General features: G+C 61.8%; 209 protein-coding genes, 5 pseudogenes and 2 riboswitches (2 of these 216 running past the window's edge). Of the genes and pseudogenes, 119 read left to right on the top strand and 95 right to left on the bottom strand.

The features are described from left to right. Positions 1-1377 carry the 3' portion of a flavin-containing monooxygenase gene (locus B5527_RS11995; RefSeq protein WP_079601475.1) on the top strand. Its footprint begins 297 nt before the window's first position, so the window shows 1377 of its 1674 coding nt (coding positions 298-1674); the start codon falls outside the window, past its left edge; the stop codon is at positions 1375-1377. Between the two features lie 324 nt (positions 1378-1701). On the opposite strand, the gene B5527_RS12000 is transcribed toward B5527_RS11995, so the two are convergent. Next, positions 1702-2481, bottom strand: a complete 780-nt coding sequence (locus B5527_RS12000) for an SDR family NAD(P)-dependent oxidoreductase (RefSeq protein WP_079607234.1) — start codon at positions 2479-2481, stop codon at positions 1702-1704. Between the two features lie 160 nt (positions 2482-2641). Here B5527_RS12000 and B5527_RS12005 point away from each other — a divergent pair, with 160 nt between their 5' ends. The 3 genes and pseudogenes from B5527_RS12005 (at position 2642) to B5527_RS12015 (ending at position 4804) form a co-directional block, all read left to right on the top strand. Further along, positions 2642-3433, top strand: coding sequence for an enoyl-CoA hydratase/isomerase (locus tag B5527_RS12005; RefSeq protein ID WP_079601476.1), 792 nt, complete (start codon positions 2642-2644; stop codon positions 3431-3433). Continuing rightward, positions 3430-4413, top strand: a complete 984-nt coding sequence (locus B5527_RS12010; RefSeq protein ID WP_079601477.1) for a phosphotransferase family protein — start codon at positions 3430-3432, stop codon at positions 4411-4413. Before B5527_RS12005 ends, B5527_RS12010 begins: the two co-directional genes overlap by 4 nt. An 8-nt stretch (positions 4414-4421) precedes the next feature. After that, positions 4422-4804, top strand: a pseudogene (locus tag B5527_RS12015) (DUF6285 domain-containing protein). A gap of 112 nt (positions 4805-4916) precedes the next feature. On the opposite strand, the gene B5527_RS12020 reads toward B5527_RS12015, so the two are convergent. Continuing rightward, the gene (locus B5527_RS12020; RefSeq protein ID WP_079601478.1) at positions 4917-5696 is read right to left on the bottom strand and encodes an enoyl-CoA hydratase-related protein; all 780 of its coding nucleotides are present in this window, start codon (positions 5694-5696) and stop codon (positions 4917-4919) included. 247 nt (positions 5697-5943) lie between these two features. On the opposite strand from B5527_RS12020, the gene B5527_RS12025 reads away from it, so the two are divergent. Then, entirely contained in the window at positions 5944-7218 is a 1275-nt protein-coding gene (locus tag B5527_RS12025) for an acyl-CoA dehydrogenase family protein (RefSeq protein ID WP_079601479.1), read from the top strand. Between the two features lie 74 nt (positions 7219-7292). Here the strand turns inward: B5527_RS12025 and B5527_RS12030 are convergent, their stop codons facing one another. After that, positions 7293-8870 (bottom strand): fatty acid--CoA ligase, encoded by a 1578-nt coding sequence (locus B5527_RS12030; protein WP_079601480.1) that lies wholly within the window; start codon positions 8868-8870, stop codon positions 7293-7295. A 160-nt stretch (positions 8871-9030) separates the two neighbouring features. Next, on the bottom strand, positions 9031-9903 hold the full coding sequence (locus tag B5527_RS12035; RefSeq protein ID WP_079601481.1) for an SDR family oxidoreductase: 873 nt from the start codon (positions 9901-9903) through the stop codon (positions 9031-9033). 105 nt (positions 9904-10008) lie between these two features. Here B5527_RS12035 and B5527_RS12040 point away from each other — a divergent pair, with 105 nt between their 5' ends. The 3 genes from B5527_RS12040 (at position 10009) to ppc (ending at position 15563) form a co-directional block, all read left to right on the top strand. Then, positions 10009-10821, top strand: coding sequence for a crotonase/enoyl-CoA hydratase family protein (locus tag B5527_RS12040; RefSeq protein ID WP_079601482.1), 813 nt, complete (start codon positions 10009-10011; stop codon positions 10819-10821). A gap of 163 nt (positions 10822-10984) precedes the next feature. Next, positions 10985-12532 carry an acyl-CoA synthetase gene (locus B5527_RS12045; protein ID WP_079601483.1) on the top strand — a complete coding sequence of 516 codons (1548 nt, stop codon included), beginning with the start codon at positions 10985-10987 and terminating at the stop codon, positions 12530-12532. Between the two features lie 235 nt (positions 12533-12767). After that, on the top strand, positions 12768-15563 hold the full coding sequence (gene ppc, locus B5527_RS12050; protein ID WP_079601484.1) for a phosphoenolpyruvate carboxylase: 2796 nt from the start codon (positions 12768-12770) through the stop codon (positions 15561-15563). A gap of 87 nt (positions 15564-15650) precedes the next feature. Here ppc and B5527_RS12055 read toward each other — a convergent pair whose 3' ends face one another. From B5527_RS12055 to B5527_RS12070, 4 genes are all read right to left on the bottom strand, one after another. Then, positions 15651-16766, bottom strand: a complete 1116-nt coding sequence (locus B5527_RS12055) for an SMP-30/gluconolactonase/LRE family protein (RefSeq protein WP_079601485.1) — start codon at positions 16764-16766, stop codon at positions 15651-15653. 288 nt (positions 16767-17054) lie between these two features. Continuing rightward, positions 17055-17975 (bottom strand): SDR family oxidoreductase, encoded by a 921-nt coding sequence (locus tag B5527_RS12060; RefSeq protein ID WP_079607235.1) that lies wholly within the window; start codon positions 17973-17975, stop codon positions 17055-17057. Positions 17976-18087: 112 nt separating this feature from the next. Continuing rightward, complete coding sequence (locus B5527_RS12065) at positions 18088-19227, bottom strand: thiolase C-terminal domain-containing protein (RefSeq protein WP_079601486.1); 1140 nt, start codon at positions 19225-19227, stop codon at positions 18088-18090. 4 nt (positions 19228-19231) lie between these two features. Continuing rightward, positions 19232-19642: a Zn-ribbon domain-containing OB-fold protein gene (locus tag B5527_RS12070; protein ID WP_079601487.1), complete on the bottom strand. Its 411-nt coding sequence runs from the start codon at positions 19640-19642 to the stop codon at positions 19232-19234. 210 nt (positions 19643-19852) lie between these two features. On the opposite strand from B5527_RS12070, the gene B5527_RS12075 reads away from it, so the two are divergent. The 11 genes from B5527_RS12075 to alkB all read left to right on the top strand — a co-directional run bounded on the left by B5527_RS12075 (position 19853) and on the right by alkB (position 29820). Next, the gene (locus B5527_RS12075) at positions 19853-21100 is read left to right on the top strand and encodes an ABC transporter substrate-binding protein (RefSeq protein WP_079601488.1); all 1248 of its coding nucleotides are present in this window, start codon (positions 19853-19855) and stop codon (positions 21098-21100) included. Positions 21101-21143: 43 nt separating this feature from the next. Then, the gene (locus B5527_RS12080; protein WP_079601489.1) at positions 21144-22070 is read left to right on the top strand and encodes a branched-chain amino acid ABC transporter permease; all 927 of its coding nucleotides are present in this window, start codon (positions 21144-21146) and stop codon (positions 22068-22070) included. After that, entirely contained in the window at positions 22063-22983 is a 921-nt protein-coding gene (locus tag B5527_RS12085) for a branched-chain amino acid ABC transporter permease (RefSeq protein ID WP_079601490.1), read from the top strand. Before B5527_RS12080 ends, B5527_RS12085 begins: the two co-directional genes overlap by 8 nt. Then, complete coding sequence (locus B5527_RS12090; RefSeq protein WP_079601491.1) at positions 22973-23704, top strand: ABC transporter ATP-binding protein; 732 nt, start codon at positions 22973-22975, stop codon at positions 23702-23704. The genes B5527_RS12085 and B5527_RS12090 overlap by 11 nt, the downstream gene beginning before the upstream one ends. Continuing rightward, complete coding sequence (locus B5527_RS12095; RefSeq protein WP_079601492.1) at positions 23694-24410, top strand: ABC transporter ATP-binding protein; 717 nt, start codon at positions 23694-23696, stop codon at positions 24408-24410. The genes B5527_RS12090 and B5527_RS12095 overlap by 11 nt, the downstream gene beginning before the upstream one ends. Next, complete coding sequence (locus B5527_RS12100; RefSeq protein WP_079601493.1) at positions 24410-25753, top strand: acyclic terpene utilization AtuA family protein; 1344 nt, start codon at positions 24410-24412, stop codon at positions 25751-25753. Before B5527_RS12095 ends, B5527_RS12100 begins: the two co-directional genes overlap by 1 nt. Then, positions 25753-26070, top strand: a complete 318-nt coding sequence (locus B5527_RS12105; protein ID WP_079607236.1) for an AtuA-related protein — start codon at positions 25753-25755, stop codon at positions 26068-26070. Before B5527_RS12100 ends, B5527_RS12105 begins: the two co-directional genes overlap by 1 nt. Before the next feature lie 105 nt (positions 26071-26175). Beyond that, on the top strand, positions 26176-27525 hold the full coding sequence (locus tag B5527_RS12110; RefSeq protein ID WP_079601494.1) for an amidase: 1350 nt from the start codon (positions 26176-26178) through the stop codon (positions 27523-27525). After that, the gene (locus B5527_RS12115; RefSeq protein ID WP_079601495.1) at positions 27518-28204 is read left to right on the top strand and encodes a DUF2848 domain-containing protein; all 687 of its coding nucleotides are present in this window, start codon (positions 27518-27520) and stop codon (positions 28202-28204) included. The genes B5527_RS12110 and B5527_RS12115 overlap by 8 nt, the downstream gene beginning before the upstream one ends. Before the next feature lie 200 nt (positions 28205-28404). Further along, a complete protein-coding gene (locus B5527_RS12120) occupies positions 28405-29154 on the top strand; it encodes a 2OG-Fe(II) oxygenase (protein WP_079601496.1) in 750 nt (249 codons plus the stop codon). Between the two features lie 12 nt (positions 29155-29166). Beyond that, positions 29167-29820: a DNA oxidative demethylase AlkB gene (alkB, locus tag B5527_RS12125; RefSeq protein WP_079607237.1), complete on the top strand. Its 654-nt coding sequence runs from the start codon at positions 29167-29169 to the stop codon at positions 29818-29820. A 190-nt stretch (positions 29821-30010) separates the two neighbouring features. Here the strand turns inward: alkB and B5527_RS12130 are convergent, their stop codons facing one another. The 7 genes from B5527_RS12130 to hpaH all read right to left on the bottom strand — a co-directional run bounded on the left by B5527_RS12130 (position 30011) and on the right by hpaH (position 37519). After that, positions 30011-31639 carry a thiamine pyrophosphate-dependent enzyme gene (locus tag B5527_RS12130; protein WP_079601497.1) on the bottom strand — a complete coding sequence of 543 codons (1629 nt, stop codon included), beginning with the start codon at positions 31637-31639 and terminating at the stop codon, positions 30011-30013. Positions 31640-31667: 28 nt separating this feature from the next. Further along, on the bottom strand, positions 31668-32540 hold the full coding sequence (locus B5527_RS12135; protein WP_079601498.1) for a fumarylacetoacetate hydrolase family protein: 873 nt from the start codon (positions 32538-32540) through the stop codon (positions 31668-31670). Positions 32541-32593: 53 nt separating this feature from the next. Further along, positions 32594-33358: a molybdate ABC transporter substrate-binding protein gene (gene modA, locus B5527_RS12140; protein ID WP_079601499.1), complete on the bottom strand. Its 765-nt coding sequence runs from the start codon at positions 33356-33358 to the stop codon at positions 32594-32596. 45 nt (positions 33359-33403) lie between these two features. Continuing rightward, complete coding sequence (hpaD, locus tag B5527_RS12145) at positions 33404-34387, bottom strand: 3,4-dihydroxyphenylacetate 2,3-dioxygenase (RefSeq protein WP_079601500.1); 984 nt, start codon at positions 34385-34387, stop codon at positions 33404-33406. 120 nt (positions 34388-34507) lie between these two features. After that, positions 34508-36049, bottom strand: a complete 1542-nt coding sequence (hpaE, locus tag B5527_RS12150) for a 5-carboxymethyl-2-hydroxymuconate semialdehyde dehydrogenase (RefSeq protein WP_079601501.1) — start codon at positions 36047-36049, stop codon at positions 34508-34510. Beyond that, positions 36042-36455 carry a 5-carboxymethyl-2-hydroxymuconate Delta-isomerase gene (locus B5527_RS12155; protein WP_079601502.1) on the bottom strand — a complete coding sequence of 138 codons (414 nt, stop codon included), beginning with the start codon at positions 36453-36455 and terminating at the stop codon, positions 36042-36044. The genes hpaE and B5527_RS12155 overlap by 8 nt, the downstream gene beginning before the upstream one ends. Before the next feature lie 257 nt (positions 36456-36712). Beyond that, positions 36713-37519 carry a 2-oxo-hept-4-ene-1,7-dioate hydratase gene (gene hpaH / locus B5527_RS12160; protein ID WP_079601503.1) on the bottom strand — a complete coding sequence of 269 codons (807 nt, stop codon included), beginning with the start codon at positions 37517-37519 and terminating at the stop codon, positions 36713-36715. Positions 37520-37756: 237 nt separating this feature from the next. Here hpaH and hpaR point away from each other — a divergent pair, with 237 nt between their 5' ends. The 13 genes from hpaR to B5527_RS12225 all read left to right on the top strand — a co-directional run bounded on the left by hpaR (position 37757) and on the right by B5527_RS12225 (position 57117). After that, positions 37757-38233 (top strand): homoprotocatechuate degradation operon regulator HpaR, encoded by a 477-nt coding sequence (hpaR, locus tag B5527_RS12165; protein ID WP_079607238.1) that lies wholly within the window; start codon positions 37757-37759, stop codon positions 38231-38233. A gap of 222 nt (positions 38234-38455) precedes the next feature. Next, positions 38456-39601, top strand: coding sequence for an ABC transporter substrate-binding protein (locus B5527_RS12170; RefSeq protein WP_079601504.1), 1146 nt, complete (start codon positions 38456-38458; stop codon positions 39599-39601). Between the two features lie 138 nt (positions 39602-39739). Further along, positions 39740-40615 carry a branched-chain amino acid ABC transporter permease gene (locus B5527_RS12175; RefSeq protein WP_079601505.1) on the top strand — a complete coding sequence of 292 codons (876 nt, stop codon included), beginning with the start codon at positions 39740-39742 and terminating at the stop codon, positions 40613-40615. Further along, entirely contained in the window at positions 40612-42393 is a 1782-nt protein-coding gene (locus B5527_RS12180; protein WP_079601506.1) for an ABC transporter permease subunit, read from the top strand. The genes B5527_RS12175 and B5527_RS12180 overlap by 4 nt, the downstream gene beginning before the upstream one ends. After that, positions 42393-43121 carry an ABC transporter ATP-binding protein gene (locus B5527_RS12185; RefSeq protein WP_079601507.1) on the top strand — a complete coding sequence of 243 codons (729 nt, stop codon included), beginning with the start codon at positions 42393-42395 and terminating at the stop codon, positions 43119-43121. The genes B5527_RS12180 and B5527_RS12185 overlap by 1 nt, the downstream gene beginning before the upstream one ends. 15 nt (positions 43122-43136) lie before the next feature. Further along, positions 43137-44222 carry a malate/lactate/ureidoglycolate dehydrogenase gene (locus tag B5527_RS12190; protein ID WP_079601508.1) on the top strand — a complete coding sequence of 362 codons (1086 nt, stop codon included), beginning with the start codon at positions 43137-43139 and terminating at the stop codon, positions 44220-44222. A gap of 30 nt (positions 44223-44252) precedes the next feature. Continuing rightward, the gene (locus tag B5527_RS12195) at positions 44253-45029 is read left to right on the top strand and encodes an HpcH/HpaI aldolase family protein (RefSeq protein WP_079601509.1); all 777 of its coding nucleotides are present in this window, start codon (positions 44253-44255) and stop codon (positions 45027-45029) included. An 86-nt stretch (positions 45030-45115) separates the two neighbouring features. Next, positions 45116-46639, top strand: a complete 1524-nt coding sequence (locus B5527_RS12200) for a UxaA family hydrolase (RefSeq protein ID WP_079601510.1) — start codon at positions 45116-45118, stop codon at positions 46637-46639. 325 nt (positions 46640-46964) lie between these two features. After that, positions 46965-48197, top strand: a complete 1233-nt coding sequence (locus B5527_RS12205) for a cytochrome P450 (protein ID WP_079601511.1) — start codon at positions 46965-46967, stop codon at positions 48195-48197. A gap of 1001 nt (positions 48198-49198) precedes the next feature. Further along, positions 49199-52486: a DUF2126 domain-containing protein gene (locus B5527_RS12210; protein WP_079601512.1), complete on the top strand. Its 3288-nt coding sequence runs from the start codon at positions 49199-49201 to the stop codon at positions 52484-52486. Between the two features lie 28 nt (positions 52487-52514). Continuing rightward, entirely contained in the window at positions 52515-55043 is a 2529-nt protein-coding gene (locus B5527_RS12215) for a circularly permuted type 2 ATP-grasp protein (RefSeq protein WP_079601513.1), read from the top strand. Continuing rightward, a complete protein-coding gene (locus tag B5527_RS12220; protein ID WP_079601514.1) occupies positions 55040-55918 on the top strand; it encodes a transglutaminase family protein in 879 nt (292 codons plus the stop codon). Before B5527_RS12215 ends, B5527_RS12220 begins: the two co-directional genes overlap by 4 nt. 20 nt (positions 55919-55938) lie before the next feature. Continuing rightward, positions 55939-57117, top strand: coding sequence for an NAD(P)/FAD-dependent oxidoreductase (locus tag B5527_RS12225; protein ID WP_079601515.1), 1179 nt, complete (start codon positions 55939-55941; stop codon positions 57115-57117). A gap of 121 nt (positions 57118-57238) precedes the next feature. On the opposite strand, the gene B5527_RS43740 is transcribed toward B5527_RS12225, so the two are convergent. The 3 genes from B5527_RS43740 to B5527_RS12235 all read right to left on the bottom strand — a co-directional run bounded on the left by B5527_RS43740 (position 57239) and on the right by B5527_RS12235 (position 59678). Then, positions 57239-57451, bottom strand: coding sequence for a hypothetical protein (locus B5527_RS43740; RefSeq protein WP_154072180.1), 213 nt, complete (start codon positions 57449-57451; stop codon positions 57239-57241). 146 nt (positions 57452-57597) lie between these two features. Beyond that, on the bottom strand, positions 57598-59361 hold the full coding sequence (locus B5527_RS12230) for a methyl-accepting chemotaxis protein (protein ID WP_245332587.1): 1764 nt from the start codon (positions 59359-59361) through the stop codon (positions 57598-57600). A gap of 110 nt (positions 59362-59471) precedes the next feature. After that, positions 59472-59678, bottom strand: coding sequence for a hypothetical protein (locus B5527_RS12235; protein WP_079601517.1), 207 nt, complete (start codon positions 59676-59678; stop codon positions 59472-59474). Between B5527_RS12235 and B5527_RS12240 the strand changes: the two genes are divergently transcribed. The 4 genes from B5527_RS12240 (at position 59677) to B5527_RS12255 (ending at position 66195) form a co-directional block, all read left to right on the top strand. Then, on the top strand, positions 59677-61059 hold the full coding sequence (locus tag B5527_RS12240) for an ethanolamine ammonia-lyase subunit EutB (RefSeq protein ID WP_079601518.1): 1383 nt from the start codon (positions 59677-59679) through the stop codon (positions 61057-61059). The two genes, B5527_RS12235 and B5527_RS12240, sit on opposite strands and share 2 nt — an antisense overlap. Before the next feature lie 143 nt (positions 61060-61202). Continuing rightward, positions 61203-62789 carry a B12-binding domain-containing radical SAM protein gene (locus B5527_RS12245; protein ID WP_079601519.1) on the top strand — a complete coding sequence of 529 codons (1587 nt, stop codon included), beginning with the start codon at positions 61203-61205 and terminating at the stop codon, positions 62787-62789. 6 nt (positions 62790-62795) lie between these two features. Next, on the top strand, positions 62796-63599 hold the full coding sequence (gene eutC, locus B5527_RS12250; RefSeq protein WP_079601520.1) for an ethanolamine ammonia-lyase subunit EutC: 804 nt from the start codon (positions 62796-62798) through the stop codon (positions 63597-63599). Between the two features lie 202 nt (positions 63600-63801). Continuing rightward, positions 63802-66195 carry an efflux RND transporter permease subunit gene (locus B5527_RS12255; protein WP_079601521.1) on the top strand — a complete coding sequence of 798 codons (2394 nt, stop codon included), beginning with the start codon at positions 63802-63804 and terminating at the stop codon, positions 66193-66195. A 7-nt stretch (positions 66196-66202) separates the two neighbouring features. Here B5527_RS12255 and B5527_RS12260 read toward each other — a convergent pair whose 3' ends face one another. After that, a complete protein-coding gene (locus B5527_RS12260) occupies positions 66203-66703 on the bottom strand; it encodes a hypothetical protein (RefSeq protein ID WP_079601522.1) in 501 nt (166 codons plus the stop codon). A gap of 471 nt (positions 66704-67174) precedes the next feature. Here B5527_RS12260 and B5527_RS12265 point away from each other — a divergent pair, with 471 nt between their 5' ends. The 6 genes from B5527_RS12265 (at position 67175) to B5527_RS12290 (ending at position 73358) form a co-directional block, all read left to right on the top strand. Then, the gene (locus B5527_RS12265; protein WP_079601523.1) at positions 67175-67411 is read left to right on the top strand and encodes a hypothetical protein; all 237 of its coding nucleotides are present in this window, start codon (positions 67175-67177) and stop codon (positions 67409-67411) included. Positions 67412-67598: 187 nt separating this feature from the next. Beyond that, positions 67599-68477: a squalene synthase HpnC gene (gene hpnC / locus B5527_RS12270; RefSeq protein ID WP_079601524.1), complete on the top strand. Its 879-nt coding sequence runs from the start codon at positions 67599-67601 to the stop codon at positions 68475-68477. Then, entirely contained in the window at positions 68474-69313 is an 840-nt protein-coding gene (gene hpnD, locus B5527_RS12275) for a presqualene diphosphate synthase HpnD (RefSeq protein ID WP_079601525.1), read from the top strand. Before hpnC ends, hpnD begins: the two co-directional genes overlap by 4 nt. Then, the gene (gene hpnE / locus B5527_RS12280) at positions 69313-70566 is read left to right on the top strand and encodes a hydroxysqualene dehydroxylase HpnE (protein WP_079601526.1); all 1254 of its coding nucleotides are present in this window, start codon (positions 69313-69315) and stop codon (positions 70564-70566) included. Before hpnD ends, hpnE begins: the two co-directional genes overlap by 1 nt. A 99-nt stretch (positions 70567-70665) precedes the next feature. Continuing rightward, complete coding sequence (gene shc, locus B5527_RS12285; protein ID WP_154072181.1) at positions 70666-72627, top strand: squalene--hopene cyclase; 1962 nt, start codon at positions 70666-70668, stop codon at positions 72625-72627. A gap of 71 nt (positions 72628-72698) precedes the next feature. Beyond that, positions 72699-73358 (top strand): phosphorylase, encoded by a 660-nt coding sequence (locus B5527_RS12290; protein ID WP_245332721.1) that lies wholly within the window; start codon positions 72699-72701, stop codon positions 73356-73358. On the opposite strand, the gene hpnH is transcribed toward B5527_RS12290, so the two are convergent. Both hpnH and ispH read right to left on the bottom strand, forming a co-directional pair. Then, positions 73299-74447, bottom strand: coding sequence for an adenosyl-hopene transferase HpnH (gene hpnH / locus B5527_RS12295; RefSeq protein WP_079601529.1), 1149 nt, complete (start codon positions 74445-74447; stop codon positions 73299-73301). The two genes, B5527_RS12290 and hpnH, sit on opposite strands and share 60 nt — an antisense overlap. A gap of 40 nt (positions 74448-74487) precedes the next feature. After that, positions 74488-75414 carry a 4-hydroxy-3-methylbut-2-enyl diphosphate reductase gene (ispH, locus tag B5527_RS12300; RefSeq protein ID WP_079601530.1) on the bottom strand — a complete coding sequence of 309 codons (927 nt, stop codon included), beginning with the start codon at positions 75412-75414 and terminating at the stop codon, positions 74488-74490. Between the two features lie 450 nt (positions 75415-75864). Here ispH and B5527_RS12305 point away from each other — a divergent pair, with 450 nt between their 5' ends. Continuing rightward, complete coding sequence (locus B5527_RS12305) at positions 75865-78453, top strand: MMPL family transporter (protein WP_079601531.1); 2589 nt, start codon at positions 75865-75867, stop codon at positions 78451-78453. Here B5527_RS12305 and B5527_RS12310 read toward each other — a convergent pair. Next, the gene (locus B5527_RS12310) at positions 78421-79044 is read right to left on the bottom strand and encodes a DUF2147 domain-containing protein (RefSeq protein ID WP_079601532.1); all 624 of its coding nucleotides are present in this window, start codon (positions 79042-79044) and stop codon (positions 78421-78423) included. The genes B5527_RS12305 and B5527_RS12310 overlap by 33 nt on opposite strands. Before the next feature lie 124 nt (positions 79045-79168). Between B5527_RS12310 and hpnO the strand changes: the two genes are divergently transcribed. Further along, complete coding sequence (hpnO, locus tag B5527_RS12315; protein WP_079601533.1) at positions 79169-80560, top strand: aminobacteriohopanetriol synthase HpnO; 1392 nt, start codon at positions 79169-79171, stop codon at positions 80558-80560. 188 nt (positions 80561-80748) lie between these two features. On the opposite strand, the gene B5527_RS12320 is transcribed toward hpnO, so the two are convergent. Then, positions 80749-81462 carry a hypothetical protein gene (locus B5527_RS12320; protein ID WP_079601534.1) on the bottom strand — a complete coding sequence of 238 codons (714 nt, stop codon included), beginning with the start codon at positions 81460-81462 and terminating at the stop codon, positions 80749-80751. A 456-nt stretch (positions 81463-81918) separates the two neighbouring features. Here B5527_RS12320 and B5527_RS12330 point away from each other — a divergent pair, with 456 nt between their 5' ends. After that, positions 81919-83043 carry an IS110 family transposase gene (locus B5527_RS12330; RefSeq protein WP_079601220.1) on the top strand — a complete coding sequence of 375 codons (1125 nt, stop codon included), beginning with the start codon at positions 81919-81921 and terminating at the stop codon, positions 83041-83043. A gap of 408 nt (positions 83044-83451) precedes the next feature. Here B5527_RS12330 and B5527_RS12335 read toward each other — a convergent pair whose 3' ends face one another. The 3 genes from B5527_RS12335 to B5527_RS43745 form a co-directional block, all read right to left on the bottom strand. Continuing rightward, positions 83452-84594 (bottom strand): DUF2336 domain-containing protein, encoded by a 1143-nt coding sequence (locus B5527_RS12335; protein ID WP_079601536.1) that lies wholly within the window; start codon positions 84592-84594, stop codon positions 83452-83454. Positions 84595-85322: 728 nt separating this feature from the next. Beyond that, positions 85323-86942: a GMC family oxidoreductase gene (locus B5527_RS12340; RefSeq protein ID WP_079601537.1), complete on the bottom strand. Its 1620-nt coding sequence runs from the start codon at positions 86940-86942 to the stop codon at positions 85323-85325. Beyond that, complete coding sequence (locus tag B5527_RS43745; RefSeq protein WP_154072182.1) at positions 86926-87066, bottom strand: hypothetical protein; 141 nt, start codon at positions 87064-87066, stop codon at positions 86926-86928. Before B5527_RS43745 ends, B5527_RS12340 begins: the two co-directional genes overlap by 17 nt. Before the next feature lie 83 nt (positions 87067-87149). Here B5527_RS43745 and B5527_RS12345 point away from each other — a divergent pair, with 83 nt between their 5' ends. Further along, positions 87150-88322, top strand: a complete 1173-nt coding sequence (locus B5527_RS12345; RefSeq protein WP_079601538.1) for a M20 aminoacylase family protein — start codon at positions 87150-87152, stop codon at positions 88320-88322. Between the two features lie 64 nt (positions 88323-88386). On the opposite strand, the gene B5527_RS12350 is transcribed toward B5527_RS12345, so the two are convergent. Further along, the gene (locus B5527_RS12350; RefSeq protein WP_079601539.1) at positions 88387-90009 is read right to left on the bottom strand and encodes an inorganic phosphate transporter; all 1623 of its coding nucleotides are present in this window, start codon (positions 90007-90009) and stop codon (positions 88387-88389) included. 209 nt (positions 90010-90218) lie between these two features. Between B5527_RS12350 and B5527_RS12355 the strand changes: the two genes are divergently transcribed. Next, entirely contained in the window at positions 90219-90716 is a 498-nt protein-coding gene (locus tag B5527_RS12355; protein WP_079601540.1) for a ferritin-like domain-containing protein, read from the top strand. Between the two features lie 69 nt (positions 90717-90785). Here B5527_RS12355 and B5527_RS12360 read toward each other — a convergent pair. Further along, positions 90786-91424, bottom strand: a pseudogene (locus B5527_RS12360) (UdgX family uracil-DNA binding protein); the annotation flags it as partial. A gap of 217 nt (positions 91425-91641) precedes the next feature. Between B5527_RS12360 and B5527_RS12365 the strand changes: the two are divergent. From B5527_RS12365 to B5527_RS12375, 3 genes are read left to right on the top strand one after another with little or no spacing between them, the layout of a single operon-like run. Continuing rightward, a complete protein-coding gene (locus tag B5527_RS12365) occupies positions 91642-92436 on the top strand; it encodes an ImuA family protein (RefSeq protein ID WP_079601542.1) in 795 nt (264 codons plus the stop codon). Then, positions 92330-93922 (top strand): Y-family DNA polymerase, encoded by a 1593-nt coding sequence (locus B5527_RS12370; RefSeq protein ID WP_079601543.1) that lies wholly within the window; start codon positions 92330-92332, stop codon positions 93920-93922. The genes B5527_RS12365 and B5527_RS12370 overlap by 107 nt, the downstream gene beginning before the upstream one ends. After that, on the top strand, positions 93919-97437 hold the full coding sequence (locus tag B5527_RS12375) for an error-prone DNA polymerase (RefSeq protein ID WP_079601544.1): 3519 nt from the start codon (positions 93919-93921) through the stop codon (positions 97435-97437). Before B5527_RS12370 ends, B5527_RS12375 begins: the two co-directional genes overlap by 4 nt. A 9-nt stretch (positions 97438-97446) precedes the next feature. Here B5527_RS12375 and B5527_RS12380 read toward each other — a convergent pair whose 3' ends face one another. After that, positions 97447-97734 carry a hypothetical protein gene (locus B5527_RS12380; protein ID WP_079601545.1) on the bottom strand — a complete coding sequence of 96 codons (288 nt, stop codon included), beginning with the start codon at positions 97732-97734 and terminating at the stop codon, positions 97447-97449. Between the two features lie 54 nt (positions 97735-97788). On the opposite strand from B5527_RS12380, the gene B5527_RS12385 reads away from it, so the two are divergent. Beyond that, positions 97789-99186, top strand: coding sequence for a CoA transferase (locus B5527_RS12385; RefSeq protein ID WP_079601546.1), 1398 nt, complete (start codon positions 97789-97791; stop codon positions 99184-99186). A gap of 4 nt (positions 99187-99190) precedes the next feature. Here B5527_RS12385 and B5527_RS43750 read toward each other — a convergent pair whose 3' ends face one another. Next, entirely contained in the window at positions 99191-99430 is a 240-nt protein-coding gene (locus B5527_RS43750; protein ID WP_154072183.1) for a hypothetical protein, read from the bottom strand. Positions 99431-99641: 211 nt separating this feature from the next. On the opposite strand from B5527_RS43750, the gene B5527_RS12390 reads away from it, so the two are divergent. Together B5527_RS12390 and B5527_RS12395 are read left to right on the top strand one after the other, a co-directional pair. Next, on the top strand, positions 99642-100886 hold the full coding sequence (locus B5527_RS12390) for an efflux RND transporter periplasmic adaptor subunit (RefSeq protein WP_079601547.1): 1245 nt from the start codon (positions 99642-99644) through the stop codon (positions 100884-100886). Between the two features lie 189 nt (positions 100887-101075). Further along, positions 101076-104198: an efflux RND transporter permease subunit gene (locus tag B5527_RS12395; protein WP_079601548.1), complete on the top strand. Its 3123-nt coding sequence runs from the start codon at positions 101076-101078 to the stop codon at positions 104196-104198. Between the two features lie 287 nt (positions 104199-104485). On the opposite strand, the gene B5527_RS12400 is transcribed toward B5527_RS12395, so the two are convergent. The 3 genes from B5527_RS12400 to B5527_RS12410 form a co-directional block, all read right to left on the bottom strand. Continuing rightward, positions 104486-105904, bottom strand: a complete 1419-nt coding sequence (locus tag B5527_RS12400) for a DUF308 domain-containing protein (RefSeq protein ID WP_154072184.1) — start codon at positions 105902-105904, stop codon at positions 104486-104488. 195 nt (positions 105905-106099) lie between these two features. Beyond that, entirely contained in the window at positions 106100-106648 is a 549-nt protein-coding gene (locus B5527_RS12405; RefSeq protein ID WP_079601550.1) for an AAA family ATPase, read from the bottom strand. Between the two features lie 16 nt (positions 106649-106664). Next, positions 106665-108107 (bottom strand): TolC family outer membrane protein, encoded by a 1443-nt coding sequence (locus tag B5527_RS12410; protein WP_079601551.1) that lies wholly within the window; start codon positions 108105-108107, stop codon positions 106665-106667. Between the two features lie 240 nt (positions 108108-108347). On the opposite strand from B5527_RS12410, the gene B5527_RS12415 reads away from it, so the two are divergent. Continuing rightward, positions 108348-110210, top strand: coding sequence for an acetyl-CoA hydrolase/transferase C-terminal domain-containing protein (locus B5527_RS12415; protein WP_079601552.1), 1863 nt, complete (start codon positions 108348-108350; stop codon positions 110208-110210). A 145-nt stretch (positions 110211-110355) separates the two neighbouring features. On the opposite strand, the gene B5527_RS12420 is transcribed toward B5527_RS12415, so the two are convergent. Next, positions 110356-111135 carry an enoyl-CoA hydratase gene (locus B5527_RS12420; protein WP_079601553.1) on the bottom strand — a complete coding sequence of 260 codons (780 nt, stop codon included), beginning with the start codon at positions 111133-111135 and terminating at the stop codon, positions 110356-110358. 143 nt (positions 111136-111278) lie between these two features. Then, positions 111279-111962, bottom strand: coding sequence for a hypothetical protein (locus B5527_RS12425; RefSeq protein ID WP_079601554.1), 684 nt, complete (start codon positions 111960-111962; stop codon positions 111279-111281). A gap of 353 nt (positions 111963-112315) precedes the next feature. Here B5527_RS12425 and B5527_RS12430 point away from each other — a divergent pair, with 353 nt between their 5' ends. Both B5527_RS12430 and B5527_RS12435 read left to right on the top strand, forming a co-directional pair. Next, positions 112316-112861, top strand: a complete 546-nt coding sequence (locus B5527_RS12430) for a sigma-70 family RNA polymerase sigma factor (RefSeq protein ID WP_079607239.1) — start codon at positions 112316-112318, stop codon at positions 112859-112861. Positions 112862-112863: 2 nt separating this feature from the next. Further along, positions 112864-113502 (top strand): NrsF family protein, encoded by a 639-nt coding sequence (locus tag B5527_RS12435; RefSeq protein ID WP_079601555.1) that lies wholly within the window; start codon positions 112864-112866, stop codon positions 113500-113502. A gap of 70 nt (positions 113503-113572) precedes the next feature. On the opposite strand, the gene B5527_RS12440 is transcribed toward B5527_RS12435, so the two are convergent. Further along, a complete protein-coding gene (locus B5527_RS12440; RefSeq protein ID WP_079601556.1) occupies positions 113573-115018 on the bottom strand; it encodes an outer membrane protein in 1446 nt (481 codons plus the stop codon). A gap of 273 nt (positions 115019-115291) precedes the next feature. Between B5527_RS12440 and B5527_RS12445 the strand changes: the two genes are divergently transcribed. Beyond that, complete coding sequence (locus B5527_RS12445; RefSeq protein ID WP_276329327.1) at positions 115292-116182, top strand: AraC family transcriptional regulator; 891 nt, start codon at positions 115292-115294, stop codon at positions 116180-116182. 75 nt (positions 116183-116257) lie between these two features. Here the strand turns inward: B5527_RS12445 and B5527_RS12450 are convergent, their stop codons facing one another. The 3 genes from B5527_RS12450 to B5527_RS43755 form a co-directional block, all read right to left on the bottom strand. Then, positions 116258-117364, bottom strand: coding sequence for a DUF2336 domain-containing protein (locus B5527_RS12450; protein WP_079601558.1), 1107 nt, complete (start codon positions 117362-117364; stop codon positions 116258-116260). A 75-nt stretch (positions 117365-117439) separates the two neighbouring features. Further along, on the bottom strand, positions 117440-118585 hold the full coding sequence (locus B5527_RS12455) for a GGDEF domain-containing protein (RefSeq protein ID WP_079601559.1): 1146 nt from the start codon (positions 118583-118585) through the stop codon (positions 117440-117442). Between the two features lie 78 nt (positions 118586-118663). After that, complete coding sequence (locus B5527_RS43755) at positions 118664-118831, bottom strand: hypothetical protein (RefSeq protein ID WP_154072185.1); 168 nt, start codon at positions 118829-118831, stop codon at positions 118664-118666. A 193-nt stretch (positions 118832-119024) separates the two neighbouring features. On the opposite strand from B5527_RS43755, the gene B5527_RS12460 reads away from it, so the two are divergent. From B5527_RS12460 to B5527_RS12475, 4 genes are all read left to right on the top strand, one after another. After that, positions 119025-119594: a sigma-70 family RNA polymerase sigma factor gene (locus B5527_RS12460; protein ID WP_079601560.1), complete on the top strand. Its 570-nt coding sequence runs from the start codon at positions 119025-119027 to the stop codon at positions 119592-119594. Then, positions 119591-120289, top strand: a complete 699-nt coding sequence (locus B5527_RS12465; protein ID WP_079601561.1) for a hypothetical protein — start codon at positions 119591-119593, stop codon at positions 120287-120289. Before B5527_RS12460 ends, B5527_RS12465 begins: the two co-directional genes overlap by 4 nt. Before the next feature lie 43 nt (positions 120290-120332). Beyond that, complete coding sequence (locus B5527_RS12470) at positions 120333-121955, top strand: S8 family serine peptidase (protein ID WP_079601562.1); 1623 nt, start codon at positions 120333-120335, stop codon at positions 121953-121955. Between the two features lie 473 nt (positions 121956-122428). Continuing rightward, on the top strand, positions 122429-122935 hold the full coding sequence (locus tag B5527_RS12475) for a TIGR03809 family protein (protein ID WP_079601563.1): 507 nt from the start codon (positions 122429-122431) through the stop codon (positions 122933-122935). A 51-nt stretch (positions 122936-122986) separates the two neighbouring features. On the opposite strand, the gene B5527_RS12480 is transcribed toward B5527_RS12475, so the two are convergent. The 4 genes from B5527_RS12480 to meaB all read right to left on the bottom strand — a co-directional run bounded on the left by B5527_RS12480 (position 122987) and on the right by meaB (position 126702). Further along, positions 122987-124357, bottom strand: a complete 1371-nt coding sequence (locus B5527_RS12480) for a TIGR03808 family TAT-translocated repetitive protein (RefSeq protein ID WP_079601564.1) — start codon at positions 124355-124357, stop codon at positions 122987-122989. 158 nt (positions 124358-124515) lie between these two features. Continuing rightward, positions 124516-124965 carry a cupin domain-containing protein gene (locus B5527_RS12485; RefSeq protein ID WP_079601565.1) on the bottom strand — a complete coding sequence of 150 codons (450 nt, stop codon included), beginning with the start codon at positions 124963-124965 and terminating at the stop codon, positions 124516-124518. A 74-nt stretch (positions 124966-125039) separates the two neighbouring features. Beyond that, complete coding sequence (locus B5527_RS12490) at positions 125040-125708, bottom strand: pyroglutamyl-peptidase I (RefSeq protein WP_079601566.1); 669 nt, start codon at positions 125706-125708, stop codon at positions 125040-125042. Between the two features lies 1 nt (position 125709). Further along, positions 125710-126702 (bottom strand): methylmalonyl Co-A mutase-associated GTPase MeaB, encoded by a 993-nt coding sequence (gene meaB / locus B5527_RS12495; RefSeq protein WP_079601567.1) that lies wholly within the window; start codon positions 126700-126702, stop codon positions 125710-125712. Positions 126703-127973: 1271 nt separating this feature from the next. On the opposite strand from meaB, the gene B5527_RS12505 reads away from it, so the two are divergent. Continuing rightward, complete coding sequence (locus B5527_RS12505; RefSeq protein ID WP_079601220.1) at positions 127974-129098, top strand: IS110 family transposase; 1125 nt, start codon at positions 127974-127976, stop codon at positions 129096-129098. A 409-nt stretch (positions 129099-129507) separates the two neighbouring features. Then, positions 129508-130440 carry an outer membrane protein gene (locus B5527_RS12510; protein ID WP_245332589.1) on the top strand — a complete coding sequence of 311 codons (933 nt, stop codon included), beginning with the start codon at positions 129508-129510 and terminating at the stop codon, positions 130438-130440. Between the two features lie 256 nt (positions 130441-130696). Here the strand turns inward: B5527_RS12510 and B5527_RS12515 are convergent. Then, positions 130697-130939 (bottom strand): annotated as a pseudogene (locus B5527_RS12515) (acetamidase/formamidase family protein); the annotation flags it as partial. Positions 130940-130996: 57 nt separating this feature from the next. Next, positions 130997-131221 carry a hypothetical protein gene (locus tag B5527_RS12520; protein ID WP_079601569.1) on the bottom strand — a complete coding sequence of 75 codons (225 nt, stop codon included), beginning with the start codon at positions 131219-131221 and terminating at the stop codon, positions 130997-130999. A 287-nt stretch (positions 131222-131508) separates the two neighbouring features. Between B5527_RS12520 and B5527_RS12525 the strand changes: the two genes are divergently transcribed. Genes B5527_RS12525 through B5527_RS12540 form a run of 4 tightly spaced genes read left to right on the top strand, consistent with a single transcriptional unit; the run spans position 131509 to position 135152 of the window. Then, positions 131509-132516: an ABC transporter substrate-binding protein gene (locus B5527_RS12525; RefSeq protein WP_245332590.1), complete on the top strand. Its 1008-nt coding sequence runs from the start codon at positions 131509-131511 to the stop codon at positions 132514-132516. Then, positions 132513-133346 (top strand): ABC transporter ATP-binding protein, encoded by an 834-nt coding sequence (locus tag B5527_RS12530; RefSeq protein WP_079601571.1) that lies wholly within the window; start codon positions 132513-132515, stop codon positions 133344-133346. Before B5527_RS12525 ends, B5527_RS12530 begins: the two co-directional genes overlap by 4 nt. Positions 133347-133366: 20 nt before the next feature. Further along, entirely contained in the window at positions 133367-134194 is an 828-nt protein-coding gene (locus B5527_RS12535) for an ABC transporter permease (RefSeq protein ID WP_245332591.1), read from the top strand. Between the two features lie 34 nt (positions 134195-134228). Continuing rightward, positions 134229-135152 carry an acetamidase/formamidase family protein gene (locus tag B5527_RS12540; protein WP_079601573.1) on the top strand — a complete coding sequence of 308 codons (924 nt, stop codon included), beginning with the start codon at positions 134229-134231 and terminating at the stop codon, positions 135150-135152. 161 nt (positions 135153-135313) lie between these two features. On the opposite strand, the gene B5527_RS12545 is transcribed toward B5527_RS12540, so the two are convergent. Together B5527_RS12545 and B5527_RS12550 are read right to left on the bottom strand one after the other, a co-directional pair. Beyond that, positions 135314-136417 carry a sulfite oxidase gene (locus tag B5527_RS12545; RefSeq protein WP_197689300.1) on the bottom strand — a complete coding sequence of 368 codons (1104 nt, stop codon included), beginning with the start codon at positions 136415-136417 and terminating at the stop codon, positions 135314-135316. A gap of 47 nt (positions 136418-136464) precedes the next feature. After that, a complete protein-coding gene (locus B5527_RS12550) occupies positions 136465-136848 on the bottom strand; it encodes a YidH family protein (protein ID WP_172842547.1) in 384 nt (127 codons plus the stop codon). Between the two features lie 480 nt (positions 136849-137328). On the opposite strand from B5527_RS12550, the gene B5527_RS12555 reads away from it, so the two are divergent. Further along, a complete protein-coding gene (locus tag B5527_RS12555) occupies positions 137329-139311 on the top strand; it encodes an ATP-binding protein (protein ID WP_079601575.1) in 1983 nt (660 codons plus the stop codon). Between the two features lie 21 nt (positions 139312-139332). On the opposite strand, the gene B5527_RS12560 is transcribed toward B5527_RS12555, so the two are convergent. The 10 genes from B5527_RS12560 to B5527_RS12605 all read right to left on the bottom strand — a co-directional run bounded on the left by B5527_RS12560 (position 139333) and on the right by B5527_RS12605 (position 147490). After that, positions 139333-139740 (bottom strand): type II toxin-antitoxin system VapC family toxin, encoded by a 408-nt coding sequence (locus tag B5527_RS12560; protein ID WP_154072187.1) that lies wholly within the window; start codon positions 139738-139740, stop codon positions 139333-139335. After that, the gene (locus B5527_RS12565; protein ID WP_079607241.1) at positions 139737-140012 is read right to left on the bottom strand and encodes a type II toxin-antitoxin system Phd/YefM family antitoxin; all 276 of its coding nucleotides are present in this window, start codon (positions 140010-140012) and stop codon (positions 139737-139739) included. The genes B5527_RS12560 and B5527_RS12565 overlap by 4 nt, the downstream gene beginning before the upstream one ends. 4 nt (positions 140013-140016) lie before the next feature. Further along, positions 140017-142173: a methylmalonyl-CoA mutase gene (gene scpA / locus B5527_RS12570; protein WP_079601577.1), complete on the bottom strand. Its 2157-nt coding sequence runs from the start codon at positions 142171-142173 to the stop codon at positions 140017-140019. Between the two features lie 146 nt (positions 142174-142319). Next, positions 142320-142784, bottom strand: a complete 465-nt coding sequence (locus B5527_RS12575) for a GFA family protein (protein ID WP_079601578.1) — start codon at positions 142782-142784, stop codon at positions 142320-142322. Continuing rightward, complete coding sequence (locus tag B5527_RS12580) at positions 142781-144787, bottom strand: methylmalonyl-CoA mutase subunit beta (protein WP_079601579.1); 2007 nt, start codon at positions 144785-144787, stop codon at positions 142781-142783. The genes B5527_RS12575 and B5527_RS12580 overlap by 4 nt, the downstream gene beginning before the upstream one ends. 102 nt (positions 144788-144889) lie before the next feature. Next, entirely contained in the window at positions 144890-145381 is a 492-nt protein-coding gene (gene folK / locus B5527_RS12585) for a 2-amino-4-hydroxy-6-hydroxymethyldihydropteridine diphosphokinase (RefSeq protein ID WP_079601580.1), read from the bottom strand. Beyond that, complete coding sequence (gene folB / locus B5527_RS12590) at positions 145374-145754, bottom strand: dihydroneopterin aldolase (RefSeq protein WP_079601581.1); 381 nt, start codon at positions 145752-145754, stop codon at positions 145374-145376. Before folB ends, folK begins: the two co-directional genes overlap by 8 nt. Next, positions 145751-146608, bottom strand: a complete 858-nt coding sequence (gene folP, locus B5527_RS12595; RefSeq protein WP_079601582.1) for a dihydropteroate synthase — start codon at positions 146606-146608, stop codon at positions 145751-145753. The genes folB and folP overlap by 4 nt, the downstream gene beginning before the upstream one ends. Before the next feature lie 84 nt (positions 146609-146692). Continuing rightward, complete coding sequence (locus tag B5527_RS12600; protein WP_079601583.1) at positions 146693-147100, bottom strand: DUF4332 domain-containing protein; 408 nt, start codon at positions 147098-147100, stop codon at positions 146693-146695. 24 nt (positions 147101-147124) lie between these two features. Beyond that, positions 147125-147490 (bottom strand): hypothetical protein, encoded by a 366-nt coding sequence (locus B5527_RS12605; protein ID WP_079607242.1) that lies wholly within the window; start codon positions 147488-147490, stop codon positions 147125-147127. Between the two features lie 348 nt (positions 147491-147838). On the opposite strand from B5527_RS12605, the gene B5527_RS12610 reads away from it, so the two are divergent. The 4 genes from B5527_RS12610 to B5527_RS12625 all read left to right on the top strand — a co-directional run bounded on the left by B5527_RS12610 (position 147839) and on the right by B5527_RS12625 (position 152861). Further along, positions 147839-149401 carry a helicase HerA-like domain-containing protein gene (locus B5527_RS12610; protein ID WP_079601584.1) on the top strand — a complete coding sequence of 521 codons (1563 nt, stop codon included), beginning with the start codon at positions 147839-147841 and terminating at the stop codon, positions 149399-149401. Between the two features lie 80 nt (positions 149402-149481). After that, a complete protein-coding gene (locus tag B5527_RS12615) occupies positions 149482-150804 on the top strand; it encodes a glycosyltransferase family 87 protein (RefSeq protein WP_245332593.1) in 1323 nt (440 codons plus the stop codon). Positions 150805-150821: 17 nt separating this feature from the next. Next, complete coding sequence (locus tag B5527_RS12620; protein ID WP_079601585.1) at positions 150822-152234, top strand: M20/M25/M40 family metallo-hydrolase; 1413 nt, start codon at positions 150822-150824, stop codon at positions 152232-152234. 90 nt (positions 152235-152324) lie between these two features. Further along, complete coding sequence (locus B5527_RS12625; protein WP_079601586.1) at positions 152325-152861, top strand: REP-associated tyrosine transposase; 537 nt, start codon at positions 152325-152327, stop codon at positions 152859-152861. 156 nt (positions 152862-153017) lie between these two features. On the opposite strand, the gene B5527_RS12630 is transcribed toward B5527_RS12625, so the two are convergent. Beyond that, positions 153018-153797 carry a class II aldolase/adducin family protein gene (locus B5527_RS12630; protein WP_079601587.1) on the bottom strand — a complete coding sequence of 260 codons (780 nt, stop codon included), beginning with the start codon at positions 153795-153797 and terminating at the stop codon, positions 153018-153020. A 109-nt stretch (positions 153798-153906) separates the two neighbouring features. Beyond that, positions 153907-155556: a glycosyltransferase family 39 protein gene (locus B5527_RS12635; protein WP_079601588.1), complete on the bottom strand. Its 1650-nt coding sequence runs from the start codon at positions 155554-155556 to the stop codon at positions 153907-153909. A gap of 301 nt (positions 155557-155857) precedes the next feature. Between B5527_RS12635 and B5527_RS12640 the strand changes: the two genes are divergently transcribed. Continuing rightward, positions 155858-156760, top strand: a complete 903-nt coding sequence (locus B5527_RS12640) for a hypothetical protein (protein WP_079601589.1) — start codon at positions 155858-155860, stop codon at positions 156758-156760. A 52-nt stretch (positions 156761-156812) separates the two neighbouring features. On the opposite strand, the gene B5527_RS47085 is transcribed toward B5527_RS12640, so the two are convergent. Further along, positions 156813-156938 carry a hypothetical protein gene (locus tag B5527_RS47085; RefSeq protein ID WP_276329328.1) on the bottom strand — a complete coding sequence of 42 codons (126 nt, stop codon included), beginning with the start codon at positions 156936-156938 and terminating at the stop codon, positions 156813-156815. On the opposite strand from B5527_RS47085, the gene B5527_RS12645 reads away from it, so the two are divergent. After that, positions 156937-157350, top strand: coding sequence for a MucR family transcriptional regulator (locus B5527_RS12645; protein WP_079601590.1), 414 nt, complete (start codon positions 156937-156939; stop codon positions 157348-157350). The genes B5527_RS47085 and B5527_RS12645 overlap by 2 nt on opposite strands. A gap of 36 nt (positions 157351-157386) precedes the next feature. Here the strand turns inward: B5527_RS12645 and B5527_RS12650 are convergent, their stop codons facing one another. Beyond that, positions 157387-157818, bottom strand: a complete 432-nt coding sequence (locus tag B5527_RS12650; RefSeq protein WP_079601591.1) for a SufE family protein — start codon at positions 157816-157818, stop codon at positions 157387-157389. 91 nt (positions 157819-157909) lie between these two features. After that, complete coding sequence (locus B5527_RS12655; protein ID WP_079601592.1) at positions 157910-158296, bottom strand: DUF5330 domain-containing protein; 387 nt, start codon at positions 158294-158296, stop codon at positions 157910-157912. 420 nt (positions 158297-158716) lie between these two features. Between B5527_RS12655 and B5527_RS12660 the strand changes: the two genes are divergently transcribed. Beyond that, entirely contained in the window at positions 158717-160552 is a 1836-nt protein-coding gene (locus B5527_RS12660; protein ID WP_079601593.1) for a PAS domain-containing sensor histidine kinase, read from the top strand. After that, complete coding sequence (locus B5527_RS12665) at positions 160545-161240, top strand: peptidoglycan-binding domain-containing protein (protein WP_079601594.1); 696 nt, start codon at positions 160545-160547, stop codon at positions 161238-161240. Before B5527_RS12660 ends, B5527_RS12665 begins: the two co-directional genes overlap by 8 nt. Here the strand turns inward: B5527_RS12665 and B5527_RS12670 are convergent. Further along, a complete protein-coding gene (locus B5527_RS12670; RefSeq protein WP_079601595.1) occupies positions 161237-161509 on the bottom strand; it encodes a hypothetical protein in 273 nt (90 codons plus the stop codon). The two genes, B5527_RS12665 and B5527_RS12670, sit on opposite strands and share 4 nt — an antisense overlap. 360 nt (positions 161510-161869) lie before the next feature. On the opposite strand from B5527_RS12670, the gene B5527_RS12675 reads away from it, so the two are divergent. The 3 genes from B5527_RS12675 (at position 161870) to B5527_RS12685 (ending at position 164228) form a co-directional block, all read left to right on the top strand. After that, entirely contained in the window at positions 161870-162316 is a 447-nt protein-coding gene (locus B5527_RS12675; protein ID WP_079601596.1) for a hypothetical protein, read from the top strand. Between the two features lie 105 nt (positions 162317-162421). Further along, positions 162422-163774 (top strand): GTPase HflX, encoded by a 1353-nt coding sequence (hflX, locus tag B5527_RS12680; RefSeq protein ID WP_079601597.1) that lies wholly within the window; start codon positions 162422-162424, stop codon positions 163772-163774. Between the two features lie 109 nt (positions 163775-163883). After that, a complete protein-coding gene (locus tag B5527_RS12685) occupies positions 163884-164228 on the top strand; it encodes a DUF1491 family protein (protein WP_079601598.1) in 345 nt (114 codons plus the stop codon). 77 nt (positions 164229-164305) lie between these two features. Here the strand turns inward: B5527_RS12685 and B5527_RS12690 are convergent, their stop codons facing one another. Continuing rightward, the gene (locus B5527_RS12690) at positions 164306-165247 is read right to left on the bottom strand and encodes a DUF2336 domain-containing protein (RefSeq protein WP_425305069.1); all 942 of its coding nucleotides are present in this window, start codon (positions 165245-165247) and stop codon (positions 164306-164308) included. Positions 165248-165537: 290 nt separating this feature from the next. Here B5527_RS12690 and B5527_RS12695 point away from each other — a divergent pair, with 290 nt between their 5' ends. Together B5527_RS12695 and B5527_RS12700 are read left to right on the top strand one after the other, a co-directional pair. Further along, entirely contained in the window at positions 165538-165735 is a 198-nt protein-coding gene (locus B5527_RS12695; RefSeq protein WP_079601600.1) for a hypothetical protein, read from the top strand. Positions 165736-165751: 16 nt separating this feature from the next. Continuing rightward, positions 165752-166531, top strand: a complete 780-nt coding sequence (locus B5527_RS12700) for a hypothetical protein (RefSeq protein ID WP_079601601.1) — start codon at positions 165752-165754, stop codon at positions 166529-166531. A gap of 27 nt (positions 166532-166558) precedes the next feature. On the opposite strand, the gene B5527_RS12705 is transcribed toward B5527_RS12700, so the two are convergent. The 3 genes from B5527_RS12705 to B5527_RS12715 are packed head-to-tail and all read right to left on the bottom strand — an operon-like array spanning position 166559 to position 170000. Then, positions 166559-167140, bottom strand: a complete 582-nt coding sequence (locus B5527_RS12705) for a DUF1254 domain-containing protein (RefSeq protein WP_079601602.1) — start codon at positions 167138-167140, stop codon at positions 166559-166561. Next, the gene (locus B5527_RS12710) at positions 167137-167715 is read right to left on the bottom strand and encodes a DUF1214 domain-containing protein (protein ID WP_079601603.1); all 579 of its coding nucleotides are present in this window, start codon (positions 167713-167715) and stop codon (positions 167137-167139) included. Before B5527_RS12710 ends, B5527_RS12705 begins: the two co-directional genes overlap by 4 nt. 2 nt (positions 167716-167717) lie before the next feature. Beyond that, positions 167718-170000, bottom strand: a complete 2283-nt coding sequence (locus tag B5527_RS12715; RefSeq protein WP_079601604.1) for a transglycosylase domain-containing protein — start codon at positions 169998-170000, stop codon at positions 167718-167720. Between the two features lie 282 nt (positions 170001-170282). Between B5527_RS12715 and B5527_RS12720 the strand changes: the two genes are divergently transcribed. Beyond that, positions 170283-170798, top strand: coding sequence for a YcgN family cysteine cluster protein (locus tag B5527_RS12720; protein WP_079601605.1), 516 nt, complete (start codon positions 170283-170285; stop codon positions 170796-170798). A 161-nt stretch (positions 170799-170959) separates the two neighbouring features. Continuing rightward, the gene (locus B5527_RS12725) at positions 170960-172540 is read left to right on the top strand and encodes an MDR family MFS transporter (RefSeq protein WP_079601606.1); all 1581 of its coding nucleotides are present in this window, start codon (positions 170960-170962) and stop codon (positions 172538-172540) included. A gap of 43 nt (positions 172541-172583) precedes the next feature. Here B5527_RS12725 and B5527_RS12730 read toward each other — a convergent pair whose 3' ends face one another. After that, entirely contained in the window at positions 172584-173090 is a 507-nt protein-coding gene (locus tag B5527_RS12730) for a hypothetical protein (protein WP_154072188.1), read from the bottom strand. Between the two features lie 161 nt (positions 173091-173251). On the opposite strand from B5527_RS12730, the gene B5527_RS12735 reads away from it, so the two are divergent. Then, a complete protein-coding gene (locus tag B5527_RS12735; protein WP_079601608.1) occupies positions 173252-173473 on the top strand; it encodes a hypothetical protein in 222 nt (73 codons plus the stop codon). A 9-nt stretch (positions 173474-173482) separates the two neighbouring features. On the opposite strand, the gene B5527_RS12740 is transcribed toward B5527_RS12735, so the two are convergent. The 3 genes from B5527_RS12740 to B5527_RS12750 form a co-directional block, all read right to left on the bottom strand. Beyond that, the gene (locus B5527_RS12740) at positions 173483-173872 is read right to left on the bottom strand and encodes a response regulator (RefSeq protein ID WP_079601609.1); all 390 of its coding nucleotides are present in this window, start codon (positions 173870-173872) and stop codon (positions 173483-173485) included. Positions 173873-173881: 9 nt separating this feature from the next. After that, positions 173882-177460 carry a GAF domain-containing protein gene (locus tag B5527_RS12745; protein ID WP_154072189.1) on the bottom strand — a complete coding sequence of 1193 codons (3579 nt, stop codon included), beginning with the start codon at positions 177458-177460 and terminating at the stop codon, positions 173882-173884. A gap of 175 nt (positions 177461-177635) precedes the next feature. Then, a complete protein-coding gene (locus B5527_RS12750; protein WP_079601610.1) occupies positions 177636-179270 on the bottom strand; it encodes a thiamine pyrophosphate-requiring protein in 1635 nt (544 codons plus the stop codon). A gap of 566 nt (positions 179271-179836) precedes the next feature. Between B5527_RS12750 and B5527_RS12755 the strand changes: the two genes are divergently transcribed. Further along, positions 179837-180001 carry a Flp family type IVb pilin gene (locus B5527_RS12755; RefSeq protein ID WP_079601611.1) on the top strand — a complete coding sequence of 55 codons (165 nt, stop codon included), beginning with the start codon at positions 179837-179839 and terminating at the stop codon, positions 179999-180001. 36 nt (positions 180002-180037) lie between these two features. On the opposite strand, the gene B5527_RS12760 is transcribed toward B5527_RS12755, so the two are convergent. Next, positions 180038-180274 carry a hypothetical protein gene (locus B5527_RS12760; RefSeq protein ID WP_079601612.1) on the bottom strand — a complete coding sequence of 79 codons (237 nt, stop codon included), beginning with the start codon at positions 180272-180274 and terminating at the stop codon, positions 180038-180040. Between the two features lie 81 nt (positions 180275-180355). Further along, on the bottom strand, positions 180356-181315 hold the full coding sequence (locus tag B5527_RS12765) for a Ku protein (RefSeq protein ID WP_079601613.1): 960 nt from the start codon (positions 181313-181315) through the stop codon (positions 180356-180358). 246 nt (positions 181316-181561) lie between these two features. On the opposite strand from B5527_RS12765, the gene B5527_RS45280 reads away from it, so the two are divergent. The 11 genes from B5527_RS45280 (at position 181562) to B5527_RS12815 (ending at position 193092) form a co-directional block, all read left to right on the top strand. Then, the gene (locus tag B5527_RS45280) at positions 181562-181714 is read left to right on the top strand and encodes a hypothetical protein (protein WP_172842548.1); all 153 of its coding nucleotides are present in this window, start codon (positions 181562-181564) and stop codon (positions 181712-181714) included. Positions 181715-182021: 307 nt separating this feature from the next. Further along, complete coding sequence (locus B5527_RS12770) at positions 182022-182693, top strand: response regulator transcription factor (protein WP_079607245.1); 672 nt, start codon at positions 182022-182024, stop codon at positions 182691-182693. 139 nt (positions 182694-182832) lie between these two features. Continuing rightward, the gene (locus tag B5527_RS12775) at positions 182833-184209 is read left to right on the top strand and encodes a sensor histidine kinase (protein WP_079601614.1); all 1377 of its coding nucleotides are present in this window, start codon (positions 182833-182835) and stop codon (positions 184207-184209) included. Positions 184210-184361: 152 nt separating this feature from the next. After that, positions 184362-185762 (top strand): hypothetical protein, encoded by a 1401-nt coding sequence (locus B5527_RS12780; protein ID WP_079607246.1) that lies wholly within the window; start codon positions 184362-184364, stop codon positions 185760-185762. A 70-nt stretch (positions 185763-185832) separates the two neighbouring features. Continuing rightward, the gene (locus B5527_RS12785) at positions 185833-186102 is read left to right on the top strand and encodes a hypothetical protein (protein ID WP_079601615.1); all 270 of its coding nucleotides are present in this window, start codon (positions 185833-185835) and stop codon (positions 186100-186102) included. 137 nt (positions 186103-186239) lie between these two features. Further along, the gene (ccmI, locus tag B5527_RS12790; protein WP_079607247.1) at positions 186240-187343 is read left to right on the top strand and encodes a c-type cytochrome biogenesis protein CcmI; all 1104 of its coding nucleotides are present in this window, start codon (positions 186240-186242) and stop codon (positions 187341-187343) included. Between the two features lie 46 nt (positions 187344-187389). Then, positions 187390-187881, top strand: a complete 492-nt coding sequence (ccmE, locus tag B5527_RS12795) for a cytochrome c maturation protein CcmE (protein WP_079601616.1) — start codon at positions 187390-187392, stop codon at positions 187879-187881. Next, positions 187878-189860 carry a heme lyase CcmF/NrfE family subunit gene (locus B5527_RS12800; protein ID WP_079601617.1) on the top strand — a complete coding sequence of 661 codons (1983 nt, stop codon included), beginning with the start codon at positions 187878-187880 and terminating at the stop codon, positions 189858-189860. Before ccmE ends, B5527_RS12800 begins: the two co-directional genes overlap by 4 nt. Before the next feature lie 40 nt (positions 189861-189900). Next, a complete protein-coding gene (locus B5527_RS12805) occupies positions 189901-190365 on the top strand; it encodes a cytochrome c-type biogenesis protein (RefSeq protein WP_154072859.1) in 465 nt (154 codons plus the stop codon). A 166-nt stretch (positions 190366-190531) separates the two neighbouring features. Next, a complete protein-coding gene (locus tag B5527_RS12810; RefSeq protein WP_079601619.1) occupies positions 190532-192124 on the top strand; it encodes a Do family serine endopeptidase in 1593 nt (530 codons plus the stop codon). A 272-nt stretch (positions 192125-192396) separates the two neighbouring features. After that, on the top strand, positions 192397-193092 hold the full coding sequence (locus B5527_RS12815; RefSeq protein WP_079601620.1) for a response regulator transcription factor: 696 nt from the start codon (positions 192397-192399) through the stop codon (positions 193090-193092). Between the two features lie 7 nt (positions 193093-193099). Here the strand turns inward: B5527_RS12815 and B5527_RS12820 are convergent, their stop codons facing one another. Both B5527_RS12820 and B5527_RS12825 read right to left on the bottom strand, forming a co-directional pair. Then, a complete protein-coding gene (locus tag B5527_RS12820; RefSeq protein ID WP_079601621.1) occupies positions 193100-193345 on the bottom strand; it encodes a helix-turn-helix domain-containing protein in 246 nt (81 codons plus the stop codon). Positions 193346-193874: 529 nt separating this feature from the next. Further along, the gene (locus B5527_RS12825; RefSeq protein ID WP_079601622.1) at positions 193875-194342 is read right to left on the bottom strand and encodes a hypothetical protein; all 468 of its coding nucleotides are present in this window, start codon (positions 194340-194342) and stop codon (positions 193875-193877) included. 362 nt (positions 194343-194704) lie between these two features. Here B5527_RS12825 and B5527_RS12830 point away from each other — a divergent pair, with 362 nt between their 5' ends. The 4 genes from B5527_RS12830 to B5527_RS12845 all read left to right on the top strand — a co-directional run bounded on the left by B5527_RS12830 (position 194705) and on the right by B5527_RS12845 (position 196791). Continuing rightward, entirely contained in the window at positions 194705-194899 is a 195-nt protein-coding gene (locus B5527_RS12830) for a hypothetical protein (protein WP_079601623.1), read from the top strand. Between the two features lie 171 nt (positions 194900-195070). Continuing rightward, positions 195071-195553: a hypothetical protein gene (locus B5527_RS12835; RefSeq protein WP_079601624.1), complete on the top strand. Its 483-nt coding sequence runs from the start codon at positions 195071-195073 to the stop codon at positions 195551-195553. A gap of 104 nt (positions 195554-195657) precedes the next feature. After that, positions 195658-196395, top strand: a complete 738-nt coding sequence (locus B5527_RS12840; RefSeq protein ID WP_079607248.1) for a thermonuclease family protein — start codon at positions 195658-195660, stop codon at positions 196393-196395. Between the two features lie 96 nt (positions 196396-196491). After that, entirely contained in the window at positions 196492-196791 is a 300-nt protein-coding gene (locus B5527_RS12845; RefSeq protein ID WP_079601625.1) for a hypothetical protein, read from the top strand. 480 nt (positions 196792-197271) lie between these two features. Here the strand turns inward: B5527_RS12845 and B5527_RS12850 are convergent, their stop codons facing one another. Further along, complete coding sequence (locus B5527_RS12850) at positions 197272-198018, bottom strand: TY-Chap domain-containing protein (RefSeq protein WP_079601626.1); 747 nt, start codon at positions 198016-198018, stop codon at positions 197272-197274. Positions 198019-198047: 29 nt separating this feature from the next. Next, a riboswitch (SAM-I-IV-variant riboswitch) is annotated at positions 198048-198145 on the bottom strand. 852 nt (positions 198146-198997) lie between these two features. Further along, positions 198998-199102: riboswitch (SAM-I-IV-variant riboswitch) on the bottom strand. Between the two features lie 1006 nt (positions 199103-200108). Between B5527_RS12850 and B5527_RS45285 the strand changes: the two genes are divergently transcribed. Together B5527_RS45285 and B5527_RS45290 are read left to right on the top strand one after the other, a co-directional pair. Beyond that, entirely contained in the window at positions 200109-200444 is a 336-nt protein-coding gene (locus B5527_RS45285; RefSeq protein WP_172842422.1) for a hypothetical protein, read from the top strand. Further along, a complete protein-coding gene (locus tag B5527_RS45290) occupies positions 200329-201276 on the top strand; it encodes an HK97 family phage prohead protease (RefSeq protein WP_172842549.1) in 948 nt (315 codons plus the stop codon). Before B5527_RS45285 ends, B5527_RS45290 begins: the two co-directional genes overlap by 116 nt. 470 nt (positions 201277-201746) lie before the next feature. Here B5527_RS45290 and B5527_RS12875 read toward each other — a convergent pair whose 3' ends face one another. After that, the gene (locus B5527_RS12875; RefSeq protein ID WP_154072190.1) at positions 201747-202307 is read right to left on the bottom strand and encodes an HD domain-containing protein; all 561 of its coding nucleotides are present in this window, start codon (positions 202305-202307) and stop codon (positions 201747-201749) included. A gap of 242 nt (positions 202308-202549) precedes the next feature. Then, complete coding sequence (locus B5527_RS12880; RefSeq protein WP_079607249.1) at positions 202550-202729, bottom strand: hypothetical protein; 180 nt, start codon at positions 202727-202729, stop codon at positions 202550-202552. Positions 202730-202851: 122 nt separating this feature from the next. Here B5527_RS12880 and B5527_RS12885 point away from each other — a divergent pair, with 122 nt between their 5' ends. Together B5527_RS12885 and B5527_RS43765 are read left to right on the top strand one after the other, a co-directional pair. After that, positions 202852-203190 (top strand): P27 family phage terminase small subunit, encoded by a 339-nt coding sequence (locus B5527_RS12885; protein ID WP_079601631.1) that lies wholly within the window; start codon positions 202852-202854, stop codon positions 203188-203190. Beyond that, positions 203190-203381: a hypothetical protein gene (locus B5527_RS43765; protein WP_154072191.1), complete on the top strand. Its 192-nt coding sequence runs from the start codon at positions 203190-203192 to the stop codon at positions 203379-203381. The genes B5527_RS12885 and B5527_RS43765 overlap by 1 nt, the downstream gene beginning before the upstream one ends. On the opposite strand, the gene B5527_RS43770 is transcribed toward B5527_RS43765, so the two are convergent. From B5527_RS43770 to B5527_RS12910, 6 genes and pseudogenes are all read right to left on the bottom strand, one after another. Then, a complete protein-coding gene (locus B5527_RS43770) occupies positions 203382-203846 on the bottom strand; it encodes a hypothetical protein (RefSeq protein ID WP_154072192.1) in 465 nt (154 codons plus the stop codon). Between the two features lie 60 nt (positions 203847-203906). After that, positions 203907-204170 carry a hypothetical protein gene (locus tag B5527_RS46260; RefSeq protein WP_245332594.1) on the bottom strand — a complete coding sequence of 88 codons (264 nt, stop codon included), beginning with the start codon at positions 204168-204170 and terminating at the stop codon, positions 203907-203909. Between the two features lie 33 nt (positions 204171-204203). After that, positions 204204-204461: pseudogene (locus B5527_RS47590) on the bottom strand (HNH endonuclease); the annotation flags it as partial. A 210-nt stretch (positions 204462-204671) separates the two neighbouring features. Continuing rightward, positions 204672-205457, bottom strand: a complete 786-nt coding sequence (locus tag B5527_RS12900; protein WP_079601634.1) for a hypothetical protein — start codon at positions 205455-205457, stop codon at positions 204672-204674. A gap of 26 nt (positions 205458-205483) precedes the next feature. Then, a complete protein-coding gene (locus B5527_RS12905; RefSeq protein WP_197689301.1) occupies positions 205484-205963 on the bottom strand; it encodes a zinc-ribbon domain-containing protein in 480 nt (159 codons plus the stop codon). Positions 205964-206460: 497 nt separating this feature from the next. Continuing rightward, positions 206461-206873, bottom strand: a pseudogene (locus tag B5527_RS12910) (hypothetical protein). Between the two features lie 137 nt (positions 206874-207010). On the opposite strand from B5527_RS12910, the gene B5527_RS12915 reads away from it, so the two are divergent. The 4 genes from B5527_RS12915 (at position 207011) to B5527_RS45295 (ending at position 211682) form a co-directional block, all read left to right on the top strand. Continuing rightward, a complete protein-coding gene (locus B5527_RS12915) occupies positions 207011-207706 on the top strand; it encodes a hypothetical protein (RefSeq protein WP_154072193.1) in 696 nt (231 codons plus the stop codon). 425 nt (positions 207707-208131) lie between these two features. Continuing rightward, entirely contained in the window at positions 208132-208413 is a 282-nt protein-coding gene (locus tag B5527_RS12925; RefSeq protein ID WP_425305070.1) for a hypothetical protein, read from the top strand. A gap of 156 nt (positions 208414-208569) precedes the next feature. After that, positions 208570-210396 carry an ATP-dependent nuclease gene (locus B5527_RS12930; RefSeq protein WP_079601637.1) on the top strand — a complete coding sequence of 609 codons (1827 nt, stop codon included), beginning with the start codon at positions 208570-208572 and terminating at the stop codon, positions 210394-210396. Next, positions 210393-211682 (top strand): ATP-binding domain-containing protein, encoded by a 1290-nt coding sequence (locus B5527_RS45295; RefSeq protein ID WP_172842550.1) that lies wholly within the window; start codon positions 210393-210395, stop codon positions 211680-211682. The genes B5527_RS12930 and B5527_RS45295 overlap by 4 nt, the downstream gene beginning before the upstream one ends. Before the next feature lie 123 nt (positions 211683-211805). On the opposite strand, the gene B5527_RS12940 is transcribed toward B5527_RS45295, so the two are convergent. From B5527_RS12940 to B5527_RS43775, 4 genes are all read right to left on the bottom strand, one after another. Further along, complete coding sequence (locus tag B5527_RS12940) at positions 211806-212198, bottom strand: hypothetical protein (RefSeq protein ID WP_079601638.1); 393 nt, start codon at positions 212196-212198, stop codon at positions 211806-211808. Between the two features lie 405 nt (positions 212199-212603). After that, positions 212604-213329 (bottom strand): sensor histidine kinase, encoded by a 726-nt coding sequence (locus B5527_RS12945; protein WP_079601639.1) that lies wholly within the window; start codon positions 213327-213329, stop codon positions 212604-212606. Between the two features lie 136 nt (positions 213330-213465). Next, the gene (locus B5527_RS12950) at positions 213466-213720 is read right to left on the bottom strand and encodes a hypothetical protein (RefSeq protein WP_079601640.1); all 255 of its coding nucleotides are present in this window, start codon (positions 213718-213720) and stop codon (positions 213466-213468) included. Positions 213721-213824: 104 nt separating this feature from the next. Next, the gene (locus B5527_RS43775; RefSeq protein WP_154072194.1) at positions 213825-213977 is read right to left on the bottom strand and encodes a hypothetical protein; all 153 of its coding nucleotides are present in this window, start codon (positions 213975-213977) and stop codon (positions 213825-213827) included. Positions 213978-214232: 255 nt separating this feature from the next. Between B5527_RS43775 and tnpA the strand changes: the two genes are divergently transcribed. The 3 genes from tnpA (at position 214233) to tnpC (ending at position 216568) form a co-directional block, all read left to right on the top strand. Continuing rightward, positions 214233-214613: an IS66-like element accessory protein TnpA gene (gene tnpA, locus B5527_RS12955; protein WP_245332595.1), complete on the top strand. Its 381-nt coding sequence runs from the start codon at positions 214233-214235 to the stop codon at positions 214611-214613. Next, the gene (gene tnpB / locus B5527_RS12960; protein ID WP_079601642.1) at positions 214610-214966 is read left to right on the top strand and encodes an IS66 family insertion sequence element accessory protein TnpB; all 357 of its coding nucleotides are present in this window, start codon (positions 214610-214612) and stop codon (positions 214964-214966) included. Before tnpA ends, tnpB begins: the two co-directional genes overlap by 4 nt. A 78-nt stretch (positions 214967-215044) precedes the next feature. Continuing rightward, complete coding sequence (gene tnpC / locus B5527_RS12965; RefSeq protein WP_079607251.1) at positions 215045-216568, top strand: IS66 family transposase; 1524 nt, start codon at positions 215045-215047, stop codon at positions 216566-216568. 354 nt (positions 216569-216922) lie between these two features. Here the strand turns inward: tnpC and B5527_RS12970 are convergent, their stop codons facing one another. Continuing rightward, positions 216923-217486 (bottom strand): hemerythrin domain-containing protein, encoded by a 564-nt coding sequence (locus B5527_RS12970; protein ID WP_079601643.1) that lies wholly within the window; start codon positions 217484-217486, stop codon positions 216923-216925. A 795-nt stretch (positions 217487-218281) separates the two neighbouring features. Here B5527_RS12970 and B5527_RS12975 point away from each other — a divergent pair. Both B5527_RS12975 and B5527_RS12980 read left to right on the top strand, forming a co-directional pair. Next, positions 218282-218710: a CBS domain-containing protein gene (locus B5527_RS12975; protein ID WP_079601644.1), complete on the top strand. Its 429-nt coding sequence runs from the start codon at positions 218282-218284 to the stop codon at positions 218708-218710. 474 nt (positions 218711-219184) lie between these two features. Continuing rightward, complete coding sequence (locus tag B5527_RS12980; protein WP_154072195.1) at positions 219185-219364, top strand: hypothetical protein; 180 nt, start codon at positions 219185-219187, stop codon at positions 219362-219364. A 57-nt stretch (positions 219365-219421) separates the two neighbouring features. On the opposite strand, the gene B5527_RS12985 is transcribed toward B5527_RS12980, so the two are convergent. Further along, complete coding sequence (locus B5527_RS12985; protein WP_245332596.1) at positions 219422-220441, bottom strand: adenylate/guanylate cyclase domain-containing protein; 1020 nt, start codon at positions 220439-220441, stop codon at positions 219422-219424. 394 nt (positions 220442-220835) lie between these two features. On the opposite strand from B5527_RS12985, the gene B5527_RS12990 reads away from it, so the two are divergent. After that, complete coding sequence (locus B5527_RS12990) at positions 220836-221894, top strand: medium chain dehydrogenase/reductase family protein (RefSeq protein WP_079601647.1); 1059 nt, start codon at positions 220836-220838, stop codon at positions 221892-221894. Between the two features lie 319 nt (positions 221895-222213). On the opposite strand, the gene B5527_RS12995 is transcribed toward B5527_RS12990, so the two are convergent. Both B5527_RS12995 and B5527_RS13000 read right to left on the bottom strand, forming a co-directional pair. Further along, positions 222214-222483: a high-potential iron-sulfur protein gene (locus tag B5527_RS12995; RefSeq protein WP_154072196.1), complete on the bottom strand. Its 270-nt coding sequence runs from the start codon at positions 222481-222483 to the stop codon at positions 222214-222216. A gap of 340 nt (positions 222484-222823) precedes the next feature. Then, the gene (locus tag B5527_RS13000) at positions 222824-223471 is read right to left on the bottom strand and encodes a c-type cytochrome (protein WP_079601648.1); all 648 of its coding nucleotides are present in this window, start codon (positions 223469-223471) and stop codon (positions 222824-222826) included. Between the two features lie 948 nt (positions 223472-224419). Between B5527_RS13000 and B5527_RS13005 the strand changes: the two genes are divergently transcribed. The 4 genes from B5527_RS13005 (at position 224420) to B5527_RS13020 (ending at position 227819) form a co-directional block, all read left to right on the top strand. After that, positions 224420-225652: a cytochrome C gene (locus B5527_RS13005; RefSeq protein ID WP_245332597.1), complete on the top strand. Its 1233-nt coding sequence runs from the start codon at positions 224420-224422 to the stop codon at positions 225650-225652. A gap of 29 nt (positions 225653-225681) precedes the next feature. Further along, positions 225682-226455: an outer membrane protein gene (locus B5527_RS13010; RefSeq protein ID WP_079601649.1), complete on the top strand. Its 774-nt coding sequence runs from the start codon at positions 225682-225684 to the stop codon at positions 226453-226455. A gap of 55 nt (positions 226456-226510) precedes the next feature. Then, positions 226511-227155 (top strand): c-type cytochrome, encoded by a 645-nt coding sequence (locus B5527_RS13015; protein ID WP_245332598.1) that lies wholly within the window; start codon positions 226511-226513, stop codon positions 227153-227155. A gap of 265 nt (positions 227156-227420) precedes the next feature. Beyond that, positions 227421-227819, top strand: coding sequence for a cytochrome c (locus B5527_RS13020; RefSeq protein WP_338065101.1), 399 nt, complete (start codon positions 227421-227423; stop codon positions 227817-227819). A gap of 210 nt (positions 227820-228029) precedes the next feature. Here the strand turns inward: B5527_RS13020 and B5527_RS13025 are convergent, their stop codons facing one another. The 3 genes from B5527_RS13025 to B5527_RS13035 form a co-directional block, all read right to left on the bottom strand. Further along, positions 228030-228725 (bottom strand): VIT1/CCC1 transporter family protein, encoded by a 696-nt coding sequence (locus B5527_RS13025; protein ID WP_079601650.1) that lies wholly within the window; start codon positions 228723-228725, stop codon positions 228030-228032. Between the two features lie 103 nt (positions 228726-228828). After that, positions 228829-229194, bottom strand: a complete 366-nt coding sequence (locus B5527_RS13030; protein ID WP_154072197.1) for a hypothetical protein — start codon at positions 229192-229194, stop codon at positions 228829-228831. 7 nt (positions 229195-229201) lie between these two features. After that, entirely contained in the window at positions 229202-229810 is a 609-nt protein-coding gene (locus tag B5527_RS13035) for a cyclic nucleotide-binding domain-containing protein (RefSeq protein WP_079601652.1), read from the bottom strand. Positions 229811-230309: 499 nt separating this feature from the next. Here B5527_RS13035 and B5527_RS13040 point away from each other — a divergent pair, with 499 nt between their 5' ends. Beyond that, on the top strand, positions 230310-230686 hold the 5' portion of the coding sequence (locus tag B5527_RS13040; protein WP_079601653.1) for a CBS domain-containing protein. It continues 352 nt past the right edge of the window; 377 of the gene's 729 nt are visible here — the first part of the coding sequence; the start codon lies at positions 230310-230312; its stop codon lies off the right edge, out of view.

Genomic DNA, 230686 nt, shown 5'->3' on the forward strand with positions numbered 1-230686 from the left:
AAGTACGTCAACCACGTCGCCGACCGCTTCAAGCTGCGTCCTGATATTCAATTCAATACCCGGGTCGTTCGCGCAAGTTTCGACGAAGCCGACAATTCGTGGCAGGTGACCACCTCCGACGGCAAGGCCGTGACCGCGAAATACGTGGTTCTCGCCACCGGCTGCCTGTCGAATGCGCGGATGCCGGATATCAAGGGTCTCTCAGATTTCAAGGGCAGCGTCTACCACACCGGCCACTGGCCGCACGAGCCGGTCGACTTCACCGGCCAGCGCGTCGGCGTGATCGGCACCGGCTCATCGGCGATCCAGTCGGTGCCTGTGATCGCCGAACAGGCCAGCCATCTCACGGTGTTTCAGCGCACCGCGAATTTTTCCATTCCCGCGCGAAACGCCGCGCTGACGGTCGAAGAACGGGAAGCATTCCGTGCAAAGTATCCGGAGATCAGGCGCTTTGCGCGTGAACAAGCGCGCAACGGGATCTATACCGAGATGCCTGATCGTGGTGCGCTTGACGACGGCGACAACGAGCGTCGCTCAAAATACGAATCGCGCTGGAGCCGCGGCGGGCTGACCTTCATGTCGGTCTACAACAATCTCGCGCTCGACAAGGCGGCCAACGATACCGCAGCCGATTTCGTTCGCGCAAAGATCGCGGAGATCGTCAGCGATCCCACGACGGCGAAGCTGCTGCAGCCCAACAACCACCCGATCGGATCGAAACGCATTTGCGTCGATACCGATTATTACGCGACCTTCAATCGTCCGAACGTGACGCTGGTCGATATCAGGTCCAATCCGATCGAGGAAATCCTGCCCAATGGCGTGCGCGCCGGCGGCGGGGATTACGAGGTCGATGCGCTCGTGCTGGCGACGGGCTTCGACGCCATGACCGGTTCGGTGGCCAGGCTCGACATCGTCGGCCGCCAGGGTCAGACGCTGAACCAGAAATGGGCCGAAGGCCCCAAAACCTATCTCGGCCTGATGAGCGCGGGCTTTCCCAACCTCTTCATCATTACAGGCCCCGGCAGTCCGTCGGTGCTGAGCAACATGATCGTCTCGATCGAGCAGCACGTCGACTGGATCGCCGACTGCATCGCCACCATGCGCGACCGCGGCCTCGATACCATGGAGGCGAGGCGGGACGCCGAGGACAAGTGGGTGGCGCATGTCAACGAGGTCGCCCACGGCACGCTCTATCCGCAGGCCAATTCCTGGTACATGGGCGCCAACATCCCGGGCAAGCCGCAGATCTTCATGCCCTATATCGGCGGCGTCGGAGTCTATCGCCAGATCTGCAACGACGTCGCGGCCAAGGGCTATGAGGGTTTTGCGATGACGGCGGCGGAGTTGCCGCAGAAAATGGCGGCGTCGTCCTGAGAGTCATGTGGCGTCAATTTTCGCTCGTCATGCCCGGCCTCGCGCCGGGCATCCACGTCTTACTTTCCTTTGCCGTCGCAAGACGTGGATGGCCGGGACAAGCCCGGCCATGACGGGAAAGAGAGCGGCCGCGTAGCTCGCAGGGAAAATGCGAAGCGTGCCCACCATGCGTTTCTCGCACACACCAGCTGTCGTCCCGGCGAACGCCGGGACCCAGTATTCCAGAGGCGCCAGCGATATGATCCAGAGGCCGCGGCGTACTGGATACCCCCGGGTATGACGGCTCCCCGGTGCGCCGCGCCTTTGCCCACCCCGCGCGCAACTTTAAAACGCCGTGTACCCGCCGTCGATAACAAAACAATCCGCGGTGTGATACGACGATGCCTTGCTCATCAGGTACACGGCGATGCCGCCGAAATCGGTGGGCTCGCCGAAACGCCGCATCGGAATCCGCGGCATCACATTGGCGACGAATTTTTCGTTGGCCATGATGCCGGCCGTCATGTCGCTCTTGATCCAGCCCGGCAGGATGGCGTTGGCGGTGACGCCCTGACGCGCCAGTTCGACCGCGAGTGCGCGCACCAGCGCGTTGATGGCGGCCTTGGTCGCGGCGTAATGCTCATTCCGCGCGGTGCCGAACAGCGACGCCAGGCTCGAGGTCGCGACCAGCCGGCCGAAGGCGTCGCCGGAGGTGGCGCGTTCAGTCATGTGGCGCGCCGCGGCCTGGAACACGTGGAACACGCCGTCGAGATTGGTGGCGAACATCTGGCGCCACTGTTCCTCGGTGCGGTCGATGAAGGCGTGCCGCCCGCCGCCGCCGATGCCGGCATTGGCAAAGCAGCCGTCGACCCTGCCGAACGCCGCCAGCGTCGCGGCCATCGCCGATTTAACCGAGGCGGGATCGGCTACATCGCAAATCCGGGTGTCGACCTTGCCGGCGCAGCCGGCCATGGTCGCCGCGGCGTTTTTGTTCTTGTCGGCGTTGCGGCCCCAGATCGAGACATTGCATCCGGAAGCGGCCAGCGCCTGCGCGATGCCAAGACCGATGCCGCCATTGCCGCCGGTGATGACGGCCACGCGGCCGGTGAGGTCGAAGATGCTCATGAGCGTTTCCATTGGTTTGGCGCACGCTGTGCCGCGCGGCCGGTGGCGGGCAGATGTCCTCCACCAACCATGGACAAGGCGGCCCGGAAAATCAAATATGAGATCGAAACCCCTGTACCGCGGGACCAAATAACGCGGGCCACATCTCACGAGGAAACCAATGCAGTTCAAGCACATCACGCTCGATTTCGACGGCCCGGTCGCCATCCTCAAACTCGACCATCCCGAAGTCATGAACGCGGTGTCGATCGATATGCTCGGCGGTCTCGCCGAGGCGCTCGACGCCATCGACGACAAGAAAGCCGAAGTTCGCTGTCTGGTTATCACCGGCGCGGGCCGGGCGTTCTGCACCGGCGCCAATTTGCAGGGCCGCAACAACCAGAAGCCGGGCAAGAGCAACGCCGGCGCGGCGCTGGAAACCGCGTTCCATCCGTTCCTGCGCCGCCTGCGGAACCTGCATTGCCCGATCGTGACTTCGGTCAACGGACCGGCGGCCGGCGCCGGCATGAGTTTTGCGCTGATGGGCGACATGATCCTGTGCGCGCGCTCGGCGTATTTCCTGCAGGCGTTCCGCCGCATCGGCCTGGTGCCTGACTGCGGCTCGACCTGGCTGCTGCCGCGGCTGATCGGCAAGGCGCGCTCGGTCGAGCTGTCGCTGATGGGCGAGAGACTTCCGGCCGAGAAGGCGCTGGAATGGGGGCTCGTCAATCGCGTCCATGACGACGCCGCCTTGATGGAAGAGACGATGAAGCTCGCGCATGAACTCGCCAACGGCCCGACCATCGCGCTGTCGCTGATCCGCAAATTGTACTGGGACAGTCCCGACAACTCGTTCGAGGATCAGCTCAACCTCGAATTCGAATCGCAGCGGATGGCGGGCGCGACGGAAGATTTCAAGGAGGGCGTTACCGCGTTCCTCGAGAAGCGTCCCGCAAAGTTCAAGGGCAAATGATCGAAGAGCAACTCGGGCGTTGGGTCGCCGCCTCATACCCGGGCGCAATCGGCGTAGCCAATTCACTCAGGCTTTCCGGCGGCGCCAGCCAGGAAACCTGGTCGTTCGATATCGTTCATCCCGGCGGCAATATCGGCGCGATCCTGCGCCGCGCCCCGCAGGGCTACGGCGCTGCTCCGGCGCGCGCCGCCGGTTTGAATGCGGAAGCTAACCTGATGCAGCTTGCCCATGACGCCGGCGTGCCGTCGCCGCGTGTGCTGCATGTGCTGCAGCCGCAGGACGACCTCGGCACCGGCTTCATCATGGAGCGGGTCGAGGGCGAAACCATCCCGCGCAAGATTCTGCGCGATGAACAATTCGCGCAGGCGCGTCCGAAACTGGCGCGCCAGCTCGGGGGCGTGCTGGCCGGGATTCACGGATTGGCTCTATCGCAACTGCCCGAGCTTCGCCGCATGACCGCCGCGAAGGAGATTGCCGAGCTCGAGCGGGACTACCGCAGTTTCGACTGGCCGCGGCCGGTGTTTGAACTGGCGCTGCGCTGGCTGCGCGACCGCGATCCCGGATCGTCGGAACAGGTAACGCTGGTGCATGGTGACTTCCGCCACGGTAATCTCATCGTCGGCCCCGAGGGGTTGCGCGCGGTGCTGGATTGGGAACTCGCGCATACCGGCGACCCCATGGAGGATCTCGGCTGGATCTGCGTGAATTCGTGGCGTTTTGGCGAGATCGACAAGCCGGTAGGCGGGTTTGGTTCGCGCGAGGAGCTGTTTGCCGGATATCAGGCGGCCGGCCGCCGCGTCGATCCGGCGCGCGTAACGTTCTGGGAAGTGATGGGCACGCTGCGCTGGGGTGTGATGTGCTGCGGCATGATGCAGCGATTTCGCATCGGACCCGAGCATTCCGTCGAACGCGCGATGATCGGCCGCCGTGCGTCGGAAACCGAAATCGATTTGTTGCGGCTATTGGCTCCGAGAAAGTGAGGCCTCAGATGCAGGACGAACCGACGCCGGAAGAACTGATCAGCGCAGTTGCGGATTTCCTTCGCAACGATATCGCCCCCGCCGTCAGCGGGCACAACGCGTTCAAGCTGCGGGTCTCGATCAACGCGCTCGACCTGGTGACGCGGCAGCTCAAGCTGGAGCAGGCGAGCGACAGCGCGGAAGCGGCGCGGCTGTCGCAATTGCTCGGCGAGCAGGGCTCGGTCGGCGAACTCACCCGCGCGCTCGCCGAGCGGATCGGGGGGGGGGCGAGATCGATCTGCAGACGCCCGGGCTCGCCGAGCATTTGTGGCAGACCACGATGGACAAGCTCGCCGTCGACCAGCCGAATTATGCGGCGTATCGGAGGGAGCTGGGCGAGAAAGATGGCTAGCTTGTCATTCCGGGATGCGCCGCCAGGCGCAGACCCGGAATCTCGAGATGTGGTCCCAGCTTAAGATTCCGGGTTCGTCGCTTCGCGCCGCCCCGGAATGACAAAAGAATCGTTACTTCCCCACCCATTTCGGCGGCCGCTTTTCCGAAAATGCTTTCGGCCCCTCGATATAATCCTGCGAGGCCACCATGGCTTTCACCGCGGGATACTCGCGCTGCTCGGCGATCGCCTGCTCGAGCGAAACCGCAAGGCCCTTCTGGATGGTTTGCTTGGAAGCGCGGATCGACATCGGGCTGTTCTTGCAGATGGTCTCGGCCCAGCGCTCGGCCGCCGCCAGCGCTTCGCCCGGCGGCACCACCTCGTTTACAAAACCTAGTTCATGGCCCTCGCGCGCGCTGACATGGCGCGCGGTCAGGATCATGCCCATCGCCGGCTTGAGCCCGATCTGCCGCGGCAGCCGGTGCAGGCCGCCGGCCAGCGCGGCGAGGCCGACGTGGGGTTCGGGGAGGGCGAATTTTGCATTCTCGGAGGCGATGATGAGGTCGCAGGCCAGCGCAATTTCAAAACCACCGCCCATGGCGACGCCGTTGACGGCGGCGATAACAGGCTTGTCGCAGTCGAAGCGCGAGGTCAGTCCGGCAAAGCCGCCTTTGTCCCAGCCGCGTTTTCCGCCCGCCGCCTGCCATTTCAGGTCGTTGCCGGCGCAGAACGCCTTGTCGCCGGCGCCGGTGACGATCGCGACCCATTGTTCCGGATCGGCGCAAAAATCGTCGAACACCTTGTTGAGCTCGAAATGCGCGTCCGTATGCAGCGCGTTGTAAACTTCGGGCCGCGACAGCGTCACGATCGTGATCGGGCCCTTGCGCGTCACTTTGGAAAATTTCAGGTCCATGTTTGCTCCCGTGGATTGTTTTCGTTGCTTCCCGGCATTTTGTTCCGGCCTCATGGAGAGGAGCGCGCTCTTGCGCGCGTCTCGAACCATGTAACCCAACCTCACCCTTCGAGACGGCGCAAACGCGCCTCCTCAGCATGAGGTTACTGTGCTTGACTTGGTTCCCGCTTCTTACCTTAATCGATAGGGCCGAACGGTGTCACGCGGCCTCACAATAAAGACAAAAACGACAATTGGGAGAATTGCCTTGGATTTTGCATTGCCAGCTGACCTCGTCGCTTATCTCGATGAACTCGACCAGTTCATCGCGCGCGAGATCAAGCCGATCGAAGACGCCGACGACAACATCCGTTTCTTCGATCATCGCCGCGAATGGGCGCGCACCGATTTCGACAATGGCGGGCTGCCGCGGCACGAATGGGAAGCGCTGCTGCGCCGGGTAAAGAATCTCGCCGACGGCGCCGGGCACCTCCGCTTCGCCATCCCTAAGCGCTACGGCGGCAAGGATGGCTCCAATCTCTGGATGGCCGTGATCCGCGAGCATTTCGCCTCGAAGGGACTGGGCCTGCACAACGATCTGCAGAACGAGCATTCGATCGTCGGCAATCTGCCGCTGGTCACGATGCTCGACCGCTACGGCCGCGACGACCAGAAGGCGATGATCGAAGGCTCGATCACGGGAAAGTACCGCATCACCTTTGGCCTGACGGAGCCCGAGCACGGCTCGGATGCGACCCACATGGAAACCCGCGCGGTTCAGGCGACCCGGGATGGCGTTCCCGGTTGGGTGATCAACGGCGAGAAGATGTGGACCACCGGCATGCACGTCGCGACCCATTGCGCGCTGTTTGCCCGCACCTCAGGCAATGACGGCGATGCCCGCGGCATCACCTGTTTTCTGGTGCCGGCCAAGACAAAAGGCGTCAAGGTCGAGGAATACATGTGGACCTTCAACATGCCGACCGATCACCCGCGCGTCAGCTTCACCGACGTGTTCGTGCCCGAGGATGCGCTGTTCGGCAAAGTCGGCCGCGGGCTGTCGCTGGCGCAATGCTTCGTGCATGAGAACCGGATCCGGCAGGCCGCGAGTTCGCTGGGCGCTGCGGTCTATTGCATCGAGGAAAGCGTGAAATACGCCCGCGAACGGAAACCGTTCGGCCGCGCGCTGGCCGAGAACCAGGCGATCCAGTGGCCGCTGGTCGAACTGGCGACGCAGGCCGAGATGCTGCGGCTGTTGATCCGCAAGACCGCGTGGGAGATGGACAAGCTCACGCAGGCGCAGGTCGAGCACACCCTCTCCGACAAGGTCTCGATGTGCAATTTCTGGGCGAACCGGCTGTGCTGCGAAGCCGCCGACCGCGCCATGCAGGTGCATGGCGGCATGGGCTACTCGCGCCACAAGCCGTTCGAACACATCTACCGCCACCACCGCCGCTACCGCATCACCGAAGGCAGCGAGGAAATCCAGAAGCGCAAAGTGGCGGGATTTTTGTTCGGCTATATGGGGGCGGGGAAGCATTGAGGGGATCGGGCGAACTCTCTCAACATGTCGTCCCGCGTTCGCGGGGACGACGCTGAGGGTGAAGGGCGCGTCTGCTAATTCACCTGCCGGTCCTTGCCCACCCAATACGGATCGCGCAGATGGCGCCGCAGGATCTTGCCGGAGGCGTTGCGCGGCAGGGCTTCGATGAATTCCACCGACTTCGGCGTCTTGAAGCCCGCGATCCGTTCGCGGGTGAAGCCGATGATGTCGGATGGCGTCGCCTTCCTGCCCGGCTTCATCACCACGATCGCCTTGACCGCCTCGCCCCATTGCTCGTCGGGCACGCCGACCACGGCGACCTCGGCGACATCGGGATGGTCGCAGATCGCGCTTTCGACTTCGGCGGGGTAGATGTTTTCGCCGCCCGAGATGATCATGTCCTTGATGCGGTCGTGGATATAGAGATAGCCGTCCTTGTCGAGGTAGCCGGCGTCTCCGGTGCGCAGCCAGCCGTCGCTGTCGAGCGTTTTGGCGGTGGCCTCCGGCAAATTCCAGTAGCCGGCCATGTTGGAGCCGGAGCGCGTCGCGATCTCGCCGACTTCGCCCGGCGGCAATCGCTTGCCGTCGGCATCGAGGATCGCAAGCTCAACGCCCGGCAGCGCCTTGCCGGCCGAGCGCATCCGGTCCAGTCCCTCGACATGGTCTTCCGGCGCCAGCGCCACGATGGTGCCGGTGGTCTCGGTCATGCCGTACATCTGCACGAAGCCGCAGCCGAACACCTCGATGCATTCCTTCAGGAGGGCGGCGGGAATCGGCGAGGCACCATAGAGCATGTACTTCAGCCGCGAAAAATCCACCTCGCGCGCACGCGGCTGCCGCACCACGAACTGCATCGCGGCGGGTACCATGAACAGTTTTGTAATTCCGGATTGCTCGAAGAAATCCAAAATCTTTGTCGGATCGAACTCGCGGGCGATCACGCCCTTGGCGCCCTGATAAAGTCCCAGCATGCCCCAGCCGGAGCCGCCGATGTGGAAGATCGGCATTGCCACCAGCGAGACGTCATCCTCGGTCCATTTGTTCCAGTCGGGCTTCTCGTCCTTGCCGGCCTGGACCAGATTGAGAAAATTGGCGTGCGACAGCATCGCGCCCTTTGGTTTGCCGGTGGTGCCGGACGTGTAAAGCTGGATCGCAATGTCCCGCGGGCTGATCTCGACTTTCGGGTCGTCGCCGCGCTGCGCGTCGCGCCACGCCGCATAGCCGGGCCAGCCCGGTGCGCCGCCCTCGGTGGCGATGAAGCTGCGCACGCCGGGGAGTTGCGACCTGATCTTGGCGACCTGCTCGACAAATTCCGGTCCGACAAACAGCACCGGCGCCTTGCAGTCTTCGACGATGAAGGCGATCTCGGGCCCGGCCAGCCGCCAGTTCACCGGCGCCATCACTACATTGGCCTTGATCGCGCCGAGCAGCAGCTCGAAATAGATATCGCTGTTCTTGCCGAGATAGGCGACGCGCTCGCCCGCTTTGACGCCGAGCGCCTTCAGCGCGTTGGCGACCCGGTTGGTCTTGATATCGAGCTCAGCGAAGCTGGTCTGGCGTCCCTCGAATTCGAAGGCGATGGCATCGCCGCGGTTCTTCGCCCGCATGCGCACCATCTCGGCAAGGTTTGCCGGTTCCTGAATGTCGGCCATGTTTCCCCCGGAGGCTTGCATTATTATTCTACTGGCGTCGTCCCGGCGAACGCCCGGGCCCATACGTCGTATCGTCTCAAGTTAGCACGGTGGCAGTCGCCTTCCGCAATAACTAAAGCCTTGGATTATGGGTCCCGGCGTTTCGCCGGGACGACGCAATTTACCCTCTCGCCGCGCGGTCCTTTTCGTTCTGCGCCTTGATCGAATCGCGCGCGGCGGTCCAGTCGGCGTCGGACCAGTCGCGCAGCTGATAGAAGTTGCCGCCCATCGCAAGCGCCTGGCCACCGTCCATCGCGATGGTCTCGCCGTTGATCCAGTCGCAGCCGCCCGAAATCAGGAACACCGCGAGGTTCTGCAGTTCTTCCATTTTGCCGACGCGGCCCATCGGGTTGACCGCGATGGTGCGCGCGCCGGCTTCGTCGCCGGGCTTGATGCGCTTGCTCATGCCTTCGGTCGGGATTTCGCCCGGCGCGATGGTGTTGAGCCGGATGCCGTGGCGGCCCCATTCCGTCGCCAGCGACATGGTCATGGCATGGATCGCGGACTTGCTCATCGCCGACGGCACCACATAAGGGCTGCCGTTGCGCACCCATGTCACGGTGATCGACACCACGTTGCCGCGATGCCGGCCTGCGATCCAGCGCCGGCCCACCGCATGCGTGACATAAAACGTGCCGTGCATCACGATATTGGCGACCGCATCGAAGCCGCGCGGGCTCAACTCTTCGGTGCGCGAGATGAAATTGCCGGCCGCGTTGTTGATGAGGTCGGTGAGCGGGCCATCCCTGAAAATCGCATCGACCATCTCATCGACCGCGAGCGCGTTCCGGATGTCGACGCCGTGGCTCGTCACCCGGCCGCCATGGAGGTCCATCAGTTCGGTCGCGGTTTCGTCGCAGACGGCTTTGCGGCGGCCGCAGATATGGATCTCGGCGCCGAGTTCGAGGAAGCGCGCCGCCATCGATTTGCCGAGTCCGGTGCCGCCGCCGGTGACGAGAATGCGCCTGCCACTCAGAAGTTTTTCGCTGAACATGGGATATTTCCGCCTTGGAAAAATGTCTGTTAATTGATTGATTGACTAAATCCGGACAACGCCTTTCTGTAAAGCGGCAAACGAAGAAGAACAGGGAGAACCACCATGGAAAAGCGCGTCTCGGTATCGATCTCGGAAGGGGTCGCCGATGTCCGGCTGGTGCGGGCGGACAAGATGAACGCGCTCGACGCCGCCATGTTCGATGCGCTCGTGGCCACCTCCGCCCGGCTCGCCCACGAGAAAGGCGTGCGGGCGGTCGTATTGTCCGGCGAGGGGCGGGCGTTTTGCGCCGGCCTCGACATGGGCCGGTTCGCCGCCATGAAAGACAGCGGTGGTAACGGGATAGCGGGCGGCGAGGAGCGCGATTTGAAGGCGCGGACCCATGGCCTCGCCAACTTTCCGCAAGCTGCGGTATGGGGATGGCGGCAGCTTCCGGTGCCGGTGATCGCGGCGATCCAGGGCGTGGCGTTTGGCGGCGGCTTTCAGCTCGCGCTCGGCGCCGACATGCGCTTCCTCAGCCCTGATGCGCGGATGTCGATCATGGAGATCAAATGGGGGCTGGTGCCTGACATGGCGGGGACGCCGATCCTGGCGAGCCTCGTGCGCGACGATATCCTGCGCGAACTGACCTATACGGGGCGGATTTTCTCGGCGCAGGAAGCCCTGAGCTACGGCCTCGCGACGCGGATCTGCGACGACCCGCGCGCCGCCGCCCTCGAAGTCGCCCGCGAGATATCAGGCAAGAGTCCCGATGCGATCCGCGCCGCCAAGCGGCTTTTGAACAATCTTTCCGTCGATCCCGGCCCGGCCCTGCTGGCCGAATCCGTCGAGGAGATGAAGCTGATGGGCGGGCCCAACCAGCTGGAGGCCGTCCGCGCCAACATGGAAAAGCGCCCGCCGCGTTTTGTGGATGTTTGAATCCACACCCGTCATGGCCGGGCTAAAGCGCGAAGCGCGTCTTCGCGCTAGATGTCCCGGCCATCCACGTCTTCACTTTACGACAACAGAAGTAAGACGTGGATCACCGGGACAAGCCCGGTGATGACGAAAAACTCAGTGTTATTCACTAACGAAAAATAGAATGATTGAAACATCTCCGCTTTTCCTCGGCGTCATCAGCGGTCAGCGCCGGCGCGACCACGCTGAGGTCGCCGACCGTGCCGCGCGCATCGCCGGCGGTTTGCAAAAGCTTGGCGTCGGGCAGGGCGACAGCGTCTGCATCCTGATGCGCAACGACATTGCCTTCATCGAGGCCGCTTATGCCGCGATGCGGCTCGGTGCCTATGCGGTGCCCGTGAACTGGCACTTCAAGCCGGACGAAATCAACTACGTGTTAAGCGACTCCGGAACGTCGGTTCTGATCGGCCATGCCGACATGCTGCATCAGCTGCGCGACGCGATACCCGCTGGCGTGACCGTGCTCTGCGCCCCGACGCCGCCGGAAATCCTGGCGAGTTACAAGATCGATCCCGATCATCTCGCCACGCCTGACTTCGCTGTTGAACTCGAATCCTGGCTCGAACAGCAACGGCCCTATGAAGGTCCGGCGCTGCCGCAGCCGCAGAACATGATCTACACCTCGGGCACAACAGGTCATCCCAAGGGGGTGCGGCGCAACGCGCCGACGCCGGAGCAGACCGCTTCCGCGGAACGGATGCGCGCGATGATCTACGGAGTGAGACCCGGCATTCGCGCGCTGCTGCCGGGGCCGCTGTATCATTCCGCGCCGAATTCATTCGGTCTGCGCGCCGGCCGGCTCGGCGGGACGCTGGTATTAATGCCACGGTTCGACCCGGAGGAATTTCTGCGGCTGATCGAGGAGCAGAGGATCGATACCATCTTCATGGTGCCGACCATGTTCATCCGGCTGATGAAGCTGCCGGAAGCGGTGCGCCAAAAATACGACATGTCATCGCTGCGCCATGTCATCCATGCCGCCGCGCCCTGTCCGGCCGACGTCAAGCGCGCGATGATCGATTGGTGGGGGCCGGTGATCCATGAGTTCTACGGCTCTACCGAATCCGGCGCGGTCACCTTTGCCAATTCCGAGGACGCGCTGAAGAAGCCCGGTACCGTCGGCAAGATCTCGCCCGGCGCGGAGTTGCGCTTTGTCGGAGAAAACGGGGAAATCCTGCCGCAGGGCAAGATCGGCGAGATTTATTCGCGGATCGCCAGCAATCCCGATTTCACCTATCACAACAAGCCGGAAAAGCGCGCCGAGATCGAACGCGATGGTTTTATCACTTCGGGCGACGTCGGTTATATCGACAAAGACGGCTATGTCTTCATCTGCGACCGCAAGCGCGACATGGTGATCTCGGGCGGCGTCAACATCTATCCGGCCGAAATCGAAGCCGCGCTGCATGCGGTTCCCGGCGTCCACGACTGCGCGGTATTCGGCATCCCCGACGATGAATTCGGCGAGGGGCTGATGGCGGTGGTGGAACCACAGGCAGGGGTGACGCTGGACCCCGGGGCGATCCGGGCGCAGCTCAAGGCCTCGCTCGCCGACTACAAGGTGCCGAAGCAGGTCGAAATCCTCGAAAATCTGCCGCGCGAGGATTCCGGCAAGATTTTCAAGCGCCGCCTGCGCGATCCCTATTGGGAGCGGGCGGGAAGGAAGATTTAGGGTCCTCATGGTGAGGAGCGCGCCGGAGTTTATCATCGGGCCGCGCTTCGCGCGGACCCGTTGGCGCGTCTCGAACCATGAGAGCCCGCGCTTCTCATCCTTCGAGACGCGGCCAAGAGGCCGCTCCTCAGGATGAGGGCACTAATCTCGACCGCACCAGCCTTTTTCTTGGACTTGCGCCGAGCCGCAAAAATTGCGACTCAGGGGAGCCGGGCAGTTTCTGGAGCTATCAGCCATGTCACCCCAGATCGTGCCTTCCGACACCGACGTCCGATCCAATCGCGCCGACGAAGCCCTGGCGCTTGAGGAAGATGCCCGGCTGCGGAATGACATCCGGCTGCTCGGGCGCATCCTCGGTGACACTGTGCGCGATCAGGAAGGCGCCGACGTGTTCGACCTGGTCGAGCGCATCCGCCAGACCTCGATCAGGTTCCACCGCGATAACGACAAGCCGGCGCGGCGCGAACTGGAAATCATTCTCGACAGCATGTCGACCAGCGAGACCGTGCGTATCGTGCGCGCTTTCAGCTATTTCTCGCATCTCGCCAACATCGCCGAGGATCAGAACAACATCCGCCAGATGCGGACGCGCTCCTCCTCCGGCGGAGCGCCGCCTTCGGGGACGCTGGCGTCGGCGCTTTCGCATGCGCGCGACGTCGGTTTCAGCTCGGCCGATCTGCGCAAATTCTTTGCCGCGGCGCTCGTCAGTCCGGTTCTGACCGCGCACCCCACCGAAGTTCGCCGCAAGAGCACGATCGATCGCGAGATGGCGATCGCGGCGTTGCTGGACCGGCGCGAACGCGTCCAGCTCACGCCTCCGGAACTCGAGGCGAGCGACGAACAATTGCGCCGCGAAGTGCTGACGCTGTGGCAGACCAATCTTCTGCGCCGTACCAAGCTCACCGTGCTCGACGAGGTCGCCAACGGCCTGTCATTTTATGATTACACCTTCCTGCGCGAGGTGCCGCGGGTACATTGCGCGCTGGCGGACCGGCTGAACGAGGGCGACGGCGTCGCCGGCGAACTGGCATCGTTCCTGAGGATGGGCAGCTGGATCGGCGGCGATCGCGACGGCAACCCCTTCGTCACCGCGGACGTGATGCGCGGCACCCTGAAGCTGCAGTCGAGCCGCGTGCTGCGGTTCTATCTCGAAGAACTGCACGTGCTCGGCTCCGAACTGTCGCTCGCGGCACATCTAGCCGACGTTTCGGAAGAATTGCGCGCGCTGGCCGCGCGTTCGCCCGATACCTCCCCGCATCGCAAGGGCGAGCCTTATCGCCTCGCGGTGTCCGGCATCTACGCCCGCCTCACCGCGACCGCGCTGAAGCTTGACGTGGGCATTACGAGGCGGCCGGTCGGCGAGGCGGCGCCTTACGCCAATGTCGGGGAATACAAGGCCGATCTCGATGTCCTGTACCGGTCGCTGATTTCAAACAATTCGGGTGTGATCGCGCGCGGACGGCTGCGGCTGTTGCGCCGGGCGATGGATTGTTTCGGCTTTCACCTGGCCAGCCTCGACATACGGCAAAACTCCGCGGTGCACGAACGCACGGTCGCTGAACTGATCGATGCGGCGATGCCGGGCATGTCCTATCTGGCGCTGAACGAAGAAGCGCGGGTTGCCCTTCTGACGACCGAGCTGCGCAATTCGCGGCCGCTGACTTCGACGTTCGTGAAATACAGCGACGAGACGGTGGGCGAACTGGCCGTGTTCCACGCGGTGGCCGAGGCGCATGCCAAATTCGGCGCCGACGTCATCCCTCAATGCATCATCTCGATGTGCAAGGGGATGTCCGACATGCTGGAGGTGGCGCTGCTCCTGAAGGAGGCCGGCCTGGTCGATCCCTCCGGCCGCAGTGCGCTCAATATCGTGCCGCTGTTCGAGACCATCGAGGATCTGCAGGCGTCCGCCGGCATCATGGACCGGATGTTCTCGCTGCACGATTATCGCAAGCTGGTGGACAGCCGTGGTGCGGTCCAGGAAGTGATGTTGGGCTATTCCGACAGCAACAAGGACGGCGGCTTCGTCACCTCGGGCTGGGAACTCTACAAGGCCGAGATCGACCTGATCGAGGTATTCGAGCGCCACGGCGTGCGATTGCGGCTGTTTCACGGCCGTGGCGGCTCGGTGGGGCGCGGCGGCGGCCCGAGCTATGACGCCATCATCGCGCAACCCGGCGGCGCGGTGAACGGCCAGATCAGGATCACCGAACAGGGCGAAATTATCTCCAGCAAATATTCCAACGCCGAGGTCGGCCGCAACAATCTGGAAATCCTTGCCGCCGCGACGCTTGAAGCGAGCCTGCTGCAGCCAAAGCACAGCGCGCCGTCGGGAGAATATCTGAAGGCGATGGAGCAGTTGTCGGCGCTGGCCTTCAAGGCCTATCGCGGGCTGGTCTATGAAACCGAAGGCTTTGCGGATTATTTCTGGGCTTCCACTGTCATCACCGAAATCTCGACGCTGAACATCGGCAGCCGTCCGGCCTCACGCAAGAAGACGCGCGAGATCGAGGATCTGCGCGCCATTCCCTGGGTGTTCAGCTGGGCGCAATGCCGCCTGATGCTGCCGGGCTGGTACGGTTTTGGCAGCGCGGTGGAGACCTGGGTCGCGGAGCACCCTGAAAAGGGCATGCCGTTCCTGAAGGAGCTTTATCGCGAATGGCCATTCTTCCGCACGCTGTTGTCAAACATGGACATGGTGCTGGCCAAGAGTTCGATCGCGATCGCCTCGCGCTATGCCGAACTGGTGCCGGATGTGGGATTGCGCGAAGAAATCTTCGGGCGCATCCGGCAGGAATGGCACACTTCGATCGAGAGGTTACTGGAGATCATGGGGCAGGAGCGCCTGTTGCAGGGTAACCCGCTGCTGGACCGTTCGATCCGCAACCGCTTCCCTTATCTCGATCCCCTCAACCACGTTCAGGTGGAATTGCTGAAGGAGCACCGCGCGCAGAATCCCGATGAACAGGTGCTGCGCGGTATCCAGCTCACCATCAACGGCATCTCGGCAGGGCTGCGGAATAGCGGGTGAAGGAGCGAGTGGCGAGTAGCGAATAGCGAATGGAGGATTGCCACTCGCTATTCACCACTCACCATTCGCTACTCGCCATTCGCCACTTCAGCAATTATGCGCGCCCTGGGTTTCCACATAGACCGCGTACAACGACTGGCTGGCCGTCATGAACAGGCGGTTTCGTTTCCTGCCGCCGAAGCAGACATTGGCGCAGGTCTCGGGTAGCTTGATTTGGCCGATACGGTCGCCGTCCGGCGCGAAAACCTGGACGCCGTCATAGCCATCGCCGACCCATCCGGCGCCGACCCAGATGTTGCCATCGGTATCGACCCGCATCCCGTCCGGGAAGCCCGACTTGCCGTCGAGCGTCATGTCGATCAGCGTGCGCGGGTTCGAGAGTTTGTCGCCGTTGAGATCGTATTGCCAGACGATGTTCTTTGCATTGGGGTAATGCGTGATGCCGGTGTCGCAGACATAGACCTTCTTGTAGTCGTGGCTGAAGGCGATGCCGTTCGGCTTGAACGGTTCGTCGGCAACCTTGCTGACCTGGCCGGTAAGGGCGTCGAGCCGGTACACCGCCTCTTTCTGGTAGGGCTGGTTGGTGCCGGTATTGGCCCGCTGCCCCTCATAGATGCTGATCGCGCCGTAACCGGGATCGGTGAACCAGATCGATTTGTCATTGGGGTGCACGACGACGTCGTTCGGTCCGTTGAGCTGCTTGCCGTTGGCCTGCTCGGCCAGCGCGGTGAGCGAACCGTCGTGCTCGAACCGGACCAGCCGGGTCCGCTCGCAACCGATCTGCCGTCCTTCGAAATCGAAGGTGTTGCCGTTGGCTTCATTGGACGGCTTGTGGAACTGCTCCGAAATGTGGCCGTCATCGTCGAGATAACGGAGCTGCCGGTTGTTGGGAATGTCGCTCCAGACCAGATATTGGCCGGCGGCATTCCAGGCCGGTCCTTCGGCCCACAGGCAACCCGTATACAGGCGCTTGATGGCGGTGTTGCCGACCTTGGCCTTGAAGCGCTTGGGGTCGATGACCACGATATCGGGATCGGGATAGCGTTGCGGTTCGGCGTTGCGACCGAAATCGCGGGCCAGCGCGTCGGACGCGACCAAGCTCGTGGCGGCAAGCGTCGCTGCGCCGCGCAAAAGCACGCGGCGATCGACGCCTTCAGTTCCGTTGTCGGATTGGCGGTCAGGTAAATCGGATGGATTTTTCATGATTTCCTCCCACGGTTTTTGTTGGAAGGAGATGGTGAGCCCACAATTCGGCATAAAGCGGGCGAAACGGGACGGAACAACCGGAGATCGCGGGGAGCCGGTGATGTCGCCACCCTCGTCATTACGAGCCAACGGGTCGCGCGAATGCGCGCCCGACGACAGGCTCCGCGAAGCAATCCATGCATCAACAGCAAGAAGGATGGATTGCTTCGTCGCTGCGCTCCTCGCAATGACGGCAAGCACTTGGGATTCCCTGAGTTTCGCTGTTCTTCACCCAGGTTACTATTTCTAAATCGCATCCCAGTTGAAAACATCCGCCGAGCGGTCGAGCTTATAGAACGACGACTTCAGCGCCGGCATGCCGTGCTCGGCGATGGTCTGCGGCGTCCAGCCTTCGCCGCGGTGGATCGAGCGCAGGGGGCGCGACTGGCCCATCAGGAAAATCTCGTTCATGCGCACCGCGAAAATCTGTCCGGTGACGTCCCGGGCCTCCTCGCTGAGCAGGAAGGCGCAGATCGGTGCGATCTTTTCCGGCCCCATCTGCTGAATTTTGGCCACCCGCGCCTTCTCGGCTTCGGTCTCGGTCGGGATGGTCCCGATCAGCCGGCTCCAAGCGAACGGCGAGACGCAGTTGGAACGGACATGAAACCGTTCCATGTCGAGCGCGATCGATTTCGACAGTCCGACGATGCCGAGCTTCGCCGCGGCGTAATTGGCTTGGCCGTAATTGCCGATCAGGCCTGATGTCGATGTGAAGTGCACGAAGGCGCCGCTTTCCTGTTCACGGAACAACCGCGCCGCGGCGTGCGAGACATAGAACGAGCCCATCAGGTGAACCTTGATGACGGACTCGAAGGCATCGATGCTCATGCGGTGGAAGATCGCGTCGCGCAGGATGCCGGCATTGTTGACGACGCCGTCGAGCTTGCCAAAACTGTCGACCGCCATCTTGACGATCCTGCTGGCCGGAATCGCCTCGGCGACGGTTTCGAAATTCGCCACCGCCGTCCCGCCGCGCTTCTTGATTTCCTCGACCACTTCTTCGGCCGGCGCAGCACTCGTTCCCGAGCCGTCGGCGGCGCCGCCGGGATCGTTGACCACGACCTTGGCGCCTTCAGCCGCGCAAAGCAGCGCGATCTCGCGCCCGATACCGCGCCCGGCGCCGGTGACGATGATGGATTTGTCCTGGAGTGATTTTATCGGTGCCATGATTGCCTCCCGTTTGGTCTTCGTCATTCCGGGGCGCGCGAAGCGCGAACCCGGAATCTATCTACAGATTCCGGGCCTGGTCCTTCGGACCATCCCGGAATGACGAACGTTGTTATCGCTCGTTTGTAAAAATAATCGTGCCACTCGCCGCGAACATGCCGCCGACGCCGTGGCAGACCGAAATCTTGGCGCCCGGCACTTGCGCCGGCGCGATGCCGCGCATTTGCCGCACGCTCTCCTGCAGTGCGTACATGCCGTACATGCCCGAATGCATGTAGCTCAGGCCGCCGCCATTGGTATTTAGCGGCAGCTTGCCGCCGGGACGGGTGTTGCCGTCGGCGATGAATTTTCCGGTCTCTTCGTGCGGCATGAAGCCGAGATCGCCGAGCCCATAGAGCGGCAGATGCGCGAAGGCATCGTAGATCATGAGGTGATCGACGTCTTTATGCGAGATGCCGGCTTCCTTGAAGGCCAGGGGCCCTGCCACCTTGAACGCGCGCGAACTGTCAAAAGTCTGCATCTGGCTGACCATCGGCGTTTCCACGCTCTCGCCGGTGCCGAGGATATAGACCGGCTTGGTCGGAAAATCCTTAGCGCGGTCGGCCGATGTCAGGATCAGTGCGCCGCCGCCGTCGGTGACGAGGCAGCATTGCAGGATACGGAATGGATAGGCGATCATCCGCGAGTTCAGGACGTCCTCGACCGTGATCGGCGCCTTCATGGTGGCGCGTGGGTTCTTCGCGGCCCATTCGCGCTGCACCACCGCGACCATGGCGATCTGCTCATGGGTGATGCCATGGGTCTTCATGTAGCGCAGCACGGGAATCGGAAACATGCTGGCGGGAGTCGAGACGCCGTAAGGCAATTCGAACTGGCCGTTGAGGCTATCGGGTCCGATCATGCGCGGGGTGCGGCCGATGTTCGACTTGCCGCTTTCGGCGTGCGTGATCAGCACCGTCTTGCACAGCCCGGCCTCGATCGCGGCGGCGGCATGGCGGACATGCAGCATGAAGGAACAGCCGCCCACCGAGGTACCGTCGACCCAGGTCGGGGTGATGCCGAGATAATGCGCGATCTGCTGCGGCGTCTCGACCGCGGTGGCAAAACCGTCGATATCGGACAACTTTAGGCCGGCATCGGCGATGGCGTTGAGCGCCGCATCCGCGTGCAACTGGATTTGCGAGACATTCGGGATCACGCCGAGTTCAGTGGTTTCCGCAGCGCCGACGACGGCGACCTGATTTCTTCGCATGATGTTACCCCTTCGCCGGACGGAACAAGGGAAGGGTGATCTTGTCGTCGAGCTTCTCGAACGCGACTTCCAGTTTCATGTCGAGTTCGAGCGCCTCCGGGGTCTGCGGACAATCGACGATGTTGCTCATCAAGCGCGGACCTTCGTCCAGTTCCACCACCGCGATGGCGTAAGGTGGGGTGAAGCCCGGCACCGGCCGGTGATGGATGACGTAGCTGTAGAGCTTGCCCTTGCCGCTGGCCTTGAACACGCTGACCTTGCGCGAGGCGCAGGCCGGGCAGAACGGGCGCGGCGGGAAATACACGTTGGCGCAGGCGTCGCAACGCTGCAGGCGCAATTCGCCTGCCTGCGTGCCATCCCAGAAATGCTGGGTTTCCGGCGTCGGTTTCGGTCGTGCGCGCGCTGGCTCGGCCATGGCGGTGATTCCTCCCTCGGCGGGGCCAGCTTCGGCCCGCCGGCTCCGATCTTGATGCGACATTGGACGGTCCGGCGTCAACGGTCCAGCGGACTCGCCGCATGCCGCGTATTCCGGTACAGGCACTATGGCCTGGCCCCGGGGGCGCTTGTATCCCTGTGACCGCCCGCGCTATTGTCCGCGCGAAACGAAGAAAATCGGGAGGATTTCATGTTGAAGATGACGGGCGCGGTGCTGGCCGCAGCTATGACGCTTGCCGCGCCGGCCTTTGCCGCCGATGCGCCGGCGGAAATCAAGATCGGCACGCTGTATGCGTCCTCCGGGCGCTACGCCTCGATTTCGATGCCGGTTTTCAGCGCGTTGAAACTCTGGTCCGAACAGAAAAACGCCGAGGGCGGCGTCTACGTGAAGGCGTTCGACAAGAAAATTCCCGTCAAGCTTGTGGCCTACGACGATCAAAGCAATACCGCCACCGCATCGACGCTCTACAACCAGTTGATCACGCAGGACAAGGTCGATCTCTTGGTCGCCGACTCCGGTTCGGTGCTGACCGCGCCCGCGGTTGCGATCGCGCGCGACCGCAAGATGTTCCTGTTCGACCAGACCGGCACCGGCGCCAGCTTCTTTTCCAAGGACAATCCCTACATCGCGCTGATGGCGGACCCGGTTTCGACGGTCTGGCCCAAGCCCGTGGCGGATTTTATTTCACACGACGGGCCGGGGCTCGGGATCAAGAGAGTCGCGATTTTGTATTCGACCAATGAATTCACCGGCACCCAGGCCAACGCCTTCCGCAAATTCGTCAAGGACTCCGGCGCGCCGATCGAGATCGTCTACGATCAGGGCATTCCGACCGAAACCACCAATTACACGGTCATCATCAATAACATCAATAACACCAATCCGGATGCGGTGATTCATTTCGGCTACGCGCCGAACGACATCGCGTTTTTGCGCAACGTCGCGGATGTCGGCGTCAAGTTCAAGATGCTGTTCTGCATCTATGCGGGGCTGGAGACCGAACTGCTCGAGAAGAACGTCGGCGAGAAGGGCCTCGAGCATGTGTTCACTTACGTGCCTCCCTCCGAACTTGAATATCCCGTCAATTTCGGCATGAACATGAAGGATTATCGGGCGGCCTGGGACAAGAAATATCCGGACGGCAAGATCGAATTCGGCTTCAACGCGGTTGCCGGCTACACCACCGGGCTCATCATCGAGAAGACGCTTTCGGTGGCGACCAGCCTCGATCAACTCGAACTGCGCCGAGCAACGTTCAGCCTGTCCGGTCAACTCAAGACGCTCGACGGCACCTTCGCGCTCGACGAGACGGGCGGCCAGATCGGCGAACTGACGCCGCTCGGGCAGCTCGAACTCAACGAACACGAACACATCAAGTTCGTCTCGGTGTATCCGCACGAAACCGCCACCGGCAAGCCGGTCTATCCGCGCCCATGAGGCGATCGCGGACCACGAACCGGACGCCGGGGGCGAAGGGCTGATGCTGACTTACGCGCTCGTCGCCGGCGTTCTGTTCGGCCTGTATTTCAGCCTGGTTGGGATCGGCCTCAATCTCGTGTTCGGCGTCATGCGCATCGTCAACCTTGCGCATGGCGACTTTCTGATGCTCGGCGCCTTCGTCGCGTTCGGGGTCGTGACGCTGGCCGGCATCGATCCGTTGTTCGCGGTGCCGCTCGCGTTCGTGATCTTCGTGGCGGTGGGCATGCTGCTCTATTGGGTATTGGTGCCGCGGCTGCAGGGTTCGGTGAACCCGGAGATGCTGTCGATCATCCTGTTCTTCGGGTTGTCGCAGGTGATCGAGGCCGTCACGACGATTTTCTTCGGTACCAGCGAACGTTCGATCCAGAGCCGCGCGCTCGGCACCGTGCTTTCGACCATCAAGGTCAAGCTGTTCGGCGGCAAGCCGGACGCAGCCGGACCGGTGCAGATCTTCGGTCAGGGATTTCCGGCGTCCTGGGTGATCGCGGCCATCACCAGCCTGATCGCGATCGCGCTGGTGTACGTTTATCTGTACCGCACCCGCCTGGGCACCCTAACCCGCGCTGTGATGTCGCGGCGCGATGAGGCGTTCGCGACCGGCATCGACGTCGATCGCGTCTCGGCGGCGGCATTCGGCATCGGATTGGGGCTTGCCGCGGTGGCCGGCGTCTTCGCGCCCTTCATGTTCGGATCGGTGACCCCGGCGTTCGGCGCTGATGCGACGGTCACGTCATTCGCCATCGTGGTGCTGGGATCGCTCGGCAATCCCTTAGGGACGGCGCTCGGCGGCGTGGTCTACGGCGTCTGCTACATGCTGGTGCAGACCTATCTCAGTTCATGGGCCGACCTTCTGCCCTATGTGCTCTTGATCTTCATCCTGCTGCTGCGTCCGAGCGGTCTGCTCGGAAGGCGGGTGCGCGTTGCCTAGCGCCGTCAGACACATCCTGTTCATCGTCGTGCCGCTGATCGCCGTGTTTGCGGTGCTGCCGGGCATTTATCAAAACCATCTGCTGCTGTTCAATTTCGTGATCTTTCTGATTCTCGCCCAGGGCGTGAACATCATCTACGGTTTCACCGGCTATCTGCCGTTCGGCTATGTCGGCTTCTTCGGCGCCGGCGCCTATGGTTTTGCGATCCTGGTGATGAATTATCAGGCGCCCGCAGCACTCGCGGTGATCGTGGGCGGATTGGTCGCGGTCGCGCTGGGGCTGTTGCTGACGCCGCTGTTGCGGCTCTCCGGCGCCTATTTCGCCATCGCCAATCTCGCCGCCTCGCTGGCGGTGCTTCACTTCGTCGCCAACCCGGCGCTCGAGAACATCACCCGCGGGCCCTACGGCGTCTCGCTGACCGGCACGTTCAATCCGACGCTGGCCTATACTGCCGCGCTCGTGGTGCTGGCGCTGACCCTCGGCGCCGTCGTGTTCCTGAAAAACTCGCGCTTTGGTCTCGCCTTGCAGGCGGTGCGGGAAGACGCGGTCAGCGCCTCGATGGCCGGGGTCAACGTGGTGCGGATGCGGGTGATCGCGTGGCTGGCGTCCGCGCTGGTGGCGGGTCTGGCCGGCGGCGTCTATGCCTGGTATGTTTCGGTATTCTATCCCGACAATGTCTTTAGCGGCGATTTTTCGATCTTTGCCATCGTGTTTGCGCTGTTCGGCGGCGTGGCCACGATCTCCGGCCCGATCGTCGGCGTCATTATCCTGTATGGCATCTACAATCTGATTGGCTTCACCACGCCGCAATATTTTCAATTGATCTACGGTCTGTTGATCATGGGGCTGGTGCTGTTTCTCCCCGCGGGCCTGGTCTCGCTCGCAACCCGAAGAGGGTGGCATGTCCCCTGAAGGCGCGCCCATTCTCAACGTGACAAAACTGACAAAACGCTTCGGCGGGTTCTACGCGCTCGACGGCTTGAGCTTCCATGTCGCGGCAGGCGAAATTCTGGGATTGGTGGGGCCGAACGGCTCCGGCAAGACCACCGCGATCAACGTAATCTCCGGGCTCTATGCCCCTGATGGCGGCGAGGTGGTGCTGGATGGGGCTGATATCGGTGGGGTCGTCTCCCACAAGCTGGTCCATCGCGGCATCAATCGGACCTTCCAGGTTCCGAAACCGTTTTTGTCGCTGACGGTGCGGCAGAATATCGAGGTCGCGCTGGCCTATGGGCGTGCCGCGGTGGCGCCGCCGACCATGGCCGCGCTGCTCGACGAATACCGGCTCGCCGAGGTCGCCGACCGCACCGCAGCCGACCTTAACAACGCGCAGCAGAAGATGCTCGATCTGGTCCGTGCGCTCGCCACCCGTCCGCGGCTGCTGCTGCTCGACGAACTCGCCGCCGGACTCAATCCGGCGGAACTCGACTGGATCGCCGAACGCATCAAGGCGCTGGCGCAGAGCGGGATGGCCATCATCGTCGTCGAGCACCTGATGGGATTCATTGAACACATCACCGACCGCGTCATTGTCATGAATGCCGGCAAGGAGATTTTCGAAGGCAAGCTCGCGGTCGCGGTGCAGGTGCCGCAGGTCATCGAGGTGTTTCTGGGAGGCGAGCATGCCGCCTGAAGCCGCGTTGCTGCAGGCCACGGGCGTCGACGCCGGCTACGGCACCATGCAGGTGCTCTGGGGCGTCGATCTCGATGTGCGATCAGGCGAGACCGTACTGCTGCTCGGCGCCAACGGCGCCGGCAAGACCACGTTTCTCAAATCGCTGGTCGGTCTGATCGAGGCGCGGCAGGGTTCGATCCAACTCGGCGGCGAAGATGTGACGCGGATGCGCTCCAGCGACCGGATGCGGCTCGGCATGACCTACATGTCGGAACTCGCGGTATTTCCGGACCTTTCGATCGAGGAGAACATCCGGGTCGGGGCGCAGGCACTCGGCCATGCCGATCCCGGTGCCCGCGTCGAGGAACTCTATGGCCTGTTTCCGGCATTGCGCGAAAAACGACGGGCGCCGGCCTCCAGTCTGTCCGGCGGCCAGCGCAAGATGCTCGGCATCGCCAAGGCGCTTGCCGCCGAGCCGCGGCTTCTGGTGATGGATGAACCCTCGGCCGGGCTGTCGCCGTTGTTCGTCAAGGAAGTCATCCGCATCCTCAGCGATCTGCGCAGGCGTGGGCTGGCGCTTTTGATCGCCGAGCAGAATATCGGTTTCCTCGAAGTGGCGACGCGCGTATTTGTGCTGGAAGGCGGACGCATCCGCTTTTCCGGCACTGTGGCGGAAATGACCGATAACGAAGCGCTGCGGCGTGCCTATTTCGGGCTGAAGTGATGCGAACGATCAGGATAGGATCCGGTGCCGGCTATTCGGGCGACCGCATCGAGCCCGCGGTCGAACTCGCCGAAAAGGGCGACATCCAGTATCTGGTGTTCGAATGCCTCGGCGAGCGCACCGTGGCGCTGGCGCAGCAGGCGCGCATGAAGGATCCCGACAGCGGCTATGATCCGCTGCTCGAGGAGCGAATGCGCGCGGTGCTGCCGATCTGCGCGGCCAGGGGCATCAGGATCGTCACCAATATGGGCGCGGCCAATCCGGTCGCCGCAGCCCGCAAGACCGCCGAGATCGCCAAATCGCTGGGACTGTCTTCGCTGAAGGTCGCCGCCGTGGTCGGTGATGACGTGCTCGATGCCTGCAAGGACGGCGATCTCAAGATCATGGAATTCGACGGCACCATCAGGCAGCTCGGCAACCGGCTGTTGTCGGCCAATGCGTATCTCGGTGCCGAGCCGATCGCGCAGGCCTTGACCGGCGGCGCCGATATCGTGATTACCGGCCGCGCGTCGGATCCCGCGCTGTTTCTGGCGCCGATGATCCATGCCTTCGGCTGGGCGATGGATGACTGGAATCTGCTGGGGCAGGGCACCGTCGCAGGCCACCTGCTCGAATGCGCGGGGCAAATCACCGGCGGCTACTTCGCCGACCCCGGCTACAAGGACATCTCCGATCTGGCGCGGCTCGGCTTTCCCATCGGCGAAGTCGGCGAGGACGGCAGCCTTGTCATCACCAAGGTCGCAGGCTCCGGCGGCGCGGTGACGGCGCAAACCTGCAGGGAGCAACTGCTCTACGAGGTGCATGACCCCCGGCAGTATATTCAGCCCGATGTGGTGGCGGATTTCTCGCAGGTAAAGGTCGAGGAGATCGCGCTGGATCGGGTGCGCGTCAGCGGTGGGCGTGGCACCAAACGCACCGAGACGCTGAAAGTCTCGGTCGGCTATGTCGACAGTTTTATCGGCGAGGGGCAGATTTCCTATGCCGGTCCCGGCGCACTGGCGCGCGGACGGCTGGCGCTGGAGATCGTTCGCGAGCGGCTGAAACTCACGGGCGTCGCGGCCAGCGAATGGCGGTTCGAACTGATCGGCGTCGATTCGCTGCACGGCCCTGATGTCTCCGCGCGCGCGAGCGAGCCTTACGAGGTACGCGTTCGCGTCGCCGGCCGCACCGAAAACCTGCGTGAGGCCGTCAGGATCGGCAACGAGGTCGAGACGCTCTATACCAATGGCCCGGCCGCCGGCGGCGGCGCGTTCAAATCGGCCCGCGATGTGGTCGCGGTGGCATCCGTGTTGCTGCCGCGCGAACTTGCGAAGCCGCAAGTCCGTTTCGTGGGGCTTGAATGATAAAATTGCGCGAGATCGCCCATTCCCGGACCGGCGACAAGGGCAACACCTCGAACATCTCGGTGATTGCCTATGATGAGAAGCACAATCCGCTGCTGGTTCAGCACGTCACCAGCGCGCGGGTGAAAGCGCATTTTGCCGCCGTTGTCGAAGGCGACGTGGTCCGCTACGAGCTGCCCAACATATCAGCGTTGAATTTCGTCATGACGGGGGCACTCGGCGGCGGCGTGACGCGGTCGCTGGCGCTCGACGCGCATGGCAAGTCGCTTAGCTCGGCGCTGCTAGATATGGATATCGAAGACGGCCTCGATCTATAATCGTCATGCCCGGCCTTGTGCCGGGTATCCACGTCTTTAAGGTCGCAGATAGAAGCAAGACGTGGATGGCCGGGACGAGCCCGGCCATTACGGAGAGAATCGACGATGAAAAACACTCCCACACTCGCTACCCTGGCCGAGGATCTCGACAGCGGCCGCACCAGCGCCCGCAAGCTGGTCGACCAATGCCTGGCCCGGATCGCCGACGCCTCGGGCGAGGGCGCGCGCGCCTTCATCCATGTCGATGCCGAAGCCGCGATCGAGGCAGCGGAAGCGATGGACCGGCTGCGCGAGGTGAAGGCGGCGCCGTCGCGCTATGCCGGCATTCCCGTCTCGATCAAGGATCTGTTCGACATCAAGGGGCAGGTCACCCGCGCCGGCTCGCGCGCGCTCGACGATTCACCGCCGGCGGAAGCCGATGCGTCCGCGGTGGCGCGTCTGCGCCGCGCCGGTTTTGTGGTGATCGGCCGTACCAACATGACCGAATTCGCTTTTTCCGGGATCGGCATCAATCCGCATTACGGCACCCCGAAGGGGGCGTGGCGGCGCGGCGTCGGCCATGTGCCCGGCGGGTCGTCGTCGGGTGCCGCGGTATCGGTCGTCGACGGCATGGCGCACGGCGGGCTCGGCACCGATACCGGCGGCTCGTGCCGGATTCCGGCCGCCTTCAATGGCATCGTCGGCTTCAAGCCGACCCAGCGGCGCGTTCCGCTCGACGGCGGCGTGCCGCTGTCGTTCACGCTTGACAGTTTCGGGCCGCTGGCGCGCACGGTCGGGTGCTGCGCGGTGCTCGACGCCGTGCTCGCCGACGAAACGGTCGCCCCGCTGCAGCCGCGTTCGATCAAGGGGATGCGCCTGGCGGTGCCGACCACGGTCGCGCTCGACGAACTCGAGGATGACGTGGCGCGGACATTCGAGCGCGCGCTGGAAACGCTGTCGCGCCAGGGCGCGCTGATCGAGCGGATCGCGGTGCCGGAATTCCTCGACGTTGCCGTGATGAACGCCAAGGGCGGTTTCGCCGCGGCTGAAAGTTATGCCTGGCATCGCTATCTGATCGCCAGCAAGGGCGACGTCTACGATCCCCGCGTCTCCAGCCGGATCATGCGCGGCGAAAGCCTGAGTGCCGCCGACTATATCGACTTGCTGGCCGCGCGGCGGTCGCTGATCGCGCGCACCGAAAAACGCCTCGCCCCCTATGACGCGCTGGTTCTGCCGACCACCGCCAACACGCCGCCGCGCATCGCCGATCTCGCCGACGACAAGGCTTTTACCAAGGCGAACCTGCTGGCGCTGCGCAATTGCACGCTGATCAACATGATCGACGGCTGCGCGATCTCGCTGCCCTGTCATCGCGAGGGCGAGGTGCCGGTCGGGCTGATGCTGGCGTCATCGGGCGGTGCGGACCGCCGCATCTTCGAACTCGCGGCAGCAATGGAGGGTGTCATCCGTGTTTGATCTGGCATTCACCATCGACACCCAGTCCGCCTCGACGCCACTCACGCTGCCGATCGACCAGGCCGTGATCGCCGGCTGGACCGGCCGCGATCCGGTGGCGCGTGACAAGCATATCGCCGAACTCGAAGCGATCGGTATCGCGCGGCCGGCGTCGACGCCGATCTATTATCGGGTCTCGGCGCGGCGGTTGACCACGGAAGACAGCATCGAGGTCAGCGGCACCGAATCCAGCGGCGAGGTCGAATTCGTGCTGATCGGCTGGCAGGGCCGCATCTTCGTCGGCGCCGGCTCCGATCACACTGATCGCAAGGTGGAAACCTACAGCGTCACGGTTTCCAAGCAGATGTGCGACAAGCCGATCGCGCCGGTGCTGTGGGAACTCGAGGAAGTTGCCGGCCATTGGGACCGGATGATCCTGCGTTCGTTCGCGTGGATCGACGGGGCGCGGGTGCTGTACCAGGAGGGTACGCTTGACGCCATGCTGCCGGTGGAGGAACTCGTTCATCGCGGTTTTGCAGGCAAGGGACTGCCGGACGGCTGCGCCATGTTCGGCGGCACTTTTGCGGCCAAGGGCGGCATCCGGCCCGCCAGCCGGTTTGAATTCGAGCTTGAGGATCCCGTTCTCAAGCGGACGATACGCCACGCGTATGATGTAATTGAGCTGCCGGTGCTGGGGTAACTGGTCGTCCCATCTTCGTCATTGCGAGGAGCGCTTGCGACGAAGCAATCCATCTCTTTCCGGATCGCCGCCATGGATTGCTTCGCGGAGCCTGTCATCGGGCGCGCGTTCGCGCGACCCGGTGGCTCGCAGTGACAGGAGAGGGCGGTTCTCCCGGAAATCGGGTGGCGGAAGGTGACGCGATTTGAGAGATTGTCGCCATGAAATCGCAAGCCAAAACCACTATCCTTCCCGCACCTTCCTCGGACTTCGCCGCGCGCGTCGATGCGATCGACTGGACAGAAGCCAGCCGCGATCTCGACGCCCAGGGCTGCGCGGTCCTGAAGGGCTTGCTCTCCCCGGACGAGTGCCGTGGGCTCGCCGCTCTCTATCCGGACGACACTCGCTTCCGCAGCCGGGTGGTGATGGGGCGTCACGGCTTCGGGCGCGGCGAATACAAATATTTTTCCTATCCGCTGCCTGACCCGATCGCGCAATTGCGGCCGGCGCTGTATGCGCAGCTTCGTGACGTCGCCAATCGCTGGAACGAGGCGATGGGCATCGATATCCGTTATCCCCAAGGCCACGAAGAATTCCTGAGGCGCTGCCATGCCGCCGGCCAGACCCGGCCGACCCCGCTGCTGCTGCAATACGGCGAAAGCGACTACAACTGCCTGCATCAGGATCTCTACGGCGAACACGTGTTCCCGCTGCAGGTTGCGTTCCTGCTGTCGGAACCGGGGCGTGATTTCACCGGCGGCGAATTCGTGCTGACCGAGCAGCGGCCGCGGATGCAGTCGCGGCCCGAGGTGGTGCCGCTCGCGCAGGGCGACGCGGTGGCTTTTGCCGTGCATCACCGACCGGTGCAGGGGACGCGTGGATTCTATCGCGTTAACCTGCGCCATGGCGTGAGCCGGATTCGCTCCGGCCATCGCCATACCCTTGGCGTGATCTTTCACGATGCGAAGTGAGTGCGAGGCTCGTTGACTGCGGATCTGCTTGAAAACGCGCCCGATGTTCGCCCGTCGCAGCAACCGATGGCGGAAGGTGCCGTGCTGCTGCGCGGATTCGCCAAATCACTAGAAGCCGATCTGCTCGCTGAGCTCAGCGATATCGTGGCGCAGTCGCCGTTTCGCCACATGGTCACGCCCGGCGGCCATCGGATGTCGGTGGCGATGACGAATTGCGGCAGCCTCGGCTGGGTCACCGATCGCAGCGGCTATCGCTACGATGCCCGCGATCCCGAGGCTGCAAGGCCGTGGCCGGCGATGCCGCCCTCGTTTCGCGAGCTTGCCCGACAAGCGGCGGCACAGGCAGGGTTCGGTGGATTTTCGCCGGATGCCTGCCTGGTCAATCGCTACCAGCCCGGCGCCCGCATGTCGCTGCATCAGGACAAGGACGAGCACGATTTCGGCGCGCCGATCGTCTCGGTTTCGCTGGGTTTGCCTGCCGTCTTCCTGTTCGGCGGCTTGAAGCGCGCCGACAAACCGCAACGCTTCCGGCTCGAACACGGCGACATCGCGGTGTGGGGCGGCCCGGCGCGACTGAGGTTTCACGGGGTCGCCCCGCTTGCGGACGGTGAGCACGCGTTGATGGGCCGGCAACGCATCAATCTGACATTCCGCAAGGCGCGGTGAGCTTTCTTACCCTCTCCCCTTGTGGGAGAGGGTGGCTCGAATGAGCGAAGCGAATTCGAGACGGGTGAGGGGTTCCGGTCTATCGATGGACCGGAACCCCTCATCCGGCACGGACTGACGTCCGTGCCACCTTCTCCCGCAAGGGGAGAAGGGAAAAAGAAGCGTCGCCCCGGAATGACGACGACTATTGTTACGGCCTCGTCGGATGAATGAACTCCCACGGGCTGATCTCGGAATCCCTGGGCACTTCGATATCGATGAGGTAAGGACCGCCGTCCGCCAGCGCCTTTTCCAGTGCCGGGCGGAATCCATCAGGCGACGTGACGCGCGCAGCGCCAACGCCGAAGGATTCCGCGAGCTTGACGAAATCCGGATTGACCAGGTCGGACGCCACCACGCGGCCATCGAAACGTTCCCGCTGGTCGCGCCGTACGTTGCCGTAGGCGTTGTTGTTGAACACCAGCGTGACCACGCCGATGTTGAACTGGACCGCGGTCGCCAGTTCCTGCACCCCGAACATGAAGCCGCCATCGCCTGTGATCGCGACCACCGGCCGGTCGGGATTGGCGACCTTGGCGCCAAGCGCGGTCGGAAAGCCCGAGCCGAGCGTGCCCTGATAGCCCGAGGTGACGAAGGTACGCGGCTCATAGATCGGAAAGCCGTACCAGGAGGCAAAGCCGACCTGCGACAGCTCGTCGGTGACAATGGCATTCGACGGCAGCACCTCGCGCAGAATATTCAGGTAAGCCATCTGCGGCTGGATCTTCTGGATCTGCTCCAGCGCCGCTGCCGAAGCCTCGCGGATCGCGGCGCGACGGCCGCTGGTTTTGCGGTAGCCGGCCCTTCTGACCGCCGCGAGCAGATCACTTGTGCCGGCGCGTGCATCGGCGACCACGGCGGCATCCGGCGCAAGCCGGCGCATTTCCGACGGGTCGATATCGATACGAATGGATTTCAGGCCGTCCGGCCGAAACGGCCATCGGAACGACGAGGCCGGCAATTCCATGCGTGTGCCGATTCCGATCATGAGGTCGGTCTTCGGCCACAGCCGGTAGGCCGCCGCCATCGTCAGCCCGAGTTCGTGCGCGTTGCTGACGATGCCGCGTCCGCTGCGGAACGCCACCACCGGCGCGTCGATCAGTTCGGCGAGTTCGAGGATTTCATCGCGCGCGTCAATGGCGCCGCTGCCGACGAAGATCATCGGCGTCTTGCTGCCGGCGATCAGCGCGGCGGCGGCCTTGACGCGTTCGGGATCGGGCTGCGGCGCCGGAAACGAATCGAACGGCTTCGATGGACCGGTTTCCGCGCGCTGCGTGAACACGTCCCATGGCATCTCAAGCGCGACGGGCCCGCGCCGTCCCGACAGCATTTCCTGGAATGCGCGCGACACCAGCGCCGGCGCCGCGTCGGGATATTCGATCCGGTCGGCCCATTTCACGAAGGTTCGCAGCGTCGCGAGCTGATCGGGCATCTCGTGCAGATGGCCGCGGCCCTTGCCGAGAAACGCCGTCGGCACCTGTCCGGTCAGGCACAGCACCGGTTCGTTCGATCCGAGTGCCGTCAGTAGGGCCGCGCCGGCATTGAGCACGCCGGGGCCCGGCACCACGCTGAACACGCCGGGCCTGCCGGTGGATCGCGCGTAGCCATAGGCCATGTAGCCGCAGGCCTGCTCGTGGCGGGCGCCGATCACCTTGAGCTGCGCCTGCTGGAACGCGTCGAACAGGCCGTAGATCTGGGCGCCGGGCAGGCCGAATACGGTATCGACGCCGTGTGCGACCAGGCCGCTGACGATGGCTTCGCCGCCGGTAGATGAAGTCATGGTTTCTTCCAATCGCTTGCGAACAATTTCATAGGGTTTCGTCGATCACGCCATTGCGCAGCGCGCCGATATTGTCGGCCTCGACCTCGACGACATCGCCGGGTTTGAGATAGCGCGGCGGATCGAACCGCGCACCGGCGCCGGTCGGCGTCCCCGTCACGATGACGTCACCGGGCACCAGCGTCGTAAAGGTCGAGATGTAATTGATCAGGTAACGGAAGCCGAAGATCAGCCGTCCGGTGCGGTCGTCCTGCCGCGTCTCGCCGTTGACCCGCGTCGTCAGCCTGATATCGGCGATCTGCGATTCATCGGTGTAAGGCACCAGCCAGGGACCGAGACTGCCGGTCGAATCGAAATTCTTGCCCTGCGTCACGTTGAATTTCGCGTGCCGGACCCAGTCGCGGACGGTGCCTTCATTGCACAGCGTGACGGCGGCGATGTGATCCAGTGCCGTGCTCTCCGGAATGTGGCGGCCGGCCTTGCCGATGACCAGAACCACTTCGCCCTCGTAATCGAGCTGCGCGGAGGCGCGCGGGCGAACCAGCGGCGTATTGTGTCCGACGAAGGAGCGCGGGGTGCGCATGAACATGCTGGGATATTTGGGGGCGTCCTGACCGTCCTTGTATTCGGCATTGCGGTCGGGATAATTGACGCCGATGCAGATGATTTTTTCCGGCGCGGGAATCGGCGGCAGCCATGTGATGGTGTCCAGCGCATGGTCCGGTGAGCGCTTTGCGGCGTCCTCGGCAAGTCTTGTCAGGGCGCCGGCGGCGATGGCCTCGCGCAGCGTCGGATAATCCTTGCCGAAGCGCGCAGAGAGATCGACGATGCCGCCCTCGACGACGGCGCCGTACTTTGTCGATCCTGCGACGGAATAGGTGGCGAGGCGGGGAGGGGTCATCGGGTATCCAATACGATAAGAAATTGATCTCTGCTCGTGAAGCTTCGTCTTCGCTAGCCGGGCGTCATGCCCTTGGCTTTGATGACGGCGGCAGCCGCGGGCGTGGTCAGAAAGCCGATGAAGGCTTTGGCGGCTTCCGCTTCTTTGGTGTCGGCGGCGACCGCGGCCGCGAAGACCAGCTCCTGCTGCAATTCCGCGGGGAATGAACCGGCAAGCTCGACGCCGGGAGCCATCAATACGTTGACCAGAAACACCCCGAGTTCGGCATCGCCTTTGGCGACGGCCTGGGGGATCTCCGTTGTCGCGGTCTGCACTTTGGTCTTGGCCTTCATCGCCTCGCCGATGCCGAGGCGCTCGAAGACACCAGTGACATAAGCGCCGGCCGCACTCGCCGGGATGTAGGCGATCGATTGCGCGTCCAGCAGCGTCTTTTTCAATGCGGCCGGTGTGCTGACGTCAGGTTTGGGCGCGCCGGCGCGAACGGCGACGCCATACCCGACGCGGGCAATCTCGATCGCCGGCCCCGCCGCGAACCGCGCTTTGGCGGCGCTGTCCTTGAAAACGTCGATGGGAACGACACCCAGATCGAACGGCGCGTCCGAGGTGGCCTGCTTGATCAGGTTGGGTGTGGAATCGAAGTGTATGACGAGCTTGTGGCCGGTGGCGCGCTCGAATTGAGGGCCGAGTTCGTTCAGCGGCCCCGTCATCGAGCCACCGGCCAGTATCCTGAGCTCGGCGGCATGAAGGTCATTCATCGGCGGCATGGCCAGCGCAAGGCTCAGCATCGATGCGGCTGCCGCAAGCGTAAGCCATTTCATGATACCCCCAATTGATCGCAGCGGATGACATTCGAACGGTGCACCCTAATCTGCGATCGTGACATCGGCGACAAACAGCGGCTCGCGGATCGCCTGACCCGAAAACGGCGAGCCCTGCTCGAACCACGACCGCGGCGCCGGCGCGCCCCACAGCGTTTGCCGGCGCGGGTCCCTGAGCGACCAGCGCATCGGCTCGTGGTCGTGATCCCCGGTGAAATAGTCGCTGGTGTAGAGCTCCAGCCGGTGGCCGTCGGGATCGCGGATGTAGAGGAAGAACGCGTTGGAGATGCCGTGGCGGCCGGGGCCGCGTTCGATGTTCTTGAGAAAGCCGCTCGAGGCCATCACGTCGCACAGATGCAGGACGTTCATCGCCGTCGGCACCCAATACGCAAAATGGTGCAGGCGAGGGCCCTTGCCATTGGTGATGGCGAAGTCGTGCACGTTGCCCTTGCGGTGCAGCCAGGCCGCCGCGATGCGTCCGTTCGGACCGTCTTCCTCGGCGTATTCGGTCAGCCGGAAACCCAGCCGCGCGTAGAAGTCGACGGTGTCCTGCACCTCGGCCGCGAACACATTGAAATGGTCGAGCCGCTGCGGGTGGCAGCCCTTGTAGAGATCGTAGCGGCGCAACAGATGCGGGCGCTTCTCCATTGAGGCATAGAGCTCGATCCGAAAGCCGCAGGGGTCGGTGAACTGCAGGGTGCGGCCCTGGAACGGCTGTTCCGCAAATGCGTAAGTGATGCCGTTTTCCGAAAAGAACGCTGCCGCCTTGTCGAGATCGCTTTCGTTGCCGACCTTGAAGCCGAGCCGGTTGCAGGCCGCGGTTGCCGCCTTGCGCAGTACCAGCGAGTGATGCTGATGCTCCTCGCTGCCGCGCAGATAAACCGCGCGCTCGTCGCGATCCTCGACATGCAGCCCGACGCAGTTTTCGTAGAACTCGCGGCTCGCCTTCAGGTCCACCACGTCAAGCACGGCGTGGCTGGACCTGACGATGTTGAACGGGGGGTCGAAGATGTGTTGCGGGACGGGCATGTGAAGTCCTTGGTCGGCATAGGTAGGTTACTGTCGTCATTCCGGGATGGTCCGAAGGACCAGACCCGGAATCTCGAGATTCCGGGCTCGCGTCTTCGACGCGCCCCGGAATGACGGCTTCTAAACTCCCAGCCGCTGAATCCTGTGCGTCCCCTTGGCAAGGGAGACGTGCTTGGTTTCCATGTAGAAGTCGAATGAATAGTCGCCGCCGTCGCGGCCGATTCCTGACGATTTCATGCCGCCGAACGGGGTCGGCAGATGACGGACGTTTTCGGAATTCAGCCAGATCATGCCGGCTTCCAGCGCATCCGCCACGCGCAGCGCGCGGCCCATGTCCGCGGTCCAGACGTAGCCGGTGAGGCCATATTGCACTGAATTGGCGATCTCGATGGCCTCGTTTTCGTCCTTGAACGGGATGACCGTCAGGAACGGGCCGAACACCTCCTCCTGCGCGACCCGCATCTTGGCGTGCGCGCCGGTGACGAGGGTGGGCTGCACATAATGGCCGCCGCCGGGACCGTCATGCGTCCTGCCGCCGACCGCGATGACCGCGCCGTCCTTTCGTGCGACATCGAAATAGGAGCAGACCTTTTCCAGATGGCGCTCGTGGATCAGCGGCCCGATCTCGGTCGCGGGGTCGAGCGGGTGGCCGATCTTCAGCGCCTTGACCCGCGCGGTGAGTTTCTCGATGAATTTTTCCGCGATGCCCTGCTGGATCAAGAGCCGGCTCGATGAGGTGCAGCGCTCGCCGTTGAGCGAGTAGATCATGAACACGACCGCGTCGAGCGCGCGATCGAGATCGGCGTCGTCGAACACGATCACCGGATTCTTGCCGCCGAGTTCGAAATGCACCCGCTTGAGGCTCGGCGCACCCTGCGCCATGATCGCAGCACCGGTCGCGCTTTCGCCGACGAACGCAATCGCCTTGATCGCGGGATGCTCGGTCAGCGCCTTGCCGGCTTCCTCGCCGATGCCGTGCACGGTGTTGAGGACGCCGTCGGGCACACCGGCCTGCTTGACCAGTTGCGCCAGCAGGTCGGCGGTGACCGGCGACCATTCGGCCGGCTTGTGGACCACCGTGCAGCCGGCGGCGAGCGCGGGGGCGATCTTCCAGGTCGAGAGCATGAACGGCGTATTCCACGGCGTGATCACGCCGACCGGCCCGATCGGCACCCGAGTGGACACGTTCCAGTGCTCGTCGCTGGGAAGGTTGAGGCCGTCGCGGGCGTCGGTGCATCGGTCGGCGTAGAAGCGAAAGTTTTCCGCGCCACGGATCGCCGCCTTGGCCATGAAGCGGTGGGCCTGGCCGGTGTCGATGCATTCCAGCACGGCGATATCGTCGGCGCGGTCCTCGATGGCATCGGCAACGCGATGCAGCAGTTTCTTCCGCATCGCCGCCGGCATGTCCCGCCAGGCCTTGAAGGCCTGCGCGGCCACCGTGGCGGCACGATCGATATCCTCCGCGCTGCCGCGCGCGACCGAAGCCAGCACCGCGCCATCGACCGGCGAACTGGTCTCGAAGGTTTCGCCCGAGATCGAGGCTACGACCTTGCCGTCGATGATGTGCCCGATGCCGTCGGCTCTTAGTTTCTTGAGCAGCGGCGCGGCGCGGTCGCGATTGGCGGCAAACACCTCGGATGATTTCGGCGTGACCTTATCCATGCGCGGACTCCGCTTTCGGAATTTCGGCTTTCAGAACCTCGTGGATGTTGTTGCGCTTCCAGCTGGTTTCTTTGTCGTTGATCTGCATGTCGAACGACAGCGCGAACTGGCCTTGCGCAAAGACGGGATCGAGAAGGTCGGAGAGGGCTCGGAAGATATGCTCGCCCGCCTTCTTGCGCGTGGCGAGATCGCGTCCCTCGCCAAGCCGCAGCACCATGTCGAGAAAACCGAAATGCGGCCGGCCGTCGGCGATGGCGTAGTGCTCGCACCTGACGGCGCGGACCCGAATCCCCCCGAGCGGAAAAATCCCGGTTTCCACCGCGGCCTTGCGGACGACTTCGACGACCTTGCCCATGTCGACGCGGTCATCGAGATTGGCTGAATATTCGAGCGTGAAATGCGGCATGTAATTTCGCTCCCTGGGATCGGTCGGAACTAGATCGAAAGCTTGCGATGTTGCGGCAGCGGCAGTGCGCTCCCTCTCCCATGGGGAGAGGGTTGGGGTGAGGGGGTACGGTTTATCGATAGGGCGTAACCCCTCACCCGGATCGCGTCGGACAGCGCAAGCGCTGCCGAGGCGATCCGACCTCTCCCCAGGGGAGAGGTGACCGTCCTCGCATATGCCGATTGCATTTTCATATGCAGTCTCTCGTTATCTGCGCATCAAGCGAAGTAGCAACTCACCGTCCCATACGGACCATAGTCGGCTTGGATCGTGTCGCCCTTGCGGGTCTCGATCGGGCGAATGAACGATCCCGCCAGCACCACCTGACCGGCTTCAAGCGCAAGTCCGTTCGCTGCGATCTTGTTGGCGAGCCAGGCCACGCTGGTGGCGGGATGATTGAGCACGCCGGCGGCAAGCCCGGTTTCTTCCAATTGACCGTTACGGTAGCACAGCGCGCCGATCCAGCGCAGATCGGCTTCCAGCGGCCGCAGCGGGCGGCCGCCGAGCACGATGCCGGCGTTCGCTGCGTTGTCGGCAATGGTATCGAAGATCTTTCGCGTCGACTTTGTCAGAGGATCGACCCGCTCGATCCGGGTGTCCAGGATTTCCAGCGCCGGCACCACGAAATCGGTCGCGTTGAGGACGTCGAACAGGGTGCAGTAGGGTCCGGCAAGCCGCTGCTTCATGACGAACGCAAGCTCGGCTTCGACCCGCGTGCCGATGAAGCGATCCGAGGGCACGAGGCCGCCATCGGCAAAAAACATGTCGTCGAGCAGCACGCCTGAATCCGGCTCGTCGATCCCAAGCGCACTCTGCATCGCCTTCGATGTCAGGCCGATCTTGTGGCCCCTGACGACGCGGCCCTCGGCGAGTTTGATTTCGACCCACGCCTTCTGGATCGCGTAGGCGTCCGCGAGGGTGATGCCGGGATGGTCAAGCGACAGCTGCCGGATCTGCTGCCTGCTTTTTTCCGCCTGATGCAGCCTTTCGGCGGCAAGCCGTATGTCGTCTATGGTCAATGCCATGCCCGGTCGAAGCCGCGTGCGAGCGAAAAGGAGGGTGCGGAAATATGATTAACATGTTAAACGTATCGGATCAAACCGAATTGCTGTTTGCTGCAGTGCAACCAAAACACAGATAGCTGATGGCGGACGATTGAGATGGCGCGCAAGAAACCGGCCAAAACTGTTCATTTGAAGACTGTTCGTTCGAAGGCTCCCCATTCGAAGGCTGCAGGCAAGAGGGGACCGCGGCGCGTGCCGATGCGCGAATTCTCCCGTTCGCTGCCGATGTCGCTGTTGCGCGCGCGCGAGGCCGTGATGCGGCATTTCCGGCCCTCGCTGCGCCATCACGGCCTGACCGAGCAGCAATGGCGGATTTTGCGGGCGCTGACCTCGATCGACGCGATTGAAGTCACGGAACTGGCGCGGGTTGCCTTCCTGCTCGGCCCGAGCCTGTCCCGGATTCTGCGCGACCTGGAAACGCGTCATTTGATCGAACGCCGGACGGCGAAAGCCGATCTGCGCCGCGGCGTCGTCTCGATCTCGGCAAGGGGCCTCAAGCTGATCGAGGCCGTCGCGCCGTCCTCGGAAGCCATCTACGCCGCCATCACGCAGTGTTATGGCGCGCGCCAGCTCGCCGAACTGCAGGAGATGCTGCACGCGCTCGAGGGCAGCCTGTCGGAGTTGCAAGTCAGCGACGAGAAGCCGAAACCGCCGAGCAAGCGCAAATTTGCATGATAGCGTGAACGCACCGCATAGCTCGGCAGCTGCCAATTGTTTGAGCAAAGGCAGACTCCTTAGCAATTTGACTAAGCCGGGGCGCGCGGGCGCCGAAATTGATGCGATATCAATTTACTCTGGCGGCAACACGCCGTAGACACGCGCACGGTTTTTCGCTTGAACGCATAAACATAAACTTAAAGAAGGCCAGCGCTGAAGTTGGCCTCACGGGAGGACTGAATGAAGCTTACCAGACGCGACTTCACCGCTGGCCTGGCGGTCGGTATTTCTGCGCCTTATGTGATCGGCAGCGCCAGGGCGCAGGGCGCCACCATCAAAATCGGCATGTGCGCGCCCGTGACCGGCCCGGCCGCCGAATCCGGCGGATACGCCATCAAGGGGGCCAAGCTGGCGCTGGAAGCTGTCAACAAGGCAGGCGGTATTCTCGGCAAACAGGCCGAATTGATTGTCGAAGACGACCAGACCACCAACCCCGGCATCGTGCTGGCGTTTTCCAAGCTGGCCTCGCAGCCCGATCTCGTCGGCTTTCTCGGTTCGATCCGCTCGACGCAGGTCCATGCCATGGCACCGGACGTGCTCAAGCTCGGCAAGCCGGTCATGATCGGCGGCACCGATCCGAACCTGACCCACATGGGCAACCAGTGGTTGTTCCGCTGCCGCCCCAACGACAACTATTCCGGCCGCGTGATCGCCGACTACGGCTTCAAGACGCTCGGCAAGAAGAAGTGGGCCGTGCTGCATTCGACCGACGCGTTCGGCACCGCCGGTGGCAAAGCGCTCACCGACGCATTGACCAAGCTCGGTTCAACGCCCGTGCTCGATCAGGGTTATGCCAACCAGAGCCAGGATTTCACTCCGGTGGTGCTTGCGATCAAGCAGTCCGGCGCCGATATCCTCGGTTCGTACTTTACGTTTGAAAATGATCTCGGCATTTTTGCGCGCCAGTTGCGCCAGCTCGGCGTCAACATTCCCTGGGTCGGCTCGCCGTCGATTACCAACATCACCGCGTTGAAACTCGCAGGTCCGGCGCTCTATGGCACTTTCGGCGTCGCCGACTATGCCGAAGACTCCAGCGATGCCTCGAAGGCGTTCGGCAAGGTCTATCGCGATGCCGTCAAGGTCGCGCCGGACAACCAGAGTTCATGGCCTTATGACGCCATCAACGTGCTGTGCGCGGCGATCAACAAGGCCGGCTCGACCGACTCGGGGAAAATTCGCGAGGCGATCCTTGCCACCAAGAAATTCCCGGGAGCCGAAGGCGAATATAATTTCGACCAGAACGGCGACGGTCTGCACGGCTACAACATCGTAAAGAACGACAAGGGAAATATCACCTTCGACAAGCATATCGAATTCACCGATTGATCGTGCTGCCGGCCCCTCGCAAAGGGGCCGGCACGCCTTCGGAAGGTACATCGATATTCGCGGGCACCCTGCATTGCCGGCCCGCGACAATTCCGAAGCACCTGGACTGCCGATCGCTTCTCCTACCGAGCGTTTTCCATGGATATTGCACTCCAATTGCTCTTCACCGGGATCGGCATCGGCGCTGTCTATGCGCTGGTCGCGCTCGGCTTCGTGCTGATTTTCCGCGCCACCAATGTGGTGAATTTCGCGCAGGGCGAATTCTCCATGGTCGCGGCTTACCTGATGGTGGTGTTCGCCGTCGATCTCGGCTGGCCGTACTGGCTCTCGTTCCTGCTGGCGCTGGCCGGAATGGCGCTGCTCGGCGTGGTCTTCAATCTCGGGGTTTACTACCCGCTGCGTCAGCGCTCGTTTCTCCCCGTCATTATCGCCACCATCGGCGCATCGATCCTGATGGCGAACTCCGTGCTGGCGATCTACGGCCCGCAGCCGCAGGTGCTGCAGGGCTGGTTCGAGACCCCCGGCATCCAGTTCGGGCCGGTTTATCTCGACAGCCAGTATCTGCTGATCATCGCGATCACGATCGTGATGGTGATTTTCAACTACTGGTTCTTCGAGCACACCATGCTCGGCAAGAAGCTGCAGGCGACCTCGCAGGACAAAGAGATGGCTTCGCTGCTCGGCATCTCCGTGTCGACGATGATCATGATCACCTTCATCTACTCGGCGGTGCTCGGCGGTCTCGCCGGCATTCTGGTGGCGCCGGTTCTGTTCGTCTCGATCCAGATGGGTTCGACCATCGCGCTGAAAGCCTTCGCTGCCACCATCATCGGCGGATTCGGCGACGTCGCCGGCGCGATCATCGGCGGGCTGGCGCTCGGCATCATCGAGACCTTCGGCGCGGCCTATATCTCGGTGCCCTACAAGGACGGCTTCGCCTTCCTCGTGCTGGTGCTGTTTCTGGTGTTCCGGCCGCAAGGTATCTTCGGCGAACGTGTCGCGGAGAAAGCATGAGCGCCCCCAGCGAGAACATGCCGATGGCGGCGCCCGTGATGCACACAAAACCGCTGTTGCTGCGTCACCTGCCGTATTTTGCCGGCGCGGCGGTTCTTATCGCCCTCGCGGCGATGGTGCCGTTCGACGGTTATATCCACAACGTGCTGATGCAGGCCGTGACATTCGCTATCGCGGTGTTCGGACTTTCCGTCGTGCTGGGCCTGTGCGGCCAGATCAATCTGGCACAGGCGGCATTCTTCGGTTTCGGCGCCTATGCGGTCGGCATCGGAACATCGGACTACCACATCAGCTACTGGTTCTGTCTCGCCGGCGGCTGCGTCATGGCGCTGCTGGCGGGCGCGTTGCTGGGCATGTCGACGCTGCGGCTCGGCGGCCATTATCTGGCGATGGTGACGATTTCGTTCCAGCAGATCGTCACCCTGGTCATGATCAACACGATCTGGCTCACCCACGGCCCGGACGGCGTGTCGAATATCGGCCGGCCGGCGCTGTTTCAATCGGCCCAATCCTATCTGGCGTTCTGCGTCGCCACGCTTGCGCTGGTCGGATATTTCGTCTGGCGTCTGCCGGACACGAAACTCGGCCGCGCGATGCGCGCGGTACGCGACAACGAACTCGCCGCCGGCGTCAACGGCATCGACGTGTTTCGCACCAAGGTCTCGGCCTTTGCGCTCTCGGCCGTCCTGGGCGGACTGGCGGGCGGCCTGTTCGCGGGCGGCTTCGCCTATGTCAGTCCGGATCAATTCTCGTTCGCGGAATCGATCGTATTCCTGACGATGTCGCTGCTCGGCGGTGTCGCGTCTCCGATCGGCTCGGCGATCGGAACCGGATTGCTGATCCTGATCCCGGAATGGCTGCGATTCCTGAAAAGCATTCCCGGCCTCTATCTGGCGATTTACGGGTTGTCGGTCATCCTGATCATCCGCTTCATGCCCGATGGCATCTGGGGATTCATCGGCACGGCGCTCGATCGCTGGCGCAGCCGGACCAAGGCGCCTCCGGCGGCAGCGCCGCTGCAATTGAAGCCCGCGACCGTCGGCGGCGACACCGTGCTCGAAGTCGTCGGCCTTTCCAAGTATTTCGGCGGTCTGAAAGCCGTCGACGGCGTCGATATCGCGGTCAAACGCGGCGGTGTTCACGCGCTGATCGGACCGAACGGCTCCGGCAAGACCACGACGCTGAACGTTCTCTCCGGCCTCTACAAGGCGACATCCGGCAAGATCCTGCTCGACGGCACCGACATCACCACCATGCCGCCGCATCTGCGCACGGCCGCCGGACTGGGCCGGACGTTTCAGAATATCCGCCTGTTCCGGTCGATGACGGCGCTGGAGAACGTGGAGATCGGCGCCGAGCGGCCGGGCAATACGCTGATCGGCAAGGGCGGCGACGACGCGCTGACCGAGCGCGCGATGGAAGCGCTGACCTTCGTCGGGCTCGGCAGCCGCGCCAACGAACTGATCTCGAGCTTTTCCTACGGCCACCAGCGGTTGATCGAAATCGCGCGCGCGCTGGCCGCCAATCCGACCCTGTTGCTGCTCGATGAACCCGCGGCCGGCCTCAATTCGACCGAGAAGCTCGAGCTCCATGAACTGCTCAAGCGCATTGCGGCCCAGGGCCTGACCATCCTGATCATCGACCACGACATGACGCTGGTGAGCGAAGCGGCCCAGCACATCACCGTGCTCAATTTCGGACGCCGCATCGCGGACGGCGAATCCATGGCGGTGCTGCGCCATCCCGATGTCGTCTCGGCCTATCTGGGAACCGAATAATGCCGCTGCTCGAAATCCGCGATCTGATTGTCCTTTACGGCGAGATCGAAGCCTTGCGCGGCGTCTCGCTTACCGTCGAGGAAGGGCAGGTGGTCACGCTGCTCGGCGCCAACGGCGCCGGCAAATCGACCACGCTGCGGGCGATCTCGGGACTGGCCAGGCCGGCAGCGGGCGAAATCGTGTTCGACGGCAAGTCGATCGCGGGACTGGGGCCTGAAGCTATCGTCCGGCTCGGCATCTCGCACGTGCCCGAAGGCCGGCGGATTTTTCCGGGCCTGACGGTGAAGGAAAACATCATGCTCGGCGCGTCGAACCGCCGCGTCGCGAAATCCGAACTGTCGCGCGAAGCCGACGCCATGTTCGATCTGTTTCCGGACATCAGGCAGTTCTCGAATTCGCTCGGCTGGACCTTGTCGGGTGGACAGTTGCAGATGGTCGCGGTGGCGCGCGGATTGATGGCCAAGCCGCGGCTGTTGCTGCTGGACGAGCCTTCGCTGGGGCTCGCGCCCGTCATCGTGCAGGCGGTATTCCGGATTATCTCGCAGATCAGGCAGAACACCACGGTGCTGCTGGTCGAGCAAAACGCCCGGATGGGACTTTCGGTCGCCGACCACGGCTACGTGCTGGAAACCGGCCGCATCGTGCTCGGCGGCAAGCCCGATGAATTGTGGGGCAACGAAGCCATCGCAGCCGCCTATCTCGGCGGTCATGCCAAAGTAACTGCTTAAAGCGAGCGGCTGGATATGGTCACGATAAAAGTCCAAAACCTCATCGACTTCGTTGCGGAAGTTTTTGCCCATTCGGACTCTTCGCCGGAAGAAGCCAGGCGCATCGCCACCTACCTGACGACGGCCAATCTCACCGGGCACGACAGCCACGGCGTGATCCGGGTGCCGGTTTACATCAGGTGGAAGAAGATGGGCTCCGTCGTTCCCGATCAGACCGTCGACCTCGTGGTCGATACGCCGTCGCTGGCGGTGGTCGATGGCAAGTTCGGTTACGGGCAGACGGTCACCCCGCAGGCGGTCAGGATCGGCATCGACAAATGCAAGGCGTCGGGCCTTGCCGCGGTGGCGCTCCGCAATGCCGGTCACATCGGCCGCGTCGGCGACTGGGCCGAGATGGCAGCCGCCGAGGGACTGGTCTCGGTGCACTTCGTCAACGCCGCGGGCTCGCTGCTGGTCGCCCCCTATGGCGGCGTGCAAAAGCGGCTGTCGACCGCGCCTTATTGCGTCGGCATTCCGCGGCTGGGCCAGGATCCGATCGTGCTCGATTTCGCCACCTCGATCGTCGCTGAAGGCAAGGTGCTGGTCGCAAGCCGCGGCGGCAAGAAATTGCCTGAGGGCGCGCTGATCGATGCCGACGGCACGTTGAGTGAGGACCCGTCGGTGCTGTACGGGCCGTACAGTGCGGAGGGGCCGCGCGACCACACCAAGGGGTCAGGCGCGATCCGCGCCTTCGGCGACCACAAGGGCTCGGGTCTGGCGTTGATCTGCGAATTGCTCGGCGGCGCGTTGACCGGGACCGGTGCCACCGCGCCGGACCGGCGTTTCGCCAACGGCATGCTGGCGATCTACATCGACCCCAAAGTGGTCGACACCAGCCAGTTCTTCGACGGCGAAATCTCGCGTTACGTCGACTTCATCAGGGCGACCAGGCCCGTAGCCGGCGTCGATGCCGTGCTGATCCCCGGTGATCCCGAACGCAAAATGCGCGCCGATCGTACCAAAAACGGCGTGCCCTTGCCGGACGACACCTGGGCGGCGATAGTGAATACCGCCCGCGAAGTCGGCGTCAGCGAGGTGAGCATCCAACGGGCTGTGAGTTAACAGCGACAACAAAAAAGGGAAACGCGACCAATGGCAAATAACGTCAAAAAAGTCTGGGCTTCGGGCAAGGCGGTGGTGAACGCCTGGCTTGCGATTCCATCGGGTTTTTCCGCCGAAGTGATCGCCCAATGCGGCTTCGACAGCGTCACCGTCGACATGCAGCACGGCGTGCAGGATTACCAGTCGATGGTGCAATGTTTTCAGGCGATGAATGGACATCCGGTGACGCCGATGGTCCGGGTGCCGTGGAACGAGCCGGGCATCATCGGCAAGGTGCTCGACGGCGGCGCCTATGGCGTGATCTGCCCCATGATCAACACCAAACAGGAAGCCGAGAACCTCGTTCAGTACGCCAAATATCCGCCGCGCGGCACGCGCTCGAACGGCCCGATTCGTTCCGGCATGTACGGTTCGGCCGGCACCTATCAGCAGACGGCGAACGACGAGATCGTGCTACTGCCGATGATGGAGACCAGGACCGCCATCGAAAACATGGAATCGATTCTCGATGTCGAGGGCATCAACGGCGTCTATGTCGGTCCCTCCGATCTCGGCTTCTCCTATGGGCTGGTGCCGAAGCTCGACCGCGATGAGCCGGAAATCCTCAAGATCTACGAGAAGATCGTCAAGGAGTGCGGCAAGCGCGGCCTCTATCCCGGCATCCACTGCTCAGGCGCTGACGGCGCGGTGCGCGCGATCAACATGGGCTTCAAGCTGGTGACGCTGTCGAACGAAAGCGGAATGATGATGACCTACGCCAAGATGCAGGTCGCGCAGACCCGCAAGGATTCCGCCGGCAAGGCGTGATAAGATGCGAATGGCGAATAGGGAGTAGCGAGTAGGGGGCCCTATTCGCTACTCGCCATTCGCCCGCTTCAGCAAGGAGACCTCCCATGCCCCCAGCCCCCGTCATCCGCCTGCATCCCGATGATGGCGTGCTGATCGCGCGATCGAGCCTGCCGCCGGGGATGGTGGTGGCCGACGGCGTGACCACGATCGAGCGCATTCCGGCCGGCCACAAGGTCGCGATCAGGCCGATCGCGCTCGGCGAGCCGATCCGCCGCTACGGCCAGATCATCGGCTTTGCGACCGCGCCAATCGCGCCGGGCCAGCACGTCCATACCCAGAATTGCGGCATGGGCGATTTCGCCAAGGATTACGCGTTTGGCGTCGACGTCACGCCGACGCCGAATTTCGATCTGCCGGCGACCTTCGACGGCATCCGCCGTCCCGATGGGCGTGTGGCGACCCGCAACTACATCGGCATCCTCACCTCGGTGAACTGCAGCGCGCATGTCGCCGGCATGGTGGCGGATATCTTCAAGAAGAATCCGTTCACCGGCGATAATCCGCTGGCGGACTTTCCCAACGTCGATGGCGTGGTCGCGCTGACCCACAAGACCGGCTGCGGCATGACGCAGGACGAGCCGCTGACGATCCTGCGCCGCACGCTCGGCGGCTACGCGCGGCACGCCAATTTTTCCGCCGTCGTGGTGCTGGGCCTCGGCTGCGAGGTCAACCAGATCGGCGGGCTGATGAAGGAGCAGAAGCTCGCCGGGCGCTTGCGCGAACTCGAAATTCAGGAGATCGGCGGCACCCGCAAGACCGTGGAAGCCGGCGTCGCCTTCGTGCGTGAAGCACTGACCGATGCCAACAATGTCAGGCGCGAACCGGTATCGGCCAGCGAGTTGACGGTGGCGCTGCAATGCGGCGGCTCCGATGGTTATTCCGGCGTCTCCGCCAATCCGGCGCTCGGCGCCGCCAGCGATCTGTTGGTGCGGCACGGCGGCACCGTGATCCTGTCGGAAACGCCAGAGACCTATGGCGCCGAGCACCTGCTGACGCGCCGCGCGGTCAGCCGTGAGGTCGGCGAAAAGCTGGTGGCCCTGATGCGCTGGTGGGAGGAATACACTGCGCGCGAGGGTGCGGAGATGAACGCCAATCCGAGCCCCGGCAACAAGGCCGGCGGGCTCACCACGATCCTGGAAAAATCGCTCGGCGCGATGGCCAAGGCCGGCAGCACCAATCTGGTCGACGTCGTCAATTACGCCGAAGCGGTGACAAAGAAGGGTTTCGTGTTCATGGACACGCCCGGCTACGACCCGGTGGCGGCGACCGGGCAGGTCGCCGGCGGCGCCAATCTGGTCTGCTTCACCACCGGGCGCGGCAGCGTGTTCGGCTGCAAGCCCGCGCCCTCGATCAAGCTTGCCACCAACTCGGCGATGTACCGGCGCATGGAAGACGACATGGACGTCAATTGCGGCACCATCCTCGACGGCGAGGAAACCGTGCAGCAATGCGGCCAGCGCATTTTTGATCTCATGCTGAAGACGGCTTCCGGCCAGCCAACCAAGAGCGAGAGTTTCGATTTCGGCGGGGCCGAATTCGCGCCCTGGGTGCTTGGGGCTACGATGTAAGCCCCTTCGTCGTCCCGGCGGAACGCCGGGACCCATACCGCGTGATTTATCGATAAGGCACGGCAGCAGACGCCTTCCGCTTCAACCCGTCCTACGGGCCTGACGACATTCCTGAAAACCCCTTCGTTTTTGGCCAGAGGTCAGGCGACTCGCCGCAGGGCAAAGGTCTTGCCATCGTTGGATGTGACGTAGCCAAGCCGCGCCAGTGACGACAGCACCATTGGTAACCGACCCGGCTGCTCGGCAGCGTGGGCTGTCATTCTTGACTTCGTTGTGTTTTTCGGCCTGTTGGTTCAGGCACCGAAATTGGGTTGAGGGAAACTCCATGAACGAGCATGTGCAGACTGCAGCGAGCGGACCGCTTTTCAACCATCTTTCGGCGGATTTCATCCACGATCCATATCCCCATTACGCAAGGTTGCGCGCGACCGATCCGGTGCATCTGACGCCGTTCGGCACCTACGTGGTCAGTCGGCACGCGGAAGTAAGCCTTGTGCTGCGGGACAAGCGCTTCGGCAAGGATTTCGTCGAGCGCAGCAAACGCCGTTACGGCTCTCAGATCATGGATGAATCGCTCTTCCATAACATGGCTCAAACGATACTGCAGACGGATCCTCCCCAACATACGCGCTTGAGGAATCTCGTCGTCAAAGCCTTCACCGCGCGCCGGGTCGAGGACATGCGTCCGCGTATTCAACAGGTGGTCGACCAGGCGCTGGATGCGATCGTCGATCGCGGACGCATGGACTTGGTCGCTGATTTTGCCTATCGGCTGCCGGTCACGATCATCTGCGACATGCTCGGCATCCCCCAGGAGCATCGCGAGGTCTTCCATACAAGCTCAGGCGATAGCGTGCGTATCCTCGAATCGGTGCCGCTAACCCCGGAAGAGACCAAGCAGGGGAACGCCCGCGTTCAGATGGCGCAAATGTACTTCCAGCAATTGTTCGACTTGCGCCGTCGCAATCCAGGTGACGATCTGACCACTCAGCTTGTGCAGGCCGAAGAAGACGGGAACAAGCTCACCAACGAGGAACTGACCGCCAATATCATGTTGCTGTTCATCGCGGGTCATGAGACGACGATCAATCTGATTGGCAATAGCCTGTTGGCGCTGCACCGCAATCCAGACCAATTGTCCCTGCTCAAGGCCAACCCCTCGTTGATCGCCAATGCGATCGACGAGTTTCTCCGGTTCGAACCGTCGGTGCAGTTCACTGGTCGGGTTGCGCTCGAAGACATCGACGATCTCGGCGGCAAAAAGATTCCCAAAGGAGAGAGCGTGTTGTGTCTTTTGGGGTCGGCCAATCGTGACCCCGCAGTTTACCCCGATCGTCCCGACTGCCTCGATATCACCCGCAAGAACATTAAACCGCTGTCCTTCGGCGGGGGCATTCATTTCTGCCTGGGTGCCCAATTGGCGCGCATCGAGGTGGAAATCGCCATCAACACGTTGTTGCGGCGGTTGCCCGGGCTGCGGATCGACGATGTCGAGAACCCGGAATGGCGGCCGAACCTGGTCCTGCGCGGTCCCAAGCGGTTGCCTGCGAGCTGGTAAAGGCTCGCGGACCAAAGCATTTCTTGAAGCTCAATTCGGCGTCAGTTTCAGCGATCTCGCAAAATAAAGAGTTGCTGCGCGATGATGAACGGATGCCGGTGATTTACCCACCGCGTCAATTTTTTCTCTTCCTTCGAACCGGCGGACGACCCTCGCGCAAAAACACGCGCCCGACGGGCTAGATTTGGTGTAGTCGGGGGCTGTCCAGCCCCTATTGCGAAAATATTCGGATTTTCCGAATGCGTAAATCAGTCTATCTCTCTCGCCGTCCTGTCCCACTCAGAGGGGCGGCTCGCGACGTCACGGACGCGGGGCGGGATGTGGTGGACGCGGCGGCGCGCTTGACGGGCGTTGCTTGCAGCGGACGGCGAAGACGTGTGGTCCTGACACCCCGACGCTGGTGTCAAGTTGGCGGATTAATCCGCGTAACGACGGTGGCAAGAAAGCCGATCACCGGGGAGAGCACGGTATAAGCCGTAAACCATTGCGTGCGGGAATGTCGGGTGTTTTCCGATGGCTCGCTGTGAATACTCGTGTGCATACTTGCTACCCATAGCGCACACGAGGCTGCGGGTGCATCGGGCATCCGGCATTCCCCACGCCCTCTGTTTGGAGAGGGCGAAACGAGCAGGCCAAACCTCGCGCAAAACATGCGGCGAGATCGCGAAGCTGTGTTTATGGGTCCCGGCGAACGGGGCGAGGGAGCACTGGCCGCGGACGCTGGTTGCTGTCATTGCCGGGCTTGACCCGGCAATCCATCCACTTCGCGAGATTCTTTTCAAGAGATGGATACGCGGGTCAAGCCCGCGTATGACCACCGAATATGTTGAGCGCACATTCGCGCGACCCGTTCGCTCGCAGGGAACAGCCCGGCCATGACGAACATGGACCGAAAGCCGCTCGAAGCCGCCCCTCCCATGGGCATCCGCTGCCCGTTGTTAGTGCTTGATGTCGGCCGGAACCGGTGTTCTGCTTAAAAAAGCTGCTGGAGTTCTCGATCCGTGTCGATCTTCGTCGCACTACATCACGTCACGCACTACAAATACGATCGTCCGATCGACCTCGGCCCGCAAACCGTTCGGCTGCGGCCGGCGCCGCATACGCGCACGCCGATCCTGAGCTATTCGCTCAAGGTGTTGCCGGCCAATCATTTCGTGAACTGGCAGCAGGATCCGCAGGGCAACTGGCTGGCGCGCTTTGTCTTCCCGGATAAGGCGACCGAGTTGAAGATCGAGGTCGATTTCACGGCGCAGATGACGGTGATCAATCCGTTCGATTTCTTCGTCGAGCCTTACGCCGACAGTTTTCCGTTCGCGTACACCGCCGATCTCAGGACCGAACTCGCGCCTTATCTGGCGACCATCGAGCCCGGGCCGCTGCTGTCAGCCTATCTCGCAAGCATTCCGCGGGAGGCGCCGAGCACCGTCAGTTTTCTGGTCGATCTCAACGCGCAACTGCAGAAGAAGATTCGCTACATCATCCGCATGGAGCCGGGCATCCAGACCCCGGAGCAGACGCTTGAATCGGGCGCAGGCTCGTGCCGTGACTCCGCATGGCTGTTGATTCAGATCCTGCGCCATCTCGGCCTCGCCTCGCGTTTCGTCTCCGGCTACCTCATTCAATTGCGTCCCGATATCGATCCGGTCGAAGGGCCCCGCGAGGTCGAGAACGATTTTACCGATTTGCACGCCTGGGCCGAGGTCTATCTTCCCGGTGCGGGGTGGATCGGGTTTGACGTCACCTCGGGCATGCTGACCGGCGAGGGGCATATCCCCGTCGCCGCCACGCCGCATTACCGCACGGCGGCGCCGATCAGCGGCGCGGTCGGGTTCGCCAATGTCGAATTCGGCTTCGAGATGAGCGTGAAGCGGATCCGTGAGGCGCCGAGGATTACAAAACCGTTCTCCGACGATTCCTGGGCGCGTCTCGACAGGCTCGGCGAACAGGTCGATGCGGATCTTAGGGCAGGCGACGTCCGCCTGACGATGGGCGGCGAGCCGACCTTCGTTTCGACAGACGACCTGGAATCGCCGGAATGGAATATCAGCGCGGTCGGACCGACCAAGCGCGGGCTCGCCGACGATCTCATTCGCAAGCTGCGGACGCGCTTCGCGCCGGGCGGCCTGCTGCATTTCGGACAGGGCAAATGGTATCCCGGCGAAAGCCTGCCGCGGTGGGCGTTCGGCCTCTATTGGCGCAAGGACGGCGTCCCGATCTGGAAAAATTCCGATTTGATCGCGAAGATCGAGGGGCCGCACAAGGCCGGCATTGAAGCGGCGGAGCGTTTCGCGGAAGGCACGGCGAAAAAACTCGGCGTCGATTCCGAGTTCATCATGCCGGCGTTCGAAGATCCCGGTCACTGGCTGCAGAAGGAAGCCGGCCTGCCGCCGAACGTCGATCCGAGCGATTCCAGATTGGCCGATCCGGAAGAGCGCTCACGGATGGCGCGCGTATTCGATCAGGGGCTCAACATCCCCAAGGGATTCGTGCTGCCGATCCAGCGCTGGAATGCGGACGCAAGCAAATCTGCCTCGCGCTGGAAGAGCGAGCGCTGGAAACTGCGGCGCGGCAATTTGTTTCTGACGCCGGGCGATTCCCCGCTCGGCTTGCGGCTGCCGATCGCGTCATTGCCGCATATTCCGGCGGAGGAATTCCCCTACATCGTCGAGCAGGATCCGCTGGAGCCGCGCGACCCGCTTCCGGTTTACGACGCTGCGACGCCAGCCGAAACCGCGCCGCAACAGCAGGTGCAGGAGCAGCAGCTCAAGGGCGGTGGCGTGCGCACCGCGATGTCGATCGAGATCCGCGACGGCGTTCTCTGCGCCTTCATGCCGCCGGTGGAGAAGCTCGAAGATTATCTGGAACTGGTGACGGCGGTGGAGGCGACCGCCGAAGAAATGCAGATGCAGGTGCACATCGAGGGCTATCCGCCGCCATTCGACCCGCGTGTCGAGGTCATCAAGGTAACCCCCGATCCCGGCGTGATCGAGATCAACATCCAGCCCGCGCAAAACTGGCGCGAAGCCGTCGACATCACCTTCGGTCTTTACGAAGATGCCGCGCAAGTGCGGCTTGGCGCCAACCGCTTCCTGATCGACGGCCGGCACACCGGCACCGGCGGCGGCAATCACGTGGTGGTCGGCGGCAGCACGCCGGCGGACTCGCCGTTCCTGCGCCGTCCGGATCTCCTGAAAAGCCTCGTGCTGTACTGGCAGCGGCATCCGTCGCTGTCCTATCTGTTCTCGGGCATGTTCATCGGCCCGACCAGCCAGGCGCCGCGCATCGACGAGGCCCGGCACGACGGCCTGTATGAACTGGAAATCGCGCTGGCCCATGTGCCGCCGGCGGAAATCAAGGCCCCGCTGTGGCTGGTCGATCGCCTGTTCCGGCACATTCTGGTGGACATCACCGGCAATACCCACCGCGCCGAAATCTGCATCGACAAACTCTATTCCCCCGACAGCGCCACCGGCCGGCTCGGGCTGGTCGAATTCCGCGCATTGGAAATGCCGCCCGACCCGCGCATGTCGCTGGCGCAGCAATTGCTGATCCGGGCGCTGATCGCCAAGCTGTGGCGCGAGCCGCAACAGGGCAAGTTCGTGCGGTGGGGCACGACGCTGCATGATCGCTTCATGCTGCCGCATTTCCTCTGGGAGGATTTCCTGGGCGTGCTCTCCGAACTGAAGCAGTCCGGATATGATTTTTCGGCGGATTGGTACGCCGCGCAGCTCGAATTCCGATTTCCAGTGTTCGGCCGCGTCCACCATGGTGGCGTCGCCCTGGAGCTGCGACAGGCGCTCGAGCCCTGGCACGTACTGGGCGAAGAGAGCTCCGCCGGAGGCACCGTGCGCTATGTCGATTCATCGGTGGAGCGGTTGCAGGTCAAGGCCAATGGCTTTGTCGAAGGCCGCCATGTTGTCACCTGCAATGGCCGGCGGATGCCGATGACGGAAACCGGCCGCTCGGGCGAGGCTGTCGCGGCGGTCCGTTTCAAGGCCTGGCAACCGGCGTCGGGGTTGCACCCGACCATCCCGGTTCACGCGCCGCTGACATTTGACCTGATTGACACCTGGAACAGCCGCTCGCTGGGCGGTTGCGTCTACCACGTCGCCCATCCCGGCGGACGTAGCTACGAGACCAAGCCGGTCAATTCCTACGAGGCCGAGGCGCGGCGGCTCGCCCGGTTTCAGGATCATGGCCACACGCCCGGCAAGATCGATCCGCCGCGCGAGGAACGTACTATCGAATTCCCCTTGACCCTCGACTTGAGAACGCCGCTCCTGCATTGAGAAGCGGGCCTTAGGCAGGAGAGCAGGGATGGCGGGAGACGCCGGCCAGGGAAGCGATCGGGCAAGCAGTCCAGGAAACAGGATTCGTCCGGCCAATCGGCGCGTGGCGCAGTGGGCGCGCGACTATGTTCGGCTGCCCGGAATTCCCGATGAATATATCGGGCAGGACGGCGCGCCGCGCGCGGTGTGGACCCGGTTCTTCGACGCCTTCGCCGCGCTGACGCCCGGCGATATCGAGCGGCGTTTCGGAGCCGCCGACCGCCATCTGCGCGAAGCCGGGGTGACCTACCGCGCGCCCGGCGAAAACTCTGAGCGAATCTGGCCGTTGAGCCATCTGCCGCTGCTGATCGACGAGGCGGACTGGCAGCAATTGATCGCCGGCATCGTGCAACGCGCGCAATTGCTCGAACTGGTCATGAGCGACCTCTACGGCGAGGGCCGCCTGATCGCGGAGGGGGCGATCCCGGCGGCGGCCATTGCCGGCAGCGCCGAATATTTGCGCTCGGTTTGCGGCATCAAGCCGCCCGGCGGCCGCTATCTCAATCTGTATGCCGCCGATGTCGGCCGCGGGCCCGACGGGCGCTGGTGGGTGCTGGGCGACCGGACCCAGGCGCCGTCGGGCGCCGGCTACGCGCTGGAAAACCGGCTGGTGCTGTCGCGCGCTTTCACCACGCTTTACAAGTCGATGAATGTGGAACGGGTTGCGCCGTTCTTCGAGGCGTTCCGCGATTCACTGCGCGCCAGTGCCGACCGCGACGAGCCGCGCATCGGGCTGCTGACGCCCGGCGCCTTCAGCGAAACCTATTTCGAGCACGCCACGCTGGCGCGCTATCTCGGATTCCTGCTGGTCGAGGGCGACGATCTCGCAGTGAGCGGCGATCGCATTCATATCCGCACCGTCGCCGGCCTGAAGCGGCTCGACGTGCTGCTGCGCCGGGTCGATTCCAATTCGCTCGATCCGCTGGAACTCGACGCCTCCTCGCAGCTCGGCGTGCCCGGCCTGATCGACGTGCTGCGCAAGAACGGCGTCGTCGTCGCCAACATGCCGGGCTCGGGCGTGATGGAGGCGAGGGCGCTGTTGGGCTTCCTGCCCAGCCTGAGCCGGCGTTTCTTCGGCGAAGACCTGAAGATGCCGCATATCGCGACGTGGTGGTGCGGCCAGAAAGCCGCGCGCGAGGAAGTATTGTCGCGGCTCGACGAGGTTGCCATCGAGGGCGCCTACGGCAGAGGCGTTCCCGGTTTTGCGGGCATCGGGCCCGTGCTCGCCAGCGAGTTGTCGCGCAGCGAGCGCGAACGGCTCAAGACGGCGATCAACGATCGCGGCATCGATTATGTCGGCCAGGAACTGGTTCGGCTGTCGACGACGCCGGTGTGGGACAATGGGCGGATCACGCCACGGCCATTCGTGCTGCGGGTTTTCGCGGCCGCGACTCCCGGCGGTTGGACCATCATGCCCGGCGGCTTCTGCCGGATCGCCGAGCAGCTCGATGCCCGCGCGGTGTCGATGGGCGACGGCGCGCGGGCGGCCGATGTCTGGGTGGTTTCCGACAAGGCGGTTTCGGCGGCGACCTTGCTGCCGGCGGGGGACACGGTGCGGATCAGGCGCATCGCCGGCTGGGTGCCGAGCCGCGCCGCTGACAATCTGTTCTGGCTTGGCCGCTATCTTGAGCGCGCCGAAGCGACGTTGCGGCTGCTGCGGGCGCTCGGGACCCAGCGCGACCCCGGCAAGGGGGCGCCAACCCTGCTCCACTCGGTCGAGCGCATCCAGCGCCTTCTGGTGACGTGGGGCGCGGCGTCGCAGGTGACGCGGACGCAGCCCGCCAAGATCGCAGCCGAGGCGTTGCAAAGCGAGGACAAGTTTGGTTCGGCGCTGTCGCTGGTGCGAGCCGCGCAGCGAACCGCGACATCGCTGCGCGAGCGGCTTTCGCCGGACGCCTGGCAGGTCATTACCGAGATGACGGAACGCCTGGCCCAGGAGGTTGACGATGACGACGGCGTCGTCAGCGCCGCTGAACTGACGTTGCAGGAACTTGCGAGCTTCGCCGGCCTGGCGCAGGAAAACATGAACCGCGCCGCCGGCTGGCGCTTTCTCGAAATGGGCCGCCGGGCCGAGCGCGCCATCAACACCGTGCGTTTCGCGCGCCAGTTCGCCTATGAAGAGGCCGGCGGCGAGGATCTCGACATCCTGCTGACGCTGGTGGATTGCCAGATCACCTATCGCTCGCGCTATCTGGTCGGGCCGCTGTTGCCGCCGGTGCGCGATCTCGTGGTTCTCGACCCCTACAATCCCCGCTCGGTCGCGTTTCAGGTTTCTGCCCTGAACGAGCACATCTCGAGCCTTCCGACCCTGAAGGAGGGCGGATTGATCGAGCGGCCGCATCGTCTCGCGGTCTCCCTGCAGGCGATGCTGACCACGGCGGAGGCCGCGGCGCTCGACACCAAGACGCTGTTCGCGCTCGAGCAGGATCTGCTCAATCTCGCCGATGCCATCGGTTCGCATTATTTTCCGCACGGACCCAATGCCAGCCGGCCTGAAAAGCTGACGGGCCTCGCGTGATCTACGACATCCGCCACGTCACCACCTACGGCTATGAGAGCCCGGTCAGTTTCGCGCGATGCTCGCTGCGGCTGGAGCCCAGGAGCGGTGACGGACAAGAATTAATCTCCCATACCGTCGATATCCGGCCGCGGCCCGCCGACCGCACCGTGCGGCACGACTTTTTCGGCACGCATACCGAGAGCATCCTGATCGAAACCGCGCATCGCAACCTTCGCATCGATTCCCGGTCGCGGGTTTCCGTTTCCCGAAAGGCCCCGGGGCGCACCGCGCCAAGTCCGGCGTGGGAAGACGTCCGCGACCTGGCATTCGAGGCCACCAGTCTCGGCCCCTCGTCGCCGATCGGTTACGTCTTTGCGAGCCCGCTGGTGCCGGTGCAGCGGCCGGTCTCCGCCTACGCGTCGGCCAGTTTTCCACGGGGATGCGGAGTCTTCGCCGGTGCGGTCGATCTGATGCACCGGATTCGTACCGAGTTTAAATACGATCCGAAGGCGACGGTGATCTCCACGCCGCTCGCGGAAGTTTTCGAAAAACGCCGCGGCGTTTGTCAGGATTTTGCTCATGTGATGATCGCAGGGCTTCGCGGCCTCGGGCTGCCGGCGGCCTATGTCAGCGGCTATCTGCGCACCATCCCGCCGCCGGGCAAACCGCGCCTGCAAGGCGCGGATGCGACCCACGCCTGGGTCTCGCTATGGTGCGGCGTCGAGATCGGCTGGGTCGGCTTCGATCCGACCAACGATATTCTGGTCGAGAACGACCACATCGTGCTGGCCGTGGGGCGGGATTTTTCCGATGTCTCGCCGGTCGACGGCATCATCGTCGGATCGCGCAAGCAAAAGCTCGGCGTTGCCGTAGATGTGCTGCTGGCGGAATGACCGGGGATTGCCATCCGCACATGAACTTCCATGACGTCATCATCCTGGGGGCGGGCGCTGCGGGCCTGATGTGCGCGGCCATCGCCGGCCAGCGCGGACATCGGGTGCTGCTGCTCGAGCAGGCGCGACATCCCGGCGAGAAGATTCGCATTTCCGGCGGCGGGCGATGCAATTTCACCAACCTGCACACCAGTCCGGCCAATTTTCTCTCCGACAATCCGCGTTTCTGCAGGTCGGCGCTGAGCGGCTACACCCAGCGCGACTTCATTGCGCTGGTCGAGAGCTACGGCATCGCCTGGCACGAGAAGACGCGCGGGCAATTATTCTGCGACGGCTCGTCGCGGCAGATCGTCGACATGCTGCTGGAAGAGTGCCGCAAAGCCCATGCGCAACTGCGTCTGGGCGGGCGCATCTCGGCGGTATCGAAGTCCGAAAACGGCTTTGTCGTTGTCACCGACCAGGGCGAGTTTCGCGGTCGATCCCTGGTGGTCGCGACCGGCGGTCCCTCGATTCCGAAAATGGGATCGAGCGGACTGGGATACAAAATCGCGGAGCAATTCGGCCTCAAGATCGTGACGCCGCGGCCGGCGCTGGTGCCCTTGACGTTCGACACCGCCTTGCTTTCGCAATTCAAGGATCTGTCGGGGGTCTCGGTCGATGCCGTCGTGAACTGCGGTAAGACCGGTTTCGATGAGGCCCTGCTGTTCACGCATCGTGGGCTTAGCGGTCCGGCCATCCTGCAGATATCTTCGTACTGGCGCGAGGGCAGTGACCTCGTCATCGACCTGGCGCCGGGGATCGATGTTCTGGCCGGACTGAAGCGACTGCGCAGCGATCATCCCAGGCAGGAAATGGCCACCGTGCTGGCTGACCTCGTGCCCAAGCGGCTGGCGCGGATCATCGCGGACGCGACCGGAGGTCCGGCGCGCATCGCCGACTTTTCCGACGCCCATCTGGCAAACGTTGCCGCGGCGCTAAAGCAGTGGCGCGTCAGGCCCCAGGGGACCGAGGGCTATCGCACCGCGGAGGTGACGCTGGGCGGGGTCGATACATCCGATCTGTCCTCGAAGACGTTCGAATCCCGGTCCGTTCCGGGGCTCTATTTCATCGGCGAAGTCGTCGACGTCACCGGCCACCTCGGCGGTTTCAATTTTCAGTGGGCCTGGTCATCAGGATATGCGGCAGGCCGTCATGTTTAGCGTTTTGGGTTGGATTTTATTGCGCCGGTTCTCGTATTTTTAACCAAGCCTTTATAATTCGTCGGGTCGCAGGTTCGATCAGGCGACCCGGAAGGCACTCTTTAATCGAGCCGCCTTATGTTCAAACTCGCAAGGAGAGTATTTCAACAAAAAGAGGTTGGACAATGGCTTTTGTAAAACGGGCTTTGTTTTCAAGGACGGAAACCAGCTTATTCAACCAGACGGTACTGTTCAGTGCTGCCGGGCTTTCCATTTCGATCGCGCTGATTCTCGTTAGTGGACTTCGAATTGACGCCTGGGTCTGACCTGCGTCGCGACGCAGGGCTGAAAACATCCGGCCATCGGCGCTTGTCGGTTTCGGCACGGTCTGCCGGAAAAAGATGAGCGCTTCATCGAAGGGATAGCGCGCTGCGCGCTATCCCTGAACGGGCATCAAGTCAAAGCGCCGTTCACCCAGCCAAGCTGCATTTCCTGACTGACTTAAGTCCCCGTCCGCACTGCGTGATCGCCTTGGCGGTCATGCGGGTCGGCGCGCAGGTTATGAAAGAATTTATCGACCTCGCGCGACAGGGTTTCCGCCGTAGCGGTCAGATCGCTGGACGCCGACAGCACCGATGTCGCGGCGTTGTTGGTCTCGCCGATGGCCTCGCTGAGCGAACCGATGTTGGCGACCAGGGTCTCGTTGCCCTGGGCCGCCGATTGCGCGTTGACCGAGATCTCGCGGGTCGCGGCATCCTGTTGCCCGACGGCGCCGGCGATATTCGACGTGACTTCATTGATGTCGCGCACGGCTTGGCCGATTTCACGTACGGCATCGACCGCGTTCCGCGTCGAGGACTGGATCATGCTGACGTTCTGACTTATCTCCGCGGTTGCCTTGGCGGTTTGCCCGGCCAGCGCCTTGACCTCGTGAGCCACCACGGCGAAGCCGCGGCCGGCCTCGCCCGCGCGAGCGGCTTCGATCGTCGCGTTCAGCGCCAAGAGATTGGTTTGCTCGGCGATGGCCTGAATCAGATTGAGCACGCCATCGATACGCTGGGTCGCGGCGGCCAGGCTTTCGATCTCGGTGATCGACTTTTCGGTGCGCAGACCGGCCTGTTCGACGACGCCGGCGGAGTGATGCACCTGACGACCGATCTCCTCTACGGAAGTCGACAATTCCTCGGCGGCGCTGGCCACGGTGAATACATTGCTGGAAGCCTGCTGGGTTGCGCTGGCGGCGGCGACCGCGCGTCCGCTCGCATCCGATGCCACCTTGGTGATGGACTGCGCCGTAACCCGCATCGCCGACGCATTATCAGTGACGGCGCGCAGCACGCCTCCGATCGCGCCGCGAAACGATTCGACAGACGTTTCGATGTGGCGGGCGCGTTCTTCACGCGTCCGGGAGTCCAGCAGAGCCTGCGAACTGAGATTGCGGTTGCGATCCATCGCTTCCTGGAAAATCCGTATCGCCCGCGCCAGCGCACCGATCTCGTCCGCCCGGTCGATATGCGGAACCTCAACATTTTCGCCGCCCTCGGCGACGCGCTTGATGGTGGCCGTGATGGCCGAAAGTGGCCGCGCGACCGAGCGGGAGATGATGAGGACGCCGATGACGACCACGACCAGAGCCAGGCCGCCGAGACCAGTCAGGAGCAGCGCCAGCATGCGGTTGACTTGGGCTTGCCGGGCGATTTCCTTGCCGCGCTCGGCATAGACTTTCGAAAGCGCTTCAAGATCCTTGTTGAGAGCCGAACGCACGGCACGATTGGCGTCGTTGTCGCCCCATTCGCGACCGGCGGCGGCATTGATCTCAATTCCGCGGCGAACCAGTTCCCTGCGGAAGTCGACGAACTGTTCGATGCGCTTCTTGAGCGTCGCGAACTGCTCGGCGTCGTCGGAACGGACGATCGATTCCCAGCTTTTGACCACGCCAAGGATCTTGTCGTTGAACTTCAGCAGCCCGTCGCCATAGGCTTTCACGGCGGCGGGTTCGGTCGACATATAGATGCCGCGGGATTCCATCACGACCGCGTAAACCAGCGAATTGACGCGCTCGACGTTGAGCGCCGCGCGGCTGCCGGTCTCGATGGCTTCCGTGAGTTCGGCGTTCCGGCGGGTGTTGTAATCGGACAGCGCAGTGATGGCCGCGGTGAGAAGCGCAAACAGTGCGAAGATCGAGTACAGCCTGGCCGCGAGCGAAAACCGGGACCTAACGGCATTGCCGGAAGGTCGATCGGTCGATTTCATCGTTTCAGGCATAGCGGACCTCACCAAGAGGCCGCTAGCTACTGTCGGCCGCCAAAAAAGCATGCAAAAGGTGGGTGTATAAAATGTTAACCTTTGACATAAACTTGAACGTTGCATGAAATTTATATGGTTTTGCCGCCGATATCGGTCGAATTCCCGCAATTTTTGCCCCGAGTCCCGCCCGCGAAGCCCTCGGCCGGGCATTCACCGGCTCCGCCACCCACGGCGAATAATGGGCTGGTGAGACGCCTCGCTGCATCGAAGCTTTCAAGCTGATAGTGTTTGCCGGCGCCGTTGCGCACGGAAGCGCTGACGGCCGGAGCCGCCATGGTCTATCGCCACACCATCGATGCCACCACCTATGTCTTCGACGATCTGCGCGATCTCCTTGCCAAGGCCGCGCCGCCGCGCTCCGGTGACCGCCTGGCGGGCATCGCGGCCGAGACCGCGGCGCAGATGATCGCGGCGCGGATTGCGCTCGCCGACGTGCCGCTGAAACAATTCCTGCACGAAACCGTCATTCCCTATGAAGACGATGAAATTACCCGCCTGATCGTCGATACGCATGACGCATCGGCCTTTGCGGCGATATCTTCGCTGACCGTGGGTTCGTTCCGCGACTGGCTGCTGTCCGACGCCGCCACGAGCGAGGTTCTGCAGCGATTGTCGCGCGGGGTCACCGCGGAGATGGCCGCGGCGGTCTCCAAGCTGATGCGCAATCAGGACCTGATCCTGGTCGCGAAAAAATGCCAGGTGACGTCGGCCTTTCGCAACACGATCGGCCTGCGCGGGCGGATGAGCGCACGGCTGCAGCCCAATCATCCCTTCGACGACGCCAAGGGCATCACCGCGTCGATCCTGGATGGCATCCTGCTGGGTTCGGGCGACGCCTGCATCGGTATCAATCCGGCAAGCGACGATCCTTCTGTCATCGGCGGGCTATTGCGGCTGCTCGACGAGGTCATCACGCGGCTGCAGGTTCCGACCCAGGCTTGCGTGCTGACCCACGTGACCACCACGCTCGGATTGATCGATCAGGGCATCCCGGTCGATCTGGTATTTCAGTCGATCGCCGGCACCGAGGCCGCCAACCGCAGTTTCGGCATCGATCTCGCGCTTCTGAGACAAGCCCATCAGGCCGGACTGTCGCTGCGGCGCGGTACCGTCGGCAGCAACGTCATGTATTTCGAGACCGGGCAGGGCTCGGCGCTGTCGGCCAACGCCCATCACGGCGTCGACCAGCAAACCTGCGAAGCGCGCGCCTACGCGGTCGCCCGCGCCTTCGATCCGCTGCTGGTCAACAGCGTGGTCGGCTTCATCGGCCCGGAATATCTCTATGACGGCAAGGAAATCATCCGTGCCGGGCTGGAGGATCATTTCTGCGGCAAGCTGCAAGGCCTGCCGCTTGGCGTGGACGTTTGCTACACCAACCACGCCGAGGCCGACCAGGACGATATGGACAATCTGTTGACGCTGCTGGCCGCTGCCGGGGTGACCTTCATTATGGGGGTGCCGGGGGCTGACGACGTCATGCTGAACTATCAATCCACCTCGTTTCACGACGTGCTCTATGTCCGCGATCTCTTTGGCTTGAAGCGGGCTCCGGAGTTCGACGACTGGCTGTTTCGCGTCGGGCTCGCCGATGCCGGCTTCCGCCTTGCCGGAAATGCGGGGCTGCTTCCTGATTTTGCGTCGCGACTGCTGGGCTGAACGGACCAAAATCGGCCGCCAAAGGCTGGCACGCAACCATTCGGTCGTCCCGACGTTGGAACCGGCCGCCACAATCTTGAAGAATTTATAGCCCAGCTTTGACGAGCGTGCTTAAATTGCGGCGTCGCGGCAGGGGAAGTTTGATGAGAGCTGAGGGCATTGAGACGGTTCGGCGCATTCTGTGCGTCTTTCCGCGCTATACGTCGTCGTTCGGTACGTTCGAATACGCCTATCCGCTGACCGACGGCGTTCAGGCCTTCATGCCGCCGCAGGGCCTGCTGCTGATTGCAGCCTATCTGCCCGCGAACTGGCCGGTGCGTTTCATCGACGAGAACATCCGCCCGGCGACGACGGAAGACTTCGAATGGGCGGAAGCCGTGTTCGTCAGCGGCATGCATATCCAGCGCCAGCAGATGAACGATATTTGCCGCCGGGCACACGCGTTCGACCTGGCGGTTGCGGTCGGCGGACCCTCGGTCAGCGCCTGCCCGGATTACTATCCTTCGTTCGACTATCTCCATGTCGGCGAACTCGGCGATGCCACCGACGAACTGCTCGCGCGGCTGGCGCGCGATCCCTCCCGCCCCCCGGAGCAGGTGGTCCTGAAGACGGCCGACCGTGTCGCCATGACCGATTTTCCGATTCCGGCGTATGAACTCGCCGAGGTCAAAAAATATTTTCTCGGCAGCATCCAGTATTCCAGCGGTTGCCCCTATCAATGCGAATTCTGCGATATTCCGGGACTTTACGGCCGCAATCCCCGTCTCAAGTCGCCGCAACAAATCACCGCCGAGCTCGATAAATTGCTCGAATGCGGGGTGACGGGCTCGGTGTATTTCGTCGACGACAATTTCATCGGCAACAAAAAGGCCGCGGCCGACCTGCTACCGCATTTGATCGAATGGCAGAAAAAAACCGGTTACGTCATACGGCTGGCCTGCGAGGCGACGCTCAACATCGCCAAACGGACGGAACTCCTCGAGAAAATGCGCGAAGCATTTTTCGTCACCATCTTCTGCGGCATCGAAACTCCGGATCCCGATGCGCTGAAGGCGATGCACAAGGACCACAACATGATGGTCCCGATCCTGGAAGGCGTGCACACCATCAACCAATACGGGATGGAGGTGGTCTCCGGCATCATCATGGGCCTGGATACCGACAAGCCGGAAACCGGCGATGCCTTGCTCGCCTTCGTCGATGAATCCAGGATTCCGCTGCTGACGATCAATCTGCTGCAGGCGCTTCCGAAGACGCCGCTGTGGGATCGCCTCGAGCGCGAAAACCGGCTGATCAACGATGACAGCCGCGATTCCAATGTCGATTTCCTGCTGCCCTATGACCAGGTCGTCAGTTCATGGCGCAAATGCATGGACGTCGCCTACCAGCCGGAAAAGCTCTACGCCCGCTATCAATATCAGGTGGATTACACCTACGCCAACCGGCTGCGGGTACCCGTGACCCCCGAGCAGAAAAGCTGGGCCAATATCAAGCGCGGGCTGATCATGCTCCGGAATATCTTCTGGAAGGTCGGCGTACTCGGCGACTACCGGAAGGTGTTCTGGAAGTTTGCCCTGTCGCGGCTGCGGCATGGCGACATCGAAGGGCTGATTGCCTCGGCGCTGGTCGCGCACCACCTGATCATGTTCGCGCGCGCGGCTTCGGTCGGCCAGCAGAGCGCCTCGAATTATTCGATCCGGCTTCGCGAAGCATCCGTTCCTGCCGAGTAACCACGCATGGAAACGCCGGCGCCGCCGTCCCGTTCGCTGAGGGATCTGCGCGAACTCACGCCGGCGCGCGTCGCGCTTGGCCGGGCGGGCGCGAGCCTGCCGACCAAGGCGCTGCTCGAATTTACACTCGACCATGCCCGTGCCCGCGACGCCGTTCATGCCGGCTTCGACGTGCCCGCGGTGCTCGCCGGCCTCGGCGATCTTGGCCTCGAGGCACTAGACGTCTGCAGCCGTGCGCGCAGCCGGAAAGACTATCTCAGGCGTCCCGACCTCGGACGAACGCTCGATCCGGCTTCGCGGCATCTGCTGGCGAGCCACGGCGGCAGTTCGTGCCGGCTTGCGATCGTCGTCGGCGATGGCCTGTCGCCGGCGGCGGTCAATGCGCACGCCGTCGAACTGGTCCGGAGCCTCATTCCGCAACTGGCAGTCGACGGCATCGAGATCGGCCGCGCCGCGGTCGCATCGGGCGCACGGGTCGCCCTGGGCGATGAGATCGGCGCCGCGCTCGGCGCCCGCATGATTGTCATGCTGATCGGAGAGCGCCCGGGCCTGTCGGCGCCCGACAGTCTGGGGGCCTATCTGACCTTCGCCCCGCGAGCCGGCCTTACCGATGCCGAGCGCAATTGCGTCTCCAACATCCATGGCTCGGGGCTGGGCTATGACGAGGCCGCCTCCCGGATCGCGTGGCTGGTCCGCGAGGGCCTGGCCCGAGAACGCACCGGCGTCGGCCTGAAGGATGAAAGCGGCGGTCGAACCACGCCCCGGCACATCACGACAAATTCAAACCGGAACGACGAATCTGGCGCTTGAGGCTTGTGGTCGCTGCCTACGTGATAATTCTGCGCTGCCCGGCCGCGCTTGCGAGTCGCGGTGTAGACCTGCTACACCCTCTCGCGGCAAATTTTTCATATGTTTTCAAGGGCTAGCGTCGATCAGACCGAGCTTTGAGGCCTCATTCGCGCCCCGGAACTTAAGCTATATCATTTGAGCCGACGAGAGAACTGGATAGGGCATGCTCGAAAAGAACAGCGACAGTAAGGTCCATGTCGAGAAGATCGAACGGCCGCCGTCGTCCAGCATCGCCTTCGGGCTGGAACGCCTGGGGCTGATTGCGGTTCGGGCGCCGATCCTCTCCTGTATCATCCTCGTTGCGCTGATTATCGGCGCCATCTTCGGCATCCAGCGCATCAAGATCGACGACTCCCTCAGTCAGTTGTTCCGCTCCAATTCCAAGGATTACAAGCAATACGAAGCGGAAACCAAGCGCTTCCCGGCGACGGAATATGACGTGCTGGTCGTGGTCGAAGGCAAAACGTTGCTGTCGCGCGACAACCTGGAGAAATTGCGCGATCTCGTCACCGACCTGCAACTCGTCGACGGCACGCGCGGGCTGATTTCGCTGTTCTCGGCGCGACAGGCGCCGGCGCCAGGGAAGCTGCCGGCGGCGCTGTTCCCGTCCGAACTGCCGCAAGGCGCCGACTACGACAAGTTCATCGAGACGGTGAAATCCAACGAGATCATCCGCGGCAAGCTGCTATCCGAGGACGGCACGCTGGCGCTGATCGTTTTGTCGCTCGAACCCGACGTGGTCGCCAGCAGCAAGCTCGGCAAGACGGTCGGCGAGATCCGCAAGCTGATGGCCGATGACCTCAAGGGCAGCGGGCTTAACGCGGAACTGTCGGGCGTTCCCGTCATGCAGCTCGAAATCCGCAACGCGGTCGAGCGCGATGGGCTGACCTACAACATCCTGGGCATTCTGGCCGGCTGCATCATCGCGATCATCTTCTTCCGCAAGATATCGTTCATGGTGGTCGCCGCCTTCCCGCCGATGATCGCGATTCTGCTCGCGCTCGGCGGCCTCGGATGGGCCGGTTTCAACCTCAATATGTTCTTGAACGTGATGACGCCGCTGATCATGGTGATCAGCTTCTCGGACTCGATGCAGCTGACCTTCGCGGCGCGCGACCGGCTGATCGCGGGGCAGGACAAATACACTGCGTTCAAAAACGCCGTGCTTGTGGTCGGGCCGGCCTGCGTGCTTACCCATGGTACCGCCGGCATATCGTTTATTGCCCTGCAATTTTCGGATTCCGACCTGATCCGCAAATTCGGCGAGGCGGGATTGGCCGCCACTATCATCGCGCTGATCGCGGTGCTCTCGCTGGTGCCGGTGTTCGGCGTGTTGCTGGTCCGCAACGAGCAGCTCTTTGCCGCCAAGTTCAAGACCGCCGATGCGGGCGTCAACGCGCTGCGCGCCTTCTGCTACTGGATCGCGGTGCGCATGGTCAGCCGTCCCGGGCTGTTCAGTCTGATCGCCGTGGCGGTGGTCGGCAGTCTCGCGGTTGTCTATGCCAATCTTGAACCGCGCTATCGCCTGGCCGATCAGGTACCCGACAAGCAGCAGGCGGTGGCGGCCAGCGGGCGCCTCGATGCCAAGCTGACTGGCGCCAATCCGATCGACGTTTTGATCGAATTTCCGAAGGGCGCTTCGCTGTATGGGCCTGAAACGCTGCAGACCATCGCCGAGGTTCACGCGGTGGTCGAGAAACAGGCTGGCGTGGGCAATGTCTGGTCGGTGGAGACGCTGCGGCGCTGGCTTGCGGAGAAGGCCGGAAGTTCCGACGTCGCGACCTTGAAGGAATACGTCGACCTGCTTCCAAAGCAGATCGTCCAGCGGTTCATTTCCGCCAATCAGGATGCGGTGGTGGTATCGGGCCGGGTTCCCGATCTGGATTCAAGTCAAATCCTTCCCGTCGTCGAAAAGCTGGATCATGCGCTGGACACGGTGCGCAAGGAACATCCCGGTTACGAGATCGCGGTCACCGGTCTTTCGGCGATCGCCGCGCGCAACAGCGCCAGCATGATCGAGAAGCTCAACCGCGGACTGACCGTTGAGTTCGCTCTCGTCGCTCTGTTTATCGGACTTGCTTTCCGGTCATGGGTGGTCGGGCTCGCCTGCATCCTGCCCGGCATTTTTCCGGTGGTGCTTTCAGGCACGGTGCTGTGGTTGCTGGGCGAGGGGCTGCAATTCGCCAGCGTGGTGGCGCTGACGGTTTCGTTCGGCCTTGGTCTCAGTGCGACGATCCACTTCCTCAACCGGTTGCGGCTGGAGACCACGCCGGGCATCGGTCCCGCGCTGGCGGTCGAGCGCGCGACCGTGCTGGTCGGTCCGGCGCTGATCCTGACCACGGTGGTGCTGGCCTGCGGTCTTGTGGTGACGGTGTTTTCCGACTTGCCGTCGCTGCGCCTGTTCGGCTGGCTCAGCGCATTCGCGATGATCGCGGCCCTGGTCGCGGATCTCTTTATCCTGCGGCCGACGGCAATGTTCCTGATCAATCTGCAGCAGCGGCTTCACGGCAGGACGGGTCGCACGAAACCGGCGGAGGAAACCGGAGCGAACCGCTAGCAGGCGGTCAGCTCTTCACCATCGTAATCGTCACGCCCCTGATCTCGCCTTTGGAGCTGATCTGCACGGTCTGCTTGTTGCCAGTGGTGCGCAGCGTCAGGTTGGCGGCGAATCCCGAGGCTTCGACAAATACCTCGATCTGGCCTCCGCCCGCCGTGCCCTGCAGGTTGCCGAAAATATTCCGGCTCGCTTCGCTCCAATTGCCCGAAATTCGGTCGCCCTGGCTGGTCACATCGCTGCTCAGGTCGAATTTGTAGCTGTCGCTGGCGCAATGCAGACTCTGCTTCAGACCAAGGCCGGTGCCGTTGACCTTGTAATCGGCCTTGCACCGGATGCGCTCGGTCGTTCCGTCGGAGAGCGCAACGGTTCCGTTACCGGCCCAAGCTCCGTCAAAACCGGCAAACGGACCCGACTGGGCCTGGCCCGCCGACACCGACAACAAGAGCGCGGCGCCGACACCGGCGGCCTTGATCGCCTGTCCAAACAAGATGGAGCCGAATCGCTTCATGTCGATTTTCCCATTCAAATTGACTTTTTCAATTCCAGATTAAGTCTCGCCGCATCGAAGATTTAGTGTCGCCGCAGAGTGTTAGGTTCAAATGACACCGGACATCCAGAACGACACATCGATCGACGCCGGCGAACGGCATTTTCGTTTAGCTAAATCGAAAAGATTCAGATATTGCCAAGTTTCCTCTCCGGACCTCCAGCGATCGGCCTGGCATGGCTGCAACAGTCAATCGCAAAAAACACAAATTATAAAATAATACAGTAATATCAACCTCTTATTTATGTCAATGAGTTGACTTCGCCGGCCCCATCATGCGGGATCGGAGCGTCGCAAATTTGGCCGCATTTACCAGCGCTGTTGGTTTGCTGGTTGCAGTGGTTCGCGGCGTTTGCAATCTGAATAGTCTGTCCCGGTCATGCCATGTGCTATTCGGGTAGGAATTCTCCGCCGTCATAATGAAGGAACACGATGTATAGATTTCTCCCGGCCCTTATCCTGTTGTCGCTAACGGTTTCCACCGGTGCGATGGCCCAGCAGCAGCGCAGCGGCACGCCCGAAGAGCAGGCCGCCTGTGCACGCGACGTTCAGCGCTACTGCCGCCCGGTGATCGACCAGGGCGACTTCACCGTTTTGGCTTGCCTTCAGCAGAATCGTCCCAAGCTGTCCAAGGCTTGCGACATGGTGCTGAAGAACCACGGGCAATAGAACCGCCCGCGCATCGGACAACGACTGTCATCGGCTTATCCCGGACGCGGCGCTATCTGCGAGAAGTCGCAGATAGCATTGGTTTTAGCGACGTATTCCCCTATATGGGGTTTGCGATTGATCCGCATGCGCGGCTGCGCCGAGGCATGCAGAACCACCGTTTCCAGCGAATGTAGCCAGTTCCCAGATGACGAGCGCGAGCGAACTGCGATCCGGCAAGAGCCACCGCGACGAGAACTTTCCGGTCGCGTCGTGGATCATACATCCACGCCACCGCGCGCTGATCCTCGCGTTCTACAATTTCGTCAGGACCGCCGACGATATTGCGGATCATGCGACGCTCGGTGCGGACGAGAAACTGGCCTATCTCAATCTGCTTGAATCGGAACTGCTGGGCCAGGGCGACAGCCAGCCCGAGGCAGTCAATCTGCGGCGGGCGCTGGCGGAGCGTTCGATGCCGCCGCGCCATGCGCTCGATGTGCTGATCGCGTTCCGGATGGATGTCACCAAACTGCGCTACGAGAACTGGGACGAAGTGATTCATTATTGCCGTTATTCGGCAATGCCGGTCGGACGGTTCATGCTCGATGTCCACGGCGAAAGCACGTCGACCTGGCCGGCCTCCGACGCGCTGTGCGCCGGCCTGCAAATCAACAATCATCTTCAGGACTGCGGCAAGGACTACCGTGAGCTCAATCGCGTCTATCTTCCGCGCGATGCGCTCGCGGCAGCCGGGGCCTCCGTCGAGGCGCTCGGACTCGCGCGAGCACCGGCGCCGCTGTTGCAATGCCTGCATTCGCTGGCGGCGCGGACCGAGGCGCTGCTCAACGAAAGCAAAACGCTCAGCGCCGAAGTGAAGGATTTCCGGCTCGGTCTCGAGATCTCCGTGATCCAGACTTTTGCCGACAAGATCGTGCGGCTTTTGAGAGCGCGCGATCCACTGAGCGAGACCGTGCATTTGCGTCCGCTTGAACTGATCGCCTACAGCGCAAGTGGGGTGGCAAGCGAGATGACCCGCCGCGCGGCAGGACGGCGACCCCAGTCCAAACCGGCGGCCGGCGCATGACGCTTGAGGCGACGGCATCTAATGCAAGTGACGGATCATCCGCGTCCGGCAGTTCGTTTTACGCGGCGATGCGCATTCTGCCGCGCGAACAGCGCGGGGCGATGTTTCAGATCTACAGCTTTTGCCGGCAGGTCGACGACATCGCGGATTCCGATGGCCCGCGCCCCGAACGGCTGGCCGCGCTTCAGCAATGGCGTGACGATATCGACGCGCTGTATCAGGGCCAGCCGCCCGCGCGGCTGCGGGAGTACGTCGCGTCGGTTCGAAGATTTGGTCTAAAGCGCGAGGATTTTCTGGCCATCGTCGATGGCATGGAAATGGACGTGCCGCAGGATATAAGGGCGCCGGATCTTGCGACGCTCGATCTGTATTGCGACCGCGTGGCGAGCGCCGTAGGACGCTTGTCGGTGCGGGTGTTCGGTCTCAGCGAAGGCGACGGCATCCTGCTCGCGCACCATCTTGGCCGCGCGCTGCAATTGACGAATATCCTGCGCGATATCGATGAGGACGCCGGTATCGGCCGGCTTTACCTGCCGCTCGAAGGGCTGCTGCACGCGGGTATCACCGGCACCGATCCGCTCAAGGTCATCTCCGATCCGGCGCTGCCGAAAGTATGCGCGCCGCTGGTAGCGCGGGCGCGGGCGCATTTCGAGAAGGCCGACGAAGTCATGCGCCGCAGTTCGCGGCGCGTGGTGCGTGCGCCGAGAATCATGTCGAAATATTATCGTGCGATCCTGGAATTGCTGGTCGCCCGAGGGTTCGCAGCCCCGCGCACGCCGGTTCGCCTCAACAAGATGGCCCGCATCGCCATTGTTCTTCGTTACGCACTGATCTGATGCAAAAAACTGTTCACATTATCGGCGCTGGAATCTCGGGCCTTTCGGCAGCCGTGCGGCTGGCGAATGCGAATTTCAAGGTGCATGTCCACGAGGCCACGCAACAGGCCGGCGGCCGCTGCCGGTCATATTTCGACGCGGCGACCAATCTGACCATCGATAACGGCAATCACCTTCTGCTCTCGGGCAACCGACATGCCGTGGCTTATGCCAGATCGATCGGCACCGAGGCGGGGCTGGTAGGACCGAAGCGCGCTCAATTCCCGTTCGTCGATCTGACGAGCGGGCAGCGCTGGCAACTCGACCTCGGCGATAGCCGGCTTCCCACCTGGATATTCGATGAGGCGCGCCGCGTCCCCGACACCGGCCTGCTCGATTATCTCGCGCTGGCGCCTCTGATATGGGCCGCTCCGAGCAAACCGGTCGGCGATACCATCCCCTGCAAGGGGACCCTCTACCGGCGGCTGGTGCAGCCGCTGTTGCTGGCCGCGCTGAACGTCGACCCGCCCGAGGGGTCGGCGGGACTGGCCGGCGCGGTGGTGCGGGAGACCTTGCTGGTGGGCGGACAGGCCTGCCGGCCGCTGATCGCGCGCGAGGGCTTGAGTGCGGTGCTGGTCGAGCCTGCGATCCGGCTGCTGCAGGGCAAGGGCGCCAGCATCCAGTTCGGACACGAACTGCGCGGGTTCGGTATGTCGGCGGCCCGCGTCGGCGAATTGAAGTTCGGCGACGACACCGTCGCCATTGGGCCCGACGACGCCGTGGTGATGGCGGTGCCGCCGCGTCCGGCTGCGGCGTTGCTGCCTGGCCTGAAAACGCCGTCGAAATTCCGGGCGATCGTGAATGCGCATTTCCGCTTCGATCCGCCCAAGGACATGCCGCCGCTGCTGGGGGTGGTCGGCGGGCTGATCGAATGGCTGTTTGCGTTCCCGCAGCGGCTGTCGATCACCATCAGCAATGGCGACCGGCTGGTGGATATGCCGCGCGAGGAGCTCGCGCAGGCGATCTGGCGGGATATCTGCAAGGCCTCGGGCGTGCAGGGCGACCTGCCGCCCTGGCAGATCGTGCGCGAGCGCCGCGCGACCTTTGAGGCCACGCCGGAGCAAAACGCGCTGCGGCCGGGCCCCTCGACGAGCTGGAAAAATCTGTTCCTCGCCGGCGACTGGACTGATACGGGGTTGCCGGCAACCATCGAAGGATCGGTGCGGTCGGGGAACCGCGCCGCCGATCTGGTTCTCGCCATGCGGCAGGCCTGATCGGGAGCTAACACGGCCGATGTTCCACGAGATGCAACCGGCGAATACCGGTCAAAGAACAGGGCGAAAACAGGGCAAAAACAGGAGATGTCGAGCCAGATGCATTCCGGCACCAAGTTAGTTGGATTCGAGGACGATGCCGCCCTGGAGGCGAGCATCGCTTCGGCGACTCGCGGTTTGCTCGGCTACCGGCAGGCGGACGGACATTGGGTGTTCGAACTGGAAGCCGATTGCACCATACCGGCGGAGTATGTGCTGCTTCGCCACTACCTCGGCGAGCCGGTCGACGCCGTGCTGGAAGCCAAGATCGCCAATTACCTGCGCCGGGTTCAGGGCGCCCATAGCGGCTGGCCGCTGGTGCACGACGGCGATTTCGAAATGAGCGCCAGCGTCAAAGCCTATTTCGCGCTGAAGATGATCGGCGATTCGCCGGACGCGCCGCACATGGTGCGTGCGCGCGAGGCGATCCGCTCGCGCGGCGGCGCCATCCACAGCAACGTCTTCACGCGGTTCATGCTGGCGATGTTCGGAGTGATGACATGGCGCAGCGTCCCGGTATTGCCGGTCGAGATCATGCTGCTGCCGTTGTGGTTCCCATTTCACATCAACAAGATTTCGTACTGGGCGCGGACCACGATCGTGCCGCTGATGGTGCTGGCGGCACTGAAGCCGCGCGCGAAAAACGTCAGCGGGGTCGGCATCGACGAGCTGTTCCTGCAGCCGCCGCACAGCATCGGAATGACGGCCAAGGCGCCGCACCAGAGCTGGGGCTGGTTCTCGCTGTTCCGCGGACTGGACAGCGTGTTGCGGGTGATCGAGCCGCTGTTTCCCAAGAAATTGCGGGCTCGCGCCATCGACAGCGCGGTTGCGTTCATCGAGGAACGGCTGAACGGCGAGGACGGTTTGGGCGCGATCTATCCGCCGATGGCCAATACCGTGATGATGTACGAGGTGCTCGGCAAGCCCGCCGATTATCCGCCGCGCGCCCTCACCCGAAAGGGCCTCGACCGGCTTCTGGTGATCGGCGAGCACGAGGCTTATTGCCAGCCCTGCGTCTCGCCGGTCTGGGACACCTCGCTGACCTGTCATGCCCTGCTCGAGACCGGCGCGGAGGCAGTGCCGGCGGCCAAACAGGGTCTGGACTGGCTGCTGCCGAAGCAGGTGCTCGACGTCAAGGGCGACTGGGCCGTGAAGCGTCCCGATGTCCGCCCCGGCGGCTGGGCCTTCCAGTACAACAACGCTTATTACCCCGACCTCGACGACACCGCCGTCGTTGTCATGGCGATGGACCGGTCGCGGCGGGCGACCCAAAGCCGGGAATACGATGCGGCGATCGCCCGCGGCCGCGAATGGATCGAGGGCATGCAAAGCCGCGATGGCGGATGGGCGGCGTTCGACGTCAACAACCTCGAATATTACCTCAACAACATTCCGTTCTCCGATCACGGCGCGCTGCTCGATCCGCCGACCGAGGACGTCACCGCGCGCTGCGTCTCGATGCTGGCCCAGCTCGGCGACACCGTGCAGACCAGCAAGGCGGTCGCCGACGGCGTGGCCTATCTGCGCCGGACCCAGCTTGCCGAGGGATCGTGGTACGGCCGGTGGGGCCTGAATTACATTTACGGAACCTGGTCGGTGCTGTGCGCGCTCAATGCCGCCGGGGTCGACCATCAGGACCCCGTGATTCGCAAGGCGGCGGACTGGCTGGTGTCGATCCAGAACGCGGACGGCGGCTGGGGCGAGGATGCCATCAGTTACCGACTCGATTATAAGGGGTTCGAGGAAGCCCCCACCACCGCCTCGCAAACGGCATGGGCCTTGCTTGGATTGATGGCGGCGGGTGAGGTCGGGCACCCCGCAGTCCTGCGGGGGGTGGAGTACCTAAAAAGCACACAGACCGAAAAAGGGCTGTGGGACGAGCAGCGCTACACGGCAACGGGCTTTCCTCGGGTATTTTATCTGCGTTATCATGGCTATTCGAAGTTCTTTCCGCTCTGGGCGCTGGCGCGGTATCGAAACTTGAAGAGCACCAACAGCAGGGTGGTAGGGGTCGGGATGTGAATTTGGGGGCGGGGAACGACCCGTTCGTGGACAATCCAATTGATCCGCGGCCGGTACTCATCGTGACGGGTATGGCGCAGGAGGCCCGCATAGCGGCTGGGCCCGGCATGACCGTCATTTGCAGCAGCAGCGATCCGCAGCAATTGCGGGCCCTGCTGACGGTGTTTGACCCATCGACAATCAGAGGCGTCATCAGCTTCGGCATCGCCGGCGGACTGGATCCGACGCTGAGGTCCGGTGACGTCGTGGTGGCGACCGAGGTGCTGTCGGGCGATACCCGCTGGCTGGCCGGTCTGGCGCTCAATGAAGAGCTGATCGCCAGCGTCGCCCTGGGAAGCCGACGCGTCGTCAGGGGTGGTCTTGCGGGCGTCGAGCAGATGGTCGTCGCCCAGTCCAGGAAGGCCGCGTTGCGTTCGGAGACAGGGGCGGCCGCCGTCGATATGGAGAGCCATATCGCCGCCGCCTACGCCGCCGAGGCGGGCCTTCCGTTCGCGGCGCTGCGCGTCATCAGCGATCCCGCCTCGCGCGCGTTGCCGGCGCTGGCGAGATCGGCGATCAAGCCGAACGGCGAGATCGACCTGCGCAAGGTGCTGAGCGGCGTGGCGCGCAATCCACTGACGCTGCGCGCGCTGGTCTCGACCGGGATCGATTTCAATCGCGCGCTGCGCAGCCTACGCGGCTGTCGAGGCTTTCTGCTGGGCGGCGATGGCCTCGTCACGGCGGATATCTGACAGCCGCTTCTGGACTTCCGCCGAGAAGATGTACTGCGCCGGACGCTGGTGATCGAGATTGATCTCCGGCGCCATCGGGCCGCTGGTGCGCACGCCGCGCAGCGCCACCCACATGGCCTTCAGCGGATTGGTGAGCGCGGCGTTGGCCGCGGTCGGCTCGTAGCCGCAATGCGCCATGCAGTTGGCGCACTTCTCGTACTTGCCGGTGCCGTAGGTCTCCCAGTCCGTCGTCTCCATCAATTCCTTGAAGGTCTTGGCGTAGCCTTCGCCGAGCAGATAGCAGGGCTTTTGCCAGCCGAAAATGTTGCGCGCCGGCATCCCCCATGGGGTGCATTCGTAGTTCTGGTTGCCCGCGAGGAAGTCCAGGAACAGGCCGGAATGCATGAAATTCCACTTCTTGCCCTTGCCGAGCGCGAACACGTCGCGGAACAGCTTCTTGGTCTTGGTGCGGTTGAGGAAGTGCTCCTGGTCCGGTGCGCGCTCATAGGCATAGCCCGGCGACATCGACACGCCGACGCCGAGTTCGGTGGTATAGTCGAGGAACTTGGCGATATCCTCGGCGGCGTGTCCGTCGAAGATCGTGGCGTTGACGTTGACCGTGAACCCCTTCGCCTTGGCGGCCTTGATCGCCGAGACGGCGCGATCGAACACGCCCTTCTGCGAGACCGCCTTGTCGTGGTGCTCCTTCAAGCCGTCGAGATGCACCGAGAAGAACAGGTACGGCGACGGCTCGAACAGATCGAGCTTCTTCTCCAGGAGCAGCGCGTTGGTGCACAGCGACACGAATTTCTTGCGCGCCACCAGCCCGCGCACGATCTCGCCGATTTCCTTGTGGATCAGCGGCTCGCCGCCGGGGATCGCCACCATCGGCGCGCCGCATTCGTCGGCGGCATCCCAGCACTCCTGCGCCGACATGCGGCGGTTGAGGATCGCGTCGGGATAGTCGATCTTGCCGCAACCGACGCAGGCTAGATTGCAGCGAAACAGCGGCTCCAGCATCAGCACCAGCGGATAACGTTTCCGGCCCAGCAGCTTCTGCTTGATGAGATAGCCGCCGATACGCATTTCCTTGAAGAACGGTATTGCCATTGCAGGTTTTCTTTCTCGACCCAAGTAGATTAGTGGATGATCAGCCCGCCGCCAGTTCTGCGGGAAGCCGGAATTCGATATTTTCTTCCCGGCCGGGCAACACCGACACCGCGACCGGCCCGATCCGTCGCAGGGCCTCGATCACGTCATCGACGAGCACCTCGGGCGCCGAGGCGCCGGCGGTGATGCCGACCGCCTTGGCGTCCTTCAGCCAGTCCGGGTTCAGTTCACTGCCATCGGCAATCAGATAACTCGCCACGCCGACTTCGGTGCCGATTTCGCGAAGCCTGTTAGAGTTGGAACTATTGGTGGCCCCCACCACCAGTATAACGTCCACCAGCTTGCTAAGGTCCCTTACCGCAGATTGGCGGTTCTGTGTCGCATAGCAGATATCCCGGATGTCCGGGCCTTGAATATCTGTAAAACGCTGCTGAAGGGCGGCAATAATGTCCCTGGTATCGTCCACGCTGAGGGTGGTCTGGGTGATATAGGCGACCGGCGTGTCGGCCGGCATCGTCAGGGCCGCCACGTCGTCGACGTCCTGGACCAGCAGCACCGGGCCGGGAACCTGGCCCATGGTTCCCTCGACCTCGGGATGCCCGGCATGACCGATCAGGATCAGCGCCCGGCCCTTCGACATGTAGCGTTTACCTTGATTATGGACCTTGGTGACCAGCGGGCAGGTGGCATTGAGGACGGGCAGGCCGCGGGCCGCGGCTTCCTCCTCCACGCTCCGCGCCACGCCATGGGCGCTGAACACCGTGACGGCGTGCGGCGGTACTTCCGACAGGTCCTCGACGAAGATCGCGCCCTTGTTTTTCAGGCTTTCGACCACGTATTTGTTATGGACGATCTCATGACGCACATAGACCGGCGGGCCATATTTCTCCAGCGCGCGCTCGACGATCTCGATTGCACGCACGACTCCCGCACAAAATCCACGGGGTTGGGCCAGATAAACTTCCATGGGACGCCCGTTACGCAAGTTGCACCAAAATCATCTCTGCATCTCCCTCCGCCCGGATATCTGCAATATCCGCACCAGACCGGTTCCACGTCCATCCTCGCCCCGACGGGGTGGAGACGCCAGGCTTTGTGTCAAAAAACGATCGGCTAGAAAAGGCGGATCGCAAACTGTCTACCCACAGGCGAGGGTTTGGAAACGGTAATATAGTACATACTTGACGAAGCCCGCCCGATAAACCCCTTAAAACCTCACTTGTTCGTCACTTTACCGCAGGTCAATCCCGGCTATATCAGCCTCGGCGCAGTTTCGGCATATTTTGCGCCGCCTGTCCCTGCGTTTGAACCAAAAACCGTTCAAAAACACCATTAGATCGGCGGGTAGATCGGCGGGCCGAACTCCGCTAGACAGCGGGCGTTTGAGGCGACCTGATAACAGTTAGAAAGAAAAAATGTGCTGACAAGTATTGTCGTTTCAATTGTAAGAGCTTGTACGCGATTTGCTTCTTTCACTGTGCTGATAGCCTTTGTCCTTGCGGTGGCGGCGGGCTTCTACACAGCCCGGCACTTCGCCATTAACACCGACATCAATACGCTGATTTCGCCCAATTTGGACTGGCGCAAGCGCGACAATCAGTTCGACCAGGCATTCGACCGCGACCGGACCATCCTTGCGGTGGTCGATGCGCCGACGCCTGAACTCACGAGTTCCGCGAGCGCCGCGCTCGCGCAGAAACTGTCCGGCGACACCAAACATTTCGAATCGGTGCAGCCTCTCGGGAGCGGCGAATTCTTCGAAAAGAACGGGCTGCTGTTTCTTCCCGTACCGGAGGTCGGCCGGCTGACCGGCCAGTTCGAATCGGCCGCGCCCCTGATCGAAATCATGGCCGGCGATCCCAGCCTGCGCGGGTTGACCGGCGCGCTCGAAACCGGGCTCGCCGGCCTCAAGCGCGGACAGTTCAAGCTCGACAGCACCGAGCGGCCGTTCAACCTGATCTCGCAGAGCGTCGAGGACGTGCTGAACAAGGGCTCCGCGACCTTCTCCTGGCAGGAGCTGGTCAGCGACAAGCCTTTGACCGATTCGGATCGCCGCGCCTTCATCGAGTTCAAGCCGCTCCTCGATTTCAATGCGCTGGAGCCGGGCAAGGACGCGACCGACGCCATCCGGCAAGCCGCCACCGATCTCAATCTTGCAGGTCAATATGGCGCGCGGGTCAGGCTGACCGGACCGGTTCCGATCGCCAACGAGGAATTCGCAACCGTGGCGGACGGCGCCGTCGTCAACGGCATCGGCACCGTGCTGGTGGTGCTGCTGATTCTCTGGATGGCCCTGCATTCCTCCAAGATCATCCTGGCGGTGTTCACGAATCTTTTTATCGGCCTTTCCATCACCACCGCGCTCGGACTGATGATGGTGGGTTCGCTGAACCTGCTTTCAATCGCCTTCGCCGTTCTGTTCGTCGGCCTGGGCGTGGACTTCGGCATCCAGTACAGCGTCCGTTACCGCTCGGAACGCTTCAAGGGCAACGACCTGCGGACCGCGCTGGAGAAAGCCGCCGAACGCTCCGCGGTTCCGCTTTCGCTGGCCGCCATGGCGACCGCGGCGGGATTCCTGTCGTTCCTGCCAACGGACTACAAGGGAATTTCAGAACTCGGCGAGATCGCGGGCGTCGGCATGCTGGTTGCCTTTACCTCCAGCATTACCGTGCTGCCGGCCTTGTTGGACCTGCTCAACCCGCCCGGGGAAAAAGAGCCGGTCGGCTATGCGTTCCTGGCGCCGGTCGATCATTTCCTCGAAAAGCATCGCGTGGTGATCATCGTCGGCACACTTCTGGTGGCGGTCGCCGGCCTGCCGCTGCTGTATTTCCTCCACTTCGACTTCAACCCGATCAACCTGCGAAGTCCCAAGGTCGAGTCGATCGCAACCTTCCTTGATTTGAGGCGGGATCCCAACACCGGCGCCAACGCCATTAATGTGATGACCAATTCGGAATCGGATGCGAAGAAGATCGAGGAGCGTCTTGGAAAAGTGCCGGAAGTCCTCAGCGTCAGGTCGCTGGACAGTTTCGTGCCCGAAGACCAGTTCGCAAAGCTGAAGCTGATCGCCCAGGGCGCCAAGATCCTGAACCCCGCGCTCAACCCTGATTCGATCGATGCCGCGCCGACCGACGCCGAGAATATCGAGGCCTTGAAGGGATCGGCGGAAAGCCTGCGCAAGGCCGCCGGCGATGCCAAGGGTCCGGGCGCCGTCGCATCGCGGCGGCTTGCCGACGCGCTGTCGAAGCTCGCCGAATCGGATCAGGCCACGCGGGACAAGGCCCAGGCCGTCTTCGTCGATCCGTTGAAGGTGGTGATCGAGCGGCTCAAGAACTTGCTGCAGGCTCAGCCGGTCAGCCTGAAAACGCTGCCGCCGCAGCTGGTGAATTCATGGAAGACCAAGGATGGTCTCGAGCGCGTCGAGGCACTGCCGCGCGGCGATCCCAACGACAACGAGACGCTGCGCAAGTTCGCCGCGGCGGTCCTGGCCGCCGAGCCGAACGCGATTGGTGGGCCGGTATCGATTCTCAAATCCGGTGAGCTTGTCGTCAAGGCCTTCATCCAGGCCGGCATTTGCGCGCTGATTGTGATCAGTCTGCTGCTGTGGCTGACGTTGCGGCGAATAAGCGACGTGCTGCTGACGCTGGTCCCGCTCCTGGTGGCGGGGGCGGTGACGCTGGAAATCTGCGTGCTGATCGGGTTGCCGCTCAATTTCGCCAACATCGTCGCGCTGCCGCTGTTGCTCGGCGTCGGCGTCGCATTCAAGATCTACTACGTCACGGCTTGGCGGTCGGGCCGAACCAACCTGCTGCAGACGAGCCTGACGCGCGCGATATTTTTCAGCGCGCTGACGACGGCGACCGCGTTCGGAAGCCTGTGGCTATCGAGTCATCCGGGTACGTCGAGCATGGGCAAGCTGCTGGCGCTGTCGCTCGTCACCACACTCGCGGCGGTTTTGTTGTTCCAGCCGGCGCTAATGGGAAAACCGCGCGATGTCGGGGAGTAGGCAGATATCGCCGACCGGATCGGCCGGCTGGGCTGACGTCGCCAGCTTTTGACCCGTCGTCTTCGAAGCCGCTGCGGCGGATCCGGTGGTCTTCGGCCCAGGGGCCGTCGCCGCCCCGGTAGTCCGGGGTAGCGTCTTCGGCGCGCCCTTGGCCATGCTGTTGGCGGGGCTCGAGGGTATCGGGCCGGAGACGCGGGTCCAGGTTTCGCCGCCGCAGAGAAAACCCAGCACGCAGCCTTGAATCTCGAGCTGGTTGGAACCGATGGGCTTGATGGTCGAACTGTAGGTTTGCCCGTCCTTGGCGTTATAGACTTGGCCTTCCCATTGATCGACGCCGGGCTTCTTCTTCATGTCGAGCAGAATCGGCATGCCCAGGGTCGGTCTGTTCTGTTTTGAGACATCCGGATTGTTGCGGTCGCGACCGCCCGGTTCTTTCTCCCACGCCACCACGCCCCACATCGCGCCATTGCATTCCGCGACACGGATGTCGGCGACACCGTCCGCCACCCTCCAGTCGCCGGTCGGATCCGCCGCCATGGCCGGGACAAGACTCGTCGCCAAAAACAGTCCCGAATATGCTACGCTACGCATGATGTGTCTTGGGCAGTGCACCATTGTTCAAACCTGTGCTTAAGTGGATGATCCCTGTGAGGGCAAAACGCCGCATAGAACGTTTTCAGTTGACGAAATGGCTATCAACCGAAGTATGTAACTGATGCTATATTCAAATCTAGACGTTTCCGAGATGTTTGTGGACCGGCAGTCGCAACGCAGTTCCATGCATGCGCGCCACTTAAATGAGCAGCTGGTCCGGGTCCTGAAGACAATCGGTTACGATGTCGGCTTTCAGAAGGGCCAGGGCCAGTATCTGTTCGATCGCGACGGCGTGCGCTATCTCGATCTACTCAGCGGTTTTGGCGTTTTTGCGATTGGCCGGAACCATCCGGCGCTGCGCCAGGCCTTGAAGAGCGTGCTCGATAGCGACCTGCCCAACCTCGTCCAGCTCGACGTTTCGACCTTGGCGGGCGTGCTGGCCGAACGCCTGCTGGAGTACGTGCCCTATCTGGACAAGGTCTTCTTTGCCAATTCAGGCGCGGAATGTGTCGAAGCCGCGATCAAGTTCGCCCGCGGCGCCACCGGCCGGCCGGGCATCGTGTATTGCGCCCATGCGTTCCACGGATTGTCCTACGGCGCGCTGTCGCTGACCGACGATTCCAACTTCCGCGGCGGCTTCGAGCCGCTGCTGCCCGGCTGCACCCCGATTCCCTTCAACGATCTCGCCGCGCTGGAACAGGCGCTGTCGTCGCGCCAGGTTGCCGCCTTCATCGTCGAACCGATCCAGGGCAAGGGCGTCAACATGCCCACGGATGAATTCCTGCCCGGCGCCGCGGCGCTCTGCCGCAAATACGGCACGCTGCTGATCGCCGACGAAATCCAGACCGGCATCGGCCGCACCGGGCGCTTCCTCGCGGTCGAGCACTGGAATGTCGAACCCGACATGGTGCTGCTCGCCAAGGCCTTGTCCGGCGGACATGTTCCGGTCGGCGCACTGCTCACCCGCAAGAGCATCTTCGACAAGATCTTCAACCAGATGGATCGCGCGGTGGTGCACGGCTCGACGTTTGCGAAAAACGATCTTGCGATGGCGGCCGGCATCGCGACGCTCGAAGTGCTCGAATCCGAAAAACTGATCGAGCAGGCCGCCAAGCGCGGCGCCGAACTTCGGCTGGCGCTGACGCGCATGGTTCCCGGCTATGAACTGATGAAGGAAGTCCGCGGCAAGGGCCTGATGATCGGCGTCGAGTTCGGCCCGCCGAAATCGCTGCGGCTGAAGGCGTCCTGGAACGTGCTGGAAACCGCCAACAAGGGCCTGTTCTGTCAGCTGATCACGGTGCCGCTGTTCAAGGACCACAAGATCCTCACGCAGGTTTCAGGTCACGGCAGCCACACCATCAAACTGTTGCCGCCGCTGACCATCACCGAAGAAGATTGCAACTGGATCGAGACCGCGTTCGATTCCGTCATCGCCTCCAGCCACAAGGTCCCCGGCGCGATCTGGTCGCTCGGCAAGACGCTGGTCGACAACGCCGTGCGCAAATCGGCGTAGTTCGTAACGTCGCAAGGATGGGTTGAGCCCTTCGAAACCCATCGCCGGCGGCCTTTACGGCCGCTCGCCAAAAATACGCGCTATTGTTTCTGACATCGCCAGCCCGTAGCCCAAGGGCGGATTAGCGACAGCGTAATCCGCCATCTTTCTTCGGCTACCCGCCCTCGGGCCGTTGAGCACCGCGGGATTTAATTATCCTCCATCGGCTCTCTTGCTCCTTGATTAAGCAGCGCATGCAAGGGCTTCATTCCGCCTAACAATGCGGGCTTCAAGTCCCCACTTGTGCATCCGCTTGGCAACTTAGAGACAAGTTTATGCGTAGCTGTTTCTCGAAGACGATTTCGTTCGTATCCCCAGGAGTGTTCCAATGAAAGGCGCACCTCGTCTGCGAGACATTCAACCATCCACCTAAGATCATGTCTTGGCTTTGACGGATCGGACTCTACCTCAATCAATTGCTCTCCCACTCTCCGCGCTGCCTGCCTAAGTCCTGCATCGCCTACCATCTCAAGCTCGCCCCACCTTAGTTGCCAAAACCGCCTGGCATTGTCGTCCCAAGCCGCCGTCTTTGGCATAACGTCAATATCGACTAGCTTCTCCGCGACCTGAATTGTTTCAAGATAGATGTCGAGTTGTTTCTGAAGAAATGGACGTTGAGACTCGCGTTTACGCGTCTCTGCAGCAATATTCTCCGTGTCCGCGCGTGTTTGTAACAGATTTGCCTGCGTTTGTGCTGCCTGCCTCTCGTCGTCGGCATGTTTGGTTACGAATTGATAGTACGTGAAATATCCGGACGCCACTCCCGTACCCAGGGTCCACAGCGCTCCAATCAGGAGTACGATGATTGTCTGCCACCTTCTAAAGAAGCGGAGGAACGCCGCTCCGTCGCTTTCTCTTGCCATGATTGGCCCCTTGTCCCCGCCACTCGTGCAGCTTGCATAATTTCGCGCTACACTTCAAGGCATGAAAGAGTTCTACGCTGAAATCGGCGACTTCCTGGCCGACTACGAAAACGGCACAATAACAATCAGCGAAAATACAGACTTTTCGATGCGTCACACGGTGCGTCAGATTACGCACTACATCATGTCCAACGAGCGTAACCCGGATGGGCGAAGCTATATCCGGGCTCTTCTCATCTGCTGGAGTGGACCGCGGATAGCCCGTAGCCCGTAGGATTGGAGATGAGGCCGATTATGCGCGTCATGTCGAATATTGCTGCATCAATCCGGTCAGCAAGCGTAGCCCGGATGAGCGAAGACCGTATGTCCTTCCCTGACCGAGGCGACTCGCCCTCAATGCTGTAGCGAGGGTTACCCGGATAGGCCGGGTAGAGCCTCAGGCAAGGAGGACGAGTCATGGCGGATTGTAGCGAAGTTTTCGTTGGTCTTGATACCTCGAAGTTGCGCAATGCAGTGGCAATTGCGGAGGGCGGGCGGAACGGCGAGGTGCGGTATCTCGGCGAGATTGAGAACACGGAGGCGGCGACGTGCAAGCTGGTGAAGAAGCTTGCGGCGCAGCATCGGCGACTGACGTTCTGCTATGAGGCCGGGCCGACCGGGTATGATCTGCACCGGTTGATCAAAACCCTCGGCCACGAGTGTGTGGTAGTGGCGCCATCGCTGATCCCGAAGAAGCCGGGCGATCGGGTGAAGACCAATCGGCGTGACGCGCTCAATCTGGCCAAGCTGTTGCGCGCGGGCGAACTGACCGCGGTCTGGGTTCCGGATGCGCGGCACGAGGCGATGCGGGACCTGGTGCGGGCGCGCGAGGCTGCTGTCGCCGACCTCAAATCCAAACGCCAGCAGGTTTTGTCGTTGCTGCTGCGGCTCGGCCGGCATTATACGGGCAAGAGAACCTGGACTAGGGCCCATATGAACTGGCTGGTGAGCCAGAAGCTCGCCCACCGCGAACAACGCATCGCATTCGAGGAGATGCTGTTGGCGGTCCGGCAAGCCGACGAGCGCGTGATCCGGCTCGAGCGGGCGATCGCCGCAGCAGTGACGGACTGGTCGCTTGCAGAGGTGGTGAGGGCACTGATGGCCGTGCGCGGTCTCGATCTCATTTCGGCTACGATTTTTCTCGCCGAGATCGGCGACCTGTCGCGCTTTGCAACCCCGCGCCAATTGATGGCCTATCTTGGCTTGGTGCCGGGCGAAGAGTCGACTGGTGACAGGGTCTGGCGCGGCGGCATCACCAAGGCCGGCAACCACCGGGCGCGGCGCATTCTGGTGGAGTGCTCCTGGAGCTACCGCCATCCCCCACGCGTCGGCAAGAAGAAGCTTGGCAAGGTGGAAGCCGCACCGCCCGCCGTCCAGGAGATCGCTTGGAAGGCGCAGGCGCGCCTGACCGCGCGCTACCGCGCATTGGCACGGCGTGGCAAACGGCCGACCCTCGTGGTGACCGCGATTGCGCGTGAGCTGTCGGGCTTCATTTGGGCAGTCAGTCGCGCCATCGGCGCGCCGACGACGCCGGCGATGTGAGCGCAGCGACAGACCTGACAAGGAGCCAGCGCCGGGCGCAATCCGGACAAATATCGTGCAACGGCGGGGGCGAAGCCACGGCAGGGGAATTCCCGATTTCGCTTTGTGGCCGATCAAACGATCGACGCCCGCGCGTAGACAACGGACAGCCCCGGACGAAATCTCGGAACTGCGGTTTAAACCCGCGTATCAGAGCTTGATCACCGACGTCTTCAGGCTTCGCCTCCACCCTTGCACGATCATCATTATCGCGCACTCCAGCGAAAATCGCAGGGAGACGATATCTCGCGTTCAAACCACTTGACGAAGGACATCAGAGCGATATCCGGGGTGTCTTCTCATCTGCTGGTTCCCATATATCGCTGCGCTCATACGGGCTACTTGCTCGACGCCTGGAATGGCGGATTATTACACGAGAGCAGGGGCGTTCGCGGAAGGCCCCGGAACGATCGGCGCGCTCGCTGCCGCGGGTACGTTGTGGCGCGTATCGTAGAACTCGAGCACACGTTTTGCCGTCCGGATCTCGAGCCGCTCGAAGTTTCGGCGCGCGCGATCAAGATCGTTTTTGGACATCCTGCGGTCCGCTGCCGTCATCAGCAGAAGAGCCTTGACCGTCGCCCAGGAGCAGCCGGCGGCTCTTGCGATCACCTGCACCACGCCGGGGTTATCAGTGAGGATCGCCCGTTCCGTCATTCCGATCGGACAGCCGGCGAGAGCCGACAGAGCCATCGCGGCTTGTTCGAAGTTCTGCGAGCGCGCGGCCGCATGAACGTTGCCTTCGCCGAGTTCATTCCAGTTCTGGAGCCGCTTTACCCTTGATTTTGCTTTGGCGTGATCCGGCGACTTCTTGCGAACCGCCAGATTTATGTCATCGACCACCTCCGTTACCGCGTCCTTCACGTCATCGGTAAATTGCGGGTTGGCTGCCGCGATTTTGGCGCAGACCGCAGCAGAGGCGGTTTCAAGAAGTTTCACGAAGTGATGTCTGGGAATGTCATGCCGCGTTCCGACGTTCAGCGCGAGCTGGGTATCATCGCCGGCCCGTGCGACGAGTTCGCGAAAGCTGTTGTCCGAGAAGCGGGCGCCTTCATTTTTCGTCACGGTATGGACGACCTTGGGTTCGCCGCGCGCGATGAGTATTTCGGTGATGGCTTCGCTGATGGCCCGACGATGCGCGATGGCGTGGAGATGAGCCTGGCCCTGGGTAGTGGCGTGCACGACGAGATCGGCGTCGCTGAGCGCCGTCGATTGGCTGAGAACCGGTGCCGCCACGGCAATCGCCTCGTCAAAGGCAAATGCCCGCACCAGCGTCGCCGGCGCATTCGGGATGGTGGCGATATGGCGCGCGAGCTTGATCCGGGTTTTCACCTCGATCAGGGCAACGAGTGTCTTGAAGGCCTCGTCGAACAGCTCGACGTGCTGCTTCGAATAACGACCGGACCCGGCGACGAACAGGTCGGTGATGCGGGTGAGGGCCCTCAACTGACGTTTCGTGAGCCCGGATACGGTGGTGTCCTGGATTTCATCAATCAGAGAAGAAAAGAGTGTCATGGCTATCGGCTGTACCGTGCGAGGGAGTGAATATGGCGATCCACATGACGACTTACAGATCAGGCGTGAAAATGACTTGCTTCCGTTGCCTCGCAAATAATTCAAATTGTTGAGATCCCGAATGCGGTTGCGCGTGCACGACCGGGCAACCGCGCGGGTCGCCTGATTTGCCCGACAGGCTGCCTTCCGTAATTCGTGTCCAGCCCCTTCTGAAAAAATATTCTGTTTTTCCGAAGACCCAAATCACTTGTATATCCACCGCCGTCCCGTTCCAACAGAGGGGCGTTTCGCGAACGTCACAAACGCGGAGCGGGATGCGGTGGACGCGGGCTGTGCTTCTGACGAGAGCATGGACTTGCGGACGGCGAAGTCGTGTGGTCCTGACGCCTCGACGCTGGCGTCAAGCTGGCGGAGTTTTTCGCCAGTGACGGTGTCAACAAGCCGATCACCGGGGAGAGCACGTATAAGCCGTAAACCATTGCGCGGGGAATGTCGGATTGCCTCCGCTGAACCTGTATGCTCGTGTGCGCCTTCCTTTATGCATTTTGCACGCGAGACCGCGGGTGCAGCGCGCACCGGACATTCCCCGCTCCCTCTGATTAGAGAGGGCGGAACATTGGTGGCAAACCTCGCGCGAAACATGCGGCGAGACCGCGAAGCCGTGCCGGCGAAACAGACAGGCGGCTTCGCCGTCCCGCCAAAAGGGGAAGGGACGGTCTTTTGACGGTTTACCGCGAATCCTCGAGGATCATCGAGGCGCCCTTTTCGGCGATCATCGCGGTCGGCGTGTTGGTATTGCCCGAGGTAATCGTCGGCATCACAGAGGCGTCGGCGACGCGAAGCCCGGCAATGCCGTGAAGGCGCAGCCGCTCGTCGACCACGGCCATGGGATCGCTGGCCGTACCCATCTTCGCGGTTCCGACGGGGTGAAAGATCGTGGTGCCGATATCGCCGGCGGCTTTCGCCAGCGACGCGTCGTCATCGCCGACCGCGGGGCCCGGCAGGAATTCCTCGGGGTGATAGGGCGCAAGCGCCGGCTGCCGCATCAGCCGCCGCGTGGTGCGGATGGCGTCGGCGGCAACCTCGCGGTCTTCGGCGGTCGACAGGTAATTCGGCGCGATCGCGGGCGCCTGGTCTGGTTCCCGCGAGCGAATCCGCACGGTGCCGCGCGAGGTCGGCTGCAGGTTGCAGGCGCTCACCGTGATCGCGGGAAAACGATGCAGGGGATCGCCGAACTTGTCGAGCGACAGCGGCTGCACGTGGAACTGGATGTTGGCGCGATCGCGACGCGGATCCGACCGCGTGAAGATGCCGAGCTGCGACGGCGCCATGGTCAGCGGCCCGCGGCGGCGGAACGCATAGTCGAGCCCCATCAGGCTACGCCTTGCCAGCGAATAATAGGTCTCGTTGAGGGTGCGAACGCCCGCGACCTTGTAGATCGCGCGCTGCTGCAGATGATCCTGCAGATTGCGCCCGACCCCTTGGCGGTCGAGCACGGTCTCGATACCCAGCGGCGCCAGCCAGTCCGCCGGCCCGATGCCGGAGCGGTGCAGCACCTGCGTCGATCCGATCGAGCCGGCGCACAGGATCACTTCGCCCGCGGCGCGCGCGCCCATCATTTCGCCATCCTGAATGAAGCGCACCCCGGCGGCGCGGCCCTGCTCGAAGACCAGCCGGTCGACCAGCACGTTTTTTTCGAGACGCAGATTGGGACGCTTGAGCACCGGCTTCAGAAAACCCCGCGCCGAAGACCAGCGGCGGCCGCGCTTCTGGTTGACGTGGAAATAGCCGACGCCTTCGTTATCGCCGGTGTTGAAATCCGGAATTCGGGGGATACCCATCTCCTCGGCCGCGTCGCCGACCGCGTCGAGAATGTCCCAGGACAGCCGCGCCGCCTCGATCCGCCAGCCGCCGCCGGTGCCGTGATGCTCGCTGTCGCCGAGAAAATGATCCTCCAATCTCCGGAACGCCGGCTTGACGTCGTCCCAGCCCCAGCCGGCGAGGCCGAGTTGACGCCAGTGATCGTAGTCGGCGGCCTGTCCGCGCATCGAGATCATGGCGTTGATGGCGGACGAGCCGCCGATCACCTTGCCGCGGGGATAGGCCAGCGAGCGGCCGTTGAGGCCGGCTTCGGGCTCGGTGCGGAACATCCAGTCCGAGCGCGGATTGCCGATCGCGAAGAGATAGCCGACCGGGATGTGAAACCAGATCCAGTTGTCGTTGCCGCCGGCTTCCAGCAGCAGCACGCGGTTTTTGGGATCGGCCGACAGCCGGTTGGCGACGATGCAGCCGGCGGTACCCGCGCCGACCACGATATAGTCGAAATCACCTTCAAACCGCGTTGTCATCATTGAATTGCGTACCGCCCAGAATCGTTTCGCCGTCATGCCCGGGATTGTCCCGGGCCTCCACGTCTTTTTTCCGGCTTCCAATACCAGATTTGGACGTCGATGGCCGGAACAAGCCGGTCATGACGGTTTTCATGCCATGTTGGGCGGATCGCCGCTTGCGTGCTAGACAGGGCAAACACTCAAACCCCCAGACCGAGACCCCCCATGCCCATCGTCAACCGCGTCGCCGATCTGCAACCCGACATCCAAGCCTGGCGCCGGGATATCCACCAACATCCCGAATTGCTCTACGACGTGCATCGCACTGCGGCATTCGTGGCTGACCGGCTGCGGGAATTCGGCTGCGACGAAGTGGCGACCGGCCTCGGCCGTACCGGGGTTGTCGGCGTCATCAAGGGCCGCAAGCCGGCCAGCGCGGGCGATATCAGGGTGATCGGGCTTCGCGCCGATATGGATGCGCTGCCGATCGAGGAGGACACCAATCTCGCTTACGCCTCGAAGACGCCGGGCAAGATGCACGCCTGCGGCCATGACGGCCACACCGCGATGCTGCTCGGCGCGGCCCGCTATCTCGCGGAGACCCGGAATTTCGCCGGCGACGCGGTGGTGATCTTTCAGCCGGCGGAGGAGGGCGGCGCCGGCGCCGCCGCGATGATCAAGGACGGGCTGATGGACCGCTTTGCCATCGATCAGGTCTACGGCATGCACAATGGCCCGGGAATTCCGGTCGGCTCGTTCGCGATCCGGACCGGTCCGATCATGGCCGCGACTGACGCCATCGACATCCGGATCGAGGGGCTCGGCGGCCACGCGGCGCGCCCGCACAAATGCATCGATTCGGTTCTGGTCGGCGCCCAGCTGATCACGGCTTTGCAGTCGATCGTGTCGCGCAGCGTCGATCCCTTGGAATCGGCTGTTATTTCGATGTGCGAATTCCACGCCGGCAACGCCCGCAACGTGATTCCGCAGACTGCGGAACTGAAGGGCACCGTGCGCACCCTGACGGCGGAAGTGCGGGAACTGATCGAGAAGCGGGTGCGCGAGGTCGTCGCAGGCGTCGCGCAGATGACGGGCGCCCGGATCGACCTCACTTACGAACGCGGCTATCCCGTGGTGGTCAACCCCGCCGCCCAGACCGAGGCTGCGACCCAGGCGGCCAGGGAAATTGCCGGCGACGCCAACGTGCACGAGATGCCGCCGCTGATGGGCGCGGAGGATTTCGCCTACATGCTGGAGGCGCGTCCGGGCGCGTTCATCTTCTGCGGCAACGGCAACAGCGCAGGGCTGCATCATCCCGCCTACAATTTCAACGACGAGGCGATCGTGTTCGGCACCTCGTACTGGATCAAGCTGGTCGAGAACACGCTGGCGGCGTGAGCCGTTCGTAAAAGGCCCGCGCGGATGTGGCGCGGGCCTTGCGTTTTCCGATGGGGAGACGGACCTACAGCAGCCTGGAGAAGATCAGATACAGGGTGCCCGAAACGATCATCGCCGCCGGCAATGTCAGCACCCAGGCCAGTGCGATGTTGCGGATCGTCGACCATTGCAGCCCGGATCCGCTGGCCGACATGGTACCGGCGATACCGGACGAGAGCACGTGGGTGGTGGACACCGGCAGCCCGTATCCGTCGGCCGCCGCGATGGTCGCGGCCGCCGTGATTTCGGCGCAGGCGCCCTGGGCGTAGGTCAGATGGGTCTTGCCGATCTTCTCGCCGACGGTGACCACGATGCGTTTCCAGCCGATCATGGTGCCGAGGCCGAGCGCGATGGCGACGGCGATTTTCACCCAGGTCGGAATGAATTTCGTCGCCGCATCGAGCGACCCCTTGTAGCTGTTGAGGATCGCGATCTCGTCGCCGTTGAGGTCGCTTTCCTTGTCCTTCATCAGCAAGCGGATGGCCTCCGAAACCAGGTACATGTCGTTGCGGGTATTGCCGACGGCATCGGCGGGGAACTTGGCCAGCGATCCGTACTGGGTGACCTGGTTGCTGATGTCGCGCACCAGCACCGCCAACGACGGGTAGGTTCCCTCGTTGATCTGGTGTTGCGCGACGTAGTTCGTCACCGCCGGCCGCGGGTTGCCCAAGACGTTATAGCCGGCGCCCTTTCGTTCGATAACATTGCTCGCGGCGGTCGAATTGGCGATGAACTGCTTGATCTGGCTCTCGGGCAAGGCGCGGTTGAGCGCGTAGGCGGTGGGCACCGTGCCGATGAGAATGAGCATGATGAGCCCCATGCCCTTTTGGCCGTCGTTCGAGCCATGGAAGAAGCTGACCAGGGTGCAAGTGAGGATCAGGATGCTGCGGATCCACCACGGCGGCGGCTGGTCGCCCTTCGGCTCGGCGAACAGCGCCGGGGTGGCGCGCTGCAGCACCATCTTGAGGACAAAGAGCAAAATCGCCGCCAGCGCGAAACCGAACAGCGGCGACAGCAGCAGCGCCTTGCCGATATTGGCTGCCTGCGACCAGTCCACGCCGGAGGTGCCGTCGCGGCCGCGCAACAGCGCGTTGGTGATGCCGACGCCCATGATCGACCCGATCAGGGTGTGCGAACTGGATGCCGGCAGACCGAAATACCAGGTGCCGACGTTCCAGATGATCGCGGCGATCAGCAGGGCGAACACCATGGCAAAGCCGGCGCCGCTGCCGACCTGCAGGATCAATTCGACCGGCAGCAGCGACACGATGCCGAACGCGACCGCGCCTGATGACAGCAGGACGCCGAACAGATTGAACATGCCCGACCACACCACGGCAATGTGGGCGGGAAGGGAGCGAGTATAGATCACCGTGGCGACGGCATTGGCGGTGTCGTGAAAGCCATTGACGAACTCGAAGCCGAGCGCGATCAGCAACGCGACGAACAGCAGAATGTAGGGCAGATAGGAGGTTACCCGCGTGTCGGTGGCGTCGACATCGGCGTAGATGCTGTAGGCGACGAACAGCAGCGCGGCGGCGACCACCCCCATGTAAATGATGCCGGTCAAAGGATGAAAGCCGCCATCGAGGTTCGGTCCGCCCCGGCGGGCGGGCTCGATCGAACCCGGTAACGCTACATCGCTCATGCTAATTCTCCCCTAATCGCAATGCCCCGACTTTGCTCGATGCATGTGACAGGACCGTGAAGCGCCGGGTTGAAGCTGGGCCCGAGCACCCGCTGCATCGCGTCGCTCCAACCGCTTTCCTTTTGAAAGCCCCGGAACATTGACCATGAGGTGACGTTGAGACCCGGGGACATCCCGCATTTAAATCCGTCTCACGAAGGGAGCGCGCCATGACCACCAAAGACAAGGACCTCAATGACCTCTTCCTCGATACGCTCAAGGACATCTACTATGCCGAAAAGCAGATCTTGAAGGCGCTGCCCAAGATGGCGAAAGCGGCCAGTTCCGAAAAGCTGCGCGCGGCATTCGAAAAGCACCACGGCGAGACCGAAGGCCAAGTCGAACGCCTCGAACAGATTTTCGAATTGATCGACAAGCCGGCGCGCGCCAAGACCTGCGAAGCGATCCAGGGCATCCTCGACGAGGGCAAGGAAGTCATGGACGAGTACAAGGGTTCCGAGGCGCTGGATGCCGGCATGCTTGCGGCGGCCCAGGCCGTCGAGCACTACGAAATCTCCCGCTATGGTACGCTGAAGCAATGGGCGCAGCAGCTCGGCATGAAAGACGCCGTCCGGCTGCTGGATGCGACCCTGCAGGAGGAGAAGAAGACCGACCAGAGCCTGACCTCGCTCGCGGAAGGCGCGGTGAATCTGGCGGCTGCAGCTTGATCGCCTTTCGTGTCCCGGACGCGGTGCAGCGCCTCTTCGGTGCTGCGCAGCTGATCCGGGGCACGCCGTTTAGGCCGCGTGGGCCGATTTCCTCATGAGCGCCGCGGCCATTTTCAGATCATCGACAAAGCGTTGATATTCGCGCGCCTTGGCGGCCGCGTCGGGCAGCCGCAAAAGATAGGACGGATGCACCGTCACCAGCGCCTGGATACCGTCGCCGAGATCGATCGGGCGGCCGCGATTCTTGTTGATCGGCGTGATTTTGCCGAACACGCTTTGCGCCGCGGTAGCGCCCATCGCCACCACAAGCGCAGGCTTGGTCGAGGTCAGTTCGCGTTCGTACCATTGCCGGCATGCCTTGATCTCGGACGTATTCGGCTTCTGGTGCAGGCGGATTTTTCCGCGCTGTACGAACTTGAAATGTTTGACGGCATTGGTGACGTAGACCTTGTTGCGGTCGATGCCGGCTTCATCGAGCGCGCGGTCGAGCATTTGCCCGGCCGGACCCACGAACGGTTTGCCGGCAAGGTCTTCCTTGTCGCCGGGCTGCTCGCCGACCAGCATTACCTGCGCATGCTGCGGGCCCTCGCCGAACACGGTCTGGGTCGCGTTTTTCCAGAGAGGACAGGCGCGGCAACTGGCCGCTTCCTCACGCAGGATTTTGAGGCTGGTGGGGGACGTGGCTGACGCGGTCGTCATGGGGTTTTTCCGCTTCCGTTTGAAAAATCATTACGGTGGGCGAGGCTCAATGCGGGCAGGCTGCCTGGGTTCCTTCGATCCCATTGGGATTGCTCACGAAAAACATAGGCTCCTGACACGATTGACTCCGCAGGCCATGTTAGCTTTATATTAGAACATATCATGAACAAATGAGCCAGCCGTGGGTTCAATAAAGAACCTGTGACGGCCTAATCTGAGGAGCGGCATGACCGGCGCGCGCACGAACACGCTTGCGACGTTGCGCGGCAGCATCGAGCGCATCGAGTCGCATGGCGATGCGTATACGCCCGACAGGGTAGCGCTCGGGCATGCCGACGCCGATGCGACATTGCAGGGCGGCCTCGCGGTGGGGGCGATGCACGAGGTGTTCGCCGAAGCAGGCCGGCAAAGTGCCGCGGCGACCGGTTTTGTCGCAGGCCTTGCGGGACGGGCGGGCGCACGGCGGCCGCTGGTGTGGGTGCGTCAGGATTTCACCGAAATTGAATCGGGCGCGCTGTCGATGAGCGGGCTGGCCGAACTCGGTCTCGATCCGCGCCTGATGGTGACGGTGCGCGCGGCGGATGTGGACACCGCGTTGCGAACCGCCGCCGACGCACTGGCCTGCGATGCGCTTGGTGTCGTGGTGCTGGAAGTCTGGGGCGAAGCGCGCCAGCTCGATCTCGTCGCCAGCCGCAAGCTGACGCTGGCCGCGCAGGCGTCGGGCGTCACCGGCCTAGTGCTGCGGGTGGCGGCCGAGCCACAGCCCTCAACGGCGGAGACCAGATGGATCGTACGCGCGGCGCATTCGCCGCCGGGAGCACTTTGGAGCGCGTGGGGCGCGCCGGTGTTCGACGCGCAACTTGTCCGCAACCGTCATGGCCCGGTCGGGCGGTGGATCATGGAATGGAAATGTGATGAGTGCCTTTTCGAGAAACCGGCGGCGTATCCTCAGCCTGTGGCTGCCGCGCCTGCCCATCGACCGTATCAAACGCCAGCTTTGGCAGGACGACGGTTCGCGTGAAGCAAACCATCCCAGCATTGTCGTTGCCAAGCAAAACAACGCGTTGCAGATTTTTGCCCTCGACGACGCAGCCGCGCGTCTCAGCCTTGAGATCGGCCAGCCGCTCGCCAATGCCCGCGCCATCTGCCCGCAATTAAGGGTGTTCGATGCCGATGAGGCGGCCGACGCCAGGGCGCTGAATGCCATTGCCGAATGGTGCGACCGCTTCACGCCGCTGGTGGCGATCGATCCTCCGCACGGCTTGTTTCTCGATATCACCGGCTGCGTCCATTTGTTCGGCGGCGAGGCCACAATGATGCGGCTGTTGTGCGACGTGCTGACCGCGCAGGGTTTTGCCATCAGCGCCGCCATCGCCGGCACCTCGGTGTGTGCGCGGACGATGACGCGTCATGTCCATGGCCGCATCGTTGGGGATGGCGAGGAAGCCGATGCGGTCAGGCCGTTGCCGGTGTCGGCGCTTGGCGCCGACGCTGTCGTTGTTATCGGCCTGCGCCGCGCCGGGCTGAAAACCATCGGCGATGTCGCCGCCCGTGCGCGTCATGAAATCACCGCAAGATTCGGTGCTGGTTTCACAACCCTGCTGGAACAGGCGCTGGGGCAAAGCGATGCGCCGATCAGCCCGCGCAAGCCGCTACCGGATTACATCGTGGAGAAACGTTTCGCCGAACCGGTGGCGACCGATGGCGTGATCTCGGCGACCTTGTCCAGGCTGGCCGAAATGCTGGTCGCGGCGATGGCGCAGCAGGGCAAGGGCGCGCGGCGGCTGGAAGCCCGTTTCTTCCGCACCGATGGCGCGGTTCGCACCATCATGGTCGATACCGGCCAACCCGTGACCAAAAGCACGGTGATCGATCGCCTGTTTCGTGAGCGGCTCGATGCCTTGAACGATCCGCTCGATCCGGGTTTCGGATTCGATCTCATTCGCCTGAGCGCCAGCCGCACCGAAATCGTGGTGCAACAGCAGCGCGATCTCGATGCCAATGTCCACGACAATGACGAACTGGCCGCATTGATCGACCGCATTGCCGCGCGCATCGGCGGGCGGCGCGTGGTCGTGCATTTGCCGCAGGACACCCACATTCCCGAGCGCGCGGTGCTGGCTGCACCGGCACAGCATCATTTAGCCGCCGCCGCGCAGGCGGTCTGGCCGGTGCGCACCGAGGCAGAGCCGCCGTTGCGGCCGCTGCGGCTGTTCGAGCGGCCGGAACAGATCAAAGTCATCGCGCAGGTGCCGGATGGGCCGCCCGCCCGGTTCGTCTGGCGCCGCGCCACCCACGCCGTGGTCCGCGCCGAAGGTCCCGAGCGCGTCGCCATGGAATGGTGGCGCGCGCAGGACGAGATGCTGACGCGCGATTATTTTCGCGTCGAGGACGAGGCCGGCTTGCGGTTCTGGCTGTATCGCGATGGACTTTACGACCGCGAGATCGTGCAGCAAGAAGGCAGGGCCGTTCAGCCGAACTGGTTCATGCACGGGTTGTTCGCATGACCACTCCTGCGTATGCCGAGATCGGAATCACGACGAATTTTTCGTTCCTGCGCGGCGGATCGCATCCGCAGGAATACGTGAATCAGGCGAGCGATCTACGCCTTCCCGTCATCGGCATTGCCGATCACAACACGCTGGCTGGCGTGGTGCGGGCTTATAAGGAACTCGATAATCCCAAGGTCAAATACAGGCCGAAGCTTCTGATCGGATCGCGTCTCGTCTTTATGGACGATACGCCGGACATTCTGGTTTATCCACGCGATCGCGCGGCTTACGGCCGGCTATGCCGGCTGCTTACCCGTGGCAAACGGGGCGATGATACCGAGAAGGGCGAATGTCATCTGAAGCTCGATGACCTCCTGGAATTCGCCGAAGGGCAGCTGCTCGTCGTGATGCTGCCGCATCGCTTCGAGCCAGCGCACGCGCTCAAGGTTCTGGATCGATTGCAGCGCAGCCGTGCGGAGGGAGTGTGGCTCGCCGCGAGCCTTTTGTATCGGGGTGACGACAGGCGTCGTCTCGCGCGGCTTCATCATATCGCTGCAACCGCCCGCGTGCCGCTGCTGGCGACCAACGAGGTGCTGTATCACCATCCCGCGCGCCGCCCTCTGCAGGATGTCCTGACCTGCATCCGCGAAAAGACGACCATCGACGCCATTGGCAGGCGCCTTGAAGCCAACGCCGAGCGTTATCTCAAGCCTGCGAATGAAATGGCGCGGTTGTTTGGCGATGTGCCGGAGGCGATCGCCGAAACCATGCGGTTTGCGGGCCGCATTACGTTCTCGCTTGATCAACTCAAATATCAGTACCCCGACGAACCGGTGCCGCCGGGCAAGACCGCACAGCAGCATCTGGAAGACCTGACACGGGCCGGCGTTGATCAATATTTTCCCAGCGGGATTGATGATCTGCTCCGCTCCACCTTGAGAAAGGAGCTCGATCTCATCGCGGAACTCAAATACGCGCATTATTTTTTGACCGTGCACGATATCGTCCATTATGCGCGCGAGCAAAACATCCTCTGCCAGGGTCGGGGCTCGGCGGCAAACTCAGCCGTGTGCTACGTGCTCGGCATAACCTCCGTCGATCCGACCAAGGTCGATCTGCTGTTTGAGCGTTTTATTTCCAAGGAACGGCTGGAGCCCCCCGACATCGACGTCGATTTCGAACATTCGCGGCGCGAGGAGGTGATGCAATATGTCTATCGAAGATACGGCCGCCACCGCGCCGCAATCATCGCAACCGTCATTCATTACCGGCCGCGCAGCGCGATCCGCGATGTCGGCAAGGCGCTGGGGTTGACGGAAGATGTGACCGCGGCATTGGCCGATACCGTATGGGGAAGCTGGGGCAAGGGCCTCGACGACATGCAGGTCAAGCAGGCGGGTCTCGATCCCGGCAATTCGATGGTCGAACTGGCCGTCGAACTCGCCGGCGAACTGATCGAGTTTCCGCGGCATCTCTCACAGCATGTCGGCGGCTATGTGCTGACACAGGACCGGCTCGATACCTACGTGCCGATCGGCAATGCCGCGATGGACGACCGTACCTTCATCGAATGGGACAAGGACGATGTCGATGCGCTGAACATGATGAAGGTCGATGTGCTGGCGCTGGGCATGCTGACCTGCATCCGCAAATGTTTTGACTTGATCGCGGATCACAAGGGCAAGCGCTACGAACTGGCGACGATTCCTCAGGATGAGAAGCCGGTCTACGACATGCTGTGCCGGGGCGAGTCGCTCGGCGTGTTCCAAGTCGAAAGCCGCGCGCAGATGAATATGCTGCCGCGGCTGCAACCGCGGAAATTTTACGACCTCGTCATCGAAGTCGCCATTGTGCGGCCCGGTCCGATTCAGGGCGACATGGTGCATCCTTATCTAAAACGGCGCAAAATGCATCCTGAGGACATAGAGTACCCTTATCCGAAGGGAGGAAACAAAAACGAGCTCAAGGAAGTCCTGCACAAAACCCTCGGCGTGCCCCTGTTCCAGGAACAGGCGATGCGTATCGCCATCGAGGCTGCGGAATTTACCTCCGAGGAGGCCAACGGGCTGCGCCGCGCCATGGCGACGTTCCGCAATGTCGGTACCATCGGCAAATTCGAAGCCAAGATGGTCGGCAACATGATCCGGCGTGGCTACGATCCGGTGTTCGCGAAAAACTGCTTCGATCAGATCAAGGGATTCGGCAGCTACGGTTTCCCGGAAAGCCATGCCGCGAGTTTTGCCCAACTCGTCTATGTCTCGTCATGGCTGAAGCATTTCCACCCCGATGCGTTCTGCTGTGGTTTGCTCAATTCGCAGCCGATGGGCTTTTATGCCCCGGCTCAGATCGTCGGCGATGCGCGCAAGAACGGCGTCGAGGTGCGCGAGATCGACGTGTCCCACAGTTACGCGCAGAATACGCTGGAGGAACAATGTGGACGATATCACGCCGTCCGGCTCGGCTTTCGCCAGATCGACGGGTTCAGGTGGGTCGATCCGGACGAGGAGCGGTTGAAGCAAATTCAAGAGTCATTCCGGGATTCGGAAATGAGGCCGCACAGCGACCGCGAAGGGACTGTGCTCCCTCTCCCGCCTGCGGGGGAGGGCTGGGGTGGGGGTGTCTCCGCGAGTCACGCTCTTCGTGAGGAGGGAGCCCTCACCCGCATCGCATCTTTCGATGCGATGCGACCTCCCCCGCAAGCGGGAGAGGTGAGGAACGACTGGGCCGAGCGCATCGTCGCCGCACGGCAGCGCCGCCCCTTCACCTCGCTGGAAGATTTTGCCCGTGACACGGGCTTGCCCAAGCGCGCGCTGATCCTGCTGGCGGATGCCGATGCGTTTCGCTCCATCGGGCTCGATCGCCGCGCGGCACTTTGGGTAGTGCGGCGGCTGCCCGACGATGTGCCGCTGCCGCTGTTCGAAATTGCCACCGCGCGCGAGCAGCCCGACGAGCATGCGCAGCCCCTGCCCAACATGCCGCTGCCGGAGCAGGTGGTGGCCGACTATCAGACCATCCGGCTGTCGCTGAAGGGCCATCCGATGGAATTTCTGCGGCTGATGTTTTCAGACGAAAACGTCATCCCATGCGAAGCGGTGTCCGACGCCAACGACCGGCAACGGGTGCGCTGTGCCGGCGTGGTGCTGGTACGGCAGCGTCCGGGCAGCGCCAAGGGTGTGGTCTTCATGACGCTGGAAGACGAAACCGGCATCGCCAATATCGTGGTGTGGCCGAAGGTGATGGAACGCTTCCGCAAGGAGGTGATGGGCGCGCGGCTGGCGCTGGTCGAGGGGTATATTCAGAGCAGCCCCGAAAAGGTCGTGCATCTCGTCGCCGAGCGGGTGTTCGATCGCTCCCGCGATCTGGTGAGCTTGGCCAATGACGCGCTCAGCCGCAAGCATCCCGTGCCCGCAGGCCCCGCGCTGATCGAGCCGCTCAATGACGACCGGCGAGAGCATCCGGAAAATCCAGCCCAGAAAATCCGCCATCCCCGCAACGTACGGATTCTGCCGCGCTCGCGGGATTTTCATTAGGGCATGACGCTACTCGGGCGCGGCACCGATCGGCGGACCGCCGGGTGGCCGGTGCAGGAATGTGATCGATGCAAACGCACCAAGCCACGAACCGATGGCTGCGAAGGCGACATAGACCCAGTTCTCCGTATAGCTGATCACGGCGTAGGAAGAGAGCAGATACCATACGCTGCTCCACGTTGCCGCCGGCACGCGCTTTCGCGCCACCACGGCCGAGGTGAACATGACATACACTGCGTCCGTCGCTGCAGTCGCAAGCAAAACCCCTCCGGCAGTCAATGGGTCGATGGCGGCCATTGCAACTCCTTCCATGGTAGGGCAGATAACTTAACGTACGAAAGAGTGACGGTCATGCAAACCCCTCGCGAAATTCTCGCCGATCTCTGGACACTGGCTGGCGGCGACGTTGCCGCGCTCAATGCGGTCACGCTGACCGGAGAAGAGCCGCAACTGCCGTCGTCGTTTCGCGTTGCCGCCGCGGCGCAAACCAGCATTGCCGCGGCCGGGCTTGCCGCCGCGCAAGTCTGGCAATTGCGCAGCGGGCAATCGCAGGATGTCGCGGTCGACATGCGTCATGCCGTCGTCGAATGCCGTAGCGAGCGCTACCTGCGCGTCGACGGCAAGCCGCCGCCGCCGGCCTGGGACGCCATCGCCGGGATCTACAAGACCCGCGATCAACGCTTCGTGCGGCTGCACACCAATTTCCCCCATCACCGCGACGCCGTCTGCAAGGTCCTGAACTGCAAGGCGGAACGCGAGGATGTGCAGGCCGCGCTGATGCAGTGGGACGGTGAGGCCTTCGAGACCGCGGCCTATGCCGGCGGCTGCGTGGTCGCGATGATGCGCTCACGTGAAGAGTGGTCGAATCTGCCGCACGCCAGGGCGCTGGCCGCCCTGCCGCTGATCTCGATCGAAAAAATCGGCGAGGCGGCCCCAAGACCCTGGCCGGCGGGCGATCGCCCGCTCGCTGGCCTGCGCGTGCTCGATCTGTCGCGGGTGATCGCAGGTCCCGTCGCGGGCCGCACGCTGGCAGTGCATGGCGCCGATGTGCTTTTGATCTCGGGGCCCGACCTGCCGTCGATCCCGTGGCTCACCATCGACACCGGCCGCGGCAAGTTGACGAGTTTCGTCGAACTCAAGAGCGAGCAGGGAAAAAGCGTGCTGCGCGATCTCCTCGCGCAGGCGGATATTTTCTCGCAAGGCTATCGCCCGCAGGCGCTGTCGGCGCTCGGTTTCTCGCCGCAGGACGCGGCGCGGATCAACCCCGGCATCGTCTACGTGTCGCTGTCGGCCTATGGCCATGCCGGGCCGTGGGCGGAACGCCGCGGTTTCGACTCCCTGGTGCAGACCGCGACCGGATTCAATCACGCCGAAGGGCAGGCGGCCGGCGTCGAGGGTCCCAAGGAATTGCCGGCGCAAATGCTCGATCATGCCACCGGCTACCTGATGGCGTTCGGCGCGATGATGGCGAAAGCGCGCCAGTCCCGCGAAGGCGGTAGCTGGCATGTCCGGGTGTCGCTGGCGCGGACCGGGCAATGGCTGTGGAATCTCGGCCGCGTGGCCGATGGATTCAAAACCGAAGATTTGAGAGGCGATGCAGTCAGTCCCTTCGTGGAAGAGATGTCCTCGGGCTTCGGCCCGCTACGGGCCGTCAACCATTCGGCCGTGCTATCGAAAACCCCGGCATTCTGGGCGCGCCCGGCGATGCCGCTCGGCAGTCACCCTCCGCAATGGCCGGCGCGGGCTTGAGCGGTCACGATCGCCCGGCCGTCCTGGTGTGCCTCGCCGCATGCGAAACGCGATGGTGCAGGATGCGTCCGAAATCCGCAGCGCAGTCGTAGCTGTATACGTTTTGACCCTCAGGACCGCGCTGTGGCTGAAGTTTCCAGCCTCTTCCCGGCCCCAATGTGTTGATCTCCTGCGCGACCGCCGGGGTCGATGCCAGCGACACCAGAAGGGCTGCGGCGGTCATCCAGATATTCAGTCGAGTCATCGCCGTTTCTCCGCAGTGATACGCTTCGCGACCGAGCCCCAAGGCCAAGCCGGCGGGGCAAGTCGGAGAAAGTCGTGCCACCTGTCAAAAATTTAAACCAAAAACGCTAAGCCTTTTCGCGTTTTTAGTTTGTCTGAAACATCAAATGGGCACTATTAGCGTACCGATGAGGCAGTCCTTGCCGGAATCATCACCGAAGTGACCGGGGTCCATGCCGTCGGAATTTACCAAGGAATTGCAGTTGCTTACCGGGAAGCGGCTGGCCGTTGGCGCGGTCCTGCTGGCGCTGGCCGGCGCTGCTTTGTACGGGTTTTTGCATCTCGGAGGGGCAGGGCACGGGTCGTCCGAGATGTCGAGCCAATCCCGCAAGGGATCGCAACGTTACACCCCGACCCCGGCCGAGTGGGCCAGCCTGACCATTGAGCCCGTGACCGAGCGCGTTTTTCGGGCGGAGACCGTGACCGAAGGCAAGATCTCGGTCGACGAGGATCGTTCGACGCCGGTGTTTTCGCCCTATGCCGGCCGGGTCATGAAGCTGCTGGTCCGGCCAGGCGACAGCGTCACGCAAGGCCAGCCGCTGTTTGTGGTCGAAGCCGCCGACACGGTGCAGGCGCAGAACGATTTCATTACGGCCATGACCGGGTTGAACAAGGCCCAGTCGGCGCTCGATCTCGCGCAACTGCAGGACAAGCGCGCCAAGGATCTATTCGAGGGCAAGGCCGTTCCGCTGAAGGACTATCAGCAGAGCCAGGCAACCCTGATCCAGGCGCAGAACGATTTGCGCTCGTCGCAAACCGCGCTGGAGGCGGCGCGCAACAAATTGCGAATTCTCGGCCTGACCGACGACGCGATATCGGCGTTTCAGGAAAAGGGCCGCATCGATCCGAATACCACCATCTTCTCGCCGATCACCGGCACTGTGGTGCAGCGAAAGGTCGGCCCCGGCCAATATGTGAACTCCGGCGCCAGCGATCCGGTCTTTGTGATCGGCGATCTCTCCACCGTCTGGCTCACGGCATTCGTCCGCGAAACCGATGCGTCGAAGGTATCGGTGGGGCAGGAGATCGCCTTCAATGTGCTGGCGCTGCCAGGCCGCCCACTGACGGCGCGCATCGACTATGTTTCCGCGGCGATCGATCCCGCCACACGCCGGCTTCTGGTCCGCGCCACGATCGATAACAAGGACGGCCTGTTGAAGCCGGAAATGTTCGCCAATGTCACGATCTATTCGGCCGGCGATCACCGGGCCGCCGCCGTGCCGAAGCAGGCCCTGATCTATGAGGGCGACCAGGTCCGCATCTGGGTCGCGCACGAGGACAAGTCGATCGAACTCCGCCAGGTCAAGACCGGCCTCACCAACGGCGACCTCGTCGAGGTCGAGGGTAATTTGAAGCCCGGCGAGTTGATCGTGACCAAGGGCAGCCTGTTCATCGACCGCGCGGCTTCCGGCAGCTAGCACGATGATTCAGACGTTCTCCCTCACATTACGCGTCCTTGACGGGAAATTCAGAGTCAAAACCGCGCGAGCCATCATCGTTTTCGAGTGTCCTCCTCTGAAGCCCGCTAAGGAGGGCAATCCATCGCAAAATAGTCGCCGACCCCGGACACACGTCCCTCCGTCACTTCATTGAAAGCTCCGATCTGAATGGATCGCCTTGTCGCCATTGCCGTCAGCCGCCGCTATTTGATGGTGGGCCTGCTCGCCGTCGTGATGATTGGCGGTCTGATCGCGTTCAAGCAGCTCAATATCGAAGCCTATCCCGATCCGACGCCGCCGATGGTCGACGTCGTGACTCAGAGTCCGGGGTTGTCGTCGGAAGAGATCGAACGCTACATCACCATTCCGATCGAGACCCAGGTCTCGGGCATCAAGAACCTGACCACCATCCGGACCATCTCGCTGTACGGATTGTCTGACGTCAAATTACAGTTTTCGTTCGACTACACCTATGACGAAGCGCTGCAGCAGGTGCTGAACCGGCTGTCGCAACTGGCGCCGCTGCCTGGCAACGTGCAGCCGGCGATTTCGCCGCTCAGCGCCATCGGCGAAATCTACCGCTATCGGCTGGTCGGGCCGCCGAATTACAGCGTGCTCGATTTGAAGACGCTGCAGGACTGGGTCTTGCAGCGCCGCTTTCGCGCCGTGCCCGGCGTGATCGACGTCACTGGGTGGGGCGGCAAGACCAAGACCTACGAGATTCAGGTCGATTTCAACAAACTCGTCGCCTACGGCCTGACGCTGCCGCAACTGCTGCAGTCGGTCTCCAATTCCAACATCAATGTCGGCGGCAACACCGTCAATATCGGCTCGCAATCGGCCGTGGTGCGCGGCGTCGGCCTGATCCGTTCCATCGACGATCTTGCCAACACCATGGTGTCGCAGAGCGGCGGCAACCCGGTGCTGGTCAAGGACGTCGCCACTGTCACCATCGGCGAGAAGCCGCGGCTTGGCATTGCCGGTCTCGATCAGGACGACGATATCGTGCAAGGCATCGTGCTGATGCGCCGCGGCGAGCAAAGCTCGCCGACGATTCTGCGCGTCGAACAATTGGTGGCATCGATCAACAACTCCAGCATCCTGCCGCCGGGGGTGCGGATCGAACGAATCTACGACCGCAAGGACCTGATCGACATCACCACGGCGACCGTGCTGCACAACATGGTGGTCGGCATTCTCCTCATCGTGCTGCTGCAATGGATTTTTCTGGGCGACCTGCGTAGCGCGCTGATCGTCGGCGCCACGATTCCGTTCGCGCTGTTTTTCGCCGTGATCATTCTGGTATTGCGCGGCGAATCCGCCAACCTTTTGTCGGTCGGCGCGATCGACTTCGGGTTGATCGTGGACGCCACCGTGATCATGGTGGAGGCGATCTTCCGCCGGCTGTCGCAAACCACAGCGCTTTCGGAAGCCGAGCAAAGCCATATTTCAACCGACACCACGATGGGCATGAAAAGCCATGCCATCCTTTCGGCCTCCGCCGACGTGTCGCGATCGATCTTTTTCGCCGCCGCCATCATCATCGCCGCGTTCCTGCCGCTGTTCACCCTGAGCGGCGTCGAAGGCAACATTTTCGGGCCGATGGCGCGGACCTATGCCTATGCGTTGGCGGGTGGACTGCTCGCGACCTTCACGGTGACGCCGGCATTAAGCGCGATCATCCTGCCGTCGCATGTGCAGGAAACCGAAACCTGGATCATGGCGTTCCTGCATCGGCTCTATGTTCCCGTGTTGAACTGGGCCGTCGACAATCGCAAGCTGGTCATGGCGGGCGCCATCGGGCTGGTGGTCATGACCGTTATATGCGGCCGCCTGCTGGGACTGGAATTCCTGCCCAAGCTGGAGGAGGGCAATCTCTGGATCCGCGCGACCTTGCCGCCGACCATCTCGCTCCAGGAAGGCAACGCCTACGTCAACGAGATGCGCAAGTTGATCCGCAGCTTTCCGGAGGTCGAAGCGGTGGTATCGCAGCATGGCCGCCCGGATGACGGCACCGACGCCGCCGGTCTGTTCAACGCGGAGTTCTTTGCGCCGCTGAAGCCGGCCAGCGAATGGCCCGACACCCACGACAAGGACGAACTGACGGCTCGAATGCTGGCGAAATTGCAGGATAAATTCCCCGGCGTCGAATTCAATTTCTCGCAGTATCTTCAGGACAACGTTTCCGAAGCCGTATCGGGCGTGAAGGGGGAGAACTCGATCAAATTGTACGGCAACGATCTGCAGGCGCTCACCGACACCGCCAACAAGATCAAGTCTGTGCTGTCCACCGTGCAGGGGATTACCGATCTGGCGGTGTTCACCTCGCTTGGTCAGCCCACCATCCAGATCGATATCGATCGCGCCAAGGCCGCCCGTTACGGGCTGGCGCCGGGGGACATCAATGCCACCATCAAGGTGGCGATCGGCGGCGACACCGCCGGCGATCTCTACGAACCCGGCAGCGACCGACATTTTCCGATTATCGTCCGCCTCGCGCCCGAGTATCGCAAGAGCGCGGAGGCGATCCAGAATTTGCGGATCGGCGCGCCGGGTCCGAACGGCACCATCACGCAGATCCCTCTGAGCGAAGTGGCGTCGATCAACCTGGTCTCGGGCGCAGCCTACATCTACCGGGAGCAGCAGGAGCGCTATCTGCCGATCAAGTTCTCGGTGCGCGAACGCGACCTCGGCGGCGCGGTCCGGGAAGCGCAGGAAAAGGTCGCCGCCCAGGTCAAGCTTCCGCCGGGATCGCGGATCGAATGGGTCGGCGAGTTCGGCAATCTGCAGGACGCCATCAGGCGGCTCTCGATCGTGGTGCCGATCAGCCTGGCGCTGATCGCGGTGCTGTTATGGTTCAATTTCGGCTCGATGGTCGACACGCTGCTCGCCATGAGCGTGATCCCGATGGCGATCTTCGGAGGCGTGCTTGGGCTTCTGATCACCGGGATTCCGTTCAGCGTCTCCGCCGCGATCGGTTTCATCGCGCTGTTCGGCATCGCCGTGATGGACGGCATCATTATCCTGTCGCAATACAATCAGCTGATCGACGAAGGCTTCGACCGGGTGCGGGCGGTGACGCGCACCGGCGAGCTGCAATTGCGGCCGGTGCTGATGACCTGCGTGGTCGCGGGCGTCGGGCTGTTGCCGGCGGCGCTGTCCGCGGGGATCGGATCGCAGGTGCAAAAGCCGCTGGCGGTGGTGGTGGTCACCGGCATGATGCTGGCGCCGGTGGTCATTCTGGTGACGCTGCCGGTGCTGATCTCGCTCTTCTCGCGCCGGGCGCGGTAAGCGGCCGCGTTTTCCAGTGAAGTGGAAGCCGGTTCGCGTGAAGAAAACGCGTCAAACAAGAGAGCCCGGGCGAGACCGATGCTGCCGGCGACTACAATGTGATCTCAGCAAGTGCCTCATGACGTACTTGCTGGAGCATTGCTCCACCCTCGACCTTGAACGGGAGGTTATAGGGCGAAGCGTCAGGCGGGAAGGGCCTTGCATCAGGCGCGACGCCGACAAGGCTCAGCCATCGAACCGCGCACCCGGCGAGTCCGGGCAGTGGCCGGGATCCGCCGAGACGAGGCCTACCAGAGCGCGCTATCTGGAGTATCCGGAAGGTCGATGGCTTTGCGTAACGCATCGATGTGGGGCATCGGGCCGCCGCCGGGTGCAAGCGCCCAATACAGCGTGTGACTGAAGACGGGCGATTGCCCCCGCAAATCTTTCAAATCGATGTCGCGTATGCCCGCCCCGAAAACCGGTGCGAGCGGTCCGGAAATGATATCGCCGCGAAGAATTGGGCGATGTGTGTCGTAGATGTTGGTCCACCGTACCGCCGCGAAGGGCGCGGCATGATGCAGCGACCATGTTTTCGGCGGCCGTAAAAAATAAGAGAACAGGCCTTGCGGAGGTCCGAGGACCGCGGCTGTGGGTGGCGGCGCCGGCCGGTCGTGAATTTTTCGACTTTGCTCAGTCTGAATCACCTGGAATTGCGGGCAGTTGGTCGGAAATAACCAATCCCCGATCTTGTCACTCAGATCTTTGGCGTCGCGCGCCAGCAGGAATGGCGCGTGGGTGAGGGGCGATCCAAGGGTCACCAGATCCGAAATCAGCCATTCCTCAGTTGGTTCTCGCGGCCGGCCGGTTCCGTCTTCGCCGCCGCTCCGCATCGCCAATCGCAGGCTCCGTTGCGCCTCGCGATACGCTTGCATCAGGTCCACACGATTGGCATCGGTCGCGGCGGCGAGCGAATGCGCAGCCGTTTCGACCGCGCGCAATTTCTGGAAGACCGGGTCGTCTTCTTCATGAACCACCAACGCATCGCGGCGGGTGGCCCAAAACAGCGACACGAGATCGTAGGCAATGATGCTGCCGAGGCTGTGGGCGACCATGATGATGCGCTCGTAGGATTTGGTATCGTGGAGATCCTGCAAGAGTTTAAGGCCACGTTCGCGAATGGCGTGACGCATCGCAATGTTGCGTGGGTCGGCGCGGACGTAGCGCGCAACGTCCCCGAGGTAAGGTGAAATGAGGCGTTTCATGATGTAGCCGAACCCGGCCGCAGCAATGGCGAAGACGGCATGCCACCAGCCGCCGGGCCACGGCGACAGGGCGAGTGCGGAGACGATGAGGATGATCGCCGAGGCCGCCCAAAGCGCGATCCAAATCCCCATCAGGCCGTTTGGAACCTGGCTCGGCCAGCGCAGGAGCAAGATCTGTATCCAGTCCCAAACCTCCTCAACAGTGGTGCCTTCGGCGAGATCGGCCCAATAGAATTCGAAGAAATCCGCCCGCGGTCCTCTTTCGGTGGAACTCGCTTGCGGCTTGGTCCACCGCGTCGTGATCCGGCGCAATTCCAGCGAGCCCGCCGCGCCATCCGGCATGAACCAGATATCTTCGGCCTTTTCATCGGCAGGTGTCGCAGGCCATTGTGCAGCCTTGTTGGCCACCCAGGCGGCTTCGACGAAGCCGCGCAACGTTTCCATCGGAATTTGCTCACCCATTCCGTGGGTAACCACTATCGCAACCTTCTTTGGCGGACCCGGCATTGCTGTTACCCCCGCTCGTCATCGCAAAAATTTCGGCTCGGGCAATCTATGGTTGCATCATGAAGCAGTCGACGCTGTTGGACAAGAGCGGAATCATGGCATTGCTTACTGCTCGGGCAGCGCGCGCGTGCATTCGGCGAAGACGACAGCTCAGCGATCAAGCGCTGCACGGACTTCCGCGACCAGTTCGGGCAACGGCCGGGATCCGTCGAGACGCAGAACGTGACAGGGCAAGGCGGCCAGCCATGCCTGATGTTTCGCCAAACTGCGGCCTTCGCGATCGCCGTCATCATAACGCGATGCCCATTCGATGAATTCATCGAACTCCTCGTGCCGCCAGCCGCCGGGCGCCACCGCATCGGTGCCGAAGTGGGTGGCCTCGCGGGCACGCAAGCGCTGCAGGCGAAGCTCCTTTGGCGTTGTCAGGAAGACCACCAGATCGAAGCGCACAACGTTGGGGTCGCCCCATCCCTCGAGCGATCCGCTCAGCACCCAATCCGCGCGCGGCAAGAATACCTCGCGCATCAGCCGCAGACGCTCGGCAATTTCCCGCTTGTCTCGATAGGGCGGTGTCGTCGGTTGCCAGAAATAATCGTCGGTGTCGTGATGCGGAATGGCCAGAGCGTCGGCGAGCGCACGGCCCAGGCTCGTGACGCCGGCGCCCGACGCTCCCATGATGTGAATGCGGCAGCTTTTCATGGCGCTGGTCTGAAGTTCATTGCCCCGAGGGCGTGCGCAGGCCCTGCCAGGCGTCGCGGACCTGATGGTAGTGCACCTCCGGCAGATAATCCGGCGTATTGAGCGCCAGCGTCTTGACGTCGAGCCTGCCGATGGCGCTGAGCAGCGTGTAGGAGGCGATCACCCGGTCGCGTTGCGCGCCGATCAGCCGCGCCTTCGCCGAAACCAGATCGGCCTCCGAGTTCAACACGTCGACCGTGGTGCGCTGGCCGCCCTGTGCTTCCTTCTGCACGCCCTGAAGCGCCACCGTCGCAGCGCGCACTTCGGACTCCGAAGCGGTTACCGCGATCTTGGCGCCTTCATTCGCGACCCAGGCGCCGATGGCCGCAGTACGGGCCTGATTGCGAACCTGATCGAGCACCAGCCGGCTCTGCGCTGTCACTTCCTTGGCCTGCCGGGTCTGCGACGCCGCGGTGCCGCCGTCGTAGATCGGTGCCGTGACCTGGCCGATCACCGAAGCCTGATCGGTTCGAAAGGTGCTCAGACTGGGATCCGCATCCGAGCTGTGGCTGGCGCTCCCCTGCAGAGTGATGGTAGGCAGCAGGCTGCTTTCGGCGACGCGGATCGTGGTCGAGGCGACATCGACGTCGAAGCCCGCGGCCATGACCGCCGGATGTTCCTTGAAGGCCAGCGCGATCGCGTCTTCCCGGCTGCGCGGCAAAAACCGGTCGACGGTATCGGCGGATCTCAATTGCCCGGGTGGATTGCCGATCACCTGGGCGTAGGTCGCCTGGCTGATGGCGTAATTGACCTCCGCGGCGTTCAGATCGGCAAGGCCACGGCTGAGCCGCGCTTCCGCCTGCGAGGTATCGGTCGGTGTCACGTCACCGGCATTGAGACGCCTTTGGGTGATGGTGAGGGTTTCGCGCAGGAATGCGACATTGGTGCGCTGCGCTTCGACCAGCGACTGGTTGGCCAGTACATTGCTGTAGGCGGTAACGGCGTCGAGCAGCACGCCCTGGCCGACATTGCGCAGGGCTTCGCGGCCCGACTGCACCTGCAGTTCCGCCACCCGCACGCTGTTGGCGGTCTTGAAGCCGTTGAACAGCGTCTGCGTCACCGTTACCCCGATGGTCCAGGGTTTCAGGTTCGCCGATTGAAAGGTGTTGTCCGGCAGCAGGTCGCGCACCGCCTGCAGCCCGACGCTGAGACTGGCGATGATCTGCGGCCGGTAGCCCGCGAGCGCCTGTGGCACGTTCTCGTCGGTGGCGCGCTGCCGCGCCCGTTCTGCATTGAGCTGCGGATTGGACTGATAGGCCTTGGCCATGGCCTCGGGGAGCGATTCGGCCGATGCTGGGGTGGCAACAAAACCCAGGGCCGCGGCACCGGAAAAACCGACGCAAATGGTCACGCCAAGGCAAATGCCCGATCGAAGCATGCGCCTTCCCACGTGGCCAACTTTAGCGGCACGTCCAACCATGTGATCCCGTAGCAACTCCCCGGCCATCCGCCCCCGCCGACGCCTTCGACAGGTTTACCTGTTTAGGGCCGGTGGCCGCCACAGGCAAACCGTCGGGCGCGCAAATCACGCGAATTCAGTGCTTTGCTGTTGCCGGTTCGTCACAGACGAATATCAGGAGCAAATACGCTATAGCTGCTGGCGGCTGCGTCCGATTCTAGGCCGCGGGCCGTCCCAATTGCGCGCCCAGGCCTGGACTTGATGCCGAACCTGTTCACCGACCCCGATGCCATTGCGGAGGATATCATCCGCGATGTCGGGACCGATCTGGTGGTCGGGCTGCCGCTCGGGCTCGGCAAGGCCAACCACATCGTCAACGCGCTCTACGCGCGCGCGGCCGCCGACCGCACCATCAATCTGACCTTCTTTTCCGCGCTGACGCTGGAAAAGCCAAGCCCCAAAAACCTGATCGAGCGGCGCTTCATCGCCCCGGTCATCGACCGGCTGTTCGGCGGCTATCCCGATCTCGCCTATGCCGACGGACTGCATGCCAATGCGTTGCCGCCCAATATAAGGGTGATCGAGTTTTTCTTTCTGGCGGGAAAATGGCTGCATGTGCCGTTCGCGCAGCAACACTACATTTCCGCAAATTATACCCATGCGTCGTCATATCTGCTGGCGCGCGGGCTCAACGTCGTCACGCAGCTGGTGGCAAAGCGCGTCGTCGACGGCGTCGTGCGCTACAGCCTGAGCTGCAACACCGATACCACGCTGGATCTCCTGCGCGCCCGGGCCGAAGGCCGCGCGTCATTCAAGCTGATCGGCCAGGTCAACTCCGAACTGCCGTTCATGCCGGGTGAGGGCGATCTGCCGGCGGAGGAGTTCAGCGCGGTGCTGGATAGCCCCGCGACCGAGTTTCCGCTGTTCGCGCCGCCGTCCGAACCGATCACCGACACCAAATACGCCATCGGCCTGCACGCCGCAGGGCTGGTGCGCGATGGCGGCACGCTGCAAATCGGGATCGGACAGATCGGCGACGCGCTGGCGCAGGGGCTGATCGTCCGCCACCGCGACAACGCGCAATTTCACGCTATTGTGAGGCGTCTGGCCCCGGGAACGGCGCCGCTCACGGCGCGGGAGGCCGGATCGCTCGAAAAGGGTCTGTACGGTGTCAGCGAAATGCTGACCGAGGCATTTCTCGTTTTGATCGATGCCGGTATTCTCAGGCGCGAAGTCGATGGCGTCGTGCTGCACGGCGCGTTTTTTCTGGGGCCGAAATCCTTTTATCGCGCGTTGCGCGAGATGACGCCAAGCCAAATCGCGCGGATCCGGATGATGCCGGTATCCTTTACCAACGAACTCTATGGCGACGAGGACATCAAGCGGCGCGCCCGCATCGACGCCCGCTTCATCAACAACGCGATGATGGCGACCTTGATGGGAGCGGCGATTTCCGACGGCCTCGAAGACGGACAGGTCGTCAGCGGCGTCGGCGGACAGTACAATTTCGTGGCGCAGGCATTCGCGCTGCGGGGCGCGCGTTCGATTCTCACGGTCGAGGCGACCCGGAAGGCCGGCGCCAGAACGCAATCGAACATTCGCTGGAGCTATGGCCACGAGACCATTCCTCGGCACCTGCGCGACGTCATCGTCACCGAATACGGCGTCGCCGATCTCAGGGGAAAGTCCGACGCCGATGTGATCGCGGCGATGCTCGCCGTTGCGGACAGCCGCTTTCAGGCCGAACTGGCGCGGCAGGCCAAGGACGCCGGCAAGCTGCCCAAAAACTTCGAAATTCCGGCCGCGCAGCGCGAGAATCTTCCCGAGCGGATTGCCAGCGCGTTAAAGCCTGCGCGGGAGGCCGGCCTGCTGCCATCGTTTCCGTTCGGCAGCGATTTTACCGATACCGAGCAGCTGCTGATTCCGGCCTTGCAAATCCTGCAGGAAGCACAGCGGACGCCGCTGCGCCTGCCGGGATTGTTGTGGCAAGGTTTGACGCACACCCCGGATGTGGCCGACCACGAATGCCTGGCGCGGCTCGGCCTCGATGCGCCCGTAACATGGTCGGAACGCGCCTACCGCGCGCTGGTCAGCGCGGCGCTGGCGAGGAGCAGGGCAGGCTAACTCCAGCGTCGTCTAATGACATCATCCATCGTGTCCCGGACGCGGTGCAGCGCGTAGCGGTGCACCGCAGAGCCGGGACCCATCGCATGTCGCAAACATTGAGGCCCCGGATCAGTTCGTGCCGCGCAGCCTCCGGGAACGAATCCTACCTGTTCTTGTTCACCGGCTTACGCTTCTCGATGAACGCCGCCATGCCTTCGGAGCGGTCCTCCAGCGCGAAGGTCGAGTGAAACAGATTACGCTCGACGTTGATTCCTTCCGACAAGGGCGTCTCGAACGCGCGGTTGATGGCTTCCTTTGCCATCGCCGCCGCCGGCCGCGACATCGAGGCGATTTTTTCGGCCGCCGCCAGCGCTTCATCCATCAATTTGCCCGCAGGCACGACGCGGCTGACCAGGCCCGAACGTTCGGCTTCCGCCGCGTCCATCATCCGCCCGGTGAGACAAAGGTCCATCGCCTTGGATTTGCCGACCGCGCGGGTCAGCCGCTGGGTTCCGCCGATGCCTGGGATGGTGCCGAGCGTAATCTCCGGCTGGCCGAATTTTGCGGTGTCGGCGGCGATGATGATGTCGCACATCATCGCCAGCTCGCAGCCACCGCCGAGCGCATAGCCGCTGACGGCGGCAATAGTCGGTTTGCGGCAACTGGCGACGCGGTCGCCGCCAACAGCCGTGAAATCACTGGAGAACATGTCGATGAAGGTTTTCGGCTGCATTTCCTTGATGTCGGCGCCGGCGGCAAAGGCCTTTTCGCCGCCGGTCAGCAGGATGCATCCGATCTTGTCGTCGGCTTCAAGATCGTCGACGGCGGCTGCGATTTCCCTGAATACGCCGAAGGACAGCGCATTGAGCATCTTCGGGCGATTCAGCGTGATGACGCCGACCCCGCCTTTGCTTTCGACGATGATGTGTTCGAACGTGCTCATGGTACACCCCGGCGCCTGATGTGGCGGGCAATGTGCCCGCTGGCGGGGTGGGCTTCAAGTGACGTTTGCGTCCGTGTCCCGCACCGGAGCAGCGCTATCGCGCTGCTCCGGTGAACCGACCCCCCAATTCCATTGCGCAGCCATCATGCCATGAACATGCGTGCAGCGGAGGCCATCGTCAGCAGCGCGCCGAACCCGATGAAGATTTTTCCGATCAGGGAGGCCTGGTCCCAGCTGGAGCTTCCGGCGCTATTTGCCATCACCGGCGCCGCAGGCGCGGCCATCACCGGCGCTGCCGGCGCATTGGCTGCGGCCGTTGCCGGGGGCGGCGCGGGTGGCGTGCCGTCGTGGAGCGCACGATCGACGTCGTTGAGCTGATCGGCGGAGACCACCGGGGTCTCCATTGCGGGCGGGGTGTCGGCCAGATTGCCCGGCGCGGTCTGCAGAATATCGTTAGCCCGTGCGGACATCGCCCTGGCGTTGCCGGCCGGCGTGTCGGTCGAGGTCAGTTGTGCGTTGGCGTTGGCGACCGATGGCGGGATCGGGGATGAACTGTCGCCGTCATCGGTCGCGGCGTCGGCGGTTTTCTTGGTGTCAGATGGTTTCACCGCGACCTTGCTGGACTTGCGATGTGCGAAGCTTTTCCAGTGGTGCGAGCTGTGTTTGACGTATTTGTTGAGCGCAATGGGTGCCCCCGGGGTGCTTTCGGATGTCGAACCTGCGGTCTCGTTGTCAGCGGCCGTCACGGCTTGCGATGGCCCTGCTAAACCCACAAAGAGTCCTGTTGCTAGTATCAAGGCCGAGCACCCACTGGCTTTGATGTTCATTTGGCAATCTCCCCATTTGCCCGCCCCCAAAGCGCAATGAGACCTCATGCCGTGTCCGCAGCGGGGCAGAAAAAGGGAATCTTCGGGTGAGTCCGGGCGAAAGCAGGGCAACGGCGCTGCTCTCGGCGAGTGCGGCCCGGGCATTTCGTTCGCGCAATGTTTTGGAATGGCTGCAACGGGTGTCAGGCAGACCGATCGATGTTATGAGCCTGCCCGGACCGACTTGTAGTCGTTGCGATTCCCGAGTCCGGGGCGACGATCGCAATGCTTAAAGCCTTATCACGAGTTCGTGATCGGAGAAGTTTCGACGTAACAAATTGAAAGATCGACCGAATTGCAGTGTGGGAGCGCGCGTGCGCGAACGTGAAGACGAATGGACCGGTCTGATGCGGTCGGCCATGTCAGGCGACAGTGCGGCCTATCATCGTCTGCTCAAAGCCGTCACGCCGGTGTTGAGGGCGGCGGCGCGCCGCGGCTTGGCGCGGGCAGGCCAACCGGTCGATCAATCCGAGGATATCGTGCAGGACATTTTGCTGGCGGTGCATCTGAAGCGGCATACTTGGGACGCCAACGCTCCGTTCGCGCCCTGGCTGTTTGCGATCGCCCGCAACAAGCTGATCGATGCGCTGCGCCGTCGCGGCCGGCGGATTTTCGTCAACATCGACGATTTCGCCGAGACGATCCCGAGCGAACCCGCAGCGGAGACCGCGCCTGCGAGCGAGGTCGCGGCCCAACTGCAATCCTTGCCGGCGCGCCAGCGTGATGTGCTGCAGTCGATCGCGGTCGACAGCGCCTCGATCAAGGAGACGGCGGCAAAATTCGCGATGAGCGAGGGCGCGGTGCGCGTGGCGCTGCATCGCGGGCTCGCCAACCTCACCGCCAAACTACGGGAACAGTGAGAATGGAGACCGATCAGCTCATTCGAACGCTTGCCGCCGATAACGCGCATCGCGCACGGCCGGTCGGGTTCGTGCTGGCGCTCGCATTGCTCGCCGCGGCGCCGGTCTCGGTAGGAATATTCTTCGCGGGGCTGGGCGTCCGTCCCGACGTCATGACAGCGATGCATAATCCGTTTTTCGATCTGAAGTTTGCGGTGACCTTGGCGCTGGCGATCTCGGCGATAGCCGTCAGCCTGCATTTGGCGCGGCCGGAGGCCTCGCTGCACGGCTGGGCGTGGCTGTTGTTGATCCCGGCCGGGATTCTCGCCGCCGGGATATCGGGCGAGATGATGATGCCGCAGCGGCTGCCGATGATGACACGGCTGGTCGGCAGCAACTCGCGGGTCTGCATGATGGCTATTCCGCTGATGTCGCTGCCGCTATTGGCGGCAGCACTGTTCGGCTTGCGGCACGGCGCGCCGGCGCGGCCCGCGGTCGCCGGCGCGATCGCCGGACTGCTTTCGGCGGGGTTGGCGGCGACGCTGTACGCCTCGCACTGCACCGACGATTCGCCGCTGTTCGTCGCGACCTGGTACAGCATCGCCACCGCGGCCGTTGCCGCGATCGGCGCGCTGGCGGGATCGAGGGTGCTACGGTTTTAGCCGCCGGGGCCGCCCGTTGAGTGAACCGAACCTCGCCCTGCGGACCTTCGTCGCGCGCCGATGATCGCTATCAGTAGCGCGCAACGACGGGATTGTTGATGTGATAGTTCAGACCGGTGCGGAAGATGTGTTCCTGCACCTGGGTCTCGAACTTCCAGTATTCCCCGGGAAGCGCATTGGAATCGGACGAACTGCCGAGGTCAACGTAGAGATATTCGGTCTTGGCGGTCCAGTTTTTGCCGAACAGGCCGAACAGCTCGAACGGGCTTTCGATGCCGGCGCCCGCGGTCCATCCGGTGCTGGTATGCGAGAATTCAACGTTGGTCGGATGTCCAAGCGCATAGACGACGTCCGTCTGCACTCCGCCATAGGCCAGACCGCCGGTGGCGTAGAACAGGGTTGATCCGACCGAATACCCGAGGCGTGCCCGCGTGGTGCCGAACCAGGGCAGCCGCTGATCGTACGTGACCGACTCGGTCGGCGCCGTAGAACAGATATACTGGCAGGCATGGTCCTTCTGCGTCGATCCCTGGATGTCGGTCTCGACGCCGAACACCCAATTTGCGGCCTGCCAGTTGTAGCCAATCTGGATGCCGCCGAGGTAGCCGGCGGGGCTGAGATTGAACACCTCGTCAAAAACCGGCGCTCCGCCGGCCGTCGCGGATACTGGGGCCGAACTCTTGTCGATGGCGGTTCCGAAGCCGCCATTTCCGCCGATATAAAGGCCTGTCCAGTTCGCCGTGGGCGCCGACGCGCCGTAGCTTCTGCCGCCAATGCGATAGTTCAGCCCGGCGCGAAAGATATGTTCGCGAATATCGGAAGAGATGGACTGGCCGGGCAGAACGGTAAACGGCAACGCACCGGATTCAGTCCCGAGGTCGGCGTAAAGATATTCGAGCTTGCCGGTCCAGTTGCCGCCGAGCGCGGCTTCGACGCCGCCGCCGAGGGTCCAGCCGGTGCGGGTATCGCTGATGCCTGCGCTGGCTTGGCCTCCGGGCCCCGGAAGGGATTCGTTAATGGATGTCTTGACGCCGCCATAGGCGAAACCGCCGGTGACGTAGCCGAGCACGGGGCCGCTGGCGAGCCCGATGCGGCCGCGAACGGTGCCGAACCAGTCGAGTTTTTGGTCAAATCGCGCAAAGACGCCGGGACTGGTCGGCTGGCAATACAGCCCGCAGGTCCGGTTGTCCTCGATGCCTGAGCCTTGGAGATCGGCCTCGACGCCGAGCACCACATTGTTGAATTGCCAGTTGTAGCCGATCTGACCGCCGCCGACCGCTCCGGCAGCGCCGAACCGCGATCTTTCCGCGATGGCGATAGCGCCGTCCGGGACAATCAATTGGCTGAGACTGCGTCCGAGGCCGACGCCGGCGTTCGCACCGAAGTAGAAGCCGGTCCAGTCGTAGACTTGGGCGGCCACCGGGGCCTTATAAAACGGCGCCTTGGCGGGCAGATCCGCCGCTTGCGCGCCGACAGCGCTCGCCAGCAATGCGGCGGAGACAACAATCCGTTTCATTCAATCACCCGTTTCATTCGACCGCACAACGCGATGCTTGAGCCCCTGACTAATCGGGACCCGCTTCGTCGTCTTGGACCGGGCGAGAATGATCTATGGTTGAACGGCACTCCTGGTTCGAATTGAACGGGTTGTGGCTTTCATGCGACAACTGTCCGCGGATTGTTATTGCAGGAAACAGGGGCGAGTTTGACCAATCGTGACGAAACGATAGCGCTGAGGCTTTCAAGTCGATCTTTTGAGGGACCTGACAGAGAGGAGGCGTTTTACGAATTGTATGGCAGGGAAATTCTGAAGTTGGATATCGAACCGCTGCAGGATGAGCCGATCGAAGTCGAAATCAGGTTGCGCGCGCTGCCCGGACTGGCCATCGCCACCGCAACGGCGTCGCCCATTCTCTGTTCTCACACCACCATGATGATCGATAACGACGATCCCGTTATCGTCGTCAATCAAAGCGGCTCGGCGACCTACAAGCAGAACGGCCATGAAACGAGCTTAGGTCCCGGTGACGCCATTCTCACGACCAACGGCTTGGCCGGCACCGCGTTTGGCCACACCGCAAGGCGCATTATCAGTTGGCGCGTCAGTCGCGCGTTGATTGCACCCCTGGTTACAAATTTTGATGAGGCCATCGGCAGGCCGATCGACAAAGGCAACCCGGCACTTCCGTTTTTTTTGAGTTACCTCGACGTTTTGAACGACAGGCAACCGCTGGCCGATCCGGGGTTACGCCGGGCTACGGTGACGCATATGCTCGATCTCGGCGCGTTGATGCTGGGTGCGAGGGCGGACGCGGCGGAGGTCGCCAACAAGCGCGGCGTGCTGGCCGCGCGCATGCGGAGCATCAAGGCGCAAATCCTCTCCGAGATCGGCAACCCGTATTTGACCGCGGCCACCGTCGCCACCAAGCACGAAATCTCGACGTCCTACGTCCGCAAGCTCTTTGAAACCGAAGGAACGAGCTTTACCGAGTTCGTCCTCACTCATCGCCTTGCCGCAGCCTATCGAATGCTGACGGACCTGCGATTCATCGATCGTTCGATCAGCCGCATCGCGCATGACGCAGGATTCAATGACATTTCCCACTTCAATCGAAGCTTCCGCCGCGTCTACGGGGCGTCGCCCACAGACGTGCAGCGAGAGGTGCCGCGTAGTCTTTAGCTTTCATCGGGGGCAGAAATAAAACCCTCGGTTTCCGGAGGTTTTCGAGCAATCCGTCAGCGCGTATTCGCAATCTCACGCCGCCGGCGCCGCGATCTGCTGCATGCGATGGAAGCGCAGCACCTGCTGTGCGGTCGAGGGACGCAACCGTTCGTAGGTGTCCTTGCAGGCTTGAAGATCGGTCGGCTCCATGCGCGAGAGATCGTCGCGCATGTTGATGATCGCTTTGACCGTTGACCACGACATTCCCGAAACCTTCGCCAGGATCATTACGCCCTCGGCGCGGGTTTCCAGCATCATATTCTCTGCGACCGACAACGAGACCTTGGCGAGTGCTGCGATCGCTGCGTTGGCTTCGTCGAATTTGCCGGCCTCGGCAAATGCCGCTACCTGAAATTCGTCGAGCCGGCCGTCCTCGTATAACGACTTGACGAGCGCATGGGCGATCGCGGTTTCCCGGGTGATCGCCGAGGGCGCGGAACGCGCCAGCCACGTCGCCTCCCGCACCGCGGTCGGCACCTCGCCTGCCTGGTGCGGGTTGGCAGCCTGGAGTCGCTCCCGCACCGTCACTGAGGCCTTCGCGAGCAGTTTCAAATAGAGATGCCGCGGAATCGTCGGACGCATAGCGACGCAGGTTGCGAGATTGTCGTCACCCTCGGCACGATCGATCAGCCGGGTGAATCCGCGTTCGGAGAATTCGGCGCCTGGATTGTTGACGGTGCTGTGGATCACTTCGTCATTGCCGCGCAACACCAGCACGTCGGTCACTGCCCCGCTCAGCACCCTGCGCGTCGAAATCGCCATCAAATGCGCCTGGCTCTTGTTGCGCGCAGTTTCGATCAATGCGTCGTCGTCAAGCCGCTCCGATCTGGAAAGCACCGGGGCTGCGACTTCTATGAGATCGTCGAACGCCAGCGCGCGAATGGTGTGGGGCGGCGCGGTGTCGATCAGCGCGAGACGATTGGCGAGCAGTGCCTTGGCGGAGGTCTCGATGTGCTCCATCAGGCACTGGAAGACGTCGTCGAACAATCCGATTTGTTGATCCGAATAATCCACCGCGCCATTGATGAAAAGATCGGTCACGCGGCGCAGGGTTTCGACCCGGCGCGCGACGGTGCCGTGCGCGAGCGTGGTCTGCAACTCGTCGAGCAGACTTTCGGAAGGGGCGGATTTCGAACTCATGACTCTGATCCTGGAGCGTTCGGGCATTATAGGCTGGAGACGGTTTCTCCGTCCTCGGTAACGAAAGTGTTCGGTTCAGGCACTGGCGATGCGGTTGCGTCCCCGTGCCTTGGCCGCGTAGAGCGCGCTGTCGGCGCGCGCGAGAAATGTGTCCGGGGTTTCATCCGGTTGGAGCGTCGCGACGCCGGCGGAAATCGTCACTCGCATGCCGGGCGAGAACGCGCTCCAGTCGAGTTCGGCGATGATCGCCCGCAGCCGGTCGAGGATGCGCGCGCCGGTGTCATCGGGCGCATCCGGAAGTATCAGCAGAAATTCCTCGCCGCCGTAACGCCCGAACCGGTCGATGTTGCGGATATTGGCGAACACGGTAATGGCGAACGTTCGGAGCACTTCGTCGCCGGTCGGATGGCCGTAGGCATCATTGATGCGTTTGAACCAGTCGAGATCGATCAGGGCGATCGAGCAGGGGCTGCTGGTGCGACGGGCTCTCCTGATCTCGTCATCCAGCATCCGCATAATGCAGCGGCGGTTGAAGGAACCGGTCAGTTCGTCGAGTTCGGCGAGTTCTTCGATGCGCCTGTAGGCTTCACCAAGCTCGACCCCGCGTCTGTATAATTTCTTCCGCAATGAGTCGCCGTAAAGCCCGACGAATGCGCATTGCCCGATCGTGAGAACGAAACACAACGCTGCCGCCAGGCGTTCCGTGGCCGTAGCGACCGGCAGCCCAATGGGAATCCGGGTAAGCAGGAAAATCGGCGCCACGCCCGCGGCCGTGAGAGTCCATGCGATGGTAGCCTGACGCGTGGTCATCCGGAGCGCTGCCACTCCGAAAATAAGAAACAGGACGTTTAGGAAGGCGTAGCCAATCTCGGGCGCAGCCAGCAGAAATCCGAGTTGCACCATGACATGGGCGGCGACCTGAAATACCGTGAGGTAGTGATCTTCGAAACGATCGTTGATGTGGGTTTCGGACAGGACGGCGAAAAGCCCGATCAGGCTAACGCCGGCAACAAAAAAAGCCGATGGGATCAGGATCGTGATCGCCCCGGCATAGGCGTAAATCAGCAGGACTGCCGCGCCGAGCCCGTAACTTACGATCTGGACTCCATACGTATGTCGGCGATGCGCGACGCGACGCGACATGTCCAACGGCATTCCATTGGCGAGCGCGACCTTGCCGTCAGAGCCCTGACCTTCAAGTAGTGAAGCCGCGCCGATCATGTTCCGCCGTGCTGGAATGCATCTGGCGGAACTTTAGCGAGAAAAGCCTTTAGGTTTGGTATCTTTTGCGGTCGATTTTCAGCCCGACAAGTCGCCATTGCCGTTGTTTTCGCAGCGGAAATTAGCCGGAACCGGGCTGGGTGATGCAATGCCGCATTTGCCGGCGGCAGCAGCGCGGATGGCCACGCGAGTTGCTGTTTTGTGAACCAAGCCTTGATAAGGTTGCCAGCCGGCATCGCCGGGCATAATGAAAGTATTTCCGTATTATGGTACCAATTTCTCGGTCGCGTCCGCTCCCGGCTGTTCGAAGGCTGCTAAAAGTCCACGTTTTGTGCGCTACGTCACAGATGCGGGCGGGCTATTGCGATAATCTTAAGAATCTTGCCTTTGCAATCGAACCACCCGCCCACCAAACCCGACCAACCCTGCGAGACGGCCATTGAGTGCGACACAGGCGGCTTCGGACGACGTCCTGATCGCTCGGATCGCTCAAGGCGACCGCCTCGCCATGCAGGTGCTGTACGGACGGCACCATGTCAGGGTGTTTCGCTTCGGGCTTCGGCTCGTGCGGGACGAACAGGTCGCGGAGGACCTCATCAGCGAGGTTTTTCTCGATGTGTGGCGCCAGGCTGGCAAGTTCGAAGGTCGATCCGCCGTTTCCACCTGGCTGCTGGCGATCACGCGATTCAAGGCGTTGTCCGCGCTGCGCCGCAGGAAGGACGTTGAACTTGACGATGAGGCCGCCAATGCGATCGAGGATGGCTCCGACGATCCCGAAGTGGCGGTGCAGAAGAAGGATACCAGTCAAGCGTTGCGCAAGTGCCTGACCGCACTTTCGCCGGAGCATCGGGAGATCGTCGATCTCGTCTACTACCACGAGAAGTCCGTGGAAGAGGTGGCTGAAATCGTCGGCATACCCGAAAACACCGTGAAGACGCGCTTGTTTTACGCGCGCAAGAAATTGGCCGAACTGCTGAGGGCAGCCGGCGTAGAGCGAGGCTGGCCATGATGGCGACGCGCAAAAAAATGCTGGAGCAAGAGCCCGGTGAAATGGAAATGCTGCTGCCGTGGCATGCGGCCGGCACGCTGAATGCGCGCGATGCCCGCCGCGTCGACGAAGCGCTCGCCCGCGATCCCGAGCTTGCCAGGCAGTACACCGCGATCCGCGAAGAGTATGCCGAGACCATCGGTCTCAACGAAAGCCTCGGTGCGCCGTCCGTGCGCGCGATGCAAAAGCTGTTCGCGGCGATCGACGCAGAGCCGGCGGGCAAACCATCGGCGTCGCTGAGGTTCTCCGCGCGGATCGCGGAGTTTTTCGCAAGGCTCTCGCCGCGGACGCTGGCTTGGTCGGCGAGCCTGGGCGCGCTGGTGCTATTGTTGCAGGCCGGCGTGATCGGCGCTGAGCTGATGAAGAACGAGGCCGCCACCTACCAAACGGCGTCGCTGAGCACGAATGAACCCATCACCCGCGCCTTGGGGCCGGAAGCGCCGCCGCGCGCGCTGGTGCGGTTTGCACCCGAGGCGCGCGTCGCCGATATCACGGCACTGCTCGACAGCTATCAGGCCTCGATCGTCGACGGCGCCAAGGGTGGCCTGTTTCGGCTGCAATTCGGCAACAAGCCGATGGCGAAGGATGAAATTGCCGCTCTGATGAGCAAGCTGCAAAGCGAGAAGATTGTCAGTCTCGCGGTGGCGACGCCTTAAGCCGTGTAAGGCTTCCCAACATACCGCATCAACCCGAGGTCTCATGATCCACGATCGTGCCAGTTGGCGGACTAGGATGCGGCTTGCTGCATTGGTGTTGACCGCGGCGGTTTTGCCGCTTGCATCCTTTGGCTCGGCGGTCCAGGCGCAAAGCATCATGCGCTCACCGAGTATCAACATCGGGTCGCGCATGCCAACCATTAGTCCTGTCAACCCGGGTATCGCGGGAAGGGCAGTCATCGGAATCGACCGAATGACACCCAATCTGAGGACGCGTCCGCCCTGCAGCTACGCCTATCGCGACAGCGATGGCGAGTGCTCGGATCGAGCGGTCTCGTCGACCGGTAGCGGCGGTCCGTCGGCCAAAAGCGCGGGCAATGGCCCGCGCCGCAACGTTGCGCAGACGGCAGCCAACCTGCGCACGATCGCAGGGGAAATCGTGGCCGAGATCGACGGCTCGCTGTCCGACGCGCAGGCCGACGCACTGGCGCGGCGTCACGGCCTCACGCGTCTGGCATCGCAGAATTTTTCGTTGATAGGCGGCACCATCGGCCTGTTCCGCGTCACCGACCGCCGCACAGTAGAAGCCGCGAGCCGCGGACTCGCCACTGAGGCCGGCGTCGGTTCGGTGCAGCCGAATTTCCGTTATGTGCTGCAGGACCAGAACGCAGCATCGACCGAGGGCGATCCCGCTCAATATGCCAACGCGAAACTTCGATTGCCCGAGGCACATACCCTGGCCCACGGCGCCAATGTCACCGTTGCGGTGATCGATTCCGGAATCGATCTCAAACATCCGGAATTCGCGAACGCGATTACCGACTCCTTCGATGCGCTCGGCGGCAAGGAAGGTCCACACGCCCACGGCACCGGCGTTGCCGGCGCGATCGTGTCGCACGCGCGGCTGATGGGAAGCGCGCCGGCGGCTAGGATCTTGGCGATTCGGGCTTTCGGCATGGCGCTGAACGGGGCGGAAAGCACCTCCTACGTGATCCTGAAGGGGCTCGACTACGCGGCGGCGCACGGCGCACAGGTCGTCAATATGAGCTTCGCCGGTCCGAAGGACGCGCTGATCGAACGCGGTATCGCCGCTGCCGCCGCCAAGGGCATGGTGATGGTCGGGGCCGCCGGCAATGCCGGTCCGAAATCGCCGCCGCTGTATCCCGCCGCCAACCCGAACGTGATTGCGGTCAGCGCCACCGATGCCCAGGACAAGCTGTTTCCGGCATCGAACCGCGGCGGCTATATCGCGGTATCGGCGCCAGGGGTCGATATCTTCCTGCCGGCGCCGGACGAAAAATATCAGATGACGTCCGGCACCTCGTTTTCCGCGGCTTACATCAGTGGCCTCGCGGCCCTCGTGCTGGAGCGCAATCCTGCGTTGAAGCCGGATGAAGTGCGCGCGATCCTGATGAAAACTGCCCGCGATCTCGGCTCCCCCGGCCGCGACGATCTGTTCGGCGCCGGCGAAGCGGATGCCTATGCCGCGGTGTTGGCCGTCGCCACCGCACCAGCGATGCCCGTCGCCGCGGTTCCGGATACGGCCGCTGCTGAAAAAGTGTCGGACCGTCAGCAGGTTCCTGCAACCAGGGACGTGAACCAGCCCTCAGCCATGGCGTCCGACAAGCCGGCCGTTGATGCCGCCAATCGTCCTGCCGCGCAGTAATTTTGCATCCAAAAAGTCCTGATAAAAGAGTTAAAAAAACCGCAGTTGGTTTGAACGTGCGGCGCCCTCCCGCGACTAATTCTGTGTGGGAGCGGTTACCCCTCCCCATCGAGGCTGTATTCGGCGCGAGCGCCCATCCACCCCAAGCGCCCATATGGCTTGACCCGTCCGGTTGTCCCCCCGGACGGGTCTCTCGTTTCAGGCGTGTACTTTGGGCGCGTCCGCGCGACAAAATTGGCAATAATGCCAGCGCGCGAAATCTTACGGCCCCCGCAACCCGTCTATGCAAGCCCGCGGCTTGACCGTGGATAACGAAGAAAACCCCGTATTTTCGCGGTCTGCCGTCAAAGCCGGTGTCGAAGAGCATCGTCCGCTGGACAAAATTAAAGTTTTCCACAACATATCTCGGTCACGTCTGACTGATTCGTCCCCCGTTGCGTCTGCGTCCGTTTTTCCTCCCTACGGGCTGGTTCATGACACATCGAGTAGACGTGGCACGCGGCCGCGACGTGGTCGCGCGGTGGTGCGCTCTTGCTGAGCAGCGGCTGGATTACCTCACCGAACTGTTCGAGACCGGCCGCTGGCGCCGCTTTCATGGCGAACTGGCCTTTCTCGAGAACATCCAGGAGGCCAAGGCCGCGGTCGAAATCTGGCGCGATCTGGCGGCCCGCGAGGCCTCCCGCAATTCCCCACCCGATATCACCTGGCCTAGCGACAGCCGACCGGCGCTGCCGCGCGGCGAGACGTTGCGCGATCGGCCTCGCTGGCTGCAGCGGCAGCCGGTGCAGATCCCGGTTCAAGCGCCGAGGCGCGACGTTTCGATTCTCCCGGAGACCGAAATCGTTTATTCGGACGAAGTGACTTCCGCGCCGGAGTTCACGGCGCCGGCCATGGATCTGAGCCTGGACAACGGTTCGGAGCTGACGCTCGACATCGCCGTGATGCAGGAGCGCTATCCGCTGCTGCGCAACGCGCTCTGACTCCATTCGTCGCCCCCGAGAGCGCGTGCGTTCGCAGGGACAATTAGCGACCTACCTCCTCACCGCGTTCGTTCCGATCACTACCTGCGCAAAACGTTGCGCGCCATCGGCGGATAAATCCGCCGTCATCGGCCGCGCGTGATCGAGCCCGACCACGGCGCCGCGCGGGGTCTCCGAGATCATGTTGTTATTGACCAGCGCCGTGCCCGCGCCGGGCGCCACCGACACGCCGATCCCGACGAAGGCATTGCGGATGACATTGCCAGATATCACGACGTCGCGCAGATATTTGCCCCAGCCGGCGATGATCCCGAATGACGGCGCATTCTCGATCACATTGCCGGTGACGGAAGTGTCGGCCTCGACATAGATGCCGATGCCGGCGTCGTCGTCCGGCGCGGTGCCGATCGGCCGCTTCGGCAGCAGGTTGCGGATGATGTTGCCCTGCACGACCGCGATGCGGCCGCCCTCGTTGAAATTGCAGACCGAGACGCCCAGAGCCGCGCCGTCCACGGTGTTGTTGGCGATCACCGCGCCCTCGAACGAAAATTCGGAATACAGCGCCACCTCGCGGACGTCGCTGACGCTGTTGCCCGTGATCTGGATGTTGGATGCCGAATTGCCGCGCACCGCGGAATAGTCGCAGTTGCGGATCCGGTTGCCGCGCACGATCACGTTGCCGGCGCGAAACGCGTTGATGGCGTTGCCGTATTGTCCGGAGCCGCCGGGACCGGCCTTGATGTCCTCGATGCGGTTGTCGAGCACCTGGGTGCCGTCATCGCCGATGGCGGTGCGCAGGATTTCGATGCCGTTGTCGTTTGTTCCCTGGATGGTGTTGCGCGACACCAGCAGGCCCTGCGCGTCGAACGACAGGATCGCGGTGGCAGCCGTGTTGGTGATGATGTTGCCGCTGACGTCGCCGGAGACGTTCTCGAACCAGATGCCGTTGCCGCCGCTACCGGCGATCTCGCAATCGGTGATGCGGATGTCGCGTCCACCGAGGCAATGCACGAGGCCGCGCCGCGCCGGCAGCGGAATGCCGCCGCCGTCGAGCGTCAGGTTGGTGAGGCCGACGCTGCCGGCACCTTCGCCCTGAAGCATCGACGCGCCACCGTTGAAAACCAGCCTGGTCGCGCCGCGCACCCCGAGGAGTTGCGTGCCGTTCTGCAGCCGAAGCATCCCGGTGCGATAGATCCCCGGCGGCAGCGCCAGCGGCACTGACGCGCGCGCGGCATCGTCGATCGCGCGCTGCAAGGCCCGGGTCTGATCGTCGGGACTGCCGGGCCGCACGCCATATTGCGTGATGTCGCGCCCGAGGCTCGACGTCAGCGTCGCCGTGCGCGCCGCGCCCGGCGACATCGCGAGCGCGCCGGCGACACCGGCGGCGGATGCCCCGATCAGACGGCGGCGAGTGAAGTCCATGATCGCGTCTCCATGCGGATCCGCGTGACGCCTGTCCGCCTTGGTGGAGTAACGCAAAAATGCGTCGGCGCATGCTGAAGGCGAGGGCGCGCGCCGGCGATTGTTGGGGGTAGGGTTAATGGGCAGGGAGCGCAGCAATGCGAAATTCTCTGCTGATGTCAGTAGGGTGTTCCGTCCTTGCGGAAATAGCCGGATGTGGCCGCCCGGAGATCGATGTCTGGATAGAGCGCTTCGTCGTTTTGCAGGTGAGCCGATCCTATTTCGAGAACGCGCGCGAGCGCGCCGGATCGATTCTGCAAATGATGTCCATCGGGATCCCCGGGGAGAAAGGCAGCGCACTCTCCGGCGTGCAGGATTTCCTGGCGGCCTTCGGTCACCAGCACAACTTCTCCCTCCAGGACATATACGAACTCCTCCGCCTCGGTGTGCCAGTGCCGCTGGCTGGACCAGGCGCCCGGAGCCAATTCGAGCAGGTTGACGCCGATGTGCTTGAGTCCCGCCGCGACCGCCAGCCGGCGCCGAATTTTGTCCCGACACGGCGCTGCGAACGGTTCGGGATACCGGGAGCCAGCCGAAACCGGCGCGCTTTGGATATCGATCTTGCTCATCCAGCCCTCCCTTGTTGACCCCGAAGCGGGTTCGGAATCGAGCAGTTCGCACCACGCTTGAGCGTCGCAATCCGTCAGGTCGCGACGGCGCTCTCCCGCATCGCCTGCCTGGTCGATTTCACTATCTCCAGCAGCATGGCTTCGCCGGCGTCGACCAGTTGTTCCAGCGTGATGCGGTGGGTTTTGCCCTTGCGTTGCCGAGCGCCGTCGCGCGCGATCAAGGGCACGTGCACGAACGCGGCAAGGCGGGGACCATCGTCGCGGCGCGTCGCCTCGATCGCACGCCAGCTCAAGTAGTTGCAGAGGTAGCTTCCAGCATCGCGCGAGCTTCGCGCGTCGATGCCGGTGCCATCAGCCGCGCCCAGCAGTTTCGCGGTGTGTGGGCCGAAGGTCAGGGCGTCGGCGCCGCTGATGATCGATCCCTTCCGCGCGCGGTTACGATCGGCATCGGGGAACAGTGTGGTGACGGCATTGCGCGCGCGCGTTTCGATCCGGACATGCGCCGTCCGATCGGCGAGGCCGAACATCAAGAGGGCTTGCGGGCGATATCGGGCGATCAGTTCGGGGAGTTCCCGATCGACCGTGCTGTAGGTGACATGGAAAATGTGGCCGATCAGTTCGACATCGCCCAGCGCCGGCCGGCGCAGGCGCTGCAGCCGCGCCACCAGCGGCGGCGTCGGATTGTACGGTGCGCCGGGAAACGGGCCGAAGCCGGTGACGAGGATACGTAGTTTGTCGGTCATTTTACCTCAGCATCTCCGCGATCTGCTCGGCCGCGACCGCCGGGGTGATGCGGCCATCGGCCACCTCGGCTTCGGTCTTCTTCACTTTCGCCCGGATCGCCGGGTCGGCGCGCAGCCGCGCCATCATCCGCTGCTCCAGCATCGACCACATCCACTTCACCTGCTGCTGCCGCCGTCTTGCCGCGAATTCGCCGGAGGCGTTCATCGCGGTGCGGTGATCGAGGATCTTCTGCCACAGCGTGTCGATGCCTGTCCCCGTCAGGGCCGAATAGGTCACGACCGGCGGATGCCAATGCTCCGAGCGCGGCGTCAGGATATGCAGGGCGCCGCGATATTCGGAAGCCGCCAGATTGGCGCGCTTGACGTTGTCGCCGTCGGCCTTGTTGACCGCGATCATGTCGGCGAGTTCGACCAGGCCCTTCTTGATGCCTTGCAGCTCGTCGCCGGCGCCCGGCAGCATCAGCGCCAGGAAAAAGTCCGTCATGTCGCAGACCGCGGTCTCGGATTGGCCGATGCCGACGGTCTCCACCAGCACGACGTCGAAGCCGGCGGCCTCGCACAACAGCATCGCCTCGCGGGTTTTCGCAGCGACGCCGCCGAGCGTGCCGGACGCCGGCGAAGGCCGGATATAGGCGCTGTCGGAGGTGGCGAGCCGCGCCATCCGGGTCTTGTCGCCGAGGATCGAGCCGCCGGTGCGGGCGGACGAGGGGTCCACCGCGAGTACCGCCACCTTGTGGCCGCGTTCGATCAGAAACATCCCGAGCACATCGATGGTGGTGGATTTGCCGACGCCGGGCGAGCCGGTGATGCCGACCCGGATCGCCTTGCCGGTGTCGGGCAGCAGCCCCTGCACCAGATCGCGTGCGGCGGCCTGATGATCGCCGCGCCGGCTTTCGATCAGCGTGATCGCGCGCGCCAGCGCCGCGCGGCTGCCGGACCGGAGGTCTTTTGTCAGCACTTCGATATCTATGGGAGCATTGTTCGGCAGGGCCATGCTTTTGGTTTACAACGGCAGAGCGGGACAGGCGAGGGGGAGCTGTCGCCGGGCCAACCGCCAATTTCGGATGCAGAACCGCGATCTCGCGGCGCGATACGCCCGAGGTGTGCATGAATTTTCCGCCCTGAAAACAGAGGGCGTAGGGAATGCCGGGCGGTTCACCTCGCCCCGCTTGCGGGGAGAGGTCGGATCGCATCGCAGATGCGATCCGGGTGAGGGGGACTCTCAACGAGTCGAACTCGCGGAGCGAGCCCCTCACCCCAACCCTCTCCCCGTGAAGAACGGGGCGAGGGAGCGCACTGCCGTTGCCGAAAATATCCTGTATTCGATCCACGCCGATCATGCCTTCGCGCAATTACCGATTCAATTCTCAAACAGCCACGCCGAAATGTCTTAGCCGTCATTGCGAGCCAACGGGTCGGCGCGAAGCGCCGCCTGATGACAGGCTTCGCGAAGCAATCCATAGGGCAGCAAGAAAGAATGGATTGCTTCGTCGCTCCGCTCCTCGCAATGACGTTGCAACTCCAGATGTGACTCCGCGATCCCGCGGCGCGATGCGCCCGAGGTTTGCCAATAATCTCCGCCCTGAAAACAGAGGGCGTGGGGAATGCCGGGCGCCCGATGCACCCGCAGCCTCGTGTGCGCTATGGGTAACAAGTATGCACACGAGTATTCACAGCGAGCCATCGGAAAACACCCGACATTCCCGCACGCAATGGTTTACGGCTTATACCGTGCTCTCCCCGGTGATCGGCTTTCTTGCCACCGTCGTTACGCGGATCGCTCCGCCAACTTGACACCAGCGTCGGGGTGTCAGGACCACACGTCTTCGCCGTCCGCTGCAAGCAACGCCCGTCAAGCGCGCCGCCGCGTCCACCGCATCCCGCCCCGCGTCCGTGACGTCGCGAGCCGCCCCTCTGAGTGGGACGGGATGGGGAGGGATATATTGCTGATTTGGGTCAGGCCGCAAGCGATGTTTCTGAAAATCAGAAGTGAGCCAAAATGCCGCAGGGGCGGTTGGCTTTGCGCGCGCGAATGCGCGCCCGATGACAGGCTCCGCGAAGCAATCCATAGGGCGGCAAGAGAGAGTGAATTGCTTCGTCGCTCCGCGCCTCGCAATGACGCAATGACATGGTGGGTTTCGAGAGGCCGTAGCCCGCATGAGCGAAGACCGTATGTCCTTCCCTGACCGAGGCAACTCGCCCTCAATGCTGTAGCGAGGGTTACCCGGATAGGCCGGGTAGAGCCTCAGGCAAGGAGGACGAGTCATGGCGGATTGTAGCGAAGTTTTCGTTGGTCTTGATACCTCGAAGTTGCGCAATGCAGTGGCAATTGCGGAGGGCGGGCGGAACGGCGAGGTGCGGTATCTCGGCGAGATTGAGAACACGGAGGCGGCGACGTGCAAGCTGGTGAAGAAGCTTGCGGCGCAGCATCGGCGACTGACGTTCTGCTATGAGGCCGGGCCGACCGGGTATGATCTGCACCGGTTGATCAAAACCCTCGGCCACGAGTGTGTGGTAGTGGCGCCATCGCTGATCCCGAAGAAGCCGGGCGATCGGGTGAAGACCAATCGGCGTGACGCGCTCAATCTGGCCAAGCTGTTGCGCGCGGGCGAACTGACCGCGGTCTGGGTTCCGGATGCGCGGCACGAGGCGATGCGGGACCTGGTGCGGGCGCGCGAGGCTGCTGTCGCCGACCTCAAATCCAAACGCCAGCAGGTTTTGTCGTTGCTGCTGCGGCTCGGCCGGCATTATACGGGCAAGAGAACCTGGACTAGGGCCCATATGAACTGGCTGGTGAGCCAGAAGCTCGCCCACCGCGAACAACGCATCGCATTCGAGGAGATGCTGTTGGCGGTCCGGCAAGCCGACGAGCGCGTGATCCGGCTCGAGCGGGCGATCGCCGCAGCAGTGACGGACTGGTCGCTTGCAGAGGTGGTGAGGGCACTGATGGCCGTGCGCGGTCTCGATCTCATTTCGGCTACGATTTTTCTCGCCGAGATCGGCGACCTGTCGCGCTTTGCAACCCCGCGCCAATTGATGGCCTATCTTGGCTTGGTGCCGGGCGAAGAGTCGACTGGTGACAGGGTCTGGCGCGGCGGCATCACCAAGGCCGGCAACCACCGGGCGCGGCGCATTCTGGTGGAGTGCTCCTGGAGCTACCGCCATCCCCCACGCGTCGGCAAGAAGAAGCTTGGCAAGGTGGAAGCCGCACCGCCCGCCGTCCAGGAGATCGCTTGGAAGGCGCAGGCGCGCCTGACCGCGCGCTACCGCGCATTGGCACGGCGTGGCAAACGGCCGACCCTCGTGGTGACCGCGATTGCGCGTGAGCTGTCGGGCTTCATTTGGGCAGTCAGTCGCGCCATCGGCGCGCCGACGACGCCGGCGATGTGAGCGCAGCGACAGACCTGACAAGGAGCCAGCGCCGGGCGCAATCCGGACAAATATCGTGCAACGGCGGGGGCGAAGCCACGGCAGGGGAATTCCCGATTTCGCTTTGTGGCCGATCAAACGATCGACGCCCGCGCGTAGACAAGGGACAGCCCCGGACGAAATCTCGGAACTGCGGTTTAAACCCGCGTATCAGAGCTTGATCACCGACGTCTTCAGGCTTCGCCTCCACCCTTGCACGATCATCATTATCGCGCACTCCAGCGAAAATCGCAGGGAGACGATATCTCGCGTTCAAACCACTTGACGAAGGACATCAGAGCGATATGCGGGGTGTAGAGGGACTATGAAAACCCGGATGTCGCTTCGCTCATCCGGGCTACGCTTGCTACCCTCCACGGGCAACGTGTAATTGAAATTGTTCTGGGTGTTGCCCACCGGTTACATGTGCGTGCCCCTTTTCCGCTATGGTGTTTCAATTGAAACCAAGGGGCATTTTATGAAGAAATTAATGGTTGCCGCCGCCATCGTCGCAGTCTCGGCTCCCGCACTTGCTGCGGACTTGCCGGCTGGAACCTATACCAAAGCGCCAGCCGCCGTGGCTCCTGCATACGATTGGTCGGGATTCTATGTCGGCGTTAATGCCGGCGGCGCGTGGAGCCGGGCCGATCTCGGCACGTCCACGATTTTCGACCCCGCTCATCGTGCCGGCTACTTTGGTGATGCGGTCAGCACCAACCTGTTTAACTCAGTCGGCAATCAGCGTGCCAACACAAGCGGCTTCATCGGCGGTGCTCAAGCCGGTTTCAACTGGCAGGTGGACAATTTCGTGGCGGGGCTCGAAACCGATTTTCAGTCTTTCCACCAGCACGGCAGTTCGACGGCAACCGCGATCTACCCCACCGGCGGCGCAGCCGGGGTTCCATTCACCATCTCCCAGTCGTTTTCAACGGACTGGCTATGGACCTTGCGACCGCGTCTCGGGTTTGCGGCCAACAGCTGGCTCATTTATGCGACGGGCGGACTTGCGGTCACTCACCTGAAAGGCAACTTTCTGTTCGTCGACGGGTTCGCGGATACCGAGGCTGCTTCCATGTCTGAGACAAGGACCGGTTGGACTGTCGGCGGTGGCGTTGAATATGCGCTGCTGAACGGTTGGTCGTTAAAGGCCGAGTATCTCCACCTAGACTTCGGCACGGAAGAAATGACGACCCACAACCTTTTGGATTCCGGGACCTTCCCCGTCCCGGGGCAACCATTTACTCATAGGGTCAAGCTGACGTCGGACATTGCTCGCATCGGGCTGAACTACAATTTTGGAACTCCCGGCACCGTGAGGCACTAACCCTGCTGGGGAAACGCTCGGCGTAATCCGCATCAAGTGGAAGTAGCTGTGACGGCGGATCGTTGATCCGCCCTTGTAATGGCGAAATCGATTACGGTCGGTGTGTTCCGTGAGGAACGGCCTGCCGCGGCGTGCATTCCGCGGCCGGCCGCTTCCGTTCTTTCTCCGAGAAGCGGACATTGAACGACGCTTGACTAAAGCCGGCATCGAGCACGCGTCCAGGTCTGGCAGATCATGAAAAGAATCTGCTTCACCCTTACAGATGAGATTTCGGCAGGAGCATGTGAATGCCCTTATTGCCGTCAACAAGTTGGGTCACACGCAGGTTACCCGCGAGCGAGCACAGCATATAAGCTTCGTTGCGCGTCAGATTGGTGCGTGCGCACACGTGTTTGACCATCTCCCGGACGGCCTGCTTGGCAGCATCGTCGAGATATTCGTCGAGTCCGATGGACATCAAATGCGTCGCGCTTTCGGCAAACGGCCAGGTCAATTCCAAGCGATATGCGGGAATTCAGAAGAAGTAAGCTCCCGGATGTCGCTTCGCTCATCCGGGCTACGCGTGCTGCCAGGTCTGCTTCGTGATCGCCTCGCCCGGCCCATAGGTGCGGAGGGCCATGCTGAAGGCGAAGGCGGCGAGTTCTTGCTGAGCCATCGCCGGCAGTACTGTTTCAAAAAATCGGTGCTCTGGATCATCCTTGCGGCCGCAATCGACGCGGGTGCTCCGTATTTCATGACCAACAATTGAAAAAAGATCGCTGATTGTTTGGGCAGCGATCATGTCAAAAATGACATCATCGCACGGTGGCTGGCGAGCGAATAATCATCTCGCCGCTCAAGAGGTCACAAACGTCGCAAATAGCAATCAAGGCCGCCATCGTTGTGTCGCAGCAGCGACATGATGGACGGGTTAGCCCGCCTCTGAACATTTGGTGTCGCTTCTTTTATCTTGCAGCTTGCTCGCGTAACGGATTACCTTTGCTTTGTGCTTTTGTCACCGAAGATCAATTTCGCAAGGAGTCCAGAGCCATGATAAATAGGGTTCGCCAATCTCTCACCGGAGACTTCGTGTCACTCAGTCGCCGCGATTTCCTGACGACGTCCGCCGCTGTTGCAAGTGGCCTGGCGATTACGCCGATCATCGGCCTGGACCGAGCGGCAGCTGCGCCCCTCCAGGAAGTGCGCTTCAGCGAAGCCGTCCATAATCTCGGCTACATCAATCTCTACGTCGGGATGCACGCCGGCATCTTCGAGAAAAACGGCCTCGACATGAAAGTCACCGCCGCCGGCGGAGACACGCAGACCTTTGCGGCTGTTCTTGGCGGGTCAGCGGATTTTGCGATCGGTGATGCGACGATGGCTCAGATTTCCCGGGAGAACGGTGGTCCAGGTGTTGTGGTCGGCACGGTCGTCCAGCGTGCTCACTATTTCGGTGTGTCGAAAACGCTCAAGCCAATCACTGACCCCAAGGACTTCAAGGGCTTGAGGATCGTCACTTCGCCCGAACCGAACACGAATTACAGTGTTGCGAAGCGACTGTTGGAGAACGCGGGCCTGAAGGTCGGCGTGGACGCGACCATCGTTCCGGTGAACCCGGGTACCGAAATTGCAGCCATGCTGGCTGGTCAAGCTGATATTGCCATCGCGTATCAGCCAAGCGTCGCCGCCGCCGAAGCGCAAGGCGCCACGGTGGTGTTCGATTTCTCCAGCTATATCGGGCCCTTCTGCAACACTGGAATCATGGTGCTGCCCTCGACGATCCAGAAAAATCCGCAGATGGTGCAGGCGCTCGTCACCTCGTTTGAAGAAGCTTCGCGCAAAACCTACGCCGATCCCGCGTTCGCCAAGCAGGTCGCACGCAAGGAATTTCCGGACCTTCCAGGTGAGGTTGTCGACAAGGCAATTGATGCTGAGCTCAGATATCTCATTCCGGCTCAATCCGTTGTTACCAAACCGGATCAATGGAAGAATCTGATGGATATGCAGGTCTATCTGGGCAATGCGAAAGGCACGATACCATTCGATCAGATCATCGATAACACGTTTGCGGACAAGGCGGTCGCCAGCCTCAAATGACGGGCGAAGCGAACGGCGTGAGTGCTGCTCAGCGCGTCACTGCCGGAGCGGATGTTGCTCCGGCAGTTCCGCTCGTGGTCCGGCACGTTGCAAAAAGCTATGAAGTTGACGGACGGCTGGTTCCGGTCATTGGCGATCTCAGCATGACGCTCGACACTGGCCAGATCGTCAGCATCGTTGGGCCCTCCGGTTGCGGCAAGACGACGCTTCTGAACACTTTGTGCGGATTGCTGACGCCGGACTCGGGACGTATCAGCTGGTACGGCCAGGAGATCGCCGGCCAGCCGCAAAATGTCGGCTACATGCTTCAGAAGGATCTCCTCCTGCCGTGGCGAACCGCGCTCGGCAATGTGATGCTGGGCCTTGAAATCCGCGGCGTGGCGGCCGGCGAGGCTAGGGACAGCAGCCGCGCAATGCTCGATCAGCTGGGGCTCCACGGTTTCGCTGACCACTATCCTTCGACGCTCTCGGGCGGCATGCGCCAGCGCGTGGCGCTGGCACGGACATTGGTGAACGAGCCCGCCGTCCTGCTGCTCGATGAACCGTTCGCTTCGCTTGATTTTCAAAACAAGCTGCTGATCGAAAGCGATACGGCGAAGCTGGTTCGCGAGCGCGGCCGGTCGCTTTTGCTGATTACGCACGATATCGAAGAAGCCGTATCCCTTGCGGATCGCGTAATCGTACTGTCCAAACGGCCAACGCGGGTCAAGGCGGTCTATGATATCGTGCTCGGCATCGAACGGACCGACATGATGGCGGCGCGCGATAGCCGCGATTTCAGCAAATACGTTCGGCAAATCTGGGCCGATCTTGACGTCGTTTTGCAATGACTGTGGATGCAGAGAGCGGGATGGACCGCGCGACCCACGTGCCTGCACAAAAGCCCACGCCGCCGGCCATCCGGCGCTGGCGCAGGCTGCGCTCGGCCGCCATCGTTCTCATGACACAAGGCGCGATCCTCGCCGTTCTGCTCGGTTTGTGGGATCATGTGACGGCGAACAACAAGCAGGCAGCCTTCATGTTTGGCTCGCCTTCGGCGATCGCAGGCTTTCTCGGTGAGATGGTGCGCGATGGCAGTCTTTGGCGCGATACTTACGTCACCGGACTCGAAACGTTACTCGGCTTCCTGGTCGGAAATTTCGTCGGTACCGTCATTGGACTCTCGCTCTGGTACTCCAGGTTCGTTTCTCGTGTGGTGGAACCGTTCGTTATCGCGCTCGGCTCCATTCCGATCATCGCCCTGGCGCCGATCATCATCATCTGGTTCGGCACGGGATTGATTTCGAAAGTTGCAATGTCGACGCTGTCGGTCGTGATTGTTGCCCTGGTGACGTCTTACAAGGGCGCGGTCGGGGTCGATACCGACCAGATCAATCTGATGCGGACGCTGGGAGCGTCCAAGTTTCAGATTTTTCTCAAGCTCGTGGTGCCGGCCTCGCTGACCGATATCTTTGCCGGACTGAAGCTCACGGTCGGTTTCGCGCTGATCGGTGCGATCGTCGGCGAATTCATGTCGTCATCCGAGGGCCTGGGCCATGCCATTTTCAGGGCGGGATCGCTGTACATCATTCCAAAGGTATTCGCCGCTTTGGTCGCAACGATCGCGCTGGCGCTGCTTTTGACTTTTGTGGTGGGCAGGATTGAGCGCCTTCTTATGCCGTGGCGCCGTATCCATTAAGCAATCGGGCGGGAGCTCAAGATCAGGAGTGAAAATGTCTCAGCGTGTCAGCAAAATCGACAATATCAAATACGCGCTTTCCGGAAATGACCGGTTCGTCGCCAGCGTCGAGCCGGGTGAAACGTTCGTGGTGGAATGCGCGATTAACGTGAACGACGGCACGATCCGGCATCTCGGTCAGCAATTGACCGCGGCTGACGTCACTCTTCCGTTCGTCAATGGGGCGACCGGACCGATTGAAGTGCGCGGTTCGAAAGCAGGCGACATGCTGAAAGTCGAGATCATCAATATGGAGCTCGACAAGCTCGGCTTTACCGCCTTGTGGCCAGGGATCGGAATGTTTCCCGATTGGGTGCGGAGAAAAGAGTTCGGCAGGCAGACAAGGGTTGTCGAGGTCAAAGATAATCTCGTCCACTGGAACGAACACGTCAAGCTGCCCATAAAGCCGATGATCGGAGTCATTGGTGTCGCGCCGGTGCATGGCGCCGTCTTGACCGTCGACAACGGTCCGCATGGCGGCAATCTGGATGTGCAGGAGATTACGACAGGCAATACCGTGTTCCTGCGCGTCAACCAGGAGGGAACGCATCTCTTTCTCGGCGATTGCCACGCCATCCAGGGCGACGGCGAATGCAACGGCATGGGTGCCATCGAAATTGCCGCGACGCTGACCGTAAAAGTGTCGCTCGAGAAGGCGCCGGCCCGGTTGAATCACCCGCGCATCGAAACCTCGACGCATATTTGCACGCTGGGTTGCGCCCGGCCGCTTGAAGACGCCATGCGACTTGCCTTTGAGGAAATGGTCTATTGGATGGAGGACGATTGGAAGATTCCTGCCGCCGAAGGATACATGCTTCTCGGTCAAATTGCGGAAGCGCGATGCACACAGGTGGTCAATCCAAAATATACCTACATCTGCAAGGTCGATAAAAGCATATTATCGAGATATTTCGGCTGACGTTGATGGTGCTGCTGACCTGCTGATTGAAGGCGCTGAGCGATGTCCGATACCGCGAATTGCGGTATCGGACAGGCAGGTGCGCCGTTGCGCGCGCGCTCGAACGCGACGAGCGGATTTTCGCTGAAAGAAGCCGCTTGCCGAGCGGCGTACGCCGCAATTCAAGGCGCAGCTACAAAAACCTCGATGGGAAGCGGGTGATCGATCACATAGCTGCCGAAATTTGGATTATGGCCGTCTGGCTGGGTACGGCGGTCTGCTCCGGTCGCCCGCGCCAACAGTGTATGGCGGCCCGGTTGTGCCGGGGTGATCCAGTCGTATTTCCAGCGGCGCCATGCGTGCCGGTTTACCGGGTCGAGGAAATCGCCCTGGACCCACGATGCGCCGCCGTCCAGGCTGATCCAGATTTCGGCGACATCGGTGTCCGCCGCCCAGGCGGCCCCGAAAATGGTGTAGGGACGATTGGGCTGGAGCCTCTCGTACACACGGGGGCGTGCGATCTGCGACTTCAGTTTCATCTCCGCAAGGGGCCGGCGTACAGGTGTCCCATCGGAATCATCCCAATAGCCGTAGTCGGACGTCTGCCAGTAGCCCTGAAACGGCTGCGTGACGGCAACAATGTCGGTCAGCCACTTGACCGACGCCATGCCGTAATGCCCCGGTACGATGGCGCGCAGGGGATATCCGTGATCGGGCGTCAGATCCTGCCCGTTCATCTGGTAGGCGATCAGCACGTCCGGTTCCATCGCCCGCGCCAGCGGGATGCTGCGGGCATACGAGATCGGCCCCGGGGGCTTTGGCTCTTCCTTCGGCACGCCGCGATCAGCGCCTTCGAGCACCAGTTCGCACACCTCGTCCGCGACTCCGGCGCGCTCCAACAGCGCGGAAAGGGGCACACCCGTCCATTCGGCGTTGCCGACCGCACCGAGTTCCCATTGTGCGCCCGGCACCGGCGGCACCATGAATACGCGGCTGTTGCCGGCGCACTCCAGCGTGGCGACGCATGTCCGTGAAGGCATGGCGCGGATATCGGCGTAGCTCAGGCTTAGCTCGTTCCGCACGGCGCCGCTGATCGATAGCCGATAGGCGACGGGGTCCATCTCCGGCGTGGGGAAATGACTGCGTATGTAAAACAGTTCGGACGGCGTGATGAACTCGTCGAGCTGATCGAATGGCATTTCGAGATTATTCGGGTCTTTTTGCCGGATGATCAGGCCAACGGGACGTATCGCCGTGCCGGACCAGTTCCCAGATTTCATATCCATCGCTAGGTTCTCCTGTTGGGTTTCGAAGTGGAATCGCGCCGCGAACGTCAAATCAGCGCGAGATTGATGCCGAAAATCAGCACGGCGATCGCGAGCGCCGCCGAAAGCAGCGTCTCCGCACGGGACTGCGGGATCTGGATAACCTCATCGCAATCGATCGCGCGGCGCCTGCGCTCAAAGGCGAAGCTGCTTCGTGCGATCATGGCGATTCCAATCGCAACCATTGCCAGTCCGGCATAGCGGGTCGCGACCGCGACGAACGCGCCGGCGTCTTCCGCACGAAGATTGAGTAGGGATCCCCGACCGACCGCATCGACAAAGACGTTCAGCTTGATGATGAAAAATCCAAATGCCGCCACAGCCAGGCCGGTGCGTATCCAGGCAAGAAAGGTTCGCTCGTTCGGGGCGTGGCTTGTGTAGTTGGCGATCATTGAATCTCTCCTTGCGCTGCGAACATCGAGTCCCGCGGCCGGCGACATTGGCCGTGATCGGTCTGTTGGCTTCACTCCGGTGCGGTGCCTTCCAAATCCCGGTTCATGTTAGCAACGTGGGAGTCCTCACTTCAGCAATCCAACTCATTGTTTGTCTCTTTCCAATCGAAGCAATCGATGGATGAGACGACCCCGGCGAATGGCTGTGCCGGCTGGTTCGGAGCACGACGCGGCGGCCTCATTGTCCGGAGCACCGGAGGCGATCACGGGATAGCGTGCCGTATCCTGTTTCCGCGCCGCTTGCCGTGAGGATCGATCCCTCCGGGCGGCTCCTTGACAGTTTCATTGACCTGAATACCCTCAGGTTTTCGCGTTTTCACGTTCCTCCCGGAGGAGGGCAAGTGCCATGGAACGCTCTTGATATCGAAGACCGCAACCGCGCAGAATCCCTAGGTCGCCGCGGAGAAACGGATCCTCCAGATGGTGGCTAAAGGGGATTCGCTCGCTGAACTACTTGATAGCCTATGCCGCCTGGTGGAGGCACAAGCCGGCGGCGTCCTGGCGTCCATCTTATTGGTGGACGGCGATCACTTGCGGCATGGTGGCGGACCTAGCCTTCCAAAAGCCTATACCGATGCCATCGACGGCACGGTGATCGGACCATCAGCGGCTTCCTGCGGCACAGCCGCATACCGTGGCGAACCGGTGATCGTGGAGGACATCGCGACCGACCCGTTGTGGGCGGACTATCGCGGCTTGGCCTTAGCCCATTCGCTGCGCGCCTGCTGGTCCACACCGATTTTCTCGTCGCAGGGCAAAGTGATTGCGACGTTCGCGATGTATCATCGCGAGCCGCGCCGGCCGACCCGCCGCGATCGGGAGATCATGGACCAGATCACGTACCTGGCTGGTGTCACGATCCAACAGAACCTGGCACAGGAAAAGCTGTCGCGAAGCGAGGCTTATCTTGCCGAAGCGCAGAAGCTGACCCACACCGGCATTTGGGTTTGGGATGCCCGGACCCGAAGGGCGCTCTACTGCTCCGAGGAAATGTTCCGGATTTTCGGATTGGATCCGCAGCAGGACTTGCCGTCTCGCAAGAATTTTCGACAGCGGGTCCACCCCGAGGATCGCGATTGGGTGGACAAGAGATTTGAGAGATCGATCCGCGAAAGAGTAGATAGCTTCGACGAGTACCGGGTTCTGCTGCCTGACGGAACAGTCAGGCACATCAATTCCTCGGGCCATCCGGTTTTCGATGAAGACGGCGGGCTGATCGAGTTTGTTGGTACGGCTGTAGACGTGACAGAACGCAAAGGCGCCGAGCTCGAGCGCCGCCGCCTGGCGTCATTGGTCGAGCAGGCCGCCGACCTGATGGCGATTGCCGACCTCAGCGGAGGGACGCCGCTGTACCTGAACAAGGCCGGGATGAAAATGGTTGGATTCGACAGCTGGGAAGAAGCGAGGTCGAGGCGCGGAATTCACTACATTTTCCCCGCGGACCGTCAGTTCGTGAATGATGTGCTTTGGCCGACGGTGCTGGAGAAGGGGTCCTGGTCGGGAGAGATCTGTTTCCGCCATTTCAAGACCGGAGATCCGATCCCGGTGCACTATTCGGCCTTTCGGATCGACGATCCGGAGACCGGGCAGCCAGTGAACATCGGGAACGTGTGCCGCGATATCACCGAGCGCAAGCGGGCGGAAGCAAAAGCACGCGAAAACGACCGGCGTTACCGCGAGATGCAGACCGAGCTGGCGCATGCGAACCGCGTAGCGGCCATGGGCCAGCTCACGGCTTCGATCGCCCATGAAGTGAACCAGCCGCTGACCGGCGTCATCACGTACGGCGATGCATGCCTTCGATGGCTCGACGGCGAGGTGCCGCGCATTGACCAGGCACGCAACGCGGTCGAACAGATGATCGGCAGCGCGAGACGCGCCAGCGACGTGATTGCGCGCATCCGCGCGCTGTCCAGGAAGGACGCGCTTGAAACAGCGCAACTCGACATCAACAAAGCCATCGACGACGTCATCACGCTGATCCGCGAGGAAATCAACGTTCACGGCGTATCTCTGCAGCTCGACCTCGGGGCTTCGCTTCCACCCGTCGATGGCGACCGCATCCAGCTGCAGCAGGTTATCATGAATCTTCTGATGAACGGCATCCAGGCCACGAGTCGGGTGACAGGCCGTCCTCGCGAACTGCGGATACAAACGCTCGAGCACGGGTCCGATCAGATACGTGTCGCGGTGGAGGATTCCGGCCCCGGAATCGAGCCGGAAAATATCGACCGGGTGTTCAAAGCCTTCTACACGACCAAGCCGGACGGTATCGGCATGGGGCTGTCGATCTGCCGTTCAATCGTGGAAGCCCACGGGGGACGGTTGTGGGCCACGGCAAACGTGCCCCACGGTGCCACGTTTCAGTTCACCCTGCCGGTGAACGCAGACACTGCGCCGTGAGTTGCGATCTACTCCGCGGCCTTAGATCGGCAAGATGCTGATGCGGAGCCGGGTGGCTGCCTGTCTCATCGCCTCGTCGAGTGTCGCGAGGGTCGAATGGCTCGTCATGGACAGATGAACGTACGCAGCATCGTACAGCGTCAAACCCTGATTCTCGGAGAACTCTATCAAAGCGAAAAGCTCGTCCATCTCAATTGGCGGCTCGATCGCAACATCCAGACGTGCAAGCTCAGCCGAAATCTGCGCAAGACGTCCGGGATCGATTCTTTTTCGTCGAACGGCCATCAACAAAGCGTTGCCGATTTCCACCGGCCAGTGCGCGGGCACGGTTACCCGATTGGTCGCGAGTACTTCGTTCAATTCCGAAGCAGAAAAGCCTGGCTCGTTCAGAAGCCAGGAAATGGCCATCGATGCGTCAAGGACGATCAATGGCGCCCCTCATTGATCCACCCTTTGATCTCGTCCTGCGTCGCACCGACATTCAACTCGCCCGCAATTTGCTGGAGGCGCGCAACAACTTTCCGGCGCTGCTCTATTTGCTCCGGCATCAATTCCTCGCTCAGCGATTGTTTGTTCTCGCGTATCAATCGCGCCACGGGAACACCGTCGCGGGTGAGGACCACGTCATCTCCCGTCGACTCGATCTCAGCTACAAGCTCGTTGAGTTGTGTCTTCGCTTCTGTAATGGCCACATGCTTCATCATCTTATTCCGCCGCCTCGCTATGCCCCAATCTCGCGTTGAGCTTGTGGATCAGCTCTTCGGCGGCGTCGGCGATCACCGTGCCCGGCGGGAAGATCGCTTCGGCGCCGGCCTTGTACAGCGCGTCGTAATCCTGCGGCGGCACCACGCCGCCGATGATGATCATGATGTCGTCGCGGCCCTGCTTCTTCAGCGCGACCTTCAACTCCGGCACCGCCGTCAGATGCGCCGCCGCCAGCGACGACAGCCCGAGAATATGGACGTCGTTCTCGACCGCCTGCCGCGCCGCCTCGTCGGCGGTTGCAAACAACGGCCCGATGTCGACGTCGAAGCCGACATCGGCGAAGGCCGACGCGATCACCTTCTGGCCGCGGTCGTGGCCGTCCTGGCCGATTTTTGCCACCAGGATGCGCGGCCGGCGGCCTTCGGCATCTTCGAACGCATCGATCAGCGCCTGCACTTTTTCGACCCGGTTGGACATGGTGGACGCTTCCCGCTTGTAGACGCCGGTGATGGATTTGATTTCGGCGCGGTGCCGCCCGAACACCTTTTCCATCGCATCGGAAATCTCGCCGACCGTGGCTTTGGCGCGCGCGGCATCGATGGCCAAGGCTAACAGGTTGCCGCTGCCTTCGCCGGCACTCCGCGTCAGCGCCGCCAGCGCATCGTCGACGTCCTTCTGGTTGCGCTCTTTCCTGAGCCGGGACAGTTTGTCGATCTGCAGCCGGCGCACGGTGGAATTCTCCACCTTCAGCACGTCGATCGGCGCCTCGTTGACGGGCTTGTATTTGTTGACGCCGATCACCGCCTGCTTGCCGGCGTCGATCCTGGCTTGCGTCTTGGCGGAGGCTTCCTCGATCCGCAATTTTGGCACGCCGGCCTCGATCGCCTTGGCCATGCCGCCGAGCGCTTCCACCTCCTGGATGTGGCCCCAGGCCTTGGCGGCGAGATCGCGGGTGAGCCGCTCGACATAATACGAGCCGCCCCAGGGATCGATGATCCCTACAGTGCCGCTTTCCTGCTGCAGGAACAGTTGGGTGTTGCGCGCGATTCTGGCGGAGAAATCGGTCGGCAGCGCCAGCGCCTCGTCGAGCGCGTTGGTGTGCAGCGATTGGGTATGGCCCTGCGTCGCCGCCATCGCCTCGATGGTGGTGCGCATCACGTTGTTGTAGACGTCCTGCGCGGTCAGCGACCAGCCCGAGGTCTGGCAATGCGTGCGCAAGCTCAGGGAGCGCGGGTCCTTCGGGTTGAACTGCGTCAGCAGCTTGGCCCACAGCAGCCGCGCCGCCCGCATCTTCGCGACCTCCATGAAAAAATTCATGCCGATGGCCCAGAAGAACGACAGCCTTGGGGCGAAGCGGTCGACGTCGAGGCCTGCGGTGAGGCCGGCGCGGAGATATTCGACGCCGTCGGCCAGCGTATAGGCGAGTTCGAGGTCCTGCGTCGCGCCGGCTTCCTGCATGTGATAGCCGGAAATCGAAATCGAATTGTATTTCGGCATCTTCTGCGAGGTATAGGCAAAGATGTCGGAGATGATCCGCATCGAGGGCGCCGGCGGATAGATGTAGGTGTTGCGCACCATGAACTCTTTCAGAATGTCGTTCTGAATGGTGCCCGAGAGTTTTTCCGGCGGCACGCCCTGTTCCTCGGCCGCCGCCACGAACAGCGCCAGGATCGGCAGCACCGCGCCGTTCATGGTCATCGACACGCTCATCTGGTCGAGCGGAATGCCTGAGAACAGCGTGCGCATATCGTAGATCGAATCGATCGCCACCCCGGCCATGCCGACATCGCCGGTCACGCGTGGATGATCGGAATCGTAGCCGCGGTGGGTGGCGAGATCGAACGCGACCGAGAGGCCCTTTTGGCCGGCGGCGAGGTTGCGGCGGTAGAACGCGTTGGAATCCTCCGCCGTGGAGAAGCCGGCATATTGCCTGATGGTCCAGGGCTGGTTGACATACATCGTGGGGTAGGGGCCACGCAGATAGGGCGCGATGCCCGGCCATGTCTCCAGGAAATCGATGCCCTCAAGGTCGGCCTCGCTGTAAGCAGGCTTTACGAGGATGCCCTCGGGCGTCAGCCACGGCTCGGCGGCGCTGACGGGCGCGGCACGGGCGGTGTTTTCGAATGCGATATTCGCAAAGTTCGGTATGCGGCTCATTTAGTGGCCTCGTTCGTCATGGCCGGACTTGTCCCGGCCATCCACGTCTTGCCTTTTGAACGAGAGAAAGACGTGGATGCCCGGGACAAGCCCAGGCATGACGGGTTTGATGGCGAGCATATCATAGCCAATTCTGTTGGCCGCCATCAATCATGGTCCGGATGCTGGTGGCTGACGATGCCGCCAAGCTTGTCCGGACCGTAGTTCTGCAGCGTGGTCTGGCTCGGCATGTTGGCGATCGACACCACCCAGCCGAGCCGGGATTCGGTCCCGAATTGTTGCATCGGCACCACCCGGTCCGGGCGGTCGAAGGCCCCGGTCATGATCTCGATTCGGGGCCCGTCGATGCGGCGAAAGCTGAGCGGTGTGCCGCAATCCCTGCAGAAGTCGCGCTCGGCGATCGAGGAGGAGCGGAACGCGGCCGGCTTGCCGCGCGTCCAAGCGAAATCGCCGCGGTCGATGTCGGCCCACGATGCGAACGGCGCGCCGGAGGCCTTCTGGCACATCCGGCAATGACAGATGCTGACCTTCACCGGGACCGCCGACACCGCAAAGCGGATGGCGCCGCATTGGCACCCGCCGGTCAGCACAGGTTTGGTCGCCGCGGTCATGTCTGCTCCATCAGCCGCCAGGCTTCCTGCAACGCCGCCAGCGCGTCGCCGCCGGCAAAGACGAAATCGTGAACGCCGGCGGCACGGAGCGCGGCTTCCTGCTCGCCGGGCCGCCCTGCCAGATAGATATGCTTTGCTCCGGCGGCTTGAAGGGCCCCGGCGGCCGCCGCTGCCTGCCCGGCGTAGACTTTGTCGGACGAGCACAGGCAGACCAGATCAGCGCCGGAAGCCTTGAAGGCGGCGGTGAGATCCTTCACCTCTCCCGAAGGGAGAGGTCGCTCCTGCGCCGAAGGCGCGGGAGCGGGTGAGGGGTTACGGTCCAAAGCAAGCGCAAGTGCCCCCTCACCCGACCCCTGCGGGGTCGACCTCTCCCCGGAGGGGAGAGGTGAAGAAAGGGACGGCAGGAACTCCACAGCCTCGATGCCGCCGGTCTCGAAGAAGCTCTTCGCAAACGTAGCCCGCGCGGTGAAGTCGGCGGGCGTTCCGAGATTGGCGAGAAACACCTTTGGCCGCGCGCCCTTCTCCTTCAGAATTTGATCGGAGCGGTCGCGCAGGCGCTCGAACGGCGCTGCCAGCCGCATCGGCAACAGCGCGTCGAATTTGATCGCGGCCTCGCCTGAGGGCGCGAGCGCCGCCGGTTTCGCGTCGAGCACCGCGACGTGCGCTTCATGCAGATTGGGAAATTCGGTGGCACCGGTCAGAACTTCCTTGCGCCTGGCGATGTTGGCTTCGCGCACCGCCCGCGTTGCCGCGACCTTGCGCTGGATCAGGCCCTGCTCAAGGGCAGGGAATACGCCGCCGGCGTTTTCGATTTCCTGAAACAGCGACCACGCGGCTTCGCACAGCGCCTGCGTCAGGGCTTCGATGCCGCCGGAGCCGGCGGCCGGATCGGACACCTTGGCGAGATTGGATTCCTCCAGCAGCACCAGTTGCGTGTTGCGGGCCACGCGCCGCGCGAACGGATCGGGCAATCCCAGCGCCAGCGTATGCGGCAGCACGGTGACGGCGTTGGCGCCGCCGAGGCCTGCGGAGAATGTCGCGATGGTCGCGCGCAGCATGTTCACGTAAGCGTCGCGCTGCGTCAGCATCCGCCAGGCGGTCTCAGCGGCGATGAAGACGGGTTTGGGCACAAGGCCGCAAGCCTGTTCGATGCGCGCCCACAATAGTCGCAGCGCGCGGAATTTCGCCATGGTGAGGAATTGATCGGCGTCGGCGCTGAGGCGAAACGACAGCGCGGTGCGGGCAACGTCGAGCGCGATACCGCCGGCTTCCAGCATGCGCAGATAGGCGACCGCGAGCGCCAGCGCGAACGCAAGTTCCTGCGCTTCCGATCCACCGGCGTCATGAACCGGGCGGCCGTCCGCTAGCACGAACGGACCCTTGAAGCCGCGCCCCATGAGGTCGCCGACCACCTTCGCGAACGGTCTCTCCATGTTGGGCCACGGTGCCGGCGCCGCGCCCCGCACGGCCATGGTGCTGAGCGCCTGATAGTTGAAGCGGATATCGACCTTCGCCGGGTCGATGCCGCGGGCCTCGATGAGATCGGCGAGATTCGTGCCGGCATTCTGGCGTCCCAGCACCGGATTGAGCACGATCGAGATTCCGGCATCCAAAAACACGCCGTCAAACAGCCAAGCCAGCGTTTCCGGGGCCGCGTCGGCGACCCCGAAACCCCGCGCGCCCGGCCCGCCGGCAAATTCAAATTCCAGCCCGGTGGCGCCGTTCTCCAGGTCATGCAGCGCCTGCGCATTCGCCTGCGCCGCGTCGGGATGATCGATCCGCTGCACGATCTGCCACGGCGCGGCGGCAGGCCTTCCTGCGATCGGGGCGGCATCGCGCGCCCGCGGATAGATCGGCTCGATCTTCAGGGCATCATAGGTCTTGCCGACCAGCTTTTCGAACGGCGCGCCCTTCAGCACGCCGTCGACCAGCTTGCGCCAGTCGTCATAGGTCGCCGGCGCGAAATCAGCCGATAACCGCAGGTCGTCGGTTGCAGATGTCATTGCGCAGGATGCTCCCAAGAGCCGTTTTTGATGCTCCGAAATTGCCACGTACCGGTGGCCAAGCCAAACAGTTGTTTTGGGCGCGGGAGGGCGGTTCTTCGGTCAGCCCAGGTCGGGCAACCGCTCGATTCCCGCAGTTGGCAGTTGCGCCAGCGCGGCGGTAATGCTGCGTCCCGCAATGAGACGATCGGGCGCGATTTCCGCGAGCGGCACCAGCACGAAGGCACGCTCGAACAGGCGAGGGTGCGGCAGCGTCAGTTCCGGCTTTTGAATCGAAACGTCGTCATAGGCGATCAGATCGAGATCGAGGGTGCGCGGACCCCAGCGCCGTTCACTGGCGCGGTCGCGGCCGAACCTGGCTTCGATCTTGTGCAGCGTAAACAGCAGTGCGTGCGGATCGAGGCTGGTTTCGATTTCGATGCAGGCGTTGATAAAGCGGGCTTGCTGTTCATCGCCCCACGGCGGCGTGGCGTAATCCGACGACCGCGCCAGCAGCGCCGCCTGCATCATGCCGCAGATATTGGGGATCGCCTTTTGAAATGTCGCGCGGACGTCGCCGACATTGCCGCCCAGCGCGATCAGGACGTCAGCCATGAGTTGGCGCTTGGCGTGTGCGAGTCAGGATCACGCCGACATCGTCGAAAATCGCGGCGATCGGGGCGTGCGGCTTGTGAACGGTGACCTTGATCGCGCTGGTGCGAGGAAACGCCGCGAGGATGGCGTCAGCAACAGCGCCGGCCGCCCGTTCCAGCAATTTGTAATTGGCATCATTGAAGGCCGCCGTTGCCGTCGCGACCACATTGGAATAGGACACGGTATCGGCGAGGCGATCGGTGCGCGAGGATTCCGACAGATCGACCGACAGTTCGAGGTCGATCACGAAGCGCTGCCCGACCTCGGTTTCATGTTCCATGACGCCATGGCGGGCATGGATAACGACGCCGGTGATGAAGATGGTATCGGTCATCGCTTGTCCCAAATCGCCGCCGCCACGCGCAGCGCCTGTACGGTTTCCGACACATCGTGGGTCCGGATGATCCGCGCGCCGCCTTTTGCCGCCGCCAGATGCGCCGCGATCGAACCGCCCAGACGCTGATCCGGCTCCGACGGCACGATCGAACTGATAAAGCGCTTGCGCGAAGCGCCGACCAGCAGCGGCAGCCCGAAGGCGCCGAGTTCATCCAGCCGGGCCAGCGCCGTCAGGCTCTGCTCGGGGGTCTTGCCAAAGCCAATGCCGGGATCGAGCACGATATTTCCACGTGAAACGCCCGCCTTGTCCGCGATCTCGAGCGAACGCGCAAAGAAGGCGGCGATATCCTTCATGATGTCGATGTCGGCATCGACGTTGCAGCGATTGTGCATGATGATGACAGGCGAATGCCGCGCCGCCAACAGCGTGGCCATGTCGGGGTCGCGCTGCAGGCCCCAGACGTCGTTGGCGATCACTGCACCCGCATCGAGCGCCCATGCCACGACCGCCGATTTCATGCTGTCGATCGACACGGGAGCGCCGAGCGAAACGACCTCGGCCAGGATCGGCTGCAACCGGCTCAGCTCTTCGTCGGCCGAGATCGGCTGCGCGCCATAGGGCCGGGTCGATTCCGCGCCGATGTCGATGATGTCGGCGCCTTCGGCGATCATGCGGCGAGCCTGGGCCAGCGCGCGCTCCGGCGCGACAAACCGCCCGCCATCGGAAAATGAGTCCGGCGTAACGTTCAGGACGCCCATCACGGCCGGATACGACCGGGACAAAAGTGCGGGCAATACCGGATGATCTGCCGGGGTGGCCAGTGGGGCGGGTCTGGACGTGGTCGCGATCATGCCGTCGCTTTGCGCGGTCCGTGCATGGGAGTCAAGATGCGGGGCGCGGCGGCCGGTGTGCCGGTCGAGCGGCTTCCGAGCGGTCTAATAGGTGATCTTGGGCTGCAGCTTGCGGGCCTGCGCGATCAGTTGCTCGACCGACTTTTCCGAAGGCAGGACGCGGACGAGTTTGCGCTTGGTATTCACTTCCTTCATGTTCTGCGCCAGCCGGGCCGGATTGCGAAGCGCAAGCTCGCGAACCGTGGTGACGCCGGCGGCGCGCACCAAACCGACCTTTGCCTTGCCCATGCCGGGAATCCGCATGTAGTCCGAAACATTGGCCCATTCGAGCAGTTGCTGCTCGCTGATGCCGGTCTTCGCCGCGAGCTCTTTACGCCCCTTGACGGTGCGGGCGGCCTCAAGCAACCGATCCGTGGTGCGAATACCCAGCGATTTCAGTTTCGATGCGGAGTAGGCGGTCAAGCCGTCAATATCGGAAATTGGATATGTCATGATACTCAATATGAAAAAGGTGCTTTAAGCGAACTGACGGAGGCCCGGCGTCCCTGCAATGATCTCGCCCATTTGATCCGCTCCGATTTTGTCGCGGCCGAACTTGAAAAGTTCACGGGCAACGTTCTGAATCTCGCCCATGCCCAGACCGAGACCCATCAGTTTGGTGCCGAGCGCCATCAGGCCGCCGCCCATCAATTTACCGAGACCCCCGCCATTGCTGGACGCCGCGATCGCCGCTTCCGCGCCGGGAATTTTGTCGATCAATGCCTGAACTTTGTCGGAGGGGCCCTCTTTGCGAAGAAAGCCCAGGATGATGCCGATGGTTTTTTCGGCTACAGCATTCTCGATGCCGGCTTTGACCGCCAGCGTCCCAATCAGTTCGTCCATATTGCCCCGCCTCAACCGGTTGCGTACCGGTTCATTGCTCGTGAATTTATCTTGATCTTCTGCGATCCGAATTACAAGCGATGACCGCGTTTGAAAGTGCGATTCATCTTCGATCGCGTCGCGAGTGTTGCCGCGTTGCAAGAGCGGACGCGGAATTTGCAAGCAAATGGTCGCTACAGGGCATTCGTTCCAACTTCGGCGGGGAACATAATGACCCGGTCGATCTCGTTCGACGCCGGTCTTTCGATCCTCCGGAGGCCGTTGACCGGGTTCAATCGGCTTGCAAGATGCCATATGATGCTGCCGCGCGGTGGCTGAAGCCCCCGGTGCGTGCGAAGAGGCGGTGCTATGGCTGCTCCCGATAACAATTTGGCCGATACCGACGAGAAAATTTTCATCGGAAAGGGTGAAGTGCCTGCCTGGCTGACGCTTGGGCTTGCAAATCGCCATGGCCTCGTCACCGGCGCGACCGGAACCGGAAAGACCGTCTCGCTGCAGGTGATGGCCGAGGGATTTGCGCGTGCGGGCGTTCCGGTGTTCGCGGCCGATATCAAGGGAGACCTATCGGGTATCTCCGAGGTCGGTGAGGCCAAGGATTTTATCGTCAAACGGGCCAGCGATATGGGCCTCCGCTTTCAACCCGACCAGTTTTCGACCGTGTTCTGGGACGTGTTCGGCGAGCAGGGTCATCCGGTGCGCGCCACCGTCTCGGAAATGGGTCCGCTGCTGCTCTCGCGCATGATGGATCTGAACGACGTCGGCGAAGGCGTGCTGAACATCGCGTTCAAGGTGGCCGACGAGCAGGGGCTGCTGCTGCTGGACATGAAGGATCTGCGGGCAATCCTGTCTTTCATTGCAGAACACGCCGCCGAGCTGACCACGGAATATGGAAACGTTTCGAAACAGACCATCGGAACCATCCAGCGTCAGCTCCTGGTGCTGGAAAATCAGGGTGGCGCCAGGTTTTTCGGCGAGCCGGCGCTGGCGCTGAAGGATTTCATGCGCACCGACAGCGCTGGCCGGGGCATGGTCAACATCCTGGTGGCGGACAAACTCATGCAGAGCCCCCGGCTGTACGCGACCTTCCTGCTGTGGATGCTGTCGGAGCTGTTCGAAGAGTTGCCGGAGGTCGGCGATCCGCTGAAACCCAAGCTCGTGTTCTTCTTCGACGAAGCGCATTTACTGTTCAACGATGCGCCGAAGGCGCTGCTGGACAAGATCGAACAGGTGGTGCGGCTGATACGCTCGAAGGGCGTCGGGGTTTATTTCGTGACGCAAAACCCGGTCGATGTGCCGGACAAGGTGCTCGCCCAATTGGGCAACCGCGTGCAGCACGCGCTGCGGGCCTTCACGCCGCGTGACCAGAAGGCGGTCGCGGCGGCGGCGCAGACGTTCCGGCCCAATCCGAAGCTCGACACTGCCCAGATCATCATGGAATTAGGCAAGGGCGAAGCGCTGGTGTCGTTTCTGGAAGGCAACGGCACGCCGGCGATGGTCGAGCGCGTCATGATAAGGCCGCCAACGGCGCGGATAGGTCCGATCACTGCAGAGGAACGCAAGGCGATCATGGACAAGAGCCCGGTAAAGGGCAAATACGACACCACGATCGATTCCGAATCCGCCTACGAGGTGCTGCAGAAGCGCGTGGCCGGGACCGCGGCGACCGCGGGCGGCGGCGGCGGTATTCTCGGGCAAATCGGCGCGATCGTCGGGACGATTTTCGGCACCAACGTGTCGCGCGGCAGGATGTCGACCGGTCAGGTGATCGCGCGAAGCGTCACACGTTCGGTCACCAACAAGGTGGTCGGCGGGGTGGCCGCCGATCTCGGCAAGTCGGTGGGCGGCTCGATCGGCGGCTCGGTCGGTCGCGCCATCGTGCGCGGCGCGCTCGGCGGCTTGCTGCGACGATAAAGTCTTGGTGCGTTGGAATCCAGGAGCGTTGCGGTCATCTGCCGCGTCGTGATCTCCCTCTGATTTTCGGAAAGTTTCGTGTGCTGAGATACCCATCGTGGCGAGCGCCAATCGATATTCTGTTTCTGATCTGCTGTATCGCGCTGACGGCCGATGTGCTCGTTCCCGAGATTTGGGGGAGCGGAAAGACCAAGGACTATCCGCTGTGGTTCTGGGCCGGACAGCAGATCCTGCAGGGCGGCGATCTCTATCCCAGCGATGCCAAGGCCTATTTCAATTTCATTTACCCGCCGCTGTCGGCGGTGCTGCTCGCGATACCCAGCTATTTCGGCAAGATACCGCTGTATCTTTGCCTGTCGGCTTTCAACGCGGTGGCGTGGTGGATAACGGCTCAATTCTCGAACGCGATGACCGGGTCCGGCAAGATGCCCGGCCCGTGGCTGTTCGCGCTGCCGGGCTTCGTCACGGTGTCGTTCGTGTTCGACATGTTCGATCTCGGGCAACCCAACCTCGTGCTGCTGGCGATGATGCTGTACGGGTTCTGGCTGCTGCAGCACGACCGGCCGTGGATGGGCGGAAGCATGTTTGCGCTGGCCACGGCACTCAAGGTCTTTCCGGTGGCGGTGTTGCCCTATCTGGCGTGGCGAAGGCAGTGGGCGGCGCTTGCCGGCATGATTGTCTTTCTGGGAATTTTTCTGTTCGTGGTTCCGGCGCCGGTACGCGGTTTCCGGCACAACGTTTCCGAATTGAAGACCTGGTATCAGGGAATGGTTGGATCGAGTTCGGAGCAGGGGTTCGGACAGCGTGGCGAGCAGAACTGGTCCTGGGTCAATCAATCCATCATCGCCGTGACCCACCGGCTGACGCGCCCGGTCAATTACAACCAGGACAATCCGGCCAAGCCGCCGGCGTACATGAATCTGCTCGATCTCGATTTCAGGACCGCCAATTGGGTCGTGCTCGCGATCTCGCTGGCGATCGGGCTTGGCTTCATCGCGATCATGCCGGCGCGCTCGCGGACGACACCCCGCTCGAATGCGGAAGAACTCGGCATCCTGTTCTGCCTGATGACGGTGGCGTCGCCGCTGGCCCGGCAGTATTATTTCATGTGGCTGTTCTTTCCGATCACCATCCTGGTCCACCGGGCGGTCTATGATCCACGTCCTGCCGCGCAGATCGGTAGCTGGACGGCGCTGGCGATCGCGGGACTGCTGATGTGCCTGTCATTTCCGGTTTTCCCGAATGACCTGCAGGCCTACGGGAACAATCTTGCTGCCACGGCGATCATCGCCGGCGACCTGGTCTGGCACATCCTGCATCCGCCTCCGGAAGGCGCAGTCTGCTCCTTGCCTGCGACGGCCGGCGAGCTAAAACCAGATCTGCGGATCAACCCCCGCAGCTAGCCAAGGGAAAATCGAAAATGTCCAGCGCGCCGCAACTTCAGCCGGTCCTCGACCGCATCGATGCCGATTTCGACAACAGCCTCGAGCGGCTGTTTGCCCTGCTGCGGATCAAATCGATCTCCGCCGACCCGGCTTTTGCGGCAGATTGCAAGAAGGCCGCCGATCACCTTGCCGGCGACATCGCCACGCTCGGTTTTGCGACCGAGGTGCGGCCGACAGCGGGTCATCCCGCCATCGTCGCCAAAGCCAGCGGCAACGGTAAAACCCCGGGGCGGCCGCATGTCCTGTTCTACGGTCACTACGATGTGCAGCCGGTCGATCCGCTCAATCTTTGGCATCGTCCGCCCTTCGAGCCGGCCGTGACCACGCATGCCGACGGGCGAAAAATCATCGTCGCGCGCGGCGCGGAAGACGACAAGGGCCAGTTGATGACCTTCCTCGAAGCCTGCCGGGCCTGGAAGTCCGTGACCGGTTCGCTGCCGCTCGACGTCACCATCGTCATCGAGGGCGAGGAAGAAATCGGCTCGAAGAATTTCGTTCCGTTTCTTGAAGCCAACAAGGCTGACCTCAAGGCCGACTTCGCACTGGTGTGCGACACCGGCATGTGGGACCCGAATACCCCGGCGATTACCACGTCGCTGCGCGGACTGGTTTACGAGGAGGTGCGGATCAAGGCGGCCAATCGCGATCTGCATTCCGGCATCTTCGGCGGTGGCGCGCAAAATCCGATCCGGGTGCTGACCCGGATTCTCGGCGGCATCTTCGACGACGACGGCCACATCACGATCCCCGGCTTTTACGACGGCGTGAAGGATCTGCCGCCCGATATTCTCGCCCAATGGTCGAAACTCAACCTGACGGCGGAGTCGTTCCTCAAGCCGATCGGACTTTCGGTGCCCGCCGGCGAGAAAGGCCGCCTGCTGATCGAGCAGATCTCCTCGCGCCCGACCTGCGACATCAACGGCATCATCGGGGGCTACACCGGCGAGGGCTCAAAGACGGTGATCCCGGCGGAGGCCTCCGCCAAGGTTTCCTTCCGGCTGGTGGAAGGGCAGGAGCCCGGCAAGATCCGAAAAGCCTTTCGCGACTACGTCACGGCGCGGCTGCCCAAAGACTGCAAGGCCGAGTTCGGCGACCATTCCAGCGCGCCCGCGATCGCGCTCGACTGGAACATGAAGCCGCTCGCCGCCGCCAAGCGCGCGTTGACCGAGGAGTGGGGCAAGGAAACGGTCCTGATGGGCTCCGGGGCGTCGATCCCGATCGTCGCGGATTTCAAGCGCACCCTGGGTCTCGACAGCGTGCTGGTGGGTTTTGGGCTCGACGACGACAACATCCATTCGCCGAACGAAAAATACGACCTGAAGAGTTTTCACAAGGGCATCCGCTCGTGGGCGCGGATCCTCGCCGCACTGGCCGACGCGCCGCGCTGAACGGGACCGCATAGATATGTAGGATGGGTAGAGCGCAGCGAAACCCATCGCGTCACAGTGTCGGTACATGGCCAACAATCGAGCGAGCGAATGACCAACTACCGCCGCAACTTCCTCGCAGGAGGCAGTTTCTTCTTCACCGTCAATCTGGCCGAGCGGCGCCTGCGGCTGTTGACAGACCATATCGATGAGCTGCGCAAGGCGTTTCGCGAAACGCGCCAACATCATCCGTTTACGACCGACGCGGTGGTTGTGCTACCCGATCATCTCCACGCGGTGTGGACGCTTCCGGAAGGCGACAGGGACTTTGCTACGCGCTGGCGGCTGATCAAATCGACGTTCTCGCGCAGCCTTGCAACCGGCGAAACGATTTCAAAGAGCCGCGCCGCCAGAGGCGAGCGTGGTATTTGGCAGCGGCGTTATTGGGAGCATACCATTCGCGATGAGGACGATTTCGCGCGCCATGTCGATTACGTCCACATCAATCCGGTCAAACATGGGTTGGTGATGCGGGTGCGGGATTGGCCGTATTCGTCATTTCATCGTCTGGTGGAGCGCGGGGTCTATCCCGAAGATTGGGGAGGCGATGTCGCGGATCGGAGCGGAGATTTTGGCGAACGACACTGAGCGCGCAGTGAGGCGAGGCAGGGCGATGGGTTTCGCTACGCTCTACCCATCCTACGGATACGGCTAAAAAATAAAAACGCCGCCCGGAATTGGGCGGCGTTTGGATCGGAAAGTGCAGAGGTCGTTGAGGCGACTCTACACCAAAATCCCAAAATTTCAATTCTTGTAGCCGGGATCGAGGCGGTCGACCTTGCGCAGCAGCGCCGGCCACACCAGCGTCGTGGAGCGTAGCTCCTGCCGGTCCGGGTTCGCGAGCAGGGTGGTGTTCTTGTCCACCACGGCCTGGTCGACGGGATAGGCCACGGGCCCGAGCATGCGTGTGCGTACCTGCATGGTGCAGGCGCGCTCGAGATGAAACATGCGCTCGAACGCGGACGCGACGGAGCGGCCGACCGTCAGCGTGCCGTGATTGCGCAGCAGCATGTGGTTCTTGCTGCCGAGGTCCTTTTGCAGGCGCGGGCGTTCGTCGTGGTCGAGCGCAATCCCTTCATAGTCGTGATAGGCGAGATCGAAGGTGACGAGCTGCGCGGTCTGGTTCAGCGGCAGCAAGCCTTCCTGGCAGCTTGCCACCGCGGTGCCGTCGGGTGTGTGCAGATGGAGCACGCAGCCGGCGTCCTCGCGCGCCTCGTGGATCGCCGAGTGGATGGTGAAGCCGGCCGGGTTGATGCTGTAGGCGCTCTTGGTCAGCTGGTTGCCGTCGAGATCGACCTTGACCAGGCTGGATGCGGTGATTTCGTCGAACATCAGGCCGTAGGGGTTGATCAGGAAATGATGGTCCGGTCCCGGCACCCGCGCGGAGATGTGGGTGTCGACCAGATCGTCCCAGCCATAATGCGCGATCAGGCGGTAGCACGCGGCGAGATTGACGCGCTGATTCCATTCGGCATCCGTCATTCCCGACGGCGCTTCCTTCAGGCGAGCTTCGGCTGGCGACATGACCGGTTTCTCCCGTTGAACGGCTGGTTTTCGCGGCAAGACTACCCCCGCACATGCGTCGCAACAAGGCGCAGCGCTGGGGTGGCTGTCATGCTGGTTAAGCGAAGGCCTACGGCGCCGGAATGGCCAGCAGGCTGGAAATGCTGCGCCCGCGGATATCGTAGACCCGCGCGAACACCACGTCGTCGCGCTTGATTTCGACCATCACCGGCGCGGTCAGGCCCTTGCAGTAGAACTCGCCGAGCGTCATGGCGAAGTCGGCGGCATGACTGTCCCAGCCGATCGTGAAGTCGGGGCCGAGCGCGACCTGGGCCGGACGCTGCGGACCGCACACCGCGACCTTCCATTTGCGTCCGCGCGGCGGAACTTCCTGCCGCTCGGTGAGCTCCTCGCGCAGGGCATCGGAGGCCTGCTTGAAGGCCAGGCCCCAGTAATCCAGCATGTACAGATCGTCGACGGCGCGTACCGTGCCCGCGATACGATTGAAGTGGGTGTACTGGTAGGGATGCAGCCGGATCATCTCGCCAAGCGGCAGCAGCAGGCCGAACGAGAAAATGGCCACGGCGGCCGGCTGCCAGCTGCGGCGATTGTCCTTGAGCCAGTTCATTCCCCACGCGAAGGCGTTGCCCGCGAGCACCGTCATCGGCGGGATCACGAAAATGAAATGTCTGATGCCGTTGTAGAGCGCCGGGCGCTTCACCATCGCAATCAGCAGCGGCAGCGTTGCCGCCGACGTCAGCATCAACAGGATGGTCTTGCGGCGGGCCGATACGTCGCCGCGCGGCAGCACCACCAGTGTGCCGACGACGCCGGCCATCAAAAGGCCAAGCAGCACCTCGGGAAGCTGCAGCGCAAACAGCGTCGGCAGATACGACCAGGGCATGTCCGGCACCGACACCAGCGCGCCATCGAACATTTCCTTCCATGGCTTCTCGAAGAAGTGCGAGAAGTAGGTCAGGGCGTGGAACGGATTGCCGGGTTCCATGATCGACCAGGGCCAGATCAATCCCATCACGAGGTAGCCGAGGACCAGGCCGGGCAGCAGCACGTAGAGGACATGGGCGAAGCGTTGAGCGGCTTCGCGCGCGCCATGGCTGTGAAATTCCTCGAGGAACAGTGGTACGAAGCCGGCGATCGCGTAGACCAGCGCCAGCCCGCCGAGAATGCGCGAACCGATCGACAGGCCGGCGCCAAGACCGACGATCAGGATGGTCCGCGGCGAAGGCTGCGGATATTCCTCGGCCAGCCGGACCAGGCCCAGCATCAGGATCACCATCGCCACGGCGAACGGCGCATCCTTCGGATTCATGAACATGTGCCCGTAGAAGGTCGGGCACAGCGCCAGCAGCAGCAATGCCGCGAGCCCGGCAAGCGGACCGCCGACGCGTCGGCCAAGCCGCCACGTCACCGCAAGCCCGATCACGCCGACGATGGCGCCGACCAGCCTGCGGGTTTCAAACAGTTCGAGAGGGATGACCTTGTGCAGCAACGCGGCCGCCATGTCGAAGCCGCCGCCGTACATGTAGAGATTGGCGAAGGACAGCGCGCCGGTATCCTTGAACCCGGAACCGTACATCCGCAGCAGCAGATCGGCATATTCGGCGTGGGTATAGTCGTCCCAGCCCAGTCCATAATCGCGAAATGTAAGGCTTGCGACCAAAGCGACCACGGCCAGCGCCAACAAGGCGAGGTCGTCGCAGGTCCGTTCCACCGAGCGCCGCGCGGGCGTGTCGATCGCCGAAGTCGTGATGGATGACATGGCTATTGGTAACCCGGCGTCCCTTTGGCCCAGCTTCGGCGCTTTTTGGGCCTCATTCCCCGGCCATCCCTATAGCGCAGTTCCCTTACCAAGTAATTCCGAATTGTGGCGTAATTTCTTGATGCGGCGCAACAATCGCCGGATTGCCAGGCAAGGTGGTGCTCGGCGGTGCCGGACAAGTTCAGGGTCGTTCTGCCGCGGGAACTGTCCCCGCAAATGTCCGTTGGCGATGTACACAATATGACGGTATCGTGGCGTAGGGGGCTTGCGCGCATTTCCAGCGCGCTCGGGGGTGAGTTCGATGGCAGCTGTGTTGTTGATCGCCGGGATTGGCTTGTTGCTGGCTGGTCTTATGGCGATCGGTTTCGGGATACCGGTCAAGGAATTCAGTTTCGGCAACACCCTGATTCTCACTGGTGCGGTCGTGGCTTGCACCGGGATCATGATGCTTGGCTTCTGGATCGTCGTCCGCGAGCTGAGAAATATCGCGCGGCGGCTCGGTTCCGGTTTTGTCGCGGAATCAGGTGCGGGAACCGGGCTGCGATCGGCGGATCCAGGCGCTGCGCTGGGGACCCAGGCTCCGGAGGGCGGCGCTTTCTCGCTGAGGCGCGACCAGCCGGCAGAGGAAAATGCGGGCCTTGTCGAGTCGGCAGGGCATCCGGCATCGCCGCCGCCGTGGCATGAGCAGGCTGCGCCGCGCGACCGCGGGCGTGTCGACGTGCCGGCGGCGCCGGAGCCCGTTGACGCCGCGCCGGTCGTCAAGCCGCGGCGCAACCTGCTGTTTTCCTCGTCATCGCGGAGGGAGCGCGAGCGCGCCGAGGCGCGAACGACCGAACCGCCCGTGCCCGATCTGCGGCCCCCGCCTGCCGCGGCGCCGCCGGTTTCCGAGCCAGGCGAAGTGCCGCCGCCGACGTTCGACGATGCCTGGCCGAAATCGGAACGCTCGCCGCCGCCGCAACGGCGAAGCGGCCGGGCGCCGTCGACGTTTGCCGAACCGGCTGCCGGTGCGCCCGCCGCGGATCACAAGCCGCCGGCGGCACGAAACGAAGACCAGCCGCCGGTGACGGTGCTCAAATCGGGCGTCGTCGATGGCATGGCCTATTCCCTGTATTCCGATGGCTCGATCGAGGCCCAAATGCCCGAAGGCATGATGCGGTTCGCATCGATCGACGAACTGCGTGCCCACCTCGATCATCGCCCCTGAGCGGTTGTGCTTGCGGCGTACCCGCCTTGAAAATAAAGCGGCGTTGTTCTTGTCACTTCACCAGTAATCCGGTCATATTGGACAAGTAGTGGAAGATTCCCAAAGCGTATTGGCGCTGCGGATACTGTCCGATCCGCGCATATCCTGGCGTGTTGGCGACCAGAAGGGTGCAGGCCATGAACGACGCTGCCGGCAAGAGTTTCATCGACCTGACCGCGACGATCGTGTCGGCCTATCTCAGCCATAATCCGACGCCGGCTTCCGAAATTCCGAACCTGATCAGCCAGGTTCACGCGGCGTTGCTGCGGGTCTCCACGGGGCGAATCGAAACGCCCCTGGAACTCGTCAAACCGGCGGTGTCGGTCAAGAAATCGATGACCCCCGACTACCTGGTGTGTCTGGAGGACGGCAAGCGCTTCAAATCGCTGAAACGCCATCTGCGCACGCAATACAACATGACGCCGGAACAATACCGCGACAAGTGGGGCCTTCCGCAGGACTATCCGATGGTGGCACCGAATTACGCGGTCGCGCGTTCGGCGCTCGCCAAAAAGATGGGACTAGGCCAGCAACGGCGGCGGCGGAAATAGCTCGGCTGTTTGATGGCGCCGCTATGCCAACGGCCTTCAGGTGGCGGCGGCGGCAAGCGCCTCGCGGGCGTCGGTGCGAATGCGCTCGACCATGGCGCGCAGGCCGTTGGAGCGCTGCGGCGTCAGATGCTCGCGAAATCCGAATTCGTCGAACACCGCGATGGCATCGGTGCCGAGAATTTGCTGTGGCGTGTGGCCGGAATACAGCGTCAGCAGGATCGCGATCAGCCCGCGCACGATGTGGGCGTCGCTGTCGCCGCGATAGGTCAGCAGCGGCGCGTTGCCGTCGCTGCGGCCGACCTGCTTTGCCAGCCAAACCTGGCTGGCGCAGCCCTGCACCTTGTTGGCGGCGGAATGCTCGGCCTCCGGCATCGGGTCCAGCGTGCGGCCGAGTTCGATGACATACCGATAACGGTCGTCCCAATCGTCCAGCAGCGCAAAATTATCCCTGATTTCGTCGATCGTCATCGTGTCCCGCGCTCTATCCCAAAGCCATATATAGGGCCGCGGGCGATCGAAAGCGATATAACCGGAACCAAAATGAGGACTTAATTCGCCGTCATGGCACGCCACGCCACTCCGCCTGCAGGTCATCCGGCGTCAATGTGTCGCGTGGCGCGGCGTCGGCAAGAGAGGTGTCGGCATTCCCGACGTTGCCGATCGAGCCGGTATGGTCGGACGAGCGCTTGTCGGTGATGATCTGGTACAGTTTGCGCGCGCCCTCCTGGGCGCGCTGTCCGATGACGGTGGCGGCCTGGCCGCCGACTTCGCACGCGGCCGGCTGGCGTTTGCAGAATTGACTCATGTCCGACACCGCCGCGGTCGCAGCGGATACGGCTTCTGACGCCCCCAGTTGCGGCAGCTTGTCCGATTCAGGCGTCCTGTCTCTGGGCAATAGCACGAGCACCAGCCCGAGCCAGAATGCCATGCGGAGCAGAAAAAACATCTCGCGACCCCGGCCGTGTCTTTCGCTTTCGTTGCGGATGATCTCGCAATTGGTCCTTGACTAACAGCCGTCGATAAATCGCGAGTGTTTGCATTGAGGTTAAATCGTCGAAAATTTGTGAAAAATCCGGCTGATTGGATTCGGTGTAAATTTTCGATTGATGGAGATTTTCCGTCAAAAGCGGGATAGCGGCCGCGTCCACCCTTTCGAAACCATGCCGGGCTCGTTCCGGAAACCCGCCGTTCACCATCTGCGCCGAATAGTCCGGTTCGGGGCGTGTGAACACCCCAAGAACACACGGTCTTTGACTGCCGGGCGGCGCGCCTTAGCGTTCGCTTAATTTCGCTCTGACACGGTGGCGCAACGATAAGGGGGCGTTCCGGCGCGTCTGTTCGACGAACAAGCCGAAGCGCGGGAGCCGTGACAGTTTTGACCATTATCCGCGATTGCATCGATGCGCTGCTGCATCCGTCAGCGCGATACGACGCCCTGACGCGTGCGCGCCACCGCGCGTTCATGGCGCCGCGGTTGCTCGGAAGTCTCGCGGCACTCGCGGCATTCCCGGTCTATCTTGCGATGCGCGGCGCGCCCACCGCACTCGAGGTGGCGGCATTCGCGTGGCTTATCGCTCCCATCCTGCTGTCGTGGTTCCTGTCGCGTACCGGCCGCTACGAGGGCGCGCATGTGCTGTCGTCGCTGGCGCTGGCGGGCCTCGTCATGACCGTGGCGATAACCACCGGCGGCATCGAATCCTTTGCCGCGATCTGGCTGGTCGTCGTTCCGCTCGAGGCGGCACTTTCGGCGTCGCGCCGCGTGGTCGCGTTCGCATCCGCGCTGGCGCTGGCGTGCATGGCGCTGCTGATCGTCCTCGGATACTTGGACGTGCTGCCGGCGGGCGACGCCAATGCGGTCTCGCGCGGCATATTCATGGGGTTCGGCGTGGCCTCGGCGACGCTCTATGCCGCGGGACTTGCGTTCAGTGCTGAATCGCTGGCGCGCACCAGCGTCTCGCTGCTCTACGTCGAGGAGGATCGCTATCGCCTGCTGGCGCGAAACATGAGCGACGTGATCTCGCGGCATCGCCGCAACGGCGCGGTGCAATTCATTTCGCCCGCGGTCGAGGCCATGCTGGGAACGCAGGTTACGCGGCTGCTCGGCCACGGCCTGTTCGATCGCGTTCACGTCGCCGACCGTCCGGCCTATCTCACCGCGATTTCGGACGCGGCGTGCGGCGGCGAGGCGCGCAGCGTCGAATTTCGTCTCCGGCGAGATCTGCCGCGTGGCGGTGAGCGGGCTTATCATGGTCGGGTCGATTTCATCTGGGTCGAGATGCGCTGCCGGCCGCTGGAGCAGGCGACGCCGACCGCGACCGAAGCCGAGGTCGTTGCGGTGATGCGCGATGTCACCGACCGCAAGATCCAGGAGCAGGCACTCGGCGTGGCGCGCGCCGCCGCCGAGCAGGCCGACGCCTCCAAGACCCGCTTCCTCGCCACCATGAGCCATGAACTGCGCACCCCGCTCAACGCCATCATCGGCTTCTCCGAAATGATCGTTCAGGAAGAAGCCCTGATGCTGGATGCGGCACGCCGCAAGGAGTATGCCCAGCTGATCAACGATTCCGGCCAGCATTTGCTGTCGGTGGTCAACGGGATCCTCGATATGTCCAAGATGGAAACCGGCAATTTCGAAATCTCACCGGAGCCGTTCGCGCCGCGCGCGGCGCTCATCCATTGCTGCAACCTGCTGGCTCTGAAGGCCCGGGAAAGCGGTATCGACCTCGTGACCCGCGCGCCGCAGGATTTGCCGGTCATGAACGGCGATCCGCGCGCGTTCAAGCAGATCGTGCTGAATCTCGTGTCCAATGCCATCAAGTTCACCGAGCGCGGCGGCACGGTGACGGCTTCCGCCGCGGTCGAGGGATCGCGGCTGCTGCTTCGCGTCACCGATACCGGCGTCGGTATCGCGGCCGACGATCTCAAGCGGGTCGGCGATCCCTTCTTCCAGGCCGGCAAGACCTATCAGCGGCGGCATGAAGGCACCGGCCTCGGGCTGTCGATCGTGAAAAGCCTGGTGGCCTTGCATGCCGGCGAGATGACGGTACAAAGCAGGGTCGACGAGGGAACCGCCGTCACCGTCGCGTTGCCGCTGGCGTTCACGGCGCCGGAGCGAGAGCCGTCCAGCAATATCGCAACGCTTGCGCCGGCGTCGCGATCCGCGACCCACGACCAGGCTTATCAGGTGAAGAAAAGTGCCTAGACCCATTGCGAAGGATGACGACAAGCCGCGACGCCGTCGCGGCGCGGTTGCGGCCGAGGCGCAGGCCGAGCGCGGGCTTGCGATGCGCATTCTGCTGCATAGTCCGAAAGACACGGTTGCGGGCGCGCTGGCGTTCGCGGCGGTCAGCGCCATCATCGCCAATGCGCTCTTTCTGCAGACGGGATCGCATCCGTCGCCGATGTTCGGCTCGGTCGTGGTGATGCCGGCGGCGGGATTGGTGAACCCCAGCCCATTGCCGCGTCCGCGCCCCGTGGAAGCCACGATCAAATCCGCAGAAGCGCCGGCCGCCGAACCGAAGCTTGCCGAACCGAAACTTGCGGAGCCAAAACTTGCCGAGCCGAAGAGCGCCGACCCGCTGGGCAATCTGGTCAAGGCGACCAGCGCGCTGCCGGCGGCACCTTCCAGTGTCCCGCGGCCGCCGGCGCCGATTCCGGTTTCCTCCCGTCCTGAGACAATCGTCAGTTCGGGCTCGCGACGCGTGGCGGCGGTGCAGCGTGCGCTCACGGAATATGGCTATGGCCAGCTGAAACCGACCGGCACGGTCGGTTCGGACACCCAGGCCGCCATCCAGAAATTCGAGCGCGAGCACAAAGTCCCGGTGACCGGGCAGGTGTCCGATCGTCTGGTCCGCGAACTGACCGCGATGATCGGCCACCCGATCGACTAGCCACGCGATCGCGCGAGCTTCAACGCGGGACGCGCAATCCCGTTGCGCGCCAAGCCCCGCGCGTTGGTAACCTCGACCGCCGTGATCCCCTTCGGACCGCCCGCAACGTTTCGAGACGGCGCCTGCGCCCCCAATGAGCGGTTTGGCGGCAACGCGCCGATCAATCCCTGTTTGGTGTCGTTTCTTGCCGTCATCTCGGGGCTTATGTCCGCGAACGCGATTGCCAGCGTGCAGACGAAGGCGCGCGCCCGGTTTTTGATTCCGGACACGGCAGCGACGATCGGTGCAATGAAAGGCTGTGCCGCGGTCGGAGCAATTGCCGCTGTTCACCCGATCGGGGCAGTAGTCATCGCGGCAGCCAATATGCGAAGTCTATATCGCGGCCGTTTTGTCCGTCTCGCTTCTTTATGTCGTTTTGCCTATCTCGCAGACGCTGTCGTAAATCCGTTGCGCCGGCGTAGTCGCTGCCGGCGGCGACTGACGTGCTGTTTTGGACCCAACATGAGCGGGCACGCCTCGCGGCAGCGACAGTGCCACGTTCAACACTCAGGAGTCTTGCGCGAGAAGCGTAGCCGGTGGCCGGACTATCTCCGCACCAGCTCCAATAGTCAGACCAGAATGGTGACACCATGAATCTCTCTCGTACTACTCCCGCACGCGACCGGATCATCGAGCCGATCATCGCGCTCGCAGGTTGCTCGAAGCAGCACCGAATCGTGATCGCAGGATCGAGGGCCGTCGAATTGATGCTGGAGCTGCAACGCCGCGGCTATGTCCGCACGGCGGCCACGGCAAACTGCGGCCAACCGGCCGGCCAGTACGATGTCGCGCTGGTCGATTGGCGACGGCGCACGTTCAAGACGCTCGAGACCGCGCTTGACTGGCTGGTGGGGTTCGTGAGTCCCTCCGGCGTGCTCGTGGTCTGGGTTGATCCCCAAAAGGCTGCGGCCAACGAGATCCTTCGCCTCTCGCTGGAAAGGCGCGGCTTTGTCATTGAGGCTGGAACCGTGCATGATTGCGGTTGCGCCGTTTCGGCGCGGCGGCGCGAAACGAGCCCCTTCCGCAAAGCCGCGTAGTTGGCGCCAATCTTCCGCCGCTCCACAGGAGGATGGCCGCCTGTGCCGTCGCCAAACGTGCTAGGCACGGTCCGGACATAATCAGGAGCCGGCAAGGGCCGCATCATGGAAACCAAACCGCCGATTCCGCGGGCGATTCTCGTCAGCGTCCAGATCCCCGGTGTTGACGACGTCGCGCATGCCGCTGATCTCGAAGAGCTGGGCCGGCTGGTGAAGACGCTCGGTTACGAGGTTGTCGGCACGGTATCGCAGAAGCGCGACGATATCGGCGGCGGCACGGTGCTCGGCAAGGGTCGGCTTGCGGAACTCGCGGCGATGACCGGCGGCACGGGTGTGGTCGGATCGATGGCGATCGCCCGCAAATCGAAGGCCCGCGATCGATTCGAAGACGCCGGCGAAAAGCAGCCGGATGCCCGGGAGACAGAACCCGATCCGCTAATCAGAGCGGAGATCGTGATCGTCGATCATGACATCTCGCCGAGCCAGGCGCGCAATCTCGAGCGCGCCACCGGCGCGCAGGTACTCGATCGGACCGGAGTGATCGTGGAGATTTTCCATCGCCATGCCCACAGTCGCGAGGCGAAGCTGCAGGTCGAGATGGCGCGGTTGAAATACGTCTCGCCCCGTCTGCGGGAATCGTCGGGCGGCGGGCGGCAGCAGGGGGTCGGCGCGGGCGAGTCCGATCTCGAACTTGATCGCCGCAAGATCCGCGATCGCCTCGCGGAGCTGAAGCAGCAGCTGGAGGATGTCGAGCGAGACAACGACCAGCGCCGGTCCGCGCGTCGCGATCAGCTGCGGGTCGCGCTGGTCGGCTACACCAACGCCGGAAAGTCGTCGCTGATGCGGGTGCTTACGGGCAGCGAGGCCCTGGTTGAGGACAAGCTGTTCGCTACCCTCGATACCACGGTGCGCGCCCTGCAGCCCGACACGAGGCCGCGCGTTCTGGTCTCGGACACGGTCGGCTTCATCAAGAAGCTGCCGCACGATCTTGTCGCCTCGTTCCGATCCACGCTCGCCGAAGCGCTTGAGGCGTCGCTGCTGCTGTTCGTCGTCGACGCGTCCGATCCGACCTATCAATCGCAGCTCGAAGTGAGCCGCGAGGTGCTGCGCGAAATCGGCGCGCAAGCCGTCCCGTCGCGGCTTCTGCTCAACAAGATCGATCGCGTCAGCGAGGCCGATCGCGCCGCTCTGCGCGAAAAACACCCCGACGCGATCCTGCTCTCCGCAAAGTCGCCCGCGGACGTGGCGGCGCTGCGTGAGACCATCATCTCTTTTTTTGAAGCTTCGATGGTGGAGGACGAGCTGGTGTTGCCGTATGCGAAGCAGGGGATGCTCAGCGACGTCTACGAGAATGCGCGCGTGCTCTCGGAGGACTACGACGCCACCGGCCGGATCATGAAGGTGCGCGGCCTCCCCGGCGCGATCGCGCGCCTGCGCAGAACCCTCGCTGCTACCTGAATGACGCCGTAAAGGTAGCGAAGCGGTTTCCTTGCGTCGTCCCCCACTTCTGCTGCCGCTTCGGTGCATCGCCCTAGCGTCAATCCATCGGCTCGCCTATCGTGGTCGGATGCGATTGAAATCCAGCATATGGGTGGCGGGCTATTTGCGCCGCTGCCAGACCGAGGGGATATTCGGCGCCGTGCGCCGCCGCGGCGCGGAAGAAGCCGGCGCGGTGTTCGTCAAGGTGGCGCTGCTCGATGGCAATGCCATGCTGTACGCGCCGGCGCCGCAGACGGTCTATGACGACAGCCGGCCGATCGAGCGCCTGTTCGCCGCGACCTCACCACAGCCGGTGCCGGAAGCCTCGGTAGAAGAGCGTCTGGCGAAGGAAATCCGGTTCGACCCGGATGTCTGGATTGTCGAGACCGAAGACCGGGCAGGGCGGCACTTTCTCGATCTGGCGAAGGCTTAGCACGTATCACAAAAGCATGCCCTCGGATTTAATCCGCGGGCGGACACCGGTTTTGCGGTCGGATTACGCGCAATATTCTAACTTCCCGAGCCTTGCGAGCCGGTGCGCGGCATGACGCCGGCGCCTGGCGCTTGCGTCGCCGGGCGGGTTTGGCCGGGCGCGGAGCGCGCGCGATGGCGTTCGTCGTCGTAAAGGGTGGGGCGATATTTGGCACGGGTGACCGCCAGCGTCGAGCCGCGCCACGCGGCCAGCATGATCAGGGCCGATCGTTCGCTCAACCTGTCGAACAGGCGCGATAGCCGGTAGACGGTGTTCACGGAAGTGCCGAATTCGGGCTTGAGGAACAGCAGTACGCGCTGAAAAACCGCGCTCGGCATGCCCAGCGCCTTGAGCCCGCAGGCCAGCGGTTCGCCGCCGGGATCGTTGACTACCTGGGCGGCAACCCGCGCCGGCAATATCAGGGTTTCGCCGAGTTCAAGCGTGAAGTTTTCGACGTCGGCCGCGAACGCGGCCATCTCCAGCGTTTCGATGGCACGTTTGGTGCGCGCGGCGGGAATTCGCGCGGAAGCTTTTAGCGGGGTGTCGAGGAGATTTTGCAGGATCAAGGCGCGTTCGCTGCCGCTGGCGCGGAAGAACATGTCGCTGATTTCGGCGGCGTCGGCCGGCTGCATCGACAAATTCGATGCCATCCGCAATTCCGCCTCGCTCAAGGCCCTGGCCGGCGCCGGCGCGGATGGGCTTGCGGGAATCTCGTGAGCGACCGGAACGCGCTGAGCCGGATCGGTGGGTCTCAGCCCGAGCCTTTGCAGGACTTCGCGCGGCGTTCCCGGATAGATCGCCAGCCGCGCCCGCACGGCCGCGCGCGTCGCGTCGTCGACCTGATCGATCAGGCGCGAGGTCAGTTCGACGAACTGCCGCTCTTCGTCGCCGCTGTGCGCGTTGGCCTGAACATAGAGGTCGGTCAGCACGCGCAGCAAGGTGGGTCTGATATCGACGCCCTCGCGACGGGACAGCGTCATCAAGCCATCGAAACCCGGAAAAGATTGAGGTCTGGTCATGTTAGGGTTACGCGACTGAGAAATTCTCGCGGCAAATTACGTCAGTTGCTTTAACAGCTCGTTAAGGAAAACGATCTGTGAACGCGGTGGTTGCATTTGGCGGCCATTGTGCGCAACGGGGCGCCGTCCGATCGCATCCATCAAACCGGTTCCAAGAAACGAAATTAAGATGCTGTTAACCACGTCCTGTTCTTAATGATGGCCTGTCGCCGGCCAAGTCATGCCTGAGCGGCAACCAGAGAGAGTTGAACATGGGTACCATCATTGAATTTCCGGCGGATGCGGCTTCGCGGCGGCTGGGGTCAACTGTGGATGGCGCTTCAGGCGAAGGCACAGGAATCATCCTGATCCTTCCCGTCGTCCGGATCGAGCGCGAACCCGATAAAACCAGCGGTGGCCGTGGACCGGAAGAAGGTACGGCACCGGGCCGCCGTCGCCGTCGGCGCTGACATCGGGCATTTTGAAATGCCGGAGACGTGTTTTCCAATCCGGACAAGACGACGGATCCGGTGCCGCTTACCAGTCCAGACGTTGCTTCTCGCAAGCGTGACGCTCGGCGGCTGCAGCGGCGGCGATTTCGGCCGCACCCGCGAGGATTTTCGCAACGACGACATGCATCGCTGGATCGGCAGTGAGGCGACATCGAGCGTCGGCCTGCATGCCTCGCAATTCCAGTTGACCGACAACGAACGGCAGCTTCGCGATCTGGCTTACCCGCTGATCGAGCCGCCGCACTCGCGCCCGGCCTGGAAGAGCGTGTTCGGCGACTACACGTCGCTTCCCTCGCCGTGGCGGCAGAAAGTCATATTCGATCGTACCGCCTATGGGCGCCAGTTGATCGACGAGCCGCACCGCTCGCATTCGTCACGCTATGCGCAGCTGATCGATGACGTGCGGGACGACATCACCCGGTTCGAGCCGTTCTTCGCCACTGCGGTGCGTGTGCTCGACCTCGACAGGAAACGTAACGCCGCCCTGGCGCATATTTCGGAGTTGTCGCCGCGCGAGCGCGCCGACGCCGTCGCCCGCATGGAAGAGAATACCCTGGTCGTGCAGTGGGTGCAGCAATGCCTGGAGCAGAGGATCTCCTCTTACCACTGGGCGCTGGAGCGGCTGGTGCTGCAGGCGCCGGATAACATGGCGGCGGACGCCGATCGATTGATCGGCGAACTCGCCGCACAGACGGCCAACCCGCCGGTCGCGGCGCAGCCGGTGATCGGGCGCGCGCTCAGCACCCGCGGCTAGGAACTTGTGACGAACTGATAGGTTCGCTCAGCGCTTCGCCGGCGCCGCCTGCTTCGCCGGCGCATCGGTTTGAACCTTGCAGCTCGATGCGGCGAGCGAGGCCTGGGCCTGCGGCATCAGGCCGGGCTCCGGCGCCAGCGCCTTCAACACGATCAGCCCGGTCGCGGTCGGAGAATCGATGATCAGCCGGTCGGCCGCCGTCACATCCTCGTCTTCCGGCAAGTCGGCGTGCTGGTCCTCGGTCATGAGATCGAGTTCGATCACCTTGCGGCCGGCGGACCGGTCGTTGATGGCGTAATAGGCGACTTCGTTGCGGGTGTAGAACGACACCGAGGTGTAGGCCTGGCTGACGGGAACCGCGAGCTTGAGCGGCCCTCCCGACAGATCGTAGCGGCAGATCGCGAGTGCAAACGCCGGATCCATGAACGGCATGGTTACGTTGTTGGGATCGGCCAGCGGAAGCGCGGTCACTTCGTTGAGCTTCGTTATCGAGGTCAGACGCGAATAGGCGTCGTTGGTCGCGATCCGCGGCAGCGCCAGCACGCTGACGAGATGCACGATGCCACCCAGCAGCACGCCCGCGATGATCGTGAACAGCACGCGGATCATGGGCACCCCACGGTCGCGATCGAGGGCATCGGCGCATCGCGCTGGGTCCGCGTCGCCACGCCCACCGGCGTATCGTAGAGCCGCAGCATCAGCGCATAGCGCTCGATACCGCCGGTCGGGAGCCAGTTGCCGGCGCGCGATCTCGAGGCCACCCGCACCTCGAACGCGCCGTCCGCGCCGCGGATGATTTCCTGGCTGGTGAAGCCGTACCGCTGCAGCGAATTCGCAACCAGATGCCCCTTCTGGTCGTACAGCGTCAACGTCCAGAACCGGGCCGCGGGCGTGACGCCGCTGACGACCACATCGCAGCGGCCATCGAGCGGACGCTTGCGGTCATCCGTGGTCGCCGAGAATGCCACGCCGTCGCCGGTACCGACCGGCAATTCGCCGCTGCGCACGATCGAGGCGCGCGAGTAGGGATCGACATCGGCGGTGCCGGTCTTGGGACGGGCGGTCCAGGCGCCGATCGTGAGCGTGCCGAGATCGGTGCCGCGGATTGCCGTCATCCACGTCGCGCCGAGGCCGACGACGGTGGCCAGCATCAGCGCCAGCAAGGTGATGAATATCAGCCGCACGGTCAGTTCTTGCGCGGTACGGGCGCAGCCGCGTTGCCTGGTGCTGCCGCCGCAAAGCTCTCCGGGAAGGCAAGCGCGCTGGACGACACCGGCTTGGCGGCCTTCGTCGGATCGGCGGACGAGGCATGGCCGGCGGTCTTGGCGGCGTCGTCGAGCATCTTTTCGACCTGCACCAGAATATCCGCGCCGCGTTTGGTCAGGACTGGCGGCGGTCCCGGCTTGATCTCAGGAGCGTTCGGCGCGCCGTTGGCCGCAACCGCCGCGGGGGTGGCAGGCGTCGGCAATTTTGTGCCCATGCCGACGCCGGGGAGTTCCTTGATCTCGACGCCGCGATGGGCCGCGACCATGATGTCGTGCCAGGTCTGCGCCGGCAGCGCGCCGCCGGTCATGCGGTTGGTCGGGGAGTAATCGTCGTTGCCGTACCAGACCGCGCAGGTGAAGTTGCCGGTGTATCCGACGAACCAGGCGTCGCGGTAGGCGTTGGTGGTGCCGGTCTTGCCGGCGGTCGGAATGCCGTCGAGCGCGGCACGTCGCGCGGTGCCTTCGCTGACGACGTGGCTCATCATCCCCGCCATGTCGGCGGCGACCGATGCCGGAATCGCCTGCAGCGGCTTCTTGCCGTCACGGTCGAAGCGCCAGACCAGATCGCCGGCGCCGGTGCGAACTTCCAGTACCGCATGCGGCGTCACCGACTTGCCCCTGTTGGGGAAGGTCGCATAGGCCACCGCGTGCTCAAGCACCGTGACCTCGTCGGCGCCGATCGGCAGTGACGGCGTATCCGGCAGCGGCGCCGTGATGCCGAAGCGGCGTGCGACTTCCACGATCTTGGCGCGGCCGGCTTTCGGTCCGCCCTTGCCGCCGAGCGCAATCGACAGCTTCACCGGCACGACGTTGATCGAGTGGGTGATCGCCTGCGTCAGCGTCACCGCGCCGGAATAAGAGTGGCCGTAATTCTGCGGACACCAGTTGCCGATGCAGACCGGACCGTCGACAATGATCGAGGTCGGCTTGAAGCCGTTGAGCAGCGCGGTGGTGTAGACATACGGCTTGAATGACGAACCCGGCTGCCGGTAGGCGTCGACGGCGCGGTTGAACTGGCTGGCGCCGTAGTCGCGGCCGCCGACCATCGCGCGCACGCCGCCGTCGAGATCGGCGACCACGGTGGCGGCCTGCGTTGCGTGATAGTCGCGGCCGAACTGGCGCAGCTGGTTCTCGATGGCCTCTTCCGCGGCCCGCTGCACGTTCATGTCGATCGCGGTGCGGACCACGAAAACCCGTTCGTTGTAGGATTTCGGAAACGTATCGACGAGCCTGCGCATCTCGTCGAACGCCCAGTCGAGATAGTAGTTCGGCGAATTCTCGTCGCGGCGATCGACCGCGGTGGCCGGATTGCGCCGCGCGCCGAACACCTGGCCTTCGGTCATGAATCCGGCGTCGACCAGATTGTCCAGCACCTGGTTGGCGCGCGCACGCGCGGCGGGCAGGTTGATGTGCGGCGCATATTTGGTGGGGGCCTTGAACAGCCCGGCGAGCATCGCGGCTTCCGCCAGATTGACGTCACGCGCCGACTTGTTGAAATAGAAATGCGCGGCGCCGTCGACGCCGAAAGTGCCGCCGCCCATATAGGCGCGATCGAGATACAGCTTCAGGATTTCATTCTTGGTGAGCCGGGTCTCCAGCCAGATCGCGAGAAACGCCTCGTTGACCTTGCGCTCGATGGTGCGCTCGTTGCTCAGGAACAGGTTCTTGGCCAGCTGCTGTGTGATCGACGAGCCGCCCTGCCGCACGCCGCCGGCCTGCGCATTGGTCAATAGCGCGCGAAAAGTGCCGGCGACATCGATACCGAAATGGTCATAGAAGCGGCGGTCTTCGGTGGCGAGTGTCGCCTTGATCAGATTGTCCGGAAAATCCTCCAGCGGTATGGAATCATTGTGCTTGATGCCGCGGCTGCCGATCGGATTGCCGTAGCGGTCGAGGAACGTCACCGCCAGATCGGATTTCTTCAGCCAGTCCTCGTCGGCGGTTTCGCGGAACGCCGGTACCGCCAATGCCAGCATCAGGATCAGGCCGCCGAGTCCGATGGTGGCGGCTTCCGACAACGGCTCGATGAAGACCCAGCGTTTCCAGCGCCCGACATAAAAGCGGTCCATGAAGGTGGAAAACCGCTCATAGAGTTCGCGCGCGCCTACCGCCGAAGAGAACAGCGTCGAATCGATGCGCGCATCGATATCCAGCATCAAATGCCGGATTTTTTGCTTCCATTGCGGTGGTACGATCTGGCGCACCGGAGCCCTTGGTCAGTTCGAAAGCGCTCAAGCACCCGGTCGGGCACGGTCGAGACGTCTTGCGCGAATGTTGCGGCAAACCCAAGGCGCTTTTGCGTCGTTGGGGACTCGCTGTCGTTCTAACCGAGCGGGGGCGATAAACCAATGGTCGGCCTCACGATTTTGAACGGCAGGACTAACGCTGTTCCGGGCTTTGCAATGCTGCCGAACGACCCCACTTGCACCCCAGGCGCCGCAGCCCCTAGAAGGGTCTGGGCCGCCGCCCGAAAAATGTCAGGACTCATGACCGTCCGCCCCAAGCCGCCCTCGGACCAGGAGGGATTCTTCTGGAAAACCAAGACGTTGGAAGAGATGTCCAACGTTGAATGGGAAAGCCTGTGCGATGGCTGCGCGCGCTGCTGTCTGGAGAAGCTCGAGGACGAGGACACCGGCAAGATCTATTTCACCCACGTTTCCTGCAAATTGCTCGATGCCGGGCTGTGCGCCTGCAAGGATTACAAGAATCGGTCCGAGCAGGTTCCCGACTGCGTCCGGCTGACGCCGGAAAACGTCCGCACCCTGAGCTGGCTGCCGCCCAGTTGCGGCTACAGGCTGGTGGCCGAGGGCCGTGATCTCTATTGGTGGCATCCGCTGGTTTCGGGCGATCCCAATACGGTGCATGAAGCCGGCGTCTCGGTGCGCGGGCGGGTGCAGGGGACCGAGAACGAGATCGCCGACGCCGATCTCGAAGATCATATCGTGCAGTGGCCGGCGCTGCTGCCGAAGCGGGCGCGGCTCAAGAAGCGACCGCAAACCTGAATGCCGCGGCTGTAACAGATCACGCAATTGCGATGTGACCCTCGCGGGACGCACCCATGCGCCTGACCCGCTGCCCCGACTTCGAATTACCGCCTAAGTTCCAAGCCACAGAGCGATTCCCCGCGACCCTCTCGTCGCGCCTTGAATAAATATATCTCGGCATGAACAAGTACGAACGGCAGAGCCATCACCCGGCCGGCGATCAAGCGTTGCCCGAAGCCATCGCCGGCGAGCTGTCGCAAATGCCGGGTGAGGTCCTCGATCCCAGCGAGGCCCCTTCGATCGCGCCGTCGCGGGCGCCGCTGACCCCAAGCGAAGTCCGCACCATCCTGATGAGCCTGTTGGTCACGATGTTTCTGGCCGCGCTGGACCAGACCATCGTCGCCACCGCGCTGCCGACCATCGGCCGCCAGTTTCAGGACGTCTCCAATCTGTCATGGGTGATCACCGCCTATCTGCTGGCATCGACCGCGGTCGCGCCGGTGTTCGGTACGCTCGCCGACATCTACGGCCGCCGCGGCATGATCATCGCCGCCCTCGGCTTGTTCATCGCAGGGTCCATATTGTGCGCGCTGGCGCCGAACCTGACGGTTTTGATATTGGCGCGGGGCCTGCAGGGGCTTGGCGGCGGCGGCATCATGCCGATCGTGCAGACCGTGGTTTCCGACATTGTGACGCCGCGCGAGCGCGGCCAGTACCAGTCTTATTTCAGCATCGTATGGATGGCCGCCGGAGTCGGCGGCCCGGTCCTCGGCGGCGTGTTCGCCGAACATCTGCACTGGTCGATGATTTTCTGGATCAACGTGCCGCTCGGGCTCATATCGCTGGCGTTGCTGCTGCCGAAAATGGGCAAAATCCCGGTATTCCATCGCAGGCGAAAGGTCGACTGGCTCGGCGGTGTGTTGCTGATGGCATCCGCGGTCGTGATCATGCTGGTGCTGACCTGGGGCGGTAACCGCTTTCTCTGGCTATCCCCGACCATCATGGCGATGATCGGTGCGGCCGTTGCATTGACGTTCGCGTTTGTCTGGCATGCCGGCACCGCCAAAGAGCCGTTCCTGCCGCTGTCGCTGATGGGCGGACCAATCGCGCCCTACGCGCTGGCCGGCGGCGGCTGCACGTTCGGCGCCATGCTGGGGCTGACCGTCCATCTGCCGCTGTATTACGAGGTGGTCTACCATCTCAGCGCCAGCGAGGCCGGACTGGCGCTGATACCGCTCGCCGCCATTTCAACCGGCGGCTCCGCCATTGCGGGGCGGGCCATGGCGCGCTCCAAGCATTATAAGCGGGTCGCCATCATCGGGACTTCGTGCTCGGCGTTACTGGGATGCGCGCTGGCGCTGACGACGCTGCCGCTGTGGGGCCTGTTGCTGCTGCTGTCGGTATTTGCGCTCGGCCTCGGCACGGTGTTTCCGGTCAGCGTGGTCGCGCTGCAGAATTCGGTGGCGCGCGCCCAGGTCGGCACCGTGACCGGCGTGATGAACTTTTTCCGCGCGTTGATGGCCTCCTTCATGGTGGCGGCGTTCAGCGCGATCCTGCTGATGGCGCTGGGCGCGGATATTTCGCTGGGCGGCGAGCATCGCGGCCCCGTGAGTTCGATTCCCGCCGCCGACATGATCGCAGCCTTCCGCTACGTGTTCGCCGCGGCCGCGGCACTGCTTGCCTGCGCGGCGCTGTGCATGATCGCGATGGAAGAGAGGCCGCTGGCCGGCCCGGCCAAGCCGGTCGGGATGGTGGAGTAGGGCGGGCGGCCATCGGCCGCCCAACCCGGCGTCATCGCGACCTCTAGCGCAGCGCCAGAAGAAACTGCCTGATATTGTCCTGCATCGCGCGCTCGTTCGCGATCCGCACGCGGTCGGCGCCAAGCGGTGAGTCGGAGTACGTGGCGCGGGCCGTGCTCTTGATTGGATAGGTCGCAGCCGCACCGGCGCCGGAAACCTTGTAAGTGACGTCGGCGGTTACATCCATATCCAACCCGATCAGCGGCTCATCCAGGTTCATGATCTCGGCATCGACGTAGAATTTTGGCGTGCCGGACCGGGCGAGATAGCCGCTGGCGGCAAGGCTGCTTTCAAGCGCTGCCTTGAGCGGCTCATTTTCGACTCCCATCACCGTCATCGCGTTCATCATCCGACCACCTGTAACCGAACGGACCGCGATCGCATTTCGGTATTTCGGACTGACATTGACAACCGCGCTGTTGTCGACGGTCATCCCCTGCTGCGTCGCGCACGCTGCAAGCCCCGGCGCGATCAACGCCAGGACGATCACAATTCCTCGATGTCGCACCACGCTGCCCCCAGCCACACACGCCCAGCGGGAATTCTAGCGAGTGGTAAACCGGTAATCAATAGGCGGCCCGACCGGGCTGCGAATGCGCCCCGGCTATCCCCGCGCCGCGATTTGATCTAACAGCGGCGCCAGCGCGTCATTGAAATCGACAAGGAGCCCCCATGAGCAAACCCACCATCGAGCAGGCCCGGATGGGCACCGAAGGCATCGCCTTCTGCATCGCCCGGACCCTGATCGAACGCGATCCCTCGCTGAAGGCGCCGATGCGCGCGAACTTGCGCAAGATGTGGGAACTGTTGGAAGAGCGCGAGGACCATGCCGCCGCCGACATGGTGGACACCATGATCAAGGCGCTCAACGATCCCGCGTTCTTCAAGCCGTGAGGCCGCGCCTCAACTGGCCTGTTCCAGCCGGGTGTCGATTTCCTCGCGCAGCAGGGTGAAGTCGATCGGCTTGGTCAATAATCCGCTGGCACCGCTTTCAATCGCCTTGCGCTTGGTTTCGGCGTCGCCATAGGCGGTGATCATGATCACCGGGACTTCAGGCCGCATTGCCTTGACCTTCGGCAGCATTTCAAGGCCGGTCATGCCGGGCATGTTGATGTCCGAGAGGATCAGGATCAGCGACTGTTCGATGGTGTTGGCGATGCGGACCAAGGCATCCGTCGCTGAAATCGCAAAGTCCATCACGAAACGCTGCGCGCGCAGATCACGCCGGAATTGCTGGCGGAACAGCGCCTCAACGTCGGGCTCGTCATCAACCACAAGAACCAGAATGCTCACGTCAGACCTCTAATTTTGTTTTGAAATATGACTTGTTCGCGGCAACACGATCCTGAATTCGGTGAACCGGCCGGGCTCGGTTTCGACGTCGATGGTGCCACCGTGTTGTTTCACGATGATGTCATGGCTCATTGAAAGCCCGAGCCCGGTCCCTTCACCCGCCGGCTTGGTCGTAAAGAACGGATTGAACATCTTGTCCTTCACCTCCGCCGGGATGCCGGTGCCGTTGTCGCGTATCCGGATTTCCACCGTGTCACCGAGATTTTTCGTGGTTGCACGAAGGACGGGATCAAAGCCGGTGCCGCCATTCTCCATCTTGCGTTTGGTTACTGCATAAAATCCATTCGAGATCAAATTCAGGAAGACGCGGGTGATCTCCTGCGGAAATAATTCGATCGTGCCCGCCTTGTCGTCGAAATCCCGCTGCAAGGTGACGTTGAACTGCGGCTTTTCGGCGCGTGCGCCGTGATAGGCGAGATTGAGACTCTCGTCCAGCAGCGCATTGATATCTGCCGGCCGGTGCTCGCCGGAACCCTCGCGCGAATGCAGCAGCATGTTCTTGACGATGGAGTCGGCACGCTTGCCGTGCTGGACAATTTTTTGGAGATTGTCTTTCAGCATCTGTGTCAGTTCTTCGACGTCATTTCGAGTCTTGTCGCCGAGTGCGGCGGATTTGAGCACGTCATTGAGTTCATCGGTCAGTTCCGCCGATAGCGCGGAGAAATTATTGACGAAATTGAGCGGGTTCTTGATCTCATGGGCAATGCCCGCTGTGAGCTGGCCGAGTGAAGCCAGCTTCTCGGTCTGCACCAGCCGATCCTGCGCGGTGCGCAATTCGTCGAGCGAAGCTGCGAGTTCCCTGGTGCGGGCCTGGACCTCGTCGAACAGCCGGGCATTCTCGATGGCGATCACGGCCTGGTCTGCAAAGGTCTGCAGCAGCTCCATCTGGCGCGGGGGGAACGGACCGGTTTGCGAACGCGCAATCGCGATCACGCCGATGACGGCGCCGTCGCGCGCCATCGGAACCGCCAGCGTGGAACGAAGTTGGCCGATGCTCGAATCCGCGTTGCCCGCGTCTCGGATCATCTTTCTTACCTTGGGATCGAAATCCGGATCATCGAAAAAATCGGTGACGCTCTGTACTTCCCCGGTCAGGATGACGCGTTCCGCGGCGGTGCCGCGGCCCGCGCGTATCGGCCGCCCCTTGAACATGAGGCTCGCCTCCGCGACGCCCACGCCGGCGATAGCCTTGCATTCAAAGTCCTCGCCGCTCCGCAGATAGAGCAGGCCCACTTTAGCGCCGCAGAGCTTGTAGGCCGACTCCACCAGGGTATCGAGTACCGGCTGCAGGTCGAACGTCGACCGGCTGATGACCTGGAGCACGTCGCTGGTCGCGGTCTGGTACTCCAGTGATTCCTGCAGGTCATTGGTGCGCGCCTGCACCTCGTCGAACAGCCGCACATTTTCGATGGCGATCACGGCCTGGTCGGCAAAGGTTTGAAGCAGCTGGACGTGGTGGGCCGCGAACGAACCGGGCTCCAGCCGCGTGACGCCGATCATGCCGATCGGCGCCCCCGCGCTCATCAGCGGCGTGAACAACATGCTGCGAAAACCGCGGGCTCGCGCGATATCCCTCAGCGGCGCATCCGGTAAAGCTTCGGTGTCGGCGATCTGCGCTACCTTGCCGCCGTGAACCAGTTCAAGCAGCGGAAAGCTGGCGACCGGCGCCGGGAACGATGCCTTCAGGATTTCGTCGGCGGCTGCAGTGGTCGGGGTAAACGCCATCAGGTGCAGCGTGCCATCGATGAAGCGATATACCGTAGTCGAGAAGCCGCCGAGCAGCCGGTTGGCGCTGCTCGCGATCGCCTCGAATACCGGCTGGACGTCCGATGGCGAACTGGCGATGACTTTCAGGATGTCGGCAGTCGCCGTCTGCCGCTCCAGCGCTTCTTTGGTCTCGTTGAACAGTCGCACGTTTTCGATCGCGATGACGGCCTGGTCGGCGAAGGTCTGGAGCAGGGCGACCTGTTGGTCTCCGTAGGCGCCGGGCTCAGCCCAGCCCACCGTGATCGCCCCAATCGGTTCCCCGGTGCGCAACATCGGCACCGTGACCTGGCTGCGCGTGCCCAGCGCTTCGATCATCTGCCGCGACAGCGCCGGCACCGACTCATCGTTTTCTATGTCGGTGACAAAGTAAGGCCGACGCGACTGGATCGCGCGTCCCGCCGTGGTGTCGTCAGCCGCGGGCCTTGGAAACACCCGCTGCACCGTGCTGAGACCCGGCACGCTCAATCCGTGCCCGGCGACCAGGTGAATAATGCCTTCGTCGTAGCGATAGACGCGCCCCATGCGTCCACCGCACAACCGCACTGCGCGCTCGACGATCACGTCGAACACCGGCTGCACGTCATTGGGCGAACTGGCGATGACCTTCAGGATTTCGGCGGTCGCGGTCTGCCGCTCCAGCGTCTCCTTGGTTTCGTTGAACAGCCGGGTATTCTCGATTGCGATCAGGGCCTGGTCGCGGAAGGATTCGGCCAGCGCGATTTCGCTTTCGCGGAAAATTCCAGCCCGCTTTCCGGCAATCCCCAGCAGGCCAACGCATTTCCCCTCGCGCAGCAGCGGCAGGTAGAGCGCCGAGTTGATGCCCAACGTCTCGTGGACCATGCGCTCATATTCGGGCAGTTCGACCGCCGACCAGTCCGGCAAATGCAGGTTCTTCCCGGTGACGATGACGCGCGATGGGAAATTGGCGTCGGTATCGATCGCCACAGGCGCAAGATGGGGGACAGTAAGAAGTCCTTCCCGCCCCGCCGTGGCTACAGCCCAGTAGGTGGTGGCGTCGCAACCCAGGATGAACGCCATGTCGCGGCGGAACAGCCGCGTGGCGGTGAGCACGATGGCGTCGAATACCGGCTGCACGTCGGTCGGCGATTGACTGACGACGCGCAGAATCTCGGATGTCGCGGTCTGCCGGGCCAGCGACTCCTGGGTCTCGTTGAACAGCCGCGCGTTCTCGATGGCGATGACGGCCTGGTCGGCGAAGCTTTGCTGGAGCGCGAGTTCTTCAGCGGTGAAGGGCAGGGGCCGGCCGCGAAAAACGATGAGAGCGCCTATCGCGCGACCCTCGCGCCGCAGCGGCGTGCCGGAAACGACGTGGGCACCCGCGGCGCGCGCGAGCGGCGGGCCGGGCCAGCGGGCCATCGTTGGATCGACATTGTCGAGATCGGGAATATGAATCTGCCGGTTTTCATGCACGACCGTGCCCGGCAGGTTAGGGCCGCCAATCCGCAGTTGCTCTGCCGATAAGTTCGAGCCGATGCGTTTCGAGCCGTCACCGACCCGGATCGTCTTTCCCCATTGGTCGCCTTCGGCGATCATAACCGTGACGCTAGAGGCGCCGAACAGACGCGCGGTCGTCTCCGCGATCTGCTGCAACGATCGCTCGGCATCGCCCGAGGTGTTGGCGATCGCGCCCAGGATCTCGGCGCTGGCGGCTTGGCGATCCCGCGCGGCGCGCAGCTCAGCCTGCAGCCGGGCATTCTCCCGCTCGAGATTGGCCACCACGTCCGGGGGAAGCGCGGTCATTCAAATAAAATCCATTCGGCAGCGCCTGGCAGCCCACCCAATTAAAACGATCTGTCCGGCGCGCAATTGATCGAGCGGCCGGCAACTCCGATAGAACACTGTCTCATTATCCCACCCAGGCACATCTCGGCCAGCGCCATCTTTTGTCGCGGTTACGCTGAAAACGCGGGCGAACTCAGGTGCCGGGCCGGGAAACCTCCGTTTCCTTTGACGTGATGAATTCCAGCAGCACCGGGATGCCTTCTTTGGTTTTCTGAATGCCGCGCCGGATCGCAGGGATGATGTCTTCCGGTTTCGTCACCCGCTCGCCATAGCCGCCGAAGGCGCGCGCCATCGCGGCATAGTCGCCGGAGATATCGGTCGAGCGGTATTTCTCGGTCGAAACCGGCATCACCTTCAGCTCGATCGCCATGCTGAAGTTGTTCAGCAGGATCGACATGATCGGGATGCGCTCGCGCACCGCGGTTTCGAAATCCATCCCGGTAAAGCCAATCGCGGCGTCGCCCCAGACGTTGATGCAGAGTTTTTCAGGTTTTGCGAGCTTGGCGCCCATCGCGAGCCCCAGTCCGTAACCGAGTTGGGTGGTCTTGCCCCAGCCGATATAGGACAGCGGCTCGACCGGCTTCCAGAATGGCGACAGCTGATCGCGCGGGCTGCCGGCGTCATGGGTGATGATGGTGTTCTTGATATCGACGGTGTGCTGCAGGTCCCAGAGCACGCGATAGGGGCTCAATGGCGCGTCATTGCTGGTCAGCTTCGGCAGCCATTTTGCCAGCCATTCCCGATGCGACGCGGCAATTTCAGCCGCGACGGCCGTCGCATCGCGGTCCGATGTGACGCTCTTTTCGATCTCTTCCAGGAGGGCATCGAGCACCAGCCCGGCATCGCCGACCAGCCCGATCCTGGCTTCGACGTCCTTGTTGAGATGCGCGGGGTCCAGCGTCGAATGGATGATGGTCTTGCCCTTGGGCATGGCGATGCCGAACGAGGTTTCCGTGAACGAGCAGCCGATGCCGAAAATCACGTCGGCCTCGCCGAGGAATTTCGGCACCGCGCGCGGCACGGCGAGACCGCCCGAGCCGAGCGACAGCGGGTGCGTCTCAGGAAACGCCGATTTGCCGCCGAGGCTGGTGGTGACGGGGATGGCGAGCCGCTCAGCCAGCCGCCGCAGCTGCGGCCAGGCCTGCGCGTAATGCACGCCCTGGCCGGCATAAATCACCGGCCGCTTGGCTGACATCAACAGCGCCGCCGCTTCCTTCACATGGATGGGGTCGGCGCCGTAGCGGGTGCGCAGCACCGGCGTATAGTTCAGTGGCTCCGGGACTTCCTCGTTCCACATGTCCGCCGGGATTTCCACGATCACCGGCCCGCCGCGGCCGTTCTTCAGTTTCGTGAAGGCGCGGCGGAAGATGTTGCCGACCTCGGCGGCGAGGTTGATCGGCTCGGCCGATTTCGCAAACGCTTTCATCGCCTGGCTGGAATTGAAGTTGGGCTCGATATTCGCAAGCCGGCGCGCATAGCCCATCGGCAGCACCAGCACGGGGACGGATTCGCCGAAACACTGCGCCACGCCACCCATGGCGTTTTCCGCGCCAGGGCCGTGCTGCATGCAGAAGGCGCCGATGCTGCGTCCGGAGGTGACCCGCGAGATCGCATCCGCCATGTGAAGCCCGATCCGCTCCTGCCGTACCATGATCGGGCGGATGTCGGCGGCGGCGGCGTGTTCAATCAGGTGATTGACCGGATAGCCGCAGAGAATCTCGATCCCCTCGCGCTTCATGATTTCCGCAACGGCCGTGCCGAGTTTCATGCCGTTCCCTCCCAGGACTGGCCGATGTCGGGCTCGGCCTTTGCGGATAGTTGGAACAGGAATCCGTCGATCGGTAAAGCGTGCCTGCTGCCTTGGTTGGGAAGCTCTGGTATCTTGTATCAGCAACCCTCCACGCACGCAGAGCCCACGCCGGGCGCCGCATCGGTCCACGAAGGTAATCCTTCAGCAGGCGATCGGATTTCGCGAGCGACTCAACGGCGCGCCGTTCTTCGGTCTTGTCGCTGACAATGCCGATGTAATTTTTCGCAATTCCCGCTTCTGCGCTGGCATCTGGTTCGTTCCACAGGACGCCAATCTGGCAAACATGGGATGCCCGTGCAAAACCCAAGGTAAATTTTCCGCTCCGTAAGAATACGCTGCGGTAGAAAAATCTAGCCGTCTGCGGGGAGCGATTGCCGCCGTTGCCAACGCAGCCCGTAAAGATCGATCCGGGCCTTAACCGGTTGTTCAGCCTGTTCCTCAATGCGCCTGCAACCAGTCCGATTTAGATTGCGCCCCGTGCAGTGTCGCGGGAGAATCCCGGGCGGCGTCGACAGGAGTTTTGAGTGCGGCAGCTGGTTTCAAAATTCCTGACCGATCAAGCCGGGGCCACCGCGATCGAATATTGCCTGATCGCCTGCGGCATCGCGTTCGCGATCATCGCAACGGTTCAGGGCATCGGGCCCCAGCTCAACACCAAATTCACCTCGGTGAATTCGTCGCTGAAATAGCGGCAGTTAGGCAGCAGGCGCCATTGCTGACCCCAATTACCGGCCCTCTTTATCCCCGTTCAGCGCCCGCATCACCCCGATCCGCGCAAACATCAGCCAGCCGCCGCCGCTCTCGGCGGCATTGATCAGGTTCTCGACTGCAGTCTGCCAGCGCGTTTGGTGCTGCTCGTCTTCCGGCAGCTTCATGATGTAGTCGGCTGCGTGCTGCAGAGTGGTGAGGCTGCCTCCGCCGCGCAAGCGTATCGGCTCATCGAACGGCGTCGACCATGGCATCTCAGGCCGGACGTTGCGCTGATCGTGACGTGGCGTCGCATGTGCGCCGTTTCATCGCGCGTCCCCGCGATGGCTCGCGCACTATCCGGCCTTCTTCGATCGGGCGGTCGCGCGAACCGGTTTCTCCGCCTTCTTCGGCTCCCGCACCTTTGCTGCTTCGGGGGCGGCGCCCTTGCCGCTGATCGGCAGCAGCATCTCGCGCTGGCCGGCAGCGGCCTTGCGAGGCTTCTTGCCCTTGGCCTTGGCGAGAGGCGCCGACTGCTTCTCGCTGGCGAGGCTGCGCTTCAGCGCGTCCATCAGATTGATGACGTTGCCGCCTGATTTCGGCGCAGCCTTCGCCGCGGTGGGCAAGCCGCTGCGCTTTTTGTTGATCAGATCGATCAGCGCGGATTCGTAGTGATCCTCGAAGTGCTCCGGCTCGAACGATCCGGATTTTTTCTCGACGATGTGTTTGGCGAGATCCAGCATGTCCTTGGTGACCTTCACGTCCTGGATGCCGTCGAAATATTCCTGCTCGCTGCGCACCTCGTAGGGATAGCGCAGCAGCGTTCCCATCAGGCCCTGGCCGAGCGGCTCCAGCGCGACGATGTGCTCGCGGTTGGTCAGCACCACGCGGCCGATCGCGACCTTGTTCATGCTGCGGATGGTTTCGCGGATCACCGCGAAGGCGTCATGGCCGACCTTGCCGTCGGGCACGAGGTAATAGGGGCGGATCAAATAGCGGCTGTCGATATCCGACTTCGGCACGAATTCGTCGATCTCGATGGTGTGCGTCGACTCCAGCGCGATGTCGTCAAGCTCGTCCTTCGAGACCTCGATATAGGTATCGGTGTCGACCTTGTAGCCCTTCATGATGTCTTCGGCGGCGACTTCCTCGCCGGTGTCGGCGTCGACCTTGGCATATTTGATGCGGTGGCCGGTCTTGCGGTTGATCTGGTTGAAGCTGACCTTTTCGGTATCCGACGTTGCCGGATACAGCGCGACCGGGCAGGTCACGAGCGAAAGGCGCAAAAAGCCTTTCCAGTTGGCGCGGGGGGCCATGGGATACTCCGAAAACGCAACAGGCGACCGGCAAAGATACCACCGGGGAACCCGGTTACAAGCGGATGGGGCAGGGAATCTCGCAACGGCGTTAACCGCGGCAGGGCTGTATGGTTGCGAGTTGGGGCGGGGCGCGGCGCGGGCCGGCCCCACCGGAACCTGATCCGGGATCATGCGTTGGCACGCACAGGTGATGCCGCAGGGATCGACAGGCCCTTTGCGACTATCGAAGGAATCGAGGGCACCATGGCAGCCAGACGGCATGATCAGATCATCGAAACCCCGACCGAAGCACGCCAGGCCGAGCCCGGGCCGTCCGTGCTCGCCCTGCTCACGGCCTCGACCGGCCTCGCGGTGCTGATCCTCGGCGTCGTCTGGTTCGCGTTCTTTCGCACCTGAAATGCGGGTGCGGCACCCCGCCGCACAGGCAGGCGCGCGCCCTGGCGCATTGAGTTCAGCGGGGCGCTGAGGGCGATGTGATATCCAGATCACCGACGCACGGCAGGGCCTATTGGGGCATCCGATTCGGCGTGTTAAGCGTTCGATTATTGACGGGAGCCACTGGTCAGGGCAGCGCCCAAATATTGGTAAGGCGGTTGTGAAGAAAAAGTAATGATGCGTATTGATTGCTGTTCATTCGGCATTCACGCCGCGGGGCCTCATTTGGTTGGCGGCGATTTTGCCGGGACATTTTGCGGAGACCAGCGTGCGTCTGCTCGTCGTTGAAGACGATCCGGATCTTAACCGCCAGCTGACGACGGCGTTGAGCGATGCCGGCTATGTGGTCGACCGCGCGTTCGACGGCGAGGAAGGGCACTTCCTCGGCGACAGTGAACCCTACGACGCGGTCGTGCTCGATATCGGCCTGCCGAAGATGGATGGCATTTCGGTGCTGGAGTCGTGGCGCCGCAACGGGCGAGCGATGCCGGTCCTGATCCTTACCGCGCGCGACCGCTGGAGCGACAAGGTGCAGGGTTTCGATGCCGGCGCCGACGATTACGTCGCAAAGCCCTTTCATCTCGAGGAAATCCTGGCCCGGATTCGCGCGCTTCTGCGCCGTTCCACCGGGCACGCCCAATCTGAGCTGACCTGCGGGCCGGTCTCCCTGGATACCCGCACGGGGCGCGTCAGCGTGGCGGGCAACCCGATCAAGATGACCTCGCACGAGTACAGGCTGCTGGCCTACCTCATGCACCATACCGGGCGCGTGGTGTCGCGCACCGAACTGGTCGAGCATCTCTACGACCAGGATTTCGACCGCGACTCCAATACCATTGAAGTGTTCGTCGGCCGTATCCGCAAGAAACTGGACGTCGACATCATCCAGACCGTGCGCGGGCTTGGCTATCTGCTGACGCCGCCATCGCCAGGCGTTTGATCGCCATTCGCTGGTGCCTGATCATGAGTGTTGATCAGGCGCCGATCTTGCGCTTTTGTTCGGACATGGGCTTGTCTGAAAACCGGGATCTATCGATCGGGTCTTCGCGCGAGGGTATGCTTTTCGGGATCACGCTCTGATGCGCGGCAGTTCGCTCGCCACCCGGCTGTTCCTCTCTGCCACCGCATGGGTGGTGGTGATCCTGCTCATCACCGGCATCATCCTGTCGTCGGTCTACCGCGACGCTACCGAGCGTGCCTTCGATCGGCGTCTCAACCTCTATCTGCGCACCCTGATCGCGGAAGTCGCAACCCCCGACGAGCCGCCCGACCATCAATTCCAGTCACTGGGCGAACCCCTGTTCGAATTGCCGCTGTCCGGCTGGTACTGGCAGATCACCCGGACCGACTCCGACAAGCCCGATGTGCGCGCGTCGCGCTCGCTATGGGACAAGAAGCTGCCGAAGCTCGAAGAGCAAGGTGCCGACTTGACCGCGGCCGGCATTCGTCTCGGCTATGTCGATGGTCCCGAGGGCCAGAATCTGCGGATGGTGGAACGCCCGATCGATCTTGGCGCCGACGGCAAGTATCTGGTCAGCGTGGCCGGCGACGCCACCGAGATTTTCGACGAGACGCGCAGCTTCGACTATTATCTCGGCGGCACCTTTGCCGCGCTGTCGATCGTGCTGGTGCTGACCACGATCTTCCAGGTCCGCTTCGGCCTCGCGCCGCTGAAGCGCATTTCGGATTCGATCGCCGATATCCGCTCCGGCCGCGCCGAACGGCTGGAGGGCGAATTTCCGGTCGAAATCGCGCCGCTGGCGCGCGAGACCAACGCGCTGCTCGACGCCAACCGCGAAATCGTCGAGCGCGCCCGGACCCATGTCGGCAATCTCGCGCACGCCATCAAGACGCCGCTGTCGGTCATCGTCAACGAGGCGGCCGCGCACGCCGCCAATCCGTTCGCGAAAAAAGTTCTCGAGCAGGCCGACGTGATGCGTGACCAGGTCGCGCATCATCTGGAGCGAGCGCGGATCGCCGCGCGTCTCACCATCATCGGTACGGTCACCGAGGTGGCGCCGGCGATCGAGGCGCTGCGCCGCACCATGGAGAAGATCCATCGCGACCGCGGCATCGCCATCGAGGTCAAGGCCGATGCACAGGCGAAGTTTCGCGGCGAGCGGCAGGACCTCGAGGAGATGGCCGGCAACCTCGTCGACAACGCCTGCAAATGGGCGGCGTCGCAGGTCCTCATCGAGGTGAGGGTGGAACGGCCGATGGCACCCGGCGCCAGCCCCATGTTGCGGGTCATCGTCGACGACGACGGGCGCGGGCTGTCGGCGGCCGAGCGCGCGCGGGCCGCGCGCCGCGGCCAGCGGCTGGACGAGTCCAAGCCGGGTTCCGGCCTGGGTTTGTCGATCGTGGTCGATCTCGCGGCGCTCTACGGCGGCAGCCTTTCGCTCGGCAACGCGCCGATCGGGGGCTTGCGGGCGGAACTGCTGCTGCCGGGGATGTGACCCTCCGGTCGCCCCCGGCACCCGGCCGGGAAACTGGAACCGTCCACCCCCCAGTTCCGTTATTCCTAAACGGCTTCTTAACGCCGGTCCCTTTATGATGACCAATGGACGGGTTTTGCCGTCCGCGCCAAACCAACGTGCATACCGGACGCATGAGCCAGACATCGACCGAGCGGCTGAGAGATTATCTCGGGCAGCTTCCGCCGCAGTCGCAGGCGCTGCTGATGCGGGAGTTCGAGCGCGCGATCGAACGCGGCGAGGACACCACGGTCGCCACCTTCGTGCTCGAACAATTGCGCAAGGTCGTGCGCAGCACGGATGAGGAAGCCCGGCCGCGAACCGACGATCCGGCGCGGCTGCTGTTTCGTCCGCTAGAGCCGTTTCTCATTGAAGCCAATCTTGCGGTACGGCCGGGCCAGATCCGCCGCGCCTCGCTGCCGTCGGTGTGGCAATGGCTGCTCCGCGACGGCGCGCCGGACCAGGCACGCGAATTCGAAGCCGCGCTGGCCGGGCTGCGGGCAGAGGGAACGACCTCCGCTCTCGAAGAGGTGGTCCGCAAGTTCCAGCTTGTGGCGGCGGATGCGATTTGCAGGATCGCCACGCCGGTGTTCGGCGGCGAAAAGCAGCGCGCGATGGCCCGCGTCGGCCCACCGCATGTGGTGGAGGATCTGCTGCCGATCGGATCGGTTTTGCAGGCTCGCGAGGCGCTGGATACCTTCGCTGGCCGGCTGCCAAGCTACCTGCGGGTGTTTGCGGATGCGCAAATCGGATCGGTCAGCGTCTCACTCGGCATACCTTCCCTGCAGACGCCGCAACTGCTGCCGTTCGCGCTGTCGCTGGTGATGCAGCGGCTGTCCGCGCCTTGGCAAATCATCCGCCTCGCCATCAAGATGGCTGCGTCCGACGACGAACTCCGTGTCGCCGCCACGCCCTACGGCGTCGCCGTCACCATTGCGCTGCACGATCTGTCCTGCCTTGCGGCCAGCCTGCGGTCGGACATCAAGCGCGGCCATTTCCAGAACGTTGCCGAGCAACTCAAGACCCTCCATGACGGCGTGCGGGGCTTGCGGACCGAACTCGATCTGCGCAACGATTCCGCGTGGGGCAGGCAACTGGCATCGATCCGGGCCGATATTTCCAACACTTTGCAATCGGAAATCGACAGCGTGCCCGGCCGTGTCCGGCGGATCCTGCGCCAGCGTGCCGACAAGGATATTCCCGCCGGCGCCAAGGTCGACAGCAGTGAAGTCGATGAAACCATCGCATTGATCGATTTCGTCGCGGTATGCCGAACCTATGCCAGCGAACTTGCGATCAACGAGGTCACGCTGCGGACATATTCGGACCTGCAACAATATGTCGAGCACTCCACCGAGGCGCTGGTACAATCGCTGCGCGCGGGCGATACCAGGACCCGCACCTACCGGCAGATGCAGGTCGCGGCGGCAATCCGTTTCTGTGACGTATTGTTCGGCCACGATTATGCGTCGCTGATGAACCGGGCGGCTGAAAATGCCGTGACCGGCGAGCGCAAGCCATCCCGCGCCAGCTAAAGGATCCGGCACAAGCTCCGATTGTAATTTTTAGTTGACGCCATCGGCGCGGGAACGTACCTATTTGGGTATGAATGCAATCATCAACTTTATCGAACTTGAGAATCGCGTCATCTCGGCGACCTATCGAAACCTGATGGTCAAGGCGAAGGTGGTACTCGTCGACAAGACCAGCGGGGAACAGCTGTCCGATCCGGTCATCACGATTGCGTCTCCGGTTCCCAGCGGCTCGCTGAGGATCAGGCTTCCTGACTCCGTCAAACCCGGGACCTATTTCCTTAAAGCGCTCAACGGGCACGGCGACTATGCCGCGCAAAGTGTCGAGTTTCACGTCAGCTGACACCCGACTTTCTCCGGATTTACAGGCCTTTCGCTCCACGGGCAACTTCGGAAATGTCAATTGCGGGGCTTGCCGCCGGTGGTGTAAAGCGGCGCATCGGCGCCCCGCCTGGGTGCCGTCCGGTCTGGACCTGCTCGATGACGTTGTGGTTTGTGTTCGCGCTGATGACGGTCGCGGCGATCTTTGCCGTGCTCTGGCCGCTCGGCCGTGGCGCAAGATCGCAAAACGACGCCAGCGAAGCGGTGGTCTACCGGGATCAACTTTCCGAGATCGATCGTGACCTTGCCGCGGGGCTGATCGGCCGTTCCGATGCGGAGGCCGCGCGCGTCGAGATCAGCCGCCGTCTGCTGGCCGCGGCGGACAGTCAACGCGATCCGCCCACCATATCGAACATCAGGTTGCGGCGTTGGGCGGCGGTCATAGCGCTGGTCGGACTTCCGGTCGTGGCAGCTGCTTTTTACCTCCCGCTCGGCTCGCCGCAGCTCGGCGATTTTCCGTTGGCACAACGCAGCCGCGCCCCCGACGTCAGCCAGCCACTCGATAGTCTGGTGGCGCAGGTTCAGGCGCACCTGGAGAAAAATCCAACCGATGGCCGTGGCTGGAACGTGCTTGCCCCGGTACTGGCGAGACTGGGCCGCTTTGATGAAGCCGTCCTGGCCTATCACAATGCGATTACCTATAACGGCGACAGCGCCGAGCGCCGGGCCGATCTGGGCGAAGCCATTGCGGCCGCGGCCGGTGGCGTCATCACAGCAGAGGCCAAGGCTGAATTCGAGCGCGCCGTCGCGCAGGACGCGGATGAGGTCAAGGCGCGCTATTTCCTCGGCCTTGCCGCCGAGCAGGACGGCCGTGCCGCGGAAGCGGCGTCGATCTGGCGTACGATGCTCGCAAAGGCGCCAGCCGATGCGCCGTGGCGTCCGCTGGTTCAGGCCGCGTTGGCGCGGGTCGGTGGTTCCACCGCTCCGGCGCTGTCGGATGACGCGATGGCCGCGGCGAAAGACATGAATGAGGCCGATCGCGGCGCGATGATCCACCGCATGGTGGACCGTCTCGCTGCCCGATTGAAGCAAAACGGTGACGATGTCGAGGGATGGTTGCGACTGGTGCGGGCCTATATGGTAATGGGCGATCGCGACAAGGCGAAGAGCGCGCTCGCCGACGCCCGTCAGGCCGTTGCCAACGACGCCGAGCGGCTGCGACAACTCAATGAGGGCCTGAAAAATCTCGGGCTCGATGGATGAGCATGATGCCAAAAAGGGTTAAGCGGGTTTCGAATAAAGGGCACGCATGACGCGCAAGCAGCGGCGATTGACGATGATCGGCGGCTCGCTTGCGATTCTTGCGATCGCGGCGGCGCTCGTATTGAACGCGTTGCGCGATTCGATCGTGTTTTTTTCGACCCCGGTTATGGTGGCCGAGAAGCATATTCCACCCGGTAAACGTTTTCGGCTCGGAGGCCTTGTCGAAAAGGGCTCGCTGGTGCGAGGCGACCATCTCGCCGTGAATTTCAAGGTCTCCGACGGCAGCGCGACGTTGCCCGTCACCTATACGGGGATTCTTCCGGATCTGTTTCGCGAAGGGCAGGGCGTGGTCGCAGAAGGCGCGCTCGACGCGTCCGGCGTGTTCAAGGCCGACACCGTGCTCGCCAAGCACGACGAGACCTACATGCCCAAGGATGTCGCGGACGCGCTGAAGAAACAGGGGCACTGGAAAGACGATTACGGCTCGAAACCGGATTATAACGCGAAACCCGTGGGCACCCAGGGAGCGTCACGATGATCGCGGAAGCCGGACATTACGCGCTGGTGCTCGCACTGGCACTCGCCCTGATCCAGTCGACAATACCGGTCCTCGGCGCGCGCTGGCGCGACCCCGCTTTGATGAATGTCGCGCTCTCGACCGCGCTGGCGCAGTTGCTGTTCGTGGCGGCGTCGTTCGCGGCGCTCGTCACCTTGCACGTCACGTCGGATTTTTCCGTCGTCAACGTGTTCGAGAATTCGCATTCGCTCAAACCGATGATCTACAAGATCACGGGCGTATGGGGCAATCATGAAGGCTCGATGCTGTTGTGGGTGTTGATCCTGGCGCTGTTCGGCGGCCTCGTTGCGGCCTTTGGCAACAATCTGCCGCTGTCGCTGCGCGCCCACGTGCTGGCGGTGCAGGCCTGGATCGCCAGCGCGTTCTACCTTTTCATCCTGATCACCTCGAACCCTTTCCTGCGCATCGCCAATCCGCCGATCGAGGGCCGCGACCTCAATCCGGTACTGCAGGACATCGGGCTCGCGGTGCATCCGCCGATGCTTTATCTCGGCTATGTCGGATTCTCGATTTCGTTCTCCTTTGCCGTCGCCGCCCTGATCGAGGGCCGGATCGACGCGGCATGGGCGCGCTGGGTGCGGCCGTGGACGCTGGTGGCGTGGATATTCCTCACCCTCGGCATCGCGATGGGCTCGTACTGGGCCTATTACGAACTCGGCTGGGGCGGCTGGTGGTTCTGGGACCCGGTCGAGAATGCCTCGTTGATGCCGTGGCTGGCCGGTACCGCGCTGCTGCATTCCCTTGTGGTGATGGAAAAGCGCAATGCGCTCAAGGTCTGGACCATCCTGCTTTCGATCCTGGCGTTCTCGCTGTCGCTGCTCGGCACCTTCCTGGTGCGTTCCGGCGTGCTCACCTCGGTACATGCGTTCGCGACCGATCCCACCCGCGGCGTCTTCATCCTGCTGATCCTCTGCATCTTCATCGGCGGCAGTCTGTCGCTCTACGCCTGGCGGGCCTCGGCGCTGAAGCAGGGCGGCCTGTTCGCGCCGATCTCGCGTGAAGGCGCGCTGGTGCTCAACAACCTGTTCCTCACTACCGCCTGTGCGACGGTGTTCATCGGAACGCTGTATCCGCTGGCGCTGGAAGTCGTGACCGGCGACAAGATTTCGGTCGGCGCGCCATTTTTCAATCTCACCTTCGCGCCGCTGTTCGTTCCGCTGATGATCGCGGTGCCGTTCGGGCCATTGCTGGCGTGGAAGCGCGGCGATCTTCTGGCGGCCGCGCAACGCCTGACCGCCGCCGGTGTCGCTGCGTTGATCGCGGTTGCGGTGCTGTGGGCGTGGACGCGCGGCGGCAGCGCCCTGGCGCCGCTCGCCATCGGGCTCGCCGTATTCGTCATCGCAGGGGCCTTGAGCGATCTTGCCGAGCGAACCGGCCTGTTCCGTACGCCGTTCGCTACTGCGATGCAGCGCGCACGCGGGCTGCGGCGCTCGACCTGGGGAACGGTGTTCGCGCACGCCGGCGTCGGCGTGGCATTGATAGGGATCGTCTGCGAAACCACATGGAACAGCGAGTACATCGGATCGATGAGGCCCGATGACGTCGCAAAGATCGCCGGCTACGCATTGAAGCTTGACGGCGTGACGCATCGGCAGGGACCGAATTTTCGCGAGATGGCGGCGCAATTCACGGTGAGTCTGGATGGCAAACGGCTCAGCACCATGACACCTTCGAAGCGCAATTTTACCACGCGGGGATCGACGACAACCGAAGCCGCGCTGCTGACGCGCGGCGCAAGTCAGCTCTATATTTCGCTTGGCGATACCGCCGCCGACGGTGCGATAGCGGTGCGAATCTACCACAAGCCGATGGTATTGCTGATCTGGTTCGGCCCGGTGCTGATGGCATTGGGCGGCATGCTGTCGCTGTCGGATCGGCGGCTGCGGGTCGGCGCGCCGAAGGCCGCCAGGGTGCCGCGCGGCTTGCAGGCGGCGGAGTGATCAATTGAAGCGAATTATCGGTTGCGTGTTTGCCTTGGCCATGATCGTGGGAGCGCCGGCCGCTTACGCCGTGCAGCCCGACGAGATCATGTCCGATCCGGCAAAGGAAGCGCGGGCGCGGGATTTATCGCGCGAGCTTCGCTGCATGGTGTGCCAGAACCAGTCGATCGACGATTCCGAAGCGCCGCTGGCGCGTGATTTGCGGCTGCTGGTACGCGAGCGGATAGCGGCCGGCGACAGCGACGCCCAGGTGATCGATTTCCTGGTGGCGCGCTATGGCGAATTCGTGCTGCTGAAGCCCCGCCTCGAACCGCATACCCTGTTGCTGTGGTTGCTGCCGCCATTGGCACTGGCCGGCGGCGGATTGGCGTTATGGGTGCACAGCCGGCGGCGCTCCGGAAGCGGTTCAAAAGAAGATCAGTCGTTGCTGAAACTCAGCGCGGAAGAAGAAGCGCGTTTGAAACAGTTGATCGCTGCGGAACCGGTGCCGGATAAATCGGCCTAGCCCTATTATCGTTTTCACCCTGCGATAAACTGCCGCATTGGTTCACGGCTTTATTACAAAAGTTTAATTCCGCCGCCAGCGCGCCGTAAGGCGGGCGCCCCCATCTTCAGGGTCTGTCAGGTGCTTGCCCCCGGCACCGTTAAATTCAGTCCCTGGAGACCTTTAAATGACCGAACGTCCCACCGATCTTTCGTCACTTCCGTCATCCCAGGCGCCGCGCCGTTCGCTGTTTTCGGCGCGCAAAGTTGCACTGATGGCCTCGGTCGTGGCCGGTCTGGGGGTTGCTGTCTACGGCTTCAGCCCGTCGGCTGGCCCGGCGAACATCTTCAGCAGCCCCGCCCATGCGCAGGTCAACAATGAAGTCCGCAACGTCGCGCAACCCGTGGGCTTCGCCGACATCGTCGAGCGCGTGAAACCATCGGTGATTTCGGTCAAGGTCAACATCAACGAGAAGGTCGCCAAGGACGATAGCGGCAGCAACGATGACTCGCCGTTCCAGCCGGGCTCGCCGATGGAGCGCTTCTTCCGCCGCTTTGGCGGGCCGGATGGCTTGCCCCCGGGCATGCGCGGCTTGCCCCACGGACATGGCGCGGTGACCGGTCAGGGCTCCGGCTTCTTCATTTCCGCCGACGGCTACGCCGTCACCAACAATCACGTGGTCGACGGCGCCGACAAGGTCGAAGTCACGACCGACGACGGCACGGTCTACAAGGCGAAGGTGATCGGCACCGACGCGCGCACCGATCTTGCACTGATCAAGGTCGAGGGCGGCTCCAACTTCCCGTTTGCCAAGCTTTCGGACGGCAAACCCCGGATCGGTGACTGGGTGCTCGCGGTCGGCAATCCGTTCGGCCTCGGTGGCACCGTCACGGCCGGCATCGTCTCGGCCCGCGGCCGTGACATCGGCAACGGCCCCTACGACGATTTCATCCAGATTGACGCGCCCGTGAACAAGGGCAACTCCGGTGGCCCCGCCTTCAACACCGAAGGTGAAGTGATGGGCGTCAACACCGCGATTTATTCGCCGTCCGGCGGCAGCGTCGGCATCGCGTTCTCGATCCCGGCCTCCACCGTGAAGACCGTGATTGCCCAACTGAAGGACAAGGGATCGGTCAGCCGCGGCTGGATCGGGGTCCAGATTCAGCCGGTTACGGCTGACATCGCCGACAGCCTCGGCCTCAAGAAGGCCGAAGGCGCACTGGTTGCGGAACCCCAGGCCAACGGCCCGGCGGCCAAGGCCGGCATCGAATCCGGCGACGTGATCACCGCGGTCAACGGCGAGACGGTCAAGGATGCCCGCGAACTCGCCCGCACCATCGGCGGTCTAGCGCCGGGCAGTTCGGTCAAGCTCGACGTGCTGCACAAGGGTCAGGACAAGGTCGTCAACCTCACGCTCGGCCAGCTGCCGAACTCGGTGGAGGCCAAGGCCGACACCGATGACAACGGCGGCAAAGGCAGCGCGAGCCGCGGTACCGATGTGCCGAAGCTCGGTCTGACGCTCGCGCCCGCCAACAGCGTTGCCGGCGCCGGCAAGGACGGTGTCGTCGTGACCGAGGTCGATCCGAACAGTGCGGCGGCAGATCGCGGCTTCAAGGAAGGCGACGTCATTCTCGAAGTCGCGGGAAAGAGCGTCGCCAATGCCGGAGACGTGCGCGAAGCGATCAACGCTGCGCGTACCGACAACAAGAATAGCGTTCTGATGCGGGTCAAGAGCGGTGGGTCGTCGCGGTTCGTCGCGGTGCCCCTGGCGAAAGGCTAAGCATCGAGCCCTTACGAGATGGAGGGTGTCGCCGGCATTAGTCGCCCCCGCCGACGGCTCTTTCCGGGGGGCGGGCCAAAAGCCCGCTCCCTTTAGTTACCTTCCGGTGGAATACGCCCCCCTCCGTCGGAAGGTCAAAGGGCGGTGAGGTCCCCCCAGCTTCACCGCCCGCTTTTCCTCTTAATCGAGAGGTGACAGGTCGTCTTGCGTAGGGATGCCGACCGCGCCATGGTGACAGAAGGCTGACCCACTTGACCGCAACCGACCCCCAAATGCGCCTTTTGATCATCGAAGACGACCGCGAGTCCGCCGACTATCTGGTGAAGGCGTTCCGCGAAGTCGGTTACGTCGCCGATCTCGCCGGCGATGGCGAGGAAGGGTTGGCGCTGGCCGATAGCGGCGACTATGACGTGCTCGTGGTCGACCGAATGCTGCCGAAACGCGACGGCTTGTCGCTGATCGGCAGCCTGCGCGAGAAGGGCAACCGCACGCCGGTGTTGATTCTCTCGGCGCTCGGACAGGTAGATGACCGCATCAAGGGCTTGCGTGCCGGCGGCGACGATTACCTGCCAAAACCCTATTCATTCGCCGAATTGCTGGCGCGGGTCGAAGTGCTGTCGCGCCGCCATGGCGGCCCGGCCGAGGAAACCACCTATCGGGTCGGCGATCTCGAACTCGATCGTCTTTCGCATCGGGTGGCGCGCGGCAAGGATGAATTGACGCTGCAACCGCGCGAGTTTCGGCTGCTGGAATATCTGATGAAGCATGCCGGGCAGGTGGTGACGCGAACCATGCTGTTGGAAAACGTCTGGGACTATCACTTCGATCCGCAGACCAATGTCATAGATGTGCATATTTCGAGGCTGCGCTCCAAGATCGACAAGGGATTCGAGCGGCCGTTGCTTCATACGATTCGCGGCGCGGGGTACATGATCCGTGACGGAGTGGACCGAAATCCCTATAAATAAAGGGTTTCTACGCATACTCCAGCTGTTCGTTTGTCGATTTTTTGTCAATCCTCGGAAGAGACTTTAGCCAAGCCTTCAGATCCTCCGGTAGGATGACGGTGTTCTTGCCGTTCTTCCGGGCGACCAGCGCGCCACTATAGGTCGCCGCTTTGATCGTCGTCAGCCCGATCCCGGTGAGTGCGCTCGCTTCCTCAGGCGACAGCGACAGCCGCTCCGACAACGGGACCACGCCCTTCTGACTAAACTCATGCATCGCACAAAATCTCCGATCCTTCTGTCATTTGAAATTAGTTCAGCGCCGTCACGCAGCGCAGCCCGTACGGCCGCTGCAGCCACTTGTCGGGCAGGGCGCCATCAGGATATGGACCACCTCGTTGGTGGACCCGCCCCTCAATAGTAAGCCTCGGCTTTGAGCTGTCCACGCGGAACGCGCAGTTCCAGCCCCCCGTCCGGCTTTTCCCCAGGGGGCGTCGCAGTGTTCAGCCATGCGCACCAGCGGTTTCTCGCACGTTGATACGTCAAGTTAAGCGGATGCACAGAAGCCACAGGCCGTTAGAAAAGGAATCGCACTAACATTTGCACAGAGCCGGCGGAATGACCTACGGGAGATGATCGAGACGTCAATGATGCGCCGGGGCGGCAAAGGGTAACGATGGACCGAACGGTTGCTGCTCCCGCGTCGAACACCTCGACGTGGACACCGAGTAGCTTCGCCCGCTCCTCGCGAGACATGGTGGCGATAGCTTGGTGACTCTACCTTTGCGCGCCGAACTGGACGCGGCTCATACCGACACCGCCAGATCGTCAGTCAGCGCCTCAGCTTGGCTGAAACAACTGCGATCTTTGTCAACCGCGCAGATGCTGGACGGTGCAATTTCTCCATCGTAAATCCAATGCGCTTCCATGACGTTACGCCTCCAAAAGCTGTCGTAAGGATTAGGCATTCCGGGGCGCCAGTGCTTGCGCAGCCATGGCATATATCTCTCAAGCCTTCGATCATGCGAGGGAATGCGTACCGATAACCGCACCACCTCGTCCTCCATCTCGCTATACAGCCAGCTACGTAATATCTGGCCCGAACGTTCGTAGACTGCCTTGCGTTCCGCGGCAGACATTCTCAAAACTTCTCGCTCCGTCAGCCAGACAACTTCGGCGCCGCCCAACATGTTGTGCCTGTCTCCAGCGGGCAATAGGCCGTGCTTGAGAATTTGCTCCGCGCGTTCAGCGCGGGTGAAATGATACAGGATCATGCCGACACCGCCGGCGCATTCACACAAAACGAATCATCCATACATGTACCCGGATCCTTATTGTTCTGCCGCAAGGCGACATGCCTAAACGGGATACGAAACTTTTGATCCCGCTCGATCTCGCCGTCCAGATAAAAGCGCCAAATCGGATCAAGGCCGTGCGAGGTATCCACACTGAAATCGGCAGGAAAAAACCCGCCGGAATGACTCGGCGGGCTTGATGATCGAGACGTCACTGACGCGCCGCAACTCGCGGACAACCTGGCGATCAGGCCGCCCCATGATCAAACCTCGCCCAGGATGTAGCCCCCAGCGAAAGCTGATCCTTCTCACCGGCTTGATTTTCTTGTACACGAATAATCATGACCAAGCAAACAAAAACTGTACACAAAAAATCGAGGGGGCGTCCGGCTGGCGTCAAGTTCGGCGAAACGATCCCCGCACGCTTTGAGCCGGGCACGGTCGCGGATCTCGATAAGTGGGCAGCAACGCATAGTGTGTCTCGCTCTGAAGCCATCCGCCGGCTGGTCGAGATCGGGCTGAAGGTGAAGAAATGAGCGACCACCATGGCTGCGCCTGAACGTCGTGGCCCGCCAACCAACGGCAGCAGAACAATGGAGCGCGGGGGCCGCTGATGCATGCCATCTGTTTTTCTTAACTTGACTGTATTTCGTTTTTTTAATCAGTAGAGCCCGCGTCAATTCGACGTCTCTCTAAGGATTAAATACGTGAAGAAGTTAGCGATTGCATTCGCCGCCTTGGCGCTTTTCGGATCAGCGGCTCAAGCGGAATCAAACACCAGAGTGGTGGGCGACTGGATAGTTAAGTCGGAGGACGACGCCTTCGGCAAGGGTGGCATCTACTTTATGGTCACTGGAAACGACAGCTTTGGGTTCGCCGTGCGCTGTCTGCAGAAGACCCCGAATTTTGGGATAAGGTTGTCCGACGACACGCTGACGCCGGGGCAGAAGTTCACCGTCAAACTCCGCGTTGATCGCGGCGACATTGTCATAGCTGATGCCTACGCCCTCGATGAGCATATGATCCAAGTCGAGAACAACTTCGATATCTGGAAGGAACTGCCCGGAGGTCGGCAACTCGCAGTCAATCTGGAAAACGAGATGGGCACATCGCAGACAAAAATCTTCAAGATTTCTGGTGCTGCGTCGGCGTTGCAGACAGTGACCCGCGAATGTCCGATCAAGGATTAGATCGCAACCACCGAGGCGCCCCTTTCAGAGCAGTACCCTGGTTCGACATTTTTATCCGGTAGGTGCTGCCACCCATCTGGGGCATCGAGAAACGCAAGCATGCGATGAAAACAGTTCGAGTGGCACGGATCAGTGTGATCGCTTTTGGACTCTTTGTAGTGGCAGCAAGTGCTACGCAATCGGCAGAAATCGCAAGCGGCATTCCTCGAATCGTCGACGGCGATACGGTTCAAATCGGGTCGGCGAAAATCCGTTTCGCCGGCATCGACGCGCCGGAGACCGACCAAGTCTGTCTCGATGCCAAGGGTGAGAAGTGGGCCTGCGGCGTCACCGCTCGTGACGAGCTGATCAAATACTCGGCTGGCAGATCTTGGGATTGCGACCTTGTCGGATCTGACAGATACGGCCGCTCGCTCGGGAAATGCTTCATCGAGGGCGGGGACATCAGCGCGTGGATGGTGCGCTCGGGGTGGGCGCTTTCGTTCGTCCGCTACTCGCACGATTACGACCGCGACGAAGAGATCGCACGCGAAGCCAACGCTGGTCTTTGGGCCGGTGCCTTTATTGCGCCGTGGGATTGGCGGCATCGGAATGCGGCGACCGTGGTCCTGGGCGCACTCAGCGTGCCCGTAGACGCCCAGAAAACGCTGCTGGGCGCGGTTTCCTCGGAGGGAGCGCCATCGCCCGACTGCACGATCAAAGCGAGCGTAGGCCACGGAGAATGCATCTACCATCTGCCCGGCGACCGCTGGTATGGGAAGATGAGGATGGATCCGGGCAAACGCTGGTTTTGCTCGGTGGGCGAGGCAGAAGCCGCGGGATGTCGCGCTCCTAAAAGCTAAGACGCCAAGGTGGTGATTCCCGTCACGGAATGTTTTGAGTGCTTTCGCAGACCTTTAACCTGGGATATTAAACGCTCCGTTGGGGGGATTCCTGAAATGGCAAAAATCGTCAGAACTGAGCGTTACCGCCGCGGGCTATTTGGGTGGCTATTTCGTATTGCTTTTTGGGCATTCAATTTGATCATGCTCGCTTGGGTCGCGAGCTATTGGGGCATCCTTTCAGACGTCCACGTCGACAGCGCCCATCCCCAGGCCGCCAAGGTCGGAATGGCAATCGGTGGGACGATTGGCACGGGCGTTATCATGGTCTTTTGGATGATGGGCGCCGTCATTCTCGGACTGCTTGTGCTGTTCACCCGAGGACGAAAGGCCATCATCGAAGAGCAAATCGATTGATGCGCCGCCTTTTCGTTTTCGCTCCCAGAAGTCACTTGCCGCCGCGCCATAGTGCGCCCACGCGGCGAAGGCCCTCCAAATCCCTCCAAATCCAGCGGCTTCACCCCCAGCTCGGTCTGTACCGTGGATCGCGGACCATCCCCGCAAGGATGTTCCGGTCGCCGTGTTGGACACTGCCCTAAATGAGCACGAGAGACGAAATGATGCGATTAATTTTGACGGATGTACACGATGCGTTTCCTGGTTTCGTCATCAAGGTAGAGGTGCTTGCCCGCCAACGAAAGGCCAACGTCACTTCCTCAGCCGTCACCGGCGTAACTTCTTAGAACGAGAGAGATACGGCGAATAACGCCTTGCGCTGTCCCGCGCGGCTTCTAGGAAACCGCGTTGGGCTTGTCTTGGGGAGTCGAAGGGCACAGATCAATCGGTCAGCCGACTTCTCTGCAACTCCTTTATGTCCGCGGGTATCGCCAATGACGTCTAGTTTTTGTGATCATGAATTTGTACTGAAACAGGCTTCGCAGGTTCTGGGATCGAGATCTTACACTTTGTCGCACCGAAGTCCGTTACGTTATATATATCCCTCAGCACCCGAAACGCCATCCGAGCAACGTAAGCGAGGTCGTCTTTGCCCTTAACCTCGATCTTCTGAGAAAAATTCTTGGAGTGGCCCGGCGCAGTGAACCCAAATTCTCGCACCAACCGATCCCGTTTTTCCGGCGTGAGGATGGCTCCCATTTCGGGAACGAACTTTTCCGAAACCGCTTCACACCGCAAATATGTTCCGAAGGAAGGCGCGAGGCATTGGAAATAGGCGCGACCAACTTCAAAAATGCAATACGCATCTCCGGATACATTTTCGACCCTGCGACTTTGATCGATTTGGATCAAATGAGCGAGTGCAGTCACTAGCCAGTTCTGATCCGTAACGGACAAGTTGCCGAGGGCTGGCTCATCTTGTCGTAACGTTGTTAATAGGGTCTCGAATGCAGCCGGTTTCCCACTCGATGGCCTCGCTCCAACGATAACGAACCCTTGCCCAGATGGCTTAGCTTCCGACCACCTTGGATTCTGTGATATTTCTCTCATAATCCGCTCGCGAATTGTCTCCTTCGCCGCCGTCGGTTCGGCTGATTTTTCGTTTTCCGATGAACCCGACGGGTCCGTATTGGACTTTGACTTTTGCTTCGAACCGTTCGGTAAATCAGGCATAAAAAATCCCTCCATCGGATTGATTCCAGGAGGGCTGACATTCGCGCGACCCGTTTCGTTGCCGAAGTGGCCGCATCTCCCTTGCGGGAAACCACCTTGCGCAGGTTGGCGAGGGCGTCAGCCCTAACTCTTGATGCAAAACTCAGTCAGCCGCTCGCGCTAACCGGTGATGCCGTGCTGTCACGGCGTGTGACGATGCGAGACTCGGAGTGGGAAGCCCTCGTTCACGCGAGTGTAAGCAACTGATTTCCTCGCTTGGATTTCCGAAATCCCGGCCAACCACCTTTCCATCTAGTTCAACGTCCCACCCTCGCATCCATGCTCCTTCCAAATACTGAAATCGCAAGCGTCAATAAACCCCGCTGACGGTCGGTCAATCGGGAATATCAAGCCACGCACCTTCATTAGGCTCAGAGAGCGCACGATAGAAGGCGCACATATCACCGTGGACGCAGCACCAACGAAGATACTTCTTTGCGTCATCTGGGCATCGCGATTCTGATCGGGATCTGCAGGTCTCATTTTTCGACTATTTCTGTACGGGACTACTGAATATCGTTGCGCGATCGCACGCGAAGTGAGTCTGGCAATACCGTCTTGGCCGGAAGCCAGCCAACTTCTCCATTGGGCCATTTGGCCCACTGCCAGCCGGTGAAGGGGCTCAACAACCAAGCACCGGGGCGGCAATTCGCAAGCCGTTGCCTTGCGCCATGAACATCTGCCATGGGCTTTGATCCGGTTGGGCGGTCCGGGTGCAAGACAGGAAGGGCTAAAAGCACTTCGGGAATCGGTATTTGATCAACAGCCGGCAGGGCGTCCTCCGCCGAGCCGTGACGTCCATCCAGCCATTCGGTATAGGGACACGGAGAGTCAGGCACCTCGGACCAAGGTACGCCTGCCGAAGTTAGCTCACTCGAACCTGTCCTTGGGGCGTTGGACTTACGCTCAGACATAACAATCCCTCCATCGGTCTCCCGAGGAGGGCTGACATTCGCGCGACCCGTTTCGTTGCCGAAGTGGCCGCATCTCCCTTGCGGGAAACCACCTTGCCCAGGTTGGCAGGTTGGCGAGGGCGTCAGCCCTACTCTTGATGCATCCTCAATATGGAGGCAGAGCCTGCCGGTTGCAAGCTACGATTCAAAGTGTGCCGGGGTGCGCCCCCGCCGCGTTCATTGGTAGGGGTATCGGCGCCGTAGTTGCGGTCAAATCGGGGTGTATGTGGCTCGAAAGCGGAACATTCCGCGATAAGTGTGTTCATCTGGTGGAACACCGCCTAGTTGCGTAGTGTCAGTTTGATTGTGGCAGGGTTCGGTTTGATAAAACGCAGCTCCTTGCCCGGTATTGCGATTGATACAAGTCGCATTGGGGTGCGGGCCGAGTTGGAAGTGCTGATTACCAAGCGAGGCCCGACCAAGTGGAAATGGCGCGTCTGTGACCGTCAGGGCACGACGATTAGGAACGGGTTTGAGACCACGCGACGAGCGGCTAGGTACAGGGGCAATCGCGCGCTATTCTACCTTTTGGCTTTCGGCTGGGATCGGTGATCGCGAGGCAAAGGGGGGCGTCGCCCGGCGCTACTTCCGGGGTGGAAAAGGGGTGATTCGGAGGGCATATTCACCGCATGGGACAAAACATAGCGGTTGTCGTTGGAGCCGGGCTGATTGCCATGGCGATCATGGTCACAAACCATTGGGCGATAATTCCCGGCGGACAGAACAGCATTGCTGCCACGATAAGACTAAACCGCTGGACGGGCTCAATCGACGTTTGCTCGCTTGATGCGAAGTCTGTTTCCGGTTCGAACGCCTCGGGACTCCAGCTTACGTGCGAGGTTCAAAAAGCGCCCTAGGGGTGCATCCGGACGAGGAGAGGTGAGCCGCCGCAAGGGCTCGACAAAAGGCGGCCAGCGCGGCACGTTGATGTCAGGACACTTTACGTCCGAAAACTGGGGGATCGGACGTGGCGGAATTGATTACAGATTGCCCGCGATGCAACTCGAGCAAAATAACCTTTGATGTTTGGAGGCGCTGCCGACAACAACGCAGCATGGATGGCTGCGGAGGTTCGAGGCCTTTTCCGTGTGCAGAAACTGCCACAGGTCCACGGTGTTCGTTATCCCTCAGAAAGAATACAAAGACGCGCCATTTTTGAATACTCATAGCCCGATTGAGTTTAAAGATTCTCTCAACAACCACTTCGGAGTGGATGGTTTTGTTAATCTGACAGACAGAGCGCGCGTCCCCGCACCTGAATTTACGAAAGAAGAAGTCGGCGCGGCCTTCGATGAGGCTGCGGCCTGCATGAGTGTCGGTTGGCGCCGCAGCGATGCTGAGACTGGCTATCGATTTGGCGACGAAACCTCTCCTTCCGGAAGAGTTCACACCTGGACTAAACCGGGAAACTCGTCGGGACTTGGCCCCGCGTTTGGCGTGGCTTCTTGATAACGGAAGACTTCCGGGAGAACTCAGGGAGCTTTCCGACTGTATCCGCGAAGACGGAAATGACGGAGCGCATGACGGCACCCTTGGAAGAGAGGATGCCGAAGACTTGATGGACTTCGCTTCGGCAGTGAATTGGCGCGGATACGAAGTTGCGTCCGGTTGGCCGGACCTTGAATACGGTGGCGTCGGATACATCACTCAAATCGGCAATAAATCTGTTGCCCCGCCATCCACCGTCAAAGCTGTTGACGATGGTGCGCCCAGGATGACCGTCGCTCAAGAATGGGCGGAACGAAAGCACATTCAAGGGTACGCAATCCGGTGGCGGTCAATAATCAATCAGGGCGATAAGTACTTTTGCTTTTTACCGGGTTCGATCAAATATCCGATGCTAGGCGAACAGAAGCTTCTACTGTTCGATCACGACCCGTCCGAGATAGTCGCGACAACGTGCGACGGTCTAGTTCTTCATGCCGATGATTATGGCTTGGCGATGCGACTGTACATCGACAACCGGCCAGTTCGCCGCAAGGCACTCGAAACAGTTCGAAGCGGTGAACGCACAGCGCTTTCGGTCGGTGTCATCATGCACGGAAGTGAGTACAAAGAAATCGATGGGTTGCGAATACGAATGGTCCGAAGCGCCACCTTGGAAGAAATAAGCCTTGTACCAGAAGGAGCATGTCGCCCAGCGTATTGCACGCTTATAGACGGCGAAGGCGCTAGGTTGCTGGAAGACGACGCGAACTCCTTACGAGTGCTAAAGGATGGCGCGGCTCGGGCGTTTACCAACGCTCTGCGGGAAGCGCAGGTAGCGTTGAGCCACCGATAGTTCTTTGGTCGGTGGTGAAGCACGCGCAACGTCCCTGCGCCGTGCGGCGGCGCGGCTGCATCAAAAAAATGGTGCAGTCGCGTTTGCCCTTATTCGAGCAGAGCGACAGTTGTGATACTTAAATCTAAAGCCAGCGAATCATTGAAAAGCGCGAAGCGCTGGTCACTATATAAGAGGTGCGGAAGTAGATCAGGACATGTACAGAGTCTTAATTGACGACAATTTCCACTACCAAGACGAAAGCGAACGCGTCACCCATGGTGTGTTTGCGACCGCTGACGAAGCCCTCGCCGCCTGTCGGTCTATAGTCGATCAGTCCTTAACCGGAGCCTTCGAGCCAGGCATGTCCGCAACGGACTTATACGAGCGCTACACGCTGTTTGGGGATGACCCTTTCATTGTGGTCCTCGATCCAAAAGACACACCAGTGGCCTTCTCAGCGTGGGATTATGCCCGCGAGCGGTGCGCGGTTATTGCACACGACCCTTCGCCAGCTTGACCGCCGCTTCCGCGCGCTCGGCCGCTTCGTCAAATTGGCCTTCTAACCACGGCGAGACACCGCGTAGCCCGGCAACAACTTCCTTCGCCCATTCGACGTATTCTTGGCGACGCTCAACCGACCAGTCCGGTGCAGGGCTGGTTGCGACGGCGAGAACGTTGCTGATTTTATCGGCGAGTTTGATCAATTTGGCCTCACGGCTTTTGTGCGGCGCACGTTCGACTTGTTTCCGCTTGCGCTCCGCTTTCGGCAGCGACTTATCGTCCGTGACTTCCATGACAATGTCAGCGACGCGCTGGCCGAACTCGCTGGCGATTGTGTCCGCTGACACGCCTTGGTCCTCAATGGCATCGTGCAGAAGCGCGGCAGCGATGATGCTAGGATCAGAACCCTCGGTGGCTTGGGCAACAAGGCTGGCCACTTCGATCAAGTGATTGATGTACGGTTCTTGTGCTGAACCTTTTCGTCGCTGTTGAACGTGCCAACGAGCTGCGGCATCTGCGGCTCGTAAGACCGAAACCAATTCCTTCATTCTGTCTCCTCTGCTCATGACTGCGCGTTCGGCAGCACGATTGCTGTCGCCACGAATCCTTTTTGTTGCGAGCTTACTTAGTACAAATAGCTATTGCTCAACGCACATTCAACGCTTGGCCGCGGGGGGCATCGATTCGTTAGGAAACCAGGGCCATCGACCGGCCAATAGGGAAGCACACACGAACGATTCCCCGGTTCAAAACAGATTCTGAACTTGGCATTGGGTCGTCGTTTTGTCAGTTAGGCGCGTGTCGATAGGGACACGCCAAGCTTTGCGGCCATAACGCTGGTGGCACCCGTAGTGCGCTTCAAAGCCTTTGCAATTTTCGTAACGCCAGTCTTCGATTTTGCCATCGTCTTCATTTGCCGCACATCATCTTTGGTCCATGCGCGACGAATGATCTTCTTTGCCTTAGCCATTTTCTTCTCCAAGTCTTTTTTGTGGTGTGGCTTGTATCACGACCCGCAATGTATGCAACCCAACGAAATTTTATGAACTACACACTTGACTGCTTGTCACAACGATTGAACGGACACTTGATATGAAAACAAAACACGCGGCATTGCTGCCGCCAAAGCACCTGCGCGCCGATACGGCGGCTTGGTTCACATTAATCGTCAAAGAATACGAACTCGACTCGCATCACGTCCGCCTTTTGATCAAGGCGTGCGAAAGCTGGGATCGATCAGAGCAAGCCCGCGAAGCTATCGCAAAGCACGGCATGACCTATGAAGATCGGTTCGGTGCGCCCCGCGCCCGCCCGGAGGGTGCGATTGAACGGGATAGCCGGTTAGCGTTTGCGCGGCTTGTTCGTGAACTCGGTCTTGATCTAGCGCCGCCGTCTGAATCGAGACCGCCGATTCTGCGGGGCAACCGTTAATGCCAGTACGCAAACGCAAAGTACGACGGCTCGGCTTGCTTGATGCTGATGAAGAGGCGTGGTTGCGCGGCGAAGGTGGCGGGTTCGTCCAGTTCATGCCTTGGGATGAACTGGAAGCACTTTGGGAAGCTTATGGCGACCATGACGCCTTTATGTGGCGGCGGGGGATGTATCGGCCGGAACCACGCTGATTAGGCGATATCTTGTGCCTGTATCAGCATGGGACCGCGCGGGATAAAACCCGTCAAATAGCGCTGCGGCTTTTCAAAGCCTCGCACTTGACTGATCTTTATCGGCGATTGAAGTCGCCGTAGATTGTCAACTTCCCAAAACAGCACCCAATGTCCTTTGTTATCCGATGGATAGTTATCCGTGGTTGCTGGCCGGTATTTCATTCCGTCTTTATGCGCGCCATTGATCGCCAGCGACGAACCCAAGTAGCGCGCGGACCAAGTGACAGTTGGTGGACTAATGGGGCGAACTGCGTCAGATACGTAGATCAATACATCGCATTCGCCACCTGCAAGAATAGCGTCAACTTTGTTGAAGACCTCCCAACTCTTACTGCCAAATGCAACCTTACCAGCATGGCTTAGTGTTTCGATGCCCGAAACTAGATGCTCTTCGGGAATTGGAGCTAACAGTGCAACTGACATAAAAGGATTCCTCACTAGCTAATTCGGGATGTATCGGCCGATGCCAAAGATTCGGCTTGGTTAGCCGGATCGCGCATCAAACTCTTGTTGTAGTACAGAACAAATCTTCTCCGCTTCGGCTTGGGCACTCCTCATCTGCGCCGCAAGATCATCGAGTCTCCGCCAATAGCTATCCCAAAGATCGGCACCAACGGCGGCACGCATTTCGTCTTCCGTGAATTGGACCGTGTTTGTAGCCTCTTCAAACTTCGACAAGCGATCAACGCGCTCCGACAGATCGATCACGCCGCGCGTTCGCGGGGACCCTTTGGCAGTGCTATTCATCCAAGCTTTCCAACCTGCACCTCCTTTCGACTGGTTACACTTGCCGCAAGACGGCACAACATTGTCAGCCGTGTGGAAATAACCGGAAGGCTTGCCTCCCTTTACGATTGCCCGAAAGTGATCCTGATCAGTTGCTTCTCTCCCGCAGTAAACGCATTCCTTCGGCTCGATTCTAAACCGCTCGTATAGCTTCGCTTGTACGTCGATGTTAACTCGTCTCGGAATGATGGCGTGGACAAACGCGGCAGCAAGCGAAGTAACTCTGCCAGTAATTTTAGGACGTGAACTCATGGAGACCCTTCGTGTGACGGCGGGGGATGTGTCGGCCTGTGCCCGGTGTGAGGTGACCGGATTAGTATCGCAGGGGAAGATCGGCGATAACAACCTTGCTCGTATGCGAAAAGTGACGAGCTGCTACGGTCAGCATCGGTCCTTGCATCCGATCAATGGTATGAAAGCGTATCGCGCTGCTTAGTTATTTCAGCGGCATATGACAATCACTTACGACGCGAAGATTTTGGCGAGAACCTGACTTATGTCGCTAACCGCAACTCGCATACCGATTTCGGTGCCCATGCGAACCAGATGATCGGACCACCTTCTGAGCTTGCCGGGGTTCGGTTGCGGTTTCGCGGCTTCTTCCTTTACTACGTCCGCGATATCCCTAAACCCTTGCTTTTGGCTAGCCTCTAGTCCTTCGAACTCTGCGGAAGCCAATGCGGCATCTATCGCGGCTATTAGCGGTTGATGATTTTGGGCAAAAGCAGTTTGAGAAAAATTGCCCACACCTACCTGTTGAATGCCGCCTGGGCTATTCGTCTGTGAGTTTATGACGCTAACGACCGGGTCTTTCTTCAACCGCAAATCCCCCATCATGCCGTGACAGAAATCGTCAAGAAGACGCTCACGCCTTTCTTCCAGCGTAGTCTTTGTTTTGGTTATTTCCGGCGCGACCGTTGCTTCCGCAATTCCCGTCTGCATCGCGTAGGTCCTGACCTGTTCCACGATCAAGTCGATCATGCGCTGCGCGAAATAAGCAAGCGGTTTGGTGATCTCGTCACCATTGCTTTCCATAAGGTTGAACGCAAATTGCGCGGCTTTGCCGAATTCTTCATTAAAAATTCTGACCGACTCCGAGCGCAGAGCTAACAGCGTACTTCCGCTCGCGAGTCTGCCGGCAGCGTTGTTTTGGCGCATGACAGCTTGCATCGCGGCGCTTGCAAGGTCCGCCGCATCGTAGGCACGCTGGTTCAGGCTTCGGCCCAAATAGGCTTCTTGGTTTGACACTGCGGCCCAACTCTCAAGCAGTTCTTTCAGTGAAAAATATGATAGGCGAGTAGTGCAAGCGTAAGCACAACCGGCACAAAGAAGTACCGCAAGTTACGGACCATGTTCACCGTGAATGCTACTGGCACTCCGATCAATATGCCCAAAAGACCATAAGCAAGCGCCGCAACACTTGCCGTCCAGATGCCCTGAATATTCGCAAACACCCCATATGCCGCGCCGATGGCACCAAACGCCAAGCTGGTTATGAGGAGGTTATTGTCATTCTTCTGCTCGATCCTGTAACGTCGTGCTTCTTTCTTGCTGAATCGATATGGACCTGCCGCTTCTAGCGAACCGCAATGTGGACAAGCTACTGCGCTGAACGAAACAGGTCGCTTGCAATCGTGACAGTCTATGACTTCCATTCCCAGCCCGCTTTTCTCCCATTCTAACTTGGCTACCGGACGTTGCAAGTCAGATAGAGCGTTGGGTCGTTTTGTAAGATCGGTCGCGATGTTAGTCACTGGGCGCGTCACAACGCACTCAAATCATCCGGCACGTCGCCGAACTTCCTAATTACCTTGGCGTCGCTGAAATCGCGGTCGCAGGGACGCCAGTGCGGCTAAACGACCGCGCCAACATGACCTTGCTTCCGTGACAACCCTTCCGCGCGCATTACGGCCGCGATTCTCTTGGCGGAAGGGGTACTGTCCGTATTTGGCTCCTCGTGTCCTAGGTTGAATCCGGGAGTGTCCTAACTTGTTCTTAACTTAATTTACTTGAATGTGTACCCTTTAGGTATTCAACATAGGGATGCCAATTATGGACCGAACTAGCAATGCTTTCCTCGCGGCCGGAATTTGGGCCAACGTTGTTTGCCACTTTTCAAGCCCACGCCCGCCCACGCCGATATGACCGAAAGCTACCTCAGCTCGATTGACTCGAATATCGGAAGAATCCAGCGGGGAAGCTGTTCAAATAGCAAGCTTTGTTGACGTAAGGGCCGCCTCAGTTGGCGGCCTTATCGATCTCCGTCAGGATGCACCCAAACGTAAGGCGTGATTTCCCGCTGTTCGGTTGTACGGGTGGCGCGTATCGGCCCTTCCTGCACGAACGGCATTTCAGCGCCGCTTCAAGTTTCCAGATCGGCGTATTGCGTGGACGCCGGATCGCGTCGAGCGGCAGGCTCGCCCGGGTCTTGCAGCGATGGCATTCCACCTCGAGCCAGCCGTATCCGCCGTTGAGGCATTGGGCTACGGTTGGGGAGGGCTGCGCGGGCCCGCCATAGCCTTCCATCTGGATCGACCATGCTTCGGCCTCGGCGCGGTCGGCCTCACGTATGGCCTCGGCAGCGCGCTTGCGCGCGCCCTCCGCACGTATCTTCGCGCCTCTGATCTGGCTACCGTAAATCACCTCGCGCGATTTCGTGCTCATGGCTGGGGATTACAGTGGGCCCTGCTGGCCTTGGCAATGCCACTAGGATTAGATGCCCGGAAGAGGCAAATCACCCTATAGGTTCGGTCAACATGCAATCCTCACGTCGCCCGAGAATTTTGTAGATGAATTTCCGAGTGCCAGAACTGTTGATAGGTTGCCTGCTGACAGTCGCCGTCCTTTCAATTGGACTGACGCTCTCATCTTCATTCCAGCATGAAGTGGCCACCGCTCACGCCGAGACGGTTGATGAGCGGCTTGCTCGTTACACCGGTTGGCTCGCGGTCTTGACGGCTGGGTTAGTAGCAGCGTCGGTAACTCAGTTCTATTTTTTGAACAGAGCGGAAAAGACATCGCAGGCCCTCGCAAGGCTTGCGCGGGAGGAATTTGTTGCCACGCATCGGCCCCGCGTCATTGTCCGCTTTCTTCAAGGGCCTTTTCACGATGATGATGGGCACGAATTTTATTGGCTGACGCTCGCCAACGTGGGGGAAACTGCGGCGACTATCACGGACATCGGGGCCGATCTAGCTCGGCGCAACATTGAAAGCGGTATTTGGACAATACCCGGCCTGGACGCCTCGCCCAAACCCGTTAGCCCGATAATTCTCGAAAGCGGGCAACGCCACACGGTCACGATTACGGCAAACGGGCCAGTCACCGACATCGATCTATTGGGCGATGCGACCGGGACGTTTGAACTGTGCGCGGTCGGTTGCGTGCGTTATGAGGACGGCAATGGCAGGACGCGCGAGACAGCATTTTTCCGCACAAATCGAGGCGGCGAAGGCTTCGAAGCTTCCAAAAATAAGGAAGAAGAATACGAGGATTAACAACCGGTCGAGATGACCGGAACGCCTCGGCAGCCTTACAGATACGGTCAATGTGCAATCTATATTCAATCACCACAAACCAAGCCGTTCCGGGTGATGAACCGATACGTCGGTAACCTGCCGCCGATGTGTATGGTGCTCACGCGCCGCTGCCGGTTGTCTGCGACACGCTGTTTTTGGCGCGCTGTTGTATTTGGGTGACTCCATCTGCTTCGCAGCGATATGCTCAGCCCTTAGGCTCGGAGGGGCTGCGATGTTCGACGTGTATTTGAACTCGAAGGGCGATCTGCTAGTGGTCCCGAGGGGCTTGCCGATCCCTAACAGTGAGACAGGAAGGTGGCGCAAGAAGAAGACGAAGGTTGGCGCCGTCAGCGACGAAATTAGGTTGGCCATTCAGAGACACGGATACTATAGGCGCAAGCTCGGTGAAGCAGTATCCACCTACAACCGGATGGCAGCACGAAGCAAAAAATGTGATCCCAAGACCGCATCTGCTCTATTGCTTCTCTTACGATGCGCCAAACACGGTCGTCGAGCCGATCCATCCCAAAGCCATGCCAGTGATCCTGACGACCGATGAAGAGCGGGACGTGCGGATGCGCGCGCCATGGGAACAGGCGAAAGCATTGCAGCGCCCGCTGCCCGACGTTGCTTTGAAGATTTTGGTACGCGGAGAAGCGAAGGCAGATCAGGCGCACGCTGCATGATGAGCGCAGTGTTACCTTGGCAAGCAATTTTGTGTGGTCCGCTGTCTTCAAAGGATTGCAACTAGTGGTGGCTGCTGAAATAGTCCCAATCTTACGCTGGGGCTGAGATTTACGGAGTCTCAGCTTTGGGCAAAACCAGACGTCATTGGGGCAACCGTGCAGATTGCAGAGCTTCGGGTTCATGGCTTTCGAGGAATACGCGATGCTCGACTGCGCTTTACCTCGCACAATGTCCTAATAGGACCGAACAATTGCGGAAAAAGCACGATCATTGAGGCACTCGCCTTACTATTTGGTCGGGATAGGTTGGTTCGTGATCTAACCGAACACGATTTCTTTGGCAGTGATCCATCAGCCCCCGACCGAATTTCAATTGTCGCCACGCTGACCGATTTCGCTGGCGACGATCCTGACCTGCATGCAGCTTGGTTTCGCGAAGATCGGGCTATTCCAAAATGGCTCGACCCATCGTCAGGGGCGCTTCACGCGCTACGAACCAACGCCCAGTTCAAACTCGCTTGTCAGATTGGGGTAGCGGCGCGGTTTGATCGAGATGATCTCGCAGTCGATCTCCTTCGCTATTTTTATGATGACGACGATGCGGGCGACGTGTTCGACGGCGATGTCGTTAGGCGGGTGCCATCTCAATTGATCCGCGACGTTGGTTTCTTTCTAGTACCAGCCAACCGCACTTGGGACAGGACCATTTCGTTTGGTTCCGAGTTGTTTCGTCGCGTAGTCGCGTCTATTGGCGGCCAACCTGCTGCCGCTGTTCTTGCGGAGCGAGACCGCCTACGGAACCCCATTAATCCACTGGAGGCGGACGCTGGGTTAACCCAAATCGTGGGAAACGTTGAAGCCGAGCTAAAAGCGCTGCTCGGACGAAGTGTTGGGCTTAAACTCAGGCTTACGACAACCGACAGTGACGGCGTACTTGATGCTGTTATGCCGCACTATTCAATTGAAGAGTTTCAGCCAATTCCTGCGCGCAGACAGGGCAGCGGCCTGATATCACTTCAACATCTCCTGTTGCTGCTTCATTTCGGAAGAATGCGCGCGCAGCAAAACGTAAGCTTTATGCTGGCTATGGAAGAACCAGAACTTCACATTCCCCCGCCTCTTCAACGAAAACTTATTCATCGCATTCGGTCGCTGTCGACGCAAACAATTATTGTAACTCATTCGCCAGTGGTCGCGGCAGCCTGCGATCCCACAGCACTAACAATTGTGCATAATAATGCCGGATCAATGCGCGCATCAAAATTGTTGGCTGATACGCTACCCTTAGACGCCCCCAACTGGAAGCGGATGCTCTTTGTCGTTCGAAGGCAAGACACCATCACTGCATTGATGCACGAAACCATTCTTGTGCCGGAGGGCCGCATCGACTTCGATTTATTGAGTCTAATGGTGAATTCTGACGAGAGTCGTCACGAGCCCACCGCTTTACCCGCCGCCCAACGTGAATTTGGGTCGCACATCGGTGTAGTGCCGACCCAAGATGCGAATGTTGTCGGCGTGTTCGAAGAGTTACGAAGCATTCACCAGCACGTGATTTGCTTGGTAGACGGCGACGCTGCGGGAGAAGGCTACGCGAACACACTATTGGCGCTCGCAGAACCCCCGCCGTTAATATTGCAATGGCCCGCAGGCTGGGAGATTGAAGACACAATCGGCTGGATCGCAGAAGCCAACATTGCGGTGCTGCCTCGCCTGGCGGGGACCCTAGGTCGTACAATTGCAACCGTCCCGGAGCTTGTTGCAATGCTCAAAACCGCAACGAATGCTTCAGGTCTGAAGGGCGACTTCGTGGCATATGAACTTATCATTGCCAGCCTCGCCGAAGAAACAACGTGCCTGAAACGTATGCGCTTAGTTTTGCAACGTTTCGCCTTAGCCTCCTCGGAGCCACAAGCTCCGCAAGGGTGGACCATCTTGAGTTCTTCCACGGCGCGCACAACCGTTCTTCGATTTACGCCATGAGCCTTATCGCGTTTACTGGGCCTGCCGGTATGGGGAAAACGTTTCAATTGATGCGACGTGAAGAAAGCACGCTCGTTTCTGCTCCCTTAACCGACGGACAAAAGGTCTTAGCTTTGACTTTCATGCACGGTTCACGCCGTCGTCTAGATGATCGCCTGCGCAGAGTACCCGGCCTTCGCGGGCGCTTTTCCTGCATGACGATAGACCGCTTTGCTTGGGAACTGTGTACGCGTTGGCGCTCTCTTCGTCGCGTTGAAGGCCTGCCGGAGTTAGCCGAAGATCAATACGACGCAACTTGCGATGCAGCGGGCGCGCTGATGGAAAAACTAAGTGTCCGGAAATGGGTGGCACAAACCTATCCGCACGTTCTTATCGACGAAGCGCAAGATTTGACGCCGGAACGGCTACGAATTATTCGAGCGTTGGAGCCGGCTGTTGTAATGCACGCGGCTGCGGATGAGTTTCAGTGCCTCGCTGCTCATCTAAGGCCGAACCCTGCCGTGGCTTGGATGCAAACTCGCTGCCAGCCGCTTGACTTGCAAATTCAAAGACGTACGACACAAGCTGGCCTGATCGCGGCGGCGCATGCTATTCGCGCAGGTCGTGCAGTCGTGGCCGCTCATACTCTTGTTGTCCGAGCAGCCCCCGGTACGCCTCCATATCACCAAGCGGCGGCAACCGTCGCGAATGCAATCGCATGGAATGGAGGAACCGAAATTGCCGTAATCACTCCGTCAAAATCGGGAGGCTTTGCAACGGGAATTGTTACGCGTGTCGGCGCAGGGCCAATCGGACGGCAGCAAAATGGTCCGTATGGCATCCGCTGGGAATTGTCTGACGACGAGTTCGCCATGCAACAAGCAGGCAATTTGAACTTACCTGAAAACGGAAATTTTGATGCCACAATCGAGACGCTTAGCGCGCCCGGCAGTCACCCCGCTATTTTGATGTGCCGGGACTGGGTTGCGCGCAGCCACAAATTAACAGGAGATACAACGTTCCTACCAGAGCTTGTTCGCGAACAGCTAAAAATTTGCTTCACGAGGTATCGAAGGTTTTCTAGAGGGCACTCCTCGCGTCTAATGGCTATGACCGTACATCAAGCTAAGAACAGGGAGTTCGAAGGCGTCATTGTATTATGGCCATATACAGTTGCCGGTAACGCCGAGCAAAAGCGTCGCTTGTTGTACAATGCTGTTACGCGAGCCAAGCGGTGGTGCACAATCGTTGTTCAAAACGCGAGTGTCCTGCAACAGCCACCGTTCGCTGCGCCGCTTGCGATATAACTGTTCAGAACAAGATCGGATTTGCTGCGGTCGAAAGAGACAGCCCCAGCGCCCTACCAGCCTCAGGCGTTTTTTGAGCTTTTGGAGTGAAAGAGGCCGCCAACTGAGGTGGCCTCTGGCATTCTAGCCGCCTTTTAATCTGAGCCAGCCACGCTTCGTATAGGCCGGGCCAAGGCCACAGAGATTGTTCTGTTGCCGTCTTTGTTCTAGGACACTCATAACCATGTTCACCCGCCGGGTTACTTCGGGTATCAGATAGGCTCGATTGAATGGTTGGTTATCGAGCGTCTGCGCGTATGCTGCCATAACTGCCGCTCGGATGTTTTCACCCACGCCCATCCGGTCACCTATTGTTTCGGCGGCATTCGGCACCATCTCGTAGTCCGGGCAGTCCGCGTATACGGTGGCAGAACCGATCTCTTGCGATATGAACTGGGCCTCTTCGTCGGCAAGAGGTGCGGCGCGAGCTATGCCCAATAGGGCGAGCCCTACGACTGCAAATCCTAAACGTTTCATCGTTGAGATCTTTGATCCTTCTAGGCGGTTCAAGTCGGCTTTGTAGCTCGAAATCAGTCGTCAAAGCAAAATAGGCCACTGCGAAAATCAAATTAGGCCACTGAGGGTCGAAACAGGCCAGTACCCCCCAGGCCCATAGGAACAGACCGAGAAACCAGAACTTTCGGTGAATGAGGCGAGCGGCAAGGGGACGTCGGTCGGCCTGTGATGCCATCGCCATCGGGTGGCCTCGGTGCCTTCGCGAAAGGAGGCATAGCCGAAACACCAACGGGGCAGTTGGGTGGGAACCAAGCGCCGACCCAAAAATCATTGAAAAGATTGACGAACTTGCTCGCGATTGGTTTGCGTTTGTAGCGGGGGTCAATTCCGGAACATTCATCGCATGAAACATGGCGACAGTCGTGTTCAAGCAGACGCCCCAAGCGCCAGAGGCCGCTCCTGCATAACACTCAGCGGAATGTTCACCTCGCAACTCAAACCATCTGGCTCAAATCTAAGTCGAGCTTCACCCTGTAGCTGCCCCGGTAGCGCTTGCTCGATAAGCCGGGAACCGAAGCTCTTTCGAGAAGGTTCTTGGACTGGAGGGCCATCGTGTTCTTTCCAGTGCAGCTTAAATCGCTTCGGGTGATCTTCGGAGACAGCCCACGAAATTGAAACGCGTCCGTGGGGCGCGGACAGCGCGCCGTGTTTCACAGCGTTCGTGCAGAGTTCGTGAATTACCATTGAGAGGGAAATAGCAGGGCCGGAAGAAACCGCGATGTTGTCCCCGGCGATTTCAAACTGATCAAGGCTTTTAGATTGGAAGGCCTTCACGGCACCTTCGATCAAGGTCCGACACCCTGCGCCAGTCCATCGCTCGCGAACCAGAAGGTCCTGCGCTACTCCCAACGCCTGAAGGCGATCTGCTATCGTTTTGGTGGCCTCTTCTAGGCTGTTCGCCGTCCTGAGACTTTGAGACGTAACTGCTGAGACAATCGCCAGCGTATTCTTCACCCGGTGATGAAGTTCAGCGATGACGACCTCTTGGAGCGTGGCGGCTACGGTGGAAGCCTGCGCGTCGACGCCAGCCTGAGCGAGCAATTCCTTTAGATAATCGGGCTCGTGTTCAGCTTGGGGTGCTTTGATGCTCATGGGAGGCTCCTCCCTCCCTCCACCTTACCATAGGCTGATTTCTTGCGGTTGGCTTTTTCAGTCGGTCGAAGCAGCGAACGACCTCGGGGAGATGCCTGTTGTATTAATCCTAAATGTCGGTCTTGCGCTTGGATGGCTACGACCGAGCGTCAATCTGCGACATACGCCCCCTGACTGGCCGTCCGGTTTGGCTCGAATATCGTAGGTTTACCTCGTCAATTGGGGGGGCGCTCGTGGCGCTTTCGAGGGTGCGCCGCCATACGGCGCGGCGGGCTTGCTCGGCTGCCAGCGCCTCTCGTGCCAACGTCTGCGAGATCACCGCGTCGATCTCGGCGGCGTTGAGGGTGCGCTCGGGATGATCGATCAAGGCCTGCGCGAGCGCGAGCACCACCGGCTTGTTCTCGCTCGATGATCGCGAGCGCTTCCGATAGCAGTAGTTGAGTTAAAGCAGCGGTCAGGGACCATTAAATGCTTGGGCACGTTTGGGCACGTCAATCAGGCAACCTTGCGCTGGTCCCGTAACTGAAACTCCAACTCTTCAACCAATTGGGCCAGCCGCTCTCTCGTGAGAGGATCGGTGGGCTCCAGGGCGAGCCGGCGGGTCTGCTCCAACTTCCGTTCCAGTGCTTGACCGTTCGTGCGTGTCATTTGATTGCTCCTGCCAATTGGAGGGCGTGATGCCAAAAATGTTCACGAATATCTTTACAAAGCGTTATCGTCTTCGTGAGTGACGTAGTGCACAACTAGCGATTCCATCGCCTAGCTGGAACAAGTGTAAGCGATGTGCCGCTCTCACCTTCCGGATGATGTGCTGATCTGCGAGTCTGCGGTCTGGTTTTGACCGTTGGGCTTAGAATGGACACTGAACATAGTGCTATCACGGAGCCAGTCCGCCGGCTGGAGGTGTTTACCGGCGCCGGGCGGCGGCGGACATGGCGCGATGAAGACAAGGCGCGGATTGTCGCCGAGATCGCGACGAGCGGAGATTCGGTCTGTGCCGTGGCTCGACGCCATGGATTATCGCCGCAGCAGTTGTTTGGCTGGCGACGTCAATTGAGAGAATCTGAGGCTGGACGTTCTGAGGCTGACGGGCTGCAGTTCGTGCCGGCACTTGTGGATGCGGGATCGTCTCCTGTTCAGCAACGGAGGATGCCGCGTGGCAAAGTCGAGGCGAGTGCCGGAACGATCGAGGTCGAGATCGACGGCGTGACGGTCCGGGTCGGCCGCGGCGCGGACGCAAAGACCTTGATGGCGGTGCTGCGTGCGTTGAAAGCCGGCGCATGATCGGCCCGACGGGCGCGGTCCGGGTGATGGTGGCGACCAAGCCTGTCGACTTCCGCAAAGGTGCCGAGGGACTGGCAGCGCTGGTGCGCGAGACCATGACGGCCGACCCGTTCTCGGGGGCGGTCTACGTGTTCCGGGCGAAGCGTGCGGACCGGATCAAGCTGATCTTCTGGGATGGCACAGGTCTTTGCCTGTTCGCCAAGCGGCTGGAGGACGGCATCTTCCGCTGGCCGAAAATTGAAGACGGCGTGATGAGGTTGTCGGCTGCACAATTGTCGGCGCTGCTGGAAGGGCTTGATTGGCGGCGCGTTCATGAGGCGCGCGAGACAGTGACGCCGACGCAGCCGAGCTGACGCTTTATACCTGCGGCGAAGTGAATCAGCCGCATCGAGATCGTCGCAAAATGCCGCCAAATATGATCTGATTTGATCATGCCGAGCGACGTCTTGCCTGACGATCCCGAGACGCTGAAAGCGATGCTGCTCGCCGAGCGAATGCAGAACGAGCGGCTGCGTCAGATCATCAAGGAAATGCAGCGACATCGGTTTGGCCGCAGGGCGGAGACGCTGCCCGAAGACCAGATGCTGCTGGGTCTCGAAGACGTCGAGCAGACTGTGGCAGGCGATGAGGCGGCGGCAGACCAGATGACGCCCGCCGAGCGTACGGCACGGGCCGAAAGACGCCGAAGTAACCGGGGCTCCCTGCCAGCGCATCTGCCGCGGATTGAGATCGTCGTCGGCATCGATGACAAGACCTGTCCCTGCTGCCAGGGTGAACTGCACCGGATCGGCGAGGACAAGAGCGAGCGGCTGGACATTGTGCCGGCGCAGTTCCGGGTGCTTGTCACCCGGCGCCCCAAATATGCCTGCCGCAAATGCGAGGACGGCGTTTTACAAGCGCCGGCGCCGGCACGGCTCATCGAAGGTGGGCTGCCGACCGAGGCCACCGTCGCCCAGGTCCTGGTCTCCAAATATGCCGACCATCTGCCGCTCTATCGACAGGCCCAGATCTACGCTCGTCACGGGATCAACCTGGACCGGTCCACGCTGGCGGACTGGGTCGGTCGTGCTGCCTGGCACCTTCGGCCGCTGCATGAGCGCCTGCTGACCAAGCTCAAGGGGGCGGTACGGCTGTTCGCCGATGAAACGACGGCGCCGGTGCTCGACCCCGGCCGCGGCCGCACCAAGACCGGCCAGCTCTGGGCCTACGCAGCCGATGATCGGCCATGGGGCGGGTCCGATCCGCCGGGCGTCGCTTATGTCTACGCACCCGACCGCAAAGCCGAACGGCCCATCGCCCATCTTGAAGGCTTCAAGGGAATTCTGCAGGTCGATGGCTATGCCGGTTACCGCAAACTCGCCGACCGCGGCGACGTCCGCCTTGCATTCTGCTGGTCGCATGTACGGCGTGGCTTCTACGAGCTTGCAACGCCCGGCCCGTCGCCGATCGCCAGCGAAGCGCTCGAACACGTTGCCGCGCTCTATGCCGTCGAGAAAGACATTCGCGGTCGTCACGCTGACGAGCGTCGAACAGCCCGGCAACAGAGAAGCCGTCCGCTGATCGACGCGCTCGAGCCTTGGCTCCGCGCAAAGCTTGGTCTGATCAGCCAGAAGAGCAAACTTGCTAATGCCATCCGCTACGCCCTGTCTCGCTGGGAAGGCCTGACACGCTTCATCGACAACGGCCGCATCGAACTCGACAACAACACCGTCGAACGATCAATCCGCCCGATCGCGCTCAACCGAAAGAATGCGTTGTTCGCCGGGTCGGACGGCGGTGCCCAGCACTGGGCCACTATCGCCTCGCTCATCGAGACGTGCAAACTCAATGACGTCGACCCGCTGGCTTACCTCACCGACGTCCTCACCAGGATCGTCAACGGTCATCCCAACAGCGACATCGATCAGCTGTTGCCATGGTCCTACCGACAGCCAGACCTTAAAGCCGTGGCGTGAGAACAGCGCTTACGAACAAGTTGCGCCGGATCTTCCTTAGAATCGCCGCGCACAACAATTTCCAAGGCGTCACTTGGCAGGTGAGGTGGGGGCGGTCGACATCTCGGACCCGGGTTTCGACCCAAACACGACGATAGAGGCCACAACGAAGCGGCACCGAACGGGACTGCCGAAGCAGTCGTTGCATGTCCGCTATCAGGGGATGAACTGACCTAGCTCAGACGCTGCTCGAGGTCCGAGTTTGACCCGATGCGGAAGTCAACATGCACATGCTGCCATCGCGCAGCAGCATTGATTTGGCGGCCGATTGACCCAGGTCAACACGAATATCGGCGGTAACTCGCCAAAGCGCGCCTACTTTCGTTCGGCTTCAGCCTCTTGCTCCAGCCGCAAAATATGTGCGCGTAGCGCATCGAACCGCTCTTCGGTGACATCGCTGAACAGCGGATCCTTATGACCGGTTACGGCCGAAGCGATCTCCGTCCAATCTTGAGGCTTGAGGGCCTCAAGCGCGGCAGGAAAAAAATCTCGATCTTCCATCATCATGTGGTGCCGCTCGTGCGCGATGAAATCGCGAACAATGGTATAGACATTTTGCCGAAGAACTTCACCATCCGCGAGCACGTACTCGACCGCGTGAGCTACGCGGCGCAAGCGTTCAGCCCCTTTGTGGTGTTCGCGAGCGAGATCACCGACCTTCGCAGCCGCAACCGGATCGCGCTCTCTCAGCTTGGCAAAGACCAGGTCTTCCTGGGGATGGTGATATACTTCCGGGTAGACTTCGAAATAGCTGATAACCGCGCGAATAACCTCGTAGTCGGGGCGGTCTCCCCGGTCGAAAACCACAAGTTCCCGCTCGAGGATGGCAAGCAGCTTCTCTATATTGCGGTGCTCTTGGGATAAGCGCTCAATGATCATGGCAGCGCTCCTACAGTTGAACCAGACCAAATTATCCCTGACGCGGTGTCAGTTTTTGCGGTAGATCAAAATCTGGGTCGGAATATGGTGCGGCGATTTGACTTTTCGGACCTGCCGAAATGAGACTGCGGCAAAGCCCCGACGTCGTGAACAAGCGTTGCTACTCCAACCTAACGACTTCCGAGTTTGGCACGTTTGAGACATGCCGATCCTTACGATGAAGGTCGGCTTTCGGGTGTAAAACGGAAGTAACGCGAACATCGCGGAACCGTCGCTTTTGACCCATCTGCGACATGGGGCCTGGAACGGCTGTTGGAACCTGAAAGCTCCGGAAATGTTGACCCTCAAACATCTTTATGGATGAGGATCATGCACACTTATGAAAAGGCGCCCGGAGGCAGCCGCCAAAGTCCAGGCTACACTGGTTTCTTCGCCATCATATGCCTGTTCGCGTCGATCATCTTGGTGTGGGCACTGATGAGAACGAGCCTTGTGAAAACAAGCCTTGAAATGATGAGTTCGCCACCCGTAACAACTGGAATGGCTTCGAACGCACCCGTCAATCCCGTCGCGAAGCCCTGAGTAGCTCTCGCGCAAGAAGCTGCGGGGAGATCGCCAGCCCAAGCGCCTTGGCGAGAAGCTGCCGAACAGCATAAGCAGTTTCCATTGTGTGGGCGTAAGCTGCCCTGATGCGGACGCGTCACAATCGCTGCTCATTACGAAGTTGCGGCGATGGAAATTTGATTGATTGTTATCAAAAATCTTGCCGGGGCTTGTGTCCGAGGGAGGATCCAAATGACTACGGTGCGACAGCTGCTTGATCAGAAGGGCGGGAACACTTGGTCTATTCACCCGGATGCTACGGTCTTCGAAGCCGTCGCGAAAATGGCTGAAAAAGACATTGGATCGTTGGTAGTGATGGAAGGCGACGAGTTCGTTGGCATTATCACCGAAAGGCACTATGCGCGGAATGTTGTTCTCAAGGGTAAAACGTCTCCCGCAACGCCCGTGCGGGACATCATGGAAAGACGCTTCGTCATTGCACGGCCTGAACAATCCGTTGACCAATGTATGGCCCTCATGACTGAGAAGCGCGTGCGCCATCTGCCGGTGTTTGAGGGAAAAAAGCTAATTGGCATTGTTTCAATCGGCGATCTTGTCAAAAGCACAATCGGTGATCAGAAGTTCTTGATTGATCAGCTCGAACACTACATCCGGCGGTGAACGGACCATTGTGGACGGCTGAATACGATCCCGAACGACCTCAGCGCTCGGAAGCATTACCGCCGAACATCACCGCGCAGCCGGTGCCGTTTGCGCTGGCCGACGAGGTGAACGACTGAGGCGGGCACTTCCGTTGTTGGCACCAAACGGACATGACGCCGCAGCGCCCGCATGTTCGTTGTTGAGGGATGAACGGACTAAGCTCAGACGTGACCCAACTTCCGTTTTTGACCCGCTTCGGACATCGTCGTCGTTTTGACCTATCGCGCGCGCGTTGGCGGTTCGCCGCATTGACGGCCTAAGTTGCACAACCCTCCGCCGAGAGGCCTGCTAAAGAAGGCTTTTTGCAACTGAGGGAGATTTAAGATGCGATCTCGCACAAGCATGCTCACCATAACCGCCCTGACACTTGGAGCTGCGCTCGTTCTGGGAACGGCAGCAAGGGCGGCAGAGGCGATTCAGGTAGGCGGTAGGATGACCTGCAAAACCCCTGAGCAGCACGCGATTCCGGTGGAAGGTGATCCGGGTCACGTTTTGGTTATACAAAAGATCACCTGCACCGGCAGCGCCTCTGGCCACTCCGCGAGGTTTGACGGCGGGCAGCAAACTTGGGTCGAGGCTGATGATTTGGTCAACGGCAGTGGGATGTACTGAATCACGTTTCCCCATCGAGGATCAAGCAATTGTTGCTGTGTGCGTCCCGAACCTGGCTCAAGCATTGGTCGAGCGGCGGCGGCGCTCGACAGCGAAGACTTCAACCGCTGCGGCGCGCCCGCGCAACTGCGTTGGTCCCAGCGCTTCGACAACAAGGTCACTGTTAGGACGCACGAGGCGCAGAAGATCAGCAGATACAAGCAGAGCGCGGCCGACGTCTTTGCAATGCTCTTGCAGCCGGGCTGTGACGTTCATTGTGTCGCCGAAATAAGCGATCTGTCGGCGCGAGTCCCCGCACTCGCTGATCACCACTGAACCCGCATGCAGTCCGGCGCGAAACAGCGGCACCACGCCGAACTCACGCCTATATGAATCTGCTTTCTCCGCAATTCTATCTTGGATGGCGAAAAAGCAGTCGAGGTAACGTCGTTCTGACATCTTGGCCGCAAGTCGCCACGTTACGATTACCTCGTCCCCGACATATGCATGCACCTCGCCACCATGCGCGAGGATCGCCTCGTCAATATCGAAGAAGAACCGAGTGAGAAGGTCGTGCATGCGCAACTCACCCATCGACTCGGCGAGCGACGTCGATCCGACGAGATCAAGAAACAAAAACACCCGTTCTTCTCGTGTCGGCCTTCGATATCGTCCGAGGATCACGTTGAGGAGGACTCGGCTGCCGATTAGCCGCGAAAGTTCGAAAGCCGCGCCCAGCAGAACGGACATCCCGAAGGTGATGCCGACGATGCGAGGGAAGTGGTCGACGAGCCACGCGACCTCGATCCGATGACCATAGAGGGCGGCCTCCAAACCTATGGCGACTGTCGCAACGACGATCGCCATTATCACAGACTGCACGACAAGCTCGACGACGAGCGGCCATCGTCTCACCCATTCACTGCTGCCTGACGTGAAGTAGAGATGAACCGCCCAGCCGGAGAGCGCCAGACCCATCCCATGGACGCTGCTGCGCAGGTAGTTTGCGAGAGTGGCTTCGCCCGGATCGTTGGCGAAGTGACGATAAGCGCAGCCCGCAAGCAAACCGACCACGGCTAGAACGACCGTAGGTGCCATAGAACGACGCATCTCCCCTCCACCATCGCGATGCAGGCGCGCGGAACGGGCCCGCGCCCTGTTCGCCCTTCCAGATACCCTGTGCGGGCATGCATAGCCAGGTCCACAAACGGTACGGGCGCAGGTCTGCTATTGGCACGTTTCGGACGTGCCGATCCTTGCGACGAAGGTCGGCTATGAGCGGCAAAGCGGAAGTGACGGGGACATCGTCAAACCGACGCGATTGACCCATAAGCGACATCGATAATACCTCGGCGAAGACAAAGGCCCAAAGCAACGGCGGGGCATCCAAAGTTAGCGCGGGCTAACCGATTAATCTCGCTAGCGGGATTCGAATGTGCCAGGGTGCTGTCTACATCTGTAGCGTTAAGCACCAGCACATCCGTGATAAATCATGTCGTGGCAACACGTTCGCATATCCCGGTTCGGTGGCCCCGAGGTCTTGGAGCTGGCGGAAGAGTCAACAATTCCCAATCCGGGCCCCGGCGAGGTGCGGATCAAGGTTCTCGCAGCCGGGACCGGTTTCACTGACAGCTTCATTCGGCGTGGCCGCTACCCGGACTTCAAAGGACCGCTGCCGTTCACTCCAGGCTACGAGCTAGTGGGTGTTGTCGAGAAGGCTGGCTCCGGTGTTGTCGCGCCGCGCGAGGGGCAAATCGTTGCCGATCTCTGCGTAGTCGGCGGTTACGCGCAATATGCAATTCGGCCCGCGCGTTTTCTTGTACCGGTTCCAGATGGCGTCGATGCGGCAGAGGCCGTTTGCATCCCGCTCGCCTACCTTACAGCCTTCCAGATGCTCACGCGCTATCGTCGCTTATTTCCCGGCGAGACGATCCTCGTCGTCGGCGCGTCGGGCACGGTCGGTACGGCGCTGCTCGATCTCGCTTGTCATTTTGGCCTCAAGGCAATCGGTACGTGCTCAGCAGCGAACCTCACTGCAGTTGAGCGGTTTGGTGCTACCGCAATCGACTATCGCGCTGGCGACTTCGTTGCTTCGGTGCGTGAACTCACGGCGGGACGAGTTGGCGGCGCCGGCGTCGATGCGGCATTCGACGCGATCGGTGGATCTCATTTTGACCGGTCTTTTGCCTGCCTCGCGCCGGGGGGACTCCTTATCGGCTATGGCTCCCAGACCATGGCGATCGGGCGCGAAAGTATAATCGCGGCGGGGCTAGGATTGGCGCGGTTGAAGCTCTGGGGCGCGTTGAACTTTCTATTCCGCGGCCGTCGTGCACTTTGGTACAGCATCACCGATCGTCGCTTGTCTCACCCTGAAGAGTTTAAGGCTGACATGGCCGCTTTGTTCGAGTTGTTGCACCACGGCGCCATTCATCCTGTGATAATCGATCGCCAACCACTGGCCGCCGCGAAAAATGTCCACGGCCGCATCGACGCTGGTGGGCTCGGCGGTAAGGTCGTGCTGCTGCCCTGGCTCGCCTCTCAGGATGGTTGAACGAGCTGTGTGACCAGTGGCTGCCTTGCGCTGTTTTGGGAGGCTCTCGACATTAATCTGCCAATAAAAGCCACTTCCGATTTTGGCACGTTTGAGACATGCAGACGAACGCTAAGAAGGTCGCTTGTTGTGGAAGACCGGAAGTGACCGGCGCACGGTCAAACTGACGCGTTTGACCCGTTTCAGACTTGAGCACTTTGCGTAGACCACAGACCACCATCCCAATGGTCCAAAGTTGCAGCGGGGCGGCAGACAATCCGACGGCTCAACTCGAGACCTGAGAATGTGCTGGGGAGCCGATCGCGACCGGTGTTAGATTTTATGCCTGCTTCTTCGCATAGACCATGCACCAGCCTTGCGCGGCAACAGTTCCATCCACGGTTTTGCAGGCCGACGGGGCTTCAAACTGCACGCAGTTTTCGCAGCGTTGCTCCCCCTTTGGGGTGTCCTGATACTTTACGATTTTCTGCGACGCCTTGGCCGCCTGCGCGGGCGTCGATGTACTGATGACCACTGCCGCGCTCGTAACCGATGCCCCGGCAGCAATAGTCAAAACCAGCCGCCGGGAAATTCCTTGTGACCCTGTCATGATACGTCGTCCTGCTGTGAGAGGCTAAATAAATAGCGTCATCGTGAATCGTTTCCCGCGGCGGCGCCGCAACGGCTTTCTTGTCTGCGATTTGATCTCGCAGCACATTGTGGGCTGGATGCTACGCGCGCCACCAGCGCGCGTCTGTATAGAATTGACCACTTAAGTTTTAACGCGACGGCCGTTCAATTGCTGTGGGAGGGCTGGACGCGCCGGCATAGTCGCTCTCTTGGAGAGCCCGATCAAATGCATTTCTGCTTGGCACGAAACTTCCGTACCGTCCCATTTCAAAGCATGGTCGCGATGAGTTTCGCAGCGTTGTGGGCCGTTTGAGAGGTAGTCATTCCAAATAACTGAGATACGCTGCGACGGCTTTAACCTGGGCTTCGGTCAAATTATGCGCGATCGGCTGCATGATGGCCGAATTGTCGGGCTTTGCCGGATCCTGACCCCGCTCCTTGCTCCAGTTCAAAAGTTTCTTCGCTACATAGTCATTGAGCTGACCTGCCAGACGAGGAAATGCGTCGGCGCCTTTGGCTTCTGGCCCGTGACAGGTAGCGCATGGAGGAACCTCAGCGCTGGGAACTCCGTCTTCATAGATTTGTTTTCCTGCGGCCACGAGCTCCTTGGGAGCGCCTGCCCCTCCCAACGGTTTGGGATTGAGGTCTTTGAAATGCGTGGCCAAGGCCGTCACCATCGACGGGCTCAGAACATGTGCCACGTTAAACATCACAGGGTTGGTCCGCCTCCGCTCGATAAATGCCTGCAACTGATTTTCCAGATACTCCGGTTGCTGTCCTGCAAGTCGCGGCATGGGAAAGGCTCCACGAAACCCTTGTCCCGACACCCCGTGGCAGGTTTTGCAATAGGCGATCTTGGCCTCAAGTTCTTGCTTCGGAACGGCGGCCGTGCCCTTGTCCTCCGCGTGCGCCCCTGCGGAGACTACGATGGCGAAGGCTGCCGTCAGCAATACTGTTTGTAAGCTCATAGGCCCGCCCTTTGATAATGGGTCACGTTACGCCTGGCCGGGCAGTTTGATCCAGCTCGATCTTTCCGGAGCAACTTGAACCAGATAAATGCCAGGGGTTCCGAGCCCGATCACCCTAAATAATATGTCAGCAAACGATCCGAAGACGGTCGAACCTCTATGATCTGACGAAGACGCTTTGTCTACGCGCATTCTTTGTTGCCAAAAAACCTCACCGGGACGAAATCCGATTTAGTGTTCCTTTTTGCTCACTCGGACTTTCCGTCTTGGACTAGCGCTAGTTTAGCTCGCCAGCTGGTTTACTGGCGCGCTTGGCCGTGCCCATCGATCCAGATCGATTTTCGGGAGCGATTTGATCCAGATCAACGTCGAGGCACAAATCGGGGATCTTAGTTAAGGACGACGAGAAGTTACTCGTCCATGTGGACTGTGTCGCGAGTGACGAAACGCAATGTTTCGGCGCACGGCGTACTGTTGCATGTGCAACGATAGTTGCAAGAATATCTCGCTATCATGAAATCGGAGTCAGCGTTGCTATTAGCTTAGCCGCGCTCTCGACTCTTGGACTATCGTTATTTTTGTGAGCGGTTTTCAATTAAGTATTCGTGCGTTGGCACGGAGTGTCGCGAACAACGGGGTGGCGCGATGCGAGGCGATTGCGGTCGTGTTACTCGACCCTTTGGTAACTGCAGGCTATGCGCTGCGGTTGCGGTTTTTGTCGTTCTCGCGGGCTTCCTGACAATCGCCTTTACGCCGCCGGCGCAGGCGCTTCCGAGTTTCGCGCGCCAGACCGGGCAGCCCTGCGGCACATGTCACACCGATTTTCCCGCGCTTACTCCGTACGGCCGAAGGTTCAAGCTGCTCGGATATACCCCCGGCGGCGGAGAATTCCGGACGACGCCATTCTCATCTAGCACCGGGAGCAACGCACGCGCGGAACTCGACAAATTGCGGGGCTACGCGAAGGCCGTGGAGGGCCCCGCGAATGACGGTGACAAGGAATACGTCCCGCCGATTTCGATGATGGCCATCGTCGGCTTCACCCACACCCAGGCGCCGCTGCCTTCACCGACGGACCCCTACAAGCCGAACGACAACGTGGTGCTCTCGCCGTTCAGCGCATTCTGGGGCGGCGCAATCACCAACGACATCGGCGCGTTCGCGCAGGTCACCTATAACGCGCCACCCGCCGGCGGTTTCGGCGATCCGTTCGGACACACCTGGACTTGGGACAATACGGATGTTCGCTTTGCCAGGACCGCGAGCATCGGGCCGCTTGATTTTATCTACGGCATCACCGCCAACAACAATCCGACCGTTCAGGATGTCTGGAACACCACGCCAGCGTGGTCCTTCCCCTACGCGGTTTCGACGCTTGCTCCCACGCCCAGCAGCAAGACAATAATCGAGGGCGCTTTTGCCGCGCATGTCGGCGGCGTCGGCGCCTACACTTTCATCAACGACCTGCTGTATCTCGAACTGACGGGCTACAAGACGCTCGGTTTCAGCCAGCAGAACGCGCTGGGTACCGATCCGTTCGGCGCGCCCGGGCAGTTCGGCAGCGTGGCGCCCTATTGGCGCGTCGCTCTCGAACCGCATTGGGGCCGACATTCGCTGATGGTCGGCACATTCGGAATGTACACGGACGTCCATCCGTGGCTCGATACAAGCTTTGCGACGTTTTCGACCGGGACGTTTCCGATGTCGGACAAATTCACCGACATCGGCTTCGACTCGCAATATCAGTATCAGGGCGATAATTATTGGCTGACTTTGCGCGGCAGTTACATTCGCGAGTTTCAGCGGCTGGACGCGAGCTTTGCCAATTTTGCTTCGTCTAATCCGACCAACCTGCTCAACAGCCTGAAGCTGCAGGCCTCGTTTGCCTATGGCGGCGACAACCGGATCGTCTTCACCGGGCAATATTTCGATATCTGGGGTACTGAGGACGCAAACCTGTACGGGCTCGACGCTGTCACCGGGAACGCATTGACCCCGAACAGCAACGGCTGGACGGCCGAGATCGCCTACATCCCGTTCGGGCTCAGCAAGGCGATGGGCTGGCCCTGGTTTAATGCCCGCATCGGCCTGCAATATACCTACTACAACAAATTCAACGGTACCACGATCGGCGCCCACGACAACAACACCCTGTTCCTCCATGCCTGGTTTGCCATGTAGGCGGGCTGGCCCGCACACGGAGAAGTCCAATGAAAAAACTGCTTTTCGCAACCGCCGCAGCGTTTGCAGGGATCATGGCGGGACCGGCGCTTGCCGCGGATATGCCGCTCAAGGCGGAGACGCCATTCGCTGCACGGTTCAACTGGACCAGCTGTTATCTCGGCGGGCATCTTGGGGGCGGCTTTGCCCACATGGACATTACCGACCCGGTGCAGCTCGTGCAGGATTCGTTTTTGGGCGCCGGCTCGACAAATGGGATCACTACTGTCAGCCCCGGGCCAAGCGGCGTCGTGATAGGCGGACAGATCGGCTGCGATTACCAGTTCGCCTCATCCTGGGTGGTGGGCATCGAAGGTGCCGCCTCCGGCTCGACCATGAAAGCCAGCAGGACCGTCGGACTCCCGCTCGGCAATCCCGACACTGCGCTTGTGAGAGCTAGCACCGATTTTCTTCCCAGCGTGACCGCGCGGCTGGGCTACGCCTTCGACAACGTGCTCGTTTACGCCAGAGGCGGTGTCGCCCTGGCAGGAGACAGATTCAATGTCACCGGCTCATTTGCGGGCGCCCCCTTTGCCTTTGAAGGGCTGGACAACCGCTTGGGCTGGACCGCCGGCGGCGGCGTGGACTGGGCTTTCTCACATCATTGGTCCGCCAACATCGAATACGATTACTATCAATTTGGGCATGGCGGCGTTCTGATGTCTGACTCGATCAACGCTTTTGCGGGCATCGTGGACGTCAAGCAAACCGTCCAAGTCGTCAAAGTCGGGCTGAACTTTCATATCTGGGGGTCCGGGTGGTGATGTTTGAAGCCTGTTCAAGCGAAGCGGACGACGTTCGTGTCCCGGAGGCCGGATCATGACGGCGATAAGCTTGCGGCTGATATTGCAAACAGCCATGCTGGCAGTGTTCTTTTCCGCGGCGGGTCACGCGCAGGACAGAGGCGCACCTTCAAGGCAAGGCGGCCTTGAGGCCAAGCTGGAATATTGCAAAACCTGCCACGGGCTGTCGGGGCAGGGTTATCTCGGATATTTTCCGATGCCGCGACTGGCGGGACAGCAACCCGAATACATCGAGGCTCAGCTGCGGGCCTTCATTGAGCGCAGGCGGACGAACCCGATCATGTTCAACGTCGCGCATGTCCTGAGCCCGTCGATGCTGACGGCCCTGGCGACGCATTTCAGGGGTCTCAATCCCAAACCGTTTGGAGGGGCGCCAAGGGGATCCATCGCCATGGGTAAAAGAATCTTTGAGGAAGGGCTGCCGGAATCCAACGTTCCTGCATGCTCCGCCTGTCATGGCACGGAGGGCAAGGGCCAAAACGAAATTCCGCGACTGGCGGGTCAGCTCTATGCGTACACCGTCGGCCAGTTGACAGGTTGGAAGAAAGAGCGAGGTCAGGGTTCGGCGGTCGACACATCCGCCATCATGGCACCGACGGCGCACAACTTGACCAGGTCACAGGTTGAAGCCGTCGCGGCCTACGTCAGTTACCTGCAGTGAGTGCTGTCAAATTTACATGTCATCGTCTCGATGAATGCATAAAGCGCGAAAGCTTGAGGTCATGAAGCGCATCGGGTTGAAAATAGCGATCCTGGCGATTGTCGCCTCAACCGTTCCCGCGTGGGCAGGTGACGGGGACAGCGCTGGCGTTCGCAATTGCACCTGGTGCCACGGAACATCGGGGCAGGGCTATATGGTCGCCCCACGATTGGCCGGACAGCGGCCGCAATACATTGAGAGTCAGATACAGAGTTTTCGCGAGCACATGCGAGACAATCCATTTTCGAAGCAATACATGTGGGGTGCAGTGGCGGCCTTGGGTCCGCACGCGGCGCGCGATTTGGCGATCTATTTTGCGACGATCGCGCCGAAGGCCGCCAATGACGGCGACAGGAATCTCGCGGCCAGGGGCAGAACAATTTATCTGGAGGGAATTCCGGAAGCCAATATTGTGTCCTGCTATGCCTGTCATGGCCCGAACGCCGAGGGCGTGAGGGACATTCCTCGCCTCGGAGGACTGGCTTATTTCTACTTGAAGGGCCGGCTCGAGCAATGGGGCCAAGGATATCATTCGGGCGTAGAGTCTCCGATGCCGCTGGCTGCGAGCCATTTGGGCCCGGACGAAATTGAGGCGCTCGCCTCGTACCTCAGCTTTGTTAAGTAAATTGCAAACCGACTTGATCAGGGTTCTGGCAAAAAACATGGCAAACGTGCCGCAACGGCTTTTGCACGCGAGACCGGACTGATCGGCGCACAGTCATAATGATGCGAAATCGACTTGGGACGAGAGGTTTGAATGGCGGCTCTTACCTGCGAGGACCGGCTCGGATACCGTTCGTTTTGTTTTTTCCGCCAGTTCGCTCGGTTGGCGCCCTCAGACTACTGTTCCGAACAAGGCCCCGACGCCTGCCGTCAGTCCCATTGCGAGTGCACCCCAGAAAGTCACGCGTAGTGCGCCCACCGCTACACCCGCGCCGCCCACGCCCGCAGCCAACGCACCCAAAAGCCCAAGGAAAGCGAGTGAAGTTGCAGGAACAAGGATAATTAGACTCGCCTCCGGGACGAAGGCAGTGGTCAGGAGAGGCATGGCCGCTCCAACAGCGAAGCTAAGAGCTGATGCGAACGCAGCTTGAATCGGACGCGCTCGGAGCGTCTCGATGATGCCAAGTTCGTCACGGGCATGCGCGCCTATTGCGTCACGGGCCATGAGTTGATCGGCGACCTGCTTTGCGAGCGAATGATCGAGGCCACGAGCGACGTAAATCGCAGTCAGTTCCTCATGTTCTCCCTTGTCGTCAGCTTTGAGTTCCGCGCGCTCACGCTCGAGTTCAGCCTGTTCGGTGTCTGCCTGTGAGTGGACAGATACGTACTCTCCGGCCGCCATCGCCATAGCCCCTGCGACCAGGCCGGCAACCCCCGCGACCAACACGTTGCTGCGGGTCCCATGCGCTGCGGCGACACCGAGCACCAGACTCGCTGTCGAAACGATCCCGTCGTTCGCGCCTAATACCGCTGCGCGCAGCCAGCCAATGCGTTCGGTGCGGTGTCGTTCCTTGCGGCGTAAAGGCATTCCTGAAGCTTTCTCGATGGGAACATCGCTAGATCGTTTAGCTCTGGTATGAGATATCCCCCGGAAGCCTGCGTCTCTCGTAACGCCCGTTCTTGGTACCCGATCAAGGCCCGCCCGCGTGATAGCGCGCAGCCTCATCGATCTCGGCCGCTGTCATCTGCCGTGCAATGTTTCTCATCTGCTCGCTGATATCGTTTCGCCGCGCGCCGGCCGCGAAGGCCTGGAGTTGCGCCTTGATGTAGACGGCGGACTGGCCGTCGAGCCACGGTGTACCGAGCTTGGCGTCGGTCGTGCCGTGGCAGGAAGAGCAAGCGGGGCCGTTGCGCATCGGCGCGCCGCGGGCGACGATCTGCGGGGCATCGACGGCAGGATCGGAATGGTATCCCGGCTGACGCGGCAGATAGGAATAATAGGCGGCGATATCGAGCATGTCCTGTTCACTGAGCTTGACGGCGAACGGAGTCACCACCAAACTATTATTCCTCTTCTTTGATTTGAGGCTTGTCACGCAGGACTGCGTCTAGGAGTGAACTGTGAACCTCTATTTTTCCGTTGTAGCTGATGAAGCCCTCTTTGCGAAATTTGTTCATAAAGAAGCTGACACGAGACCGGGTAGTGCCGATCATTTCCGCCAGTGCTTCCTGACTGAGGATAACCGGGACAGGTTTGGCGCCCCCCTCTTTACCGAAATCCGCGAGAAGCAGGAGAAGGCGAGCGAGCCGTCTTTCGCTGGAATTGAATAGCTGGTCGATCAAATCGTCTTCAATCCGGCTATTGCGCGACAGAAGGTATGCCACAAAGAAAGCGGAGAACTTCGGCTCCGCATCAAGTGTCGCAATCATTGTAACTTTCGTTATCGATGTGAGGAGACATTCTTCCATCGCATGAGTCGACGCGGTGCGTAGTTTTGCCCCATTGAGACACGCTTCCCCAAAGAACTGCCCTTGCGTTAGGATCCCAACGATTGCTTCCTTGCCATGCTCGGATAATACCGTGACCTTGACCTTGCCTTTTTGAATGTAAAAGACGGCTCCAGCAATTTCCCCTTGGGCGAAGATTTCCTCATTTTTCTGGTATTTCCCCATCACTTTTCCCGGGCCGGCTCGGCCCAGAAAAGCCTTGGGATTAAACGATGAATTCAGGGACTGATTGTTCGGTGACGGCAAGTGTCGGTCCCTGATCACGCGGGAGCACAACCACTCTCAGTCACCGGTAAAAGCTGAGGACGGCGCGGTGATGAATGTAAACGAGGTTGCGGCAGATAAGTTCCCGCAATCCCATGCTCGGCATCACTATCCCTTGTTGATATCAGGGTTAGAACCGGTTTGACCTCCCGCTAGACGCCCATAAAGCCACACTCATAGCTCATATTTTGGCAGCAGACGTCATCTACACAGCCGACGGTGGCGACGCTACCACTGATACCGAAGCGACGAGTGAGCAAAAATGCTCACATCGGGCATTCTTCGGCTCGGAGTGTTGAGGACCTTATTAGCAGCCTAGACGTTGACGACGAGCAAGCTCGCTTTGCCATGCTGACACCGCGTCTTGAAGCATCTTAATTCCGGTTAGGAAATCGTAAAAATGCGCGCACATCAAATCATGACACGGCAAGTAATAACCGTTGCTACCGGTGCTCCTATCGTCGAAGCAGCAAACACCATGCTGCAGAACCACATCAGTGGACTTCCAGTAGTCGACAAAGCCGGAAAGTTGGTCGGCATCGTCTCGCAAGGTGATTTTATCCGCCGCGCGGAGATCGGGACCCAACGAAAGCGTGGTCGCTGGCTGAAACTCCTTCTTGGGCCGGGAAAGGTTGCATCGGATTTCGTGCATGAGCGAGGCCGCAAGGTCGGGGAGATCATGACTCTTGACCCCTGCACCGTGACGGAAGACGCGACGCTGGAAGACGTTGTGCAGCTTATGGAACAAAAGAACGTCAAGCGTCTGCCGGTGTTACG

This window comes from Bradyrhizobium erythrophlei, assembly GCF_900129425.1.
In the GTDB taxonomy this organism is placed as follows: Bacteria; Pseudomonadota; Alphaproteobacteria; order Rhizobiales; family Xanthobacteraceae; genus Bradyrhizobium; species Bradyrhizobium erythrophlei_C.

What these genes read in the sequence shown, in the direction of transcription:
- B5527_RS12000 (WP_079607234.1), bottom strand. Translation starts at nt 2,481, where the DNA reads ATGAGCATCTTCGACCTCACCGGCCGCGTGGCCGTCATCACCGGCGGC.
- B5527_RS12005 (WP_079601476.1), top strand. Translation starts at nt 2,642, where the DNA reads ATGCAGTTCAAGCACATCACGCTCGATTTCGACGGCCCGGTCGCCATC.
- B5527_RS12010 (WP_079601477.1), top strand. Translation starts at nt 3,430, where the DNA reads ATGATCGAAGAGCAACTCGGGCGTTGGGTCGCCGCCTCATACCCGGGC.
- B5527_RS12020 (WP_079601478.1), bottom strand. Translation starts at nt 5,696, where the DNA reads ATGGACCTGAAATTTTCCAAAGTGACGCGCAAGGGCCCGATCACGATC.
- B5527_RS12030 (WP_079601480.1), bottom strand. Translation starts at nt 8,870, where the DNA reads ATGGCCGACATTCAGGAACCGGCAAACCTTGCCGAGATGGTGCGCATG.
- B5527_RS12035 (WP_079601481.1), bottom strand. Translation starts at nt 9,903, where the DNA reads ATGTTCAGCGAAAAACTTCTGAGTGGCAGGCGCATTCTCGTCACCGGC.
- B5527_RS12040 (WP_079601482.1), top strand. Translation starts at nt 10,009, where the DNA reads ATGGAAAAGCGCGTCTCGGTATCGATCTCGGAAGGGGTCGCCGATGTC.
- B5527_RS12045 (WP_079601483.1), top strand. Translation starts at nt 10,985, where the DNA reads ATGATTGAAACATCTCCGCTTTTCCTCGGCGTCATCAGCGGTCAGCGC.
- ppc (WP_079601484.1), top strand. Translation starts at nt 12,768, where the DNA reads ATGTCACCCCAGATCGTGCCTTCCGACACCGACGTCCGATCCAATCGC.
- B5527_RS12055 (WP_079601485.1), bottom strand. Translation starts at nt 16,766, where the DNA reads ATGAAAAATCCATCCGATTTACCTGACCGCCAATCCGACAACGGAACT.
- B5527_RS12060 (WP_079607235.1), bottom strand. Translation starts at nt 17,975, where the DNA reads ATGGCACCGATAAAATCACTCCAGGACAAATCCATCATCGTCACCGGC.
- B5527_RS12065 (WP_079601486.1), bottom strand. Translation starts at nt 19,227, where the DNA reads ATGCGAAGAAATCAGGTCGCCGTCGTCGGCGCTGCGGAAACCACTGAA.
- B5527_RS12070 (WP_079601487.1), bottom strand. Translation starts at nt 19,642, where the DNA reads ATGGCCGAGCCAGCGCGCGCACGACCGAAACCGACGCCGGAAACCCAG.
- B5527_RS12075 (WP_079601488.1), top strand. Translation starts at nt 19,853, where the DNA reads ATGTTGAAGATGACGGGCGCGGTGCTGGCCGCAGCTATGACGCTTGCC.
- B5527_RS12080 (WP_079601489.1), top strand. Translation starts at nt 21,144, where the DNA reads ATGCTGACTTACGCGCTCGTCGCCGGCGTTCTGTTCGGCCTGTATTTC.
- B5527_RS12090 (WP_079601491.1), top strand. Translation starts at nt 22,973, where the DNA reads ATGTCCCCTGAAGGCGCGCCCATTCTCAACGTGACAAAACTGACAAAA.
- B5527_RS12095 (WP_079601492.1), top strand. Translation starts at nt 23,694, where the DNA reads ATGCCGCCTGAAGCCGCGTTGCTGCAGGCCACGGGCGTCGACGCCGGC.
- B5527_RS12100 (WP_079601493.1), top strand. Translation starts at nt 24,410, where the DNA reads ATGCGAACGATCAGGATAGGATCCGGTGCCGGCTATTCGGGCGACCGC.
- B5527_RS12110 (WP_079601494.1), top strand. Translation starts at nt 26,176, where the DNA reads ATGAAAAACACTCCCACACTCGCTACCCTGGCCGAGGATCTCGACAGC.
- B5527_RS12120 (WP_079601496.1), top strand. Translation starts at nt 28,405, where the DNA reads ATGAAATCGCAAGCCAAAACCACTATCCTTCCCGCACCTTCCTCGGAC.
- B5527_RS12130 (WP_079601497.1), bottom strand. Translation starts at nt 31,639, where the DNA reads ATGACTTCATCTACCGGCGGCGAAGCCATCGTCAGCGGCCTGGTCGCA.
- B5527_RS12135 (WP_079601498.1), bottom strand. Translation starts at nt 32,540, where the DNA reads ATGACCCCTCCCCGCCTCGCCACCTATTCCGTCGCAGGATCGACAAAG.
- modA (WP_079601499.1), bottom strand. Translation starts at nt 33,358, where the DNA reads ATGAAATGGCTTACGCTTGCGGCAGCCGCATCGATGCTGAGCCTTGCG.
- hpaD (WP_079601500.1), bottom strand. Translation starts at nt 34,387, where the DNA reads ATGCCCGTCCCGCAACACATCTTCGACCCCCCGTTCAACATCGTCAGG.
- hpaE (WP_079601501.1), bottom strand. Translation starts at nt 36,049, where the DNA reads ATGGATAAGGTCACGCCGAAATCATCCGAGGTGTTTGCCGCCAATCGC.
- B5527_RS12155 (WP_079601502.1), bottom strand. Translation starts at nt 36,455, where the DNA reads ATGCCGCATTTCACGCTCGAATATTCAGCCAATCTCGATGACCGCGTC.
- hpaH (WP_079601503.1), bottom strand. Translation starts at nt 37,519, where the DNA reads ATGGCATTGACCATAGACGACATACGGCTTGCCGCCGAAAGGCTGCAT.
- hpaR (WP_079607238.1), top strand. Translation starts at nt 37,757, where the DNA reads ATGCGCGAATTCTCCCGTTCGCTGCCGATGTCGCTGTTGCGCGCGCGC.
- B5527_RS12170 (WP_079601504.1), top strand. Translation starts at nt 38,456, where the DNA reads ATGAAGCTTACCAGACGCGACTTCACCGCTGGCCTGGCGGTCGGTATT.
- B5527_RS12175 (WP_079601505.1), top strand. Translation starts at nt 39,740, where the DNA reads ATGGATATTGCACTCCAATTGCTCTTCACCGGGATCGGCATCGGCGCT.
- B5527_RS12180 (WP_079601506.1), top strand. Translation starts at nt 40,612, where the DNA reads ATGAGCGCCCCCAGCGAGAACATGCCGATGGCGGCGCCCGTGATGCAC.
- B5527_RS12185 (WP_079601507.1), top strand. Translation starts at nt 42,393, where the DNA reads ATGCCGCTGCTCGAAATCCGCGATCTGATTGTCCTTTACGGCGAGATC.
- B5527_RS12190 (WP_079601508.1), top strand. Translation starts at nt 43,137, where the DNA reads ATGGTCACGATAAAAGTCCAAAACCTCATCGACTTCGTTGCGGAAGTT.
- B5527_RS12195 (WP_079601509.1), top strand. Translation starts at nt 44,253, where the DNA reads ATGGCAAATAACGTCAAAAAAGTCTGGGCTTCGGGCAAGGCGGTGGTG.
- B5527_RS12200 (WP_079601510.1), top strand. Translation starts at nt 45,116, where the DNA reads ATGCCCCCAGCCCCCGTCATCCGCCTGCATCCCGATGATGGCGTGCTG.
- B5527_RS12205 (WP_079601511.1), top strand. Translation starts at nt 46,965, where the DNA reads ATGAACGAGCATGTGCAGACTGCAGCGAGCGGACCGCTTTTCAACCAT.
- B5527_RS12215 (WP_079601513.1), top strand. Translation starts at nt 52,515, where the DNA reads ATGGCGGGAGACGCCGGCCAGGGAAGCGATCGGGCAAGCAGTCCAGGA.
- B5527_RS12225 (WP_079601515.1), top strand. Translation starts at nt 55,939, where the DNA reads ATGAACTTCCATGACGTCATCATCCTGGGGGCGGGCGCTGCGGGCCTG.
- B5527_RS43740 (WP_154072180.1), bottom strand. Translation starts at nt 57,451, where the DNA reads ATGTTTTCAGCCCTGCGTCGCGACGCAGGTCAGACCCAGGCGTCAATT.
- B5527_RS12230 (WP_245332587.1), bottom strand. Translation starts at nt 59,361, where the DNA reads ATGCCTGAAACGATGAAATCGACCGATCGACCTTCCGGCAATGCCGTT.
- B5527_RS12240 (WP_079601518.1), top strand. Translation starts at nt 59,677, where the DNA reads ATGGTCTATCGCCACACCATCGATGCCACCACCTATGTCTTCGACGAT.
- B5527_RS12235 (WP_079601517.1), bottom strand. Translation starts at nt 59,678, where the DNA reads ATGGCGGCTCCGGCCGTCAGCGCTTCCGTGCGCAACGGCGCCGGCAAA.
- B5527_RS12245 (WP_079601519.1), top strand. Translation starts at nt 61,203, where the DNA reads ATGAGAGCTGAGGGCATTGAGACGGTTCGGCGCATTCTGTGCGTCTTT.
- eutC (WP_079601520.1), top strand. Translation starts at nt 62,796, where the DNA reads ATGGAAACGCCGGCGCCGCCGTCCCGTTCGCTGAGGGATCTGCGCGAA.
- B5527_RS12255 (WP_079601521.1), top strand. Translation starts at nt 63,802, where the DNA reads ATGCTCGAAAAGAACAGCGACAGTAAGGTCCATGTCGAGAAGATCGAA.
- B5527_RS12260 (WP_079601522.1), bottom strand. Translation starts at nt 66,703, where the DNA reads ATGAAGCGATTCGGCTCCATCTTGTTTGGACAGGCGATCAAGGCCGCC.
- B5527_RS12265 (WP_079601523.1), top strand. Translation starts at nt 67,175, where the DNA reads ATGTATAGATTTCTCCCGGCCCTTATCCTGTTGTCGCTAACGGTTTCC.
- hpnC (WP_079601524.1), top strand. Translation starts at nt 67,599, where the DNA reads ATGACGAGCGCGAGCGAACTGCGATCCGGCAAGAGCCACCGCGACGAG.
- hpnD (WP_079601525.1), top strand. Translation starts at nt 68,474, where the DNA reads ATGACGCTTGAGGCGACGGCATCTAATGCAAGTGACGGATCATCCGCG.
- hpnE (WP_079601526.1), top strand. Translation starts at nt 69,313, where the DNA reads ATGCAAAAAACTGTTCACATTATCGGCGCTGGAATCTCGGGCCTTTCG.
- shc (WP_154072181.1), top strand. Translation starts at nt 70,666, where the DNA reads ATGCATTCCGGCACCAAGTTAGTTGGATTCGAGGACGATGCCGCCCTG.
- B5527_RS12290 (WP_245332721.1), top strand. Translation starts at nt 72,699, where the DNA reads ATGGCGCAGGAGGCCCGCATAGCGGCTGGGCCCGGCATGACCGTCATT.
- hpnH (WP_079601529.1), bottom strand. Translation starts at nt 74,447, where the DNA reads ATGGCAATACCGTTCTTCAAGGAAATGCGTATCGGCGGCTATCTCATC.
- ispH (WP_079601530.1), bottom strand. Translation starts at nt 75,414, where the DNA reads ATGGAAGTTTATCTGGCCCAACCCCGTGGATTTTGTGCGGGAGTCGTG.
- B5527_RS12310 (WP_079601532.1), bottom strand. Translation starts at nt 79,044, where the DNA reads ATGCGTAGCGTAGCATATTCGGGACTGTTTTTGGCGACGAGTCTTGTC.
- hpnO (WP_079601533.1), top strand. Translation starts at nt 79,169, where the DNA reads ATGCTATATTCAAATCTAGACGTTTCCGAGATGTTTGTGGACCGGCAG.
- B5527_RS12320 (WP_079601534.1), bottom strand. Translation starts at nt 81,462, where the DNA reads ATGGCAAGAGAAAGCGACGGAGCGGCGTTCCTCCGCTTCTTTAGAAGG.
- B5527_RS12330 (WP_079601220.1), top strand. Translation starts at nt 81,919, where the DNA reads ATGGCGGATTGTAGCGAAGTTTTCGTTGGTCTTGATACCTCGAAGTTG.
- B5527_RS12335 (WP_079601536.1), bottom strand. Translation starts at nt 84,594, where the DNA reads ATGACACTCTTTTCTTCTCTGATTGATGAAATCCAGGACACCACCGTA.
- B5527_RS12340 (WP_079601537.1), bottom strand. Translation starts at nt 86,942, where the DNA reads ATGACAACGCGGTTTGAAGGTGATTTCGACTATATCGTGGTCGGCGCG.
- B5527_RS43745 (WP_154072182.1), bottom strand. Translation starts at nt 87,066, where the DNA reads ATGACCGGCTTGTTCCGGCCATCGACGTCCAAATCTGGTATTGGAAGC.
- B5527_RS12345 (WP_079601538.1), top strand. Translation starts at nt 87,150, where the DNA reads ATGCCCATCGTCAACCGCGTCGCCGATCTGCAACCCGACATCCAAGCC.
- B5527_RS12350 (WP_079601539.1), bottom strand. Translation starts at nt 90,009, where the DNA reads ATGAGCGATGTAGCGTTACCGGGTTCGATCGAGCCCGCCCGCCGGGGC.
- B5527_RS12355 (WP_079601540.1), top strand. Translation starts at nt 90,219, where the DNA reads ATGACCACCAAAGACAAGGACCTCAATGACCTCTTCCTCGATACGCTC.
- B5527_RS12365 (WP_079601542.1), top strand. Translation starts at nt 91,642, where the DNA reads ATGACCGGCGCGCGCACGAACACGCTTGCGACGTTGCGCGGCAGCATC.
- B5527_RS12370 (WP_079601543.1), top strand. Translation starts at nt 92,330, where the DNA reads ATGAGTGCCTTTTCGAGAAACCGGCGGCGTATCCTCAGCCTGTGGCTG.
- B5527_RS12375 (WP_079601544.1), top strand. Translation starts at nt 93,919, where the DNA reads ATGACCACTCCTGCGTATGCCGAGATCGGAATCACGACGAATTTTTCG.
- B5527_RS12380 (WP_079601545.1), bottom strand. Translation starts at nt 97,734, where the DNA reads ATGGCCGCCATCGACCCATTGACTGCCGGAGGGGTTTTGCTTGCGACT.
- B5527_RS12385 (WP_079601546.1), top strand. Translation starts at nt 97,789, where the DNA reads ATGCAAACCCCTCGCGAAATTCTCGCCGATCTCTGGACACTGGCTGGC.
- B5527_RS43750 (WP_154072183.1), bottom strand. Translation starts at nt 99,430, where the DNA reads ATGACTCGACTGAATATCTGGATGACCGCCGCAGCCCTTCTGGTGTCG.
- B5527_RS12390 (WP_079601547.1), top strand. Translation starts at nt 99,642, where the DNA reads ATGCCGTCGGAATTTACCAAGGAATTGCAGTTGCTTACCGGGAAGCGG.
- B5527_RS12395 (WP_079601548.1), top strand. Translation starts at nt 101,076, where the DNA reads ATGGATCGCCTTGTCGCCATTGCCGTCAGCCGCCGCTATTTGATGGTG.
- B5527_RS12400 (WP_154072184.1), bottom strand. Translation starts at nt 105,904, where the DNA reads ATGGGTGAGCAAATTCCGATGGAAACGTTGCGCGGCTTCGTCGAAGCC.
- B5527_RS12405 (WP_079601550.1), bottom strand. Translation starts at nt 106,648, where the DNA reads ATGAAAAGCTGCCGCATTCACATCATGGGAGCGTCGGGCGCCGGCGTC.
- B5527_RS12410 (WP_079601551.1), bottom strand. Translation starts at nt 108,107, where the DNA reads ATGGTTGGACGTGCCGCTAAAGTTGGCCACGTGGGAAGGCGCATGCTT.
- B5527_RS12415 (WP_079601552.1), top strand. Translation starts at nt 108,348, where the DNA reads ATGCCGAACCTGTTCACCGACCCCGATGCCATTGCGGAGGATATCATC.
- B5527_RS12420 (WP_079601553.1), bottom strand. Translation starts at nt 111,135, where the DNA reads ATGAGCACGTTCGAACACATCATCGTCGAAAGCAAAGGCGGGGTCGGC.
- B5527_RS12425 (WP_079601554.1), bottom strand. Translation starts at nt 111,962, where the DNA reads ATGAACATCAAAGCCAGTGGGTGCTCGGCCTTGATACTAGCAACAGGA.
- B5527_RS12435 (WP_079601555.1), top strand. Translation starts at nt 112,864, where the DNA reads ATGGAGACCGATCAGCTCATTCGAACGCTTGCCGCCGATAACGCGCAT.
- B5527_RS12440 (WP_079601556.1), bottom strand. Translation starts at nt 115,018, where the DNA reads ATGAAACGGATTGTTGTCTCCGCCGCATTGCTGGCGAGCGCTGTCGGC.
- B5527_RS12450 (WP_079601558.1), bottom strand. Translation starts at nt 117,364, where the DNA reads ATGAGTTCGAAATCCGCCCCTTCCGAAAGTCTGCTCGACGAGTTGCAG.
- B5527_RS12455 (WP_079601559.1), bottom strand. Translation starts at nt 118,585, where the DNA reads ATGATCGGCGCGGCTTCACTACTTGAAGGTCAGGGCTCTGACGGCAAG.
- B5527_RS43755 (WP_154072185.1), bottom strand. Translation starts at nt 118,831, where the DNA reads ATGCCCGGCGATGCCGGCTGGCAACCTTATCAAGGCTTGGTTCACAAA.
- B5527_RS12465 (WP_079601561.1), top strand. Translation starts at nt 119,591, where the DNA reads ATGATGGCGACGCGCAAAAAAATGCTGGAGCAAGAGCCCGGTGAAATG.
- B5527_RS12470 (WP_079601562.1), top strand. Translation starts at nt 120,333, where the DNA reads ATGATCCACGATCGTGCCAGTTGGCGGACTAGGATGCGGCTTGCTGCA.
- B5527_RS12475 (WP_079601563.1), top strand. Translation starts at nt 122,429, where the DNA reads ATGACACATCGAGTAGACGTGGCACGCGGCCGCGACGTGGTCGCGCGG.
- B5527_RS12480 (WP_079601564.1), bottom strand. Translation starts at nt 124,357, where the DNA reads ATGGACTTCACTCGCCGCCGTCTGATCGGGGCATCCGCCGCCGGTGTC.
- B5527_RS12485 (WP_079601565.1), bottom strand. Translation starts at nt 124,965, where the DNA reads ATGAGCAAGATCGATATCCAAAGCGCGCCGGTTTCGGCTGGCTCCCGG.
- B5527_RS12490 (WP_079601566.1), bottom strand. Translation starts at nt 125,708, where the DNA reads ATGACCGACAAACTACGTATCCTCGTCACCGGCTTCGGCCCGTTTCCC.
- meaB (WP_079601567.1), bottom strand. Translation starts at nt 126,702, where the DNA reads ATGGCCCTGCCGAACAATGCTCCCATAGATATCGAAGTGCTGACAAAA.
- B5527_RS12505 (WP_079601220.1), top strand. Translation starts at nt 127,974, where the DNA reads ATGGCGGATTGTAGCGAAGTTTTCGTTGGTCTTGATACCTCGAAGTTG.
- B5527_RS12520 (WP_079601569.1), bottom strand. Translation starts at nt 131,221, where the DNA reads ATGATCGCTGCCCAAACAATCAGCGATCTTTTTTCAATTGTTGGTCAT.
- B5527_RS12530 (WP_079601571.1), top strand. Translation starts at nt 132,513, where the DNA reads ATGACGGGCGAAGCGAACGGCGTGAGTGCTGCTCAGCGCGTCACTGCC.
- B5527_RS12535 (WP_245332591.1), top strand. Translation starts at nt 133,367, where the DNA reads ATGGACCGCGCGACCCACGTGCCTGCACAAAAGCCCACGCCGCCGGCC.
- B5527_RS12540 (WP_079601573.1), top strand. Translation starts at nt 134,229, where the DNA reads ATGTCTCAGCGTGTCAGCAAAATCGACAATATCAAATACGCGCTTTCC.
- B5527_RS12545 (WP_197689300.1), bottom strand. Translation starts at nt 136,417, where the DNA reads ATGGATATGAAATCTGGGAACTGGTCCGGCACGGCGATACGTCCCGTT.
- B5527_RS12550 (WP_172842547.1), bottom strand. Translation starts at nt 136,848, where the DNA reads ATGATCGCCAACTACACAAGCCACGCCCCGAACGAGCGAACCTTTCTT.
- B5527_RS12555 (WP_079601575.1), top strand. Translation starts at nt 137,329, where the DNA reads ATGGTGGCTAAAGGGGATTCGCTCGCTGAACTACTTGATAGCCTATGC.
- B5527_RS12565 (WP_079607241.1), bottom strand. Translation starts at nt 140,012, where the DNA reads ATGAAGCATGTGGCCATTACAGAAGCGAAGACACAACTCAACGAGCTT.
- scpA (WP_079601577.1), bottom strand. Translation starts at nt 142,173, where the DNA reads ATGAGCCGCATACCGAACTTTGCGAATATCGCATTCGAAAACACCGCC.
- B5527_RS12575 (WP_079601578.1), bottom strand. Translation starts at nt 142,784, where the DNA reads ATGACCGCGGCGACCAAACCTGTGCTGACCGGCGGGTGCCAATGCGGC.
- B5527_RS12580 (WP_079601579.1), bottom strand. Translation starts at nt 144,787, where the DNA reads ATGACATCTGCAACCGACGACCTGCGGTTATCGGCTGATTTCGCGCCG.
- folK (WP_079601580.1), bottom strand. Translation starts at nt 145,381, where the DNA reads ATGGCTGACGTCCTGATCGCGCTGGGCGGCAATGTCGGCGACGTCCGC.
- folB (WP_079601581.1), bottom strand. Translation starts at nt 145,754, where the DNA reads ATGACCGATACCATCTTCATCACCGGCGTCGTTATCCATGCCCGCCAT.
- folP (WP_079601582.1), bottom strand. Translation starts at nt 146,608, where the DNA reads ATGATCGCGACCACGTCCAGACCCGCCCCACTGGCCACCCCGGCAGAT.
- B5527_RS12600 (WP_079601583.1), bottom strand. Translation starts at nt 147,100, where the DNA reads ATGACATATCCAATTTCCGATATTGACGGCTTGACCGCCTACTCCGCA.
- B5527_RS12605 (WP_079607242.1), bottom strand. Translation starts at nt 147,490, where the DNA reads ATGGACGAACTGATTGGGACGCTGGCGGTCAAAGCCGGCATCGAGAAT.
- B5527_RS12610 (WP_079601584.1), top strand. Translation starts at nt 147,839, where the DNA reads ATGGCTGCTCCCGATAACAATTTGGCCGATACCGACGAGAAAATTTTC.
- B5527_RS12620 (WP_079601585.1), top strand. Translation starts at nt 150,822, where the DNA reads ATGTCCAGCGCGCCGCAACTTCAGCCGGTCCTCGACCGCATCGATGCC.
- B5527_RS12625 (WP_079601586.1), top strand. Translation starts at nt 152,325, where the DNA reads ATGACCAACTACCGCCGCAACTTCCTCGCAGGAGGCAGTTTCTTCTTC.
- B5527_RS12630 (WP_079601587.1), bottom strand. Translation starts at nt 153,797, where the DNA reads ATGTCGCCAGCCGAAGCTCGCCTGAAGGAAGCGCCGTCGGGAATGACG.
- B5527_RS12635 (WP_079601588.1), bottom strand. Translation starts at nt 155,556, where the DNA reads ATGTCATCCATCACGACTTCGGCGATCGACACGCCCGCGCGGCGCTCG.
- B5527_RS12640 (WP_079601589.1), top strand. Translation starts at nt 155,858, where the DNA reads ATGGCAGCTGTGTTGTTGATCGCCGGGATTGGCTTGTTGCTGGCTGGT.
- B5527_RS12645 (WP_079601590.1), top strand. Translation starts at nt 156,937, where the DNA reads ATGAACGACGCTGCCGGCAAGAGTTTCATCGACCTGACCGCGACGATC.
- B5527_RS47085 (WP_276329328.1), bottom strand. Translation starts at nt 156,938, where the DNA reads ATGGCCTGCACCCTTCTGGTCGCCAACACGCCAGGATATGCGCGGATC.
- B5527_RS12650 (WP_079601591.1), bottom strand. Translation starts at nt 157,818, where the DNA reads ATGACGATCGACGAAATCAGGGATAATTTTGCGCTGCTGGACGATTGG.
- B5527_RS12655 (WP_079601592.1), bottom strand. Translation starts at nt 158,296, where the DNA reads ATGTTTTTTCTGCTCCGCATGGCATTCTGGCTCGGGCTGGTGCTCGTG.
- B5527_RS12675 (WP_079601596.1), top strand. Translation starts at nt 161,870, where the DNA reads ATGAATCTCTCTCGTACTACTCCCGCACGCGACCGGATCATCGAGCCG.
- hflX (WP_079601597.1), top strand. Translation starts at nt 162,422, where the DNA reads ATGGAAACCAAACCGCCGATTCCGCGGGCGATTCTCGTCAGCGTCCAG.
- B5527_RS12685 (WP_079601598.1), top strand. Translation starts at nt 163,884, where the DNA reads ATGCGATTGAAATCCAGCATATGGGTGGCGGGCTATTTGCGCCGCTGC.
- B5527_RS12690 (WP_425305069.1), bottom strand. Translation starts at nt 165,247, where the DNA reads ATGACGCTGTCCCGTCGCGAGGGCGTCGATATCAGACCCACCTTGCTG.
- B5527_RS12695 (WP_079601600.1), top strand. Translation starts at nt 165,538, where the DNA reads ATGGGTACCATCATTGAATTTCCGGCGGATGCGGCTTCGCGGCGGCTG.
- B5527_RS12700 (WP_079601601.1), top strand. Translation starts at nt 165,752, where the DNA reads ATGCCGGAGACGTGTTTTCCAATCCGGACAAGACGACGGATCCGGTGC.
- B5527_RS12705 (WP_079601602.1), bottom strand. Translation starts at nt 167,140, where the DNA reads ATGATCCGCGTGCTGTTCACGATCATCGCGGGCGTGCTGCTGGGTGGC.
- B5527_RS12720 (WP_079601605.1), top strand. Translation starts at nt 170,283, where the DNA reads ATGACCGTCCGCCCCAAGCCGCCCTCGGACCAGGAGGGATTCTTCTGG.
- B5527_RS12725 (WP_079601606.1), top strand. Translation starts at nt 170,960, where the DNA reads ATGAACAAGTACGAACGGCAGAGCCATCACCCGGCCGGCGATCAAGCG.
- B5527_RS12735 (WP_079601608.1), top strand. Translation starts at nt 173,252, where the DNA reads ATGAGCAAACCCACCATCGAGCAGGCCCGGATGGGCACCGAAGGCATC.
- B5527_RS12745 (WP_154072189.1), bottom strand. Translation starts at nt 177,460, where the DNA reads ATGACCGCGCTTCCCCCGGACGTGGTGGCCAATCTCGAGCGGGAGAAT.
- B5527_RS12750 (WP_079601610.1), bottom strand. Translation starts at nt 179,270, where the DNA reads ATGAAACTCGGCACGGCCGTTGCGGAAATCATGAAGCGCGAGGGGATC.
- B5527_RS12760 (WP_079601612.1), bottom strand. Translation starts at nt 180,274, where the DNA reads ATGCCATGGTCGACGCCGTTCGATGAGCCGATACGCTTGCGCGGCGGA.
- B5527_RS12765 (WP_079601613.1), bottom strand. Translation starts at nt 181,315, where the DNA reads ATGGCCCCCCGCGCCAACTGGAAAGGCTTTTTGCGCCTTTCGCTCGTG.
- B5527_RS45280 (WP_172842548.1), top strand. Translation starts at nt 181,562, where the DNA reads ATGGCAGCCAGACGGCATGATCAGATCATCGAAACCCCGACCGAAGCA.
- B5527_RS12775 (WP_079601614.1), top strand. Translation starts at nt 182,833, where the DNA reads ATGCGCGGCAGTTCGCTCGCCACCCGGCTGTTCCTCTCTGCCACCGCA.
- B5527_RS12780 (WP_079607246.1), top strand. Translation starts at nt 184,362, where the DNA reads ATGAGCCAGACATCGACCGAGCGGCTGAGAGATTATCTCGGGCAGCTT.
- B5527_RS12785 (WP_079601615.1), top strand. Translation starts at nt 185,833, where the DNA reads ATGAATGCAATCATCAACTTTATCGAACTTGAGAATCGCGTCATCTCG.
- ccmI (WP_079607247.1), top strand. Translation starts at nt 186,240, where the DNA reads ATGACGTTGTGGTTTGTGTTCGCGCTGATGACGGTCGCGGCGATCTTT.
- ccmE (WP_079601616.1), top strand. Translation starts at nt 187,390, where the DNA reads ATGACGCGCAAGCAGCGGCGATTGACGATGATCGGCGGCTCGCTTGCG.
- B5527_RS12800 (WP_079601617.1), top strand. Translation starts at nt 187,878, where the DNA reads ATGATCGCGGAAGCCGGACATTACGCGCTGGTGCTCGCACTGGCACTC.
- B5527_RS12805 (WP_154072859.1), top strand. Translation starts at nt 189,901, where the DNA reads ATGATCGTGGGAGCGCCGGCCGCTTACGCCGTGCAGCCCGACGAGATC.
- B5527_RS12810 (WP_079601619.1), top strand. Translation starts at nt 190,532, where the DNA reads ATGACCGAACGTCCCACCGATCTTTCGTCACTTCCGTCATCCCAGGCG.
- B5527_RS12815 (WP_079601620.1), top strand. Translation starts at nt 192,397, where the DNA reads ATGCGCCTTTTGATCATCGAAGACGACCGCGAGTCCGCCGACTATCTG.
- B5527_RS12820 (WP_079601621.1), bottom strand. Translation starts at nt 193,345, where the DNA reads ATGCATGAGTTTAGTCAGAAGGGCGTGGTCCCGTTGTCGGAGCGGCTG.
- B5527_RS12825 (WP_079601622.1), bottom strand. Translation starts at nt 194,342, where the DNA reads ATGATCCTGTATCATTTCACCCGCGCTGAACGCGCGGAGCAAATTCTC.
- B5527_RS12830 (WP_079601623.1), top strand. Translation starts at nt 194,705, where the DNA reads ATGACCAAGCAAACAAAAACTGTACACAAAAAATCGAGGGGGCGTCCG.
- B5527_RS12840 (WP_079607248.1), top strand. Translation starts at nt 195,658, where the DNA reads ATGAAAACAGTTCGAGTGGCACGGATCAGTGTGATCGCTTTTGGACTC.
- B5527_RS12845 (WP_079601625.1), top strand. Translation starts at nt 196,492, where the DNA reads ATGGCAAAAATCGTCAGAACTGAGCGTTACCGCCGCGGGCTATTTGGG.
- B5527_RS12850 (WP_079601626.1), bottom strand. Translation starts at nt 198,018, where the DNA reads ATGGAGGGATTTTTTATGCCTGATTTACCGAACGGTTCGAAGCAAAAG.
- B5527_RS45290 (WP_172842549.1), top strand. Translation starts at nt 200,329, where the DNA reads ATGCTGAGACTGGCTATCGATTTGGCGACGAAACCTCTCCTTCCGGAA.
- B5527_RS12875 (WP_154072190.1), bottom strand. Translation starts at nt 202,307, where the DNA reads ATGAAGGAATTGGTTTCGGTCTTACGAGCCGCAGATGCCGCAGCTCGT.
- B5527_RS12880 (WP_079607249.1), bottom strand. Translation starts at nt 202,729, where the DNA reads ATGGCTAAGGCAAAGAAGATCATTCGTCGCGCATGGACCAAAGATGAT.
- B5527_RS12885 (WP_079601631.1), top strand. Translation starts at nt 202,852, where the DNA reads ATGAAAACAAAACACGCGGCATTGCTGCCGCCAAAGCACCTGCGCGCC.
- B5527_RS43765 (WP_154072191.1), top strand. Translation starts at nt 203,190, where the DNA reads ATGCCAGTACGCAAACGCAAAGTACGACGGCTCGGCTTGCTTGATGCT.
- B5527_RS43770 (WP_154072192.1), bottom strand. Translation starts at nt 203,846, where the DNA reads ATGTCAGTTGCACTGTTAGCTCCAATTCCCGAAGAGCATCTAGTTTCG.
- B5527_RS46260 (WP_245332594.1), bottom strand. Translation starts at nt 204,170, where the DNA reads ATGAATAGCACTGCCAAAGGGTCCCCGCGAACGCGCGGCGTGATCGAT.
- B5527_RS45295 (WP_172842550.1), top strand. Translation starts at nt 210,393, where the DNA reads ATGAGCCTTATCGCGTTTACTGGGCCTGCCGGTATGGGGAAAACGTTT.
- B5527_RS12940 (WP_079601638.1), bottom strand. Translation starts at nt 212,198, where the DNA reads ATGAAACGTTTAGGATTTGCAGTCGTAGGGCTCGCCCTATTGGGCATA.
- B5527_RS12945 (WP_079601639.1), bottom strand. Translation starts at nt 213,329, where the DNA reads ATGAGCATCAAAGCACCCCAAGCTGAACACGAGCCCGATTATCTAAAG.
- B5527_RS43775 (WP_154072194.1), bottom strand. Translation starts at nt 213,977, where the DNA reads ATGACACGCACGAACGGTCAAGCACTGGAACGGAAGTTGGAGCAGACC.
- tnpB (WP_079601642.1), top strand. Translation starts at nt 214,610, where the DNA reads ATGATCGGCCCGACGGGCGCGGTCCGGGTGATGGTGGCGACCAAGCCT.
- tnpC (WP_079607251.1), top strand. Translation starts at nt 215,045, where the DNA reads ATGCCGAGCGACGTCTTGCCTGACGATCCCGAGACGCTGAAAGCGATG.
- B5527_RS12970 (WP_079601643.1), bottom strand. Translation starts at nt 217,486, where the DNA reads ATGATCATTGAGCGCTTATCCCAAGAGCACCGCAATATAGAGAAGCTG.
- B5527_RS12975 (WP_079601644.1), top strand. Translation starts at nt 218,282, where the DNA reads ATGACTACGGTGCGACAGCTGCTTGATCAGAAGGGCGGGAACACTTGG.
- B5527_RS12980 (WP_154072195.1), top strand. Translation starts at nt 219,185, where the DNA reads ATGACCTGCAAAACCCCTGAGCAGCACGCGATTCCGGTGGAAGGTGAT.
- B5527_RS12985 (WP_245332596.1), bottom strand. Translation starts at nt 220,441, where the DNA reads ATGGCACCTACGGTCGTTCTAGCCGTGGTCGGTTTGCTTGCGGGCTGC.
- B5527_RS12990 (WP_079601647.1), top strand. Translation starts at nt 220,836, where the DNA reads ATGTCGTGGCAACACGTTCGCATATCCCGGTTCGGTGGCCCCGAGGTC.
- B5527_RS12995 (WP_154072196.1), bottom strand. Translation starts at nt 222,483, where the DNA reads ATGACAGGGTCACAAGGAATTTCCCGGCGGCTGGTTTTGACTATTGCT.
- B5527_RS13000 (WP_079601648.1), bottom strand. Translation starts at nt 223,471, where the DNA reads ATGAGCTTACAAACAGTATTGCTGACGGCAGCCTTCGCCATCGTAGTC.
- B5527_RS13010 (WP_079601649.1), top strand. Translation starts at nt 225,682, where the DNA reads ATGAAAAAACTGCTTTTCGCAACCGCCGCAGCGTTTGCAGGGATCATG.
- B5527_RS13015 (WP_245332598.1), top strand. Translation starts at nt 226,511, where the DNA reads ATGACGGCGATAAGCTTGCGGCTGATATTGCAAACAGCCATGCTGGCA.
- B5527_RS13020 (WP_338065101.1), top strand. Translation starts at nt 227,421, where the DNA reads ATGCGAGACAATCCATTTTCGAAGCAATACATGTGGGGTGCAGTGGCG.
- B5527_RS13025 (WP_079601650.1), bottom strand. Translation starts at nt 228,725, where the DNA reads ATGCCTTTACGCCGCAAGGAACGACACCGCACCGAACGCATTGGCTGG.
- B5527_RS13035 (WP_079601652.1), bottom strand. Translation starts at nt 229,810, where the DNA reads ATGGGGAAATACCAGAAAAATGAGGAAATCTTCGCCCAAGGGGAAATT.